This window comes from Marinobacter sp. L-80 (genome assembly GCF_056859395.1).
Window position 1 is genome coordinate 633524 of the sequence record NZ_JBSXOI010000077.1, and the last position, 167460, is coordinate 800983.

164 protein-coding genes and 4 pseudogenes (1 of these 168 running past the window's edge) are annotated in these 167460 nt (G+C 57.9%); 89 read left to right on the top strand and 79 right to left on the bottom strand.

Going from position 1 to position 167460, the window contains the following annotated elements:
- From AC13E3_RS22515 to AC13E3_RS22535, 5 genes are all read left to right on the top strand, one after another.
- Positions 1-414: the 3' portion of an acyl-CoA dehydrogenase family protein gene (locus AC13E3_RS22515; RefSeq protein WP_062781787.1), read on the top strand. 747 nt of this gene lie to the left of the window's left edge; 414 of the gene's 1161 nt are visible here — the last part of the coding sequence; the start codon falls outside the window, past its left edge; its stop codon occupies positions 412-414.
- Positions 415-436: 22 nt separating this feature from the next.
- Complete coding sequence (locus AC13E3_RS22520) at positions 437-1258, top strand: enoyl-CoA hydratase/isomerase family protein (protein WP_288365161.1); 822 nt, start codon at positions 437-439, stop codon at positions 1256-1258.
- 152 nt (positions 1259-1410) lie between these two features.
- Entirely contained in the window at positions 1411-3381 is a 1971-nt protein-coding gene (locus AC13E3_RS22525) for an acetyl/propionyl/methylcrotonyl-CoA carboxylase subunit alpha (protein WP_482902577.1), read from the top strand.
- A complete protein-coding gene (locus AC13E3_RS22530; RefSeq protein WP_008174063.1) occupies positions 3378-4205 on the top strand; it encodes an SDR family oxidoreductase in 828 nt (275 codons plus the stop codon). The genes AC13E3_RS22525 and AC13E3_RS22530 overlap by 4 nt, the downstream gene beginning before the upstream one ends.
- A 63-nt stretch (positions 4206-4268) precedes the next feature.
- Entirely contained in the window at positions 4269-6095 is a 1827-nt protein-coding gene (locus AC13E3_RS22535; protein WP_482902578.1) for a long-chain-acyl-CoA synthetase, read from the top strand.
- Between the two features lie 243 nt (positions 6096-6338).
- On the opposite strand, the gene AC13E3_RS22540 is transcribed toward AC13E3_RS22535, so the two are convergent.
- Positions 6339-7319 carry an NADPH:quinone oxidoreductase family protein gene (locus tag AC13E3_RS22540; protein WP_008174060.1) on the bottom strand — a complete coding sequence of 327 codons (981 nt, stop codon included), beginning with the start codon at positions 7317-7319 and terminating at the stop codon, positions 6339-6341.
- 146 nt (positions 7320-7465) lie between these two features.
- Positions 7466-8032 carry a BLUF domain-containing protein gene (locus AC13E3_RS22545; RefSeq protein WP_008174059.1) on the bottom strand — a complete coding sequence of 189 codons (567 nt, stop codon included), beginning with the start codon at positions 8030-8032 and terminating at the stop codon, positions 7466-7468.
- Between the two features lie 193 nt (positions 8033-8225).
- Here AC13E3_RS22545 and AC13E3_RS22550 point away from each other — a divergent pair, with 193 nt between their 5' ends.
- The 5 genes from AC13E3_RS22550 (at position 8226) to AC13E3_RS22570 (ending at position 12909) form a co-directional block, all read left to right on the top strand.
- Entirely contained in the window at positions 8226-8843 is a 618-nt protein-coding gene (locus AC13E3_RS22550) for a trimeric intracellular cation channel family protein (protein WP_062781766.1), read from the top strand.
- A 151-nt stretch (positions 8844-8994) separates the two neighbouring features.
- A complete protein-coding gene (locus AC13E3_RS22555) occupies positions 8995-10293 on the top strand; it encodes an NCS2 family permease (protein ID WP_008174056.1) in 1299 nt (432 codons plus the stop codon).
- A 30-nt stretch (positions 10294-10323) separates the two neighbouring features.
- Positions 10324-10866, top strand: a complete 543-nt coding sequence (locus AC13E3_RS22560) for an adenine phosphoribosyltransferase (protein ID WP_008174054.1) — start codon at positions 10324-10326, stop codon at positions 10864-10866.
- Positions 10867-10889: 23 nt separating this feature from the next.
- Positions 10890-11552, top strand: coding sequence for a fumarylacetoacetate hydrolase family protein (locus AC13E3_RS22565; RefSeq protein ID WP_008174051.1), 663 nt, complete (start codon positions 10890-10892; stop codon positions 11550-11552).
- Between the two features lie 49 nt (positions 11553-11601).
- Positions 11602-12909, top strand: a complete 1308-nt coding sequence (locus AC13E3_RS22570; protein ID WP_008174049.1) for an ABC1 kinase family protein — start codon at positions 11602-11604, stop codon at positions 12907-12909.
- A gap of 3 nt (positions 12910-12912) precedes the next feature.
- Here AC13E3_RS22570 and AC13E3_RS22575 read toward each other — a convergent pair whose 3' ends face one another.
- Positions 12913-13590 carry an SIR2 family NAD-dependent protein deacylase gene (locus tag AC13E3_RS22575; protein ID WP_273094530.1) on the bottom strand — a complete coding sequence of 226 codons (678 nt, stop codon included), beginning with the start codon at positions 13588-13590 and terminating at the stop codon, positions 12913-12915.
- Positions 13590-14993, bottom strand: coding sequence for an FAD-binding oxidoreductase (locus AC13E3_RS22580; RefSeq protein ID WP_092031069.1), 1404 nt, complete (start codon positions 14991-14993; stop codon positions 13590-13592). The genes AC13E3_RS22575 and AC13E3_RS22580 overlap by 1 nt, the downstream gene beginning before the upstream one ends.
- A 190-nt stretch (positions 14994-15183) precedes the next feature.
- On the opposite strand from AC13E3_RS22580, the gene serA reads away from it, so the two are divergent.
- A complete protein-coding gene (gene serA / locus AC13E3_RS22585; RefSeq protein WP_008174043.1) occupies positions 15184-16413 on the top strand; it encodes a phosphoglycerate dehydrogenase in 1230 nt (409 codons plus the stop codon).
- A gap of 66 nt (positions 16414-16479) precedes the next feature.
- On the opposite strand, the gene AC13E3_RS22590 is transcribed toward serA, so the two are convergent.
- The gene (locus AC13E3_RS22590) at positions 16480-17136 is read right to left on the bottom strand and encodes a YiaD family glycine zipper/OmpA-like lipoprotein (protein WP_008174041.1); all 657 of its coding nucleotides are present in this window, start codon (positions 17134-17136) and stop codon (positions 16480-16482) included.
- A gap of 38 nt (positions 17137-17174) precedes the next feature.
- Positions 17175-18182 carry an alpha/beta hydrolase gene (locus tag AC13E3_RS22595; RefSeq protein ID WP_008174039.1) on the bottom strand — a complete coding sequence of 336 codons (1008 nt, stop codon included), beginning with the start codon at positions 18180-18182 and terminating at the stop codon, positions 17175-17177.
- 94 nt (positions 18183-18276) lie between these two features.
- Here AC13E3_RS22595 and AC13E3_RS22600 point away from each other — a divergent pair, with 94 nt between their 5' ends.
- The gene (locus AC13E3_RS22600; RefSeq protein WP_092031043.1) at positions 18277-19170 is read left to right on the top strand and encodes an alpha/beta hydrolase; all 894 of its coding nucleotides are present in this window, start codon (positions 18277-18279) and stop codon (positions 19168-19170) included.
- Here AC13E3_RS22600 and AC13E3_RS22605 read toward each other — a convergent pair.
- Together AC13E3_RS22605 and AC13E3_RS22610 are read right to left on the bottom strand one after the other, a co-directional pair.
- Positions 19148-19402: a GIY-YIG nuclease family protein gene (locus AC13E3_RS22605; RefSeq protein WP_014577843.1), complete on the bottom strand. Its 255-nt coding sequence runs from the start codon at positions 19400-19402 to the stop codon at positions 19148-19150. The genes AC13E3_RS22600 and AC13E3_RS22605 overlap by 23 nt on opposite strands.
- Positions 19403-19415: 13 nt before the next feature.
- Positions 19416-20321 carry a DMT family transporter gene (locus tag AC13E3_RS22610; RefSeq protein ID WP_053112741.1) on the bottom strand — a complete coding sequence of 302 codons (906 nt, stop codon included), beginning with the start codon at positions 20319-20321 and terminating at the stop codon, positions 19416-19418.
- Positions 20322-20492: 171 nt separating this feature from the next.
- Here AC13E3_RS22610 and AC13E3_RS22615 point away from each other — a divergent pair, with 171 nt between their 5' ends.
- Positions 20493-21596 (top strand): TRAP transporter substrate-binding protein, encoded by a 1104-nt coding sequence (locus tag AC13E3_RS22615; RefSeq protein WP_008174031.1) that lies wholly within the window; start codon positions 20493-20495, stop codon positions 21594-21596.
- Here the strand turns inward: AC13E3_RS22615 and AC13E3_RS22620 are convergent.
- From AC13E3_RS22620 to AC13E3_RS22630, 3 genes are read right to left on the bottom strand one after another with little or no spacing between them, the layout of a single operon-like run.
- On the bottom strand, positions 21570-22373 hold the full coding sequence (locus AC13E3_RS22620; RefSeq protein WP_008174028.1) for a mechanosensitive ion channel family protein: 804 nt from the start codon (positions 22371-22373) through the stop codon (positions 21570-21572). The two genes, AC13E3_RS22615 and AC13E3_RS22620, sit on opposite strands and share 27 nt — an antisense overlap.
- Positions 22374-22383: 10 nt before the next feature.
- On the bottom strand, positions 22384-23652 hold the full coding sequence (locus tag AC13E3_RS22625; protein WP_241956150.1) for a hypothetical protein: 1269 nt from the start codon (positions 23650-23652) through the stop codon (positions 22384-22386).
- Between the two features lie 32 nt (positions 23653-23684).
- Entirely contained in the window at positions 23685-24524 is an 840-nt protein-coding gene (locus AC13E3_RS22630) for a 23S rRNA (adenine(2030)-N(6))-methyltransferase RlmJ (RefSeq protein WP_405420926.1), read from the bottom strand.
- Between the two features lie 193 nt (positions 24525-24717).
- Here AC13E3_RS22630 and AC13E3_RS22635 point away from each other — a divergent pair, with 193 nt between their 5' ends.
- The 5 genes from AC13E3_RS22635 to AC13E3_RS22655 all read left to right on the top strand — a co-directional run bounded on the left by AC13E3_RS22635 (position 24718) and on the right by AC13E3_RS22655 (position 30962).
- The gene (locus AC13E3_RS22635; RefSeq protein WP_092031047.1) at positions 24718-26004 is read left to right on the top strand and encodes an imelysin family protein; all 1287 of its coding nucleotides are present in this window, start codon (positions 24718-24720) and stop codon (positions 26002-26004) included.
- Between the two features lie 2 nt (positions 26005-26006).
- The gene (locus tag AC13E3_RS22640) at positions 26007-27413 is read left to right on the top strand and encodes a di-heme oxidoreductase family protein (RefSeq protein ID WP_053112746.1); all 1407 of its coding nucleotides are present in this window, start codon (positions 26007-26009) and stop codon (positions 27411-27413) included.
- 9 nt (positions 27414-27422) lie between these two features.
- Positions 27423-28457: an imelysin family protein gene (locus AC13E3_RS22645; protein WP_053112747.1), complete on the top strand. Its 1035-nt coding sequence runs from the start codon at positions 27423-27425 to the stop codon at positions 28455-28457.
- A gap of 13 nt (positions 28458-28470) precedes the next feature.
- On the top strand, positions 28471-29565 hold the full coding sequence (locus AC13E3_RS22650; protein ID WP_053112748.1) for a DUF1513 domain-containing protein: 1095 nt from the start codon (positions 28471-28473) through the stop codon (positions 29563-29565).
- A gap of 83 nt (positions 29566-29648) precedes the next feature.
- Positions 29649-30962, top strand: a complete 1314-nt coding sequence (locus AC13E3_RS22655) for an MFS transporter (protein ID WP_053112749.1) — start codon at positions 29649-29651, stop codon at positions 30960-30962.
- A gap of 14 nt (positions 30963-30976) precedes the next feature.
- On the opposite strand, the gene AC13E3_RS22660 is transcribed toward AC13E3_RS22655, so the two are convergent.
- Together AC13E3_RS22660 and AC13E3_RS22665 are read right to left on the bottom strand one after the other, a co-directional pair.
- The gene (locus AC13E3_RS22660) at positions 30977-31342 is read right to left on the bottom strand and encodes a DUF4870 family protein (protein WP_053112750.1); all 366 of its coding nucleotides are present in this window, start codon (positions 31340-31342) and stop codon (positions 30977-30979) included.
- Between the two features lie 68 nt (positions 31343-31410).
- Positions 31411-33051 (bottom strand): methyl-accepting chemotaxis protein, encoded by a 1641-nt coding sequence (locus AC13E3_RS22665; protein ID WP_405420932.1) that lies wholly within the window; start codon positions 33049-33051, stop codon positions 31411-31413.
- Positions 33052-33376: 325 nt separating this feature from the next.
- Between AC13E3_RS22665 and AC13E3_RS22670 the strand changes: the two genes are divergently transcribed.
- Positions 33377-35563: a PhoX family protein gene (locus AC13E3_RS22670; RefSeq protein WP_405420935.1), complete on the top strand. Its 2187-nt coding sequence runs from the start codon at positions 33377-33379 to the stop codon at positions 35561-35563.
- 83 nt (positions 35564-35646) lie between these two features.
- Here AC13E3_RS22670 and AC13E3_RS22675 read toward each other — a convergent pair whose 3' ends face one another.
- Both AC13E3_RS22675 and AC13E3_RS22680 read right to left on the bottom strand, forming a co-directional pair.
- Positions 35647-35940 (bottom strand): hypothetical protein, encoded by a 294-nt coding sequence (locus tag AC13E3_RS22675; RefSeq protein ID WP_405420938.1) that lies wholly within the window; start codon positions 35938-35940, stop codon positions 35647-35649.
- Between the two features lie 91 nt (positions 35941-36031).
- Positions 36032-36283: a hypothetical protein gene (locus tag AC13E3_RS22680; protein ID WP_288365144.1), complete on the bottom strand. Its 252-nt coding sequence runs from the start codon at positions 36281-36283 to the stop codon at positions 36032-36034.
- A gap of 183 nt (positions 36284-36466) precedes the next feature.
- Between AC13E3_RS22680 and AC13E3_RS22685 the strand changes: the two genes are divergently transcribed.
- A complete protein-coding gene (locus AC13E3_RS22685) occupies positions 36467-37735 on the top strand; it encodes an alkane 1-monooxygenase (protein WP_405420941.1) in 1269 nt (422 codons plus the stop codon).
- 214 nt (positions 37736-37949) lie between these two features.
- On the opposite strand, the gene AC13E3_RS22690 is transcribed toward AC13E3_RS22685, so the two are convergent.
- Positions 37950-38729, bottom strand: a complete 780-nt coding sequence (locus tag AC13E3_RS22690) for a crotonase/enoyl-CoA hydratase family protein (protein ID WP_273084270.1) — start codon at positions 38727-38729, stop codon at positions 37950-37952.
- Positions 38729-40531 (bottom strand): acyl-CoA dehydrogenase, encoded by a 1803-nt coding sequence (locus tag AC13E3_RS22695; RefSeq protein WP_482902579.1) that lies wholly within the window; start codon positions 40529-40531, stop codon positions 38729-38731. The genes AC13E3_RS22690 and AC13E3_RS22695 overlap by 1 nt, the downstream gene beginning before the upstream one ends.
- Before the next feature lie 68 nt (positions 40532-40599).
- On the opposite strand from AC13E3_RS22695, the gene AC13E3_RS22700 reads away from it, so the two are divergent.
- The 10 genes from AC13E3_RS22700 (at position 40600) to AC13E3_RS22745 (ending at position 50247) form a co-directional block, all read left to right on the top strand.
- Complete coding sequence (locus AC13E3_RS22700; RefSeq protein WP_482902625.1) at positions 40600-41457, top strand: GlxA family transcriptional regulator; 858 nt, start codon at positions 40600-40602, stop codon at positions 41455-41457.
- 109 nt (positions 41458-41566) lie between these two features.
- A complete protein-coding gene (locus tag AC13E3_RS22705; protein WP_482902580.1) occupies positions 41567-41731 on the top strand; it encodes a hypothetical protein in 165 nt (54 codons plus the stop codon).
- A gap of 516 nt (positions 41732-42247) precedes the next feature.
- Entirely contained in the window at positions 42248-45049 is a 2802-nt protein-coding gene (locus AC13E3_RS22710; RefSeq protein ID WP_482902581.1) for a monovalent cation/H+ antiporter subunit A, read from the top strand.
- Complete coding sequence (locus tag AC13E3_RS22715) at positions 45049-45417, top strand: Na+/H+ antiporter subunit C (RefSeq protein ID WP_482902582.1); 369 nt, start codon at positions 45049-45051, stop codon at positions 45415-45417. The genes AC13E3_RS22710 and AC13E3_RS22715 overlap by 1 nt, the downstream gene beginning before the upstream one ends.
- Positions 45414-46931 carry a monovalent cation/H+ antiporter subunit D gene (locus tag AC13E3_RS22720; RefSeq protein WP_482902583.1) on the top strand — a complete coding sequence of 506 codons (1518 nt, stop codon included), beginning with the start codon at positions 45414-45416 and terminating at the stop codon, positions 46929-46931. The genes AC13E3_RS22715 and AC13E3_RS22720 overlap by 4 nt, the downstream gene beginning before the upstream one ends.
- Positions 46931-47419 (top strand): Na+/H+ antiporter subunit E, encoded by a 489-nt coding sequence (locus AC13E3_RS22725; protein ID WP_482902584.1) that lies wholly within the window; start codon positions 46931-46933, stop codon positions 47417-47419. Before AC13E3_RS22720 ends, AC13E3_RS22725 begins: the two co-directional genes overlap by 1 nt.
- Positions 47416-47685, top strand: a complete 270-nt coding sequence (locus AC13E3_RS22730; protein WP_482902585.1) for a K+/H+ antiporter subunit F — start codon at positions 47416-47418, stop codon at positions 47683-47685. The genes AC13E3_RS22725 and AC13E3_RS22730 overlap by 4 nt, the downstream gene beginning before the upstream one ends.
- 39 nt (positions 47686-47724) lie before the next feature.
- Positions 47725-48057: a Na+/H+ antiporter subunit G gene (locus AC13E3_RS22735; protein WP_482902586.1), complete on the top strand. Its 333-nt coding sequence runs from the start codon at positions 47725-47727 to the stop codon at positions 48055-48057.
- 95 nt (positions 48058-48152) lie between these two features.
- Complete coding sequence (ppnP, locus tag AC13E3_RS22740; RefSeq protein WP_064228261.1) at positions 48153-48434, top strand: pyrimidine/purine nucleoside phosphorylase; 282 nt, start codon at positions 48153-48155, stop codon at positions 48432-48434.
- Between the two features lie 169 nt (positions 48435-48603).
- Positions 48604-50247, top strand: coding sequence for a fatty acid--CoA ligase (locus AC13E3_RS22745; protein ID WP_482902587.1), 1644 nt, complete (start codon positions 48604-48606; stop codon positions 50245-50247).
- Positions 50248-50300: 53 nt separating this feature from the next.
- Here AC13E3_RS22745 and AC13E3_RS22750 read toward each other — a convergent pair whose 3' ends face one another.
- The 4 genes from AC13E3_RS22750 to AC13E3_RS22765 all read right to left on the bottom strand — a co-directional run bounded on the left by AC13E3_RS22750 (position 50301) and on the right by AC13E3_RS22765 (position 53303).
- Positions 50301-51554, bottom strand: a complete 1254-nt coding sequence (locus tag AC13E3_RS22750) for a D-amino acid dehydrogenase (protein ID WP_008173952.1) — start codon at positions 51552-51554, stop codon at positions 50301-50303.
- Between the two features lie 143 nt (positions 51555-51697).
- The gene (locus AC13E3_RS22755) at positions 51698-52054 is read right to left on the bottom strand and encodes a translation initiation factor Sui1 (RefSeq protein ID WP_008173950.1); all 357 of its coding nucleotides are present in this window, start codon (positions 52052-52054) and stop codon (positions 51698-51700) included.
- A 34-nt stretch (positions 52055-52088) separates the two neighbouring features.
- On the bottom strand, positions 52089-52616 hold the full coding sequence (locus AC13E3_RS22760) for a DUF4136 domain-containing protein (protein WP_169702224.1): 528 nt from the start codon (positions 52614-52616) through the stop codon (positions 52089-52091).
- Between the two features lie 81 nt (positions 52617-52697).
- A complete protein-coding gene (locus AC13E3_RS22765) occupies positions 52698-53303 on the bottom strand; it encodes a YigZ family protein (protein ID WP_008173946.1) in 606 nt (201 codons plus the stop codon).
- Between the two features lie 12 nt (positions 53304-53315).
- Here AC13E3_RS22765 and AC13E3_RS22770 point away from each other — a divergent pair, with 12 nt between their 5' ends.
- On the top strand, positions 53316-53510 hold the full coding sequence (locus AC13E3_RS22770) for a hypothetical protein (protein WP_482902588.1): 195 nt from the start codon (positions 53316-53318) through the stop codon (positions 53508-53510).
- Here AC13E3_RS22770 and AC13E3_RS22775 read toward each other — a convergent pair.
- Both AC13E3_RS22775 and AC13E3_RS22780 read right to left on the bottom strand, forming a co-directional pair.
- Complete coding sequence (locus AC13E3_RS22775; protein WP_482902589.1) at positions 53466-54788, bottom strand: sensor histidine kinase; 1323 nt, start codon at positions 54786-54788, stop codon at positions 53466-53468. The two genes, AC13E3_RS22770 and AC13E3_RS22775, sit on opposite strands and share 45 nt — an antisense overlap.
- On the bottom strand, positions 54785-55471 hold the full coding sequence (locus AC13E3_RS22780; protein ID WP_008173941.1) for a response regulator transcription factor: 687 nt from the start codon (positions 55469-55471) through the stop codon (positions 54785-54787). Before AC13E3_RS22780 ends, AC13E3_RS22775 begins: the two co-directional genes overlap by 4 nt.
- Before the next feature lie 173 nt (positions 55472-55644).
- Between AC13E3_RS22780 and AC13E3_RS22785 the strand changes: the two genes are divergently transcribed.
- Together AC13E3_RS22785 and AC13E3_RS22790 are read left to right on the top strand one after the other, a co-directional pair.
- Positions 55645-56811 (top strand): GNAT family N-acetyltransferase, encoded by a 1167-nt coding sequence (locus AC13E3_RS22785; RefSeq protein WP_008173939.1) that lies wholly within the window; start codon positions 55645-55647, stop codon positions 56809-56811.
- Between the two features lie 48 nt (positions 56812-56859).
- Entirely contained in the window at positions 56860-57525 is a 666-nt protein-coding gene (locus tag AC13E3_RS22790; RefSeq protein ID WP_482902590.1) for a hypothetical protein, read from the top strand.
- 11 nt (positions 57526-57536) lie between these two features.
- On the opposite strand, the gene AC13E3_RS22795 is transcribed toward AC13E3_RS22790, so the two are convergent.
- Positions 57537-57752, bottom strand: a complete 216-nt coding sequence (locus tag AC13E3_RS22795) for a dodecin (protein ID WP_008173934.1) — start codon at positions 57750-57752, stop codon at positions 57537-57539.
- 192 nt (positions 57753-57944) lie between these two features.
- Here AC13E3_RS22795 and AC13E3_RS22800 point away from each other — a divergent pair, with 192 nt between their 5' ends.
- A complete protein-coding gene (locus tag AC13E3_RS22800) occupies positions 57945-58718 on the top strand; it encodes a DUF3750 domain-containing protein (RefSeq protein WP_482902591.1) in 774 nt (257 codons plus the stop codon).
- 134 nt (positions 58719-58852) lie between these two features.
- On the opposite strand, the gene AC13E3_RS22805 is transcribed toward AC13E3_RS22800, so the two are convergent.
- The 3 genes from AC13E3_RS22805 to AC13E3_RS22815 all read right to left on the bottom strand — a co-directional run bounded on the left by AC13E3_RS22805 (position 58853) and on the right by AC13E3_RS22815 (position 61305).
- Positions 58853-60169 (bottom strand): hypothetical protein, encoded by a 1317-nt coding sequence (locus tag AC13E3_RS22805; RefSeq protein WP_008173930.1) that lies wholly within the window; start codon positions 60167-60169, stop codon positions 58853-58855.
- Between the two features lie 88 nt (positions 60170-60257).
- Complete coding sequence (locus tag AC13E3_RS22810; protein WP_008173928.1) at positions 60258-60569, bottom strand: AzlD family protein; 312 nt, start codon at positions 60567-60569, stop codon at positions 60258-60260.
- Entirely contained in the window at positions 60559-61305 is a 747-nt protein-coding gene (locus tag AC13E3_RS22815; RefSeq protein WP_008173926.1) for an AzlC family ABC transporter permease, read from the bottom strand. Before AC13E3_RS22815 ends, AC13E3_RS22810 begins: the two co-directional genes overlap by 11 nt.
- A 370-nt stretch (positions 61306-61675) precedes the next feature.
- Here AC13E3_RS22815 and AC13E3_RS22820 point away from each other — a divergent pair, with 370 nt between their 5' ends.
- Both AC13E3_RS22820 and AC13E3_RS22825 read left to right on the top strand, forming a co-directional pair.
- Complete coding sequence (locus AC13E3_RS22820) at positions 61676-62773, top strand: Glu/Leu/Phe/Val family dehydrogenase (RefSeq protein ID WP_482902592.1); 1098 nt, start codon at positions 61676-61678, stop codon at positions 62771-62773.
- 90 nt (positions 62774-62863) lie between these two features.
- Positions 62864-64276, top strand: coding sequence for a sodium-dependent transporter (locus AC13E3_RS22825; protein WP_482902593.1), 1413 nt, complete (start codon positions 62864-62866; stop codon positions 64274-64276).
- A gap of 7 nt (positions 64277-64283) precedes the next feature.
- Here the strand turns inward: AC13E3_RS22825 and AC13E3_RS22830 are convergent, their stop codons facing one another.
- From AC13E3_RS22830 to AC13E3_RS22845, 4 genes are all read right to left on the bottom strand, one after another.
- Positions 64284-65186: an NAD-dependent protein deacetylase gene (locus tag AC13E3_RS22830; protein WP_482902594.1), complete on the bottom strand. Its 903-nt coding sequence runs from the start codon at positions 65184-65186 to the stop codon at positions 64284-64286.
- 15 nt (positions 65187-65201) lie between these two features.
- Positions 65202-65933, bottom strand: a complete 732-nt coding sequence (locus tag AC13E3_RS22835; protein ID WP_482902595.1) for a polyamine aminopropyltransferase — start codon at positions 65931-65933, stop codon at positions 65202-65204.
- Between the two features lie 4 nt (positions 65934-65937).
- Positions 65938-66498: a DUF1415 domain-containing protein gene (locus AC13E3_RS22840; protein ID WP_482902596.1), complete on the bottom strand. Its 561-nt coding sequence runs from the start codon at positions 66496-66498 to the stop codon at positions 65938-65940.
- 180 nt (positions 66499-66678) lie between these two features.
- Positions 66679-68265: an ABC-F family ATPase gene (locus tag AC13E3_RS22845; RefSeq protein WP_008173914.1), complete on the bottom strand. Its 1587-nt coding sequence runs from the start codon at positions 68263-68265 to the stop codon at positions 66679-66681.
- A 183-nt stretch (positions 68266-68448) separates the two neighbouring features.
- Between AC13E3_RS22845 and AC13E3_RS22850 the strand changes: the two genes are divergently transcribed.
- Both AC13E3_RS22850 and AC13E3_RS22855 read left to right on the top strand, forming a co-directional pair.
- A complete protein-coding gene (locus tag AC13E3_RS22850) occupies positions 68449-68727 on the top strand; it encodes a peptidylprolyl isomerase (protein WP_088556638.1) in 279 nt (92 codons plus the stop codon).
- Positions 68727-69677 (top strand): succinyl-CoA synthetase subunit beta, encoded by a 951-nt coding sequence (locus tag AC13E3_RS22855; RefSeq protein ID WP_405416792.1) that lies wholly within the window; start codon positions 68727-68729, stop codon positions 69675-69677. The genes AC13E3_RS22850 and AC13E3_RS22855 overlap by 1 nt, the downstream gene beginning before the upstream one ends.
- Here AC13E3_RS22855 and AC13E3_RS22860 read toward each other — a convergent pair.
- Both AC13E3_RS22860 and AC13E3_RS22865 read right to left on the bottom strand, forming a co-directional pair.
- Positions 69674-70855, bottom strand: a complete 1182-nt coding sequence (locus AC13E3_RS22860; RefSeq protein ID WP_273069495.1) for a M24 family metallopeptidase — start codon at positions 70853-70855, stop codon at positions 69674-69676. The genes AC13E3_RS22855 and AC13E3_RS22860 overlap by 4 nt on opposite strands.
- Before the next feature lie 117 nt (positions 70856-70972).
- Complete coding sequence (locus AC13E3_RS22865) at positions 70973-71803, bottom strand: DUF2059 domain-containing protein (RefSeq protein WP_482902597.1); 831 nt, start codon at positions 71801-71803, stop codon at positions 70973-70975.
- 99 nt (positions 71804-71902) lie between these two features.
- Here AC13E3_RS22865 and AC13E3_RS22870 point away from each other — a divergent pair, with 99 nt between their 5' ends.
- Complete coding sequence (locus AC13E3_RS22870; RefSeq protein WP_008173907.1) at positions 71903-72610, top strand: transglycosylase SLT domain-containing protein; 708 nt, start codon at positions 71903-71905, stop codon at positions 72608-72610.
- 6 nt (positions 72611-72616) lie between these two features.
- On the opposite strand, the gene AC13E3_RS22875 is transcribed toward AC13E3_RS22870, so the two are convergent.
- The gene (locus AC13E3_RS22875) at positions 72617-73516 is read right to left on the bottom strand and encodes a LysR family transcriptional regulator (RefSeq protein WP_014577912.1); all 900 of its coding nucleotides are present in this window, start codon (positions 73514-73516) and stop codon (positions 72617-72619) included.
- A gap of 148 nt (positions 73517-73664) precedes the next feature.
- On the opposite strand from AC13E3_RS22875, the gene AC13E3_RS22880 reads away from it, so the two are divergent.
- Positions 73665-73859, top strand: coding sequence for a hypothetical protein (locus AC13E3_RS22880; protein ID WP_039882018.1), 195 nt, complete (start codon positions 73665-73667; stop codon positions 73857-73859).
- Positions 73860-73976: 117 nt separating this feature from the next.
- Here AC13E3_RS22880 and AC13E3_RS22885 read toward each other — a convergent pair whose 3' ends face one another.
- Entirely contained in the window at positions 73977-75659 is a 1683-nt protein-coding gene (locus AC13E3_RS22885; RefSeq protein ID WP_008173905.1) for an AMP-binding protein, read from the bottom strand.
- 341 nt (positions 75660-76000) lie between these two features.
- Entirely contained in the window at positions 76001-76429 is a 429-nt protein-coding gene (locus tag AC13E3_RS22890; protein WP_338355524.1) for an Lrp/AsnC family transcriptional regulator, read from the bottom strand.
- A 118-nt stretch (positions 76430-76547) separates the two neighbouring features.
- Here AC13E3_RS22890 and AC13E3_RS22895 point away from each other — a divergent pair, with 118 nt between their 5' ends.
- Together AC13E3_RS22895 and AC13E3_RS22900 are read left to right on the top strand one after the other, a co-directional pair.
- The gene (locus AC13E3_RS22895; RefSeq protein ID WP_405416798.1) at positions 76548-77669 is read left to right on the top strand and encodes an arginine N-succinyltransferase; all 1122 of its coding nucleotides are present in this window, start codon (positions 76548-76550) and stop codon (positions 77667-77669) included.
- Positions 77659-78465 (top strand): DUF1338 domain-containing protein, encoded by an 807-nt coding sequence (locus AC13E3_RS22900; RefSeq protein WP_008173898.1) that lies wholly within the window; start codon positions 77659-77661, stop codon positions 78463-78465. The genes AC13E3_RS22895 and AC13E3_RS22900 overlap by 11 nt, the downstream gene beginning before the upstream one ends.
- A 22-nt stretch (positions 78466-78487) precedes the next feature.
- On the opposite strand, the gene AC13E3_RS22905 is transcribed toward AC13E3_RS22900, so the two are convergent.
- Entirely contained in the window at positions 78488-79144 is a 657-nt protein-coding gene (locus AC13E3_RS22905) for a protein-L-isoaspartate(D-aspartate) O-methyltransferase (RefSeq protein WP_053112769.1), read from the bottom strand.
- A 190-nt stretch (positions 79145-79334) separates the two neighbouring features.
- Here AC13E3_RS22905 and AC13E3_RS22910 point away from each other — a divergent pair, with 190 nt between their 5' ends.
- Complete coding sequence (locus AC13E3_RS22910) at positions 79335-80000, top strand: AbiTii domain-containing protein (protein WP_008173893.1); 666 nt, start codon at positions 79335-79337, stop codon at positions 79998-80000.
- Positions 80001-80017: 17 nt separating this feature from the next.
- Here AC13E3_RS22910 and AC13E3_RS22915 read toward each other — a convergent pair whose 3' ends face one another.
- Positions 80018-80794: a TSUP family transporter gene (locus tag AC13E3_RS22915; RefSeq protein WP_424005244.1), complete on the bottom strand. Its 777-nt coding sequence runs from the start codon at positions 80792-80794 to the stop codon at positions 80018-80020.
- Positions 80795-80890: 96 nt separating this feature from the next.
- On the opposite strand from AC13E3_RS22915, the gene AC13E3_RS22920 reads away from it, so the two are divergent.
- The 7 genes from AC13E3_RS22920 to AC13E3_RS22950 all read left to right on the top strand — a co-directional run bounded on the left by AC13E3_RS22920 (position 80891) and on the right by AC13E3_RS22950 (position 88546).
- A complete protein-coding gene (locus AC13E3_RS22920; RefSeq protein ID WP_008173889.1) occupies positions 80891-82768 on the top strand; it encodes a methyl-accepting chemotaxis protein in 1878 nt (625 codons plus the stop codon).
- 85 nt (positions 82769-82853) lie between these two features.
- Entirely contained in the window at positions 82854-83915 is a 1062-nt protein-coding gene (locus AC13E3_RS22925) for a PA0069 family radical SAM protein (protein ID WP_008173887.1), read from the top strand.
- 63 nt (positions 83916-83978) lie between these two features.
- Positions 83979-85667 (top strand): L,D-transpeptidase family protein, encoded by a 1689-nt coding sequence (locus tag AC13E3_RS22930; RefSeq protein ID WP_092033583.1) that lies wholly within the window; start codon positions 83979-83981, stop codon positions 85665-85667.
- Positions 85668-85699: 32 nt separating this feature from the next.
- Positions 85700-86152, top strand: coding sequence for a hypothetical protein (locus AC13E3_RS22935; RefSeq protein WP_008173883.1), 453 nt, complete (start codon positions 85700-85702; stop codon positions 86150-86152).
- Positions 86153-86158: 6 nt separating this feature from the next.
- A complete protein-coding gene (locus AC13E3_RS22940; protein WP_062781607.1) occupies positions 86159-86449 on the top strand; it encodes an Rdx family protein in 291 nt (96 codons plus the stop codon).
- Positions 86450-86554: 105 nt separating this feature from the next.
- Positions 86555-87655, top strand: coding sequence for an oxidoreductase (locus tag AC13E3_RS22945; RefSeq protein ID WP_482902598.1), 1101 nt, complete (start codon positions 86555-86557; stop codon positions 87653-87655).
- Between the two features lie 105 nt (positions 87656-87760).
- Positions 87761-88546, top strand: a complete 786-nt coding sequence (locus tag AC13E3_RS22950) for a ZIP family metal transporter (RefSeq protein WP_482902599.1) — start codon at positions 87761-87763, stop codon at positions 88544-88546.
- Here AC13E3_RS22950 and AC13E3_RS22955 read toward each other — a convergent pair.
- Positions 88533-89441 (bottom strand): LysR family transcriptional regulator, encoded by a 909-nt coding sequence (locus AC13E3_RS22955; protein ID WP_405416807.1) that lies wholly within the window; start codon positions 89439-89441, stop codon positions 88533-88535. The genes AC13E3_RS22950 and AC13E3_RS22955 overlap by 14 nt on opposite strands.
- A gap of 186 nt (positions 89442-89627) precedes the next feature.
- Here AC13E3_RS22955 and AC13E3_RS22960 point away from each other — a divergent pair, with 186 nt between their 5' ends.
- From AC13E3_RS22960 to AC13E3_RS22970, 3 genes are all read left to right on the top strand, one after another.
- Positions 89628-91139 (top strand): CoA-acylating methylmalonate-semialdehyde dehydrogenase, encoded by a 1512-nt coding sequence (locus tag AC13E3_RS22960; RefSeq protein WP_482902600.1) that lies wholly within the window; start codon positions 89628-89630, stop codon positions 91137-91139.
- 28 nt (positions 91140-91167) lie between these two features.
- Positions 91168-92838: a GMC family oxidoreductase gene (locus AC13E3_RS22965; protein WP_008173871.1), complete on the top strand. Its 1671-nt coding sequence runs from the start codon at positions 91168-91170 to the stop codon at positions 92836-92838.
- Between the two features lie 90 nt (positions 92839-92928).
- Entirely contained in the window at positions 92929-93549 is a 621-nt protein-coding gene (locus tag AC13E3_RS22970; RefSeq protein WP_092033575.1) for a LysE family translocator, read from the top strand.
- Between the two features lie 5 nt (positions 93550-93554).
- On the opposite strand, the gene AC13E3_RS22975 is transcribed toward AC13E3_RS22970, so the two are convergent.
- Complete coding sequence (locus tag AC13E3_RS22975; RefSeq protein ID WP_104269849.1) at positions 93555-94226, bottom strand: NAD(P)H-binding protein; 672 nt, start codon at positions 94224-94226, stop codon at positions 93555-93557.
- Positions 94227-94363: 137 nt separating this feature from the next.
- Here AC13E3_RS22975 and AC13E3_RS22980 point away from each other — a divergent pair, with 137 nt between their 5' ends.
- On the top strand, positions 94364-95155 hold the full coding sequence (locus AC13E3_RS22980) for a M48 family metallopeptidase (RefSeq protein WP_008173865.1): 792 nt from the start codon (positions 94364-94366) through the stop codon (positions 95153-95155).
- Between the two features lie 69 nt (positions 95156-95224).
- A complete protein-coding gene (locus AC13E3_RS22985) occupies positions 95225-95737 on the top strand; it encodes a DUF2244 domain-containing protein (RefSeq protein ID WP_008173864.1) in 513 nt (170 codons plus the stop codon).
- Positions 95738-95760: 23 nt separating this feature from the next.
- Here AC13E3_RS22985 and AC13E3_RS22990 read toward each other — a convergent pair whose 3' ends face one another.
- Positions 95761-96543 carry a substrate-binding periplasmic protein gene (locus tag AC13E3_RS22990; RefSeq protein ID WP_008173862.1) on the bottom strand — a complete coding sequence of 261 codons (783 nt, stop codon included), beginning with the start codon at positions 96541-96543 and terminating at the stop codon, positions 95761-95763.
- A gap of 211 nt (positions 96544-96754) precedes the next feature.
- Positions 96755-97663 carry a diacylglycerol/lipid kinase family protein gene (locus AC13E3_RS22995; protein ID WP_482902601.1) on the bottom strand — a complete coding sequence of 303 codons (909 nt, stop codon included), beginning with the start codon at positions 97661-97663 and terminating at the stop codon, positions 96755-96757.
- 79 nt (positions 97664-97742) lie between these two features.
- Here AC13E3_RS22995 and AC13E3_RS23000 point away from each other — a divergent pair, with 79 nt between their 5' ends.
- Positions 97743-98633: a haloalkane dehalogenase gene (locus tag AC13E3_RS23000; RefSeq protein WP_482902602.1), complete on the top strand. Its 891-nt coding sequence runs from the start codon at positions 97743-97745 to the stop codon at positions 98631-98633.
- A 26-nt stretch (positions 98634-98659) separates the two neighbouring features.
- On the opposite strand, the gene rarD is transcribed toward AC13E3_RS23000, so the two are convergent.
- From rarD to AC13E3_RS23025, 5 genes are all read right to left on the bottom strand, one after another.
- Positions 98660-99550, bottom strand: coding sequence for an EamA family transporter RarD (rarD, locus tag AC13E3_RS23005; RefSeq protein ID WP_053112782.1), 891 nt, complete (start codon positions 99548-99550; stop codon positions 98660-98662).
- Between the two features lie 26 nt (positions 99551-99576).
- Complete coding sequence (locus tag AC13E3_RS23010) at positions 99577-100464, bottom strand: DMT family transporter (RefSeq protein WP_053112783.1); 888 nt, start codon at positions 100462-100464, stop codon at positions 99577-99579.
- Positions 100465-100567: 103 nt separating this feature from the next.
- Positions 100568-102763: a hypothetical protein gene (locus AC13E3_RS23015; protein ID WP_482902603.1), complete on the bottom strand. Its 2196-nt coding sequence runs from the start codon at positions 102761-102763 to the stop codon at positions 100568-100570.
- On the bottom strand, positions 102760-103494 hold the full coding sequence (locus AC13E3_RS23020; RefSeq protein ID WP_482902604.1) for a TVP38/TMEM64 family protein: 735 nt from the start codon (positions 103492-103494) through the stop codon (positions 102760-102762). Before AC13E3_RS23020 ends, AC13E3_RS23015 begins: the two co-directional genes overlap by 4 nt.
- Positions 103495-103553: 59 nt before the next feature.
- Positions 103554-103793, bottom strand: a complete 240-nt coding sequence (locus AC13E3_RS23025) for a TIGR02647 family protein (protein WP_008173849.1) — start codon at positions 103791-103793, stop codon at positions 103554-103556.
- 55 nt (positions 103794-103848) lie between these two features.
- On the opposite strand from AC13E3_RS23025, the gene AC13E3_RS23030 reads away from it, so the two are divergent.
- Both AC13E3_RS23030 and AC13E3_RS23035 read left to right on the top strand, forming a co-directional pair.
- On the top strand, positions 103849-104547 hold the full coding sequence (locus tag AC13E3_RS23030) for a pseudouridine synthase (RefSeq protein ID WP_008173846.1): 699 nt from the start codon (positions 103849-103851) through the stop codon (positions 104545-104547).
- 25 nt (positions 104548-104572) lie between these two features.
- Positions 104573-105973, top strand: a complete 1401-nt coding sequence (locus tag AC13E3_RS23035; RefSeq protein ID WP_482902605.1) for a dicarboxylate/amino acid:cation symporter — start codon at positions 104573-104575, stop codon at positions 105971-105973.
- 35 nt (positions 105974-106008) lie between these two features.
- Here AC13E3_RS23035 and AC13E3_RS23040 read toward each other — a convergent pair whose 3' ends face one another.
- Both AC13E3_RS23040 and AC13E3_RS23045 read right to left on the bottom strand, forming a co-directional pair.
- Complete coding sequence (locus AC13E3_RS23040; RefSeq protein ID WP_482902606.1) at positions 106009-106392, bottom strand: sll1863 family stress response protein; 384 nt, start codon at positions 106390-106392, stop codon at positions 106009-106011.
- A 171-nt stretch (positions 106393-106563) separates the two neighbouring features.
- The gene (locus AC13E3_RS23045; RefSeq protein ID WP_474545782.1) at positions 106564-107088 is read right to left on the bottom strand and encodes a shikimate kinase; all 525 of its coding nucleotides are present in this window, start codon (positions 107086-107088) and stop codon (positions 106564-106566) included.
- A gap of 176 nt (positions 107089-107264) precedes the next feature.
- Between AC13E3_RS23045 and AC13E3_RS23050 the strand changes: the two genes are divergently transcribed.
- From AC13E3_RS23050 to AC13E3_RS23090, 9 genes are all read left to right on the top strand, one after another.
- The gene (locus AC13E3_RS23050) at positions 107265-107966 is read left to right on the top strand and encodes a lytic transglycosylase domain-containing protein (RefSeq protein ID WP_474545783.1); all 702 of its coding nucleotides are present in this window, start codon (positions 107265-107267) and stop codon (positions 107964-107966) included.
- Positions 107967-107989: 23 nt separating this feature from the next.
- A complete protein-coding gene (locus AC13E3_RS23055) occupies positions 107990-108922 on the top strand; it encodes a LysR family transcriptional regulator (RefSeq protein ID WP_104269841.1) in 933 nt (310 codons plus the stop codon).
- 68 nt (positions 108923-108990) lie between these two features.
- Positions 108991-109806, top strand: a complete 816-nt coding sequence (locus AC13E3_RS23060; protein WP_008173834.1) for a putative hydro-lyase — start codon at positions 108991-108993, stop codon at positions 109804-109806.
- Between the two features lie 50 nt (positions 109807-109856).
- Positions 109857-110822: a TRAP transporter substrate-binding protein gene (locus AC13E3_RS23065; protein ID WP_273017403.1), complete on the top strand. Its 966-nt coding sequence runs from the start codon at positions 109857-109859 to the stop codon at positions 110820-110822.
- Positions 110823-110881: 59 nt separating this feature from the next.
- A complete protein-coding gene (locus tag AC13E3_RS23070; protein ID WP_008173829.1) occupies positions 110882-111400 on the top strand; it encodes a TRAP transporter small permease in 519 nt (172 codons plus the stop codon).
- Positions 111400-112707 (top strand): TRAP transporter large permease subunit, encoded by a 1308-nt coding sequence (locus tag AC13E3_RS23075; protein WP_273045470.1) that lies wholly within the window; start codon positions 111400-111402, stop codon positions 112705-112707. The genes AC13E3_RS23070 and AC13E3_RS23075 overlap by 1 nt, the downstream gene beginning before the upstream one ends.
- A gap of 31 nt (positions 112708-112738) precedes the next feature.
- Positions 112739-113473 carry a 5-oxoprolinase subunit PxpA gene (locus AC13E3_RS23080; RefSeq protein WP_053112789.1) on the top strand — a complete coding sequence of 245 codons (735 nt, stop codon included), beginning with the start codon at positions 112739-112741 and terminating at the stop codon, positions 113471-113473.
- Positions 113470-114162 carry a 5-oxoprolinase subunit PxpB gene (gene pxpB, locus AC13E3_RS23085; protein ID WP_008173822.1) on the top strand — a complete coding sequence of 231 codons (693 nt, stop codon included), beginning with the start codon at positions 113470-113472 and terminating at the stop codon, positions 114160-114162. The genes AC13E3_RS23080 and pxpB overlap by 4 nt, the downstream gene beginning before the upstream one ends.
- Positions 114152-115090 carry a 5-oxoprolinase subunit C family protein gene (locus AC13E3_RS23090; RefSeq protein WP_008173820.1) on the top strand — a complete coding sequence of 313 codons (939 nt, stop codon included), beginning with the start codon at positions 114152-114154 and terminating at the stop codon, positions 115088-115090. Before pxpB ends, AC13E3_RS23090 begins: the two co-directional genes overlap by 11 nt.
- 38 nt (positions 115091-115128) lie before the next feature.
- Here the strand turns inward: AC13E3_RS23090 and putA are convergent, their stop codons facing one another.
- Together putA and AC13E3_RS23100 are read right to left on the bottom strand one after the other, a co-directional pair.
- Positions 115129-118758: a bifunctional proline dehydrogenase/L-glutamate gamma-semialdehyde dehydrogenase PutA gene (putA, locus tag AC13E3_RS23095; RefSeq protein ID WP_482902607.1), complete on the bottom strand. Its 3630-nt coding sequence runs from the start codon at positions 118756-118758 to the stop codon at positions 115129-115131.
- Positions 118759-118928: 170 nt separating this feature from the next.
- Positions 118929-122423 (bottom strand): NAD-glutamate dehydrogenase, encoded by a 3495-nt coding sequence (locus AC13E3_RS23100; RefSeq protein WP_482902608.1) that lies wholly within the window; start codon positions 122421-122423, stop codon positions 118929-118931.
- A gap of 159 nt (positions 122424-122582) precedes the next feature.
- Here AC13E3_RS23100 and AC13E3_RS23105 point away from each other — a divergent pair, with 159 nt between their 5' ends.
- Entirely contained in the window at positions 122583-123035 is a 453-nt protein-coding gene (locus AC13E3_RS23105; RefSeq protein ID WP_273045466.1) for an Lrp/AsnC ligand binding domain-containing protein, read from the top strand.
- 32 nt (positions 123036-123067) lie between these two features.
- On the opposite strand, the gene paaY is transcribed toward AC13E3_RS23105, so the two are convergent.
- Positions 123068-123667, bottom strand: a complete 600-nt coding sequence (gene paaY / locus AC13E3_RS23110; RefSeq protein WP_008173812.1) for a phenylacetic acid degradation protein PaaY — start codon at positions 123665-123667, stop codon at positions 123068-123070.
- A gap of 384 nt (positions 123668-124051) precedes the next feature.
- Between paaY and paaG the strand changes: the two genes are divergently transcribed.
- The 11 genes from paaG (at position 124052) to paaZ (ending at position 135600) form a co-directional block, all read left to right on the top strand.
- Positions 124052-124843 carry a 2-(1,2-epoxy-1,2-dihydrophenyl)acetyl-CoA isomerase PaaG gene (paaG, locus tag AC13E3_RS23115; protein ID WP_008173811.1) on the top strand — a complete coding sequence of 264 codons (792 nt, stop codon included), beginning with the start codon at positions 124052-124054 and terminating at the stop codon, positions 124841-124843.
- A gap of 3 nt (positions 124844-124846) precedes the next feature.
- Positions 124847-126367: a 3-hydroxyacyl-CoA dehydrogenase PaaH gene (gene paaH, locus AC13E3_RS23120; protein WP_482902609.1), complete on the top strand. Its 1521-nt coding sequence runs from the start codon at positions 124847-124849 to the stop codon at positions 126365-126367.
- Entirely contained in the window at positions 126364-126810 is a 447-nt protein-coding gene (paaI, locus tag AC13E3_RS23125; protein ID WP_482902610.1) for a hydroxyphenylacetyl-CoA thioesterase PaaI, read from the top strand. The genes paaH and paaI overlap by 4 nt, the downstream gene beginning before the upstream one ends.
- A complete protein-coding gene (gene pcaF / locus AC13E3_RS23130) occupies positions 126807-128054 on the top strand; it encodes a 3-oxoadipyl-CoA thiolase (protein WP_176443055.1) in 1248 nt (415 codons plus the stop codon). The genes paaI and pcaF overlap by 4 nt, the downstream gene beginning before the upstream one ends.
- Before the next feature lie 60 nt (positions 128055-128114).
- Positions 128115-129425, top strand: a complete 1311-nt coding sequence (paaK, locus tag AC13E3_RS23135) for a phenylacetate--CoA ligase PaaK (RefSeq protein ID WP_008173803.1) — start codon at positions 128115-128117, stop codon at positions 129423-129425.
- A gap of 327 nt (positions 129426-129752) precedes the next feature.
- Positions 129753-130745 (top strand): 1,2-phenylacetyl-CoA epoxidase subunit PaaA, encoded by a 993-nt coding sequence (paaA, locus tag AC13E3_RS23140; protein ID WP_008173802.1) that lies wholly within the window; start codon positions 129753-129755, stop codon positions 130743-130745.
- A gap of 17 nt (positions 130746-130762) precedes the next feature.
- Positions 130763-131044, top strand: a complete 282-nt coding sequence (gene paaB, locus AC13E3_RS23145; RefSeq protein ID WP_014577967.1) for a 1,2-phenylacetyl-CoA epoxidase subunit PaaB — start codon at positions 130763-130765, stop codon at positions 131042-131044.
- A gap of 12 nt (positions 131045-131056) precedes the next feature.
- Positions 131057-131821 (top strand): 1,2-phenylacetyl-CoA epoxidase subunit PaaC, encoded by a 765-nt coding sequence (gene paaC, locus AC13E3_RS23150; RefSeq protein ID WP_008173798.1) that lies wholly within the window; start codon positions 131057-131059, stop codon positions 131819-131821.
- Entirely contained in the window at positions 131805-132374 is a 570-nt protein-coding gene (gene paaD / locus AC13E3_RS23155) for a 1,2-phenylacetyl-CoA epoxidase subunit PaaD (protein ID WP_008173796.1), read from the top strand. The genes paaC and paaD overlap by 17 nt, the downstream gene beginning before the upstream one ends.
- 13 nt (positions 132375-132387) lie before the next feature.
- On the top strand, positions 132388-133467 hold the full coding sequence (gene paaE / locus AC13E3_RS23160; protein WP_014577968.1) for a 1,2-phenylacetyl-CoA epoxidase subunit PaaE: 1080 nt from the start codon (positions 132388-132390) through the stop codon (positions 133465-133467).
- Between the two features lie 87 nt (positions 133468-133554).
- Complete coding sequence (gene paaZ, locus AC13E3_RS23165) at positions 133555-135600, top strand: phenylacetic acid degradation bifunctional protein PaaZ (RefSeq protein ID WP_482902611.1); 2046 nt, start codon at positions 133555-133557, stop codon at positions 135598-135600.
- 120 nt (positions 135601-135720) lie between these two features.
- On the opposite strand, the gene AC13E3_RS23170 is transcribed toward paaZ, so the two are convergent.
- The 6 genes and pseudogenes from AC13E3_RS23170 to AC13E3_RS23195 all read right to left on the bottom strand — a co-directional run bounded on the left by AC13E3_RS23170 (position 135721) and on the right by AC13E3_RS23195 (position 140980).
- Positions 135721-136425 (bottom strand): ABC transporter ATP-binding protein, encoded by a 705-nt coding sequence (locus AC13E3_RS23170; protein ID WP_041646303.1) that lies wholly within the window; start codon positions 136423-136425, stop codon positions 135721-135723.
- 210 nt (positions 136426-136635) lie between these two features.
- A pseudogene (locus AC13E3_RS23175) lies at positions 136636-137085 on the bottom strand (hemerythrin domain-containing protein); the annotation flags it as partial.
- Positions 137086-137102: 17 nt separating this feature from the next.
- Positions 137103-137861 carry an ABC transporter ATP-binding protein gene (locus AC13E3_RS23180; protein WP_008173788.1) on the bottom strand — a complete coding sequence of 253 codons (759 nt, stop codon included), beginning with the start codon at positions 137859-137861 and terminating at the stop codon, positions 137103-137105.
- Positions 137858-138865, bottom strand: coding sequence for a branched-chain amino acid ABC transporter permease (locus AC13E3_RS23185; protein WP_008173786.1), 1008 nt, complete (start codon positions 138863-138865; stop codon positions 137858-137860). The genes AC13E3_RS23180 and AC13E3_RS23185 overlap by 4 nt, the downstream gene beginning before the upstream one ends.
- Complete coding sequence (locus AC13E3_RS23190) at positions 138865-139740, bottom strand: branched-chain amino acid ABC transporter permease (protein ID WP_008173784.1); 876 nt, start codon at positions 139738-139740, stop codon at positions 138865-138867. The genes AC13E3_RS23185 and AC13E3_RS23190 overlap by 1 nt, the downstream gene beginning before the upstream one ends.
- Before the next feature lie 82 nt (positions 139741-139822).
- Positions 139823-140980: an ABC transporter substrate-binding protein gene (locus AC13E3_RS23195; protein WP_008173783.1), complete on the bottom strand. Its 1158-nt coding sequence runs from the start codon at positions 140978-140980 to the stop codon at positions 139823-139825.
- A gap of 273 nt (positions 140981-141253) precedes the next feature.
- Here AC13E3_RS23195 and paaX point away from each other — a divergent pair, with 273 nt between their 5' ends.
- Complete coding sequence (paaX, locus tag AC13E3_RS23200) at positions 141254-142222, top strand: phenylacetic acid degradation operon negative regulatory protein PaaX (protein ID WP_008173782.1); 969 nt, start codon at positions 141254-141256, stop codon at positions 142220-142222.
- A gap of 8 nt (positions 142223-142230) precedes the next feature.
- Here the strand turns inward: paaX and AC13E3_RS23205 are convergent, their stop codons facing one another.
- The 4 genes from AC13E3_RS23205 to AC13E3_RS23220 form a co-directional block, all read right to left on the bottom strand.
- Positions 142231-142740 (bottom strand): acyl-CoA thioesterase, encoded by a 510-nt coding sequence (locus tag AC13E3_RS23205; protein WP_008173781.1) that lies wholly within the window; start codon positions 142738-142740, stop codon positions 142231-142233.
- Positions 142741-142783: 43 nt separating this feature from the next.
- Positions 142784-143968 carry a YbfB/YjiJ family MFS transporter gene (locus tag AC13E3_RS23210; RefSeq protein WP_008173779.1) on the bottom strand — a complete coding sequence of 395 codons (1185 nt, stop codon included), beginning with the start codon at positions 143966-143968 and terminating at the stop codon, positions 142784-142786.
- 30 nt (positions 143969-143998) lie between these two features.
- Positions 143999-144565: an elongation factor P-like protein EfpL gene (gene efpL / locus AC13E3_RS23215; protein ID WP_008173777.1), complete on the bottom strand. Its 567-nt coding sequence runs from the start codon at positions 144563-144565 to the stop codon at positions 143999-144001.
- Between the two features lie 74 nt (positions 144566-144639).
- Positions 144640-145725, bottom strand: a complete 1086-nt coding sequence (locus tag AC13E3_RS23220; protein WP_482902626.1) for a threonine aldolase family protein — start codon at positions 145723-145725, stop codon at positions 144640-144642.
- A 109-nt stretch (positions 145726-145834) separates the two neighbouring features.
- Between AC13E3_RS23220 and AC13E3_RS23225 the strand changes: the two genes are divergently transcribed.
- Positions 145835-147559 carry a LemA family protein gene (locus AC13E3_RS23225; protein WP_482902612.1) on the top strand — a complete coding sequence of 575 codons (1725 nt, stop codon included), beginning with the start codon at positions 145835-145837 and terminating at the stop codon, positions 147557-147559.
- A 1-nt stretch (position 147560) separates the two neighbouring features.
- Here the strand turns inward: AC13E3_RS23225 and AC13E3_RS23230 are convergent, their stop codons facing one another.
- Complete coding sequence (locus AC13E3_RS23230; RefSeq protein WP_092033822.1) at positions 147561-148259, bottom strand: crotonase/enoyl-CoA hydratase family protein; 699 nt, start codon at positions 148257-148259, stop codon at positions 147561-147563.
- 127 nt (positions 148260-148386) lie between these two features.
- Positions 148387-148620, bottom strand: coding sequence for a hypothetical protein (locus tag AC13E3_RS23235; RefSeq protein WP_008173769.1), 234 nt, complete (start codon positions 148618-148620; stop codon positions 148387-148389).
- A 151-nt stretch (positions 148621-148771) separates the two neighbouring features.
- Here AC13E3_RS23235 and AC13E3_RS23240 point away from each other — a divergent pair, with 151 nt between their 5' ends.
- Both AC13E3_RS23240 and vapC read left to right on the top strand, forming a co-directional pair.
- Complete coding sequence (locus tag AC13E3_RS23240) at positions 148772-148966, top strand: type II toxin-antitoxin system VapB family antitoxin (RefSeq protein WP_008173767.1); 195 nt, start codon at positions 148772-148774, stop codon at positions 148964-148966.
- A complete protein-coding gene (gene vapC / locus AC13E3_RS23245) occupies positions 148963-149364 on the top strand; it encodes a type II toxin-antitoxin system VapC family toxin (protein WP_092033819.1) in 402 nt (133 codons plus the stop codon). The genes AC13E3_RS23240 and vapC overlap by 4 nt, the downstream gene beginning before the upstream one ends.
- Positions 149365-149920: 556 nt before the next feature.
- Here vapC and AC13E3_RS23250 read toward each other — a convergent pair.
- The 5 genes and pseudogenes from AC13E3_RS23250 to AC13E3_RS23270 form a co-directional block, all read right to left on the bottom strand.
- Positions 149921-150643: pseudogene (locus AC13E3_RS23250) on the bottom strand (transposase); the annotation flags it as partial.
- Between the two features lie 5 nt (positions 150644-150648).
- Positions 150649-151017 (bottom strand): annotated as a pseudogene (locus AC13E3_RS23255) (heme lyase NrfEFG subunit NrfE); the annotation flags it as partial.
- A 108-nt stretch (positions 151018-151125) separates the two neighbouring features.
- Positions 151126-151763: pseudogene (locus AC13E3_RS23260) on the bottom strand (peroxiredoxin).
- A 99-nt stretch (positions 151764-151862) separates the two neighbouring features.
- On the bottom strand, positions 151863-152375 hold the full coding sequence (gene lspA / locus AC13E3_RS23265) for a signal peptidase II (RefSeq protein ID WP_008173757.1): 513 nt from the start codon (positions 152373-152375) through the stop codon (positions 151863-151865).
- Positions 152376-152378: 3 nt separating this feature from the next.
- A complete protein-coding gene (locus tag AC13E3_RS23270) occupies positions 152379-153275 on the bottom strand; it encodes a cation efflux transmembrane domain-containing protein (protein ID WP_008173756.1) in 897 nt (298 codons plus the stop codon).
- Between the two features lie 97 nt (positions 153276-153372).
- On the opposite strand from AC13E3_RS23270, the gene cadR reads away from it, so the two are divergent.
- Positions 153373-153774 carry a Cd(II)/Pb(II)-responsive transcriptional regulator gene (cadR, locus tag AC13E3_RS23275; protein ID WP_474544682.1) on the top strand — a complete coding sequence of 134 codons (402 nt, stop codon included), beginning with the start codon at positions 153373-153375 and terminating at the stop codon, positions 153772-153774.
- Between the two features lie 46 nt (positions 153775-153820).
- Here cadR and AC13E3_RS23280 read toward each other — a convergent pair whose 3' ends face one another.
- The 6 genes from AC13E3_RS23280 to merR all read right to left on the bottom strand — a co-directional run bounded on the left by AC13E3_RS23280 (position 153821) and on the right by merR (position 158304).
- Complete coding sequence (locus AC13E3_RS23280) at positions 153821-154396, bottom strand: TlpA family protein disulfide reductase (RefSeq protein WP_482902613.1); 576 nt, start codon at positions 154394-154396, stop codon at positions 153821-153823.
- 56 nt (positions 154397-154452) lie between these two features.
- On the bottom strand, positions 154453-155157 hold the full coding sequence (locus AC13E3_RS23285; RefSeq protein ID WP_482902614.1) for an SCO family protein: 705 nt from the start codon (positions 155155-155157) through the stop codon (positions 154453-154455).
- 42 nt (positions 155158-155199) lie between these two features.
- On the bottom strand, positions 155200-155790 hold the full coding sequence (locus AC13E3_RS23290) for a protein-disulfide reductase DsbD domain-containing protein (RefSeq protein WP_482902615.1): 591 nt from the start codon (positions 155788-155790) through the stop codon (positions 155200-155202).
- 16 nt (positions 155791-155806) lie between these two features.
- Positions 155807-156997 (bottom strand): protein-disulfide reductase DsbD family protein, encoded by a 1191-nt coding sequence (locus tag AC13E3_RS23295; protein WP_008173751.1) that lies wholly within the window; start codon positions 156995-156997, stop codon positions 155807-155809.
- Positions 156997-157170 carry a hypothetical protein gene (locus tag AC13E3_RS23300; RefSeq protein ID WP_008173750.1) on the bottom strand — a complete coding sequence of 58 codons (174 nt, stop codon included), beginning with the start codon at positions 157168-157170 and terminating at the stop codon, positions 156997-156999. Before AC13E3_RS23300 ends, AC13E3_RS23295 begins: the two co-directional genes overlap by 1 nt.
- Before the next feature lie 693 nt (positions 157171-157863).
- On the bottom strand, positions 157864-158304 hold the full coding sequence (merR, locus tag AC13E3_RS23305; RefSeq protein WP_008173749.1) for an Hg(II)-responsive transcriptional regulator: 441 nt from the start codon (positions 158302-158304) through the stop codon (positions 157864-157866).
- A 73-nt stretch (positions 158305-158377) separates the two neighbouring features.
- Between merR and merT the strand changes: the two genes are divergently transcribed.
- The 3 genes from merT to merA all read left to right on the top strand — a co-directional run bounded on the left by merT (position 158378) and on the right by merA (position 160532).
- Positions 158378-158728: a mercuric ion transporter MerT gene (gene merT, locus AC13E3_RS23310; RefSeq protein ID WP_008173743.1), complete on the top strand. Its 351-nt coding sequence runs from the start codon at positions 158378-158380 to the stop codon at positions 158726-158728.
- Between the two features lie 14 nt (positions 158729-158742).
- Positions 158743-159039, top strand: coding sequence for a mercury resistance system periplasmic binding protein MerP (merP, locus tag AC13E3_RS23315; protein WP_008173740.1), 297 nt, complete (start codon positions 158743-158745; stop codon positions 159037-159039).
- Between the two features lie 86 nt (positions 159040-159125).
- Entirely contained in the window at positions 159126-160532 is a 1407-nt protein-coding gene (merA, locus tag AC13E3_RS23320; RefSeq protein ID WP_008173739.1) for a mercury(II) reductase, read from the top strand.
- A gap of 33 nt (positions 160533-160565) precedes the next feature.
- Here the strand turns inward: merA and AC13E3_RS23325 are convergent, their stop codons facing one another.
- The 4 genes from AC13E3_RS23325 to AC13E3_RS23340 form a co-directional block, all read right to left on the bottom strand.
- Positions 160566-161315: a TVP38/TMEM64 family protein gene (locus AC13E3_RS23325; RefSeq protein WP_008173737.1), complete on the bottom strand. Its 750-nt coding sequence runs from the start codon at positions 161313-161315 to the stop codon at positions 160566-160568.
- Entirely contained in the window at positions 161293-161478 is a 186-nt protein-coding gene (locus AC13E3_RS23330) for a hypothetical protein (RefSeq protein ID WP_008173735.1), read from the bottom strand. Before AC13E3_RS23330 ends, AC13E3_RS23325 begins: the two co-directional genes overlap by 23 nt.
- 33 nt (positions 161479-161511) lie before the next feature.
- A complete protein-coding gene (locus AC13E3_RS23335) occupies positions 161512-163998 on the bottom strand; it encodes a heavy metal translocating P-type ATPase (RefSeq protein ID WP_482902616.1) in 2487 nt (828 codons plus the stop codon).
- Between the two features lie 69 nt (positions 163999-164067).
- Positions 164068-164469, bottom strand: a complete 402-nt coding sequence (locus tag AC13E3_RS23340; RefSeq protein WP_482902617.1) for a heavy metal-responsive transcriptional regulator — start codon at positions 164467-164469, stop codon at positions 164068-164070.
- A 235-nt stretch (positions 164470-164704) separates the two neighbouring features.
- Here AC13E3_RS23340 and AC13E3_RS23345 point away from each other — a divergent pair, with 235 nt between their 5' ends.
- A complete protein-coding gene (locus tag AC13E3_RS23345) occupies positions 164705-166087 on the top strand; it encodes a multicopper oxidase family protein (protein ID WP_482902618.1) in 1383 nt (460 codons plus the stop codon).
- An 89-nt stretch (positions 166088-166176) separates the two neighbouring features.
- The gene (locus tag AC13E3_RS23350; RefSeq protein WP_008172221.1) at positions 166177-167430 is read left to right on the top strand and encodes an IS256 family transposase; all 1254 of its coding nucleotides are present in this window, start codon (positions 166177-166179) and stop codon (positions 167428-167430) included.
- Positions 167431-167460: the final 30 nt, after the last annotated feature.

A 167460-nucleotide genomic window follows, 5' to 3' on the forward strand; every position in this document is an offset into this window, starting at 1 on the left:
GTGATCAAGGCGCTGGAAAACTGCATCACCAAGACCATCGAGTACTGTCGCGAGCGGAAGACCTTCGGCCAGCCGCTGATCGACAACCAGGTAATCCACTTCCGCCTGGCCGAACTGCAAACCGAAGTCGAGGCCCTGCGCGCCCTCACCTACCAGGCCTGCGAGCTGCACGTTGAAGGCAAGGATGTCACCCGCCTGGCCTCCATGGCCAAACTCAAGGCCGGACGTCTTGGGCGTGAGGTTACAGATAGCTGCCTGCAGTACTGGGGCGGTAACGGTTACATGTGGGACAACCCGATTTCCCGGGCACACCGGGATGTTCGACTGGTCTCCATCGGCGGTGGTGCCGACGAAATCATGCTGGGAATTATCTGCAAGATGATGGGCACCCTTCCGGGCAAGAAGCGCGACTAACAAACGGACGGTGGAGTCACTTATGGACCAGGTACCGCATTGCGAAACACTGCTTCTGGAAAAACAGGGCCCAACCCTGTTTATCACCATCAACCGACCGGACGTGCGCAACGCCATGAGCCTCGAGATGGTGGCGGAACTGTCCGCGGTGTTCACCCAGATTGAAAACGACCTGCACATTCGCGCCGTCGTCATCCGAGGCGTCGGTGGGCACTTCTGCGCCGGTGGTGATATCAAAGACATGGCCGGAGCCCGCGGCCAGAAAGCGGTCGAGGGTGAGGCGGACCCGTTCTATCGTCTGAACCGCGCTTTCGGTCAGATGATTCAACAGGTCAACGAATCCTCGAAAGTGGTCATCGCGATCACCGAAGGCGCCGTCATGGGCGGTGGATTCGGTTTGGCCTGCGTTTCCGACGTCGCCATCGCCGGGCCGAGCGCCAAGTTCGGCATGCCGGAAACCTCCCTCGGCGTGATTCCAGCCCAGATTGCGCCGTTTGTGGTTGAACGAATCGGCCTCACTCAGGCCCGGCGGCTGGCCCTGCTCGGTTTGAGAATCGATGCGAACGAAGCATGCAGTCTTGGCATCGTTCACCAGGCGGCTTCTTCAGAGGATGAACTGGAAGAGATGCTGACAAGCGCTCTGGATCGTGTCCGCCACTGCGCACCGGTTGCCACGGCAGAAACCAAAGCGTTGCTACACAGGGTTGGCCATGAACCCATGAGCGGTTTGCTGGACAGCGCGGCTGAAAAATTTGCGGAAGCCATCCGGGGAAGCGAAGGAACGGAGGGCACCATGGCCTTCATGCAAAAACGTCCACCAGCCTGGGCAAGCGAATCGGACTGATGCGGAGCGAGGGTGAGTGCCGTCTGGCTTCCAGAAAATGTCGGCGGCCATGGATGGCCGACGCCAAGCGCACATGGATGTGCTCGTAGCGGTTTTCTGGAAGCCAGACGGCACTCAGCCTCGCGGCTTACTCCAAAGGAGAGAACAAGAACATGTTAAAGAAACTACTAGTAGCCAACCGCGGCGAAATCGCAGTCCGCGTCATCCGTACCGCGAAAGCCCTGGGTTACCGCACCGTGGCCGTCTACTCAGAGGCCGACGCCAGGGCCATGCACGTGGAACTCGCCGACGAGGCCGTCTGCATTGGCCCGGCACAGGTATCCGCCTCCTACCTGAACAGCGATGCAATTCTTGAAGCCGCCCGCAAAACCGGCGCCGACTGCATCCACCCGGGATACGGCTTCCTCTCCGAGAATGCCGCCTTCGCCAACGCCTGCAAAGACGCCGGATTGGTGTTCGTTGGCCCTCCCGCCTCGGCCATCGAACTCATGGGCAGCAAGCGCCGATCCAAAATCGCCATGCAGGAAGCCGGCGTGCCAGTGGTGCCTGGCTATGAAGGCGACAACGCCAACGACGACGAACTGATCGCCGCCGCCAAAGACATCGGCTACCCCCTCATGATCAAAGCCTCTGCCGGCGGTGGTGGTCGCGGCATGCGCCTGGTTGAGAGTGAATCCGAACTGGCCGACAACATCAAACGGGCCCGTTCCGAATCAAAACAGGCCTTCGGCGACGACGAACTGATCCTGGAAAAAGCCGTGATTGAGCCCCGCCACGTGGAAATCCAGGTGTTTGCGGATCGCCACGGCAATGCGGTCTACCTCGGCGAACGGGACTGCTCAGTACAGCGCCGACACCAGAAAGTAGTGGAAGAAGCACCCTCCCCCTTTGTCACGCCGGAACTACGACAGGCCATGGGTGAGGCTGCAGTCAAAGCGGCTCTGGCCTGCAACTACGAAGGCGCCGGCACCGTCGAGTTCCTGGTCGACAAGCACCGAAACTTCTACTTTCTGGAAATGAACACCCGCCTGCAGGTAGAGCATCCGGTCACCGAACTCATTACCGGCCAGGATCTGGTCGCCTGGCAGCTCAACGTGGCCGAGGGACGCCCGCTGCCGCTCAGCCAGGACGATATTCACCTGAATGGCCATGCCATTGAGGTTCGACTCTATGCAGAGGACCCTGCCCACGGATTCACACCCCAGACCGGACCGCTATACGCCTTTGAACCAGCCGAAGGCGAAGGTTTAAGGTTTGATACCGGGGTACGATCTGGAGATGCTATCACTCCCCACTACGACCCGATGCTGGCAAAAGTAATTGCCTGGGGCCAAAACCGGGATGAAGCCCGCCGGCGACTGATCCGATCGCTTGAGGACACAACCGTGTTCGGCGTGACCACCAACCGCCATTTCCTGAGCCGGATTATCGCAGACGAAACTTTCGGGGCCGGCGGGGCGACCACGGCCTTCCTGCAGCAGGCCTTCAAGGACGATCCGTCCCTTCAGCCGCAAAACCTGACCATTCGCCAGTTGGCCCTGGCCGCCTGCGTGCTCGACCATGACATTTCGGGCCAGAGCGCCTGGAGCAATGCGCCGGCCACCATGACCCCCATCAAGCTGGAAACCGGCGACACCACTGTCGAGCTACTGGTGACCCGCAGCGGCAGCCGGTTGTCTGTCAGTATGGGCGAAACCCGGCATTCCCTGGTACTTGAGAGCCAGAGGGATGGCCATTTGTGCATTATCGACAGCGGCGTTCGTCAGGCCTGCCAATATCACCGCCAGGGCGATTCCCTATATTTGCAGGCGTTCGGGCAATCCTGGTCGGTGCGCGATGTTACCCACCAACCAGCCAGGACTGCTGGTGGCGCGGGCAGCGGTCGCATCCAGGCGACCATGGATGGTGCCATCATTGATGTGTTAGTTGAAGCTGGTCAGAGCGTTCACCAGGGCGATACGCTGGTGATACTGGAAGCCATGAAGATGGAGCATCCGGTAAAAGCAGACCGCGACGGCAGAGTCGCCGAGATTCTTGCGAGCAAAGGCGACCAGGTAAAACGCAGTCAGTTACTGGTCCAGATAACCGCCAACGAGACGGCCGAACAGGAGAACGAGGCATGAGTACCATGCGTGATCGTACCGTTTTTATCACCGGCGCCAGCCGTGGCATCGGCCGGGCCATCGCCCTCGCCGCCGCCCGTCAGGGCGCGAACGTAGTGATTGCCGCCAAATCAGACACGCCTCATCCGAAGCTGCCAGGCACGATCCATACGGTGGCGGAGGAAGTTCGGGATGCTGGAGGCAAAGCGCTACCGCTGGTTCTGGATGTCCGGGATGAAAAGCAGATCCGCCAGCGCATTGATGAGGCCGGCGAGCATTTTGGCGGCATCGACGCACTGGTAAACAACGCAGGCGCCATTCGGCTAACCGGTGTGGAAAACCTCAAGGTCAGCCGGTACGACCTGATGCATCAGGTCAATGCCCGGGCCGTCATGGCCTGCAGCCAGGCCGCACTGCCCTGGCTGAAACAGTCGGACCGGGCTCACATCCTGAGCCTGTCGCCGCCTCTGAATCTGAATACCCGGTGGTTCGCCCAATATGGCCCCTATACCACCACAAAATACGCCATGACCATGCTGAGCCTGGGCATGGCGGAGGAGTTCAGGCGGTACGGCATTGCGGTTAACACGCTGTGGCCAAAAACGCTGATTGCCACGGCAGCCATCGAATTTGAGGTTGGCGGGCCCCAGATGATGGCCCAGGGCAGGAAACCGGACATCATGGCCGATGCTGCTGTCAGCATCCTCAACCGGTCGTCTGAGACTATGACTGGTCAGACCCTGATCGACGAGGACCTGCTACGGCAGGACGGTATCACCGACTTCGAGCATTACCGGTATGAGCCGGGCGATAAGCCCCTGATGCCGGACCTGTTTTTGGACTGAACCCGAGGCATGCGTTGTTCCGGGTTCAACGTCCACACAATAAAAGGGACAAATGGAAACACCATGAGCCAAGACAACGTATCCGCACTGGACATTGCCCGCAGCCTGCCCGGAATCTTCCGGCGCTTGCCGGCCATAACCCGGGGGCTGTATTACTATGCCCTGAAAAACGAGAACCGTGAGCTTACGCTCGGCACTCTTATCGAGAGCAACGCCCGGAACCTGGGCAGCCGGCCCGCCATTCTGTTTGAAGACCGCTCGATCACATGGAGCGAACTAAATGGCTGGGCCAACCGCATTGCCCGCTACCTGCAGGACCAAGGGCTTGCCAAAGGGGACGCCATTGCGATCTTCCTTGAAAACCGCCCCGAATTACTGGCCGTAGTAGCCGGCGCAGCCAAACTCGGCGTCGCCTGCGCCATGCTCAACACCTCCCAGAGAGGCAAGGTACTCGAACACAGCATCAACCTGATCGAGCCCAAAATGGTGGTGGTTGGCGAGGAACTGATCGAAGCGTTCGACGGCATAAAGACAGATCTCAAGACCGCCCATCCCCAGCCATTCCAGTTTCTGGCAGACACCAACACGCTGAACGCCTTTGGGGACGCACCGACCGGTTACGCCAACATGGCCGCGCAGGTCAGCACCTTCAACAGCGACGCCCCGGTTCTGAGCGATGCGCCGAAAATGGGCGATACCGCCATCTACCTGTTCACCTCCGGCACCACCGGCCTGCCCAAGGCCGCCCCGGGCTCACACCGCAAATTTATAATGGCCTACGGCGGGTTTGGCCTGATGTCTCTGGCCATGAAGCCGGAGGACGTTCTTTACTGCACGCTCCCCCTTTATCACGGCACCGCTCTGCTGGTCTGCTGGGGGTCCGTCCTGGCCGGCGGCTCCGCCATTGCCCTGCGCCGCAAGTTCTCCGCCAGCGCCTTCTGGGACGACGTTCGCTATTACCACGCCACCACCTTCGGCTACGTCGGCGAACTCTGCCGCTACCTGCTGAACCAGCCACCCAGCGAACAGGACCGGAACCACAGCCTCACCAAAATGATCGGCAACGGCCTCCGCCCCTCCATCTGGAAGGAATTCAAGCAGCGCTTCGGGATAGAGACAGTCGCAGAGCTCTACGCCTCCAGCGAAGGCAACATCGGCTTCAGCAACTTCTTCAACATGGACAACACGGTAGGCTTCTCTACCGCCCCCTACAAACTGGTGAAATTCCACGACGGCACACGGGATCCAGTTCGTAACGAAAAAGGCTTCATGCAGGAAGTGGCTAAAGGCGAGCCCGGCCTGTTGATCGGCGAGATCACCAAGAAATGGTCGTTCGAGGGTTACACCCAGAAAGAGGCCACGGAAAAATCGATCCTCCGCAACGCTTTCAAGAAGGGGGACGCCTGGTTCAACACTGGCGATGTCCTGAAGGAAATCGGGTGCGGCCACCTGCAGTTCGTCGACCGTATGGGCGATACCTACCGCTGGAAGGGCGAAAACGTCTCAACGACGGAAGTGGAAAACATCATCGACGGCTCGGGGATGGTCGAGGAAGCCATCGTCTACGGCGTCGAGATCCCCGGCTCCAACGGTAAGGCCGGCATGGTGCCCCTGGTTCCCCACAGTAATGGCCAAGAGTTCGATGTGAACAGATTATTCGCCTATCTGCGGGACAATCTGCCGGCCTATGCAGTACCGGTGTTTGTGCGCATCACCCACGCCATCGAGAAAACCGGAACCTTCAAATACCGCAAGGTGGATATCCAGAAGCTGGGCTATTCGCTTAGGGACGGCGAGGAAGTCTATGCCTGGTTGCCCGGGACTGATGGGTATACCCTGCTGACGCCGGAGCTGGTTTCGGAGATTGACTCGGGTTCGGTCCGGTTTTGATGATTGGCCTTTTGTCTGGGCCCTAGCCTTATGGATTAGCGGATTGGTGAGGGTGGGCTATTGCGTTATAGTCTTGATACTCAGAGATACCACTGATTCCAGAAGTTGCCGGTTGGAAGCACTTCCCAAAAATGTCGGCGGCCATGGATGGCCGACGCCAAGCGCACATGGATGTGCTCGTAGCGGTTTTTGGGAGGTGCTTCCAACCGGCAACCTCCCAAAGCTTTCAGGCTTCGATAAAACTCAGGAGCCGACTTTAAGCACAACCTTGCCAGTCGCTTTGCGTTCAGTAAGGGCTCCAAGGGCAGAGGCGTAATCCTCGAAGTCATAGACGGCACTGATCTTCGGATCAATCTTGCCCTCGGCATAGAGCTTCATCAGCTCCATCATGTTCTGGGCGCTGGCTTCCGGCTCGCGTTGAGTGAAACTGCCCCAGAATACGCCAACAACGGAACAACCTTTCAGAAGAGTCAAATTTGCCGGGATTTTCGGAATCTCGCCGGCCGCGAAGCCGATGATCAGGTGGCGGCCATTCCAGGCCATGGCGCGGAGAGCCTGTTCGGTGAAGTCACCGCCTACGGGGTCGTAGATGACATCCACGCCTTTGCTGTGAGTAAGCTTCTTCACCGCGTCTTTAAGAGGCTCTTCGGCATAATTGATAAGCTCATCGGCGCCAGCTTCCTTGGCAACCGCTAGCTTTTCCGCCGAACTGGCGGCTGCAATAACCTTCGCGCCCATGGCCTTGCCGAGCTCAACCGTTGCCAGGCCCACGCCACCGCTGGCGCCCAGAACCAGAAGCGATTCGCCAGGCTGAAGGTTGCCGCGCTGCTTGAGGGCATAATAGGAAGTCCCATAAACCATGGTGAAGGCCGCAGCCTTCTCGTCGGACATGCCATCGGGGACGGGGAGAAGATTCTGCTCCGGCACGATGACTTCTTCGGCAAAGGCGCCATAACCTGTCAGCCCAGCAACACGGTCGCCTACCTTGAAGCGGGTTACCTTGTCGCCAACCTCGATAACCTCACCCGCCATTTCGCCACCCGGGGAAAAAGGCAGGCTTGGCTTCAACTGATATTTGTTCTCGATGATGAGGGTGTCCGGAAAATTCAGGCCGGCGGCTTTAACGCGCACTTTGACACCGCGGCCTTTCACTTCGGGGCTGGGAACTTCTTCGATGACCAGCTTCTCGGCCGGACCATATTCCTTGCAGAGGATGGCTTTCATGAGTGCTCCGTTTTTGTTTGATCGGATTCCAGGCGACAGGCGCCTGTGATTGTTATCCGTCAAGCTAAACAGAGTCTTAACATGAAGCAAATAAAGTTCTTTTATCTAAGCGCATAAGCGGCGCTTATTTCTCAGAGCGAGTCCATTCAGAGCATGGTCCCGCCGATCACGAGAGCGCCAACCAAAACCACCCCGGCCACAATCAGGCCAGTTTTCATTCCTGAGGACAGCACCTGAGGCGCGTCGCCGACAGATTTAGGATCATCACGGGTAGACAGATTCTGTTCCTGGCTGGAGTTGCGAACGAGCTCGATCATTTTCTCACACTGTTCAGAGGTGAACGCGGCCGGATCAAAGGATTCAAGTCCCTGATCATCCAGAAATGCCCGAACGTCCCTCGAAAGCGGCACGTATTTCATGGACCAGTTACTGAACGTTCGGCTCTTGAGGGGCTCTTCTATCAAGGTGACGATGTTGCGGTGGCGGTCATCCTTCAGGATCCTGTCATACGTGCGACGGACGGCGTCCTCTTCACCTTCCAGATACTGGAAAAACCGGTCGTTTCCGTAGTAGAGGCCACCGACCAACTGGTCTTTGGCATTGTTCTTACGGGAGGTCATCAGAATTCGTGCAACGTGGGGTTCAACACCCTTTTCCACCGGTTTGGCTTCAAACGTGGCTTCACTGGCATAGGCCAGGCGCATCAGGGACATAGCAACTCCGTACAACAGGATACAGGTAAGTTGAATGCAAGATACGTTCAGAACTGTCGCTATGGATCACAGTCCGGAGGCCCGCGCTTCCTGACACCTATCTGGCCTCAGGTGAAAGCCATCCGCTTTTTCGCTATCCTGCGCGCTTTGACTTTAGGCATCCGGCCACTCCTGGCCTATCTCGGGGCTCGCCATGATCGACATCATCTACGTGCTTGAAATGGTTGGAATCGTCGCGTTTGCGATTTCCGGCATGATCGTGGCGCGCTCCAAAAATATGGATCCTGTGGGCGTATTTACCATCGGCTTCATCACGGCACTCGGGGGTGGCACCCTGCGCGACCTGATCATGGACAACCACCCTCTTTACTGGATCAAGCACGAAGAGCAACCGATGCTGATTCTGGCCATGGCGGTTGTCTTCAGTTATTGGAAAAAGGCTGAGCGGCTGCGGGAGTCAAGAATTGTGTTCCCCGACGCCATCGGACTCGGCGTTTTTTCCATCCTTGGCGCCCAACTGGCCCTGGATCTGGGACATTCCTGGTTTGTCGCTTCCCTGCTGGGAGTGATGACGGGCACCTTTGGCGGCGCCCTGCGGGATACCCTCTGTAACGAGGTCCCCTATATTTTTCGCAAAGACCAGATCTACGCCTCGATCTCATTCGCCGGATGCTGGCTGTACTTTGTCTGCCAGTGGTTCCTCGACAACGAGGTCCTGCCGTTGACCATTGGCCTGCTTTTTATCGTCATCGTGCGGATGCTGGCGGTCCGCTTCGATATCCGGCTTCAGCGTGACTCTCATGGCAACTAACGCCACATTCGCTTTGACGAACTGTCAATCATCCCTTGGCCTTAGGAGGCTGAGCCGGTAATATTGCCGTTTTTTCACGCAATTCAAGAATTCCGTCCAGACCAGACCCCCAAACACAAACTTTCAGCATCCTGTGAGGCAGACACCCGTCATGCTTGAACGACTGTTCCAACTCCAGGCCCACGGCACCACTGTTCGTAAAGAAGTGGTTGCGGGCATTACCACCTTCCTGACCATGGCGTACATCATCGTGGTCAACCCGAGCATCCTGTCATCGACCGGCATGGATTTCGGGGCTGTCTTTGTTGCTACCTGTCTTGCAGCCGTGATCGGCACCCTGATCATGGGGCTATGGGCCAATTACCCGATCGCCATGGCACCAGGCATGGGGCTCAACGCCTTTTTCTCCTTCACGGTCGTCGGCAGCATGGGCTACAGCTGGCAGATAGCGCTCGGAGCGGTGTTCATTTCCGGCTTCCTGTTCTTCCTGCTGAGCATCTTCAAGGTGCGGGAATGGATCATCAACAGCATTCCCATGTCCCTGCGCTTCGGCATCTCCGCGGGCATTGGCTTCTTCCTGGCCCTGATCGCCCTGAAGAATGCCGGCATTGTTGTGGATCACCCCGCCACGCTTGTGGGGCTGGGTGAAGTGAAAGTGGCAGAGAGCCTGCTGTTTTTCGGCGGCTTCGTGCTGATTTGCGCACTGTCCTTCCGCCAGGTAACCGGCGCCGTCATGATTGGTATTATTGCGGTTACCGGCGTAGCCATGGCACTGGGAATGGTGGAGTACAACGGTCTGGTTTCAGCACCCCCGAGCATAGCGCCGACGTTCATGCAGCTGGACCTGGCGGGCGCCCTGAATATCGGCATGATCAGCGTGATCTTTGCGTTTCTGTTCGTCGATCTGTTCGATACATCCGGCACCCTGATCGGCGCCGCACAGCGCGGCGGCCTCCTCGACAAGGACGGCAAACTGCCGCGCCTCGGCCGGGCCCTGATGTCGGACTCGGTTGCGACCATGTCCGGTGCTGCCCTCGGTACCTCAACCACCACCAGCTACATCGAATCCACCGCGGGCATCTCCGCCGGCGGCCGAACCGGCCTGACCGCTGTCGTGGTTGCCGCGCTGTTTCTTGCTTGTTTGCTGCTGTCACCGATCGCCAGCATCATCCCTGCCTACGCCACCGCACCGGCACTGCTTTACGTGGCGGTTCTGATGGCCAGCGGCCTCAAACTGATTGATTGGGAGGATGTCACTGACGCGGCCCCGGCTGTTGTCACCGCCCTGATGATGCCTTTGACCTTCTCCATTGCCAACGGCATCGCCCTGGGATTCATCACCTACGCCATTCTGAAGGCACTCAGTGGCCGCTGGGCAGATCTGAACGCCAGTGTTGTTATCATTGCGGTTGTGTTTGTTCTGAAATTCATTTTCCTGGATGCGGCCTGATCCGCCTCCAGGGCATTAACCGGAACGTTTATGGATTATTTTTCTGAAAGCATCAAAAAGGCCATTCGCACGGTCCCGGACTGGCCAAAGCCGGGCGTGGCTTTTCGCGATATAACCACGGTACTGCAAGACAAGACTGCCTTCCGGAAACTGATTGATGCCTTCGTACACCGCTACCACGGCCACAAGATTGATGCCGTGGCAGCGGTGGATGCTCGCGGCTTTATCATTGGCTCGGCGCTGGCCTATGAGCTCAACGCCTCCCTGGTACTTGTCCGCAAGAAAGGCAAGCTGCCGTTCGATACGCTGGTGGAGGACTACGAGCTTGAATACGGTACTGCCTCCGTAGAGCTGCACAAGGACGCGTTCAAGCCGGGCGACAACGTGGTTCTGGTGGATGATCTGATTGCCACTGGCGGCACGATGCTCGCCGCGACCCGTCTGATCCGCAGGATTGGCGCGGAAATTGTGGAAGTGGCAGCCATGATTGATCTGCCCGATCTCGGCGGCTCCCGCAAGCTGCAGGACGAAGGCCTTCAGGTTTATACTGTTTGCTCGTTTGAAGGGGAATAATCAACAGCAATCAGGAGGCGACCATGCCGGATTACCAACACCACTGGAAGGATGGCACACCCGTCCATCTGCCACTGGGAAAGATCGTCTGCATTGGTCGCAACTACGCCGAGCATGCCCGGGAGCTCAATAACCCGGTGCCGGATGAACCGCTGCTGTTCATCAAACCCGCAACCTCGGCGGTGCATATCACCCGCCCCCTGGATTTTCCAAGAGACCAGGGGGCGGTTCACTTCGAGACCGAACTGGCGGTTCTGATCGGTCGCCCCTTGACCCGAGCTTCAGCCAGCGAAGCCAAATCCGCGATACTGGGCTACGGTCTGGCACTGGACCTGACTCTGCGGGATCTACAGGGCAAACTCAAAGAAAAAGGCCAGCCATGGGAAAGAGCGAAGGGGTTCGATGGTGCCTGTCCGCTTTCGCCGTTTGTCGCGGCCGATAAGTTTCCCGATGCCCCCATTCACTTCACAATGGACATTGATGGCAACCGCCAGCAAACCGGCGATACCGGCGATATGCTCAACCCCATCATTCCCCTGATCGCTCACATCAGCAGCCAGTTCACTCTGCTGCCCGGCGATGTGGTGCTGACAGGAACACCAAAAGGCGTGGGCCCGCTGGTTTCTGGCCAGACCCTGTCGCTTGAACTGGAAGACCTGCTGTTCGTGGAGACCAAAGTGGTTTAACGTGCAGGGCCGGCTAAACCCAAATCCGGTCAAAGGCGTACATCTGTTTATGGCAAAGAAACCGGTAACCTCCCGACGTGGTCGCTTCTTCAAACTCGCTGGCATGACTGCCTCTGTGGCAGGGCAATATGCCGGCCAGCGTGCGCGCCGCCTGTTCCGCTCAGAAAATGACGAGGGCGCGCAGAGCGAAAGCTACACACGCATGGCCGACCAGATCGCCGATACCCTGGGCGAGCTGAAAGGGGCGGTCATGAAAGTCGGGCAAATCGCTTCCCAGACCCAGGACTTTCTGCCCAAGGAATTCTCGGACGCGCTCGAGAAGCTTCAGAAAGAAGCCCCGCCCATGCCTTTTGAGGTCATCGTGGGGCAGATCGAATCGGAACTGGGCAAACCGGTCTCCGAGCTTTTCGAGTACCTGCAGGAGACACCCTACGCTGCGGCTTCCATCGGCCAGGTGCATCGCGCCAGACTCCACGATGGCACCGATGTTATTGTGAAAATCCAGTACCCCGGCGTGGACGAATCCTGCGATTCAGATCTCAAGCAACTGCGCATGGCACTGAGATTGGGCGGCCTGCTGAAAATGCCCAAGGAGTCGGTCGACCGGCTGTTCGCCGAAATCCGGGAGCGACTGAAAGAAGAACTGGATTACGAGAACGAAGCACGAAATATCGAACTCTTTCGGGAGTTTCACAAGGATCAGCCCTGGGTGCTCATCCCTTCCGTGGCGAAGAGCCACTCAACCCGACGTGTCCTGACGATGGAACTGGTTGAGGGAGATCACGTCAGCAAGGTTACGAGAGACCGGTACGACCAGGACACCATCAACCTGATAGGTCACCGGATCTTCATGCTCATGGCGGACCAGCTTTTCCGTTTCCAGTGCATCCATGGCGATCCCCACGCCGGCAACTTCGCCTACCGGCCTGATGGCTCCATCGTCATGTACGACTTCGGCTGCGTAAAGAAGCTGAAACCGGAAATCATCGCCGCCTACCGCAACGCCCTGGTTTCTGCCCTCGAGGAAGACTACGAAGCGCTTGACCGTCATCTGATTGACCTGGGCGCGCGTGTCGGAAGCCAGCCAGCCGTGGATGAAGCCTACTACGCTATGTGGCGGGACATTCTGGTGGTGCCCTTCGAGGATCGGGAGGTGCCCTATAACTTCGCAGAAGCCGACATCCACAAGCGCGTGGCCGAGAAAACCAGCACCGTGTTCAAATACCTCGACTACTTCAAGCCGCCGGTGGAAAGCATCTTTATCGACCGGATGATTGCCGGTCATTACTGGATGCTGAAGCGGCTGGGTGTTCAGGCAGCGTTCAGGGAAGAACTGGAAAGGTACCTGAAAGCCTGAACCCTACAGGTAATGGGCAACCCATTCGGCAACACCCTCGACGGCACCCTTGCGAATAAACCGGGCCCGTGACACTGACGCCGGCTCGCCCGGGTCAATCACGGTGATGGGGACATCTCTGTCCACTTCGTAAACCAGTCCTGCAGCCGGGTATACCTGCAGAGACGTTCCCACGATCAGCAGGTGATCGGCCGTGCGGACAACTTCTGCAGCCTTGTCCAGCATGTGCACTTCCTCGCCAAACCAGACAATATGAGGACGAAGCTGGGCGCCACGGTCGCAGGTGTCGCCAGGGTTAATATCACGATAACCGATGTCATAAACCAGCTCCGGATATTTTGAACTGCGCGCCTTGGTAAGCTCACCGTGAAGGTGAATGACGTTGCTCGCGCCACCCCGTTCGTGAAGATCGTCCACGTTCTGGGTGACCACGGTGACCCGGTAGCGCTGCTCAAGCTCCGCCAGCAGCTGATGGGCCCGGTTCGGCTGGGCAGAGGCGAGCTGGCGGCGTCGGTCATTGTAGAACCGCAGCACCAGCTCCTGATTGCGCGCAAACGCCTCGGGCGTAGCCACATCGTAGACGCTGTGCTGCTCCCACAACCCACCGTTGTCCCGGAAGGTGGAGAGACCGCTTTCGGCGCTTATGCCCGCGCCTGTCAGCACTACGATATGATCCTGCATCAGTCGAAAATCTTGCCCGGGTTCATGATTCCGTTGGGATCGAATACCTGCTTGATTCCCCTCAGGTAAGCGATTTCTGCCTCGCTACGGGTGTACTGCAGATAAGGCTTCTTGGTCATACCCACGCCGTGCTCGGCTGACACGCTGCCCTGATAGCGCTCGACAATCTCGAACACCCATTTGTTGACCTGTTGGCACTTCTCGAAGAAATCCTCGTTGGCCATGTCCTCTGGCTTGAGGATATTCAGGTGCAGGTTGCCATCGCCGATGTGCCCGAACCAGATAATCTCGAAATCCGGATAGTGCTCGGTGACCACGGCATCAATTTCCTGCAGGAAGCCCGGCACCTTGGATACGACCACGGAAATATCATTCTTGTAGGGCGTGCGGGGCGCGATGGACTCGGAAATGCGCTCGCGCAGCTGCCAGAGGTTCTGGGCCTGGGTTTCGCTCTGGCTGATCACGCCATCCAGCACCCACCCGTTCTCCACGCATTGTTCAAACAGAGCCATAGCATCGTCCATCACCTGATCGGAGACAGATTCGAACTCCAGCAGCGCATAATACGGCGCCTCGGTTTCAAACGGCGCCTGAACCTGACCGTGGGCCAGCACGTGTCCCATGGCTTGATGGGAGAAAAACTCGTAGGCGGTGAGATCAATCTTTTTCTGAAAAGTCTGCAGCACATCCATGGTGTTGGTCAGGTCATTCAGACCCAGCACCAGCACCGTCAGGTTATCCGGCTTCCGGGACAATTTCATGGTGGCTTCGGTAATAAAGCCCAGTGTGCCCTCAGCGCCGATAAACAGATGACGCAGATCGTAACCCGTGTTGTTCTTCTCCAGATCCTTGTTCAGATCCAGAATATCGCCCTTGCCGGTCACGACCTTGAGGCCGGCAACCCAGTCCCGGCTCATACCATAGCGAATTACCTTGATACCGCCGGCGTTGGTGGAGAGGTTGCCACCGAGCTGGCTGGAACCGGCGGAGGCAAAATCAACCGGATAGTAAAGACCGTTGTCTTCAGCACAATTCTGCAACTGCTCGGTCACAACACCGGCCTGACACCGAACCGTCCTGTCGCTGGCATTGAAGTCCAGAATCTGGTTCATGTTGTCGAACGCCACAACCACCTCACCATTGGCGGCCACAGCACCGCCACTCAGACCTGTCCGGCCGCCAGAGGGCACCAGTGCCACCTGATTCTCGTTGGCGAACTTCACCAGCGCCTGCACCTGCTCGGTGGTCTTGGGCAACGCGATCGCCAGGGGCTTGGGCGGGTAGATCTTGGTCCAGTCCTTGCCGTAGGTATCCAGATCTGCCGGGTCGGTCAGCACCTTGCCGGGCGCGTCGCCGGTGGCCATCAGGTCTTTGAGGGAAGCAATGATCTGTTCAGAATTCATGAATTTTTCGGTCTCGTCAGGTTTGGGCCGGAGCATCCTGCAACAGGAATCACAGACAGTTGATTCAGGCAAACCGGCGCGCTGTGAAAATCTTTGTTTATGGTATCATACCGCCCCTGTTCTGTGAGCCAGCCCTGACGATCACTGGCCACGGGTCATTTCACGTGACGAAAGGTTCGGAAGCAAGCCCATGTCAAATACGTCTCTTGAGAAGAGCAAAATCCGTATCCTGCTGCTGGAAGGCGTGCATCAATCTGCCATTGATACGCTGAATGCTGCGGGCTATACCAACATTGAGTACCTGTCTCACTCGCTGGCCGAGGAAGAGCTGATCGAGAAGATTGCCGATGCGCACTTCGTCGGCATCCGCTCCCGCACCCAGCTGACCGAGAAAGTATTTGAGGCCGCCAAGAAGCTGGTGGCTGTGGGTTGCTTCTGTATTGGCACCAACCAGGTGGATCTGCAGGCGGCCACCCGGCGCGGTATTGCCGTTTTCAATGCGCCTTTCTCCAACACCCGGAGCGTCGCGGAACTCGTTCTCGCCCAGGCCATTCTGCTCCTGCGCGGTGTCCCGGAGAAAAACGCCAAGGCCCATCGCGGCGAGTGGCTGAAATCCGCCAAGGACAGCTATGAAATCCGTGGCAAAAAACTGGGCATTATCGGCTACGGCAACATCGGCACCCAGTTCAGCGTCCTGGCCGAGGGCCTGGGCATGGATGTGTACTTCTACGATGTCGTCTCAAAACTGTCGATCGGCAACGCCACCCAGGTAGGTACGCTCCAGGAGCTGCTCAACATTGCCGATGTGGTCAGCCTGCACGTACCGGAAACCCCGGCCACCAAGTACATGTTCAAGGCCGAGCAGTTCGCCCAGATGAAACCCGGCAGCATTCTCATGAATGCCTCCCGCGGCACCGTGGTGGACATCGACGCCCTGGCCGATGCTCTGGGCAGCGGTAAACTGCTGGGTGCTGCCATTGACGTATTCCCGGTTGAGCCCAAATCCAACGACGAGGAATTTGTCTCTCCGCTGCGGGAGTTCGACAATGTCATCCTGACCCCGCATGTTGGCGGCTCCACCATCGAAGCCCAGGCAAACATCGGTCGGGAAGTGGCAGAAAAACTGGCCATGTACAGCGACAACGGCACGTCGGTTTCTTCCGTGAACTTCCCGGAAGTCGCTCTGCCGTCACACCCCAATCAGCACCGTCTGCTGCATATCCACGAGAACGTTCCCGGCGTGATGTCAGAGATCAACCAGGTGTTTTCAGAGAATGGCATCAACGTTTGCGGCCAGTATCTGCAGACCAAGGAAGACATCGGCTATGTTGTCGTCGACGTGAACAAAGAGTACGGCGAACTGGCGCAGGAAAAGCTGCTCAAAGTGAAAGGGACCATTCGCTGCCGCGTACTGTTCTGATTAACGGCCAGATATAAAAAAACCGGAGCCTGTGCTCCGGTTTTTTTATGGCTGCGAACGCCCTGCTTACTGCATGGGCACCAGCGTCAGCTCAACACGACGGTTCTGCTCACGGCCGGCCGCGGTATCATTTGAGGCAACCGGGTAGCGTTCGCCGTAGCCAACAGCACGGGTACGCTTCGGCTCAATACCCTGGTTCAGGAGGAAGTCACGCACGGATGAGGCGCGACGCTCACTGAGCAGCTGGTTGTAGCTGTCAGAGCCGGAGCTGTCGGTATGCCCCTCAATCTGGATGATGGTCTTGTCATACTCCTTCAGTACCAGAGCCACGGATTCCAGTGTTCCGCTGAATGACGGCTTGATGCTCGATTCATTCAGATCAAAGGTGATATTGCCTGGCATCACCAGTTCAATCTCATCGCCGTTGCGCACCACGCGAACACCAGTGCCCTCCAGCTTGCGACGCAGCTCGGCTTCCTGTTTGTCCATGTAGTAACCAACGCCACCGCCAATGGCCGCGCCGCTGGCCGCACCAATCAGGGCACCTTTTCCGCGGTCACTCTTGCTGGAGGTTGCCGCACCGATAGCCGCACCGCCAATAGCGCCGATGATGCTTCCCTTGGTCGCATTCGAAGTTTTCTCTTCACCGGTGTAGGGGTCATAGGTCATACAACCGCCGAGACCGAAAGTTGCCACCATAAATACAAGAATCATCTTCTTCACAGCTTTCTCCTGTGCCTGGTTTCTTCAGCCAACCCGGTTTAACGGGTCTTTTCCGCCGAGTTCGTGAATGTATCAATAATGGTATTGAATACGGTTGCCTGCAAATCCTGAGCTTCGTTCACAAGATGATGACGTCCGTCAGGGATTTTCCGTTCCTCAACCGAGGAAAATTTATTCCGGATAATACGCAAATTGTGTTGCCAGTCGACTGTCAGATCCTTCTCACCTTGCACGACGGTCACCGGAAAGTCGACCGGCCGCGCAGATTCAATATGGGGGACCCATTTTCGGAGTGCACTCACCCAGTCGACATGCACTGCCCTCGCCTGAAGCGGGTCGTACTCCCGCAAGAACCTGAGGAAACGACCGTTGCCACTGTTCTCTGCAAATACCCTGCGCCAGCGGGAAATAAACGGCTTCACCATGCTATGCAGTATTTTTGCGCCCAACCAGCCGGCCGGCCTCACCAGGGGCGCCAGAAGCACCACTTTCCGGAAGTCGGAGGTTTGCTGGCTGTGATGGTTGGACAACAGATAATCAATCAGGATCGCTCCACCGGTGCTCTGCCCAACCGCGAACCAGGGCTGACGCAACTTGTCCCTGACCTGAGCCATCACGTCTGACAGAACGCCCTGATACTCAAGAAAACTGCCAATGGCTGCGGGCGTGCCGCTGGAAAGGCCATGGCCGGGCTGATCGTAGGCCAGCACATCAAACCCGGCTCCCAGGCACCGATCGATCAACTGACTGTACAACCCGACGTGGTCGAAATAGCCGTGCAGAATGAACACCGTGCCACGCTCTGTTGACTGGTCCGGCAATCGGAAATAATGCACCATGACTTCATGACCGCAGGCTTTGACGTAACCCTGATGATAAGCAACGTCCGGATGTTCCACCCAGAGATCCAGCCCATAAAAACGACAATAGGCCACCATTTCATCACTAAGATCACGCGAGCGGGTCGGGTCGAAGGGTTCGAGTCTGTCCAGGAGCGAGTGCCTGTCCCAATCCGGTATTTCTATGGTATCCGTTTTCCAGTACACGTAGAGTTAAACGCCTGTCATGAATGAGTTATCTATTTCGGGGTTTCAATCCTAACCTATAGCGGGCCTAACCCATAGCAGGGGAAAGACACAGATGTTGCAACACGTTTTAGAGAGTGCGTTGCGCCAGACCATGAACCGGCTGGTCAGACCGGTTCTCAACCCGGCGGTACCGGTGCCACTTCAGCGACGCATTGTTCGCCAGGCTTATCGGAGTTCGACACCACCGAGAGGCGCGAAATTCGAGAACATAACCATTGGGGGAGTGCCAGCAACCCGGACAACCTTCGGCAATGATCCCCGGGGCGCCGTTCTCTATCTCCACGGCGGAGGCTACATCATCGGGTCCTCGAGTACCCACCGTGGCATAACCGGGCATCTGGCGAAAACAACCGGCTGCGCCATCGTTACGCCGGATTACCGGCTGGCGCCCGAGTTTCCGTTTCCCGCTGCGCTGGATGATGCCGAAGCCTGCTGGAACGGGCTTCTGGAGGCTGGCCTGAAACCGGACCAGATTGCCGTCGCCGGCGATTCCGCTGGCGGGGGGCTCTCTGTTGCCCTGGCGATGCGACTGCGCGATAAGGGCCTGCAGCTTCCGGCATCGCTGACGGCGTTTTCACCCTGGATAGACCTCACCCAGGAGCAGCTTTATGCGCCGGAAATTGAGCCGGTACTTCAGGCCAGCTGGACCAGCAAGGCCGCCAGGCTTTACGCCGGAAAGGAACCCCTTACCAACCCGTTGATCTCGCCGATCTTCGGGGATTTAAGCGGCCTGCCACCCCTGTTGATCCAGGTAGGCAGCCAGGAAATCCTGCTGAACGACGCCGAACGGCTCGCCGAGGCCGCAAGCCGGAACGATGTGGAAACCCGCCTTGAGGTCTATAACAGTCTTTGGCACGTTTTCCAGGTACACAGTGGTCAGCTGGATCGAGCCACTGCCGCGCTGGAAACCGCAGGCGAACACATCAAACGTCATCTGGCAGACTGAGCTCGCCCCGGGCCAGGGCCTCTTTCCTGGGCCGGGGCCATTGTTTGATGCGCCACTCCAACCGTGAAGCCCGGCTTCTGTCTCCGGCTGGCGCGCTGAACACCAGTTCCAGTGGCCCCTTCCCCCTCAGACTACGCGCGCCCCGGGGAGCGCCTCCCTGATGTTCATTGAACCGCCGCTCAACGTCAGTGGTTATGCCGGTATAGAGCGAACCTCTGGCGGTTCGAACCATGTAGACAAACCAGTCAGCCAAGGTTCAGGGCCTCTTCCCGATCCTTCACTTTTTTCTGCTGAATCCATAGCCCCATCATGATCAGAACCAGGCCAATGTATGTGGAGGGCAGGATATGCTCGCCCAGAATAAAGTAGATGAACACCAGCGAAAGGAACGGAGAGATAAAAATCAGGTTGCTGACTTTCGAAGTATTCTCCGCTTTTTTCATGGCATAGGACCAGAGCACGAAAGCGATACCCATCTCGAACACGCCTACATAGAGCGCTGCAACCAGCGACGTGCCCGGGGCAAAACTGAGCCCCTCTGTCCACCAGCAAATGAGCAGAATCACCGGCAATCCACATAGGAAATTCAGGAACAGGCCAACCACCGGATCCCGGGTATCCCGTGTGGCGATAATCCAGTAGGACGCCCAGACCACTGTGCTTCCGAGGGCGAGAGAAACGCCAAGTGGATCCTCGAAGCTCAGCGAAGTGACAGCCCCGCGGGTGGCAATCACCACGACCCCGGCATAACAGATCAGGCCCGCGACAATATCCAGTTTGCGTAGCCGGTGCCCCAGAAAGGGTACCGACATATAGGCCAGCACCAGAGCCCAGGTGTAGTTCAGCGGTTGCGCTTCCTGGGCGGGCAGTCGGTCAAAGGCACCGAACAACAGGAAATAGTACAGACAGGGATTGATCAGCCCCATGCCAAAAGACTGGGCATACTGTTTGCGACTGAGCGAGAACACCAGGTGCCAGCGCCCCTGAAGCATCAGGATGACGGCCATCACAACCACCGACGCACTGCACGCAATCAGCAGCATCTGAACGGGCGCGAGCTCTCTGAGCGAGAGCTTGAACGCGGTTGCCACGGTAGACCACAACAGCACCGTGCCAAGGCCATAGAGCATCGCCTGCTTCTGGTTTGTCATTCCCGGCCTCCTGCCCAACACTGAAACTCCATGAACTGTCTCCTATATGCACTTGATCGTCTGGGTCGACAGTGTAATTCAATCCAACCCCGTAACCCACGGCAGTGCGCATTCTTGTGTTACCTTGTATGGCAATATCAACCAAGGATCGAGAAAACTGGAGTTCCCGTTATGCCCACCGTCCGTTTCAGGTTCTGGCCATTGAGCCTGGCATTGGCCATTGCACTGACCGGTTGTTCAGACAGCCAGACCAGCGGTGAGGACGAGACCGCCGATGTCCCGGAACCCCCCGATTACCCGGTTACCTGGCGTTTTGCCCTTGAGGAGATCGAGGGTAGCGTTCAGCATGCTTATGCCGAAGCGTTGAAGGAACGGATTGAGGAGCGTTCCGACGGCAGGATTGAAATCGATATTTTTCCCTACGGTTCTCTGGGAACCTCGGCACAGCTTACTGAACTGGTTCGCAATGGTTCCATAAGCCTGGCGTTCGCCTCCCCCGGGCATCTTGCCAACACCATCCCCGAAGTCGGTCTCTTCACGCTGCACTATGTTCTTCCGGACGACGCCGACGTTACACGAGAGATTCTGGCCAGTGCAGAATTGCTCGAATTGTTTGAATCACCCTATGCCAACCAGAACATGAAACTGCTGGGTTTCGTGCCTGAAGGCTGGATGGCCTGGACAGCTAACAAGGCGCTGCGGTCGCCGGAAGACTTCACCGGACAGCGAATCCGAACCATGACCTCCGACATGGCGGAAGAAACCTTCCGGGCCTATGGTGCCGAGCCCAGCCAGATCCCCTATTCCCAGGTATACAGTGACCTGCAGCTGCGCAAGATCGATGGCCAGAGCAATCCGGTTTTCGCCATCGAGGAAATGGATTTCTACGAAGTGCAGACCACCATGACCCTGGCGCGACCGGCCCAGTTCGTCGCTTCAGTGGTCTCGAATCTTGAGTGGTACGACGCCTTGCCCGAAAACCAGCAACAATGGCTCGACAACGGACTCAAGGACGTCGCGCAGATCGCCTGGGAGACTCAGGAGGAGCTAAATCAGACCCGGCTCGAGCAGATGCTGGAAGGGGGCCACATGAAAGTGGTCCGCCTGACCGATTCAGAACGCGAGGCGTTTCGGGAAGCCAGCATGCCGGTGCGTGACATTTACCTCGAGCGCACCGGTGAAAGCGGGCAGCGTATTCTCGGCAGGTTGAATCAATTGATTGAGCAAACGGAAACCCGCAAGCAAAGCTCAGGGGTTTCCGGTGACGGGGACTGAGACAAACCTGACGCCCTCTGAAGCCAACGCACTTGCGCCCTTTGCAGTGAGCTCGGAAATAAACCGGAACTGATCCTTCAACTCGATCGGGTATGCCTTCAGCCGATAACACATGCCCCAGGGTTTGTTGGAGACCACCACCACGACAGGCCGGAACGTGCGGGTAAGAGGACAGGTGTAGGCCACATCCCGCAAGAGCGCCATAACCCGGCTGACGTCATGGTGGGGTTCAAGGTTGAACTCCGCCACGCACATCAGGTTATCCGTTCCGTTGTTGGCGTTGGCAATGAGGGACGCCCAGAGTTTGCCGTGGGGTATCACCACCACGGTATCATCCGGCGTAACAAGTTCCGCGGCTCTGGTGCCAATCGAACGGACCTCTCCGTACTGCCCGTCCACCTCGATCCAGTCGCCGGGCCGATACGGCATTTCGTAGAGGGTTACGATTCCGGCAATCAGGCTGTTCGCGTAATCCTTGAAGGCAAACCCGAGAGCCAGTCCCAGGGCTCCGAAAATGGCAACCATGTTCTCGAACGAAGGTTCCACCAGGATCGGAACCACAACGATGATGGTCACCACGATAATGATCAATCGCAGCAAGGGCACCGACGCCAGGATATAAAACCGGGGCTTGCCCCCGAGTTTCACTGCGATTCTCGGAAACAGCTTCTGTATTACGATGATCAGGCCCGTCGCCAGCAGCACAACCATCAACGATTCCAGCAACGCTTCCGACGTGATCGCTGAAAACGCCTCCCGAATGCCAAGATCACCCATCACTCATCTCCTAGAAAGTGTCGACCGGAAATCCCCAGCTCTGCAAATGCCGACGAATCGAGGGGTATCCCTGAGCGGTGACTTGCCAGCGACCACCAGATGACTGCTGCTCAATCAGATCCGCGCGGGCCAGACGTGCCAGCACAAACCCTGCCTCATGTTCCGCGACCCCTGTTACCAACTGCAGATGAGAGGCGTCCAGTCCATCGTGCAACAGCAGGGCGTGCAATAGCAGGCCAATGTTGTCGCCCTGGCTCTGGGGGACCGCTGGCAAACCCAGTTGATCAAAAGGGATAACCCAGGCCCGGGTGACTGAACCGCCGTCTGAAGAACCCGGGCCGGATTCCTCCGTGCCCGCCTCTTCTTCAGGGCGGTCTCTCAGCGCGCGTCGCCATATAGCCAGCGCAACACCGGGATTACCTCTTGCTACTGAGGCGAGATCCCGGAGAAAGCCACTGTGTTTGCGCTTTTTCCCGTCATTTCCTTCCGTCATCGGCAATACCCATAGGCCATCGTCTGCCATTCGGGCCGTGATTGAGTAATCACTATCACCGGCAGCAAGGGATTCAAACCATTCACCAAGTTCGACTGCTGCCATCGGCGCAGGTGTCATCGGCGAAAAGTGCGCATCCCTGAAGTAAGAGGACCAGAATTGCCAACACCAGCTCGAGCAACCAATAGCGCCAGGAGCAGTGCCTCCCGCGGCAACCCGACGGAGTAATTCCCGAACCAGAGCCAGTCCGGACAGATGGCGCAGCCAGAAATCAGCCAGTTCCGGAATCACCCACGGCCTGGAAAGATCCTGCGTGTCCCACCACTCCCTGGCGCCCTGTTCATCAAGAAGCAGATTCTCGGGTGGCAGGATCAGCGACCACCGGCCCGCCTCGCCCTCTTGCTGCAATTCAAGCTCGGGAAAACACTCAAGGGCAGAACGAATACCTGAGAACGGTGGAGCCACCAGTAACGCAACTCTCTTGCCGGAATCATGGTTTAGCCCAAGCTCTTCAAGGGCCCTTGAGAGCACTTCCGCCAGCACGCTTGGATCTGGCCGGGGTGCAAAGGATTCGAGCCGGGCGGCTGAAAGTTCGGGAAGGTTATCGAGGCTTTCAAACACTTCCTTTTCTGCAACCACGCCCGCCCGAATCTGGGCCAGGGCATGGCGCAACGCATCTTTGAGTGAACGTCTCACGGACGTTTCAGGCACTTTCCACTGCTCAACCGGAATCAGGCCGCCGGGCATCCACACGGATCCTGCCTTGTTTACTGGCTTATCCTTCAACCTCGTTGCTCCCTTGCTTGCCGTCCTTTCAATTACTCAGGAACCAGCCAACCAATATCGTGAGACAAATTCAAAACGTCCGACCCGGCAACATCGCTCATCATTGCGGCAAACCGGGAGTCAAAACCCCAGGGTGGGTTTACCACCAGCATGCCCGATCCGACCATACCTCGCTCCGGCGGATTATTCAGATGCACCTCACTGCAGAGTATCTTGCGCGCATCAGTGCCCCTGACCGCATCTTTCAACTGTTCCTGCAGGCCACTGGTCAGTATCGGGTACCAGACAAGAAAAATGCCATGACGGCACTTATGCCATGCTTTCCCCAAAGTGTGCGCCACTTCAATGTAGTCGGTTTTGACCTCGTAAGAGGGATCAATCAGCGTCAGCAGGCGCGGCTGTCTGGGAGGCAACTGTCTTAGCAGACCTGCCAGGCCGTCCTGTCTGAGCACCCGAATCGGAGCCTCGGAAGCCCAGTCCGCCAGTTGCTCGCCCTCAGATGGATGCAGTTCAAACAGCGTCAGCGCATCTCCATCCCGTAGAAAATGCTGAAACCACGCAGGAGAACCGGGGTAAACGGACAGTTCACCACCGCCGGCATTGAATCCTTTCAGCACGTCCAGAAACGGCTTCCAGTCCCCGGACAGCAACCGATCTCTGGCGCCCCAAAGTCTCTGAACTCCGTGGTCGGCTTCTCCAGTCTTGCGGGCCCGCTCACTTCGCAGGTCGTATATGGCACTGCCGGCATGGGTATCGAAACAGGCAATACCGGAGGCCTTCGCCCGCATCATGGTCTGGACCAGTGCCAGGGCTCCATGTTTCTGGACATCGGCGAAATTGCCGGCGTGGAAGGCGTGCAAATAACTCAACATACAAGAATAGCTCCCTGGTGACGGGGCCATTAAGCCCGATCACGGTTGCCCGGGGCAAGAGCACAATCGTCAAACCTGATCGATCGAGTCCGTTTCCCGCTTGCGTTTCGATAAAACGGAACTCATAATATTTAACGCGAATATTTCTCATTATTACTACTATTAACAGAACTTGGGAAAAGGAATGACGCCCATGTTTCGTCCAGCACCCCTGGCATTGACAGTAACCGCTCTGCTCACTGCAGGCTGCGCTAATCATCCCTGGTCCACCAAGGACTATCAGCCAGCAACCAAAGACTCAGTGGTCGATCACTACGCCGATCTGGCTCATGCCAACTACGAAGATGCCCTGATCACCGCCCGCGCGCTGGACGAAGCAACTGACCGCTTGATCGCCAATCCGACCGAAGCCAATCTGGCGACCGCAAAAGAAGCCTGGCTGGCAGCTAGGGTTCCTTATCAGCAAACAGAAGTGTTCCGGTTCGGCAATGCTATTGTCGATGACTGGGAAGGCCAGCTGAACGCCTGGCCGCTTGATGAAGGCCTGATCGATTATGTGAAGGCAGACGGGTACCAGCACGAGCTGGGCAACGCCGGTGCCACCGCAAACATCATCGCAAGCAACAGGATCAATGTGGGTGGTGAGACACTGAATGTGGCATCTCTTTCCCCTGCACTGCTCGCAGATCTGAACGAAGTTGGCGGCTCTGAAGCCAACGTTGCTACCGGCTACCACGCGGTTGAATTCCTGCTTTGGGGTCAGGATCTCCACGGTTTTGAAAGCGGCGCCGGTGAGCGTCCGGTCACGGATTACGCGAAGGGCGCTGATTGCACCAATGGCAATTGTGAGCGTCGTGGCGAATACCTGGATGCGGTAACAGACCTTCTGGTATCCGACCTCGAGTGGATGGTGGCCCAGTGGGCCCCGGGCGACAGTGACAACTACCGGGCGCAATTGACCGCTGCAGACGCCAATCAGGGTGTTCAGAAAATGCTGTTCGGCATGGGTTCACTGTCTCTGGGCGAGCTGGCCGGCGAGCGAATGAAGGTTGCTCTGGAAGCCAACTCCTATGAGGACGAGCACGACTGCTTCAGCGACAATACCCACAATTCGCACTACTACAACGGCCAGGGTATCCAGAACGTCTACACGGGTACCTATCGTCGCGTGGATGGCAGCCTGGTGACCGGCCCTTCCCTGTCTGATCTGGTTCAGCAGAGCGACCCAGAGCTGGACGCGCGTCTTAACAACCAGCTGGACGCCTCCATGGAAGCCCTGGCGCTAATGAAGGCCCGCGCGGAGAGCAGCGAAAATCCCATGGCTTTTGACACCATGATTGCACCCGGGAATGCCGAGGGCACTCGTATCGTCAACGGCGCTATCATGGCGCTCGTCGCACAGACCGGTTCCATTGAGCAGGCTGCGCGCGACCTGGGCATTGAAGCCCTGTCTCCCGATGATGCCGGCCACGCGTCCTGAGCATGATGAAACCGCTTGCCTTAATCGGGGCGCTGGCGATCGCCAGCGCCCACGTTTGTGCCCAGACTCACGAGGGCTATCCGATCCAGACATCTCCGGCCTCTGGTGGTGAGGGCACCGTACAACAGTCAGACACCAATGCCTACTCGCTTCCCCAGGGCAATCTGTCCATGACCAAACGTCTGGACTTCAGTGTCGGCAACAGTTTCTTCCGGAACCCCTGGGTCGAAGCCCCGGCAAGCACTGACGCCCGTGACGGCCTGGGCCCGCTGTTCAATACCAACTCCTGCCAGGGATGTCATATCAAGGATGGTCGCGGACACCCACCCGGTGTCGACGAGCCGCCGGTCTCCCTGTTTTTGAGACTGGCAGTCCCTGCTGATCCGGAGCTGGACGCGGACATTCTGCGCAAACACGGTTTTAAACCGGCGCCAGTATATGGCAGCCAGCTCCAGACAGCCGCGCTTCCTGCAGCCAAACCAGAGGCTGATTTGATAGTCGAATGGACGCCAGTGAAGGAAACACTCGCGGATGGGACGGTGGTGGAACTGCGCAAGCCCGTGTACCGCATTGAGAACCCAAATTATGGGCCACTGCCCGAGGACCTTCTGGTATCGCCCCGGGTAGCACCGCAGATGATCGGAATGGGTCTGCTGGAAGCCATCCCCATCGAAGATTTGCAAGCCCTCCAAGACACTGATGATGCGGACGGAAACGGCATCTCCGGAAAGCTTAACCAGGTCTGGGATCTGGCAACGGAACAGACAGTGCCCGGTCGATTCGGCTGGAAGGCAGCCGAGCCCGATGTCCACCAGCAAAGCATGGGTGCGTTCGCCGGAGATATGGGACTGACCTCTACTCTGAAACCTAAAACCGACTGCATGCCCGAGCAGAATTGTGAGCGGTTTACCCATGGCGGTGAACCGGAAGTAAGCGACAAGGTCGCCAACTTCGTGACCTTCTACGCCAAGAGTCTGGCAATACCCGCGCGTCGAGATATTGAGTCTGAATCCGTCCGGCAGGGAGCAAGGCTGTTCAACGAAAGTGGCTGCGCTGGCTGCCATACGCCGAGACATCAGACCGGCGAGGTTGCCGATCGCCCGGACCTTAGCAATCAGACTATCTGGCCCTATTCGGATCTGTTGCTGCACGACATGGGTCCTGCCCTGGCCGACGGCCGCGATGAATTCCTGGCCAATGGCAATGAATGGCGAACCCCGCCGCTCTGGGGCATTGGCCTGGCCCAAGTGGTGAATCCGCAAGCCGGGTTCCTGCACGACGGCCGCGCCCGAACTCTGGAAGAAGCCGTGCTCTGGCACGGTGGCGAGGCTCAGGCGGCCGCCGACCGATACCGCCAGATGTCGCCCGAAGATCGATCCGCTCTGATCGATTTCCTGAATTCACTCTGAGGATCAGCCATGCAAGGGATCACCAGACTGCTGTGCACATCTATCCTGACACTAACCTCGCCCCTGGCGTGGGCAAGCGATGCCAACACCCAGGCCCGCCAGCAGTGGTATGAAGGCATTGCGACCGGCTATCAATCGTTGACCACAGAAGCGGGAGAGCTGGCTGAATCCGCCCGTGACTACTGCCAGAATCCAGCCGAGGGAAGCCGGGAACACGTGGAAGCCGCCTGGCTGAATGCCTTCCTGGCCTGGCAGAAGGTGCGCTTAGTCGATTTCGGCCCGGTCGAAAACAACAACCTTTCCTGGCAGTTCCAGTTCTGGCCGGATCCGAAGAATCTGATTGCACGGAAAGCGGCTTACCTGATCGGAAACGACGAACCGATCACCCCGAGCGTGATCAATCAGTCCGGTGTCGCTGTGCAAGGCTTCCCGATGATCGAATATCTGCTGTTCGACCAAGAGTTCAATGCCGGGGAAACTTCACTCCCAGTCGCCCGGACCTGCGAGCTGCTAACGAACGTCGCGGGACACTTGAAAAGCAACAGTGACGCATTGATGGCTGGCTGGCAGGCTTTCAGACCGCACTATCTGGAGACCGAGCAGTACTTCGACACCACTATCCGAGCGGGTATGGCAACACTGGAAATTCTGGAAGAAAGAAGGCTGGCCCAACCCATGGGTCTTCGCGGCAGTAACAAACGCAATCCTTACATCGCGGACGCCTGGCGCAGCGGCAAAAGCCTGCAGACTGTCGCGGCGACTGTCGACGGCCTGAACCGGTACTTTTTACCAGGGCTCGAAATTTCGCTGGAAGCAAAGGGGGCGTCCGACCTGGCAGACCGCATTCGCAAACAATTCAACGAGGTTCAGCAGAACTTTCCCGGAGCCCACCTACCCCTGGCAACGGCTTTGAAAGAAGAAGACCAGTTCCGGGCTCTGCAGAGCCTTTACGTTGATATTTCCCAGTTGACCACGCTGGTGAATGACCAGGCGGCAGTGGCACTTGGCGTAGTACGAGGCTTCAACTCGAGCGATGGCGACTGAGGAACCTGATCCTATGCTTTTGAACCGGAGAGCCCTTCTCAAGGTGTCCATTGCCGGCGGCGTTGCCGTGGGCCTGACCGGCTGTTCCCTGCTGCCCCGAAAAGCGTCAGTCCAACCTGATGGCTATGCCGGCGCCGTCGGGTTCCCGGATGGCAGTTTTGGAGTCAGCGCATTCAACCGCAACGGCCGGATAGTGTGGCAGGCGCCTGTCGATTCCCGCTGCCATAGCGGCTGCAACCGACCGCACCAGCAAGAGACCCTGTTTTTCGAGCGCCGCCCGGGTTGGTCATTCTACGTTTTCGATAGCACTACAGGTGCCCGGAAACACCATATTTCAGCCGAGCCGGGCGAACACTTTGTTGGCCACGGTGTGTTCTCGACCGATGGCCGACGCCTCTACGTCACCGCCAGCCGGTACGATCAGGGCGCGGGGATCATCGCAGTCTACGATGCCGAAAAGGGTTATCGGCGGACAAAAACCTTTGATCTGGCGGGAATCGGCCCCCATGAGCTGACCTTGCACCCCGACGGCGAAACCCTGGTGATCGGTCTCGGAGGCATCCTCACTCACCCGGATTACGACCGCATGAAACTGAATCTGGACACCATGGATCCAGCCCTGGTACTTATGAATCGTCACTCCGGCAAAATCGTTGGCCGTTTCAGGCCGCCCCACCACCAGCAAAGCGCCCGCCATGTCAGCGTCAGCGGCGATGGCCGCGTGTATGTGGCCTATCAGCACCAGGGCCCACTCTACGAAACGCCGCCTTTGTTGGCACGTCTTGAAGAGGGAACTTTGCGGGAATACCGGTTCGATGAGGATACCCGGACAGCGTTGGCCAACTACATCTCCAGCGTGGTTGCGCATCCGGAAAACGACCTCGTGGCTGCGGCTTCGCCGATTGGTGGAACGGCCATTATCTTTCGGGGCAAGACCGGTGAGCTGGTCAGCCGCGCACACATCGCCGATTGCGCGGGCATCCAGACCCTTGCCGGAGGGGATTTTCTTGTTTCCTCCGGACGGGGAAAACTTATCCGGCTCGGCGCCGGCAAACCCGCCAGAGAACTCGCAGATCTATCCGTTCACTGGGACCACCATCTGGTCTGATCGCTCGCAGTTGCCGTAATCCGGACTTAAGGATACCGCGCCACACTGGTATCCTTTCGACACATTTTCCGGAGGATAGCGGTTTGCCTGAGAGCGGAAAGGACACCATCGAACAACTTTATGGCCTGATTGCCAACGAAGAGGATGCACGGGTCTGTACCGACATCTCCGATGACGCCTGTCGCGAAGTGCCGCGCAATTTCTTTCTGATTCTTGCCAGCAACGTCCTGACCAAACTGGGCGACCTGCTGATCAGTCCCAAAACCGTATTGGCCTGGTTGATGAGCGCCATTGGTGCACCCGCGCTGGTGGCCTGGCTGGTGCCGATCCGGGAATCCGGTTCCCTCGTCCCACAGATGGTCATTGCGGCCTGGGTCCGCCGCAAACCTGTTCGCAAGTGGTTCTGGACTCTTGGAAGCTTCGGACAGGCCGCCAGTGTTGTGGCCATGGCGGCCAGCATCTGGTTTTTCGAGGGGTATGCCGCAGGTTCCGGGATCATTGCAGCCCTCATTGTATTTTCCCTCGCCCGTGGATTCTGCTCCGTATCCATGAAAGATGTACAGGGCAAATGCATCCCGAAAACCCGCCGGGGAAGGCTCGGCGGGCTCGCCTCCACCATTGGCGGCACCGCCACCGTTGTGTTGACCGCGCTGCTGTTCTGGGAACGCGGCGACCCCACCCTCGCCTTTTACACCGTATTATTACTTCTGGCCGCGGCACTCTGGGTGATCGCCGGCCTGCTGTTTGCCGGAGTGGAAGAATACGACGGTGAAACCGGTGGCGGCGGAAATGCCATCAACGAGGCATTTCGAAGCCTGTCCCTGCTCCGGGATGACGTTCCGTTCCGGAACTTCGTGATTACCCGGGCCCTGCTGCTCAGCTCGGCACTGGCTTCACCCTATTTGGTCGTACTGGCACAGAAAGAATCCGACATTGGCTGGATGTTGGGCGTTTTCCTGCTGGCCAGCAGCCTCGCCAGCTCGCTCAGTGCCAGCTTCTGGGGCTGGGCTGCAGACACCTCCAGTCGGAGAGTCATGATCCGTGGGGCGGCAATGGCCAGCGGTGTGTGCCTGATCGTCGGCTTCACCGCGCTGTTTATCGGGACGGAAATCGGCAGCGTCTGGTTTTACCCGATTGCGTTTTTCGTACTGAGCATTGCCCATGCGGGCGTCAGGCTGGGGCGTAAAACCTATCTGGTGGACATGGCAGGGGGCAACAAGCGTACCGATTACACGGCGGTGAGCAACACGGTCATCGGTGTTCTGCTGCTTGTTACCGGCGGCCTCACCGCCCTCGTGTCAATGATCTCAGAAGTGGCGGTCATCATCGTTCTGGGCCTGATGGGGCTGGCTGGGATGTTCAGTGCCATGGGGCTGAAGGAAGTGACCGAAGACTGATAACGGTCGCCCGTTCAGGAGGGCGCCTTGCCGTCATTCAGGGCCAGAGCCCCTTTCACGATCCGGTAGATGATCCAGATAGAAATACCAAGGAGAATAAACCATCCGATGATGATCGGCGTGGTCACTATGCCAATCACGGTCCAGAGCAGGCCGATCCAGAAGGTGCGAATCTGCCAGCGGAAGTGCCGCTCCACCCAGGTATTACGGACGTCGTCCAGTTTGACGTAATTGATGATCACGCCCACCAGACCGGTAATGCCTCCTACGAAAAACGACAGCGCCTGAAGGATGTAGACCACCACCGCCAGGTTACGCGCCGGATCACTTCGGCGGGAGGCGGGGTCCGTGTCGGCAGGAATAAACTCCGGTTCAGCCAAGACAAGTCTCCTATTGATCTATTAATCGGAGTCTACCACAGCCCCCGTGGCCGAAAATCCCGCCGCGGTCAGTGATTGTCCGGACGGTAGCCCAGGCGGAAACCGCCCCAATGCTTGCCATTCACATAAATAGGTACGGAGAGATCATGCATGATTTCGCCGGTATCCCTGCGATAGGTTTGCAAAAGCATGTTCTCGGTGTGCGTGCCACAACGAATGCCCGTTCGGTCGTTGAACAGCCGCTTGCTCCGGCTCTTGACCAGATCCACCTTCGGATCTCCGGTCGGTGCGTGGGCGAAATCCCTGTTGTGGGTCGGTACATACCCGTCAGGCGCAGCGGCTATGGCAAAGACAATGGCCTCATGGGCGTTTTTCACCTGCTCCTGGATGGTCGGCAGGTATTGATCGGTAAATTTGTCAAAGCTGCTTGAGTACTTTGGCGGGTGCGTGTTCGGGATGGGAGTCCGGCTCTTGTCGAACAGCGCGCTTTCTGAGAGCTTGCCATCCCGGATTGCCTGCTCGAACATCTGGCCGATCTGGTCAGCGCCCGCTCTGGCCTGATCGAAGAACGGCCGGTGATAACTGGCTTCGCTGTTCAGGGCAAATGAAGCATTGGCTTTTTCCGCAAGCTCCATCAAAGTAGCAGCCTGCTCCGCCAGCGAGGAAACGCTGGTATCGCTCTCGGAAATCTGGTCACGCACCGTTTCAATGGCGGAGAACACCTGGGCCAGACTCTGCTCGTTGTTCTGATCTATTTCGGCTATCCGGGCAACCTGCTGCTGGACCCGATCAGATTGTTCGCCGATCTGTTCCAGACGCTCACCCACGCTTTCCACAGACGTCAGGCCCTCCTCAATGCTGCGGGCAAGATCTTCAATGCGGGATACAATCAGTGTGGTATCGGACCGTATTTCCTCGAGGGTTTCCGCCACTTCTCCCGTTGCCTGAGCGGTTCGCCCCGCCAGTTGGCGCACTTCATCGGCCACCACTGCAAACCCGCGACCCTGGTCACCTGCCCTGGCCGCTTCGATGGCGGCATTGAGTGCAAGCAGGTTGGTCTGCTCGGCAATGCCCTGAATCGTGGTAGTCACACCCTGGATTTTGTTGGACTTTTCGTTCAGTTCCTGGATCAGCCGGAGGTTTTCCCCGGACTGCTCGTGCACAGCCCGCACGCTCCCGATGGCCGACATCAGGGCTTCACGACCCTCGGTACTCACCTGCTTGTTCTGCAGCGCCATGGTGGCTGCATCGGTCGCCTGTTCCGAGGATTCCCGAACAGTCTCGGTGATCTGGCCGGCGTAATCGGCCATTTGCGCGGTCTCTTCAACCTGGCGGTCCAGCCGGAGCTTCAGTTGGTCGGCGGCAAAAGACACCTGGGCCGCAGAGATAGCGTTCTTATCAGCGCTCCCAGACAGAGTTTTCACCAAAGCGCGCCCCGCCCTGGCCTCGGCAAGCAATTGGCGGCATTGAGCCTGCAGCGGATGATCGGCGGCCAGAGTGCCGTCATTCAGAGCCTGAAGGCCCCGCTCCGTTGGCTCCAACACCCTGACAATGAGGAAGCCGCCAGCAGTCACCAGGCCGACGACGAGCCCGATCAGAATCGACGCAGGTTCCAGGCCTAACAAAGGTGCCACCACTGCAGAGACGACTGCAAGAACAACGGCAACCGCCAACCCCCATAGAAGTGAAGCCCGATCCAGTAAGCCCATAGAAACCTCTTCTTTTTCGTTGCTTCTGCAAACATTTTGTTATTAAAGGCCATTGTGGAGACTAAAGAATTGACGTGAGTTAATAACTGATACTTTAGTGTATTTATCATGCTCATCGGCTGGGCTTGAATTTTCTTTATCAATTTCAATCGACGACACTCGCCGCAGTTCATGCACTGCAATAATTTGTTCTCAGTTCTGTCACGGTGATGAACCCAATCTGTCATCAAATTTAACGACACTTTTGGTCTATCCGGCTTAAACGAAACGGCCGGAAAATCCAAGCATTTCATTTGCGATCAAGTCGTTAAACAAGGAGAGAAAAATGGGACATCACCCAGTAGAAGACAGTAACAGAAGCGGTAACCGCCCATTCGATGATATCGTCAAAACACGCCTTTCTCGTCGCCGCCTGCTTACCGGAACCGCATCAGCAGCCACCGTTGGCGTCCTTGGCTCCTTGGCTCTGACAGGTTGCGGCGGAAGCAGCAGTTCAGGCACATCTACAACTCCATCTACCGCAGTTACAATGAACCCCGAGCAACTCGACTTTAAAGCGGTGGCCGGAGGAATCGAAGACCGAGTTATTCTTCCAGCTGGTTACAAAGCTGACGTGCTCTACGCTAAAGGCGATCCGCTTTTTTCCGGACTCGCAGATTTCAAGAATGATGGCACTGACGTGGATTACGATAGCCGCTCCGGCGATGAGCATGACGGCATGCATTTCTTTGGCATGGATTCCAGCGGCAAATATGACCCAGAGTCATCAGACCGTGGCATTCTAGTGCTGAACCATGAAAACTTGGAAGACGCCACTTTACACGAGACCCCAACCGCCAAAGAAGATGCCATCGCCGCTAACAACCTCCAAGAACTGAAGAAAATCGTTGATCGTGAGATGAATGGCCATGGCGTGTCTTGCGTCGAAATTCGAAAGGACAACGGCAAATGGTCCGTTGTTCTCGACTCTCCCTACAATCGCCGTCTCACCGTCTTCACTGAAATGGATATGCGTGGTCCGGTTGCTGGCGAAGATTTCGTCAAAACCAAACTGACGCCTACAGGCACCACTCGTTACGGTACTATGAACAATTGTGCAAACGGCTATACTCCTTGGGGAACTTACCTGGCCGCCGAGGAAAACTGGTACGCCTATTTCCAGGTGGGCAACGTTGACAACCTCTCCGAAAAACACCGAGGCTGGCTTGCACGTTACGGAATAGAAGGCGCTGGTTGGTCATATCGGCAGTGGGATAGAGTGCCGGGAGATCAGTATAAGCGTTTTGGTGTCGAGACCTCCGGCGCCACCGCCCTAGAGGACTTCCGCCATGAGCCGAACCTGCACGGCTACGTAACCGAAGTTGATCCATTCCGCCCTACTCAAAAGCCGAGAGTACGCACCGGCTTTGGTCGATTCTCCCACGAAGGAGCTTGGGTTGCTCCGGTGCAAGAAGGTGCTCCCATCGTTATCTACACCGGCGATGACTCTCGGCGTGAGTATATGTACAAATTTGTATCAAAGGCTGCCTGGTCAGAGGCGGATCGTAACGGCGGGCTTTCTGCAGGAGACAAGTACCTGGATGAAGGTACGCTTTACGTCGCAGTATTCAATGACGATGGCACTGGCGCCTGGAAAGCGCTATCTACTGCCAACATGGATCTGGCTGGCACGCATTCATACGATGATAATGGAACGGTCTACCAGTACAACTTTGCCTCTGACGCAGAGGTTCTTGCAAGTGCTCGCCTGGCGGCCGATGTGGTAGGCGCAACGCCTATGGATCGGCCAGAATGGGCAACGGTGCACCCTAACACTGGCGACGTTTATCTGACCCTGACCAATGGCAATTCCAGCAATCGACCTTCTACAGATCTGGACGGCGCCAATCCTCGCGCAGTTAACTCAAACGGTCATATAATCCGCTGGCGCGAGGAAGCTGGCGATCATGCAGCAACTTCATTTGAATGGGACATTTTCCTGTTCGGCTCCAGCGCAGACGCGTCCTCTGATTACAACGTATCCGGCTTGACAGCAGATAACGAATTCTCCAGTCCGGACGGGCTGTTCATTGACCCCCGTGGCGTCATTTGGATTCAGACCGACGATGGCTCATCAGGTATCCGCGGCAAAACCAATAATCAGATGCTGGTGGCTATTCCGGGAGAAGTTGGCGATGGTGAAAGCGTCACAGTCACGACCTCTGACGGCAATGGCCAGGAGTCTATCCAGACTTTTGTCGGCGGAAATGCAGAGGCTGTTCAATTGAAGCGCTTTCTGGTCGGACCAAATGGCTGTGAGATCACAGGAATCAGTATGACTGCTGATGCCCGCTCGCTTTTTATCAATATTCAGCACCCAGGAGAGGGCGGTTCAGAAGAAGATTTCAACCGAAACGTGAGCACTTGGCCGGCAACTTCCGGTGACGCTACAGCCTTCGGTGAGGCAGACAATCGCCCCCGCTCGGCCACTATCGTCATATACCGCGAGGACGGTGGAGAAATCGCAATTTAATCGAACAACATCGTTCATTGACCGCCCAGTTTGGCCAGCAAAAGACGCTGGCCAAACTGCCTAAGCGGCGACAACCTCTCTTATTATTGAGTCATTTCCTCGTGACTTTCTTCAATTGCATCACCCGTTTCCTCGGCGGCATCGGCCATGGCTTCACCGGCTTCCTCGGCGCCTTCCTCTAACTCGCCCATGGCACTTTCATCCTGTCCGGTCGCTTCTTCCACGGTTTCCTCGGTGGAATCGGCCGCGTCCTCCATTATATCTCCGGCGTTATCCGCAGCCTGCTCAACATCCACCCCTTCGTTGTCTTCGGAGCTGCAGGCAGCCAGGCCGAGTGTAAGAAACATCAGAAGCGCACTCAGTGTGAGCTTGTTCATACCATATCCCTCTGTTGGTAAGTATTTACAACGGCGCACAGATTACGGCCGGGGCAGACATCGAAGCAATTACCGGGCGATTACCCTTTCGTTAACCAGCGTTTTCGGAGAGCACCTGGCCATTGATGGTAATGACGTGATCAAACGGGAGCATGGTGCCGCGCCCGAGCAGCAGAAAATCCTGACCGGCCCGGCTAAAGAGATCGCGGATCACATCATGAACAAGACAGATCTGGCCCGCGCTGTCGCGGTAGACCACCTCGGTAAGCCTGCCAGAGGATAGGTACTCACGCAGCATCCCCTGGACAGAGCATGAGGCAATAGCAGAAGAAGGGTTAGTCATGGCTGATTCTTCCTTGTGATCAAGCTCTTCTTGTCTAAATCAGTCTGGCCCAGAAACCCGCTTTCTGCCAAAGAAATGCCATTTGTCATTTCGAGCCAAGGTTGTTTTTGAATCTGGACGGCCGTTGCATTGCTCGATTGTCCGACATAAATTGCAGGTACGAGCACCGAACGGGAGAAAACAATGAACGCCAAAACCCAAGACAACCTGCAATCACATCAGATCACATCACCTGTCGAAGAAGACGCCAATGGCAACTGGAAAGACCCGAAACGCTACATGTGGCTGCTTGGTCCCGCCCTGCCGGGAATCGGGCTTGCCGCGCTGACCGGCTACGCACTGGCCCCGAGAAAACTGAAAGCACTGGCCTGGACCGGCCCTGCTCTGGTGCATGGAATCATTCCCGCCCTTGACCGTGCGATTGGTGAGGATCAAAGCAACCCTCCAGAATCCGCGGTGAAGACACTGGAGCAGGACAAGTACTACGACCGGATTGTGAAGGCGTTTATTCCCACCCAGTACGCCATGACTTTCATGGGTGCCTGGCTTGCCAGCCGCAAAAGCACACCGCTGGACGACAAGGTAGGACTGACGCTGACGGTCGGCGCCATCAACGGTGTGGGCATCAACACGGCCCACGAACTCGGCCACAAGTCGAACAGACTGAACAAGTTGCTGGCGATGGCAGCCCTGGCGCCCACTGGCTACACCCACTTTGTTGTTGAGCATAACTTCGGCCATCACAAGCGGGTGGCAACGCCGGAGGATCCGGCCAGCAGCCGCATGGGTGAGAGTTTCTGGAAATTCCTGCCGCGTACGGTGCTTGGCGGTATCAAATCATCCATCAAGATCGAGAAGGCAAGGCTTGCTCGCAAAGGCAAGGGTTTCTGGAGCCTGGACAACGAGCTTCTTCAGGGCTGGGCCATGAGCGCTGGCTTCTTTGGTGCGACGACGCTGGCCTGCGGCCCGAGAGCGGTTCCGTTCCTCGCAGCGCAAGCGGTATACGGTGCCAGCCTGCTGGAAAGCGTGAACTACATTGAACACTATGGCCTGCTGCGCCAGAAGGACAAGCACGGCAAGTACGAGCGAACCCAACCGGAACACAGCTGGAACAGCAATCACATTGTGACCAATCTGTTCCTGTATCAACTGCAGCGGCATTCAGACCATCACGCTCACCCTCAGCGCAGCTTCCAGGCTCTGAGGCATTTCGAGAAGGCGCCACAGTTACCCGGTGGTTATGCCTCGATGCTCTTGCCGGCGTACCTGCCCCAGTGGTGGTATGAAACCATGGATAAGCGGGTGATTGATCATTACGAGGGGGATCTGAGTAAAATCAATTGGGATCCGGATCGGAAGGAGGAGCTGATGGCCAAGTATTCGGATTATGCTGCGGAGGTAGCGGCTGAAGCGAAGGCTCGTCGCGAACCCGGGAATTCCGAGGCCGCCTGAAGTCTTGCCCCCAAGCCTTGACGTTATAGAGCATGCAGCCAACCGGAGTCTTCCTTCCGGGAGACGCCGTGAACCCATCCATGGGGGCTTGATCGCAGCATCCCTGCTGCTCACACTCCCGGAAGGAAGACTCCGGTCGGCTGCCCATAATTCTGATGAATTCGCCAGCTTCTTTTAGCCCCTAGAGCCCGTGTTTCCCGAGGAAATTTAGAAGTCACTTGCCTTTAAAAACAGCTTCGCGCCGTTCCAGGAAAGACTGGATTCCCTCTTTTACGTCCTCGCTGGCCATGACCGGCTGCAGATCCGGGAACAAACGCTGTTTCGCAGCCTCCTGTCCCTCGCTGACAGCGATCTTCGAGGATTTCAGACTGCCTTGCACACCCAACGGTGCAGCCTTGGCAATTTTTTCAGCGATTTCCAACGCAACGTTAAACTGCTCGCCGGGTTCCACCAGTTCCTGAATCAACCCCCACTGATACGCCTGATCGGCGGTCCACTCATCGCCAGTCAGAAGGTAACGCTGGGCATTGCCCCAGCCGATTTCACGCTGGAGGCGGATGGTGGCACCACCGCAGGCAAAGATGCCGCGTTTGACTTCCAGTTGGGCAAAGCGAGTGCCTTTGGCCGCGACGCGCACGTCGGTGTTGAGCATCATCTCAACGCCGCAGGTGAAGCAGATGCCCTGGGCGGCGAAGACCACGGGTTTGGTCAGCGCCTGACCGGTAATGTGGAAGGGATCCAGTTCGCCCTCACCCGGTTCAATGCCCTTGCCGTTGGCAAACACACCCGCCCAGTCGTCCAGTTGCAGGCCGCTGGTGAAGTGGTCGCCCTCGGCGTACATCAGCCCGACCCGTAGCTCCGGGTCGTTTTCCAGCTGGTGGTAGGCCGCCGCAATCTGGTGGTACATCTCGCGGTTCATGGCGTTCATTTTTTCCGGGCGGTTCAGCCCGATCAGCAAGATGTGATTTTTCTTCTCAACATTTACCAGAGCCATCAGAACCACTCCGATTTCATGTTCAGGCAGGTATCGTCCTGATTGCGCAGCAGCACCAGATCCTGAGCCACGGTTGGCAATTCCCAGTGGAAGAAGTATTGGGCCGCCTGCAGTTTGCCCTGGTAGAAATTGCGTTCATCATCGGTATTCGCGGAACCCAGGGCATGGGAGGCGGCATTGGCCTGGCGCAGCCACATCCAGGCAACAATGATGTGCCCGAACAGGTGCAGATAGCAGGAGGCGTTGGCCAGGGTCTTGTCGGGATCCCCTTCCATGAGGGATTTACCCAAACTCTGGGTGACTTTCACGGCCTGCTGCAGGGTTTCACTCAGGGACAGGGCCCACTGCTGGCAGCGATCGGTAGTGGCTGCCTGTAGATCCACCTGCATTTCCTGCATCAGCAGTTGCAGACCGTGGCTCTGATCCTGCCAGATCTTCCGGCCCAGCAGGTCGAGGGCCTGGATGCCGTTGGTGCCCTCGTGAATCGGATTCAGGCGATTGTCGCGCCAGCACTGCTCCACCGGGTATTCCCGGGTATAGCCTGCGCCACCGTATACCTGGATGGCCAGGTCATTGGCCCTGGGGCCGTATTCAGAGGGCCAGGCCTTGATGACCGGGGTGAGCAGGTCCAGCAGCTTGCCGGCTTCCTGGCGCTTCTGTTCCTCCGGGTGGGTGTGCTGATCATCCATCAGTCGGGCGCCATACAGGCAAAGGGCCAGACCACCCTCGCTGTAGGCTTTCTGGGCAAGCAGCATGCGCCGCACGTCGGCGTGATCGATGATGGGCACCTGGGGTGATTCGGGATCCTTCTCGCTGGCCTTGCGCCCCTGCAGACGGTCCTTGGCGTATTCGAGGCTGTGCATGTAGCCCCGATAGCCGATTACGGCAGCGCCAAAACCGACACCAACCCGCGCCTCATTCATCATCTGGAACATATACTTCAGGCCCTGATGAGGCTCGCCAACCAGGTAGCCGTGACAGGGGGCGTCGTCACCGAAACTCAGTGCAGTAGACGTGGTTCCCCGGTAGCCCAGCTTGTGAATCAGGCCAGCGAGGCTGACGCCGTTGCGTTCAGTGGGATTGCCTTCATCATCCACCAGAAACTTGGGCACGATGAACAGGGAGATACCTTTCACGCCCGCCGGCGCGCCTTTGATCTTGGCCAGCACCATGTGAACGATGTTGTCAGTGATGGACTGCTCGCCGCCGGAGATATAAATCTTCGCGCCCTTGATCAGATAGTGCCCCTCATCTGTGGGCGACGCCGATGTCCGGATATCCGCAAGAGAGGAACCAGCGTGGGGCTCGGTCAGGGCCATGGTGCCGCTGAAACGACCGCTGAGCATGTTCGGAAGAAAGGTGGTTTTCTGCTGTTCGTTGCCGAAAACCCGGATGAGGTTGGCGGCAGCTGTGGTCAGAAATGGGTAACCCGCGGTGCCGGGGTTGGCAGCTGTGAAGAAACCATTGCAGGCGGCCATGACCGATTCAGGCAACTGCATGCCACCCAGTTCATAGTCGTAACGTCCTGCGATAAAGCCGGCCTGCGCATAGGCGTCGAAGGCTTCCTTCACCTGCGGCAGCATCTCGACCTGGCCGTTGACGAACTTTGGTTCGTCCTTGTCGGCGGCGCTGTTATGGGTGGCAAACTTTTCCCGGGCCATCTTGTCGGCGGTTTCGATGACGGCATCGAAGGTGTCGCGGTTGTGTTCGCTGAAGCGCTCGCGGGTGGTGAGGTTTTCGGTATCGAGGACTTCGTAGAGCTGGAACGCCAGGTCGCGGCGGTCGATCAGGGTGTCGGTCATGCTTGGTCTCCTGTTTGTTGTCGACAGCCTCTCACAACTGGTTTTTTCTGGGAACCGGCGTTTATGACATAATTGTGGTGAATCTCGCCATTTCAGGCTGGATACCTGATCGGCAGGTGTTCGCCGGCGGGGCCTGGAATGAGCTGCCCCCAGCCAGCGACAATAGCGACCTCGTGATTATCCCAACCATTGGTGGGCCCATTGATGTCGTTCTGGCCGGAAATGCAGAGCTCATCGACTGGCTCAGCGCCTTTCGGTCCTCTGGCAGCAGTCAGGTTCGGGTGGCCAGTAACTGTACCGGTGCGTTCATGCTCGCCGAAGCGGGGCTGCTGGATGGTCGGCAGGCGACGACGCATTGGGGCTTCAGTCATCAGTTCCGGCAGCGTTTCCCGGCAGTGAACCTGCAGCCGGACAAACTGGTGACAGTGGACGGCGACATTGCCTGTGCCGGGGGCGGGATGGCCTGGTGGGATCTCGGGATTTATCTGGTGGAACGGTATGCCGGTGCTCAGGTAGCGCGGGAGCTGGCGAAGGCGTTTGTGATTGACGCGGGGCGGACCAGCCAGGCGCCTTACAGTGCCCTGCAGGCCCGGCGCTACCATTCCGATGCTGCCATTCTGAAATTACAGGACTGGCTGGATAACCATTACAGCGAACCTGCCACTCTTGAGCGGCTGGCCTCGTTAAGCGGATTAACGGAGCGTTCTCTGATTCGCCGATTCAAGGCGGCAACCGGCGGCACGCCTACCGGGTACCTGCAGCTTCTGCGTATTGAGGTTGCACGTCAGCATTTGGAGAAATCGCGGTTACCGATTGATGAAATTACCCAGTCGGTGGGGTATGAAGACGTGAGTTCGTTCACCCGCCTGTTCCGCAAACATACCGGGCTTTCTCCGGGGGCCTACCGCTCGCGCTTTGTCAGGTAATGGTGGTACTGGCCGACTGGCCCGGGTTATGCATCGGTTTTCAATGAAGGCCATTGTCAGGCCCTAAGCGTAAAGAATACCGACAGGTGTCACTATGGGGAGGTCCGCCATGAACGCACCGATCAGACAAAGCCAGGCAGACATTCTTAGCAAGCTGTACGACATGAAGCGAAAGCAGATCGAGCAGGCGCTGCTGCAGGGAAACAGCCTTCGCTGTCAGGTACTTGAAGCGGAAGCTGAGGCGATTTCAAACGCATTAAAGGCCGTTCGTTAGCGACTGACCTCAAACAGCCCCTGACTGCCATTTCTCGTCACCTGTTGCCGTTTTTTGCGGGCTTCAGAGCGCTGTATGCATGGAACCCATCAGCACCCGGTTCTTCAGCTTGGTAAAGCCGAGATCGGGAGGTATCAAGCAGGTTGGGATAATTGCCACTCGCGGGGTGCTCTCTCGGAATATTTATCGGGAGTATATACTTGATTAATGGCAAGTTGACTTGACCTTCCCGACGGGCCACGTATCATCAGATTTCAAGTTTGACTGACGGAGCAACCATGACCGCAAGGTCCTTCGGCTGCAAAAACATTATCCGCCCTCCTGTTACCGCCGACATCGCGCTGCACCGGGGACGTCTTCCGTACTTTCCGGACCCGCCCGCTCCCTGCTGATCCACCTCACCGCTCCCTCCGTAAAGGCACCGGAACACGTTATGCAAGGACAGCGGCAGGATACTAGACTCAGGCAAACACGCCTCTGATACTCACTTAAAAGAAAGCCAATAACGAGGTTGCGATGTCGCTACCGCTGGTTGTTTTACTGCCCTTTCTGGGCGCCCTGGCCGCTCCCCTGTTCGCCCAGGGTGGGCGAACGGCGATCGCCATAGCGTCAGCAGTTCCCGCACTAATTGGCCTGGCGGCCCTGTTTCCCCAATGGCAGACCCTTGCTGATGGCGGTGTGGTCCTGCATAGCTACGAATGGCTACCGGCCCTCGGCCTGTCCTTCAGCTTCAGGCTGGACGGGCTCTCGCTACTGTTTACCCTGCTGATCCTGATAATCGGGTTACTGATTATTCTCTACGCCCGTTATTACCTGAAAGCCCACGAGAACGTCGGCAAGTTCTACGCGCTGTTACTGTGCTTCAAGGGCTCGATGCTGGGCATTGTACTTTCCAGTAACCTGCTGCTGATGATGATTTTCTGGGAACTGACCAGCCTGACGTCATTCCTGCTGATCAGCTTCTGGACCCACAAGCAGGATGCGCGGCGTGGAGCCCGTATGGCGCTGGCAGTGACCGGCGGCGGAGGCCTGGCCCTGCTGGCTGGCGTGCTCATCCTCGGTAACATTGTTGGCAGCTTTGAGCTGGATGATGTTCTGGCAGCCGGTGATCAGATCAAGGCACATGCGATGTATCCCGTTGTCCTGACTCTTGTTCTGCTGGGCGCTTTCACCAAATCGGCGCAGTTCCCGTTCCATTTCTGGCTGCCCCATGCCATGCAGGCTCCAACACCGGTTTCAGCTTACCTGCACTCAGCGACAATGGTGAAAGCCGGAATATTTCTTATGGCCCGGCTTTATCCCGCCCTGGCAGGCACGGAACAGTGGTTCTACATGGTCAGCTTTACCGGCATGTTCACCATGCTTCTGGGCGCCTACAGCGCCATGTTCAAGCACGATCTGAAAGGACTGCTGGCCTACTCAACAGTAAGCCAACTGGGCCTTATCACCCTGCTGTTGGGCATGGGCACCCAGCTTGCGGCTGTCGCAGGCATTTTTCACGTGATCAACCACGCCACTTTCAAGGCGTCCCTGTTCATGGCTGCAGGTATCATCGACCATGAAACCGGCACCCGGGACATGCGCCGGATCAATGGCTTGTGGCGCTACATGCCACATACCGCCACCCTCGCCATCGTGGCCGCTTCATCCATGGCAGGCGTTCCACTGCTGAACGGTTTCCTGAGCAAGGAGATGTTCTTTGCAGAATCGCTGGAGCTGAATCTGCCCGGGCTCTGGGCCTGGCTCCCTCCGGTTGTGGCAACACTGGCGGGAATCATCACAGTGGCTTACTCCGCGCGCTTTATTCACGACGTTTTCTTCAATGGCAAGCCCATTGATCTTCCGGTCTATCCTCCGCACGAGCCACCCCGTTACATGAAAATCCCGGCCGAAATTCTCGTGTTTGCATTGATTATGATTGGCATATTTCCGGCCATTTCAGTCGGCCCGTTACTCTACATGGCGGCATCAGCCACTTTTGGCGGTGATGTGCCTGAGTATCATCTCACGCCGTTCCACGGCATTAACCTGCCGCTGATGATGAGCTTCATAGCTTTCGCCGGCGGGTTGCTGATGTACAGTCAGCGCCAGCGCTTTTTCGACTTCCATGCCCGCTTTCGCGAAATCGACGAGAAGGCCGTGTTCGAGACAGTCGTTTCCCGGTTGGTGGATGCCGCCAACCGGTTCACGGCACTGCTGGAAACCGGCTCACTCCAGCGCTATAACATGCTGCTTTTGGTAAGTGTGATCGCCGTGACTGCCATGCCTCTGATCAGCCTCGGAATTTTCGTGGGCGAGCTCGGCCTCAGTCCGGTGGACTGGCCCACCGGTATCACGGCGGGGGTTCTTATCCTCTGCGCCTTTGCCACTGCCGTAATGCACCGGGAACGCTTTTACGCGCTGGTGCTACTGAGTGTGGTCGGCCTGATTGTGGCGCTGGCATTCGCCCGCTTCTCGGCCCCTGATCTCGCTATGACCCAATTATCTGTGGAAGTGGTAACCATTGTTCTGCTGATGCTCGCGTTGTACTACATGCCGTCCTGGACGCCCTTTGAAACACCGATGAAGCGACGTGTCAGGGATATGGTCATAGCGGGTTTGGCTGGTACTGGTATGACATTCGCGACTCTCGCCATGCTGACCCAGCCCTTCAGTTCCATTTCGGATTTCTTCCTGCAGAACAGCAAACCGGGCGCGGGCGGCACCAACGTAGTGAACGTAATACTCGTGGACTTCCGTGGTTTTGATACCCTCGGCGAGATCACCGTTCTGGCAATTGCGGCCCTGGGGATTTACGCCATGCTCAAGCACACCGCCCTGACACCCCCACCGGGCGATGGTCAGGGCCATGCCTGGACACGGGATTCCCATCCGCTGATGTTGCGCCAGATAGCCCGTCCGATGCTGCCTTTGGCGCTGATGGTTTCGGTGTTCATTTTCCTCCGGGGCCACAATCTGCCGGGTGGCGGCTTCATTGCCGGCCTGATCACGTCGGTCGCACTGATTCTCCAGTACATTGCAAGTGGCATAGTCTGGACCCAGGACCGGTTACCGTTCCGCTATCACAACATCATCGGACTGGGGCTGCTGTTTGCGGTCATCACCGGTGCCGGCAGCCTCGCCTTTGGTTACCCGTTCCTAACCTCCACCTTCGGCTACATTACCTGGCCCGTGGTCGGCAAGTTTGAGGTGGCTTCGGCCATGATGTTTGATCTGGGTGTTTACCTCACCGTCATCGGCGCCACCATGCTTGCCCTGGTAAGCATAGGCCGGCTGTCACCTCACTCCGCCATCAAAAGCAAAAAGGAGGGCGGGTAATGGAGCTCGTTTTCGCACTGGCTATTGGCGCCCTGACAGCTTCCGGGGTTTACCTCCTGTTACGGGGCAGAACCTTTCCTGTAGTGGTAGGCCTGACCCTGCTTTCCTATGGGGTGAACCTGTTCCTGTTCTCCAGCGGTCGGCTGGCTACCGGGCAGCAGCCGATCCTCGGCACGGCTGAAAACTACACCGATCCCTTGCCCCAGGCACTGGTTCTGACGGCCATTGTCATCGGATTTGCCATGACTGCATTCGTCGTGGTGCTGTCCCTGAAAAGCCTGGCGGATAACGATGACGATCACGTGGATGGACGGAAACCCTACAGATCGCCGGCACCCGAGGAAGAAGAGGAGGAAAACAGTAAATGAATCACTGGCTTTCCGCTCCTATCCTGATTCCCCTGCTTGGCGGTATTCTGCAGGCCCTCATTGGTTACGCGCCAATCAGCCTGCGCCGGACACTGGCACTGGCAACCACCGTGCTGATGCTGGTGTCAGCCATTGTCCTGCTGGCCCTGGCAGATGATGGCAGTTACCGGATCTATGCATTTGGTAACTGGCAGCCACCTTTCGGCATCGTTCTGGTTCTGGACCGCCTGGCGGCCCTGATGCTGATCCTGACGGCCGGACTCGCACTGTTCTGCCACCTTTATGCCATCGGAGGCGCCGACGAGGACAACCGCCAGTTCCACGCGCTCTTCCTGTTCCAGCTGATGGGTCTGAACATTGCCTTCCTTACCGGGGACCTGTTTAACCTGTTTGTTGCCTTCGAGGTGCTGCTCATTGCCTCCTATGGCCTGCTGATGCACGGGGGAGGAACCGCAAGGACCGTTCCCGGGCTGCATTATGTGGTGCTGAACCTGGTGGGTTCCGCCGTGTTCCTGATCAGTGTCGGCATGATCTACAGCGTGACCGGAACCCTGAACATGGCCGATCTCGCACTGGAGGTTCGCCGTCTTTCCGGCGCGGACCTCAACCTGGTGAAAGCCGGTGGCATGATGTTGCTGGTGGTGTTTGGCCTGAAAGCCGCCGTCCTGCCGCTGTGCTTCTGGCTGCCCCGGGCCTACTCCAAGGCTACGGCTCCGGTGGCTGCCCTGTTCGCAGTCATGACCAAAGTCGGAGTTTATGCCATCTTGCGGGTCTACCTGCTGATATTTGGCGATGACGCCGGCCAGCTCGCCAACCTGGGCATGGACTGGCTGTTCCCGATTGCCCTGCTCACCCTGGCAATGGGGGTCATTGGCGCCCTGGGCGCCGGGACACTGAAAACTCTGGTTGCCTGGCAGGTGATCATTTCCGTGGGCACCCTACTTGCCCCGGTTTCACTCGGCTCTGAAGCAGGACTGTCCGCAGCGCTGTTCTATCTTCTGAGCACAACCTGGACCGTGGGGGGGCTGTTCCTCGTTTCGGAGCTGATTGCCAATCAGCGCGGAAGCGCCCGCGATCGGATCGTTACTGCCCCAGCCATGCGGAACCGGACCTTTCTGAGCGTTCTGTTCCTGATAGGAGCCGTCGCTGCCGCCGGTCTGCCGCCACTGAGCGGATTCTTTGGCAAGGTACTGATTCTCAAGGCTGTTGAATCAGGACCTGAAATGGCCTGGCTCTGGTCCGTGCTTCTGGTTGGCAGTTTCCTCACGGTCATCGCCTACAGCCGCGCCGGCAGCATCGTTTTCTGGCGCACGATTGATGGCCACCTGGAAACTCCCGATCCGCTGAATGGCCGGGTTTCAGTCGCCGCAGGTGCCCTGGCCGCCTTGGCGATTGCCATGGTAGTTCTGGCGGGGCCAATCACCCGCTACACTGACGCAACGGCGGCACAACTGCACAACTCTGCTGCCTACATCGAAATCCTGCAGATCCCCATGGTCGAGGAGGATCACTGATGCTTGATCGACTGAGTTTTCCACAACCCTGGCTGAGCCTGCTCCTGTTCACCACCTGGCAGCTGCTCAGTGATGGCGTTTCCGGGGCCAGCGTGGTCATGGGGCTGATTCTGGCCTGGCTGATTCCCCAACTGACCCAGGGTTTCTGGCCCGAACGGCCGGCCTTCGTCAAAGCCTGGCGTATGCCGGCTTATCTGGTGCTGGTAATCAGGGACATCATCGTTGCCAGTTTCTCGGTGGCGCGCCTGATCCTGAGCCCGCGCCAGCCGAGACCGGTGTTTGTCTGCTATCCGCTGCAGCTTCAGCACCCCCTGGCCATTTCCATGCTCGCCAGCACCATTTCGCTTACCCCCGGCACCGTCAGTGCGGATATCAGCGATGACAGTAAAACCCTGCTGATTCATGCCCTGGATGCGGGCAGCGACCAGGAGGTTATTGATGCAATACACGACCGCTACGAGAAGCGCTTGATGGAGATGTTCCAATGATCACGATCACCCTTTACATCACCATAGGCATGGTCGTTCTGGCGGCCCTGCTCAACGTTTACCGGCTGATCAAAGGGCCGGATGCGCCCGATCGGGTGCTGGCGCTGGACACGCTCTATATCAATGCCATCGCGCTGATTATCCTGCTTGGCATCACCCTGGGAACCCGCATGTACCTGGAGGCGGCATTGCTCATCGCAGTCATGGGTTTTGTCGGCACCGTGGCCATGGCCAAATACCTGAAGCGGGGTAGTGTCATTGAATAGTACCGGTCTCAACCACCCAGCTCGCGGAGGACATCGACCATGAGCCTGATCGCGGAAACCATCATCTCGGCCATGCTGCTTTTGGGCGGGGCGTTCACCCTGGTCGGAGCCATTGGTCTGGCGCGGCTGCCGGATTTCTTTACCCGTCTTCACGGGCCCACCAAGGCTACGACTCTCGGCGCTGGTGCCATCGTGATCGGTTCGATGATTTTCTTCAGCATCAGCGGCAAGGGGGTGGAAGTATCAGAAATTCTCATCACCGTGTTTCTGTTCATGACGGCGCCGGTCAGTGCCAACATTCTTGCCAAAGCGGCCATGCATATCGGCGTAAGGACAATGGAGGAAACAAAGGGCAAGCCCTGGGACCAGTGATACGGCATTACCGCTGCCCGCCCGGAATTTTGTCATTGGACTGGAAGAATTTTGCCGTATAGTAGCCTCCCCAACCTATTCAAGGAGCCCGGCATATGCTGAAAGTAAATGAATATTTCGACGGCAAGGCAAAATCCATCGCCTTCCAGACCTCCACTCTGCCCGCCACGGTCGGTGTGATCAGTCCGGGCGAGTATGAGTTCGGCACCAGCAAGAAAGAAACCATGACGGTGATCAGCGGCGCCCTGACGGTCCTGCTCCCGGGCATGGAAGAGTGGATGACCTACGGAGCGGGCGAGAGTTTTGATGTAGCGGGCCAGGCCAGCTTCAAGGCAAAGACCGACATCGACACGGCTTACCTCTGCACCTACGAGTAATATCCCCGCCCCTGACGGGCGCGTCCGCAGAGCGAAACGGACTTCGCACCTAAGCCACCGTTCGCTCTGCATTTTTTCACTATTACCGGTTCCTGTTTCAGCCAAACTGTGTCAGATTTATCCCTGTTTCTCGCGATAACACCAACAACTGGGAAAGAGGACACACGTAATGGCACAGACACGCATTCTACCCCCGGCTGAAAACGCCTATGAGTACCCGCTGCTGATCAAACGACTCCTGCTCTCGGGCCCCAGGTACAATCCAGACCAGGAAATTGTCTACTCCAACCGCAGCAAGTACACCTATACGGATCTCGTCGAACGCATTCACCGCCTGGCAAACGCATTGACCGATGCCGGCGTGAAACCGGGCGATACCGTTGCGGTCATGGACTGGGATACCCCCCGGTACCTGGAGTGCTTCTTTGCCATTCCGATGATTGGCGCCATTCTGCACACGGTCAATATCCGGTTGTCCCCGGAGCAGATTGTTTACACCATGAATCACGCCGAGGATGACGTGGTGCTGGTTCACGACGATTTCCTCCCGATCATTGAGGCGGTCAAAGACGAGATCAAAACGGTCAAGACCTGGATTCAGCTCACCGACAGCGATGCCGCCCAAAAGGCACCGGTTGACGCTATCGGAGAGTATGAGAGCCTGCTCGCCAGGGCTGGTGACAAGTTCGACTTCCCGGACTTCGACGAAAACAGCGTGGCAACCACCTTCTACACCACGGGTACCACCGGCAATCCGAAGGGTGTCTACTTCAGTCACCGCCAGCTGGTTCTGCACACCCTGGCCATGACAGGCACCGTGGCGTCATTCGATGAGATGCCACTCATGCGCTCCTCGTCGGTTTACATGCCGGTAACGCCCATGTTCCACGTGCATGCCTGGGGTGTGCCCTATGCCGCCACCATGATGGGCATCAAACAGGTCTACCCTGGCCGCTATGAGCCGGAGCTGCTGGTCGACCTGCTCAAGGAACACAAAGTGACCTTCTCCCATTGCGTGCCCACCATCATGCAGATGATGATGGCCACGGAGTCCATCAAGACCGCGGATCTGAGCAACTGGCACGTGCTGATCGGCGGCAGCGCACTGACCAAAGGCCTGTGCGATGCGGCGGCCAGGCTCGGCATCAAGATGTACTCAGCATACGGCATGTCTGAGACCTGCCCGCTGCTCTGCGCTTCGCACCTCAAGCCCGAAGACCTGGAACTGCCTCTTGAGCAGCAGACTGCGATCCGGGTAAAGACCGGCATTGCCACGCCCATGGTTGAGCTGGAAATCGTGGACCCCGACGGCAACCCGGTTCCCCATGATGGCGAGGCCAAGGGAGAGATCGTGGCCCGCGCGCCATGGCTGACCCAGGGTTACTTCAAGGAGCCCGAGAAAGGCGAACAGCTCTGGGAAGGTGGCTGGCTACACACCGGCGACGTAGCTTCCATGGAGCCGGACAACACCATCACCATCAAGGATCGCATCAAGGACGTGATCAAAACCGGTGGTGAGTGGCTGTCTTCACTGGATCTGGAAAACCTGATCAGCCAGCATTCCGCTGTCGCCGGTGCTGCAGTGGTTGGCGTGCCCGATGAGAAATGGGGCGAACGCCCGCATGCTCTAGTCACCCTGAAGCCGGGCGAGCAAGCCAGTGCAGAGGATATCCAGAACCATCTGAAGCAGTTTGTGGAAAGCGGCGAGATCAATAAATGGGCGATCCCGGAGCATATTGATTTCGTGGAAGATATTCCGAAGACCAGTGTTGGCAAGATCAACAAGAAACTGATTCGGGATCAGTTGCAGTAATCAGTGAGGCGTTTGGGAAGGGGCCAGATGACACACCTCATCTGGCCCCTTTTTTATAGCCCGGAAAACGTAAAATCCACTTCAGGCTTGCGGCCGTCAATAATGTCCGCAAGGGCCGCGGCGGAACCACAGGAATGGGTCCATCCAAGGGTGCCGTGTCCGGTATTCAGGTAGAGGTTGGCGAAGTGGCTTTTTCCGATGTACGGCACGTTGGAAGGCGTCGCAGGCCGTAAGCCGGTCCAGAACTCCGCCTGATCCCAGTAACCTGCTTCGGGCATGACTTCCGCTGTGCGGCGCACGATAGCGCGGCAGCGGGTATAGTTCAGTTTCCGGCTGTAGCCGTTCAGTTCGGCCGTGCCCGCCACGCGCATGCGATCACCCAGGCGGGAATAAACCAGCTTGTACTCGTCGTCAGTGAGGCTGACATTGAACGCCGCCTCCTCGTTCTTCACCGGTACCGTAATCGAATAGCCTTTGGCCGGATAGATGTTGAGGAAAATACCGAGCTGACTGGCGAGCGCCGCACTGAAGCTGCCCATGCTCAGCACGTAGGCATCCGCGCGCAGCGTCTCATGATGGCCGTCCCGGAGCGTCTGGATACCGAGTACCCGCTCGCCGGCGCGTTCGAAGCCCAGGATTTCAGTGCCGTACCGGAACTCTACGCCGGCCTCCGCGCAGCGTTTTGCAAGGTTCTGGGTAAACATCCGGGCATCACCGGATTCGTCTTCCGAGGTGTAGGTTGCCCCGGCAATCCGGTTGCGGATCGGCTTGAGTGCCGGCTCCAACTCTACCGCCCGGTCTGCATCGATAATCTGACGGTCACACCCCAGATCCTGCATGATCCGGGTCGGCTCCATGGCACCATCAAACTCCGCAGGATTGGTGTAGAAGTGCAGGATACCCTTCTCGAGATGGTTGTACTCGATGCCCGCTTCGTTACGCAGAGCCTGCAACTGGCTGCGGCTGTAGGTGCCGAGATTCACCATCTGGCGGATGTTGTGGGCAGCCCGGGCCGAGGTGCACTGTCCCAGAAAAGAGAGCGCCCAGCGCCACTGGGCGGGATCCAGTCTTGGCCGGAACAGCAGGGGCGCGTCGGGCTGGAACAGCCATTTCATGACTTTCAGAGGGGCGGACGGGTTGGCCCACGGCTCCGCATGGGAAACGGAGATCTGACCGCCGTTGGCATAACTGGTTTCCAGGCCGGCCTGGTTCTGGCGATCAACCACAGTTACCTGGTGCCCCTGCTTCTGCAGATACCAGGCCGTGGTAGTACCCACAACGCCTGCGCCCAAAACCAGTATATGCATGCTTGCCTCCGGTCGAACAGAATCCGCCATCCAACGGCATAATTGCAGGGATTTCTGGGCAGATTCCGGTTGGTATGAAACTCGGGATTTGTTAACGCGGGCTCTATTGTAACGTGAGCGTGGGGGATTTGCGTGTTATACCATCAGCCACCGGCGCGCTTAACCGTCCACCCCTTCTGCTCAAGCAGCGGAACCAGAAGATCCCGCTGGTCGCCCTGGATTTCGACCACACCATCTTTTACCGTGCCACCGGTGCCGCATTTGGCTTTCAACACCTTGGCATAGGCTTTCAGTTCTTTGTCGTCCAGTGGAATGCCGGTAATCAGGGTGACACCCTTACCCTTGCGACCCTTGGTCTCCCGGCTCACTCTGACAATGCCATCCCCGGCAGGCCGTGATGATGTAACGCAGGTACATTCATTCACGGGGTTACGGCAATCCGGGCACATACGCCCCTGCTCGGTCGAAAAAACCAGACCGCCCTCAGATCGCTTCTTCATTCTGTCTCCGTGCTATTCCTGTCTTGTAACGCCTTCAATCGAGACCAGGAGGATACTTGGTAAACATTTCGGCCACGACCTCGTCGATCAGTTCTCTTCGGGTCTCGGGTGACTGGTTTTCATTGAGATAGCGCCGACTGGCGGCGCGCCAGACAACTTCTTTCGACTTGCTGTCTGCCAGTTCTACAACCAGCTTTCCCTCTTCAATTTCACGTACCGGTGGCGGCGCAGACAGGGCCCAGCCGAAATTCCCGCTGCCAAAACCAAATCCGAGTCCCAGCCCCGTCTGCTCAAGACGCTCCTCGGGCACGATCTGCCAGCTTACCAGCAAGTCGGCCTCTGCTTCAGGGACCTGTTTCAGCGCTTTGCGATTCAGCTCTCGCTCGACGGCACTGCGCACCCGAGTGCCGTCGAGTGAGGTAAAGGAAGACGAATCGGTGCCACCGGCAAACGCCCAGGAGGAATAATTACCGAAAACCACGGAAGAGTTGTAGTCGGTCACCACGTTGCTGGCACAACCGGTCATGGCCAGTGCAACAACCGCTAACATCAGAAAACGCATCATGATTCCTGTCCTCGATTGAGACTCAGATTTACGAACAGTATACGCCTCGCAGACGCACAACGATGCCCCCGGGATCCGTCACCTTTCTAAACTGTAATCCAGTTTATGGGCATCGCAGAAGGCTCCGAATGCCTCGACCTGATCCTCGGGGACCAGAACACCAGCCCGTACCGAGGCCCCGTAATCCACCGATTCCACCGATGCCCCGTTCATCTCACACCAGTGCCGCAGCGGTTGCTCGTCAGCAAATGACAGGAGCACCAGCACGTCCACCATGGGCTTCTGGACCACCCGATCAACAGCCGACAGCACGCTCTCTGCAGCTCCGGCATAGGCTCGCACCAGGCCACCTGCGCCCAGTTTGATGCCACCAAAGTACCGGACCACCATCACCAGCACATCCCCCATATCCTTGTGCTGAATCACGTTGAGAATCGGCTTTCCGGCCGTTCCGGACGGTTCACCATCATCGTTCATACCAGCTTCGGCGGCAGAACCGGGACGCCCGATCTGGTAGGCCCAGCAGATATGCCGGGCGTCCGGGTGGTCCTGGTGGGCCTGTTCCAGCCAGTCCTTCACCTCCTCCCGCGAACTCACCGGGGCTACCCGGGCAATGAACCGGCTTTTCTTCACTTCCGTTTCACGCTCAAGGTATCCTGCCGGAACGGGGTAATCTTTTTTCATGGACAACGACCTATGGCCTCTGAAGACGAATACAACAACCCGGGCACGGCAAAGCCCGCGAAGATTCGGAAAGCGGCCTGCGGAATCCGCTTTGACGAAGACGAGCTGCAGGAGGGTATCGACTTTTCCGGCGCCGAAAAACTGAAACCTTCCGAGCCGGAGTCAGCCGCCCCCGAAAAACACCGGAAGGCGAAGCGTCACCCGTAAGCCGCCAGCTTCTCCCGCTGCTGCCCCGATCACGCCATCGTGGGCTGCTACGATGTCTCTGGCAATGGCCAGGCCAAGCCCCCAGCCCGTGCCCCCGCGAGACTTGTCTGCGCGGAAGAACGGCTCGAAAAGCTGGCCGATCAGTTCATCCGGAACGCCCGGCCCCTCGTCATCAACCGTTAGCGTCAACCAGTCATCGGCTACCGTCACGGCCAGATGAACAGCCCTGCCAGGTGGCGTGTGGTCGAGGGCATTCTGCAGGATGTTGTCGATGGCTCGCTGCAAAAGCCCTTCATCACCCAGCACCGACGCCCTTGAACTTTCCGGCGACACCACGAGTTTGCAGTCCACACCCTGGTGTTCGGCATAGTCCGCTGCATCCTTGAGGACCTGATTGATCACATGCACCAGCCGGAGGGGCTCGCGCTCGATATCGCCGCCGGCTTCGGTAACCCGGTATAACGTCAGTATCTGACCAGTCATGGTTTCAAGCCGTTCGTTCTGGCGCAGAATGCTGGCCATCAGCTCTTCATCTGCACCGGCCTCGTTTGCCAGCTCAATGGCGATACGCTGGCGGGTGAGCGGCGTTCGCAAATCGTGGGAAATATCCCGAAGCAGGTGTTTCTGGCGTTCCAGCAGACTGCAGAGCTGTTCGGTCATGGCATTGAAAGCCGTGGCCAGTTGCCCCACCTCATCCCGGCGTTGGGCGATCTTTTCGCTGACTCTCAGAGAATTATCCCCGGCCGCAATCGCCTGGGCGGTGCTTTCCATGTGTTTCAACGGTCGCGATACCAGGCGGGCGATCCACCAGCACGCCAGTGAAATCATCAGCAGGGCCAGCCCGAGCTCGATGGCCCTGAAGAATCTCGGGTTGAGCCAGCCGGCGCCCTGCACCCGTGGCCAGGCCACCAGCCGGTAACCGCCGCCAACGTCCAGTACCGCGGGTTTCTGCGGGTACCAGCCGGATTTCATGCGGTCGCGGATGAACGAGGGCAGCTTGCCATCGTTTTCATCCTGCTCGAGCAACACCAGAAACAGTTCAAGACGCTCGCCTTCGTCCCGCAGAAAGCGCCACGCTTCGCCACGGTCGCCGGCCTCGCGGATTGCGATAGCTTCTTCGGCCAGATCCCTGAGACCTGCCTGGCGCTCGATGGCCTCACGCTCCCGGTCCAGAAGCATCCTGGTTGCAAGGTTACTGGCCACCACGGTGACCGCCATGGCCAGCCAGATCGACAGGAAGATCCGCCAGAACAGAGGGAACATGGGCCGCTGTTTCATTCTGGCACCCGATAGCTGTACCCCAGCCCCCTAACGGTTTCGATACGGGGCGGGTCGTCGTTGCCCAGTTTTTTGCGAAGGTTACTGATGTGCATATCAAGGGTGCGGTCGTAAGCTTCAAGGCGCCGGCCCAGCGCCCATTGCATGAGATCGGTTTTGCGGACCACGCTGCCTGCGTGTGCCAGAAGAACCTGCAGAACCTCGTACTCGGTGGCGGTCAACTCCATCGCCACATCATTCTGGTAAATTCGGCGATGGCCCGGCTCGACACGTAGGTCGCCATAGGTCCGGGCCGCATTGACTTCGGTTTTCTGGTCCCAGGCAATCCGCCGCAAAAGCGCCTGCAGCCGGGCCACCAGCTCGCGCGGATTACAGGGTTTGGGAATATAGTCATCGGCACCAACCTCGAAACCGACGATTCGATCCGTTTCGTCGCCCCGGGCGGTCAGTAATACCACGGGCAGATGGGTCTCTGCCCTCAGTTCCCGCAACACCTCGAGGCCACTGATATCCGGCAGCATGATGTCCAGCACGACAATATCGCAGTCCTGACCCAGCGCCAGGGCGAGGCCGTCCCGGCCATTGGCAGCTTCCCGAATGGTAAATCCCTGATTGGTCAGGTAACGGGCAAGCAATTCCCGCAATTCATCATCGTCCTCGACCAGTAACACCCTGTTCTGCATGTCGCTTCTCCACCTGTCGTGCCGACCACAGTTGCTGCTGAAGTCTAACACGCTACCCGCAAACCACTGATTCGGGCCAGGCCACTTTGCAGAACCTTTACACTGACCCCGGGGTGATCAAAAGCCGTCTTCTGACGTATGGTATCGGGTACATAAAGGAGTTTTCCCTCACCATGTCAGAACCCGGACCAGCGACTCTCACACTGGAGACCTGCACCAGCATCAATGATATTCCCGCCCCTGAGTGGGAGCGGCTGGCTGGGCATAGCAATCCATTTCTTCGTTACGAGTTTTTCCAGGCACTGGAAGCGTCCGGATGCACATCCCCGGAGACCGGGTGGTCGCCACGTCACCTCGTGTTCCGAAAGGCTGGCAGAATCGTCGGCCTTGCGCCGGCTTTTCTGAAGAGCCACTCCATGGGGGAATATGTGTTTGACTGGGCCTGGGCCGATGCATACCAGCGGCATGGGCTGGCGTACTATCCAAAATTACTGATCGCCATTCCCTTCACGCCATCCTCAGGCCCAAGGCTGCTGCTGGATCCGGACATTCGACAACAGCTGGTACCGGAACAGGTTCATCACCTGTTGGACAGGCTGACCGATGAACTTGGAGCCCACTCCTGGCACCTGCTGTTTCCCGGCAAAGAGGACCAGGAGCTGCTTCAACACGAGCAGGCCTTACATCGCATCGGATGCCAGTTCCACTGGCATAACCATGATTACCGTAATTTCGAGGACTTCCTGGCGGCGCTGACTTCCCGCAAGCGCAAGTCCATCCGCAAGGAACGTCGCCAGGTTGCGGACCAGGGAATTTCCTTTACACGCTTTCATGGCCGGGATATTCCGGAGCACGTGCTTTCCGCGTTCTATGTGTTTTACCAGGCGACTTATCTGAAACGGGGCCAACGACCTTACCTCAACAAGCGATTCTTTGAGCTGCTTCTGGAACAGCTACCCGAACACGTACATCTGGTGATGGCAGTGCGCGAGGGCGAAATGATTGCCGGTGCCCTGTTCCTGGCGGGCAAAACCACCCTCTACGGGCGTTACTGGGGTTGCCTTGACGAATATAACCACCTGCACTTTGAAACCTGCTACTACCAGGGCATCGAACTGGCGATGGACCTCGGCCTCAGCCATATTGATGCCGGCGCCCAGGGCGAACACAAACTGGTACGTGGCTTTGAGCCGGTAATCACCCACTCCTGGCATGGCGTTCTGCACCCCGGCTTCCGCGAAGCCATAGAAAACTTCACCCGAGAGGAGGCGGACCACGTGCGTGCTTATTTCAGCGATGCGGAATCCGCCCTGCCCTTCCGACAGCAGACGCCGGATTAACTTCTATACTGATAGACCCAGACTGGATTTACGCGGGGGTCAGACACCATGGATACAGACCCATTGTGGAGCATGTTATCGGCAGGCGGCCTGCCGCTTCTGCTTTCAGCGGCCGCCCTGGGCCTGGCCGTGATTGCCCTGTTCATCGGATCGGGCGCTCGCCGGCGTAGCGAGGACCAGTTGACCGCATTACGGGAGCGTTCCGATATGCTGTGGCGGGAAGTTGACGACATACGGGTAGCACAATTCAATCGTCCGGGTGAGTCCGGCAATGGCGCTTCAGGCTCCCCAGTTGAAGAAGCCCGCTATCAGAAAGAAGTGGAAGCCTACGCCAGGATCTGGCCACAGGTATGGAATCTTCATGAACGCCTGGGCATGTTCCTGAGGGCGGTTGAAGGCGGCGAAGCGGCCGGCGAACTCAGACTGGAAGCTCGCAATGCGGCCCTGGAGGCCCGAGAGCTGCTTAACCGGAACCGCCCCTTCTGCACAGAGTCCGTCGATGAACTGGTTACCCGGCTGATTGATGCCGAGATCAAGGCGCACCTTGCGGCCTGCCAGTATCTGGACCTGCTAAAAGATGTCCCTAGCGACTCATCCAATCACGATCGCCGGGTCTTGCAGGACAAATGCCACAGCCTGCACGAGGGCGAGGCCCGGGAGCTGATGAACCAGCTGGTCTCGTCCATTCGGCACCGGGCAATTCGCAGTAACTAGGGAGCGCCTGTTCAGCTGTTGGCGATACGGAAACCGACTTTCATTACGACCTGATAATGGCCCACCTTGCCATCAACGATATGGCCGCGGGTTTCGGTTACCTCAAACCACTCCATGTTGCGAACGCTCTTACCACATTCCTCAAGTGCATTCTCAATGGCGTCTTCAATGCTTTTCTTGGAAGACCCGACAATTTCCACTTTTTTATACACGTGATGGTCAGACATTAAAGCCTCCTGGGAGTTGCGATTTGTATTTCTGAGCCTAGAAGACAAGCGTCCTCACGGCAAACCACAGCCCGGTACAAGCCTCATCCGCCAACCCACGGCTGGCGTATCTGTCCCCTATAATCCAGGTAGTCGTGCGGAACTTTCTGTGCCTCAGAGGGTCCCGTCTACCCCACGCTTCGGACTGAGTTCATGAAACGATTTTTCAGATACACCGGCTGGTTCTTCGGCGCCGTGCTCCTGCTGCTGGCTGGCCCGATTCTGCTTGCCACCAGTGGCAGCCTGCAGGGAGCCGAGAGCTGGCAAACAGCCACCCGGGAAAGCGCCCGGATTGCCCCTCTGCCAGAACAGGCCGAGGAAGCCATCGTTCAGGTATATGGCGCCCGGGCCTGGAGTTGGCGAGGTTACTTTGCTGTCCATACCTGGATAGCCACCAAGGAAAAAGGGGCCAGCCATTATCGGGTTCATGAGGTGACTGGCTGGCGCCGCTACGTGGTCAATTCACGGCCCGGTGAGCCCGACAGACACTGGTACGGTGCAAAGCCGGACCTCTATGCCGATATCCGCGGCGAAGAAGCCGAAAAGCTGATTCCCGACGTCTACCAGGCAGTGGCGTCCTACCCCTACCCGACCGAATACGAAGCCTGGCCCGGCCCCAACAGCAACACCTTCGTGGCCTGGGTAATCAGGGAGGTTGAGGGTCTCGATGTGGCTCTGCCGAACCACGCGATCGGCAAGGACTACCTCGGCGACAGTATTATCGCAGAGGTTCCGGGTGGCGCGGGTTATCAGGTCTCACTGGGGGGGTATTTTGGCGTATTGGCAGGCATTCGCGAGGGACTGGAATTGAACCTTCTAGGCCTCTCTTTCGGTATTAACCCGTTGGCGTTGGGGGTAAAACTACCTGGCATTGGAGAGCTGGCCCTGAGAAATGCCAATCCAATGACCAAGCCCTCCATGGAGTAAACAGACGGCGCGGCCGGGGGCAAGGCTTCCAAAAAACGCTGTAAATACGTCCGTGTACGCTTGGCTCCGCCATCCCTGGCTCCGCACATTTTTGGGAGCCTTACCCCCGGCCGGACCTGCCTCGGAGTCGATCCCTACAAGCTGGCAAACTCCAGATACCGACTCGCCGCCTGCTTCTTCTCGTCCTGGCTGTTCAGCATTTCCAAGCGCATCTTGTCGATCAGTTTCAGGTAATCGACGATGGGAGATTCCGGCTTACCGGAATCCTTTGACTCTTCGATAAATGCCTTCTGCTTCTCGCGGATTTCATTGAGCTTCTCAAGCGCGGAGCGGATCGCTTCCACCCGGGCCTCAACCAGACCGTTACCACCGCGATCCGGCGAGCCACTGTCGCGACTCAGTACCGTCTCGGCGGCCGGCGCGTCGGCGGTGTTCTGCTCGGCAAGATCAATTTCTTCCAGGGTGCGAACCTCACCGTCGGTCGTCAGATAGATTCCCGAACCCTTGATCTGGCCCAGCGGCACACCTTGACTGTTGGCCAGCGTGAAGCGGTCTTCTACATTGTCCACGTACAGCGCCTGAACCCCGACTTCCTCCAGGGATTTCAAAGCCTGGGAGCCGTCCGCGGTTTGCACCCACACGGACAGCGATTTAAAGATCTCATCACTGGCATCAATCCAGCGGTTACCGTCGTCATCGAACCGGGCCAGCTCGCCAAAGCCGGAGCCGCTCCGGGGACCAAACAGTTCGGAGCCGTCGTCCACCTTGCCGTTGCCATTTCGGTCCAGCACCAGGTAGCCGCTACCGCTGCCCAGGGTGGCAAACTGCCCGGTTTCACCGTTACCGTTCAGGTCGAACTCGAAGAGGGTATCGGTCAGGCGGGCTGTGGCAGTGCCGAAGTTGATCACCAGAGGGTCGGTGAGTGGCCGTTCCTGAATCTGCACCAGTTCCGAGTACTCGTAGGTCCGGGACTGGGACTGTCGCAGTGAGAGGGTGAAGTCGATGGTCTCGCCATTCTCCAATGCGATGGTGCCAGTGGAGGCAAAGCTTCTGGATTCGCTCTCCGAGTAAAACATATAGCGTCCGGCAGAAACCGAGAGACTGCCCCGACCCTCGACACCCGCATCACCACCGAGCGCGGCACGGCTAACGCTCAGTGCCTGCTGGCCCATCAGAAACAACTCTGAAGTTTTCTCGGCAAGCTGCGCACTGGTAAAGACGCTCTGCTGACCGCCATCCGTCACGGTGCTGCTGCCGCTGAAGGCGAGCTGCTCCTGGCTGCTGTAACGATAGGCAGCCTGGCGCATGAGCGTTAACTCTGAGCCAACCGCGTTCTCATTGGCCTGCGGCGCAGCGGCAGATTGCCGGTTGATGCGGAGCTGCGTGCTGTCGAAAGCCGATACCTGGCGGGAACTGTCCTGGAAAAGCGAAATCTGGCTGGAGGAAATCATGGCTTTGGGCACCTGTAATTACTACACAGGTATATCGGCCGCAGCCCCCCGGACTTGAGCACTTTTTAATCACTTCAGATTCGAGAGGTTAGGCCAGAAACCGCACGATTCCGGCAGCGGCAATCCCGGCGGCAATGGCCGGGAGAGGTTTACGCAACGCCAGCATGGTAACCGCCGTCGTGGTCAGGGCCGCCAGCGCACCAGCGTCCCCCGTCACGGCCATGGGCACAATGATGGCAATCAGGACCGAGCTGGCCATGGTGTTGATAAAGCTCTCGATACGAGGATTGATCTTCACGAACGACATGATGAACACGCCGCCAAAACGGGTTACCAGTGTAACGGCGGTCATGATCGCAATCAGGAACAGAATACCGGCTGTGGTGGTCTCAACGGTCATGGGTGCTGTCCTCCGCGTCAGAAGCAGGCGCAGGCTTTCGCTCGAGCCAGAAGAACCCGATCGCACCACCGGCGAGCGCGCCCACGACGACGTGGGTATTCGCCGGCAACCATTTCCAGGCCGCCAATGAAGCCAGCGCTGTGACGGTCCAGGCCACGAGCACTCTCGGGGATTTCTTGCCGCCCAGTGCCATGGCCAGGAGGAAGCAGCCGAGAACCATGTCCAGGCCCAGGGATTTGGGATCCTGCAGAAGGCCACCAAAATAGACGCCCAGACCGGTCCCGATGATCCAGGCCAGCCAAAGAGCCAACCCGCCACCAAGGATAACCTCCAGGTTTCGTCGGCCACTCTGGTATTCCTGGGCGGAAACCGCCCAGTTGGCATCGGTCAGCAACAGCAAGAGACCATAGCGCTTGCCCGGCGATACATCTTTCAGCATCGGGTACAGCGAAGCGCCCATAAGCAGATGGCGGGAATTGATGGCAAAGACCACCGCGATCATCGGAAGTACAGATACCTCGGTGCCCCACATATCGACGGCGGCAAACTGGGAGGCCCCGGCAAACACCGTCGCACTCATCAGCACCGCCTGGAGCGGCTCAAGGCCTTTCTGGGTAGCTGCCAATCCAAAGGCAGCGCCAAACGCCACCACGAATAACGAGATGGGAAGCAGCCGGAAAAACTCCACCCGTACCCGGGCCGGCTGTAGCTGATAAGAATAGGAAGCGACAGACATCCGGGGAAACTAGGTCAGTTTCCCCGATCCGCGTATAGGTAGTTTCCGCAGAAAGGGGCACATCTGCGACTAATGGACCAGATCCGCGCAACGCATGAGGGCATTTAACCTCATGATTGCCTCAAATGTTTACCGGGGAGGCGCCCGAATCCGGGGATGAGCCTTGTATCGGATAGTTCACATTCGCATGTTGACGTTAACGTCAATTGCCGCTAGTTTGTTTTTCGTCCAGCCCCAAAAGGGCACTTTCGGTGGGCCACCCCCAGCGGATATACCGGACACCTGAAATCGGAACGCCGGCCACAAGCCGGCAGACAAGAACAAGATACCCGCTCATGCCGAGATCCGGCCGGTGGGAGAGGATTTCACAATGCTATTCAGCCATCCCGAGTTCGATAACCACGAACATCTTTCCTTTTTCTGCGATCCCGAAACCGGCCTGAAGGCCATCGTTGCCATACATAACACTTCCCGCGGCCCCGCATTGGGAGGCTGCCGAATGTTTCCCTATGCCTCCGATGAAGAGGCGGTTCGCGATGTCTTGCGGCTTTCGCGGGGTATGACCTACAAATCGGCCCTCGCCAACCTGGATCTGGGTGGCGGCAAGTCCGTGATTATTGGCGACCCGCGCAAACAGAAAACCGAAGCGATGATGGAGGCCAAGGGCCGCCATCTGGAAAGTCTTGGCGGGCAGTACATTGCGGCAGAAGACTCGGGCACCAGCGTCCCCGACCTCAAGGTCATGGGCCGACACACCAGCCACGTTGCGGGAATTGCCTCGCGCACCGGCTTCGACGGCAACCCAAGCAACGGCGACCCGTCACCGGCGACAGCCTACGGCACCTTTATCGGCCTCAAAGCAGCGGTAAAACACAAACTTGGGCGGGACGACCTCAACGGTTTGAAAGTAGCCATTCAGGGCATCGGTAATGTCGGTTTCCGGTTGGCCAGACACCTGAAGGACGCCGGCGCTGATCTCTGGGTCTATGACATCCATGACGACAATATGCGGCGGGCCGTGGATCAGCTGGGAGCCAAGCCAGCGGCTGCCGAGGACATATTGTCACTGCCTGTGGACGTGGTAGCGCCCTGTGCCATGGGGGCAGTACTGAACGATGACAGCATTCCCCAACTGAAGGCCCGGATCGTCGCCGGCGCCGCCAACAATCTGCTGGAACACCCTGAGCACGATGCCATGCTGCGGGACCGGGGCGTTCTCTATGCACCGGACTTTGCCATCAATGCCGGCGGCATCATCGATGTGTTCTACGAGCGCGCCGGCGCCACACCGGAAACCGTTCGCGCCCACGTCGATACCATCGGCGATACCCTGACCGAAATCTTCAACCGTTCCGACCGCTCGGGTCGCCCCACCGGGGAGATTGCCAACGAGCTTGCCGAGGAACGGTTCAAAAAGCACATCGCCGGAGCCGGACAGGCGTCCGAGCGGTTGGCCCGCACCGGCTGAGCTGACACCGGCGCACCCCCAGGAAGCTGCGGATAGCTGCAGCTTCCCTCTTAAACCCTGATACAAAAACAAATACTCCGGGAGATAGTTATGTCCGTCACTTCTTCAGATTCCGCCGCTTATTCCGGGGCGATTGAAGGTTCAAACGCCCAACGCGGGCTCTGGTCATCACGTCTGGCCTTTATTCTTGCCGCTACCGGCTCTGCCGTGGGCCTGGGCAATATCTGGAAATTTCCTTATGTCACCGGTGAGAACGGTGGCGGCGCCTTCGTGCTGGTGTATCTGCTGTGCATCGCGGTCGTCGGGATTCCTATCATGATGGCGGAAGTCATGATCGGTCGTCGCGGTGGCAGGAGCCCCGTCAAGAGTCTGAGCCTGATCGCCGAGCATGACCGACTCAAGCCGGCCTGGAAGCTGGTCGGTGCCATCGGCATTCTGGCGGGTTTTCTGATTCTGTCGTTCTACTCGGTCATCGGCGGCTGGGCCATTTCCTACGTAGGCACAACCGCCAGCGGCCAGCTTGCCGGGCAGTCTGCCGATGCCGTAGGCGCGATATTCTCGGGCCTTCTAAGCGATCCCACCAAACTGCTGGCCTGGCATACCCTGTTCATGGCTATGGTGATGGTTGTGGTAGTGCGAGGCGTTCGCTCGGGGCTTGAGCGGGCTGTCAGCATTCTCATGCCGGCCCTGTTCGTACTGCTGCTGATCGTGGTCGGCTATGCAATGACAACCGGGCACTTCGGGCAAGCCGCCGCATTCCTGTTCCAGCCCGATTTCTCCAAGCTCACAACATCCGGAATACTGGTAGCCCTGGGGCACGCGTTCTTCACCCTGAGCCTTGGTATGGCGGTCATGATGGCTTATGGCTCTTACCTGCCTAAGAACATTTCCATTGCCAAGACCTCGATCAGCGTATCGGTCATCGACACCGGCGTGGCGCTGCTCGCAGGCCTGGCCATCTTCCCGATTGTGTTCGCGAACGGCCTTGAGCCGGGAGCGGGGCCGGGGCTGATCTTCCAGACCCTGCCGCTGGCCTTCGGTCAGATGCCCATGGGTTCCCTGTTCGGCACCCTGTTCTTTGTACTTCTGATCTTTGCCGCCTGGACGTCGGGGATTTCGCTTCTGGAGCCGATTGTGGAATGGCTGGAAGAGCGTAAAGGCATGAACCGCACCGTCAGCACACTGGGCGCCGGTTTTGTCTGCTGGGGACTGGGCATTGCCTCGATTCTTTCCCTGAACCTCTGGTCCGACTTCGCACCGCTTGGCTTTGTCCCCATGCTGGAAGGCAAGACCATTTTCGACCTGCTGGACTTCTTCACCGCCAACATAATGCTGCCCCTGGGCGGACTGCTGGTGGCCCTGTTTGCGGGCTGGGTGATGTCACGTCAGGCCATGGAGCGTGAACTGGCACTGTCACCGGCCATGTTTAACCTGTGGCTGATCACCGTGCGTTTCATCACTCCGGTTGCCGTGGCAGTGGTGTTTATCTACAACCTGATGTAAGCCGCCGCTAAAGCTGATCGAGGGAGGCCTTCAGGGTCTCCCCGATCCTCGCGTTCAACTTCAAATCTACCAGATCTTCAGCCCGCGTCCGCCCCAGGTTCAGGGTGGCAATGGGCTTGTTCCATTCGTTGGCGTACCGGCAGAAACGGTACCCGGAATACACCATCAACGACGAACCGATTACCAAGAGGCCATCACTGGCCTTCAGCGTATCCAGGGCCGAATACACCCGGTCTTTTGGAACATAGTCACCAAAGAACACCACATCCGGCTTCAGAATCCCTTCGCACTTCGGACAATCCGCCAGCCGGAAATCCTCGAAATCCACATCCAGATCGGCATCGCCATCCGGCGCTGTCTCGGCGGTGTATTTCTGGAACCCCGGGTTCAGATCGGCGCAACGGTCGTGCACCTCATCCCGCGGGCAACGGTAGCCGCAACTCATGCACACCACCTGATCGGCCCGCCCGTGCAGGTCCGTCACCCCCCGGGTGCCTGCCTTCTGGTGCAACCGATCCACGTTCTGGGTAACCACCAGACTGCTGTGGTTGAGCAGTTCCAGGTCAGAGATGTAATGGTGGGAAGGGTTGGGCCTGGCATTACGCATGACCGGCCAGCCAATCAGGCTCCGGCCCCAGTAGCGCTGGCGGGTGTAGACGTCTTCCATGAACGCCTTGTGCTGAACCGGCTGCTTGCGCTTCCAGGCGCCATCGCCGTCCCGGTAGTCCGGGATGCCCGAATCGGTACTGACCCCTGCGCCAGTCAGGATCAGCAAGCGAGGATGGCGCTGGATAAACTCCGCCAGCAACGCCCCGGCCTCCTCCGGCTCATGCAACACCGGCGGCTGCTCCGGCTCGGGCAGGCGCTGGCTGGAGCTGAAAGGTCGGCTGCGGTGCGTGGTTAAAGACATACAGGCTCCGGTTTCTCAGCCCGACTTACGGGCCACATACACGGTGTTGAACGATTCCCTGTTCTGAAATGGATTGAAGAAGGATACGACATGGCAGGCCACATCGGTGAACACCTCGTTGAGAACGGCCATGAACTCGTCATCTTCGCCCTCGTTCGACCACATGGCAAACACCCCTCGGGGCTTCAGTTGCCGCGCCATCAGCCGCAGGTTGTTGGCTGTGTAGAAGCTGGCACTGGAATCGTGCAGCAGCGCCCGGGGGGAATGGTCGATATCCAGAAGAATGGCATCGAATGGCTTGCCGGGGTTCTTCGGATCGAAACCACCCTCTGCCGGATCGGCAATTGCCAGGTCGAAGAAACTGCCATGGACGTAGCGGTTCCGGGGATCGGCATTCAGATCTTTACCAAGAGGCACCAGCTCCTGCTGATGCCATCCGATAACGGGTTTCAGATACTCAACCACCAGCAGTTCGGCAACACGCTCGTGCCTGAGCGCCGCCACCGCGGTGTAACCCAGGCCCAGGCCACCAACAACTACCCGGAGATCATCGCCCTCGGTTTCGCCCAGCCCGATATCAGAGAGAGCCACTTCGGCATCCACGAACATGCTGGACATCAGGAATTCCTCGCCCAGCTTCACCTCGTAAATATCCCGGTCACCAATGGCCGGAATCCGGCGCCGGCGCAGAGTGATCTCGCCGATTACCGAAGGCTGGCTGTCAATCTGTTCGAAAAGCAGTCCCATCTGTTCAGACCTTGCGAGTGGATTCATCAAGACAGGAACGCAGAATACTCCGCATCTTCTCCGAGCCCAGCTCGTTCATCAGTTCAATGTTTCTCTGCGGGATCCCATCCACATCAGGATAACTGTCAATCGCCGCTTCCAGACTGGCTTCCCGCAAGAGGTGCAGCATGGGAAATGGCGACCGATTGGTGTAGTTCTCCGCCGCATCGGGCTCGGTGCCCGCAAACTGGTAATCCGGGTGGAAACTGGCGATTTGGTAAACGCCTTCCATATCCAGATACGCCAGCAAACCATCAGCCGCATCAAGGAATTCATTGTAGGGCCCGAAGTCCTGCAATACACCCGGATGGATCAACAGCGTGGTTTCAATCTCCGGCTCGTCTTCAAGTCGTTGAAGCTCCGAGTGCAGGGCCTGCAGCAGCTCGTCTTCCGTTTCGGCTTCAGAAACCACAAACCGTAGCCGGTTCCGCACCAGTTCCCGTTTGGCGAACGGGCACAAGTTGTAGCCGACCACGACGTCTTCAACCCATTTGCGGGTAGCACTAATGACTTCAGTCTCGCCCATTTTTCCGTATCCGTTGTTTTGTTTGAGGCTCACTCACAGGTTAGAGCGGGCGTGTGGGACTGGCTTTCCAAAACTGTGCGGAGCCAGGGATGGCGGAGCCCAAGCGCCCCATGGATGGGCCGCAAGGAGCGTGTTTTGGAAAGCCAGTCCCACATGACCGCCTGCACCCAACCCTGAGCCTTAGAAGTACCCCTGGCTCCGAAGATAATCATCATAAGAGCCACTGAAATCAGTCACCCCATCAGCCTTAAGCTCAATAATTCGCGTAGCCAGCGAAGAAACAAACTCCCGATCATGGCTGACGAAAATCAGTGTACCCGGATAGTTCTCCAGCGCCAGGTTCAGTGCCTCGATGGACTCCATATCCAGGTGGTTCGTGGGCTCATCCATCAGCATCACATTGGGCTTCTGCAGAATCAGCTTGCCGAACAGCATCCTGCCCTGCTCTCCGCCCGAGATCACACGCACCGATTTCCCGATATCGTCACCGGAGAACAGCATGCGGCCCAGGGTGCCGCGCACCAGCTGTTCGCCACCCTTGGTCCACTGGGCCATCCAGTCGGTCAGGGTTTCATCCTCGGCAAAGTCCGCCGTGTGGTCCTGGGCGAAGTAGCCCACTTCCGCGCTGTCGGTCCACTTCACCTCGCCACTGTCGGGCGTGTAGGCCCCTGACATGCATTGCAGAAGCGTGGTTTTGCCGATGCCGTTGGGACCGATGATGGCGATTCGCTCGCCGGCTTCGACCTGCAGGTTCAGATTCTTGAACAGGGGCTTATCATCAAAGCCCTTGGTCATGTTCTTGAGAGTCACCGCCTGACGGTGAAGTTTCTTGCCCTGTTCAAAACGGATAAACGGGCTCACCCGACTTGAGGGCTTCACCTCTTCCAGCTGGATCTTGTCGATCTGGCGGGCACGGGAGGTAGCCTGCTTGGCCTTGGAGGCGTTGGCCGAAAAGCGGCTGACAAACTGCTGCAGTTCGGCAATCTGCGCCTTTTTCTTGGCGTTGTCCGACAGCATACGCTCGCGAGCCTGGGTGGCGGCGGTCATGTATTCGTCGTAGTTGCCCGGGAACAGGCGCAGTTCGCCATAGTCCAGATCCGCCATGTGGGTGCACACGCTGTTCAGGAAGTGGCGGTCGTGGGAAATGATAATCATGGTGCTGTTGCGGGCCACCAGTATGTTTTCCAGCCAGCGGATGGTGTTGATGTCCAGGTGGTTGGTGGGCTCGTCCAACAGCAACACATCAGGATCGGAGAACAGCGCCTGGGCCAGCAACACCCGCAGCTTCCAGCCCGGTGCCAGCGCGCTCATTGGGCCGTTGTGTTGCTCCAGCGGAATATCCAGGCCAAGCAACAGCTCGCCGGCGCGGGCATCGGCGGTATAGCCGTCCATTTCAGCGAACTGGACTTCCAGGTCCGCGACCGCCATCCCGTCTTCTTCGCTCATCTCGGGCAGGGAATAGATCCGATCACGCTCTTTCTTGACGTTCCAGAGTTCCTCATGGCCCATGATCACGGTATCGATCACCGAGCAATCCTCATAGGCAAACTGGTCCTGGCGCAGTTTACCCAGACGGACATTGGGCTCCAGCATGACCTGGCCGGCGGAGGGCTCGAGATCGCCACCCAGGATTTTCATCAGTGTGGACTTGCCACAGCCATTGGCCCCGATCAGGCCATAGCGATTACCGTTACCAAATTTGGCGGAGACGTTTTCAAACAGGGGTTTAGCCCCGAATTGCATGGTGATATTGGCGGTGGAGATCAAGAAACAAACCTGTCGATGTGGGGCCGGGCATGCGCCGGCGAAAAGAAAGCCGGCATTGTACAGGTTTGCCCGGTGGACTGTGAGGCCGCAGAAACACGGATAAAAAGGGCTTGCCTCTGACGAGCTCTGCGGGCAGCATTCCGGTTCTGATGTATACATTCATCCGACACAAGGACATTGATCATGGCACAGGCTACAGCGCGTCACATTCTGGTAGACAGCGAAGCGAAATGCGAAGAACTGAAAAAGGCGATTGAAGGCGGACAGGACTTTGCCGAAGTGGCAAAGCAGCACTCCTCCTGCCCCTCCGGTCGCAACGGCGGAGATCTTGGCTCCTTTGGCCCGGGCCAGATGGTTCCCGAGTTCGACAAAGCGGTTTTCAACGGTGAAGTGAACACCGTTATCGGTCCGGTCAAGACCCAGTTTGGTTATCACCTGCTGGAAGTGACCAGCCGCAGCTAATGATTCCTGGTTCCATACCGGGACTGCAAACCACTGGCCGGCGGCTACCGCTGCTGGCCGGTGCCGCTTCTCTGCTCATCGCGCCTTTTCTGTTTGTCGGCGGGCCTGACTGGGCCTCGGGGCCACTTCTCAAATCGGCCTGGAACCTTGGCCACATCCTTCTGTTTGCACTACTCACTCTGGCGGTCAGACCCTGGCAGTGGCTAAGTGGCTGGCGTCTATGGCTCGCGGTTACCGTCGTCTTGCTGGTGCTCGGAATTGGTATCGAGTTGATCCAGGGCGGACACAATCGCGACATGGATGGGCGGGACCTCCTGCGCAACCTGATTGGCAGTTGGCTGGTTATCGCATGGCGCCCCTTGCTTACATCAGAGCGGCGAAACTCTCTCGGCGAAGGCCTGGTGGCCGCATCCGTTGCGCTGCTACTGTGTCTTGAGCTGGGAGCTACCGGCATGGTGGCTGCCCGGCAATGGCAGGTACACCAACAACTTCCTCTGCTATACGATTTCACCCATCAGGATCCCGGCGCATTCTGGACCGGCAGGCTCACGGTCTCTGCCGACCACTCGCTGAATAATGCGCAGAGCCTGAAACTTGATCTGGGCACTGAAACCTACTCGGGGGTCTCACTCAACAATCTCCCGGCCGATTGGCATGATTACGAAACACTGAGCATCACCCTGTTCAATCCCTCAACCGCTCCCCTGACGCTGACGCTTCGAATCAATGACGTAGCCCATGACCGCAGCGATCATGCCTACAACGACCGCTACAACACCCGCCTGACACTGGGTCCTGGTTCCAATACCTTCACCCTGAAACTGGCCGACATCGAAAACGCTCCCGATGGCCGGTCCATGGATATGTCCCAAGTCAGAAGAATGGGGCTTTTTGCGGTTCGCCTGCCCGAGCCACGCACTGTTTGTCTGTTGGATCTGAGACTGGACTAACCGAGCGTCCAGGGATTATCGGTTATCGGTTCGGCGCCAGCGTCGGTGACCAGAATCGTTTCGCTACACCCAATGCCCCATTGCCCGGGAATACGCAAACAGATGGGCAGGTGGAAAACCATGCCCGGTCGAAATTCCACATTGCCACCCCTGGCGATGAACCCCGAGCCCTCAACCCAGGATGGCGGGAACTGGGCGCCCACCGTGTAGCCAAATACCCCGGAGAAAAATACCTTTCCGGCCAATGGCTGGAGCGCCTTCTCAGCGTTCTGGGCAGCCTGGTCGAAAGTAACTCCCGGGCAGATCGACGTCAGCAGGGTGTCCACAATCCGACGGCAGCCGTCATGGACCCGACGCATTTCAGTCGATGGGTCGCCACCAGCAACCACGGTCTGCATCATGGGTGCGGTGTAGCGGTTCCAGGCCGAGCCGAATTCCAGAAAAACAGGGTCGCCTTTCTGCACCACCGTACGTTTGTGATTGCAGTGGATCACGCTGCTGCGACGGCCGGTAACAACAATTGGCTGCATGCTCATGAATTCACTGCCGGCCGCCAGCAGCGCCCTCGCGCCTTCGGCGGCTATGTCATTATCAGTGACGCCCGGCTGGACCGCGGCCACGGCCGCCCTGAAACCTTCGGCTGTTATCCGGGCGCTTTCACGCAGGCAACGGATTTCGGCATCGGACTTGACGATCCGGATCTGCTTCAACAGACCGCCGTTATTCAGAAATCTTACTCCGGGCATCCGAGCTTGCAGGCCTTCCAGCACGCCCTGGCGCAGAGAGCCATGCCAGGCATCAATACCCACGGTCTCCACGCCGTCGTTCAGGGCCTGAACCAGTGGTTCCAATACCTCGCCGATGCCTTCCCACCGGTATCCGCTGACCCGGGCGACCCGGGTTGTCATCATCGCAGGCCCCATCTCGATAGACGGCACCTGCAAAAGCAGGTCCTCCTGGGTAACCACCAGGGCCACGTGAACGGATACTTCAAAAGTGCTATAGCCGGTCAGGTAAAAAATATCCGAAGGATCGGTCAACAGCAGGGCGCCAAAATCCTCCCGGGCCATCCCGTCCCGGACACGAGCAAGACGCTCGTCGAACTCCTGCTCCGGAAACGGACACTCCAGCCCCCTCAGTTGTGAGGACAAGGCTTCCTGATAGGCATTGAAATCCATAACGACACTCCTCACTCGCATATACTAGGGAGATTGGACCCTATTCTGGCTTTGCACAAACCCCGAGCAAGAAATTATTCCAGCATCACATTGACTCAGAACGGCAACCGAGGGGATTCACTGACCGCCTGGTGATTCCGGACTGAAGAACCGCGACATCTGCTTGCCTATGCTTTCCACCGGCTCGGTAATCGCCTGCTGGATGCTGTTGGTTACAACTTTCGAGAAAGCCGAGCCGGCAGAGCTCTCCAGGAACTCCAGGTAGAGATCCATCTCCTGGGCACCGATGTTCTGGTAGGTATACAGATAGCTGTCGTAAACCTGCTGACCTACCACGCCCCTGAGCATGCTGCGCTGGCTTTCAATGCGTTGGCGCAGCTGCTCGTAATTGGCCGAATCACTGCTGAACGCCGCCATTGCCGTTGCCAGGCCGAGCTGCACTGCGATCGTTGTATCCACCGCGCTTTCTGTGGCCCGCGCAGCCCGATCAAACCGATCGAACATTTCCGCTTTGCGCGTGCCCTTGTACCGGCTATTCAATTCCATGGCACTGGACTGGATTTTCGGCCAGGCCGAGGGTTCCGAAGCTGCAATCTCGGCCGAAGAAATCTTTCTGGCCACAGGGGTTTCGTACCAGTCATGGACTGCCTGGAGCTGTGAATCCGTGAGTTTGGCTTGCAGATCGTTAATGATCTGCTGCTCGATATCCACGGAATTGAAACCGCTGCTCACGATGTTCCCGATGGTATTGGCCATCATTGGAGGAAGCTGACCATTCTGTTTGAGTCCTTCCCGGATTCCCTGGCTCATCATGGCCGGGTAACGGGCCACAATATCGTCAACAGGCGATACTTCCAGCACCTCGCGGGCATCCGGCGCTGCCTGGGCAGTACCAGTAACAAGAAGTGCTGTGATTAAAAGAGGTTTAATTATGGGAAATCGCGTCATTTACCTATCATCCCGAGTGAATCATTGATTCCCTTATGCCATGGGTTCGAGGCAGGCAGCAAGCAATCCCGCGGCCCTGGAGATGACGGTTTGGTAGGAATGCGAAAGAAACGTACCCGCAAGACCAAAAGTCGGCAACTGGCTCTGGAAACCTGGAAAAGCCGGGCAAGATGGTATGGGCTTCCAATGCTGGGGCTGCTGATGGGTCTCTGGGCAACGCTCCGCTTCAGCCTGTTGGCACCGGATCCTCCGGCAAACCCGGAGAACATCTGTGAAATCTTCCGGGAACACCCGGTGTGGTATGACTACGCCAACGACTCCAGGCAACGCTGGGGCACACCCATCGCCACCCAGTTAGCGTTTGTCTATTACGAGTCGTCATTCCGCAGCCATGCGCGTCCACCACGCACACTGCTCTGGGGCTTTATTCCCTGGACCAGGCCCACAACCGCATACGGTTATGCCCAGGCCCTCGACCCGGCGTGGCGGGAATACCTGCAGGCCAATGGCGAAGGCTGGTTCACCGTTCGCACCGACATGGAACACGCGCTGGATTTCGTGGGCTGGTACAACCAGCTAAGCCACCGGCAGCTTGGCATTCCCTTCTCGGCCCCCAGAAAGCTGTACCTTGCCTACCACGAAGGCCGGGGCGGATATGCCCGCAGAAGCTTCGAAGAGAAACCGGACGTGATGGATCTGGCCGCCCGGGTACAGACCCGGGCTTTCCGATACGACAATCAGCTGAAAACCTGCGAGCAGGAATTCCAGTGCTGGCGCTGGTACCAGTTCTGGCCGTTCTGCGGCTGACGCTCGTCAGAAAGCGGAAGAAATCTCCATCTGGGACTCCAGTGACTGCAGGCGCTCCACCAGATACTCCATAACGATACGGACCCGGGCCATTTGCTGGGTATCCTGGTTGACGTGCAGCCAGAGATCCACGCTCTCACCCTCCAGCGGGTCCGACAGGCGGCGGAGTTCACGAGTGCTCTCCCCCAGGTAGCAGGGCAAAACCGCCAGGCCGGCACCGGCTTTCGCCAGCGCGTGCATGGATTGCAGGCTGTTGCAGCGAATGAAAGAGGTAACGTTCTTCAACTGTTTTCTGTACCACCGGCCCGTCGCCAGATGGCTGAAGGTTTCATCCGGTATGATCCAGAGGCAACCTTCCGGACGGTTTTCCACGTCCATGTCACGATGCCGCCGGCAATAGCGGGCCGACCCGTAAACGGCGGATTCGATGGAGGCGATTCGCTCGCCTTCCAGAGTTGCCTGCGGCTTGTTCTCGGGCCGCAAGGTGAGATCCGCTTCCCGATGGCTGAGGTTCGCCACATCGTTATCAGTAAGCGTCTCCAGCTCGATATCCGGGAACTCCCGAACCAGCTCGGCCAGGATCGGGCTAAGCAGCGCGCTCATCATTGCGTCTTCAGCCGCCAGCCTGACTTTACCCACCGGCGCCGAATCCTGCCCGACCAGTTTGCGCTCGAGATTTTCCATCTCGATGGCCAGCCGATCCGCCTCCCGGAACGCGGTCTCCCCCACGGGAGTGAGCTGAAGTCCATCCCGGCTGCGTTCAAAAAACTGTACACCCATCGACTCTTCCATCTGGTCGAGTCGCCGTAAAACTGTGGTTTGGTGCACACCCAGTAATTCGCCGGCCTTGGCTAGCGTTCCGCCTATTGCCAGCGCACGTATATATCGAAGATAATCCCAATCCATAGTTACTGCATATTTGCAACGTGAGTACGGATTTTAACGTATTCAAACTGCAAATAAGAACCCTTAGAATCGCTTTTAAATTAAAGGTAGATCCCTAACTAACCTACCTACCAAAATCAATACACTCATTAAAAAGGAGGAAGGCGCTATGACTCAGAACCATATCGCAACCGTAAACCCGCTGCCGTCCAGTATCCTCCACAACAGTGCTGAGGTCAGGCGCCAGTATACCCGTGCTGCGGCAAAGCAGGCGGTACAGTTTTTCAGTCGCAAGATGCGGAGCTTCAACCGGAAAGCAGCAAACGTTGCTCCGGACATGAGCCAGATGCAGGGCGGCCACTAAAACGGCAGCCGAATCTGGCATGAGCGGGGAGATCGCTCAGGCTGAGAACAGAAAGAACATAAGGATTTGAAAACGCCGTTGGCTCCCAGGGAACCAACGGCGTTTTACGTTAGCGGATCAGAATTCCCAAACGACTTTTTTCTTCTGGCTGAACCAGTCGTCCATCTTCTGGTTGTAGAAATCTTCTATCACATTCCGCTTGATCTTCATGGTCGGCGTCAGCATGCCGTTTTCCATAGTCCAGGGCTCCCGAACCACCACGACAAAAGCTACCTTCTCGTGGGACTCGCACTCCGCGTTCACCGCCTCCAGTTCGGCCGCAAGTTCCTGCTCGAGCTCACCGCGATCCATTCCGGTCTCCAGTTCATCCCTGGCCTCTTCCGACAGCAGGACCATCAGGCAAGGCTGCGGCTGGTTGGCACCGGCCACACAGACCACTTCGGCCTTTGGATGATTAAACCGGTTTTCGATGGGCACCGGTACCACGTATTTGCCTTTGGAGGTTTTGAACAGATCCTTTACCCGGCCTGTGATACGGAGGGTGCCGTCCCGGTCGATCTCGCCCATATCTCCGGTTTTCAGGAAGCCATCCTCGGTGAGGTCTTCCTTGGTTTTCTCCTCATTCTTGTAGTAACCCAGCATCTGGCCCGGGCTTTTCACCTGGACTTCTCCGCCCTCTCCGATGCGGTGCTCGACCCCTGGATTCGCCATACCTACCGAACCGGCGCGAGCCTGGCCTGGTCGGTTGGCGTGGGAATAGCCGAAGTTTTCCGACATCCCGTACACTTCCAGCAGCTCGAGCCCAAGGTTGCGATACCAGTTAACGATGTCCGCTGACAGCGGCGCTGCGCCGGTCAGGGCTGCCCGACAATAATCCAGCCCCAGCTGTTTCAAGACCTTCTTCTTCACAAGGCCGCTGATAATGGGGAGACTGAAGAGCAGCTTCTGCTTTTTGGGCGGCAGTTTGGCGTTTACACCAAGATAGAACTTCATCCACAGGCGCGGGACCGAGAAAAACAGCGTCGGCCTTGCCCGCTGCAGGTCCTCCTGGAAAGTATCCAGGGAATTCGCAAAATAGAGATGAAAGCCATAGTAGAGGGACTGCGTTTCGACGGCTGCCCGCTCAGCCACGTGAGCCAGGGGCAGGTAAGAAAGCATGCGCTCGTCAGAGGAAACCGGGAACAGCTGCTGCAGGCCATCAGCTACTGAAATCATGGTCCGGAAGCTGTGCATGACGCCCTTGGGGCGGCCGGTGCTGCCGGAGGTATAGACAATCGTGGCCAGGTTATCCGGATCCGGCAGCTTGGGCTGCGCAGGCGACTGTTCGGCCACAATCTCCGACCACTTGGGCGTATCGTCCCGTGGCGACAGGGGCAGGGAAATGAGCGGCAAGTCTGCCGGAATGTGGTTCTTGATGTCGTTCCAGCCGTCCGCGGTCCCGTCCAGTTTTCCGAGGAACAGGAGCTTTGCCTCACTGTGCTCGAGAACGTAGGCAGCAGTATCTCCGTTGAGCGTGGGATAAAGTGGCACCGAAACATGGCCTGCCGCCCAGATCGCCAGATCGGCCAGGATCCAGTGCGCGCTGTTTTTTCCGAGGATACTGATATTGCTGGGTTCCGGAAGCTTCAGGCTGTCCAGGTAAGCCGCCATGCGGGATACCTGATCGGCTGCTTCTCTCCAGGTAATATCTTCCACCCGGCCATCCGGGTAAGGCTGAGTAAGGTAAACGTTGTCGGGGGTTTCCTCTGCCCAGTAATACAGGCAATGGAGTGAGGTCTGCTTCCGGGGGTCTACCGCCATAAACGGCTCCTTTTTGTTATTGTCCTTCGTGTTTAGGTCATGCCATTGCGATTCATACTAGCGTCATTTCAGACCTGCTCAATAGCGATTAGTGCCCGCGCCATTGGCAAATTAATCCTCGCCCGAGAACTGTTACTCAAAATTTTTCGTAACATTTGTCAAGTTTGAGCTAGTGTGAAGGGTGTACACCCTTCTTTTCGAGCAAATTGGATGTAGCCATGAGCAAACCAAAACGTTCGTTTTTAATCTTTCCGGCCTGGGGCATCATTCTTCTGGGTTCCGGTGCCTTTTTCTACAGCGCCTATGCGGGCATGCTGGGCACCTGACCCGGGAAAACCGTTTTAACGCCGAAACCGGGTTTCGAGGACAACGGCAGAGTTGGTCCTCTCAACTCCCTCAAGGTTGCCAATGTCATCCAGCACGGCGCTCAGTTCCTCCAGGGACTGGGCTTGCACAATGGCAATAAGGTCGTACTCCCCACTGACGGAAAACAGCTGCGATACCTGGCTGATTTGCTCCAGGGCAGCATTGGTTCTGCCGGTGAGCTTCTGGAACACCTTGATCGACACGTGAGCCTCCACCTGGCTCGCCGAAAACTCACCCCCCAACTGAACCGAGTAACCACGGATGACACCGCTGGCCTCCAGCCGCGCGATACGGTTCTGCACCGTCGACCGTGACACATGCATGGCTTTGGCGAGCTCGGTGACACTGGTCCGGGCATTCTGCCGCAGCAGCATTAGCAGTTTCTGGTCCCGTGAACTAATCATATTGCCGAACCCACTTTACAATTTGCATCCATTGTAGATCATTTCGATCATTCTGCAGCTGCATTATGGCGCTGACGGCTTTCATACTGGGCCCAAAACAATGCCCAGGAAGATCGCCATGATAATTCGACCGATTACCCCCAAGGATCTTGACGCCCTTATGCAGATCGCAGTGGAATCCGGCCCCGGCTTCACCTCGCTGATGCCGGATCGCGATGCCCTGAGCCGCAAGATCGATCATTCGGTTGAGAGCTTCGCACGGACTGTGACCACTCCCGGCGATGAGCATTATCTTTTTGTGCTTGAAGACAGTGCGACCGGCCAGATTATGGGGACCACCGGCATAGAAGCTGCTGCTGGCTTATCCCGCCCGCTCGAGCATTTCCGCCGTAACGCGGTTATCCATCACGAGGAAGATCCCCGGAAACGTCACGTCGAGGAAAGCCTTACCCGATGCCAGCATTACACCGGCTGCACCGAGGTATGCTCGCTGTATCTTCGGCCCGGATTTCGCCGGGCCAATGCGGGCAAGCTCCTGTCACGGGTTCGCTTTCTGTTCATGGCACTGCACCCGGAGCGTTTTGCGGACACCGTTATTGCAGAAATGCGCGGCGTTTCAGACCATGCCGGCCAATCCCCGTTCTGGGACTGGCTCAAACATCACGTAGCAGATCTTGATTTCATGTCTGCCACACAGCTGGCCTGCTGTGGCCAGAGCGGTTTTGTTGAACGCTTTATCCCCGCAACGCCATTGTTCACCCGGCAGATGACCGATGCAGCCAGGGCGGTTATCGGCCAGGTCCATGAAGATACGCGCCCTGCCCGACACATGCTGGAGCGCGAAGGTTTTCGCCACCGGGGCTTAGTGGATCTTCTGGATGGAGGGCCAACACTGGAGTGCGCCAGATCGGACATCGCCAGCGTGCGCGATACCCTTCTTACCCGCGCAAGGCTACAGAAAGGCAACCGGAGTTCCTGGAATATTGCTGGAAACACCGTTGGATCCGCTATAGTTGCCAATGCTGGCTGTTCGGGCTTCAGGGCTACGGTAACCGAGCAGGTCCTGCCGAACCCCGATGCCAATAGCCTGTCAGTGCCAGAGCAACTGGCGAACGAACTGAACCTTGGCGGATATAGCCTGGCCTGCTATCTGCCACTGAGCCAGTCCAGGGAAGAGTCACGGGGACGTCAACAGCCCTGCCAAAAACCGGTTACTGAGGAGATTCGCTATGCACACTGATCCGGACACCCTGTTTGCGAGACTCTGGGAGTCGTACCGCCAGGTAACCCCTTCGGCCGATCGCATACATAAAATCCTGGGCGCCGAAGAGGGGCAGGCCATCGTCAACGACCACATTGCGCTTCGCACCTTCAACCTGGACCCTGTTCGGCTGGACGCTCTGGCAGAGCATTTTCTCAGCCTCGGCTATGAAGAAGGTGGCGAATACCACTTCGAGGCCAAAAAGCTTTATGCCCGCCACTATGAGCACCCCTCCCGGGAACTGCCCAAGGTGTTTATTTCCGAGCTGCTTGTAGAGCAATGCTCGCCGGAGCTGCAATCGGTGGTTAAAAGTCTTGTCGGCCAGGTAAAGCCGGAGGCGGTTACTGCCGATGATTTTCTCTATTCGGGTCGCCATTGGGCGGTCGACTACGACACCTACCGCCAGCTGATGAAGGAAAGCGAGTACGCCGCCTGGATGGCCGCCTGGGGCTACCGCGCAAACCATTTCACGGTCAGCATCAACCATCTGGAACAGTTCGGTTCGGTTCCGGAAATCAATCAGTTGCTGAAAGATCATGGCTATACGGTGAATTCATCCGGCGGTGAAGTAAAAGGCTCCCCGGAAGACTTGCTGGAGCAGTCCTCAACCATGGCCGACCGGGTGCCGGTTACCTTTACCGACGAGACGGTAACCATACCCAGTTGTTTCTACGAATTTGCCCTGCGTTATCCGAAACCGGATGGCCGGCTCTACTCGGGCTTCGTAGCGGCATCGGCCGACAAGATCTTCGAGAGCACGAACGCCGGCAGCTGAGTCTGCGTGCAAAGACTCGCGGTCACGACCACCCCTGTTCACCGATCAGGGGAACGAACCGGACTGCGCCGAGGTCCTCGGTCCGGAATTCGTTCTCTGTCAGCCGGGTAATACGTTCCAGCGACTGAACCGAATGCTCCGACCCCACCGGTATGACCAGGTGCCCGCCAACCGCCAGCTGATGCTTCAATGATTCCGGCACCGATGGCGCACCGGCAGCCACGATGATGCCATCGAAAGGCTGGTGCTCGGACCAACCTATTGTGCCATCGCCACAGCGAACCCGGACATTGTCAAAACCCTCGGCGGCCAGCGTTCGGGCTGCGCGATCGGCCAGTTCCCGAACCCGTTCGATGCTGAACACCTCGCTTGCAATACAGCCCAGAACGGCAGCCGCGTAACCCGAACCTGTGCCGATATCCAGAACCCTTTCTCCACCCTCCAGATCCAGTGCTTCCGTCATCAACGCCACGATGTAAGGCTGTGAAATGGTCTGCCCCGCACCGATCGGAAGAGGACCATCATCGTAGGCGCAGTCCTTCATACGTTCTGGAATGAAGCGCTCACGCGGCACCCGACCCATGGCCTCCAGCACCAGCGGCGACCCGATTCCACGGGCTCGAAGCTGATAATCCACCATGGACGCTCTCTGCAACTCGAAGCCATTGTCCTGATTCATGACGCTCTTCCTGCCCCTGGTCTGGCTGCTTACCGGCCGTTACAAAGCAGTAACTTTTTTACAACGGCGCGCTTGAGATTATCTGTCTACTTTTTAGACATCGGTAATGACACATACAACCACCGAATGCCAAAAACAACAAACGGACAACGGGTCCACGAACCGGCCAACCCGTTGCCGAGGAGGAGAAATGTCGACATCCGTAAACCACCTCGACGAACGCACGCGGGACTCCGCAGAGCTGCTCGAAGAGATCATGCCCTCTGCCATTACCCTGGCCATGATGCTTCGTCACCGTAAAATGGCGGCCTGGCTACGCACCGAATTTGATGGATATCAGGATGTTGCTGCCGCACCGCCTTATCGTAGGCAGCTACACGGGCACATTGTTGCCAAATCCCCCCAGTATGGTTGGATCCCCGCTCCAGTAGATGATCAGCAAAAAGAGGAGTTTGGCTACATGGATCTGCTCGAGGGCGTGAAAGCTCTTGAGAAAACCTGTGTGAGTTGCAAAAAGGGCAACGGCAACCGGGTTTTGCTGGAAAAAGACGAGATGGCCGTGTTGCAGAAGCAGATCAACCTGACCGCCGAGCTGGCCATCAACCTGAGTCGCGACGTTTATTGCCGGCTCCTCAGGACCGTTCGGGCTGCAATCTACCTCTGGACCCAGGAACTGATGGCCGAGGGCATTGCCGGGGAGCACAACCACTACAGTCCGGACGAGCGCGCCAAAGTTGCGCACCTGGACGACCCCGAGAAGTTCTGGCGACGGGCCATGGACGAAGTCGACAGCCTGCCAATACCAGACGTGCGGGTGACCGGTTTCTTTGAACGGGTATTCGGGCGCGCAGGCTGAGGCTCGCGCCCTGGCTGCTACCAGAGCACGCTAACAATACCGACGCTGCTAACCAGCAGCAGCACGGTTCCCAGCAGACGGAAGAACACCGGAGTCTCCGCCTGGAGAATACGGTCATGGGCGTAGAGCCCGATGACGTGGCCGATGGCTGCGCATGGCAGCAGCCAGAGGTGATGGATAAGTTGCAGATCGATGCCGGCCCAGACGAAAGCGGCCATCTTGATCAGCACCAGAATGAACCAGAGCGCGAACAAGGTATCCCGCAGTTTTTCTTTGGGCAGGTGCTGAGCTGCCACGGCAATGATCAGGGGCGCACCGATCAGGGAAGTGCCACTGATGTATCCGCCCACCATGAGGAATATCGCGTCGACCGCTTTGCTGCCACTGCGAAACGGTCGGTTGATGATGTAGGAAACAGAATAAAGCGCCACGATAACGAAAATGATGGCACTCAGGATGTCACTGGGCATGGTAATCAACCCGAACACACCAATCAGCTTGGGCACAATCATGATGGCGAGGATCCGCCACAGGTATTGCCAGTCGACAGTGCCCGAGCCCGCCTCGCGTTGCTTGCCTGCCCCGGTGCGATTGTTCATCCAGATTGTCAGGGATGAAAACACCAGGAGGTGGACCGCAATGATCGGCAGAAAGACGAGCGGTTGATCAAGAACCAGCAACAGAAATGGCAGGGACAGAACGGCGCCACCGAATCCCAGCCCGGAGCGGACAAAACCACTCCAGACGAAAATCAGGGCAATCAGCAGATATTGGTAAATCGCGAGATCAGACATGGATTCCCGGTTGTCGTCAAAAGGGCCGTCGTTTATCCGGAACTGGTCTAAGCTCAGTTAGTTGCGAAGAAAAACAACATTCCCCGGAGGATGTGAATGGCCCTGTCATGGAAACAAAAGTTCCTGCTGTTGATTGTTGCAACGCTGATTGGTCTGGCGATTGCCACTCTGGCCTCCCTGAGCGGGCTCGGCAAGGTATCTGACGCTTATGAGGCCCGAAGCGAAGCAAGAGCCTATGAATCCGCGTCCCTGACCCTGCTGAACGACTGGCTGGCACTCGAGAGAACGAGTGAGAATCTGGAACCGAACCAGGTTGAGAACTATCAGGAGAGACTGGCGTCGCTCGCGGTCCAGTCGTCGGCGCTCAGTGAATCCGCCGGAACCCTGCCGGGTGACGCGGTAAAGACCACTGCACAACAAATCCAGGAGCAGGTTGCGGAGTATACCCGACTTCGCACCGAATGGCTGGCCCTGAATCAACAGCTAGGCCTCACTCCGTCCAGCGGTCTGAGAGCAACAATGTCCGAAGCCATAAACGACAGGCTTCGGCAAATCAGCATTTCCATCTTCAACGACGACATCAACACCATCGCCTCCACCTACCGCGACTACCTGTCTACCTTCGATGCGACCTACGCCGAGTCAACCCGTGAGGCCCTGGCGCGGATGCAGACCACCGTCACCGAGATGGACTGGCAGGAAATTGACATCGGCCAGGCTGTCCAGGCGTTCGCCAATGCCTTTTCCGATGCCGAATCGCTCATCGCCAACCTGTCTGCCATTGAGAACCAACTGTCAGCCACCGGCACCCGTATTCGCGATCTGATTGCCGAGCAGAACACCCTCCTCCGCCAGGACATTATTGTGGCAACCAGCCAGCAGGCCGAAGAGGCCCGCGCCGCCTCAACCTGGCTGATCATTGCAACCGCTGCTGCGGTGGTGATTATCCTTATCCTGACCCTGACGACCGCCTCAAGAACACTGGTGAAACGACTCAATGAGACCGTAAACCTGCTCACCCGGGTCGCCGGCGGTGACCTCAGTCAGCGCCTTGAGCCAGGCAGGAATCCGAACGATGAATTTAATCGCCTGGGCGAAGCGGCCAACAAGATGCTGGACGATGTCTCGGACGTTATCGGGCAAGTCGTCGAGGGTAACCGCACGCTGTCATCGCTTCAGGTTGAACTGGATGCTCTAGTAGAGCAGATGGGCAGAAACGGCGAGCAAGTTGAAGACGAGACCGAGCAGACCGCCACTGCGGTTCAGGAAATCTCCCACACGGCGGTCGATATTGCCCAGTACACCCAGTCAGTCAATGACGCTGTTCAGAGCGCCAACGGTGCCGCCCATTCCGGTGCCGAGGTGGTCAGGCAAAGCGCGAAAACCATGACCGAACTGGCTGAAAGAATCCAGAAAACCCACGATCAGGTCAGCCAGCTGAGCAAAACCGGCGAGAAGGTCAATTCCATCGTTGGCGTAATCAACGGCCTGGCTGAACAGACTAACCTGCTGGCCTTGAATGCTGCGATTGAGGCGGCAAGAGCCGGCGAGGCCGGACGCGGTTTCTCGGTTGTTGCCGACGAAGTTCGGTCCCTCGCAGAGAAGACCGTATCGGCAACCAACGGGATTGCCGAGATCGTGGAATCCCTCAACCGTGAAACCCAGGCCATTTCCAGACTGATGAAAGAGGGCCTGACTTCCGCAGGTGAGGGAGAGGAAAGCTCGAGAGAGGCGGCACACTCGATCGAACAGATCACCGGCTCGATACAACAACTGGCTGGCGACATGAATCAGGTGGTGTCCTCTGTTGAGGGGATATCAACGACCACCGAGGAAATCGCCCAGAAGGTGGAGCAGATCCACGGGCACACCCGGGAAACCTCGGATATCCGCCAGAAGCTCAACGCCCATATCGGACGACTATCATCCCAGGTAACCACCCTGACCCAGGCATCACAGGGCTTCCGTCTGTAACAGTGGGCCCTGGACAGGTTGCACGGCAGGGTTCCAGGCGTTAGCATGCTCGATACTGTACATTTAAACAGTATCGAGCATGCCCATGAAAACTCGCGCCACGGCCCTGAATCCCCACAACCGGTTCCAGCCCATTGTCACTGACCGGGAGGCAGACCATGACTGGTATCACGACCCCGAAGACGACCTGAACCCCGATACGCTCGCTACGGAAGTCGTCCTTGAGACCGCAAAATCCATAATCAGTCGAAATACGTCACCGGACGTACCGTTCGACCAATCGATCAATCCATACCGTGGCTGCGAGCATGCCTGCATTTACTGTTTCGCCCGCCCTACCCACGCCTATTGGGACATGTCACCGGGGCTGGATTTCGAAACCCGGCTGATCGCCAAACCCAACGCCGCCGCCCGCCTGAGAGAAGAGCTCGACAGGCCCGGCTACCGGGTGTTGCCCATCGCCCTGGGCGTCAATACGGATGCCTACCAGCCACTGGAGCGGGACCAGAGGATTACCCGCCAGGTGCTGGAAGTTCTGGCCGAGTATCGCCACCCGGTGTCGATCATTACCAAGGGCGCGCTCATCCTCAGAGACCTTGATCTGCTCCGCGAAATGGCTTCTGATGGGCTCTGCTCTGTGCGGATCAGCCTCACCAGCCTGAGCAACGATCTGAAACGACGCATGGAGCCGAGGACAGCCGCACCGGGCACCCGCCTCAAGATGATCAGGCAGCTCTCGGAGGCCGGCATTCCGACCGGTATCATCCTCGGGCCGGTAATCCCCTTCATCAACGATCACGAAATCGAGTCAATTCTGGAAGCCGCGGCAGAGGCGGGCGCCACCCGTGCCAGCTGGATCATGCTGCGTTTACCCCATGAACTGGACGAGCTGTTCCAGGACTGGCTGCAGCGGCACTTCCCGCAAAGGGCCGAGCATGTGATGAACCGAATGAGCGACCTCAGGGGCGGCAAGAGTTATGACGCCACCTTCGGCCGCAGAATGACGGGCACGGGCCCTTACTCGGACCTGATTCGCCAGCGTTTCACCAAAAAAGCACGGCGTTTGGGGCTGAACCTCCATGCAGAAGAACCGCTGCGAGGTGATCTTTTCCGGCGGCCAGGTGGGGAACAAATGCCGCTGTGGTAGCATCAGACTATTGCACTTTACCACCGCGATTAACGCCTCTCAGGGAAGAGGTGGAGAACACCCATGCATGGATTCAGACGTTTTTCCCTCGCCACAACATTGTTTGCCCTGCTGGGCACCCTCTGGCACCCCGTTTGCCTGGCAGCCGATGAAGCCATTGTTGCCAGGATTGAGGCCATGGAAGCCGGCTTCCCGGTTCAGGTGCTCGGAAGCCGGTTAATGGCCCACCAGGCACTGTCAGCCTTTTACGGGGCCAACGGATACCAGCCAGCATGGAAATCGGCTGAGCTTCGCCGGCAGTTGATTGATTCGGTTGAACAAGCCAGTCATGACGGTCTGAACCCGGCTGACTATCACGCGGATATTCTCTCGGGCCTGGCACTCAGACCCATGAGCGATTTCTCTGAAGACCTGAGGGCCGATCTGGATCTGCTGTTCTCTGATGCTTTTCTGATGCTCAGCTCACACATGCTGGTCGGCAAGGTCAACCCGCAGACGGTTCACGCCGAATGGACCGCCAACAGGCGCCAGCGCCAGATGGAATCCGTTTTAAAGGATGCGTTGCAGCGCTCGGATATAACCGGCACGCTGGATTCGCTGCGTCCGGCCGATCCCGCTTACCGGAAGTTGATGGCTGCAAGGCAGGACCTGACCAGACTGCTGGGCCAGCCCTGGTTACCTCTGGCCTTGCGCCCGACCATTCGGCCCGGCGACAGGGATGAGCGGCTGAATGAGGTCCGCCGACGACTCTCTCTATTGGGAGAGCTTGCAGAATCACCGGCAACAGTCACAGATCCGCGTGACTACGACGCGGAGCTTGAATCTGCGGTCATGCGCTTCCAGGCCCGACATGGGCTTGAAGCCGATGGCCTTATCGGGAAGGACACCCTGACAGCACTGAACCTGATACCGGTGGAACGCCTGCGCCACATTGACGCCACGCTCGAACGATGGCGGTGGCTGCCGGAATCCCTCGGCGACACCTATGTCCTGGTCAATATCGCCGGATTTGAACTGAAAATGGTGGAAAACGGCGAAGAAGTACTGCGCAAACGAGTGATCGTCGGCCAGCCCTTCCGCCAAACGCCGGTGTTCTCCGATCGCATCCGGTATCTGGTGTTCAATCCCACCTGGACCGTACCGCGAACGCTGATGATTCAGGATCAATTGCCCCGGATTCTCCGCGATCCGGACTATCTCTCCCGACTCAATATCAGCGTTTACCGTGGCTGGGGCACTGACCGGGAAAGAGTGGACCCGCTGGAGGTTAACTGGCCGTCACTGAATCGGAACAACTTCCCGTACCAGTTGGTGCAGGAACCCGGCCCTCAGAATGCCCTGGGTCAGATCAAGTTCATGTTTCCGAACCAGTACGATGTTTACCTGCACGATACGCCGGGGCGCGGCCTGTTTTCCCGGGCCGAGCGTTCATTCAGCTCTGGCTGCATCCGGGTTGAGCAACCTTTTGATCTTGCAGAGCGACTTCTGGCGTCGGCGCCCGACTGGTCCCGGGAAAAGATTGACCGGGTGGTTTCCGAGGCACAACCCCAGACTGTCGTGCTCCCGGAGCCGGTGCCTGTGCACATCCAATACTGGACCTCCTGGGTAGATAACGAGGGCAGGCTGCAGTTCCGCAATGATTTATACAACCGCGATGCCCGCCTGATTGATCAGCTCCGTGGAACCGCCGAGGGGGATACGCGCTACAATACTCCGGTAGCCGGCTCGGGCCCGGCACAGGACAAGCTCTGAAACAGGATACGCGCATCAGTTGAGGAGATATCATGAAACAGACCCTGCTATTGGTTTTCGGGATACTCTTACTGCAGGGATGTCAGTCGCTGCCGCCCGCCGAAGACGAAATTGACGGAGACACCGTTTTCGTCAGCGCCAACCATTGTCTCAACGAATACCTGGATGATCTTGAAAAGGTTCACTACGGTCCCTGTCTCAAGGTCATTGCGATAAATGGCAATGAGCCGGCTGTAAGAGAAGACGGATTCATTGAACTACCGGCAGCGACAGCGCTGACCATTGGCGTGAGCTGCGTTTATCGCCACGCCGACGGCTCGCCTATTCCGGCAACCATGGAAAACGTAGACTTTGCCGTGAGCAAAAACACGTTCGCAAAAGCCGGCCAACGCTGGTATCTCCACGCTCACAAACAGGCCCGTAGAGTTGTCGGCTGTGAACCCACCCTGTCTCGCTCGGTCTATCCCACCAACGACACGGACTGATTCTTCATGACTAACAAAATCGATATCCACTATTGCACCGGTTGCCGCTGGCTTCTGCGCTCGGCCTGGATGGCGCAGGAGCTGCTGACAACCTTCGAAGGCGAGATCAGTGAATTGAGCCTGCACCCCGGCACTGGCGGTATTTTCGAGGTGTGGGTCAATGGCAAGCGGGTCTGGTCCCGCAAGCAAGACGGCGGCTTCCCGGAAATTACCAAACTCAAGCAATTGGTTCGCGACCAGGTTGCACCGGAACGCTCCCTTGGCCATTCCGACACCAAAACCGGCACCTCAGAATAATCATTCAAAAATACTGACAGGCTGTGTCGATATTCTTCGCTTTTAGAGAAGGCGCTGCGCCCCGATAGTACTCCTCGTCCAATTCAACAACATGAAAGGGTATCTATGAGCGACGTGATGCAATCCATCAAATTCAACACCATCGAGGTACCTAATCGATTCGCCCTGGCACCAATGACACGCACCAGTGCGGAGCCGGACGGCGCCCCGAATGCCCTGATGGCAGACCATTACGAACGCTACGCGAGGGGCGGCTTTGGTCTGGTGATCACCGAGGGAACCTATACCGATGACAAGGCAAGCCAGGGCTATGCCAACCAGCCCGGCATCATCAACGAAGCGCAGATAGATGGCTGGAAGACCATTGTCGAACGGGTACACGCCGCAGGCAGCAAGATCATCGTTCAGTTGATGCACGCCGGCGCGCAGTTCCAGGCCAACCGTTTCACCGACCAGCCACAGGGGCCCAGCGAAGTTACCCCAAAAGGCGCCCCGCTTGGTTTCTATGGCGACCAGACTGAGTGGCAAACGCCCAGCGCCATGACCAAGACCGACATTCAGGCGGCGGTTGAAGGTTTTGCACATTCCGCCGCCAATGCGAAAGCTGCCGGCTTCGATGGCATTGAGATTCACGGGGCCAACGGCTATCTGTTGAATCAGTTCCTGAGCACCTACTTTAACCAACGCGACGATGAGTACGGTGGGTCACTGGAAAACCGGCTGCGCCTGGTGGTTGAAGTGGTCCGTGCGATTCGCGAGGCCGTTGGCGAGGACTTCACCGTAGGCATCCGCCTGTCTCAGGGCACGGTCACTGATCCAGACCACCAGCTGCCGGAGGGTGAAGCCGGATTCCGTCAGATTGTGGAAGCGGTCCGCGATGCAGGTGCCGATTTCGTCCATACAACCGACGGTGACGTTAACCGGAAGCATTTTGTAGAGGGTGATGAGAGCCTGGCTGGCGTGGCCGCCAGCGTTGAAGGGATCGGTCTTATCCTCAATGGCAACATTGATGAAACCAACTGCCAGGATGTGGCCAACCAGTTCCCGGACGCGTTGCTTGCGGTGGGCAAGAAGGCGCTCGCAAACCCGGACTTCGTGCAGCGCCTCAAAGACGGCAAAGAGATTGCAGACATCGATTTCGCGATGCTGCAACCGAAGGCCACCATTTCCAACGAGCTGGCCTGGCGCGAGCAGAACGCCGCCTGATCGCTTTTCTCTCCCGAGAAATGCAGCCGGAGGAACCCACAGCGGGGCCTCCGGCGTAGCTACTTCAAGCTGCTATGCTGACATTACAAGTCAACGGGAGACTGAATGACTTCTGACATCAGTATTGTCTGGCTGGGAACCATTGCCAGCCTGCTGGCGGGCCTTGGCAGTGGCGTGGGCGCCCTGGGTGTGTTTCTTGTCCGTACCCTCACCCATAAACTGCAGGACGGTATGCTGGCTTCAGCCGCAGGCGTGATGTTGGCGGCGTCATTTTTTTCTCTGTTACTACCTGGCCTCGAGTACGGCGAACAGATTACTGGCGAAACCTGGACCGCCGCGCTGATTGTCATTTTCGGCCTGCTCTCCGGTGCCGCTGCCCTCTACTTTGTGCACCAGAAGCTGCCGCATCAGCACTTCGAACTGGGCCGGGAAGGATCGGACGCTTCTTACATCCGCGGCATTTGGCTCTTTATTGTCGCTATAACCCTCCACAACTTCCCCGAAGGCATGGCGGTGGGCGTCGGTTTCGCCGGCGGCGATGTCAATAATGGCTATGTTCTTGCCACCGGTATCGGACTCCAGAACATTCCGGAGGGGCTGGCCGTCGCTTTTTCGCTATTGGCCATCAACTACTCGCGAATCAAGGCCTTCAGCATTGCCCTGATGACTGGATTGGCCGAGCCACTGGGTGGTCTCTTCGGAGCGACGCTTGTCTGGCTTGCCGAGCCAATAATGCCCTGGACCCTTGGCTTCGCAGCAGGCGCCATGCTGTTCATCATCAGCAATGAAATTATCCCCGAAACCCATCACCGGCAATGGAAAATCATGTCCACCTTCTGCCTGATGGGCGGTTTTGCCGTAATGATGTTCCTGGATGCTACGTTGGGCTAACCGCCCAGACACCCGCCAGGGCTTCCAGAGCCTCCGCGATCAGAGGCTCGCCCTGTCGGTCCTGGTGCCATACGAAACTGAGCGCGCAAGGCAACTGCAACCCCTCAACAATTTCCAGGCCGGTTTCCTGGCGCTCAGCCATCGCCAATGCATCCCGCGCGAGACTCAAACCCACACCTGCCCTGACCAGGTCCAGCATGCACGCCTCCTGATCGACCTGGGCTACGCCCCGCGGCATTAACCCCATGGGTTCCAGAGTGCCTTTAAGCAGCCGGTGATGAACGGAGTCTTCTGGGGTCACAATCCAGGGCATAGCTGCCAAGTCGGACCACTGGGCCGACCGAAGCCTCGGCCCCCAACCCGCCGGCGCAACCACATAGTAGTGAAACCGGGTCAGCTCACGGTGAACCACATCCGGCGCCAGTGCACCCGGCCCGACGCCGGGCGGCGCCAGAAAAAAACCGACATCGAGGCGGCCATCCCTGACCTGTTCCAACACGCTGCCACTCATACCCTGACGCAGCTCGGTTTCCAGTTGTGGCGCCCGTTCCACCAGGCGGTGCAGAAACGCCCCGAGACGGATAAATTCCGGATCCACGATGGTACCAATCCGCAACCGCCCTCGAAGTGTGTTATGCAATGCCCGGGCGCTCTGCGCAAACGCCGCCATGGCAGCGAGTGCTTTTTCAGCCGAAGGCAAGAGAGCCTGACCATCGGGGGTCAACACCAGACCCTGGGGCTTGCGCAGGAACAGTTTGAGTTCCAGTTCGTCCTGCAGTTGCTTGAGCTTGAGGCTGACGGCGGGCTGAGTCAGATGGAGGCGAGTGGCGGCGCGGCTTACACTGCCCTCACGGGCGACAGTAACGAACGCCCGAAGGCTCTGAAGGGGGTACATAAGCGTCTCGTTTCAGGTTCTCGATATAAGATTACCTTATATCTGGCTTTTGAAAATCTCAATTGCTTTCCCCCTTTGCCACACCTAACCTGTATGGTCAGAAATTACCCAAAGCTCCTTAAGGGCCCTTAGCAGAATGCATTTCTGCCATTTCGAGCGGCCAATCGCGAAAAGACAGAGGCATCCATGACCAACGCAACCATCCAGCATTATATCAATGGCGAAATATCTCTCGGCACATCCAGCCAGTCCCAGGACGTGTTCAATCCGGCCACCGGACAGGTCACAGGCCGCGTAGCTCTGGCCGGCCGTGAGGACGTAGACGCCGCTGTTGCTGCCGCCGATGCTGCATTCCCCGCCTGGGCCGACACACCGCCCATTCGCCGGGCCAGGGTCATGTTCAAGTTTCTGGAACTGTTGAACACTCACAAGGATGACCTGGCCCGCGCCATCACCGCGGAGCATGGCAAGGTATTCACGGACGCCCAGGGCGAAGTAGCCCGGGGCATCGACATCGTCGAGTTCGCCTGCGGCATTCCCCAGCTTCTGAAAGGCGATTACACCGAGCAGGTCAGCACGGGTATCGATAACTGGACCACCCGCCAGCCCCTGGGCGTGGTCGCCGGCGTTACCCCGTTCAACTTCCCGGCGATGGTGCCCATGTGGATGTTTCCGGTAGCCATTGCGGCAGGCAACACCTTTGTCCTGAAGCCCAGCCCGCTCGACCCGAGCGCTTCCCTGATGATTGCCGACCTGCTCAAACAGGCCGGCCTGCCCGATGGCGTATTTAACGTGGTGCAGGGCGACAAGGACGCGGTGAACGCCCTGATCGAGCATCCGGATGTCCAGGCCCTGAGTTTTGTCGGATCCACCCCGATTGCCAACCTGCTTTACGAGAAAGGCGCCAAGCACGGCAAGCGTATTCAGGCGCTGGGCGGCGCCAAGAACCACATGGTGGTGATGCCGGACGCCGATCTCGACAAAGCGGTCGATGCCCTGATCGGTGCCGCTTATGGTAGTGCCGGCGAGCGCTGCATGGCCATCAGTGTGGCGGTGCTTGTCGGGGATGTTGCGGACAAGATCGTGCCAAGACTGGCCGAGCGGGCCCGAAGCCTGAAAGTGAAAAACGGCGAACAGCTGGATGCCGAGATGGGCCCGATTGTTACCGCCGCCGCACACCAGCGCATTACCGGCTACATTGACAAGGGTATGGCAGAAGGTGCCGAGCTGGTCGTGGATGGCCGGGAGTTCGATGCCTCGAACACCGGCGATGGCTGCGCCGATGGTTTCTGGATGGGCGGTTCACTGTTTGATCACGTCACGCCCAATATGACGATCTATCGTGAAGAAATCTTCGGACCGGTTCTGGCCTGTGTCCGGGTACCCGATATCGCAACGGCGATTCGTCTGATCAACGACCACGAATTCGGCAACGGTGTCAGCTGCTTCACCGAGAGCGGCAGCGTGGCCCGGGAATTTGGCCGCCGAATCCAGGTCGGCATGGTCGGGATTAACGTACCCATTCCCGTACCCATGGCGTGGCACGGCTTTGGCGGCTGGAAGCGCTCGATGTTTGGCGACACCCACGCTTACGGCGAAGAGGGCGTGAAGTTCTACACGCGCCAGAAATCCATCATGCAGCGCTGGTCCGATTCCATTGATGCCGGTGCGGAATTTGTGATGCCGACCGCCAAGTAACTAGAAAACCAGCAGCGGAGAAAACGCCATGTCCGACAACAACAATGCGACGGGACATCAGGAGTTCGATTACATCATTATCGGCGCCGGCACTGCCGGCTGCCTGCTGGCCAACCGGCTGAGCGCAAACCCGGAGAATCGGGTGCTACTGATCGAGGCTGGCGGACGGGATAACTACCACTGGATTCATATCCCGGTGGGCTACCTGTACTGCATCGACAATCCGCGAACAGACTGGCGTTTCCGTACCGAGCCCGATCCTGGCCTGAACGGCCGATCCCTCATCTACCCCCGCGGCAAGACTCTGGGTGGCTGCTCCAGCATCAACGGGATGCTCTATATTCGTGGTCAGGCCCGTGATTACCAGCAGTGGGCCGAAATTACCGGCGAGGACGCCTGGAACTGGGACAACTGTCTTCCCGATTTCATGCGCCATGAAGATCACTACCGCCTTGATGAGGGCGGCGATGCCGATCCGGAGCACCGCAAGTACCACGGTCACGGCGGGGAATGGCGTGTGGAGCATCAGCGCCTGAAGTGGAAAGTGCTGGAGGACTTTGCCACTGCCTGCGTCGAGGCGGGCATACCCCGGACCCGGGATTTCAACCGCGGCGACAACGAGGGCGTGGATTACTTTGAGGTGAATCAGCGCTCCGGCTGGCGCTGGAATACGTCCAAAGCGTTCCTGAGGAACGCGGAAAAGCGTTCCAACCTGACCCTGTGGCACTCAACCCATGTATTAGGGCTCGAGACAGAAAACGCCGGCTCCGGACCTCGCTGTGTCGGCGTTCGGGTCGAGCGGTCTGGCGGAGATGACGTTATCGCCAGGGCAAAACGGGAAGTCATCCTGTCCGCTGGCGCCATTGGCTCCCCGCAGCTTCTGCAACTCTCGGGCATTGGTCCCGCCGACCTCCTCAAGGAACACGGAATTGATGTAGTTGCCGACCTGCCCGGCGTTGGCGAGAACCTCCAGGATCACTTGCAGATCCGGTCTGTGTACAAGGTGAAAGGGGTCACAACGCTGAACACCATGGCCAATTCCCTGATCGGCAAGGCCAGGATCGGCCTGGAATACCTGCTTACACGCTCGGGGCCGATGAGTATGGCGCCCTCACAGCTGTGTCTGTTTACCCGCAGTTCCGAGGAATACGATTACGCCAACATCGAATACCATGTGCAGCCCCTTAGCCTGGACGCCTTCGGGCAGCCGCTTCACAATTTCCCGGCCATCACCGCCAGCGTCTGCAATCTGAACCCCACCAGCCGGGGTACGGTGCGCATCCGCAGCAACGATCCAAAACAGGCACCGGCGATATCCCCCAATTACCTGAGCACGCCGGAAGACCGGAAAGTTGCGGCAGACTCGTTGCGAGTGACGCGTCGTATTGCCGAGCAGCCTGCGTTCATGCAGTACCAGCCGGAGGAATTCAAACCCGGCCTTGAGTACCAGACCGACGACGAGCTGGCGAAGCTGGCGGGCGACATCGGCACCACGATCTTTCACCCGGTGGGCACTACCCGTATGGGGCGAGCCGATGATGAACAGGCAGTAGTGGACCCGCACCTGAGGGTCCGGGGTGTGGCGGGATTGCGCGTGGTGGATGCTGGGGTAATGCCCACGATCACCAGCGGCAACACCAATTCGCCAACCCTGATGATTGCCGAGAAGGCCGCCAGGTGGATTCTGGCGGGTGATTGAGCATTGAACTGATTGCAGTTTCCAGGTTTTTACCGGCGGACAGGCTGCTAGAATCGGCAGCCTGTTTCAATTGCAAAGGACTGATCCACCATGACGCTTGCAACCTGGCTGACCGTGGTCACCATCTGCATTCTGGGCGCTATGTCCCCGGGACCCTCGCTGGCACTGGTGCTCAAGCAGACGCTCACCGGTGGTCGGCGCAATGGCATCATGACCGCTCTTAGCCATGGCATCGGTGTCGGCATCTATGCCTTTCTGAGCATCCTCGGGCTCGCCGCCATCATCACCGCCTCGCCAACGGCGTTTTCAATTCTGCAATGGGGCGGCGCCCTGTACCTGGCCTGGCTGGGCGTGAAAGGACTGATGGCAAAGCGGCAGGCGGATGACGAACTGCCCGAGCCGCCCACCACCAAAAGTGCGGCCCGTGACGGTTTTCTGATTGCCTTCTTCAACCCGAAAATCGCGGTATTCTTCCTGGCCCTGTTCAGCCAGGTCGTGGGCACCGACACCAGCCTGATGGCCAAGTTCGGCTATGCCGCAACCGCCCTTGTCATTGATACCAGCTGGTACCTGATCGTTGCCTGGCTGTTCTCCAACCCGAAATGGCTGACCCTGCTCAGACAGAAAGCCGTGTGGTTCGAGCGTATCTTCGGGGCCATTCTGCTTGGCCTGGCTGGCCGTCTGGTTGTCGGGATTCTGAACGGGAAATAACCGGCTCAGCCCGCCAGCTGGACGATCTCATCGTACTCGCGCGTCTGGACCACCTGCTCGGCGGCGGGTTCTGCCGCCAGATGGCAGGCCTCATTGACCATGGCACTGGCCACTGTTTGCGCCTCAATGCCGCGGTACTTATCCAGGGGACCGATCAGCAGACGGTTCACCAGCGGCATCGCTTTTATGCCAAGGGCCTCGGCGGTGCGCTGTTCTTTACGATCGCCCAACAACAGACTCGGGTGATAGATGGACAGGTAGGGATAGTCGAGATCTCTCAGGGCGTCTTCAAGCTCGCCCTTTACCCGGTTATAGAAAATAGTCGACGACGACGAGGCACCGATCGCAGACATCAGGATGAACGCTCGCACTCCACGGGAGCGGCCCAGCTCACCCGCTTTCATCGGGTAGCCCAGATCCACCTTCCGGAACTGATCCTGTGAGCCCGCTTTTTTGATGGTGGTGCCCAGGCAGCAGATAATCACATCTACGTCGAACAGTTCGGCGTGATCCTCCAAGCGATCGAAATCGACTTCATGCTGTGCCAGTTTGTCATGCAGCGTCGGCAGCTTGTGTCTCACCAGCGCCACCACCTGCGAAACTTCCTCCCTTCCCAGCAAACCCTGTAGCACTTTGCCACCAGTCAGGCCGGTAGCGCCCAGCAACATCACCCTCATAATCGTCTTTCCCCCATAACCGACTTACCATCCTACCAAAGACCCGCAACAAACGCTGACAGGATGGCGTAAGTCTCCCCGACCGCGAATACTAACGATAGAATCAGAGTTTTACTTTACGGGTAACGGAGACCTGCTTGAAATCGCTTTTGCTTATCCTCGTGACTGTCATCTTCCTTACCGGCTGCCAGGAATCCCCTACCGGCCGGAACCGCCTGGCCCTGGTTCCCGAAGCTGTTCTGGCTGATATGGGCCAGGAAAGCTTCGCGCAGATAAAGCAGCAAAATGCCGTAATCAGAAGGCCTGACATCAACCGCTTAGTACAGTGTATTACGGAAGCTCTGGTCAGCGCCGCCCACACCCGATATCCGGACGCTCCAATGCCACAGTCCTGGGAGATTGCCGTCTTTGAAAATGCCACACCCAACGCTTTTGCCCTGCCCGGAGGCAAGATCGGCGTGCATTCAGGGCTACTTGAACTGGCCGAAAATCAGGCCCAGCTGGCCACGGTGATTGGTCACGAAATAGCCCATGTTCTTGCCGACCACGGCAATGAACGCCTGACCCAGGAACTGGGCCTGCAAGCAGGAATGCTGCTGGTGGGCCTGTTCACCGAAAGTGAAATTGCGGAGAACCAGATACAGCAGGCTCTGGGCATTGGCGCCCAACTGGGTATTACGCTGCCGTTCAGTCGTGCCCATGAGGAGGAGGCCGATTTGATGGGCCTGGAAATCATGGCCCGGGCCGGTTTTGAACCGGGCCAGAGTGTCAGGCTCTGGCAGAACATGGCGCAGGCTTCGGGCGCACAACCGCTGGAATTTCTATCCACCCATCCGAATCACGACACCCGCATTGCCTCCCTGCAAAATCAGCTGGAGACTGCCCGCTCGGTTTTCGAAACGGTTCCTCCAGCCAACTGTCAGATCTGATCAAGTCGCACTCACCGTATAATTGACTATCATCAAGTCTAGCGGCGCGTTAAAACTGAGGCAGATTCCATGGTGGAACGCTTGCCACATCCGGATGGTTTCCGGCTGGTCCTGACACCCAACCGTTCCCTCAGCTGGCATGGCAATGTCCGGATATGGGCCGCCCTGTTCGTGCTTTCAGCCCTTATCGCAACGGGCTTTACGCTTATGGGCGCCTGGGTGATTATTCCGTTTGCCGGGCTGGAGCTGATTGCGCTCGCTTGCGGCATCTACCTGACCTCGCGGGAGTGCCAGCGGCAGGAGGTGCTGTCCATCGACGATGAGGACATTCATCTGGAGAAAGGCAGAAAGCGCAAGCAGGCCGAGTGGACCCTTCCCACCCGTTATGCGCGGCTCAGGGTTGCCTCACCGCCGCACCCGTTCACACCGGCGAAGCTCTCTCTGACCCATCGGGATACTGAAGTATCAATTGGCGGCTTCCTGAACATCGAGGATACCGAAAAGCTCATTGGCATGCTTGAGAAGAACGGGTTGCTGATCGAACGCAAAGAGCCCGATCCGCAGATCGGGCTCTGGTTCTGAAAATTCCGCCCATCCCTGATTGCTTATTCGTAGCTGGCAGCGATTCTTTCGATCTCTCCAGCCTCACGAGCCTCGTCCAGAGCCTGCTGGAGATCCTCGATCACAGCCGGATCGGTATTGTTACTGAATGCCAGATACATGGGCGTCTCCCGGAATACCAGCACCGGCTGCAGCCCGGTGATACCGTGCTCTTCCTCTGCCATCAGGGGGCCCACCAGGCCGTCGGTAACCCACAGGTCGGCCTGGCCGAGGGTAAGGCGACGAGTGTTCACATCACCTGAAACCCCCATCACCACGTTGAATCCCTGGTCAACCAGGTACTCGGACATCACATCGCCCTTGTACCCGGCGATTCTCAGGTCTTTGGCTTCTTCCAGGGAGTCCAGAGAGATATCGGAGTCTGGCGCGGCGAACAACGTCCACTTGATTGATGCCAGGGGACCTACCCATTGAAACTGATCTTCCCGCTCGTCGGTGCGCGCGGTGCAGAACAGACCATGATTTTCGCGATCCTGTACCCAGTTGTAGGCATAGCTCCAGTCCCGCATTTTCATCACGTAGTCATAGTCGACCCGGGACAGCATCGCCTTGACCATATCCGCACAGATACCGGTTATGTCGTCTTCATTGTGGGCGAACCCTTTCCCGGTTTCAGAGGCATTATAGGGAGGGTAGTTTTCCGTAAAGATATACAGGCGCTCGGCCGCAAGGGCCGGGAGGCCAATGGCCGACAGGGTCAACGCGATGAGGCCGGTTTTAATGCCTGTGATTAACTTCGAGGAGACCGGTGCAGTTTCTGTAGGCATTCTCTAGTCCTTTTCGACGATTCAGCTGGAACGGAAGTCAGGCGGCCGCATTGAGTGGCCATAAACCAGGGATATGATTGCAAAAGCGACACACTGGCATTTAATGTCAGCCTTCTTGGTTGATTATGCCAGCAAAACCCATGATTGCGTTTCCGGCAGAAAAAGTCAGTGACAAAACGTATCTGGAAAACCTGCCATCTTTCTGTGGAGCTCAGGCGCCACCAGAGATAACGTCTCCGGCGTCACCGTCGGCAGTACTGACAATCCTGTCACTAATCACACGCAGGCAGCCGCTCTTGCAGACTACGTTGAGAGGCGTTCTGGAGACCACATCCCCGTCGGCCGTAACGGTTTTAGGTTTGCCGGTGTGTACCAGGCAGCGTTGGCTCCTGATATGGACCAGCGTGCTGGTGCGCCGAGGAGTCTGCCGGTTCAGGCGAACCATCAGAAACGTGAACAAAAGCTGAAGAATGGGGCGTGGCCGGACCGCGACAATAGCCAGCTGGCCATCGCTGACGGATGCCTCGGGAATCTCGTTGCCACCGCCAAAAAAAGCGCCATTGGCCACCGCGATGGAAAGCCACCGGCCCTTCACGACGCCCCGATCGCAACGGATGGTTGCCCTGAAGCCTCGCTTCGCATTCAGCCGGCGTAATAATTCGACCACATAGCTGAAACGCCCGAAGAGCTTTTTTTCGGTATCGCGGGATTCCCGTGCAGGGAGGGTTCCCATGCCGACATGGGCAACGTTCAAAAACATACCGTCACCATAATCCGCGACATCCACCATTTGCGTTCGGCCGCTGGCAATCGACTTACACAGCGCTCCCGGCTGGTGGGGAAGCCCCAGATTCCGGGCAAAGTCGTTGGCTGTACCAGACGGCAGGACAGCAAGGGTGGCCCCCTTCTCCAGGCAAACGGCGGCGGCCCGGCTTACCGAACCGTCTCCGCCCGCGACTATAAGCGTGTCCCGGTCGTCGATCCTGGTGCTCCAGTCGGATTCCTCAAAGTCACAGCATCGAGGATCGTGGATACCGGCAGTTGCCAGGTGCTCCAGCCAGAAGTCCCGGCCTCGCTCACCATCGCCAGCACCGGAATTGCATATCAGCCAATAAGTCATGGCGCTTGTCTCTGCTCCCCTGCTCCAGCACAATCCTGTCGACCATTCCCTCACAATAATGAACAACAAGGCAAGCTCGATGGATTTTGTCAGAACCCCGGAAAAACGCTTTGAACGACTCCTGGATTACCCGTTTGAGCCCCACTACGTGGAGGTAGACGGGCTGCGTATGCACTACTTGGACGAAGGGCCGGCCAACGAAAGTCCCGTTCTGATGATGCATGGCGAACCTTCCTGGTCTTACCTCTACCGGCATATGATTCCGATCTGCGCGGCGGCCGGCCACCGGGTTATCGCCCCGGACCTGATCGGTTTCGGCAAGTCCGACAAACCCACGTCCCTTGACGACTATTCCTACCAGCAGCACATGGACTGGATGCAATCGTTCCTCGATCAGCTCGGACTCACCAACATCACTCTGGTATGCCAGGATTGGGGCTCATTGCTGGGGCTGCGGCTGGCGGCGGAGAATCCGGAACGGTTCCGGGCCATTGTGGTGGGCAACGGCATGTTACCTACCGGTGATCAGAAAGCCCCGCCGGCCTTCAAGATCTGGAAGAATTTTGCCCTGCACAGTCCCTGGTTTCCCATTGCACGGATCATCAACACCGGCTCTTTCCGCAAGCTGGGCCCCGATGAAATGCGGGCCTACGACGCGCCCTTCCCTGGCAAAAAGTACAAAGCCGGCGCCCGGGCCTTCCCCAGACTGGTGCCGATGCACCCGGACGATCCCGCCAGTGAGGCTAACCGGAACGCCTGGAAAGTGCTCGAACGTTGGGAAAAGCCGTTTCTGACCACCTTCAGCAATGGCGATCCGATCACTCGGGGCGGCGACGCCTATATGCAGAAGCGGATTCCAGGTGCAAAAGACCAGCCCCACGTAACCCTCAAGGGCGGTCATTTTCTTCAGGAAGATTCACCCGTGCCCTTCGCCCGGGCCATCAATGATCTGCTCGCGAAACTCTCCTGAGCGGTGTAGTCCTGAGGGTGGCAAACTCAATCCTGGCCCACCGGCACCCGCGGCCGGTAGTGCCAGGAAGACCAGCTGTACAGGCCCAGTGCAATCCAGATCACCACAAAGCTCGTCAGTTGGGCATCACTCAAAGGCTCGCCGAACACGAGCAGGGCAATAAAGAACTGCAGGGTGGGATTGATGTACATCAGGAAGCCGACGGTCGCCAACCGCAGGCGCCGGGCGGCACCGGCAAAAAGTAGCAGCGGAATGGCTGTCACAATGCCGCTGGCCATCAGCAGGCTGCCAATGTAGGCACTGTCGGCGAAGTGCGACATTCCCTCGCTCGCCAGCCATCCAAAGGTCAGCAGGCCGACCGGCAACAGCAGCATGGTTTCAACGAACAGGCCGGAAAGCCCATCGAGCACCACCTGTTTTCGAACGAGGCCATAAGTACCGAAACTCATGGCAAGGGCGAGTGAAATCCACGGCAGTTCACCAAGCATCGCAAGCTGGATCAGAATACCAACGCCTGCGAGCATCACCGCAGCCATCTGCCACGGCCCCATGCGTTCGCGAAGCACGAGCATGCCCAGGGCGACATTCACCAGTGGCGTCAGGAAATAGCCCAGGCTGGCCTGGAGAACATGGCGGGTTTCCACGGAATAAATGTAGATGCCCCAGTTGGCGGCAATGAGCAGCGCACAGGCAAGAACGCGCCAGAGCTGCTTCGGATTCGCCAATGCCGCTCTCACAGCAGGCCAGCGACGGAGGCCACTTATGACCACAGCGAGAAAAACACAGGACCAGATGATCCGGTGAATCAAGATTTCAAAGGCCGGCACACCCTCAAACAGGGCAAAGAACAGAGGAAAACAGCCCCAGATCGTGTAGGCACTCAGGCCATACCAGACCCCTTTGGTCGCATCCGTCATGTATTAGCCACTCCCGGACACCCTTCCTAGGCTGGTTTTTTCTGGGTGGCAACCAGAGCCACACCAACGATAGCGACGAGCCCGCCTGTCATTGCCAGTCCTCCAAGGCGCTCATCGAACAGCAGATACGCTTCCAGCGCGGTAACCGGAGGCACCAGGTAGAACAGACTGGCCACCTGGGAAGCAGCACCCTGGCGTATCAGCCACATCAGAAGAAGGACGGCGCCGGTGGATAACCCAATCACAAGCCAGGCCATGGACAACTGCAACTGCAGGCTCCACTCAACCTCGCGGGTTTCGAGGGCGAAGGCTCCAATGGCAAACAGGGCGGCCGCTGCCGCAAATTGGATCAGCGTGCCGGCCACCAGATCCGCGCTGGCGCCGAAGCGCTTCTGGTAGACCGTGCCCATGGAAATTCCAGCGAGGGCAAAACCCGCCCAAAGCAGGCTCCAGGGAGAAAAGCCGGAGGCCTGACCACTCATACCGAACTTCTCGAGGAGGACAAGCGCCACACCGACCAGCCCCAGAATAAGTCCAATCCACTGACGTCCGCTGACTGTTTCCTTGAGGATTGCCACCGCCGCCGCAGCCGTCACCAGGGGTTGCAGCCCCACAATCAGGGAAACAATTCCGGATGCCATTCCGTCCTGAATCGCGTAGTAGACGCCGCCCAGATAGCAGCCATGCACCAACATCCCGGTGACCGCAAGGTGCCCAGCACCTCGCCAGCCCGGCCAGCGGGTTTTCATGACCCAGGCCAGGGCTCCAAGCACCACCAGTGTCAGCAGCATGCGGATCAGCAGCAGCGTAAACGGCTCAGCAAAGGGCAGACCGTACTTGGCGCCGATAAAACCAGTACTCCACAGCCAGACGAACAGCGCGGGCACGAAAAACGAGTAAAACAGTGAGCGCATGAAACTCAACCGGATTCGATGTATTTGTCAGTCAGCTTACTTTATAAGTTAGCAGGCAAACAAAACAGATACAGAAATCCGGTTTCGTGACCAGTACAGTTTGTCAGGCGCGGGTCTCCGGCAGCCTTACTTCGATAGCCGGCTCGGAATCGTGCCAGTTACCCTCCCAGGTGACTTCGGGTGCTGCGCCCGGCCGGGGCGTAATGGTGACGGACACGGATCCGAAACTGGTCGGTGCCGGCCCGAAGCGGATTGGTTTGTCCTGCTCCAGCCACCGGGGAGGGATACCAGCTCCGAGAATGAGACGATCTCCCTCCTCCCGGACAAAGCAGTTGCGGACCATCAACACCCACTCGGCCGACGCCCAGACATGGTGACCATCGCCCATACAGCCGCCCTCGGTCGCCGGATGTATGGCTTCCGGCCATTGCCCGGTGGGCGATGCCAGGCCAGCCACCGCATCCACCAGATCCAGGAATCGAGCATCGCCCGCACGCAGGAGAACCTGAGCCACGTGCAGGGTGAGGTAGGCGTTAAGACCCGAGTGAATCATGTCCTGATAGAACGCCCCTTTCACAAAGCATTTTTCGAGCAGGAATTCGGCACAGTCCAGCAACCTGGGATCATCCGGCTCACACAGCTGGGTCGGATAACCCATCGCCAGTGAGCCTATGGCGCCCGCATCCAGGCGGCGATAGGGCGAGGCCGGCATTCCCGGTCGTTTGAGTCGCTGCTCGCAGGTTGCCAGGCTGCGATCCACCGTCTGGCTGAACTCCCGGGCACCGGCGCCGAAATGCTCGCCGATTTCCCGGTCAATCGTGGCAAACAGTGATTCGGCGGCCTTCAGGCCGGCGATGCCCCAGAAGTCGTCCCAGTAGTAATAGTCATTGGGCCCCAGGTGCTCAGCACTGAAGCCGGCGGGCAGCAGGCCGGCATGGGGCTGGTCAGTGGTGTCACTCAGGCGCTTGTTCTCGATCCAGCGAGCGCCCTTGCGCACAGGCTCCTGCCATTCACCGGGCAGGGGCCGGCCCGTAATTTCATGGAATCGCCGGAGAATCCAGAGCACTTCACCGTTGGCATCCCATTCCCCTTCCTGGGAACGGAAATAGCCATTCTTCAGCTGCCGCGCCGGAAACTGGTACAGCGCCCGTTCGGCCCGGTCGGTAAGTCCGGCGCAGAGCAGTGCGTGGATGATGAACGCGGCATCTCGAAACCAGAAGCGCTTGTAAGTGTATGGCCCGGGGTATACATCCTCCGGCGAATGCAGCACCAGGGAATGAAGAGCCGCGTCGTACAGAAACTGCCAGGTTTCATCGGGGCACTCCAGCCTGGTATGGCCTTCCAGGGCTCTGCCCCAGGCATCAGAACGGATGGTGGGCGCAGAATCATCGGACAGCGGCATCCTGACCGTAAGCTCTGAATCCTCCCCGGCCTTGACCGTAAACAGGGCGGCGGCTGTAACCATACCGACATCGCACTGGCCTTCACTCTGGTCCTCTGTGTCCTGAAGGTGAATGCGGACATCGCCCTGGCGGTAGTCGGAGACATGGTGCCGCTCCGCCGGCCGGCTGAAAAACACCGCCTGCTTGCCATCCACGGTCCAGGCATCTCTCTGCTCGGACAGCCGGACCTTGTTTATAAAACTGATCCCCTCAGGGTTCGCCGGACGCAGCGAAAGCACCAGTGAGCCGGATGTCTCTGACCGCGCCTTCAGAACCATCTCGCACACCGGCCGGCCATTTTCGACCACTACCCGTGAACGGCTGGTCAGGGCCAGCCCGTCCAGTTCGGACTCTGTGACCACGCAGGGACCACCCTCAAGTTCCTGGCGTTGCCGGGCCGTTTTGCAACGAGAGGGCAGAAGGCACCGGCCATCGTCCGCCAGCAGCCACGCATCCAGTGACCAGCCGTCATGGAGCGGTGTCAGCAACCCCCGGGGATCCACCACGGGCAACTCATCCACATCCGGCTGGCCGATGGCCGTCCAGTTACGGTTACTGAGATTGATGTGGGTAATCGAGAATGCCCGGGGAATGAAGGCAATGTCTTCGGGGTCGAACTGGCGCTCCACCCAGTAAGGCCAGACCCAATCGAGGTTGTGCTGGATGACCCGACTGTTGATCAGCCCCCGCGCATGGAAAACCACGCCGGCCCGGAGCAGTTCGATGGGCTCGCCGACTTCCGAAGGCTGGGCAAAACTGTGAAGTTTCCCGAGCAGCGCGATCGGATCGAGGAAACCATGGCGGTGGGCCACGCGTTTTACCAGGTAACGCCAGGGCAGCCACTTCATCCAGCTCATTCGTTTGCCTCCTGTTCTGTTGGCTCAGTCTCGACCTTGTAACGGGCGAGTGCCCGCCGGGCGAGACGATTGAGAAACACCACGGCCATTACCGTGCCTACGAAACCGGCACCGTAAATGGCCCACTCCAGGGGTGAACGGCCGGTTTCCCGCACACCCAGAGTTGACAGGTCGGCGGCAAGCGAGCCGAGATACACGTTATGCAGGGAAAAGGGAATCACACCGAAAAAGGTGCCGACAACGAAACCGCCAAACGAGAAGTTGGTGAGACCGAACAGAAAATTGGACAGCTTGCCGGGGAAGAAAGGGATCAGACGGGTCAGGAGTACGATTTTCCAGCCGTGAGGCGCCATTTCGTTGCTGACGACAGACAATCGCGCGCGGCTGCGAATGTACACACGGGCGTGCTCACCCAGAAAATGCCGGGCAACCAGAAAGGCAATGGCCGAGCCCAACGTAGTGCCCACCACCACGTAGGCTGTGCCTTCCAACACGCCGAACACGAAACCCGCTCCGGTGGTCAACAACACCCCGGGCAGAAACAGCACCATGGCCAGCACCATGATGCCGACAAAGAGGAGAGCCGCCCAGGCCCCCTGGGTATCAAACCAGCGCAGAAGCTCAACGACCTGTTGATGCACACCGAAGGCGTAAAGCAGACCGACTATCAGCCCAACGGCGGCAATGCTCCCGCCCATCCAGAGGACGGGCGACTTCTTCCAGTTGCTCATGGCCTCACCCTAACGCGGGAGGGCACCGGGTCTCAAAGGCCGGACAGGTCATCCGCGCTTTATGAGCTACTGAGAATCGACTGGAGCTTCTGGGTCAGATCCACTGCCTCTGCCCCCAACGGCGTGAGGTAGCCGCCATCTTTCTGGCTGATCAGCCCCTTGGCATGCAGGTTTTCGGCGGCCTTCACAGTTTCCGGAGCCGCCGAATGGGCATGAACCTTGAGCCCTTCCTGAGTCGAGGTGGAAGGAAATTGGCCCAGCAAATTGAGTTCGGCAAGGTGATCAACAGAGAATGGCATGGCATTTCCTCGTATTATTATCGGGGGTTTACATTCAGCATAGCCGATTCACACCATGAAGCTTTCACGAATTCTCAGCAACCGGAATGACATCAGTCGCCGTCAGGCCAATTTTCTGATTGCTTCCGGTCGGGTGGCCGTAAATGACGTCACCTGCCGCGATGCTGCTGCCGAGGTGGATCGGTTTTCATGCGTACGGATGGACGGCGATATCATTCAAGAGGCTGAAGCCTGCCATTACCTCATGCTCCACAAACCTGCAGGTTTTCTGAGTGCAACGCTCGACGACACCCATCGGACCGTGATGGAGCTGATCTCGCCAGAACTGCGCGAGGATCTGCACATTGCCGGACGACTCGACCGCGCCAGCACGGGCCTGCTGATTCTCACCAATGATGGCCGCTGGTCACGCCAGCTTACCGAGCCCCGAATCAAGATCCCGAAAGTCTACCGGGTCAGCACCGCCTATCCGATTTCTCCAGAGACCCCTCATCGATTCGCGGAGGGCATCTGGTTTGAGTTCGAGCAACTCACCACCTCACCTGCTGACCTGGATCTTCTGAGCCCCTGTGAAGCCAGAGTGACCATTTACGAAGGCCGTTACCATCAGGTGAAGCGCATGTTCCATGCCGTCGGTAATCGCGTAACGGCCCTGCATCGGGAACGGATGGGAAATATCCTGTTGGACGATGACCTGGCGGCCGGCGAATACCGCTCACTGACTGCCGAAGAAATCAACCTGATGCCGGATTGATCTGCCTCACAAACGCAGAGCCAGCATGGGCTATGCTTTCAGGGTAGCTCCAACAGAAACAGGGAAGATTCAAGGCAATGCCAAACCAGACGAGCGATTTTACCCACGGCCACTGCGTCATCTCAGCAGCTACCTCTCGGGGCTGGTGCAGGGAAAGCTCTGGCTGAAGGTGCTCATTGGCATGTTCCTCGGGTTGATTACAGGCACGCTCCTGGGACCGTCGGTGGGACTCGTGGAACCGGAAACCGGGACGTTGATCGGTAACTGGCTGGCTTTCCCGGGGCAACTGTTTCTGGCCACCATCCAGATGATCGTAATCCCCCTGGTAATTGCCTCGGTGGTTCGCGGGCTCGCCGCCAGCGAAGACCTTGAACAGTTGCGAAAGCTGGGCCTGAGGGTAACCGGCTTTTTCGTAATCACGACGGCCATGGCAGCATCGATAGGTCTCTGGATCGGCGACCTGATCAACCCCGGCAGAATGATGGCAGGGCTCGGCACTCCCGTTGAGGCCGGGGAAAACAGTGTGCCTGTTGCCTCCATGCCGGGTGTGGATGAGCTGCCCAAGACCCTGATCGGGCTGCTACCGGGCAACCCGCTCGATGCCATGGTTGAAGGCCAGATGCTCCAGGTGGTGATCTTCTCCATCATTGTCGGCATTGCCCTGGTGAGCATGGCCCCGGAAAAATCCAGGCCCATGCTGGACCTGCTCGATTCCCTCCAGCAAATCTGCATGACGGTCGTACGCTGGGCAATGCGCCTTGCCCCCATTGCCGTGTTCGGCCTGATGGCCCAACTCACAACCACCCTGGGATTCCGGGCAATGCTGGGCATAGCATCTTACGTCGCAACCGTCATTGCGGGCTTGCTGGGACTTCTGGGCGTTTACATGCTGATCCTGAAGCTGCTCGCCGGCCAATCCCCCGTCCGGTTCCTGAAAGACACCCGGGATGTGCTGTTGCTGGCCTTTTCCACATCCAGCTCGGCGGCCGTCATGCCGCTCTCCATAAGAACCGCCGAAGACAAGCTCGGTGTCCGGCCGTCGGTTTCCCAGTTCGTGATTCCCCTGGGCGCCACCATCAACATGAACGGCACGGCACTCTACCAGGCCGTTGCTACCATCTTTCTTGCACAGGTCTACGGCATTGATCTCAGCATGGGCAGTATGGCGCTCGTGGTCGCCATGGCTGTGGGCGCGTCCATCGGCTCACCGGCCACGCCCGGGGTAGGCATCGTGATCCTTGCCATGGTGCTGCAAACCGTGGGCATCCCTCCCAGCGGCATCGCACTGATCATGGGCGTGGATCGAATCCTGGATATGTGCCGGACGGCCATCAACGTGACGGGCGACCTGGTGACCTGCCGGCTGATGGAGAATCTGGCGGGAAAGAGACTGCCGCCCGAACCAGTACCGGAAGAAACGTCTTGATCGGGCGGAGTTGACTTGACCAGCGCGGGGCCAGCTCAGATGCTGTCGGAGCGTTTTTCCGAGTCCTGCAACTCCTCCTCGGTGTTGTTCCATTGCTCTGAAAGCGCTTCATAGGCATCGGAAAATCCCTTTCGAGCCTTCTCCCAGGCGGATGCCGAGCTGTCTTTCAGTTCCTGATACCAGTTTTGGACACGAGCCCTCTGTTCTCGCAACGACTCGAGGCTCTTCTGGGACCGCTCTCGGGCGGTATCGCTCATATCGTCCCAGTTTTTCGAGAGTTGTTGCTCAAGCTCCTGGATCCGTTTGTCCAGGGCGGACAATGTTTTGTTGATCGAATCCTCAGCCTGCTCTTTCTGGTCAGAACCATAGTCCTGAAGCGCCTCGCCCAACTCCCGGGTTTCCTGTTTAAGCGACTCCACGGAAGAATCCTCTGGTGATGATTCAGCCAGAGCAGTCCCTGAAAACATTCCAGCAAAAACGATCGTAAGTGCGTAAGCCCAGTTCTTCATGATTCAGTCCTCCCAACACGTCCCCGGACTTTAGCAGCGAGGTCTGGCTGGATGCACCTTAACTAAACCTAATACTGGGACTCACTGTTGCTTTGAAATGAGGCTATCGACAACCGCCTCGCAGACCTGGTCCTGATTCAGACCTTCGCCCTTGACCGTCAGATCCGCATAACGGGAATACAATTCAAACCGCTCTTCGAACAAAGCTTGCAGCGACTGATCCGGCCGCCGGGAAATGCCCCGCATGCTGTGATCACCGATTCGCTCGATGACCAGGTCGAGCGGGATATCAAGAAACACCACGGTACCGTTGGTCTTGAGGTGTTCCATGGCTCGATCACTGTAGACCGCGCTGCCCCCTGTGCTGACCACCTTGTGCCGGACATCCAGCTTCAGCAGTACCTGCTCCTCAATGCGGCGCAGGGCTTCGTAACCATCCTCGTCTACAATAGTCTGCAGGGTACGGCCAGCGTCCTCCTGAATGAGCAGATCGGTGTCGATAAACCCGAGGCCCAGCCGTTTGGCCAGCAGCACGCCCACGGTGCTCTTGCCGCTGCCGGGCATACCGATGAGAACGAGGTTGCCTGTGTCGGTCGGGTTAGCCATGATGCTTTTGAACTGCCTCTTCGAAGAGTGAGAACTGGCCAGCAATACGCAGAACGTAACATTTTTCCGACAGAGCGCGCGCTTTATTCCGCCGGGCAAGCCCGTATAATTCAGCCAAAGGCGGTTTTGGAGAATAATTGAAACCGGCCATTAGCGGCTTCTTTCGCGAGTGAGTAATGACCAACGGCAGAGCATTTCTGATCCCATCCATCGCAGCGCTTTTGCTCGTTCTGTCGGCACCCGCCATGGCAGACGGCATCAAGCGTATTGTGCATCCGGATGGCACCGTGGAATTCACCAACGTGAAAAACGCCAGCCAGCCCAGGGCCTCCTCCGGCAACGATACCGTCTACCGCTACACCGATAACAACGGCGTGGTGGCGTATAGCAGCGTCCAGCCTGCCGGTGCCGAGTTCGACGTTATCCGCTTCCACTGTTACGCCTGTGACCCGGAATCCAGCGTCGACTGGCGCAAGACGCCACTATTCACAAAGCCATTCGATTCCGAGATCCAGACGGCGGCACAGGAATTCGGGGTTGATCCCGCGCTTGTTCGCGCTGTGATCCACGCCGAATCTGCCTTCAACGAAAAGGCCCTGTCCCCCGTGGGCGCACAAGGGCTGATGCAACTTATGCCAGGTACTGCCGAAGAACTCGGTGTGCGCAATGCGTTGGCGGCGGCCGAGAACATCCGTGGCGGGGTGCATTATCTGGCCAAGATGCTCAACCGGTTCAATGGGGACATCCGGCTAGCCACCGCCGCCTACAACGCAGGGCCCGGTGCCGTGAGCCGCTACCAGGGCGTACCGCCCTACGCCGAAACAAAGGCCTATGTTGAACGGGTTGGCATCCTTCACGAGCGCTATGCTGCGCTGTAGGCCCCTCTGAGGTCCGGGAATCAATGAACTTCAAGCGTCTGGAGACCTTTATCTGGGTTGCCACGCTGGGTAGCTTTCGCAAGGCTGCCGAGCACCAGCACACCACCCAGCCGGCCATTTCCAACCGTATCGCAGCTCTTGAAGACGAGCTTGGCGTCAGGCTGTTCGAGCGCGAGTCCGGGCACAGCAAACTTACGAGCAAGGGGCAGGAGCTACTGCCCTATGCCGAGAAAATTGTCTTCATGGCCCAGCAACTGCGCAAGCGCGCAGACCGGGGAGCCTCGCTCTCCGGCATTCTCCGGCTCGGGGTTTCCGAAACCATTGTGCACTCCTGGCTGCCGCGTTTTTTCCGGGAACTGCACGAAACGGCCCCCAATCTGGATGTGGAAATCACGGTGGATGTCTCCGGCAACCTCCGATCCGGCTTGCTGGATCGCAGCCTGGATCTGGCCTTCCTGATGGGCCCCGTATCTGAGCCGAAAATTGAGAATCGGTCGCTCTGCAGTTTCCCGCTGATCTGGGTAGCCAGCCCGGAGCTGAATCTTCCAGACAAGCTTCTGGAACTAAAAGAGCTCGCCGAGTGGCCCGTCATTACCTATGCCCGAAATACCAAACCCTTTGCTGAAATCAGCCAGAAATTCAGTGAGTTGGACGACCTTCCAGCGCGCTTCTATTCGTCAAGTTCACTGGCAGCCTGCCGGCAGCTGACCCTTGATGGCATTGGTATTTCAACGCTTCCACTAAGCGTGATCAAGCACGAACTGCAAAGCGGCCGCCTGGTCCAGCTCAATACCTCATGGACGCCCTCAGAACTCGCCTTCACAGCCTCCTATTCCGGGGCACCCTTCAACCCGATTGCAGAGTTGGCAGCGAACCTTGGAGTGATGGTCTCCGACGAATACGACCGGACCACACATCACGAAAAGTTATCGCAAGACCTAAAAAACGATAATTAGACTTTTTCACCAGCCGGTATACCCTGAAATTTAGTTGTAAAAGACAATTTCAATCAGGGGTTACCGTCATGCACACCGGTGCGTATTCCGATTTCAAGAACAACCTGCTTGATCAGGCCTCAGAATTACGCGCTCGCATTCGTTCGGGCGACCACACAGCGCCTACAAGTGGCCAGGCCAACAGCCTGCTTCAGGGGAACGTGGTCATCCTGCCGTCCGAATGGGCCGGCGATTTTCTCCTATACTGTCAGAATAACCCGGTTGCCTGCCCCCTGATCGGCATGTCTCAACCCGGAGATCCGGCCCTTCCCGACCTTGGACACGATCTGGATATCCGGACCGATGTACCTGAATACCAGGTATTCCGGAATGGCGAGCGGGCGGAGAAAGTCACGGATCTCAAAAGCCTCTGGCAGGACGACCTGGTGACCTTTGTCCTGGGTTGCTCGTTCTCGTTTGAAGATGCCCTGATCAGGGCCGGCCTCTCAGTCCGGAACGTGGACGAAGGGCGGAACGTTTCCATGTTCCGCTCGAACATCGCTACCCGGCCCGCGGGCCGGTTCAGCGGCAACATGGTGGTTTCCATGCGCCCGTTCAACGGTGCGGATGCCATCCGCGCGATACAGATCACGACCCGCCTGCCAAAGGCCCACGGTGCACCGGTTCACATCGGCGATCCGGCGCTCATTGGCATCCAGGACGTTAACCAGCCTGATTTTGGAGATCCGGTAACGATCAGGCCGGGCGAGCTTCCGCTGTTCTGGGCCTGCGGGGTTACCCCGCAACTGGCCCTCGAGAACGCGCGCCTGCCTTTCGCAATAACCCACGTACCGGGAAAAATGCTGCTTACCGAGCGGCTGAATGAAGAACTGGCGGTACTCTGAAGCCCCAGTTCCCTTTAAACGATAAAAAACAGAAAAACGGGAGATTCACTATGTTCAAAAAACTCGCCACAGCCACCCTGGTTACCGGGGCGCTGCTTACCTCAGCCGTTCAGGCCGATCAATGGCACATGCCAACGCCCTACGGCGACGCCAACCTGCCTACCCAGATCGCCTACGGTTTTGCCGAGGACATCAAGAACGGCACCGATGGTGACATCACCATCACCGTTCACTCCGGTGCATCCCTGGTAAAACACCCGGAAATTCCCCGGGCCGTAAGAACCGGCCAGGTGCAGCTGGGTGAAATCTTCATCGGCATCATGGGCAACACCCATCCGGTGTTCAAACACGACAATATTCCGTTCCTGGCAACCAGCTTCGAAGATGCCAAAAGACTCTGGGAAGCCGCCAAGCCCCAGATCGAGAAGCAGCTGGACAAGGAAGGCATGACCCTGCTGTATACCGTGCCCTGGCCGGCACAGAGCCTGTATACCAAAGCCCCGGTTAACACGCTGGAAGATCTGGAAGGTCTGAAGATGCGGGCTTACAGCCCTTCTACGTCGCGTCTGGCTGACCTGATGAACACCACCCCGACAACGGTTCAGGTACCTGAGATTCCCCAGGCGTTCAGCACGGGCATCATCGACGCCATGATCACCTCGCCGTCCACGGGCGCGAACGGGCAGGCCTGGGATTACCTTTCCCACTACACCGACATCAAGGCCTGGATTCCCAAGAACGTCGTAGTCGTCAACAAGCGCGCCTTCCGTCGCCTGAGCGATGAGCAGCAGCAGGTTATCCTGGATGCGGCCGCCGCTGCCGAGGCCAAAGGCTGGGAAGGCGTTCGCAAGACCGCGGCAGAGGACACTGCCACCCTGGCGGAAAATGGCATCACGGTTTCCGAGCCGTCTGAGGAACTGATGGCCGAGCTCCAGAAGATCGGCGACATCATGGTGAAAGAGTGGGAACAGGAAGCACCGGAGGAAGTCGGCGCTATCCTGTCCAACTACCGCTAAAAGTTCACTCAACGGAAGCCTCCTGAGTGTTCAGGAGGCTGTTCCGGGAGGCATCCGTTATGAACTCTCTTCGAGAGAAATTTTATCTGGCATCCGGTTACGCTGCTGGTTTCTGCATCGCCCTGATCATGGTCGTCATCCTGGCGCAGATCGTGGGCCGCCTGTTCGGCTTTATCATTCCCTCAGCGGAAGACGTGTCCGGCTGGGCTCTTGCCGCCTCCACCTTCTTCGGTCTTGCCTACACCTTTCATAACGGCGGCCATATCCGGGTGACCCTGGTTATCCAGAAGTGGTCGGCACGGCCAAGGTTCTGGCAGGAGCTTGTCGTCCTCATTTTCGGGTTCGGGCTCGCCTGCTACATGACGTTCTATGGCTGGCACATGGTGTGGGAATCCTACATCTTCGAGGAGGTGTCCCACGGCTATATCCCGATCCCCATCTGGATACCGCAGGTTCCGGTTGCACTGGGAATGACGGCACTCAACATTGCCATCCTGGACGACCTGGTTGCCGTGATTCGCAAGCGCACTCCTTCCTACCAGCAGCATGAAGACGAGATCAATCTGGAGGAAGTGTAATGGATATCGCATTTCTCTCGATTGTCCTGGCAGTTGCGATGATCCTGATGCTCGCCGTAGGCGTGTGGGTCTCCCTGACCCTGGTTGGGGTCGGCATTCTGGGCCTGCTGCTCTCCGGAAACGATCAGATCGGCCTGCTGTTCGCCACGTCCAGTTGGGGCGCCAGTACCAGTTGGTCTCTGACGGCCCTGCCCATGTTCATCTGGATGGGGGAGGTTCTGTTCCGTACACGACTGTCCGAGGATTTGTTCAAAGGGCTGGCCCCCTGGATGGGCGGGCTGCCGGGCAAGCTTCTCCATGTAAACATTCTGAGTTGTGGCATTTTTGCGGCGGTTTCCGGCTCTTCCGCAGCCACTGCCGCAACAATTGGCCGCATGACTCTGCCAGAACTGAAAGCCCAGGGTTACAGCGACAAGATGGCGGTAGGTACTCTGGCTGGCTCCGGCACGCTGGGGCTGTTGATTCCGCCCTCCATTATTCTGATTGTTTATGGCGTGGCCGCGGAAGTTTCCATTGGCCGCCTGTTTATTGCCGGTGCTCTGCCCGGACTGATGCTGGTTGCCATGTTCATGGGTTACACCATGATCTGGGCCAAGCTCAACAAAGATCAACTCCCAACCACCAAAAAGGAAAACCTGGCGTTCTCGGTCAAGATCAAGGCCCTGAAGATGCTGCTTCCGATCGTTGGCCTGATCATTTTCGTACTCGGTTCTATCTACACCGGTTTTGCCACGCCAACCGAAGCCGCTGCACTGGGCGTGTTCGGCGCGCTGATCATCGCGGCCGCAACCGGTTCACTCAGCATCCAGAGTTTCAAGGACAGCCTGTTGGGCGCTGTGAAAAGCTCCTGCATGATCGGCCTGATTCTCGTCGGTGCCCACTTTCTGACCCTGGCCATGGGCTTCCTGGGTATTCCGCGGGAACTGGCCGCCTGGATCGGCAGCATGTCCCTGTCACCGTTCGAACTTCTGGTTGGCCTGACAGTGCTGTTCGTCCTCCTCGGCTGTTTCCTGGACGGGATTTCGGTTGTGGTTCTGACCGTGGCGGTTGTCATGCCGATGGTTCAGCAGGCCGGCATCGACTTGCTCTGGTTCGGGATCTTTATTGTGCTGGTGGTAGAGATGGCACAGATTACGCCCCCGGTGGGCTTCAACCTGTTTGTCATCCAGGCTCTGACAGGTAAAGACATACTGTACGTGGCCCGGGCAGCCCTGCCGTTCTTCCTGCTGATCATGGCAGCACTTTTCCTGATCGGCTGGTTCCCTGAGATTGTCACCTACCTGCCCCAGACCATGAGCCAGGGATAATGCAGGACACAACGTTTTTCGGAGGTACACAATGAAACTCAACTGCGACATGGGCGAGAGCTTCGGCACCTGGACCAAGGGCATGGATGCCGAAGTCATGCCCTACATTGATATGGCCAGTATTGCCTGCGGGTTTCACGCATCCGACCCGCTGACCATGGATCACACGGTCAAGCTGGCTCTGGCCCAGAACGTGACCATTGGCGCCCACCCGGGCTACCCGGACCTGCTGGGGTTTGGCCGTCGGGACATGGACTGCCGCCCGGACGAGCTCAAGGCTATCCTGGTTTACCAGATGGCGGCGCTCAACGGCATCTGCCAGGTACATGGCACTTCCATCTCCTACGTGAAGCCCCACGGCGCCCTGTATAACCGGATGATGGTCGATAACACCACCTTGTCCGTGGTTATGTCCGCTGTTCGCTCCTACGCACCAAAGTGCCCCCTGGTGGTCATGGCAACGCCGGACTGGCAACAGGTCAAGGATCGCGCGGACGAATATGGCATCGAGGTCTGGTTCGAGGCGTTCTCTGATCGCGCCTACAGCGACGAGGGCAGACTGGTAAAACGGTCGGTTCGTGGTGCCGTCCACGAGACAACCGAAGCCATTGAGGCGCAGGTCACCCAGATTATCCGCGAAGGAACGGTCACCTCGATCTCGGGCAAACATATTCCGATCAAGGCCGATACCATCTGTATTCACGGCGACAGCTACCATGCCGTCGACGCTGCACGGCATATGCGACAGGTCGTGGAAGCGCTATGAGGATCGAGTCGGTCAACGAAAACACCTGCATGGTGTATTTTGGCGACCAGATCGGTGCGGAATCCGCAGGCCTGGTCAAGCGGGCCACAGACCGGCTGCGGCGCGACATGTCCGACCTCATTGTTGACCTGGTTCCCTCATACACCTCAATTCTGGTGACCTGGGATCTGGAACAGGCTGACCGGTTTGCCATCGTTCGCAGAGTACGCGCAGCGATCGACTCCGAGGATGATGGTTCCACCGAGGGCGACTCTGCCCGCATCGTCGAGCTGCCCGTCTACTATGATCGCGAAGTGGGTCTGGACCTGGAGGATGTCTGCGAGCATGCCGGCCTGTCCCGGGACGAGGTCGTTCGCATTCACAGTGAACAGCTTTATCAGGTCTACGCCATCGGCTTCGCTCCGGGGTTTGCCTACCTGGGAAGTACCGACGAACGGATTGCCATTCCGCGGAAATCCACGCCCCGACTGAAAGTCCCTACCGGCAGCGTCGGTATCGCAGGCACCCAAACCGCAATCTACCCGAGCTGCACACCGGGTGGCTGGCAAATCATTGGCCGCACGCCGCAGAAAATGGTGGATTGGGACAGCGACTCTCTGGCCCTGGTACAGGTCGGCGATCAGGTGCGCTTTCGCGCCATAAGCCGGGACGAATTCCTGGAGCTGGGAGGCAACCTCGATGAGCTTTGAAGTCCTCGAACCCGGAATGCTGGCCCTTGTTCAGGATGCCGGCCGCCACGGCTACCAGCATATGGGCGTGACCACCGGCGGCCCCATGGACGAGTTTGCATTTTTCTGGGCGAACCGCCTGCTGGGCAATGATCTCGATGCCCCACAGATCGAAATCACCTTTGGCAGGTTCAGCCTGAAGGCGAACCATGAGGCCTGCATTGCCATTACCGGCGGCGATCTGGGCGCCCGTATCAACGATCAGGCCATTGCGCCCTGGCGCACCCATCACATCAATAAGGGCGACAGACTGGACTTCACCACGCCTGTGAGCGGCTTGCGGGCCTACCTGGCGGTCAGCGGCGGATTCAAGCCAGCCATGAAGCTTGGCAGTTGCGCCACCGTGGCACGCGAGGGCCTGGGCGGCCTGGATGGCAAAGGCGCGAAACTGGCCAAGGGCGATACGCTGGAGTTTGAGAAAAACGCATCGTTTGTTGAAGCTTTTCTTCCCGAGCCGGAAGTCCCCGATTATCAACAACACCTGCGCCTGGGGGTTATTCCCGGCTATCAGTATCGGAGCTTCTCTATAGTTCAGCGGGAGAAGTTTTTCTCGTGCGATTACGAAATCAGCCAGAATATTGATCGCATGGGCTATCGCCTGAAGGGCGATGCGATTCATTCGGATCTGGACGGGATTATTTCGGAAGGGATTGCCTACGGAGCTATTCAGGTGCCCAAAGATGGCCAGCCAATCGTTCTGATGAAAGACCGGCAAACCATCGGCGGCTACCCGAAAATCGGCTGCCTGAGCGCGCTGGATGCAGGCCTTCTGGCCCAGCGTGGGCCGGGATCATCGGTGAGCTTCTTCCTCTCGGACGTTGCCGAGGCCGAAGGCCGCCGAATGCTGTTTAACCAGAGACTGAAAACAGGCGCGCCCGGCGTCAGGTAGACCTGACGCCGGGCGCGTTTTGCACCGATTGTCGCCGCTTATTCCGAGGCGGCAATCAAACTGGCGTTACCGCCCGCGGCCGTTGTGTCGACACATAGGTGGCGTTCGATCACAAATCGCTGATCCAGCGTGTGCTCAGTGATCAGCGGTAGCAAGGCACCATCACGCTTGGCCAGTGCCTCGCGATAGGCTTTCAGCAGGGGCTGATCGCCACAGCTGACTACCGCCTCGAAGCCATCGATGGTTGCCAGTGCTTCCGGCTCCAACAGACCCTCGGCGCCAACAATCGGCAGCCCGGCCTTATTCGCTTGATCGACCACATCCTGGGTGCCCGGTGCAATCGCCACCACCTTGTTGCCCTGTGACAACGCGGTACCCGCCTGCTCCAGAGCGGTTTCCTTGTCCGGTCCCAGACACAGCACCACGCCACGGGCATGGTTGGACAGGCGGTTGGTCTCACCCGTTGGCCCGGGTAGCGCTTCCACGTGAGCGTCCAGTGGCTCCGGAACATTGCCAAAGATGGGCCGGATTGCGTCCATACGAGCTTCAGGCCTGGACGTCTTCAGTTTGTCCAGCTGCCCGATGAGCTTCTGCAACTGCTTGGCATCCACCTTCCTGGCGTTCGAATCCGCCTCGCGCTCGACCGTTTCACCTTTCAGGAAACGACGGACGTACTGCGGACCACCGGCCTTTGGACCGGTGCCAGACAGGCCTTCACCACCGAATGGCTGGGAGCCCACGATGGCACCGATCTGGTTGCGGTTCACATAGGTGTTACCCACCTTGATCCGGCTGGTAATACGCTCGACGCGGCGATCAACACGGCTGTGGATGCCAAACGTCAGGCCGTAGCCCTTGGCGTTGATGTCGTCCACCACCTTGTCGATGTTCTTCGCCTCGAACGTGGCCACGTGCAGGACTGGCCCGAAGATTTCTTCTTCCAGCTCCTCAATACCACTGACGCTGAGAACTGCCGGCGAAACGAACAGGCCTTTCTCGGGGACTGTCATTTTCTTCAGCAACTTGCCGTTGCGCTCGAACTTCTCGCAGTGGTCCACGATCTTCTTGCGGGCGTTCTCGTCGATCACCGGGCCCACATCCGTGGACAGCAGCCAGGGATCGCCGATGCCGAGCTCTTCCATTGCACCGTAGAGCATTTCCAGAAGGCCATCGGCAATGTCTCTCTGCACATAGAGCATACGCAGGGCGGAACACCGCTGACCGGCACTCTGGAACGAAGACGCCAGCACGTCACGGACAACCTGCTCCGGCAATGCCGTGGAGTCCACGATCATCGCGTTCAGGCCGCCGGTCTCTGCCACCAGCGGCGCGTCCGGCGCCATGTTCTCGGTCATGACCTTGTTAATGCGCTGGGCAGTAGCGGTAGAACCGGTAAAGCACACGCCGCTCACCCGCGAATCGGAGGTCAGGGCTGCACCCACGGTTGCGCCGGTACCCGGGACCAACTGGATGGCATCCTTCGGGATACCCGCCTGATGCATCAGTTCCACGGCGCGAATAGCCAGCAGGGATGTCTGCTCAGCCGGCTTCGCCACCACGGTGTTACCTGCCGCGAGGTTGGCCAGAATCTGCCCGGTGAAGATCGCCAGCGGGAAGTTCCAGGGCGAAATACAACACATCACGCCGCGGGCATCGCCGCTGTCTTTATAGCGGATGGCCTCGTTGGCGTAGTACTGTGAGAAATCGACCGCTTCACGGATCTCAGCAACCGCATCCAGCAGGGATTTGCCCGCTTCACGGGTAGTGAGCGCGAACAACTCGGCGTAGTTCTCCTCGTACAGGTCGCCCACCTTGCGAACGCAGGCAGCACGCTCTTCAGCCGATTTGGCGGACCAGCTCTCGAACGCGGCCGCCGCTGAGGTAATCGCGGTGTCTACATCAGCATCGGAGGCCTGGGTGACGTGGCCAACCAGATCATCCGGATCGGCCGGGTTACGTACCACCTGGATTTCGGTACCGGCCACCTCACCCGCAATCAGCGGACCACCTTTCCAGCGATAGTCTTTGTAGGCTCCGCGACCTTTCTCGATCTCGTTAACCGTGACCGGATCGGTAATATCCCAGCCTTTGGAGTTGCGACGCTGATCGCCAAACAGCTTGAACGGGTGCACGATCGCCTTGCTGGAAATGTTATTGCCCATCTCCTCAACGCTGACAATCGGATCCTTGGCAATCTCTTCCGGTGTGATGCGCTTGTCCACAATCTGGTTCACGAAGGAGCTGTTGGCACCGTTCTCCAACAAACGACGCACCAGGTACGCCAGAAGATCCTTGTGCGGGCCAACCGGCGCATAAATGCGACAGGGCACACCACTGACCTTCAGAACCTCATTGTGCAGGGATTCGCCCATGCCGTGGAGGCGCTGGAATTCGTAGTTGTCCACACCCTTGGTCTTGGCCATTTCGAGAATGGCAGATACCGAATGCGCGTTGTGGGTGGCGAACTGTGGGTAAATCCGGTTCGTCATGTTCAACAGCTTGGTGGCGCAGGACAGGAAAGAGACGTCACTGCAGGCCTTGCGGGTAAACACGGGGAACCCGTTCAGACCCATAACCTGGGCACGCTTGATTTCAGCATCCCAATAGGCGCCTTTCACCAGACGCACCATGAACTTGCGGTCGTACTTCTCCGCCAGCCCGTAGAGCCAGTCGAGTACGAAAGAGGAGCGCTTGCCATACGCCTGAACAACCACGCCAAAGCCATCCCAGCCTGCAAGCTCGGGATCCGCCACCAGCTCCTCAATCACATCCAGAGACAGATCCAGACGATCCTGCTCCTCGGCATCGATATTGAAGCCCATATTCGCAGCCGCGGCCTTTTTGACCAGTTCGCGGGCCCGGGGCAGCAACTCGTTCATGACCCGCTCTTTGTTGCCGTACTCGTAACGGGCCAGCAGGGCGGAGAGCTTGACCGAGATGCCGGGGTTCTTGCGGACATCGCCCTTGCTCGCCTTGGCAATGCTGTCGATGGCGTTGGAGTAGGAGTCGTAATAACGCTTGGCGTCATCATCGGTGCGGGCAGCTTCGCCCAGCATGTCGTAGGAATAGGTGTAACCCTTGGCCATGTATTCCTTGGCCTCATCCTGGGCTTCATCGATATCGCGACCCAGAACGAACTGTCGCCCCATCTCTTTCATCGCCTGACCGGCCACAGTACGGATAACCGGCTCGCCGAAGCGCTTGAGCAGCTTGCGCAGGGTTTCACCCACGGTGTTGCGCTCGGAATCCTTGAGCAGGTTGCTGGTCATCAGCAGGGCAACGGTGGCGGTGTTGATCAGCCCAGAGGACGCCTTGCCCACGTGGGTGCCCCAGGCACCGGAGGTGATCTTGTCTTCGATCAGCTCGTGGATGGTGGTGTTGTCAGGCACGCGCAACAGCGCCTCGGCCAGACACATCAGGGCAACGCCTTCCTTGGTCGTCAGGCCATACTCCGCCAGGAATTTTTCCATGATGGTGGACTTGGCATTCTTGCGAACGCTGCGTACCAGTTCAGCCGCACGAGCCGAAATGGCGTCGCGCTCGGCCTGGGACAACTGGGCACCAGCAATCATCTCGTGGATAACCTTGTGCTCGTCAGCGAGATAATAATCACGAATCGCCTGCCGGCTATCGACAAGCTCGGGCGTCTGTGATTGCTGCGGTCTCATAGTTGTACCCTCTTAGTTGTTTGTCTCTCCGGCATTTTACCGAGATCGACAAAGACTATTTCGCTATAAATTCAAGGCAAGCGCGCCATTACGTCTTTAATACATCACAAAAAATTAATATTTTTCTCCAAAAAACGTGATTTTCGGTCACTTTGCCTGTCGTAGTCCTGCTATGCGGCTTTCAATGCCAGCTCTCTGAGCACTCCATGAGCCACCGAGAAAACGGCACAATCCACATCATTGGCGGCCTGCATGTCGTTCAGCATCCGCTCCCAGCGGGCGAGTAACATCCGCTTGTTCCCCCGCCACGCCTCAATCCGCTGCTCAGGCGTTCCGTCGCCATCAACGGGCTCGGAAAACACGCTGAGCGTGAGATTCCGTAACTGATGATCCAGCTCGTCCCTGAAATGAATGGTCGCCAACACCTGCCAGTGGCCATTTGCCCGGAAGGCCCGCATTTGCCGGTCCAACCAGGTCAGGTTCAGGCTTTCACCGAGCGTGAAATACACCCAGGCCACCGAATCCAGCTTTTCGTCCAGCTGACGGGCGATCTCGACCATGTCCATCAGCCAGTAACGGCTTTCCGCGGAAGCGCACCAGGCGGAAAGATCTTCCGGAACCATCCGCTCACAGTATTCAGCATAGCGTTCATACCAGCGACTTGCAGGAATCACCGATTCAAGTCGGCTTTTTGAAGCCAGCACATCCGCCATGGGAGCCCGGTAATGGTCGATACAGGAAACCGGGTCCAGCGCCTGCCGGCGGTTCTGCAAGAGCCAGCTGGTGCTTCGGGTCACCAACCGGATGGCATCGGCGAACAGGTCTGCCTGAACGCCGGCGTCAATTTTTCCATCCAGTGATTCCATACTCTCCCAATGGGCGTCTACGTCATGTATTCGCAGGGAGATCAGGTAGGCCGAGGCAATCCGTCCAGCATCAGCCCCGGTAGCGCTGCGTATCCGGTCAAACCAGGTGATCCCCATGCGATTTACCATGTCGTTGGCAATCTGGGTGGCCGAGATTTCTGCACGCAGGGGATGGGCCCCCACCGCTTCCGGGAAGGCGGCCAGCAGAGAGGCCGGGAAAGCCGAGTGCAGCGCAGAATTGAATCGCGGGTCATGGACGATCGGTGATGCGACCAGGGCCTGCTTGAGTTCAATTTTTGCGTAGGAAACCAGTACCGCCAGTTCAGGGCGTGTCAGGCCGCCGCCGTGCTCACGGCGAGCCTGCAATTCTTCATCCGACGGAAGAAATTCGAGACTGCGGTCCAGTTTGCCTTCTGTCTCCAGCCTGCGCATCAGCCGTTCGTACTGGTCTGCGGTGGCAACTGCGGGGTTCTGGGCAAGACTCAGCGCCATCGCCTGTCGGTAATTGTTGCGCAGCACCAGTTCGGCCACCTCAGACGTCATGGCCCTGAGCATCCGGTTTCGCTCCGGAAGCGACATCAGCTGTCGGTGCACCAGGTCATTCAGCAGAATCTTGATGTTCACCTCATGGTCCGAGCAGTCGACGCCACCGGCGTTATCGATAAAATCACTGTTCACGGAGCCGCCACGACGGGCGAAGTCGATGCGGGCCTTCTGGGTAACACCCAGGTTCCCGCCTTCTCCCAATGCCTTGCATTGCAGTTCGTTACTGTCGATTCGAAGCGCATCGTTGGTTTTGTCGCCCACATCCTCATGGGACTCTGAAGGCGCCTTCACATAGGTCCCGATACCACCGTTCCAGAGCATGTCTACCGGCGCTTTCAACAAAGCGCTGATCAGATCCGCAGGCGACAGGCTGCGTGCCTTGATGCCCAACACCTTGCGCATCTGCGACGACACAGGAATAGACTTCATGGACCGGGAGAAAACACCGCCCCCGTCGCTGATCAGCTGGGTATCGTAATCGGCCCAGGATGAGCCGGACAGTTTGAAAAGCCGCTCTCGCTCGCGAAACGAGGCCGCAGCATCCGGATCCGGGTCGACAAAAATATGCTGGTGATTGAATGCACCGATAAGTCGAATTCGGTCGGATAGGAGCATGCCGTTGCCGAATACATCGCCACCCATATCGCCAATACCGACCACGGTGAACTCATCGCTCTGGGTATCGGTGCCTTTTTCCAGGAAGTGCCGTTTCACCGACTCCCAGGCGCCCCGGGCGGTGATACCCATTTTCTTGTGGTCGTAGCCCTCACTGCCCCCGGAGGCAAAGGCATCGCCCAGCCAGAAGTTGTACTCTGCCGCCAGTGCGTTGGCGATATCGGAAAACGTGGCTGTGCCCTTGTCGGCGGCAACCACCAGGTAGGTATCATCGCCGTCATATCGAACCACGTTTTTCGGAGGCACCACCTGGCCGTCATCCAGGTTATCCGTGATATCCAGAAGCCCCCGTATAAAGGTCTGATAGCAGGCAACACCTTCCTCCCGCATAGCCTCCCTTGAACCGTCCCGTGGCGGTTGCTTCACCACGAAACCGCCCTTGGCGCCTGCGGGCACGATCACCGAGTTCTTGACCTGCTGGGCTTTCACCAGCCCAAGGATCTCCGTGCGGTAATCCTCAATCCGGTCAGACCAACGAAGCCCGCCCCTGGCCACCGGCCCGGCGCGAAGGTGCACGCCTTCAATCCGGGGCGAGTAGACGAAAATCTCGAACTTCGGCCTCGGACGCGGAATGTCGGGAATGGACGACGGATCCAGTTTCAGTGACAGGTAAGACGGAAACCCGCCATCCTCCCGGGCCTGAAAATAGTTGGTTCTGAGAGTTGCCCGGATGAGCACAAAGAAGCGCCGGAGAATGCGGTCGTCGTCCAGGCTTGCCACAGCCTCGAGGGCGTCCCGGAGCTCGGCGTCAAGCCGCTCCGCCTTCCCCTTACGCCCTTTTATGTTGGGCTCGAAACGGCTGAAGAAGAATGCAACGAGCCGCGAGGTAATATCCGGATGACGAGCCAGTGTTTCTGCGATGAAGGGCTGACTGAAACCGAATCGAATCTGCTTGATATAACGGGCATAGGCCCTGATCAGCGCCACTTCACGCCAGTCCAGACCGCACAGCATGATCAACTGGTTGAAGTCGTCATTTTCAGCGAAGCCGTTCCAGATTTCGCGAAACGCAGACTGGATCAGCGGGCGGACCGTATCCAGGTCGGCATCCCGGCAGCGGTCGTGGAGCTCCACGGTAAAATCACTGACGCCAAAGTTTTCGCCGTCGCGGCGCCGGACCCGATAGGGATGCTCACCGAGCACCCGCATGCCCAGATTCTCCAGAATAGGGATCACATCCGAGAGAACAACGGGCTGGCCCTGACTATAGAGTTTAAAGTGGAATCCGGTTTCGGCAGGATCCCGCGGCTGGTAGAAGCGCATGGGCACATCGGTGCTCACCGCGATGGACTGGATCTGCTCTATATCGGCGAGGGCTTCGGATACCGAAAATCTTGCCCGATAGGCCGAGGGGAACCCGCCGCTGAACACCTGGGCATAGCGCCCGCCAATGGAGTCGCCGAAACTCCGGACCAGCTCGCCATGCAGGTCATCGTCCCAGGATCGGGATTCCTCCACCATCCGGGCCACGATTTCCCGGAGTTCGAGGGAGTCGTCGTTGTCTGGCGCCTGATCCTGGAGGACATCGGCAAGCTGTTCCAGCAAGGTTTGTTTTTGTAATACGCGGGAATCGGTCATCGAAACTCTCCGGACTTGGTAAACGTTCAAACTGGGCTGATGCTAATAACAGTATACGCAAGCCCCGAAAGTCACTTAGACCATATAGTTTCGAATTAGAGGAGTTTCGATTATATTTGCAAGGTGATTTAGCCGTTAATCCAGCCTGGAATCGACAACATGGCCGATTTGGATCGAATAGACCAATCCATTATTCGCGAGCTACAGAAGAACTCCCGAATCACGGTAACCGAGCTTGCGTCCCGGGTGGGCCTTTCCAAAACTCCGTGCCAAGTGCGGATGCGCCGGCTTGAGGAGCACGGTTATATCACCGGTTATACGGCCCTGGTTAACCAGACCAAACTTGGTCTCAGCCACATTGCTTTCGCCCAGGTCACCCTGAACGACACCAGCAGCGGCGCCCTGACCGCCTTTAACAAAGCGGTTCAGAGCGTCTCGGCGGTGGAGCAGTGCCACATGATTGCCGGCAACTTCGACTACCTGTTAAAAGTCCGAACCCGCAACATGCAGGAATACCGGCAGGTTCTTGGGGAGGAAATCTCGGCTCTGCCCCACGTGCTGCAAACCAGCACGTTTGTGGTTATGGAGAACGTCAAGGACGCCGGGCTCTGAGAGCAACCTCCCCTTAGCCGGCGCCAAACCATCTATTCGGACTGCTCGTACTTGGGCTTGTAACCGCTGGCGTCCACCCGGGGCCGATCCGTCTCGGCTTCTGACAGTGGCTGGACCTCCTCGAGGCTTGCCAGAGAACGAAGCGTGAGTCGCTGGTACTCTTCTGTACCCTTTCTCTTCCAGGCGATTTCCTTGTCGCTCAGCATGCGCATAACCTTGGCCGGCGAGCCAACAATCAGCGATCCCGGCTCACAGGTAAACTTTGCCTTAACAAACGCGCAGGCACCAACAATGGAGCGGGGTGCAATGTGCGCCTCATCCATCACCACCGCATTCATGCCCACCATGGCATCTTCTCCGACAACGCAGCCGTGCAGGATTGCGCCATGGCCGACGTGTCCGTTTTTCTCGACAACCGTATCCATCCCGGGAAAGGCATGCATGACACACGTGTCCTGAACATTCGACCCCTGTTTCAGAATGATCCGCCCGAAATCTGCACGCAGCGAAGCCGCAGGCCCCACGTAGCAATCCGGTCCGATCCAGACATCCCCAATGAGAACGGCGGTTGGATGCACATAGGCGGACGGATGAACAACAGGAACAACGCCTTCTATACTGTAGCTGGGCATAACGGTCTCCTTCGCGGACGGGCCTGGCAGCGCTCCGCCAAACGACAGGCTGAACGTGGGACCCGAAAAGTCATTGTGATTCATTTTCTGTATCACATTATCCTTTTCCGGGAGATTTTTCATACCTTGGCGCCTGTTTTGAGACGAGAATCGACCGCTGCAATGGCTCAAACCTGAGAGCGCTGATGAATTTTTACTGGATATTCAGCAATATAGACAAAGCAGTCGATTACCTCCGACCAAAGTGATACAGAACCAAGCCAGCACAATCCTTGACGAGTATCAATTCTAAGATATACTCATTTTCCACATTCGATAGCAGTGTGCCGATTTAACACACCTTTCGCGCTATCCCCCCTACAACAAACAACAGGACATACCGCCATGACTCAGCCGAGCATTCTTCTTGAAATCGATCAGGGCGTGGCTCTGCTTACCCTGAACCGTCCGGACAACCTGAACAGTTTCAACGTTGAAATGCATGAGCGTATGCGCGATGCCATCAGCACCGTGCGCAAGGATGAGTCTGTCCGTGTACTGGTCATCACCGGCTCCGGCCGGGGTTTTTGTGCGGGGCAGGATCTTTCCGACCGCAGCGTCTCACCAGATCAGGAAATGCCGGACTTGGGCGCCTCTCTGGAGAACTATTACAACCCGCTGATGCGGAGCCTCCGGGATCTGCCGATGCCCGTGCTCTGTGCGGTTAACGGGGTGGCCGCTGGCGCCGGCGCCAACATTGCCCTGGCCTGCGACATAACCCTGGCAGCCCGTTCTGCGAATTTCGTTCAGGCCTTCTGCAAACTGGGGCTGGTACCTGATTCCGGCGGCACCTGGACTCTGCCCCGGGTAGCGGGCATGGCCAGAGCCAAAGGCATGGCACTTCTGGGCGACAAGATCAGCGCCGAGCAGGCCGAGAACTGGGGCATGATCTGGCGTTGCGTTGATAACGAGCAACTCATGGAAGAGACCATGAAACTTGCCCGCCATTTCGCGACCCAACCGACCAAGGGCCTTGCACTGATCAAGCGGGCACTGCACGCCAGCGCCAGCAACACCTTTGAAGAGCAGATCAATCTGGAGCGCGATCTGCAGCGCATGGCGGGACAGACCGAAGACTACCGTGAGGGCGTTGCCGCCTTCATGGAAAAACGCACGCCGAACTTCAAGGGGAAATAAGCCATGCCGGCACTGGATACTCAAACCAAAGTCGCCGTCGTCGGCGCCGGAGCCATGGGCTCCGGCATTGCCCAGGTGGCCGCCCAGGCAGGCCACCAGGTTTACCTGCACGACCAGAGAGAGGGAGCGGCTGAGGCAGGCCGTGACGGTATTGCCAAACAACTTCAGCGTCGTGTCGACAAGGGCAAGATGCAGCAACAGGAACTGGACGATGTTATCGGCCGGATTCACCCGGTCGCGAACCTGGATGATGTTGCCGATGCCGGGCTGGTGATCGAGGCCATCATCGAGGATCTCCAGATCAAACGTCAGCTGCTGGCGAGCCTTGAAGACCTGTGTACCGCCGATACGATCCTCGCCACCAACACCTCCTCCATCTCTGTTACCGCCCTCGGTGCTGACATGAGCAAACCGGAGCGTCTGGTGGGCATGCACTTCTTCAACCCGGCACCGCTGATGGCGCTGGTCGAAGTGGTCATGGGGCTGGCGACCAGCAAGACCGTTGCCGATACCGTCCATGCCACGGCCACCGCCTGGGGCAAGAAGCCGGTGTATGCAACGTCGACTCCGGGCTTCATCGTGAACCGCGTGGCCCGTCCGTTTTACGCGGAGAGCCTTCGCCTCCTTCAGGAGCAGGCCACCGATGCCGCCACCCTGGATGCGATTATCCGCGAAGCTGGCCAGTTCCGCATGGGCGCATTCGAGCTGACCGACCTGATCGGACACGACGTCAATTATGCGGTTACCAGCTCTGTCTTTAATTCCTATTATCAGGACCCCCGCTTTCTACCGTCGCTGATCCAGAAAGAACTGGTGGAAGCCGGTCGCCTGGGACGCAAGAGCGGCCAGGGGTTCTATCCCTATGGCGAGAGTGCGGAAAAGCCGCAGCCAAAGACCGAGCCGGCACATCAATCCGATGAGTCCGTGGTCATTGCCGAAGGCAATCCCGGCGTAGCCGCACCGTTGCTGGAGCGACTGAAGGCAGCCGGCCTGACCATTATCGAGCGCGACGGCCCGGGCCAGATTCGCTTCGGCGATGCGGTACTGGCACTTACCGACGGCCGGATGGCTACCGAGCGTGCCGCCTGTGAGGGCCTCGCCAATCTGGTGCTGTTTGACCTTGCCTTTGACTACAGCAAAGCAAGCCGGCTTGCCCTGGCGCCTGCCGATCAGGCGTCCGACGCAGCGGTTTCCTGTGCCTGTGCTTTACTGCAAAAAGCGGGTATCGAAGTCAGCCTGATCGCGGACCGGCCGGGGCTGGTCATCATGCGTACCGTCGCCATGCTGGCGAATGAAGCGGCCGATGCGGCTCTTCACGGTGTTGCAACGGTCGCGGATATCGATCTGGCAATGAAAGCGGGCCTGAACTATCCCGACGGCCCCCTGAGCTGGAGCGACCGCCTGGGCGCGGGCCACGTGTTCAAGGTGCTCACCAACATCCAGACCAGCTACGCAGAGGACCGCTATCGCCCTGCCCTGCTGCTCCGGAAGAACGCATTTGCACAGAAGGGGTTTTATTCATGAGCGAGATGGATCCGCAAGTACTCGCCGAAGAATGCGCCAAGGCCATGTTCGCGCGGGACCGCGCCAGCCAGAAACTGGGCATGAACATCGAGTCCGTTGCCCCGGGCAAGGCAGTGCTCACCATGACGGTCACCTGCGACATGATCCAGGGCCACGGCTCCTGCCACGGCGGTTACCTGTTCACCCTGGCCGATTCGGCGTTTGCGTTTGCCTGTAACAGCTACGACCGCGCCACCGTGGCCTCCGGTTGCAGCATTGATTACATGTACGGCGCCAAAGAGGGCGACCAGCTGACCGCCACCGCCGAAGAACAGGCCCGCGGCGGCCGCACCGGCGTTTACGACATCACACTCACTAACCAGGACGGCCGCAAGGTTGCCCTGTTCCGGGGCCGCTCCTACGAGGTTCGTGGCACCGTTCGCAACTCGGAGGAAACTGCATGAGCACCGACAACACCTTGAAAGACGCTTACATCGTCGATGCCATTCGCACCCCCATCGGTCGTTATGGCGGCGCTCTCTCCGCAGTGCGTGCAGACGACCTGGGCGCCATCCCCATCAAGGCGCTGACCGAGCGTCATCCCGACCTGGACTGGTCGAAAGTTGACGACGTTCTCTACGGCTGTGCCAACCAGGCCGGCGAAGACAACCGCGACGTTGCCCGCATGTCCCTTCTGCTGGCAGGCCTGCCGGTAGACGTGCCAGGCAGCACCATCAACCGCCTGTGCGGTTCCGGCATGGATGCAGTGGGCAGCGCCGCCCGGGCCATCCGTACTGGCGAAACCCAGCTGATGATTGCCGGCGGCGTCGAATCCATGTCTCGGGCTCCCTTCGTTATGGGCAAGGCCGAGTCCGCGTTCAGCCGCAAGGCGGAGATTTTTGACACCACCATCGGCTGGCGTTTTGTAAACCCGGTCCTGAAAAAGCAATACGGCATCGATTCCATGCCCGAAACCGCCGAGAACGTGGCGGCCGATTTCGGCATTTCGCGGGAAGATCAGGACGCCTTTGCCCTGCGCAGCCAGCAGCGCACAGCGGCCGCCCAAAAGGATGGCCGATTCGCTACGGAGATCACACCGGTCACGATTCCCCGTCGCAAGCAAGACCCACTGGTGGTGGATACTGATGAGCACCCCCGGGAAACCAGCCTTGAAAAGCTGGCCTCGCTGCCGACCCCGTTCCGTGAAAACGGCACAGTCACCGCCGGTAACGCGTCCGGCGTGAACGACGGCGCCTGCGCACTGCTGCTGGCCGGAGCCGATGCTCTCAAGCAATACAACCTTAAACCCCGCGCTCGAATCGTTGCCATGTCAACGGCCGGCGTGGAGCCCCGGATCATGGGCTTTGGCCCGGCTCCCGCCACCCGCAAGGTTCTGGCCACGGCCGGCCTGGAACTGGCGGATATGGATGTGATCGAGCTGAACGAGGCGTTTGCCGCCCAGGCCCTGGCAGTTACCCGGGACCTCGGCCTGCCGGATGATGCCGAGCACGTGAACCCGAACGGTGGCGCCATTGCCCTGGGCCACCCCCTGGGCATGAGCGGAGCCCGGCTGGTAACCACCGCCCTTAACGAACTGGAACGTCGCCACGCTGCAGGCCAGAGAGCGCGCTATGCCCTCTGCACCATGTGCATCGGCGTTGGTCAGGGTATCGCCCTGATCATTGAGCGCACGGATACGGTGGCCTGAGGCCACCGCGGAAAACAGAACAAAGACCCTTGGCAGACAAGAACAACGCAGGACAGAACCATGACCTTACCACTACAAAAACTTGGCAAACTTGACCGCATGGAAACCGCCAGCATTGATGAGCTGCGCCATGAACAACTGCAGCGCCTGCGCTGGAGCGTTGTCCATGCCTACACCAACGTGCCCTTTTACCGTAAAGCGTTTGATGACCTCGGTCTGAAACCCATGGACATCAACTCGCTGGAAGACCTGGCCAAGGTGCCATTTACCACCAAGGCAGACCTGCGCGATAACTACCCGTTTGGCATGTTTGCCACGCCCATGTCGGATGTGGTTCGGGTGCACGCTTCCAGTGGCACCACCGGCAAGCCAACCGTGGTTGGTTACACCCAGAGCGACATCAACACCTGGGCCGACATTGTGGCGCGCTCCATCCGGGCCGGTGGCGGCTCCCGCGGTGACAAGGTACATGTGGCTTACGGTTATGGCCTGTTCACCGGTGGCCTTGGTGCCCACTATGGCGCCGAGCGTCTGGGCTGCACCGTTATTCCGATGTCTGGCGGGCAGACCGAGAAGCAGGTCCAGCTGATCAAGGATTTTGAGCCGGACATCATCATGGTCACACCGTCCTACATGCTGAACATCGCCGACGAGATGGAACGGCAGGGCATCGATCCCCACAAGCTGCCGCTGCGCCTGGGCATCTTCGGCGCGGAGCCCTGGACCAACGCCATGCGTTCCGAGATCGAAGAGCGCCTTGGCATCGAGGCACTGGATATCTACGGCCTATCGGAAGTCATGGGCCCGGGCGTGGGCATGGAATGTATTGAAACCAAAGACGGCCCGACCATCTGGGAGGATCACTTCTATCCGGAAATCATCAACCCGGAAACCGGTGAAGTGCTGCCTGATGGTGAATACGGTGAGCTGGTCTTCACGTCATTGACCAAGGTGGCCCTGCCGATTCTGCGTTACCGCACCCGAGACCTCACCCGCCTGCTTCCGGGTACAGCGCGCCCGATGCGCCGGATTGACAAAATTACCGGCCGCAGCGACGACATGCTGATCATTCGCGGCGTCAACGTGTTCCCGAGCCAGATCGAGGAGCAGGTGCTCAAGTGCGAGGCTCTGGCACCGCACTACGAGATCGAGGTTTACAAGGAAGGCAACCTGGACTGCGTGGATATCCGGACCGAACTGAAACCCGGCGTAACCGACACCCCCGAGAGTCGTGCTGCGGCGGCCAAGGAACTGGCGCACCACATCAAGTCCTACATCGGCATCAGCACCCGTGTCGAGGTGGTGGAAACCAACCGTCTGGCACGCTCGGAAGGCAAGGCCAAGCGCGTATTTGATCGCCGTAACCAGTAAATCCGACCGACCAGCAGAGAGTCAGCACGCAGCGGATGCCGCTGACTCTCGCTGCTTTTCCCACCACCAGGCCCCGCAATCACCGATTTAAAATTGCTTTCCGTTTGCTGATCTCAATAGCATTTGCTCACGTATCACTTTTTTTATTATGCAAATCAGCACTATAAGATCTCATAAGGAAGCTTTTAGATATAACATGACACACAAAGACTGTTCTTGATATTTATTCAGTATCATATAATATGGAGTCATTGACCCTCAGTTGTTATTGAGGGTTCTCTGTTCACGGACAACAGAACAACAAGCCCGATCCGGAGGTATTTGTTTATGTACGCCCAGCTCGTTGAAACCGGCGCCAAGCGCCTTAAGACCAAAGAAGAGATGTCGCCCGAAGAGCGCGACTTTCAGGAAAAGGTCGACGCCGAAACCAAAATCGAACCCAAAAACTGGATGCCGGAAGGCTACCGGAAGACCCTGATTCGCCAGATTTCCCAGCACGCCCACTCTGAAGTGGTCGGCATGCTGCCGGAAGGCAACTGGGTTACCCGCGCGCCTACGCTCAAGCGTAAGCTCCAGCTGATGGCCAAGATTCAGGACGAAGCGGGCCACGGCCTGTACCTGTATAGCGCCATGGAAACCCTGGGTGCTGACCGTGACGAAGAGATCGAAAAGCTGCACCAGGGAAAAGCCAAGTATTCCAGCATCTTCAACTACCCGACCCTGAACTGGGCGGACATGGGTGCTGTTGGCTGGCTGGTAGACGGCGCCGCCATTGTTAACCAGGTGGTGCTGCAGCGTACCTCCTATGGTCCCTATTCCCGCGCCATGATCCGCATCTGCAAGGAAGAAAGCTTCCACCAGCGTCAGGGTTACCAGATCCTGCTGGACATGATGCGCGAAGGCACCGAGGAACAGAAAGCCATGGTGCAGGACGCCATTAACCGTCTGTGGTGGCCGGCACTGATGATGTTCGGACCGCATGACGACGAGTCCCCGAACTCCCAACAGTCCATGGCCTGGAAGATCAAGCGCAAGAGCAACGACGAACTGCGCCAGATGTTTATTGACCAGACCGTGCCGCAGCTCGAATTCCTTGGCTGCACTGCACCGGATCCGGACCTGAAGTGGAACGAAGAAACCGGCCATTACGATTTCGGCGAAATCAACTGGCAGGAATTCTACGACGTCCTCAAGGGCAACGGTCCCTGCAACCGCGAGCGCATCAAAACTCGCAAGAACGCTATTGACGAAGGTGCCTGGGTCCGTGAAGCGGCCGTCGCCTACGCCGAAAAACAAAAACAGCGCGCACAAGCCGCCTGATACCGGAGGAATACAACATGTCTGAATGGCGCCTTTACGAAGTCTTTGTACGGTCCAAGCACGGCCTGAACCACAAACACGTGGGCAGCGTGCATGCCGCAGACGCCGAGATGGCCATGGAAAACGCCCGTGATCTTTATACACGCCGTAACGAAGGCGTAAGCATCTGGGTGGTTCCCTCCGACGCGATCACGGCGTCCGCGTCCGACGAGAAGGAAGTACTTTTCGATCCGTCGGAAGACAAGGTTTACCGGCACGCTTCCTTCTACAAGCTGCCCGATGAAGTCGGACACATGTAAGGAGCGGTACCCATGACACAAACAGAAGCATTAAAGGAATACCTGCTGCGCCTGGCAGATTCCGACATGATCCTCGGCCAGCGCCTTTGCGAGCTGTGTGGCAAGGCCCCGGCGCTTGAGGAAGAGATGGCACTGATGAACGTTGCCCTCGACCTCGTCGGCCAGGCTCGCAACTGGTACGAGTATGCAGCCGAGCTGATCGACGATGGCCGCGATGCTGACAAGCTGGCCTTCCGCCGGGACGCTCACGAGTATCGCAACCTGCTGATGACCGAGCAGCCCAACGAGGACTACGCCGTCACCATGGGTCGTCAGTTCTTCTTCGACGTGTACCACTACTTCACGCTCAAGAGCCTCACCGAATCCAGCGACGAGCGCATTGCCGGCATCGCCGCCAAGGCGCTGAAAGAGGTGACCTACCACCTGCGCCGCTCCTCGGAGTGGGTGAAGCGTTTTGGTGATGGCACTGAAGAAAGCCACCGCCGCATGCAGGACGCCGTCGACATCCTCTGGCGTTTTACCGGCGAGCTTATTACGCCGGACGACACCGATCGTGTGATGGCCGAGGCGGGCATTGGCCCGGATACTGACCAGCTGGCCAAAGACTGGCGCGGCATGGTCAACGAGGTGCTCACCCAGGCAACTCTGACTCCTGGCGCGGAAGACGCCTGGATGTACATGGGTGGCAAGCACGGCGAGCACACCGAACACCTCGGTTTCATCCTGGCAGAAATGCAGTTCCTGCAGAGGGCCTATCCCGATGCCACAACATGGTGATTCGGACAGCCGGTCAGCTGTCGACATTCTGATTGCCAGTGATCGGGTGCCGGCCAACGCCCGCCCCGATCTGCTGACAGAGGACGACATCTGGGCACTTCTTGAAGAGGTCAAAGACCCTGAAGTGCCGGCAGTCAGTGTCGTGGAGCTCGGCATTGTCCGGGCGGTTCACTGGGACGGTAAAGAACTGTCCATTGACGTGACCCCGACCTACTCCGGGTGCCCGGCAACCGAACTGATTGAGGAGCTGATCGCCGAGGCGCTGCGCGCCGCTGGCTTCCGCGATCCGAAAATCAAACAGGTTCTGACCCCTGCCTGGACCACCGACTGGATCACAGACGAAGGCAAAGAAAAGCTTCGGGCGTTCGGTATCGCGCCACCCGAGGGCAGCTCCAGCAAAATGAGCCTGCTCGGAGAACCGGAGGTCATTGCCTGCCCTCATTGCGGCAGCAAAGACACCGAACGGGTCAGCGAGTTCGGATCCACCGCCTGCAAAGCCCTTTATCGTTGCAAGGAATGCCTCGAGCCCTTCGACTATTTCAAATGCATCTAGAGCCGATACGATCATGAACAAATTTTACTCACTGACCCTCAAAGAGGTCAGACCTGAAACAAGAAACGCCGTATCACTTGCTTTTGACGTGCCGGAAGATCTGGCAGACAAGTTTCACTACCAGCAGGGCCAGCACCTGATCGTGCGCACCAAGCTGGATGGCGAGGAAGTTCGCCGCTCCTACTCGATCTGCCGTAGTGTCAACGACCAGGAGCTTCGCATCGCCGTCAAACAGGTTCCGGGCGGTCGCTTCTCCACTTTTGCCAACGAGCAGCTCAAGCCCGGCCAGACTCTGGAAGTCATGCCGCCGCAGGGCCATTTCTCGGTTGATCTGGACCCCGAGCGTGAAGGCAACTATCTGGCCGTTGCCGCCGGCAGTGGCATTACCCCGATTCTGTCGATCGTGAAGACCACCCTGGAGACCGAGCCCAAGAGCGAGGTCACCCTGTTCTACGGCAACAAGGCCACCAGCAGCACCATGTTCCGTGACGAGCTGCAGGACCTGAAAAACGAGTACATGTCCCGCCTTAACCTGGTGTACATCTTCACCCGTGAAGAACAGGACATAGACCTTTACAACGGTCGTATCGACCACGAGAAGTGCGACAAGCTGTTCGATCACTGGATCAATGCCAAGGAGCTCACGGCGGCCTTTATCTGCGGCCCGCAGATGATGACCGAGACCGTGCGCGACTCGCTGCTGAACCACGGCATGGAAAAGAGCAGGATCCACTTCGAACTGTTTACCCCGGCTGGTGGTGTTCCCCAGGCCCGGAAAGACCGGGATCCGGCACACGTCGATCCGCAGTCAATCAGTGAAGTAACGGTAATCGCTGATGGCCGCTCGCTGACTTTCCCGCTGGTGCGAGACACCAAGAGCATTCTGGATGCCGGCAACGAAGAAGGCGCGGACCTGCCCTATTCCTGCAAGGCTGGCGTCTGCTCCACATGCCGAGCCAAGGTCGTGGAAGGCGAGGTAGAGATGGACCAGAACTTTGCTCTGGAAGACTACGAGGTGGAAGCCGGTTACGTGCTTTCCTGCCAGTGCTACCCGATCAGCGACAAGGTGGTTCTGGACTACGACGAAATGTAGTTTCCGCCCCCAAAACAAGACAAGAGCAAGGCAAGTCCCGCAGCAACGGGGCTTGCCTTCGCGTTTCAGAAACGAATGGAGTTTCCCATGTCAGTCCTGAAAAGTTTCATTGCCGGCCAGTGGGTCGGCGAAAAGCCCGCCAAGGCCCTGCCCAGCGCCATCAATGGCGAGATCGTCGCCCACACCCACGACGACACCCTCGATTTCAAGAACGCCGTTGAGTATGGCCGCAAGGTTGGCGGCAAGAACCTGATGGCGATGGATTTCCAGGAGCGCGCCCTGGCCCTGAAGGCCATGGCCCTGTACCTCCAGGAGCACAAGAAAGAACTCTACGCTCTGTCCATGCATACCGGTTCCACCAAGGGCGACAACGGCATCGATGTCGATGGTGGTTTTGGCACCCTGTTCTCCTATGCCAGCATGGGCCGGCGCGAGCTGCCGTCCGGCAATGTTGTTCACGAGGGTCCGGTGACTCCTCTTGGCAAGAACAACCACTTTGCAGGCACCCATATCCTGGTGCCCCGCGGCGGCGTTGCGGTTCACATTGACGCCTACAACTTCCCGGTATGGGGCATGCTCGAAAAGTTTGCACCCACCTTCCTGGCAGGCATGCCGTCCATCGTGAAGCCGGCCACCTCAACCTGCTACGTGACCGAACTCGCCGTCCGCCTGATGCAGGAATCCGGCGCGCTTCCGGAAGGCAGCCTGCAGTTGATCATTGGCAGCACCGGCGACCTGTTTGACCATCTGGAAGAGCAGGATGTGGTGACCTTCACAGGCTCGGCCGCAACGGCACGGAAGCTCAGGAACCACCCGAACATCATCAATCGTTCGATTCCGTTCAACGCCGAGGCCGATTCACTGAACAGTGCCATTCTGGCGCCGGACGTGACCCCGGAGCACGAAGAATTCGACGTCTTCGTAAAGGAAATCCGGCGCGAGATGACCGCCAAGGCCGGTCAGAAATGTACCGCCATTCGTCGTATCTTCGTTCCGAAAGATCAGGTAAACGCGGTCTGCGACAAGCTGAAAGAGCAGCTTTCCAAGATCACCGTGGGTGATCCCTCTGTCGAAGGCGTCCGCATGGGTGCACTGGCCTCCATCGACCAGCTGGAGGATGTGAAAGCCAACATCCAGGAATTGCTCAAGACCAGTGAGCTGGTTGTGGGTGGCGAAGGCAACTTCAAGGCTACCGGCGATGGCACCGAGAAGGGCGCGTTCATCGAGCCGCACCTGCTGCTGTGCCGGAACCCGGAAAGCGGCTGTGGTGCCCACGATATCGAGGCCTTCGGCCCGGTTGCCACGGTCATTCCTTACGACACCGTTGAAGACGCCGTTGAACTTTGCTCGAAAGGCCGTGGTTCCCTGGTCACTACCCTGACCACCCGGGACCCTGCCATTGCCGGCAGGATTGCGCCACTTCTGGCCGCTTTCCATGGCCGTCTGCACCTGCTGGATGCCGAAGCCGCGAAGGAATCCACCGGCCACGGATCGCCTCTGCCCATGCTCAAGCATGGCGGCCCCGGGCGCGCCGGTGGTGGTGAAGAACTGGGCGGCATCCGTGCGGTTCACCACTACTTGCAGCGCACCGCGATCCAGGGCTCTCCGAGCATGCTGGCTGCGGTTACCCGCGAGTACGTACGCGGTGCTGATCTGATCGAAACGGACGTGCACCCGTTCCGTCGCCACTTCGAAGACCTGCAGATCAACGAATCGCTGCTGACTCACCGACGCACCGTTACCGAAGCCGACATCGTCAACTTCGGCTGCCTGTCCGGTGATCACTTCTACATGCACTTTGATGAAATCGCAGCGCGGGACTCCCAGTTCGGCAAGCGTATTGCCCACGGTTATTTCGTGCTTTCCGCTGCTGCCGGCCTGTTTGTCTATCCCGGCGAGGGCCCCGTGCTGGCTAACTATGGTCTGGACACACTGCGCTTCATTGAGCCGGTTGCCCCGGGTGACACAATCCGGGCACGACTGACCTGCAAGCGCAAGATTGATCAGGGTCGGACATCTCCGGACGGACATCCTCAGGGTGTGGTGGTCTGGGACGTCCAGGTTCACAACCAGAACGACGAAATGGTTGCGAGCTACGACATCCTGACACTGGTTGCCAAGAAGCCCGAGTAACACCGGGCTTTCCTGTTTTCTCCCTGTCCTGGACCCCAGGGGGAAAGCGTCAGGCAAATAAAAGGGGGACAGGTCGCAAGACCTGTCCCCCTTTTATTGGTGCAAGAAAAACCCGGGCGCTTACATGCCCAGATAGGCTTCCCGCACCTTCTCATTGCTGAGGAGCTCACGGCCGGTCCCTTCGATCACCACCTTGCCGGTTTCCAGCACGTAGCCGCGATCCGCCAGAGCCAGCGCCTGGGAGGCATTCTGCTCTACCAGGAAGATGGTAATACCCTCTTCCTTGAGTTCCTTGACGATGTTGAAGATCTCCTCGATGATCAACGGCGCCAGACCCATGCTGGGCTCATCCAGCAGCAGCAGTCTTGGCTTGGCCATCAGGGCACGGCCCATCGCAAGCATCTGTTGCTGGCCACCGGAGAGCTCGCCTGCCAGGTTATGGCGCTTCTGTCGCAGAATCGGAAACTTGGTGTACATCCGTTCCAGATCGTCCATTACCTCGGGGGTTTTGCCACGGGTATAGGCGCCCAGAAGCAGGTTGTCATGAACGCTCAAGTCCTTGAACACCTGCCGGCCTTCAGGCACCTGGACGATGCCATCAGCTACCCTCTGATCGGCAGTGATCTTCGAGAGATCCTTGCCTTCAAAGGTGATGGCACCCCGGTCTGTGGGCTGAAGACCCGAGATAGTCATCAACAGTGTGGATTTGCCAGCACCATTGGCGCCTACCAGTGACACGATCTCACCACTATTGATGTGGATGTCCACATCATGCAGGACTTCAATCTGGCCGTAGGAGGTCACCAGTCCCTTGATGGACAGCATCTCTTCTTTGGCATGAGGCGCCGTCACCCGGTCTGCGTGCTTCAGGCCAAGACCACCGAATTTCTCGGGTGTATAGCTGACAATCTGGTGCCGCAATTCCCGGAATTCCTCCCGGACGCGCTCACCGAACAGCGGATCGTTTTCCACGTCCCGCGCTTCAATGATCTGCTGCCAGTCTTCCTCGGTCAGGAGTTTACGGGCCCGTGGAATAACCACGCCCTCTTCCTTGCGAATGTGTTTGCGCAAGGCTTCCGTGAAACGGGCCAGAGCATGGCTGAACTCTTCGCGACCTTCCGGCCAGCCTTTTTCGCACTCCGCCAACAACTGGCGCAACTCCACCAGCTTTTCGTGACCGATGACATAGCCCCTGGCCAGCTTCTCCAGCAGAGGCGCTGTCTCGGGGGACTTCTCACTGAGCCGTTTGTAGAGCTCAATGTCCGTGGGCGTGCTATGCACCCGCTGGGAGAAGTGCTGGATGTAATCAAAAATAGTCTTCAGCAGCCGCTCATCCGGGCGCTGATCGTTAAGGTTCATATCACTCAGCAACTGATCCAGCAGATCCAGAATCCGCCACAGCGCCTGGTGCTCATGAACAATAATCCGTACGGCCTGCTCACTGCGTGACTGGGCAGGCGCCATTTCAGTATTTTGCTCGCTCATGTGAAATGTCTCCTTGCTCAGCCACCCAGATAGGCGGCGATAACATCCGGGTTCTGGCGAATTTCCTCAGGGGTCCCTTCCGCCAGAACACGGCCATAGTTAAGCACCAGCAACCGGTCGGATATCCCCATCACCAGTTTCATGTCGTGCTCAACCAGCATTACCGTGGTGCCCTGATCCGCAATTTTCCGGATCAGATCCTCCAGGGCAGCGGTTTCAACCGCATTCAGGCCGGCTGCCGGCTCGTCCAGAAGGATAACCTTGGGTTCGGCCGCTAGTGCCCGGGCTATTTCCAGGCGCTTGAGCGCGCCATAGGACATCGCCGAGGCTTCGGCGTCGAGATAGTCGCCACAGCCTACATACTCCATCAGTTCCGCGGCGCGCTTACGGGCCGCGGCCTCGTTGCGGCGCAAGGAAGGCAAACGGAACAGGGTCGTAAACAGGCTGCTTTTGAGCTGCAGATGCCGACCCAGCATCACGTTTTCGATGGCGGTCATGTTCATGCAGATCTGCATCTGCTGGAACGTGCGGCACATGCCCCGCTCTGCCAGTTCATTGGGCTCCAGCTTGGCGGTGCTCTCACCGTTCAGCAGGATCTCGCCTTTGGTCGGCGTATAGAGCCCTGTGATCAGGTTAAACAGCGTTGTCTTGCCGGCACCATTGGGGCCGATAACAGAATAGACCTGTCCGGCTTCAACCGAAAAGCTGACGCCTTCCACCGCATGGACACCACCAAAGGCTTTATCCAGCCCCTTTACTTCGACCAGTGCTGTCATGCCTCACCTCCCGCTTTCTTGCGCATTTTCTTGGAAACAAACGCGGTCAGTGTGGGCAACAGCCCTTTTGGCATAAAAATCATGGTGAGCATCAGGATCAGGCCGAACATGACATGTTCCAGCTCCTGGAAATCTGCCAGAACCTGGGGCAAAAGCTTCAGCACCACGGCGCCAAGAATGACACCGAAGGTCGAGCCCATACCACCCAGAACAACCATGGTGATGAACAGGATGGAGAATTCGAAGCTTGCTACCGCAGGCGTAATGAAGCCCTGGAAGTGGGCATAAAGACTGCCCATCAGGCTGGCGTAGATCGCCGAGATCACGAACACCAGGCTTTTGTATTTCGCGGTGTTCACACCGACAACGCTGGCAGCCACTTCCGAGCCGTGAACCGAACGCAGCGCCCGGCCAATCGGCGATTCAATCAGGTTCAGGGCAAACCACACCGCTACCAGAAGCACCACGCTGGCGAAGATATACCAGGCCTGGAAGCCTTCGATCGTGATACCGAACAGCGAATAGCGACCAAACGCGCTCAGCTCCCAGCCAAATATTTCGAAGGCCGGCACCGGCATACCGTCTGGCCCGCCGGTCAGTGCACGCTCGTTGTTCAGGATGATGGCAATAATAAAACCAACGGCGAGGGTCGCCATGGACAGATAGTGGCCCTTCAGGCGCAGAATCGGTCGCCCGACAATCCAGGCAATAAAGCCCACAACAATTGCTCCGACCACCAACGCGGGCACTGAAGGCCAGCCGTAGGTGCCGGTCGCGATGCCGGTAAAGTAGGCGCCAAGACCGAAGAAGCCAGCGTGGCCAAGACTGATCTGGCCAGCAAAACCCACCAGGAGATTAAGGCCAACCACCGTGGCAGCAATGATCGCCATCTGGGTAACCAGCTCATAATGGAACGGGTTGCCGAGAAAAGCGGGAAGAATGATGAGAATCAGGGCGAGAACAATCAGCCCCCGGAGACGCGACTGCATAAACGTGTTCAACATCAGACGCGCTCCACTACCTTGGCACCGAACAATCCGCGGGGCATGAAGAACAGCACCAGCAGGATCATGGAGAATGCCACGGCATCCTTGTAGTCCGATGAAATGTAGCCGGCCGCCATGGCCTCAACGATGCCCAGCGAGAGACCACCAACCACCGCGCCAACGCCGCTACCCAGGCCGCCAATGGCAGCCGCCACAAAGCCTTTCAGTCCGAGAATGATACCGATGTCGTAGGACGTGAACGTGATCGGGGCAACAACAATACCGGCCACAGAGCCCAGTAATGCCGAAACCATGAATGCCAGCATCAGAACCATCTGAGTCCGGATACCGACAAGGCGCGCAGCCTCCTTGTTCATGGATGTCGCCAGGATAGCCTTGCCAATCAGTGTCTTGGTAAAGAACAGCACCAGGCCGACCACCAGGATCGCGCCAATACCGAGAACCCAGAGGCTCTGGCTATTCAATACCGCTCCGAAAACTTCAATAGGCTGGTCCGAGCTGAAATTCTGCATCACGTGGTATTCCTTGCCCCAGACTACCTGGGCAATACCGCGAATAAAGATCGACGCACCGATGGTGATAATAATCAGGGTAACAACATCGGCCTGTTTGGCAGGCGCAATCGCGAAGCGCTGCAGGGCGATGCCGAGGATACCGGCCAGGACTACGGCCAGCACGACCGCCAGGATCATGGGTACACCCATGGCCGTAAGCGAAACCGTCGCCATGCCTCCAATCATCAGGAACTCGCCCTGGGCGAAGTTGATGACGTGACTGGCGTTATAGATCAGGGTAAAACCGAGGGCTATCAGGGCGTAGGTCGCACCGATAGTAATCCCGGTGAACAGGTACTGTAAGAATTCTGCGAGCATAGCGGTGGTTCCGGTCGAACATCGGCTGGCGACTTGCCCTGAAAAGGGGTCGTCGCCAGCCGCGAGACAGGTTAAAGGGGTATCAGTCGATTAGTTTCCATTCGCCGTTCTGGACTTCCAGAATGCGGAAGGATTCCGGATCAAGGCCGTTGTGGTCTTCCGGGGACATGTTGAACACGCCCGTTACACCGACATAGCCCTGGATGTTTTCCAGTGCGTTACGAACTGCTTCCGGATCGGTAGAGCCAGCTTCTTCCATGGCGCGAACTGCCAGCATCAGGCCGTCGTAGGCATAGGCACCGAAAGTGGACACCTTGGAATCCCAGCGGGCTTCGTATTCAGCCTTGTAGTTCTGGACCACTTCTTTCTGGGGATCGTCGTCCGGCAGGGAATCCGGCACCAGCAGCGGAGAGGCGGGCAGACGCAGGCCATTAGCCGCGGAGCCAGCGAGCTCCAGGAAGCTGTCGGATGCGACACCGTGGGACTGGTAGAACGGAAGCTCCATACCCAGCTGGGCATAGTTGCGAGTTACGATGGCCGGACCCTGACCAAAACCGAAGTTCAGAACCGCTTCCACACCACTTGTGTTACGGATATTGGTCAGCTGGGCGGTCATGTCTGTATCAGATCCGCTGTAGGTAACGTCGGCTACAACCTCCATTCCCATCGCTTCGGCCACTTCCAGAGTCTGGGTACGACCCGAGCTTCCGAAACCACCGGTACCGGAAATCAGACCAAACTTGGTAATGCCGCGATCCTTCATGTCGGTCAGAATACGCTCTGCCGCCATGCGGTCGGTTTGAGGAGTCTTGAATACCCACTTTTTGACCGGGTTGGTGATAACCACAGCACCGGCCAGGGAGATGAACGGCACTTCTGCCTGCTCAATCAGCGGTACCGCCGCCATGGTAGCGCCGGTAGTACTGCCGCCAACGATGATATCAACCTGGTCCGAGCGGATCAGGCGACTGGCAAAGTTACGGGCAGAGGAAGCGTTGCCAACGTCGTCATAGTGGATCAGCTCCAGTTGACGACCAAGGACACCACCTTCTTCATTAATTTTTTCAACGTACATCTCGAGCGTTTTCAGCTCGGGATCACCAAGGAACGATGCCGGGCCTGTCACTGACAGGAACGAACCGATCTTGATGGGTTCAGCTGCCTGAGCGCTCATCATCATGAGACCGGCGGCTGCAACGGCTGCGCATTTGCCTGCGCGACGAATCACTGTTTTAAACATTGTTTTTGTTCTCCCGTTTTTTGCAGGGGCTTGAGTTTTTGTTTCTTCGCTCCCGGTATGATTCGATACCATTGACGAATATCAAATGAAGTTATTGTATCATAACGCTCGTGTCAACTGATTTCCGGGAGTGCCAACGCGGCTCTGTCAGTAAAGCCGACACTGGCAGAACACGCCAGCACCGCTGATCGAAAGACAAACCTTTACCTGACACGTAAGAACCGCATAATACGTACAACGTGTTTCATTGATTCTTATTTGCGAACTCAGGCCATGACTGCAAAAAGCCAGCTAGAACTGCTCGTCAAGAACTTCCAGAAAAAGCGACCCCTTCGGGCCGGCTCACTCATCATCACCATCTATGGCGATGCCATCGTTCCCCGCGGCGGCAATGTCTGGCTGGGAAGCCTGATGAAACTGGTAGAGCCCATGGGCATCAGCCAGCGACTGGTTCGCACCTCGGTGTATCGTCTGGTTCAGGAATCCTGGCTGCAGACCGAAAAGGTGGGCCGTTGCAGTTATTACAGCCTCACCGGCCCGGGCCTGCGGCGGTTCGAGCAGGCTTTTCAGCACGTCTATAACCTGGGCGCCGAAGAATGGAGTGGAAGCTGGTGCCTGGTCTACCTGAACCAGCTTTCCCCGGAACTCAGGCAAAAAGTCCGGGAGGAACTCAAGTGGCTCAGTTTTGGCAGCATGGCACCCGGGCTGATGGAACACCCACGCTTCACTCGCAGCGAACTGATTCCAATGCTTCAGGAATGGGGTGCTCTCGAAGACACCATCGTGATGCAGACCATGCCCATGGAGCAGAAGAGCCCAAGAGCCCTGAGACTGCAGGTTCGCGAAAGCTGGAACCTTGAGGAACTGGGCGGCCGCTACCGACGCTTCCTGACCCAGTTCCGGCCCCTGTGGCGTGAACTCCAGTCTGAGGACACTCTCAGCCCCGCGGAGTGCCTGATACTCCGGATCCTGCTGATCCACGAGTACCGCAAAATTCTTCTGAGGGACCCGCTGCTGCCCGATGAACTGCTACCCGGTGACTGGGAAGGCCGCAGCGCCAAACAGCTGTGTCGGAACCTGTATCGTCAAATCTATGTGCGGGCCGAGCAGTGGCTGGACGAGAACCTCGAAAACGCCTCCGGCCCCCTTCCAGGTCCGGGTGAGAAGTTTTACAAGCGGTTCGGTGGATTGCGGGATACTGCCATCCAGACAGATCCGACAACAGAACCAGAGGTTCTCTAGGCACCCGCTCAGTCAGTTGCCGAGCGGGACGAGGATGCCAGTTGTTCCCGGGTTTTCAGGCGCCCTTCCCGGCGAATCTCGGCATTGTCGTACCGGCGCTGTTGCTCGTCCGTTTCCGGTATCACTTCCGGGACATCCACCGGCCGGTCATTCTCGTCCAGAGCAACAAAGGTGAAAAAGGCCGAGAGAATGTGCCGCGTATCGCCGGTGTAACTGTTTTCGGCCTCTACCCTGGCACCGATTTCCATGGACGAGCCCCAGCTCCGGTTCAGCGACAGGCTGAACAGCAGCGTATCGTTACCCTTCGCCGGTGCCCTGAAATGGATTGAATCCACGGCAGCCGTCACACAAACATGGGCGGAATGCCGCTCTGCCACGACCAGCGCCAGCCGGTCGCATTTTGCCATGATCATGCCGCCGAACACGGTATTGTGGGAATTCATGTCGTTTGGAAACACCTTGTAGACGTGCTTCTCAATCGCAGATGCTGATACGGGTTTTGAAGGCTTTCCTGGCATGATCTGCTTTCCTCTTCGAGTGACATTCGATTGCGGAATCAATTCAACCCGCTGTCGCGGCTTCGCCCTGACGCTGCTGCGCCAGCCTTGCCAGGTGAAGCATCAAAACGCCTAACGCCATCACCACCAGGGTCAGCCAGAGGCCGTTGGTGTAATTACCTTCCACATCCGCGAGATAGCCAACCACCGCGGGTGCGATCATCTGGGCGATACCGTAGCTGAAGGTCAACCGGCTCATGGGCCGGGAAGGGTTCTCGGGGAAAACCCGCCCTACCATTGCCAGCATCATGCTGACGATACCGATAAAGCTGGCGCCATAAATCACGGAGCTGAGCATCACGCTGGCGAAGCTGGTGTTCACGATCAGCATCAGGATGCTCACGGAGTTCAGGGTGTAGGCCAGATAAAGCGCCAGCCACTGGCCCCAACGCCGGGAAAACACATCCCACAGCCAGCAGGCCGGCGTTGCAGCAAGACCTGCAATCAGCCAGACCAGCCAGCCCTGCCCCTGAAGCTCGGGCATGGATTCCGCAATTGCTACGAGGAAGGTGGCTGTCACCACATAGCCCACACCGGCGCAGAAATACGCCAGCTGGAGGATCCGTATGAACCGGCTTCGCTCGTCACCTGCCTTGGCCGCACCTGTTTTCGGCAAGGCACAGGCCCGGTAGTCCGGCATCCAACGCCAGGCGGGCAACAGAAGCCCAAGGGCCACCAGCCCGTAAATCACCCATTGCTGATCCCAGGTGAACGGATCCTTGATCAGCTCCGCCACCACAGCGGTGAGTACAATCCCGAGCCCGATACCGGAAAAGAACACGCCGAGCTCGGACTTCTGGTTGTTCTTGATCAACCAGCTCATCAAAAGACCGGCACCCAGCAACATACCCGCTGAGGTGCTCAGACCTGAGATAAAACGCAGAATGGACCACACCCACACATTGGTGGTGTACCCCATGAGAACCGTTGAAACCACGGCAACCACCAGGCCAAGCTGGTAGAGCCTTACCTTGAGACCAAGATCGCTGATGCGGGTAATCAGCACTGCGCCGGTCAGGTAGCCGGCGTAGTTCACGGTTGCCAGCATGCCGACGACGGATTTGCTCAGCCCCAGTGCCGCGACCATTTCCGGGATCATCGGCGTGTAGGAAAACCGGGCAATACCCACCATGACCATAACAGCAATCACGCTGGCGACCAGCACTTTTATCGTTTCTATCGGCTTCACAGGGTGTCCTTACTTCGGAACGACGTTAACTCAGGCGCGGCCCAGGAACTTGCGCTCCTCCACGTTAATGCGAATGCGGTCGCCGGTGGAGATGTGCTCGGGAACCTGAACAACCAGGCCAGTGGCAAACCGGGCGGGCTTGGTTCTAGCCGTCGCAGAGCCACCCTTTACAGACGGGTCCGTCTCCTCAATTACCAGCTCCACCGTAGGCGGAAGAGCCAGCGAAACCGGCGAATCCTTCAACAGGATGACCATGACACCCTGAGTATCTTCGGAAATGAACAGCAGCTCTTCGGCAATGGCCTCGCGGTTCAGGCTGTACTGAGTAAAGTCCTCGGTATCCATGAACACGTACTCATCGCCATCGGCGTAGGAAAAGGTGGCTTCCCGGCGGGTAAGGTCGGCCAGGTTGAGCATGTCCGAATCCTTGAAGGTCTCGTCCAGCTTCTGATTGGTCACCACATCGTACATGCGCATGCGGTAAAGACTGCCGCCCGCGCGGCCCTGGGGCACGGAACGCTCGATGTCCTTTACAAAATACACCCGACCATCGTATTCAACGGCGGAATTCTTTTTGATTTCACTGGCTCTGGGCATGTCTTCTGTTTCCGAAAAAATTGGGGTTTTGGGGCTGCTGATATACCACGACTTCGCCCCGGAATCGATAGATCTTAACTAACCAGGGCACGAACATCCGACAGGAAGCGTTCTACCTGTTCATTGGTCGTTGCCCAGGAACACATCAGACGGGCACTGCCACCGATAAAGTTGTAAAAGCGCCAGCCTTTGGCCCTCAGTGCCGCCTGCAAAGGCTCTGGCATCTCCACGAAAACACCGTTCACCTGTCTGGGGTAGCGTAGCTGGATACCTGGAAGACCTTCCAGCCCCACGGCAAGACGCTGGGCACAGGCATTGGCATGGCGGGCATTCTCCAACCACACATCGCCTTCGAGAAGCCCGCACCAGGGTGCCGAGATATAACGCATCTTGGAGGCCAACTGGCCGGCCTGCTTACACCGCCACTCGAAGTCCTCCGCCAGAGACCTGTTGAAGAACACCACCGCCTCACCAAGCGCCAGGCCATTCTTGGTACCGGAAAAGCACAGAACATCGACACCGGCCTTCCAGGTAATATCCGACGGATGTACATCCAGCGCAGCCACCGCATTTGCGAAGCGGGCGCCATCCATATGGATATTGAGCTTATGGTGATCGGCGACCGCCCGAATGACCCTGAGCTCCTCGGGTGTATAGACCGTCCCGACCTCTGTGGCCTGGGTCAGGCTGAGCGCCTTGGGCTTGGGGTAGTGAATATCGGTCCGCTTGGTCACCAGGTGCTCGATGCTCTCCGGTGTCAGCTTGCCGTTTGCACCCTGCCCCAGAAGCAGCTTGGCACCGTTGGAGGCGTACTCCGGGCCGCCGCATTCATCGGTTTCAATATGGGCCAGCTCGTGGCAGATCACGCTGTGAAACGACTGACCGATCGAGGCCAGGGCCAGAGAATTGGCGGCAGTGCCATTGAACACGAAGTAAACGTCACAGTCGGTATCGAACAAAGTCCTCAGACCATCCGCTGCCTTTTGCGTCCAGCTGTCCTCGCCGTAGGCTGGTTCATCCATCCGGTTAGCCGCTTCCATGGCTTTCCAGGCCTGCGGGCACACACCGCTGTAGTTGTCGCTGGCAAACTGCTCGGACTGGGACACAACGCGCTCCTGAATTCTGAAAGGAAAGCCTTTAACGTTATAGGAACCACCCATCATTGCCAACTTGCGTTCCATCCCAATTCGGGTGAGGCCGGGGGAATGACAAAGCCCGATACTTTATACTCTTGCCCCTGAAAGCCAGCAGACCAAGGACTCTCCCGCCATGGGGCGCTTCAATATCGCCAGTATTCCCGGCCGGATTATCACCGCCATTATCGCAGTCGCCTGCCTGGCAGGCAGCTACTATGCGATGACGACCGGGCTCAGCCAGCTCACCGAAGCACGGCAACTGGAACGCCTACCAGAAATGCCCGTCGGCGCTTTGACCACAGGCCCCTATGTGATCGCAGGCAAGGTCACGGATCAGTTGGGAACTCTCGAAACGCCCTATTCCAACACCGAGGCGGTCTACTATCGCTACAAACTCGAGGAGGAATATCGCGACTCCGACGGTGATCTGCGTATCCGCACCCTGGATTCCGGCGCCCGCGGCGGCGACTTCCAGCTCAGGGACCAGACCGGCTCAGTCATTGTAGCTCCGGGCAGCGATCTGGAAGAGGTCGAATGGAATCTGGAGCGAACCTATCGCAATCAGTCCGGCCGCAGAATCTACTCGGAGTGGGCGCTCATTCCCGGACACACGGCGCGGGTAATCGGCCAGTACAGCAGCGAAATCGGGGCAGTTACCTTTTATGGCCTCGAAGACTTCAGCCTTCCGGCCATGGTTTCCCGGAACACGCTGACCGTGGACAGTGGCGACCGGTTCTTCGAGGCAGCCATCCGCATTTCCATCGCAACTGGCTTTCTGGCTCTGGGTATCGCGCTGTCCCTTCCGTTGATCAAAGTTCACCGGTTCTGGGTCTATGTTCTGGTAATGGCCATTGCGGTGTCCGGTACGCTCTCGGTGCTTGGCATCAACAAGCTCCGTCAGGAATGGTCTGCCATCGCCGATTTGTATGAGGGCCGATACCAGCACGCCTGGACCAGCCGCCGACTCGCCGCAGCCAGCATTATTGCTGCCCTGTTGCTCTTGTGGTTGTCGATCCGGACCGTCAAGTTCAAGCGCCTGATCGAAGCGGTACCTACCAGCAGCACCCGGGGACTCAGTTTTGGCGTCTCGGAGCTCAAGGCAATTGTGGATGTCGATGAAGACCATCCCCCGCTCAGGGATCCACTAAAAAACGAGAAATGCGTGGCCTTCGACTACAAGGTTGAAGAAAAGCGGGGTTCCGGAAAAAACGAAAAATGGCGGGTTATTGAGCATCGGGAAGAACTAGCGCCTTTCTGGCTGGAGGACAGCGAGGGAAAGGTTCTCGTCCAGCCAGACGGTGCGAAGATCGAATACCCGCAGTACCATTCGGAGCGCCGGGGCGACAGGCGTTACACCGTCCGCTTTCTCGAAACCTTCGTGAACGTCTACTGCCTGGGTTTTGCCGGCCTGGATCGGGGGCAAGGGGCTTTGCGGGCATCGGCCAATATCGACACCATTCTCCAGCAACGCCATGAGCTGTGGCCCAACCTGGAGAAAATCGTAAAGGCGTCTCTGGCCCACGAAAAACAGCTGCTGAAAGCCATTGCCCAGCTACGCAGTGCGGACCCTGTCGAGATGAGTTCGAAGGGCCAGGCCGACAAGCTTATCCAGTTTGAACAGAACGTAACCAATGCCCTCCAGGCCCGGATCGAGGGATATCCGGACCTGAAGAACAATGAGGACATTCAGAAGTTCATGTCGATCATGGCAGAGACGGAAAACTACCTTTCGCTCTTGCGAAACAGCTACACCGAGAGCGCCATGATCTACAACACCCGGATCCAGTCTTTCCCTGACGTGATCCTGGCAAAACTGTTCCGTTTCCGCGAAGCACCGCAGTTCAGTTCAAAAACGTGAACTAGCCGTTCAGGCCAAGGTGCTCGGCATCCTGCTCGATGCAACGATCCAGCAGCGCCAGATAGTCCGCTTTGGCCTTCAGCTTGGTTTCACGATGGGCGCGCATGTTCAGGGTTTTGAAATGCTGCGCCAGCTCGGTGGCCCGCTCAACCAGTTTGTCCTGGGCAACCACCTCATCCAGGAAGCCCGCCTGCACGGCCCCTTCCGGGCTGTAGATCTCAGCGTTCACGACCGAACGGTAAAAGTGGGCGGGCGCCAGTCGATGGCGGGCAATTTCAATCCCGGCGTGGTGCATGGTCATGCCAATTGCAACCTCGTTCAGGCCCAGTTTGAAGGGGCCCTCAATACCAATGCGGTGATCCACTGACAGCAGAATGAACGCGCCCTTGGCAATGGCATGGCCGCTACAGGCACCAATAATGGGCAACGGGAATGCGGCCAGACGCCGGGTAAAGCTGGAGCCGGTTTTTACCAGCGCGGCTGCTTCTTTCGGCCCCTTCTGCATTTCTTTCAAGTCGTACCCGGCAGAGAACACGCCTGGCTGGCCGGTCAGAATCACAACCGCCTTGTCCTGCTCCGCCCGATCCAGCGCCGCGTTGAGCCCCTCGAACACTTCCTGGCTCAGGGCGTTGGCCTTGCCATTGCTGATGGCAATCGTTGCTACACCATCTTTCAATTCATAACTAACCAGCTCAGTCACCTGTTCTACCTCTCTACCGCAATTAAAGTGAGCGTTTGTTTACTTCGCTGGACATGATTGTGGGTTAGGCGCGTCAGAGATTCAATATCCATTGGTCATGTCGCCCAAACCTGGTCGAAATTTGAGATCACCATCGCTTATCTACCAAAACACTGCCTTCAGCATCTTTCTGGACAAGTGTTTGCGTTCTTTTAAAGCCTTTGATGGCTGTGTGATCGGAGTGCACAACTGAACCTACGACTTCTCCTGCCTTGTTGATGACGGAGTATGTGTCGATTTCTGTTTCACCCAAAGGTCCTTTAGTTCTGCTGCCCTCGAGTTTCAGTTCTTCACCCGGATTAAGTCTTACTCTATCTCTCATGGACGGGTATTTCCTTTACAACGCCCGGCTCACGCGCCGGTTTGTAGCCGCGGAGGCGGCGGAAAATCGGTCGCTGTGCAGCCGATTGTTATGTTCTCCTTGAGATGCTAGATTGTGTATAAAAGTCGAAAAGCATACACATAGGTGCATCATGAGAACTAACATAGTCATTGACGACCAGTTAATGGCCGAAGCCCTCAAAGCCTCCGGTTACGAAACCAAAAAAGAGGCCGTCGAGCAAGGCCTTAGACTTCTAGTCCAGCTTAGCAAGCAGCAGGAAATTCGAAAGTTACGTGGCAAGATCAAGTGGGAAGGCGATTTGGGCGAAATGCGAGCTGCCCGATGATCCTGGTAGACACCAGCGTCTGGATCGACTATTTCAATGGGGTCGACAACCCGCAAACTGATCTGCTGGATGCCTCGATAGTTCAAGGTTCGGTTGCTATTGGAGACCTCATATTTTTGGAAATCCTCCAAGGCATCCGCAACGACAAACAATATCGCCAAACCAAGCAAAGCCTGCTCACTCTGGATCAGTATGAAATGTTTGGCAAAGAAATGGCAATTAAGTGCGCCGACAACTATCGGGCACTACGAAAAAAAGGAATCACGATCAGAAAAACTGCCGACGTGATCATCGCGACATTCTGTATAGAGAAAGAGTTGCCCCTGCTGTTTTTGGATCGCGACTTCATCCCCTTTGTTGATCACCTTGGACTTGAGCCTGCTCTGAGAGAAACATAACAGCAATTAGGCAGCGCGCTTTATCATTGCAGAAATTTGACTGTGTCACTATTACTGACTTTGAAACATCAATAACGCTGCACTTAAATCGATAAAACAGGAGCTTAGCCGAGCATGGTCATCTCTGCCACGTAATCATTCAGCGTCTGCAATTTGCTCCGCCAATCATACTGGATGAAATGGCTGTGATTTGCTTGGAGGCTCTGACGTAAATCCCTCACTCGAACGTTCGCTTTTGTTTACGACTGGAGAAACCTGATCGAAACCCCAGGGTGATCCTCGACTGGAGCTGACAGCGTCTGCGGCATCCAGGAACCAAGGAGTCTAGTTACGCATCTAACCCGAACATTTCATAAACACCCCAAGCAGCAGCCACGAAATTTTCTCGGTTAGCCCATTACGCCCAGATATGAGAATTATTAGTGTAGTATGCGCGCCAATGTCGCTCTGATGTCATCCAGTCACCGGCCTTAAGTGTTTATTATTTGATCAATTCCAGCGTCCGGGCGAGGGAAGGCCTCCCGAGCCCGAGATGGAGGTGAGCGCCGACAGCGGCTCAGCCGGTGTTTAACCTGGGCCGAGGCAGGCGATATAACCGTTCGGTGACTGTGTGCAGAAGGGCCTTGACCGGGCAGCTACCTGGCAGGTGGAGCTTGATGCGGTCTTTGTACTGCACCACCCGTACGGCCAGCTTGAACAGCTTGATGATGACCGTCGAGGGCTGGGCCTGAGACAACTCGGTGCCTTGCAACAGTTCGGCGCGCAAGGCGTGATGCAGTACATAGGCGGCGCAGGAGAAAAACAGGCGCAGGTGGTTGGCCGCAAAGCGGCAATCCGAGGTGCGGTCGCTGGCCAGGTCGTTTTTCATCATCTTGATGAAATTCTCGTCCTGGCCCCGGGCGCAATACAGCTCGGCGTACAGTATTTCCGGGGTTGACTCTTCCAGGGAGGTGACGACGAAGCGGGGGTTATCGCCGAGGGCCATGGTTTCGGCTTTCAGGACAGTGCGAAACGCCTGTGGCCAGGAACGGGCCTGATAATCGATCTCGTGGAAGGTGCGCGAGCATTGCGGCGGGGCCTGTTCCGCGAGGCGAGCGTTATGGCAGCGGGTATCGTGCAGCCGCCGGGTGGATTGCAGGTGTGGCTCGGCCAGTTTTTTCAGACGGCTGTTGCCGGCCAGGCCGAACAGAAAATCGGTGTACGGATCGTCGAGCGCCAGTTGCATCAATTCCACGTTGGCGAAATGAGCATCACCACGCAGCAGGATGCGGGTCTCGGGATATCCCGTGGCAACTGGCGGGAAAACAGACTGACGGCAAAGCCCCAGCCACTGAGAATCAGACTCCATAACAGCACCGAGCCTTCATGAGAGCCCCAGACGGCGGTGAACTTGTAGTACCAGGGCAGCATCGAGTTGGAATTACGGGCCACATAATCCACGCTGAAATCATCCAGAAGAAAACTGGCGGTCAGGCTGGCATAAGAAATCAGTAGAAAAACAAATTGCCCCCATGCCATAGGCTCTGCAAATGCCATCCACAACGGGCGCCGGGTGGCGGCTCCCAGCAAGGGCACGGTCGCCTGAAGCAGCGACAGGCAAAGTGCAATCAACAACGCGAAGAGACCAACTTCAGGGATTGTCAGGGTAAGCATTTCGGGGCCGTGTTCGGTTAAGGGTTCGGCGATGACCGAACCTATCGGTGAGGGGTTCTCAGGTATCGCTTCGTCAGCCAGCCGCCCGGCTGGCTGACGAACTCCCCGTTACTTCCGACCAGGTTGGCGGGTAACGCGCAGATACGGTGTCTGCTCATCCCATCCGTCAGGGAAACGCTCTTTGGCCTCTTCGTTGGAGAGCGACGGAACGATGATCACATCCTCGCCATTCTTCCGGTCCACCGGCGTGGCCACTTTGTGGTTGTCGGTCAGCTGGAGCGAATCAATGACGCGCAGGATCTCGTCCAGATTGCGCCCGGTACTAGGGGGATACGTCAGCATCAGACGGATTTTCTTCGCGGAATCGATAATAAATACCGTTCGAACAGTCACCTTGGGGTCGGCTTTTGGATGGATCATTCCGTACAGGTCGGCAACCACCTGATCCTTGTCTGCCAGCAGGGGAAAATTGAGCCCGGTGCCCTGGGTTTTCTCGATATCCTTCACCCAGTCGTTATGAGAGTCGAGCGGGTCGACAGATACCCCGATCAGCTTCACACCGCGACTGGCGAACTCGTCCTTACGCTTCGCGAAGGCACCGAGCTCTGTGGTACAGACGGGGTGTAGTCGGCGGGGTGTGAAAACAGCACGGCCCAGTCGTCTCCCAGCCACTCATGAAACTGAATGTTTCCCTCGGTGGATGCGACGGTGAAATCGGGAGCGGTTTCTCCAAGTTGCAATGTCATCGTTTCATTCTCCTTTGCTTTGGCTGTCGTTCTCGGTTTGTCAGTACAGACGGTATCCTTAAAGTCAACTTTAAGGTCAAGGCGTTTGTCAGATGTTTTTTAGCCTGATCCATCGAGCTCGACGTTCGTGCCCGATTTTTCGGGTATGAAACTGACATAGAGGAAAAGCACGGTGCCCAGCACAATGGCGATATCGGCAAGGTTAAAGGCTGGCCAGTGCCAGGATTGCCAATAGACATCAAAGGAATCCACAACATAGCCACGAAATATACGGTCAATCAGGTTGCCCATGGCACCGCCAAGAATAAGGCTGTACGCGATGGCTTCTCCCCTGCGGCGGCACTGAACAATCAGCCCGATCAGTACAATCGAGACAACTACCGCGACTGTGATAAGAAAGTATCGCTGCCAACCTCCGCCATCGGCAAACAGGCTGAATGCGGCGCCGGTGTTCCAGACATGCACCCAGTTAAAGAACGGGGTCACCGGAATCGACTCGCCATACGCCATTGACTGCTGGACCAGCCATTTTACAACCTGATCAGACGCCGCAATCAGGCCCGAAATCGCCAGCAGGCCATACGGCAAGTGTTTTTTGGCAACGATGGACATTATTTAACCCTTAAGCGCCAGGATGCGCCTGGCACCGTTGAGTACGATAATCCCCGCAATGCTGCCGATGATCAGGTCCGGGTAATTGGAGCCAGTCCACGCGACCAGGGCGCCAGCGGTAATGACCCCCAGATTGATGACCACATCGTTGGCTGAGAATATCCAGCTCGCCTTCATGTGGGCACCGCCCTCCCGATGTTTGGATATCAGCAGCAGACAGGTGGTATTGGCGATCAATGCGATGAACGCAATCCCCATCATTACCAGCGACTCAGGCTCACTGCCGAAGACAAAGCGCCTCACCACCTCTGCAAGTACGCCCACAGCCAGTATCAGTTGGAGTACGCCCGCAAGATGCGCCGCACGCACCTGCATTTTCACGCTGTGCCCAACCGCATACAGGGCGAGCCCATACACGGCCGCGTCGGCGAAATTGTCCAGGGATTCTGCAATCAAACCGGTGGAGTGCGCGATCAGGCCGGCCGTCATTTCCACCACAAACAGGACGGCATTGATACCGAGCAACCAACGCAGGGTGCCGGACTCCTGCTCGGCCGAGATAGCCGTACCCCCGAGCGCCTTGATTGACTCAGGGTCGGCAGCGGCCGTTTCCTGAAGCGAAGCTCCCAGCCCGAGGGTTGCCAGCTTCGCGGTGATAGGCTCAGCCTCGCCATCGTGCACAACCTTCAACCGCCGATCAGACAGGTCGAAGGACAGCCCGCGAATGTCTTCAAAACCGTTCAGGGCCAGTCGAATCATCCGTTCCTCCGAAGGACAATCCATCTTCGGTACGGTATACACACTGATCCAGTTGCCGGACGCTTCAGAGGCCCCCGACCCGGCATTACCCTCGGCGGGTGTTGCTTCGCAGCCACAGGCGTCTTCACAGGGTTTACTCATGATACGGCTCCACTTGAGTATTGTCGGATTATGATTTAAAACCATATAGCCACTATAAGGTCAATAGAGCAGATACCATTTGTTGAGGAGACACCCGATGCGCATTGGTCAGTTGGCACGGTCCGTAGGGGTCGACACCCAGACCATCCGTTTCTATGAGCGAGAGGGCTTGTTACCGCCGCCGGATCGTCAGGACAACGGCTACCGTATTTACACTGAACGGCATGTTGAGCGACTGGCCTTCATCCGGCGCTGCAGAATACTCGAGCTGTCACTCGCTGAAATTCACGAGTTACAGCGTTATCAGGGCGCGCCCCATCAGCCTTGCAGGGCCATCAACACCTTGCTTGATGATCACATCGCTCATGTACGGTCTCAGATAACCGATCTGCAGGTACTGGAGAAACAACTTGTGTCGCTGCGAGCGAGTTGTAACGATGATCGGGAAATTGAGGCCTGCGGGGTTCTCGAAGGGCTCAGCGAAGGAAGCATGCAGTAGTAGCTTGAAGCATTACGCACCTGCCTTTTCAATTGCGTAAATCCAGTCAATCCGGAACCCCTTCAATGGTGCGGGTCATCAAATCCACCATGGCCGGGCTGTCCCATTCCGCGGCACCGACCAGACGGCCAATTTCGCGACCGTCGTGATCAATCAGCAGCGTTGTAGGAACACCTTCTATGCCCAGTGTTGAGGTCGCCAGTGTCGACGGATCAATATACTGGCGAAGATGTTGGATGCCTGTTTTCCGGTAGAATTTCTCAACAACGCTGATGCCTGCGTGGTCAACAGACAGCGCGACCACTTCAAATTGCTCGCCGCCCAGTTGAGCCTGAAGTGAGTCCAGCGTCGGCATTTCCTCACGGCAAGGCAGGCACCAGGTTGCCCAGATATTGAGCAATATCGCCTTACCCTTAAAGTCAGCCAGTGTCAGCGGCCTGCCGACTTCGTCTTGAAAAGCCAGCTCGGGCAGAGTGCGAGGGGACTCCCAGATCAGGAACCCCTGGGGCCCCACGGACTTCGGAACCTTCCCTGCAGCCATAACTGGAGCGGCTATGGAAATAGCAAGCGCGAAAAGGACTACGGCGATTCCCCGGGCGGCGGATATGCGCTGGTGACTCATTGGACATTACTCCTGATTACAGTGGTCGGTTTGTTGCCCGCATGGTGCCCCACGCGTTACTCACTCTGTAACAGCTCTTCAATTCGCCCGTGCAGTCGGCCCCAGAACCCATCACCGGCTGCCGCGTTGGGGCCTTTGGCAATGGCCGTCAGGTAGGTCACCAGATGCTCAGGCTTGAATTTCAATCCATGGAACCGGGCCCGCATCTGACCTTCCGGGTCAATCACGTGGGTTACCACACCATGGACCTGTACCCCCTCGCCCGTATCCCTGAACTGAACGCCGTAGGCTTTGGCGAGCTCCGACGTCAACCCGGGCGGTTCACCTTCGCCCCGGTACAGAAAGTGCCAATTATCGGGGTTCAGGTCGAAATTGTCGCCATACGCGCGCATGTTGTCCCGGGTCCCGGCAACATCTTCCCGGTCCGTGGCAATGGTGATGAACACCACCTCTTCACTCAGCCCTTCTTCTTCAACCCCGGTTTGCAACTGCCGTATCAGGTTCATATGAAAAGGGCAGGCCTCGGTACAGCGCGTGTAGAGAAAATTGAGCACAACGGTTTTGCCGTTTAAGTCGGCAAGGGAAAGGGTATTGCCATCAACGCCTGTAAGATCAAATTCAGGGGCCGGCTGATCCACAAACTGGGCATACCGCTCTTTCTCGTTCAACGAGGCCTCAACATCCTCCATGGAATGGGCCATGGCATTGGTGCTACCCAGGGCAACCATGGCAATCAGCAATACTCTGAATACACTGTTCACAGTCATTCTCCATTTGAGTTGTTTTCCGAAGGGAGTCCCGGGTTATTGTGGCTTGGTCTCGTCCAGATTCAGCGCAACGGGCAGGTCAGCTGGTGCCAGGCAAATGCCCTCGTCACTGCAGGCCTGCACCCGCACTGTCATGTCAAGCTTGCCTGCCTCTTTCAGCGCGGCGGTCTGTTTTTCATCTGGCAGCAGCCGGATGCTTGCACCGTCGTCGTACACCTCCAGGGCGGTGTCACCCAGCACAATGTCACTGACCCGGCCGCGCGGGTACTCCGTCGGAATATCGAGCGACTGGCCGCCAGCCGAAAACTTGGCGACGGTGGGGATCAGAAACTCCATGGAGGCTGGATTCGCATTCACGTGCCAGCCCGGTTCAATGTCCAGTGTCAGAACGATTTCACCGGTCTCCCCTATCAGGGCTTTGCCGCCTTCCGCAAGCTTGAGGCGGACCTTATCGGAAGAATCTGCCAACCCCGTGCGGGCAACTGGCGCCTGGGGGTCGGAACTGGCTTGTTCAGGCTGGGCTGAGCCAGGGGCCTTTCCGGAATTGGTACCGATCAACATGAACGCCGCGATCGCGATCAGAAAAACCGCTATGCCGGTCAGCAATACTTTGGCTTGGGTTGTCATGGTTCATCTCCAGTATCTAGGGTTGTGAATTCTCGGTGCGGTTGATCGCCTCGACCAGGCTGTCGGTATCAAAGAGCCCAGTGAAACGGGCGACAACGGTGCCGTCAGCGTCAAAAATCGCCGCAAAAGGCAAAGCTTGCCCACCCGTCGCGGTTAACAATGCGTCTTTTTCGGGATCGCTTGCTGTCACATCCACCTGAATCGGCACCATGCCGGCCCGCGCTACGGCTTCAGCCACAGCGGGCTCTTTATACACGGTGCGCTCCAGGACCTTGCAGTTGATGCACCAATCGGCAGTGAACTCCAGCAAATACGGCGTGCCACGGGCTTTTGTGTCCGCCAGGAGTTCTGCTGAGTAGGGTTGCCAGACAAGCTCGTCTTCGCCGCTGCCCAACGGAGATGCGAATACCACTGTCACCACCAAGGCAAGGCCTGTCGCCGTTGCAGTGATCACGCGCACGGCACCGTTCCCCTGAACGAAGCGGCGGAGACCCCAGACCAGCACCAGCGCCAGCCAGGCCCACCACAGCCAGGGGTATACCGCTTTGGGCACCAGGCTCGCGCTGAAAAACACGGCGGCGGCCAGCAATATCAGCGCGAGCACTTCACGAATGGCTACGGTCCAGGGGCCCGCCTTGGGCAAACGACTCAGCCACTCGGGCCTGAGCATCAGTACCGCATAGGGCAACGACAGCCCCAGCCCGATACTGCCGAATATCCCCATGATGACCGGCGCCGGCTGGGTAACGGCAAAGGCCAGTACGCCCCCCAGGAAAGGGCCTGCGCAGGGCGCGGCCAGGATCGCACTCAACAGCCCGGATACATAGGCTTCAAAGTAACGCCGGCCATGCGCCGAGGCGGCGAATGTCGGGACGGGGATGGGCAGATCGAGCCAGGTAATCACCGCAAACCCGACCATCAACGCAACCAGGACGGCCACGAATAGCGTTGACTGGAACAACGTGCCCCAGTTCCACTGCAGCAGTGCGGTCAGGCCGCCCAGCGTCAGGAAAAAGGTGAGTGTTCCGGCCGTGAATGCCAGCGCGGCCAGCACCCGATGGGACCTCTGGCCGCCCGCCTCCCGCAGGATGGTCCGGACCTTGATGGGGATCGCGGGCAGCACGCAGGGCGTCAGGTTCAGCAGTAGACCTGCCATAACCGCCATCATGATCTGGCCGGCAATGAGTAATGAGGGCAACTGATCCATTACTCCGTGACTCCCAGCATCCTGCCGAGCGCTTCCTGGCTGGGCACACCAGTCTGGCCCCGCCATTGTCCGCTCGAATCCTTGTACAGCAGCCCTGGCGTCCCGCTGAAACCCGAAAGCTTATGGCAGAGCACGGTCATGCCGCGCACCAGGTATTCCAGATAGAATGACATCACAGATACGTTCCCGTTTTCATGTATTCATCAGTCGATAAAATCACCAGCAAAGCTGCCTACGTGGTGGTCTACCGCGCAAGGCCAAACGACAGGCACTCGAAGCGAAAGCCTCTGGTAATCAAAGGTTCAGGACACTGTTGAATACTTGGGAGGAAAAGGGTCTGGGCCAGAAAGTACACGGCCGGAATGAGAATAATAGCCTTTCGGGCAGGGGGAAGATAACAGCACTACCGAGTCTCTAATTGCAGATTTCCCGACATGGGACGTTGAACACGGGCTACTGCAGCTGCCCTCGGCATTGAGCCCGGCGCAGTCATGCATCACCTGGGTGTCTGGCAACATGACACAAGCCTCGGCCATGGGTTCCGCCTCAAAAGAGGTCGCGGCAACTCCCTGTGCAACGGGGAGAAGAGCCACGAGCAGTAGTACTGCCAGTCCCATAAGCCGTGTGGTCATCGCACTGATATCCTGATTACAGAACAGCTAAAACATCTTCCGCGTGGGAAGATAATCGTCCACTTTAACCTACATTGACGGAGGTGCAAACAGACACGCTCCATCACCGTATCCGCCAATGCGGCTACCAGAGCAAGATGTTGGCGGCGCACATAAGTTCCTCAGAAGCTTGGGTGTGGGGACTATCCGGGGATAAAACATCCGCTCTCCCTCGAGCCCTCAGTCGAGTGAAAATCATGTTCTTTCACGTTGATCGTTTCCCCCATTGCCCCCCTCATGCAATGATGCAATCAATGGGCACGTAATATTGTCCGGATGGGCATGGCACTGCTCAACCATCTCGCCCAGTACCTTCTCGATTCTCCCCAGTTGGTCGATTTTCTCACGCACGTCCCGCAACTTGTGCTCGGCCAGAGCGCTGGCCTCCTGGCAGTGAGCGCCATCTTCAAGTTGTAGCAGGTCACTGATTTCGACAAGACTGAAGCCCAGCTGCTGAGCCGTTTTCACGAACATTAACCGCTCGATATCAGCTGGACCATAGCGCCTAATACCACCTGGAGGACGTTCCGGCTCCGGTACTAGACGTCGCCGCTGGTAATAGCGGATTGTCTCGACATGGACGTTGGCAGCCTTCGCCAGGCCACCGATGGTCAATGAATTCGCTTTATCCGGCATACCCCTTGACTCCGTAGCTGACTACGGAAGTAATCTTATCTCATCGAATGAAACCATGAAAGGTGTCAGCGTTATGTCGAATTCCAAATCGGGGCGTGTCCCCTTGGCTGCGGGAGGTATTGCGGGCCTTTTGGCTTCGGCCTGCTGCCTCGGACCGCTGGTACTTGTCGCGCTGGGTGTCTCCGGTGCCTGGATGGGCAACCTCACGGCTCTTGAACCTTACCGCCCGATTTTCATCGGCGTTGCATTGGTGGCCATGTTCTTCGCCTGGCGTCGAATCTTCCGGCCAGTGGAACAGTGTCAAACCGGTGAAGTGTGTGCCGTACCACGGGTGCGAACGGCTTATAAGGTGATCTTTTGGGCAGTAACGGCACTGATACTGGTCGCCCTGTTGTTTCCCTATGCTCTTCCTCTGTTTTATTGAAAGGAGATTGTCCCATGAAAATGCGCTTTGCCATGACGTTGCTTTTCGCCCTGCTCAGCATGCCCTCTTGGGCCGCCATGCAGACAGTGACGCTTTCGGTTCCGGGGATGACCTGTTCCGCATGCCCCATTACCATCAAGCTGGCCTTGAACAAGGTGGACGGTGTTTCACAAGTCGACGTGAGCTATCCGGATCGAGAAGCCATGATTACCTTTGACGACACACGAACATCGGTGGAAGCCTTAACCCAGGCAACGGGCGATGTCGGCTATCCCTCCACCCTGAAATCCCTGGAAACGGACAGTAAGTGAGTTGTGATAAAGGACTCCAGGCGCCCTCTGTTACACGCGACTCGGCGCCTGCCGTGACAATGCCCCAGTAATTCAAGGAACTCGGAATGAATAGTGACAAAAACCTGCATATCGCTGTGATTGGTAGCGGCGGCGCAGCCATGGCGGCTGCCCTGAAGGCCGCGGAGCGTGGCGCCCGCATCACCCTGATCGAGCGCGGCATTATTGGTGGTACCTGCGTGAATACCGGCTGCGTGCCGTCGAAAATCATGATTCGTGCCGCGCATATCGCGCATCTGCGCACGGAGAGCCCATTTGACGGGGGCGTCAGCGCCCAGATACCGAAGGTGGACCGGGCGAAACTGCTTCAGCAACAGCAGACGCGTGTCGAGGAACTGCGCGACGCCAAGTACGAAGGGATTCTGCGCGACCAGACGGCAATCACGGTCCTGAACGGTGAAGCCCGGTTTGTCGATGGCAATAACCTGGTGGTCCAGTTGAACGAGGGCGGCGAGCAGAACGTCCATTTCGATCGCGCCTTTATTGGCACTGGCGCCCGCCCCGCAGAGCCGTCGATACCGGGGCTGGCTGAGACGCCTTATCTCACCTCCACCAGTGCGCTGGCATTAATTACTGTGCCTGAACGGCTGATCGTGATCGGCGCCGGTTTTGTTGCCCTGGAATTGGCTCAGGCGTTCGCCCGGCTGGATAGCAAGGTCACCGTGTTGGCCCGCAGCCGCCTGCTATCCGGTGAAGAACCCGCCGTCGGTGAGGCCATAGAGGCGGCGTTCAGGCGCGAGGGCATCGAGGTGCTCAAGCAGACCCAGGCCAGCCGTGTGGACTATACCGACAATGAATTCGTTATCGAGACCAATGCCGGTACCTTACGAGCTGATCAACTGCTGGTGGCGACCGGCCGGATACCCAATACCGAAAACCTGAACCTGGCGGGCATCGGTGTGGAAACCTCCCGTGGCGCGATTCAGGTGGATGGGCAACTGCAAACCACGGTCCCCGGTGTCTATGCCGCCGGTGACTGCACCGATCAGCCGCAGTTTGTCTACGTCGCCGCTGCCGGGGGCAGCCGGGCTGCGGTCAACATGACGGGAGGCGAGGCCACCCTGGATCTCAGCGCCATGCCGGGGGTGATGTTTACCGACCCTCAGGTCGCCACAGTTGGCCTGACAGAGGCCGAAGCGCTCAAGCAGGGCTACAATGTGGACACCCGTCTGCTGGATCTGGAAAACGTGCCGCGAGCGCTGGTGAATTTCGACACCCATGGCTTTATTAAGATGGTGGCCGAGCGCGATTCGGGACGCTTGCTGGGGGTGCAGGCGGTAGCCGGGGAAGCCGGTGAACTGATCCAGACGGCAGTCATTGCACTTCGGTCACGGATGACCGTGCAGGACATCGGCGATGAACTGTTTCCTTATCTGACCATGGTGGAAGGCCTCAAGCTCTGCGCGCAAACCTTCACCAAAGACGTGAAACAGCTGTCCTGCTGTGCGGGATGAGTATTTGCCAAGGCGCCTTCAACCCAACCTCTATCATGCAAGTTCGGACGCTTTCTGGTGCCTTAGGCGAGCCATGAGCAGCTTGGCAACAATCGGTAACAGGGTAATGCCACTGACCAGGATCAGAAGCCCGGTCACCACCCCGGACTCAGATGCCATGAGCAAGCCACCAAACGCTGTGATCAAATACGCTGTCGGAATAACACCGGCCAGAGTTGCGACCACGAATCGCCAGAACGCGATCGGTGTCAGGCCGGCTGCATAGCTGACGGCATCGAAGGAGATAAAGGGCACCAATCGCGACGCAAAAATGACAAGCATCAACCCGCCCTGGGAGCGGTCCTTGCCCAGCCAATTCAATACCGGACGTACCCGCCTCCAGCGATGGATAACGTCGTACCCCAAGGATCGAGCAATGGCGAAAGCGATCAGTGCGCCGGCCTCAGCACCGATAACTACGATGACTGTTCCCCATAGCGATCCATAGGCCGTACCGGCAACCATGGCGATCGGGGCGCTGGGGATCGGGCTCAGGACAATGGCCGTGATCATCAGGCCAATGATACCCACCGGCCCCCAATACCCCAGTTGGTCAATCCATTCCGACAAGGCCGCCTTGTTGGTCACGGTGGTCAATGCTCCGGTCTCCAGCATGACCCAATAGATCGCAGCCAGTGCAACCAGCAAGAGCAGAACCCCGACTACTTTTGCTTTTGCGTTCGGTCTAACTCCCATGCCTGCCATGGGTACCCGATGAAATTCATGGTTCAGGGTGGTAGTCATAGTCTCCTCTGGCGTTCTTACTCGCGCGTCCAGAATCGTCCCTGTTTTTCGAAAACAGGTACTTGCCGAGGGCTGCGACGCCAAGTACCAAGGCGACGATGAGCAAAAGGGATATCAACCCCCTTCCCGCCATTCCAAACATGCATGCCTCATTCGTCATCATGTCAATCTCCTGATTCTGTGTGTGCCAGGCCTCTTACGAGACACTGGCCTGTGCGGCTCCGCTTTCGCTGATACTGCTCTCCACGGAGCTTCCGCTATCGGATTTGAACCGGCCCAGTCGGAGGGAATTGGTCACCACAAACACACTGGAAAGGCTCATGGCACCCGCAGCCAGCATGGGGTTGAGCAGATAACCGGTAAACGGGAACAGAACACCTGCGGCCACGGGGATCAGTGCCAGGTTGTATCCGTAGGCCCAGACAAAATTGCCAAGAATCGTTTTGCGGGTGCGCCGGGAGAGCGCTGCAGCATCCACGATGCCCCGGAGGTCGCCGCGCATCAGAACCACGTCGCCGGCCTCGATGGCAATGTCGGTACCGGTGCCGATGGCGATACCCACATCGGCTTGCGCCAGGGCCGGTGCGTCATTGATACCGTCACCCACAAAAGCAACCCGGGCACCTTCCTCTTGCAGGCGCTTCACTTCGGACGCTTTCTGGTCCGGCAATACCTCCGCAAGCACCCGTTCGATACCGGCTTGCCGCGCAATCGCCTCGGCGGTGGCGCGGTTGTCACCGGTGAGCATGGCCACGCTGAGCCCTGATGACTTGAGCGCAGCAATCGCTTCCACCGAGCCGTTCTTGAGCGGATCGGCCACGGCAATCAGCGCGGCGAGGCGTCCGTCGACGGCAACATACAGCGGGGATTTGGCTTTTTCAGCAAGTGACACCGCATCGTCGGCGACGCTGGCCAGGTCGATACCGAGGCGGCGCATATAACGGTCCGCGCCCACATTGATCCGGCGTCCGGCCACCTGTGCCTGGATGCCGTAGCCCGGCTCCGCCTGGAATTCACTGATCGCGGGTAACGTGAGGCCCCGATCCCTTGCGCCCTTGACGATGGCTTCCCCGATGGGATGTTCACTTTCGGTCTCCACAGCCGCAACCCAGGCCAGGACCTCATCCTCGCGGCCTTCCACCAGTATGAAATCTGTCAGCTCAGGCTGGCCCCGAGTCAGGGTGCCGGTTTTATCGAGGACGATGGTGTCCATCCGAGACAGTGTCTCCAGGGCCGCGCCTTTGCGGAACAGCACGCCCATTTCGGCGCCCTTACCGGTTCCGACCATAATGGCTGTTGGCGTAGCCAGTCCCATCGCGCAGGGACAAGCAATCAGCAGTACGCTGACCGTCGTGACGAAGGCAAAGGACAGGGCCGGCTCGGGCCCGAAGCTGAACCAGGTGATGAACGTCAGAATCGCGAGCACAATCACAATGGGAACGAAAATTCCCGCTATCTTGTCGGCCAGCGCCTGAATCGGGGGTTTATCAGCCTGGGCCGATTCCACCATTCTGATGATCTGTGCCAGAACGGTGTCCGCACCGACCCTCGTAGCCCGGAACGTCAGGGAACCGTTCTTATTAATGGTTCCACCCACCAGCTCGGCGTCTTTCTGTTTGGCCACGGGAACGGGCTCGCCGCTGATCATGGACTCGTCCACGTAGGATTGGCCTTCCTCCACCACGCCATCAACAGGAACCCGCTCTCCCGGGCGCACCTGGATACGGTCACCAGGTACCACGGCTTCGATGGGCACTTCGACGGCTTCCCCATCCCGAATGACACGGGCGGTCTTGGCCTGCAATTGCAGAAGTTTTTTGATTGCCTCCGACGTCCGGCCTTTGGCGACGTGCTCAAAGTAGCGTCCCAGCAGAATGAGCGTCACGATTACTGCCGCTGCCTCGAAATAGCTTTCGGCGGTACCGGCGGGAAAGAATCCTGGAACCAGCAGTGCTGCGACGGAGTAGAAATAGGCAGCGCTGGTGCCGATCATAACCAGGCTGTTCATGCCAGGATTGGCATGGCGCAATTCAGTGTACCCGGACCGGAAAAACCTCAGTCCGGCATAAAACAACACCGGCGTGGTTAGTAGCCACTCAATTGCCATCCATCCCCGATGGGGTAAGACACTGACATATAGAGCCTCAAGAGCAGGGATCATTTTACCCATGGCAATCAGAACAATCGGGATAGTCAGCGCCGCAGCGAAGAGCACTTTCCGGCGGAGGTCGATGCCCTCCCTGTCCTGCTCTTCCGTTTCGCTATTGGCGTCCGGCTCCTGAGGTTCATACCCTGCGTCGCGGATAGCCTGATGAATTTGCGGCACTGACAGGGTGTCAGACAGGAACTCCACAAACGCTTTCCGGGTAGTCAGATTGACACTGGCCTTAACCATGCCGGGTTGCTTGTTCAATGACTGCTCAATCCGGGATACGCAGGAGCCGCAGCTCATGCCGACGACCGGAATCTCAGCCGACTGTAGCCGTGGCTGGTAGCCCGCCTCCTTAATCGAGTCGATTAGCATGGCCGGCGTGGTAGGCTGGTCAAATTCCACGGTGGCTTTTCCGGTCGCCAGATTCACCTGGGCTTCCGCAACGCCGGGCTCACCCATGAGCGCCTTTTCAATCCGCCCGACGCACGAAGCGCAAGACATTCCATCAACACGAATCTCTATTCGTTGCATACCCGTTTGGCTCCTCGGCACAGCTAACTCCGTGCCTTTAATCAGTTCATTCGCAGGCAACTGGCAGCGTCACCCTCGCTGGGCTATGGCTTCGACAATCGGGCAGCCGTCCATGGGTCCTTCACCGGAGCATTCCTCCAGGGTTTCCGACAGGACGGCCTCAATGCGGGACAGGCTCTGAATCTGATGCCGGATTTTTTCCAGTTGCTTCTTTGCAATTCGCTTGGCCTCGGCGCGGTCGCCATTGGCGTCCTGAAGCATCAGGAGTTCGCGAATCTCATCAAGGGTGAAACCCCATTGCTTGGCGTGGATGATGAATTGCAGCCTGGCGATCGCATCCTCGGGGTAACGACGATAATTCGATTGGTTTCGGGCAGGCTCGGGCATGAGATTTTCCCGCTCGTAAAAGCGAATGGCATGGCTGGCCACGCCGCTTTTATCAGAGAGTTCGCCAATATTGAACGTTTTCATTCTTGCACCTCAAAACAAGTGATCAATGACTGATGCCAACCATAACCTTAAAGTGAACTTTAAGGTCAAGGCATTTTTTCATGCTTTGTCAGACCGGTGGCGGTACACCAAACTGACCCAAGGTCCCCCGTTTTGAGTCAAGTGGGGCGAAAAGACGGAGACACTGTAATGAAGGGTTTTGAAAGGCTGGTTACGCTGATGTTAGGACTTTTCCCGTCCCTTTTCGCATTCGCTGATGGGCCCGGGCGCCCCCAGTGAAGTGTGGCGCTACAGGGCGGAATTGCTGAAAGGTCCAAAAAACACAGTCTCCGAAAATCCGGACAGTTACCTCGGCCCAACGATCCGGCTACGCCGCGGCCAAACCGTCAAAATCCATATTCACAATGAGCTGCCAGAGGACACCACCGTCCACTGGCACGGACTTCACGTGCCGTCCGACGTAGACGGACAGCCAAGACTACCGATCCGCCCAGGCGAGACAATGACTGTTGGCTTCGAGGTATTGGACCGGGCCGGACTGTTCTGGTACCACTCTCATGCCCACGGCAAGCAAGGTGGTCGCGTAGGATTTCAAAGTTACGCAGGGTTGGCCGGACTCCTGATCGTTGAAGACGAGGAAGAAGCGGACCTCAAATTGCCGTCGGGCGATAACGAGCTGCTGCTGGTGCTTCAGGACCGCACCTTTGCTGGTAACAATGAACTGGTTTACATGGGCCGTGGCATGGGGTCCATGATGGACCGTATGCACGGTTTTCTGGGGGATAGAGTGCTGGCTAACGGGGCGCCTCCAACCACCCGCAAGGTTGCCACCCGCCCCTACAGAATTCGAGTCCTCAATGGGTCCAACGCCCGCATCTACAAACTGGCCTGGAGCGACGGGCGACCTGTCACCGTTATCGGTGCAGACGGCGGCCTTCTTCAGGAACCGGAAGACAGGCCTTACGCCGTGCTGGCTCCGGCTCAGCGGCTTGATATATGGGTCGATCTTTCCGAGTTCCAGCCGGGTGATACGCTGGAGCTTATCAGTGACCGTTTCCGGGCAGGCATGATGAGCGGAGGTATGATGGACGGAATGGGCATGATGGGCAGCAACGCCCTGCCCCTTGGCAGCCGATTCCCCTTGGCCAGGCTGGAGGTGTCCAAGTCATTAAAGGCCAGCGAACCTTTACCGGCACAGCTAGGTGTGCAGCGGCAAAAAATACCGGTAAACAGCAATACGCGAATCCGGTCGTTCGAGTTAAGCCCGGTGATGATGCGGGGATTTGCCATGAATGGCCGGCGGTTTGACGGAACGAATGTTGCTGATGACGAAAAAGTCCGCCTTGGTGACACGGAAATCTGGGAATTCCACAACAGCACACCGATGCCTCACCCGATGCATATTCATGGCTTGCAATTCAACGTTGTAGGGCGACGAGGCGGCAACTCGGACAGTCTACAGCAGGGCCTGGTAGACAGTGGCTGGCACGACACGGTTCTGGTTATGCCTCGTGAAACGGTTCAGGTGGCGATGAAATTCGAGCGCTTTGACGGCCTTTACATCTACCACTGTCATAACATGGAACATGAGGATGCAGGGATGATGCGCTATTTTCAGGTGCAAAGCGAGTTATGGTGATTTCTGGTGTATGGAAGCAGGTTGAAGGGGTGGCGTATCCTGTTGGTTGATCACCGCGACGATCACAACCAACAGAGGAATGATACGCCATGTCCAAGTCTAACCTGCATGCTCTTTCACAACCAGAGGTAGCCGGCAACGATCCCTTGCACGAGTTAATCCGTCAGGGTGCCCGTGATCTGATTGCACAGGCTGTCGAGACGGAGCTGGAGAGCCTGTTGAAGCAGTGCGCAGACGTCAAGACACCGGATGGCCGCCGTGCTGTGGTGCGCAATGGGCACCTTCCCAAACGCACTGTTCAGACCGGCGTCGGCGACGTAGAAGTCCAGGTTCCCAAAGTCCGGGACCGCAGTGGCTCTGGCATTCGCTTCAACAGCCACCTGCTGCCACCCTACCTGAAGCGTGCCCGGAGTCTGGAGGAACTGATTCCCTGGCTCTACCTGCGGGGCGTCTCCTCCGGTGACTTCCAGGAGGCCCTGAGCGCGCTGGTCGGCGAGCAGGCCAACGGGTTGTCGGCGAACACGGTCTCCCGGCTCAAGGCGAAGTGGCTGGATGAGCACAAGGACTGGCAGCGCCGGGACTTGAGCCAGAAACGCTATGTGTACTGGTGGGCCGACGGCGTGTACAGCAACGTCCGGCTGGACGATCGACTCTGTCTGCTGGTAATCATCGGCGTGACTGAGCATGGCCACAAGGAATTGGTGGCTGTCGAGGATGGCCACCGGGAGTCCGAGGCCAGTTGGCGAGAGCTGCTCACGGACTTGCGGGAACGTGGTCTGGAGCCGTCGCCCAGGCTGGCTGTGGGTGACGGCGCACTGGGCTTCTGGAAGGCTCTGAGCAAAGTGTTTCCGGACACCCGGCACCAGCGGTGCTGGGTGCACAAGACGGCCAATGTGCTGGACAAGCTGCCCAAGTCGGTGCAACCGAAGGTGAAGTCAGCCTTGCATGAGATCTACCTGGCAGAGACTCGTGACAGCGCCCACAAGGCGTTTGACAGCGCTTTGCGGCGGTTCCGGGACAAGTACCCGAAGGCCATGGAAAACCTGGAGAAGGACCGGGATGAGCTGCTGGCCTTCTACGATTTCCCGGCGATTCACTGGATTCACTTACGGACCACCAATCCGATTGAATCCACCTTCGCCACAGTACGGCTGAGAACCAAGCGGAGCCGGTCTTGTGGCAATCGCGACACCACGTTATCGATGGTGTTCAAGTTGCTCCAATCCGCCCAGAAACGCTGGAAGCGGATCAAGGGGTTCAACCAACTGAAGCTGGTCGTGGACAACGTGCAGTTTCAGGATGGAATACCGGTGGAGGATCAATCTGACAGGAGCGCTGCCTGATGGTCATACACCAGATTTGACAATAACTCG

Coding starts and splice junctions, on each gene's coding strand:
- AC13E3_RS22520 (WP_288365161.1), top strand. CDS start 437: ATGGACCAGGTACCGCATTGCGAAACACTGCTTCTGGAAAAACAGGGC.
- AC13E3_RS22525 (WP_482902577.1), top strand. CDS start 1,411: ATGTTAAAGAAACTACTAGTAGCCAACCGCGGCGAAATCGCAGTCCGC.
- AC13E3_RS22530 (WP_008174063.1), top strand. CDS start 3,378: ATGAGTACCATGCGTGATCGTACCGTTTTTATCACCGGCGCCAGCCGT.
- AC13E3_RS22535 (WP_482902578.1), top strand. CDS start 4,269: ATGAGCCAAGACAACGTATCCGCACTGGACATTGCCCGCAGCCTGCCC.
- AC13E3_RS22540 (WP_008174060.1), bottom strand. CDS start 7,319: ATGAAAGCCATCCTCTGCAAGGAATATGGTCCGGCCGAGAAGCTGGTC.
- AC13E3_RS22545 (WP_008174059.1), bottom strand. CDS start 8,032: ATGTCCCTGATGCGCCTGGCCTATGCCAGTGAAGCCACGTTTGAAGCC.
- AC13E3_RS22550 (WP_062781766.1), top strand. CDS start 8,226: ATGATCGACATCATCTACGTGCTTGAAATGGTTGGAATCGTCGCGTTT.
- AC13E3_RS22555 (WP_008174056.1), top strand. CDS start 8,995: ATGCTTGAACGACTGTTCCAACTCCAGGCCCACGGCACCACTGTTCGT.
- AC13E3_RS22560 (WP_008174054.1), top strand. CDS start 10,324: ATGGATTATTTTTCTGAAAGCATCAAAAAGGCCATTCGCACGGTCCCG.
- AC13E3_RS22565 (WP_008174051.1), top strand. CDS start 10,890: ATGCCGGATTACCAACACCACTGGAAGGATGGCACACCCGTCCATCTG.
- AC13E3_RS22570 (WP_008174049.1), top strand. CDS start 11,602: ATGGCAAAGAAACCGGTAACCTCCCGACGTGGTCGCTTCTTCAAACTC.
- AC13E3_RS22575 (WP_273094530.1), bottom strand. CDS start 13,590: ATGCAGGATCATATCGTAGTGCTGACAGGCGCGGGCATAAGCGCCGAA.
- AC13E3_RS22580 (WP_092031069.1), bottom strand. CDS start 14,993: ATGAATTCTGAACAGATCATTGCTTCCCTCAAAGACCTGATGGCCACC.
- serA (WP_008174043.1), top strand. CDS start 15,184: ATGTCAAATACGTCTCTTGAGAAGAGCAAAATCCGTATCCTGCTGCTG.
- AC13E3_RS22600 (WP_092031043.1), top strand. CDS start 18,277: ATGTTGCAACACGTTTTAGAGAGTGCGTTGCGCCAGACCATGAACCGG.
- AC13E3_RS22605 (WP_014577843.1), bottom strand. CDS start 19,402: ATGGTTCGAACCGCCAGAGGTTCGCTCTATACCGGCATAACCACTGAC.
- AC13E3_RS22610 (WP_053112741.1), bottom strand. CDS start 20,321: ATGACAAACCAGAAGCAGGCGATGCTCTATGGCCTTGGCACGGTGCTG.
- AC13E3_RS22615 (WP_008174031.1), top strand. CDS start 20,493: ATGCCCACCGTCCGTTTCAGGTTCTGGCCATTGAGCCTGGCATTGGCC.
- AC13E3_RS22620 (WP_008174028.1), bottom strand. CDS start 22,373: ATGGGTGATCTTGGCATTCGGGAGGCGTTTTCAGCGATCACGTCGGAA.
- AC13E3_RS22630 (WP_405420926.1), bottom strand. CDS start 24,524: ATGTTGAGTTATTTGCACGCCTTCCACGCCGGCAATTTCGCCGATGTC.
- AC13E3_RS22635 (WP_092031047.1), top strand. CDS start 24,718: ATGTTTCGTCCAGCACCCCTGGCATTGACAGTAACCGCTCTGCTCACT.
- AC13E3_RS22640 (WP_053112746.1), top strand. CDS start 26,007: ATGATGAAACCGCTTGCCTTAATCGGGGCGCTGGCGATCGCCAGCGCC.
- AC13E3_RS22645 (WP_053112747.1), top strand. CDS start 27,423: ATGCAAGGGATCACCAGACTGCTGTGCACATCTATCCTGACACTAACC.
- AC13E3_RS22650 (WP_053112748.1), top strand. CDS start 28,471: ATGCTTTTGAACCGGAGAGCCCTTCTCAAGGTGTCCATTGCCGGCGGC.
- AC13E3_RS22665 (WP_405420932.1), bottom strand. CDS start 33,051: ATGGGCTTACTGGATCGGGCTTCACTTCTATGGGGGTTGGCGGTTGCC.
- AC13E3_RS22670 (WP_405420935.1), top strand. CDS start 33,377: ATGGGACATCACCCAGTAGAAGACAGTAACAGAAGCGGTAACCGCCCA.
- AC13E3_RS22675 (WP_405420938.1), bottom strand. CDS start 35,940: ATGAACAAGCTCACACTGAGTGCGCTTCTGATGTTTCTTACACTCGGC.
- AC13E3_RS22680 (WP_288365144.1), bottom strand. CDS start 36,283: ATGACTAACCCTTCTTCTGCTATTGCCTCATGCTCTGTCCAGGGGATG.
- AC13E3_RS22685 (WP_405420941.1), top strand. CDS start 36,467: ATGAACGCCAAAACCCAAGACAACCTGCAATCACATCAGATCACATCA.
- AC13E3_RS22690 (WP_273084270.1), bottom strand. CDS start 38,729: ATGGCTCTGGTAAATGTTGAGAAGAAAAATCACATCTTGCTGATCGGG.
- AC13E3_RS22695 (WP_482902579.1), bottom strand. CDS start 40,531: ATGACCGACACCCTGATCGACCGCCGCGACCTGGCGTTCCAGCTCTAC.
- AC13E3_RS22705 (WP_482902580.1), top strand. CDS start 41,567: ATGAACGCACCGATCAGACAAAGCCAGGCAGACATTCTTAGCAAGCTG.
- AC13E3_RS22710 (WP_482902581.1), top strand. CDS start 42,248: ATGTCGCTACCGCTGGTTGTTTTACTGCCCTTTCTGGGCGCCCTGGCC.
- AC13E3_RS22715 (WP_482902582.1), top strand. CDS start 45,049: ATGGAGCTCGTTTTCGCACTGGCTATTGGCGCCCTGACAGCTTCCGGG.
- AC13E3_RS22720 (WP_482902583.1), top strand. CDS start 45,414: ATGAATCACTGGCTTTCCGCTCCTATCCTGATTCCCCTGCTTGGCGGT.
- AC13E3_RS22725 (WP_482902584.1), top strand. CDS start 46,931: ATGCTTGATCGACTGAGTTTTCCACAACCCTGGCTGAGCCTGCTCCTG.
- AC13E3_RS22730 (WP_482902585.1), top strand. CDS start 47,416: ATGATCACGATCACCCTTTACATCACCATAGGCATGGTCGTTCTGGCG.
- AC13E3_RS22735 (WP_482902586.1), top strand. CDS start 47,725: ATGAGCCTGATCGCGGAAACCATCATCTCGGCCATGCTGCTTTTGGGC.
- ppnP (WP_064228261.1), top strand. CDS start 48,153: ATGCTGAAAGTAAATGAATATTTCGACGGCAAGGCAAAATCCATCGCC.
- AC13E3_RS22745 (WP_482902587.1), top strand. CDS start 48,604: ATGGCACAGACACGCATTCTACCCCCGGCTGAAAACGCCTATGAGTAC.
- AC13E3_RS22750 (WP_008173952.1), bottom strand. CDS start 51,554: ATGCATATACTGGTTTTGGGCGCAGGCGTTGTGGGTACTACCACGGCC.
- AC13E3_RS22755 (WP_008173950.1), bottom strand. CDS start 52,054: ATGAAGAAGCGATCTGAGGGCGGTCTGGTTTTTTCGACCGAGCAGGGG.
- AC13E3_RS22760 (WP_169702224.1), bottom strand. CDS start 52,616: ATGCGTTTTCTGATGTTAGCGGTTGTTGCACTGGCCATGACCGGTTGT.
- AC13E3_RS22765 (WP_008173946.1), bottom strand. CDS start 53,303: ATGAAAAAAGATTACCCCGTTCCGGCAGGATACCTTGAGCGTGAAACG.
- AC13E3_RS22770 (WP_482902588.1), top strand. CDS start 53,316: ATGGCCTCTGAAGACGAATACAACAACCCGGGCACGGCAAAGCCCGCG.
- AC13E3_RS22775 (WP_482902589.1), bottom strand. CDS start 54,788: ATGAAACAGCGGCCCATGTTCCCTCTGTTCTGGCGGATCTTCCTGTCG.
- AC13E3_RS22780 (WP_008173941.1), bottom strand. CDS start 55,471: ATGCAGAACAGGGTGTTACTGGTCGAGGACGATGATGAATTGCGGGAA.
- AC13E3_RS22785 (WP_008173939.1), top strand. CDS start 55,645: ATGTCAGAACCCGGACCAGCGACTCTCACACTGGAGACCTGCACCAGC.
- AC13E3_RS22790 (WP_482902590.1), top strand. CDS start 56,860: ATGGATACAGACCCATTGTGGAGCATGTTATCGGCAGGCGGCCTGCCG.
- AC13E3_RS22795 (WP_008173934.1), bottom strand. CDS start 57,752: ATGTCTGACCATCACGTGTATAAAAAAGTGGAAATTGTCGGGTCTTCC.
- AC13E3_RS22800 (WP_482902591.1), top strand. CDS start 57,945: ATGAAACGATTTTTCAGATACACCGGCTGGTTCTTCGGCGCCGTGCTC.
- AC13E3_RS22805 (WP_008173930.1), bottom strand. CDS start 60,169: ATGATTTCCTCCAGCCAGATTTCGCTTTTCCAGGACAGTTCCCGCCAG.
- AC13E3_RS22810 (WP_008173928.1), bottom strand. CDS start 60,569: ATGACCGTTGAGACCACCACAGCCGGTATTCTGTTCCTGATTGCGATC.
- AC13E3_RS22815 (WP_008173926.1), bottom strand. CDS start 61,305: ATGTCTGTCGCTTCCTATTCTTATCAGCTACAGCCGGCCCGGGTACGG.
- AC13E3_RS22820 (WP_482902592.1), top strand. CDS start 61,676: ATGCTATTCAGCCATCCCGAGTTCGATAACCACGAACATCTTTCCTTT.
- AC13E3_RS22825 (WP_482902593.1), top strand. CDS start 62,864: ATGTCCGTCACTTCTTCAGATTCCGCCGCTTATTCCGGGGCGATTGAA.
- AC13E3_RS22830 (WP_482902594.1), bottom strand. CDS start 65,186: ATGTCTTTAACCACGCACCGCAGCCGACCTTTCAGCTCCAGCCAGCGC.
- AC13E3_RS22835 (WP_482902595.1), bottom strand. CDS start 65,933: ATGGGACTGCTTTTCGAACAGATTGACAGCCAGCCTTCGGTAATCGGC.
- AC13E3_RS22840 (WP_482902596.1), bottom strand. CDS start 66,498: ATGGGCGAGACTGAAGTCATTAGTGCTACCCGCAAATGGGTTGAAGAC.
- AC13E3_RS22850 (WP_088556638.1), top strand. CDS start 68,449: ATGGCACAGGCTACAGCGCGTCACATTCTGGTAGACAGCGAAGCGAAA.
- AC13E3_RS22855 (WP_405416792.1), top strand. CDS start 68,727: ATGATTCCTGGTTCCATACCGGGACTGCAAACCACTGGCCGGCGGCTA.
- AC13E3_RS22860 (WP_273069495.1), bottom strand. CDS start 70,855: ATGGATTTCAATGCCTATCAGGAAGCCTTGTCCTCACAACTGAGGGGG.
- AC13E3_RS22865 (WP_482902597.1), bottom strand. CDS start 71,803: ATGACGCGATTTCCCATAATTAAACCTCTTTTAATCACAGCACTTCTT.
- AC13E3_RS22870 (WP_008173907.1), top strand. CDS start 71,903: ATGCGAAAGAAACGTACCCGCAAGACCAAAAGTCGGCAACTGGCTCTG.
- AC13E3_RS22875 (WP_014577912.1), bottom strand. CDS start 73,516: ATGGATTGGGATTATCTTCGATATATACGTGCGCTGGCAATAGGCGGA.
- AC13E3_RS22880 (WP_039882018.1), top strand. CDS start 73,665: ATGACTCAGAACCATATCGCAACCGTAAACCCGCTGCCGTCCAGTATC.
- AC13E3_RS22885 (WP_008173905.1), bottom strand. CDS start 75,659: ATGGCGGTAGACCCCCGGAAGCAGACCTCACTCCATTGCCTGTATTAC.
- AC13E3_RS22890 (WP_338355524.1), bottom strand. CDS start 76,429: ATGATTAGTTCACGGGACCAGAAACTGCTAATGCTGCTGCGGCAGAAT.
- AC13E3_RS22895 (WP_405416798.1), top strand. CDS start 76,548: ATGATAATTCGACCGATTACCCCCAAGGATCTTGACGCCCTTATGCAG.
- AC13E3_RS22900 (WP_008173898.1), top strand. CDS start 77,659: ATGCACACTGATCCGGACACCCTGTTTGCGAGACTCTGGGAGTCGTAC.
- AC13E3_RS22905 (WP_053112769.1), bottom strand. CDS start 79,144: ATGAATCAGGACAATGGCTTCGAGTTGCAGAGAGCGTCCATGGTGGAT.
- AC13E3_RS22910 (WP_008173893.1), top strand. CDS start 79,335: ATGTCGACATCCGTAAACCACCTCGACGAACGCACGCGGGACTCCGCA.
- AC13E3_RS22915 (WP_424005244.1), bottom strand. CDS start 80,794: ATGTCTGATCTCGCGATTTACCAATATCTGCTGATTGCCCTGATTTTC.
- AC13E3_RS22920 (WP_008173889.1), top strand. CDS start 80,891: ATGGCCCTGTCATGGAAACAAAAGTTCCTGCTGTTGATTGTTGCAACG.
- AC13E3_RS22925 (WP_008173887.1), top strand. CDS start 82,854: ATGAAAACTCGCGCCACGGCCCTGAATCCCCACAACCGGTTCCAGCCC.
- AC13E3_RS22930 (WP_092033583.1), top strand. CDS start 83,979: ATGCATGGATTCAGACGTTTTTCCCTCGCCACAACATTGTTTGCCCTG.
- AC13E3_RS22935 (WP_008173883.1), top strand. CDS start 85,700: ATGAAACAGACCCTGCTATTGGTTTTCGGGATACTCTTACTGCAGGGA.
- AC13E3_RS22940 (WP_062781607.1), top strand. CDS start 86,159: ATGACTAACAAAATCGATATCCACTATTGCACCGGTTGCCGCTGGCTT.
- AC13E3_RS22945 (WP_482902598.1), top strand. CDS start 86,555: ATGAGCGACGTGATGCAATCCATCAAATTCAACACCATCGAGGTACCT.
- AC13E3_RS22950 (WP_482902599.1), top strand. CDS start 87,761: ATGACTTCTGACATCAGTATTGTCTGGCTGGGAACCATTGCCAGCCTG.
- AC13E3_RS22955 (WP_405416807.1), bottom strand. CDS start 89,441: ATGTACCCCCTTCAGAGCCTTCGGGCGTTCGTTACTGTCGCCCGTGAG.
- AC13E3_RS22960 (WP_482902600.1), top strand. CDS start 89,628: ATGACCAACGCAACCATCCAGCATTATATCAATGGCGAAATATCTCTC.
- AC13E3_RS22965 (WP_008173871.1), top strand. CDS start 91,168: ATGTCCGACAACAACAATGCGACGGGACATCAGGAGTTCGATTACATC.
- AC13E3_RS22970 (WP_092033575.1), top strand. CDS start 92,929: ATGACGCTTGCAACCTGGCTGACCGTGGTCACCATCTGCATTCTGGGC.
- AC13E3_RS22975 (WP_104269849.1), bottom strand. CDS start 94,226: ATGAGGGTGATGTTGCTGGGCGCTACCGGCCTGACTGGTGGCAAAGTG.
- AC13E3_RS22985 (WP_008173864.1), top strand. CDS start 95,225: ATGGTGGAACGCTTGCCACATCCGGATGGTTTCCGGCTGGTCCTGACA.
- AC13E3_RS22990 (WP_008173862.1), bottom strand. CDS start 96,543: ATGCCTACAGAAACTGCACCGGTCTCCTCGAAGTTAATCACAGGCATT.
- AC13E3_RS22995 (WP_482902601.1), bottom strand. CDS start 97,663: ATGACTTATTGGCTGATATGCAATTCCGGTGCTGGCGATGGTGAGCGA.
- AC13E3_RS23000 (WP_482902602.1), top strand. CDS start 97,743: ATGGATTTTGTCAGAACCCCGGAAAAACGCTTTGAACGACTCCTGGAT.
- rarD (WP_053112782.1), bottom strand. CDS start 99,550: ATGACGGATGCGACCAAAGGGGTCTGGTATGGCCTGAGTGCCTACACG.
- AC13E3_RS23010 (WP_053112783.1), bottom strand. CDS start 100,464: ATGCGCTCACTGTTTTACTCGTTTTTCGTGCCCGCGCTGTTCGTCTGG.
- AC13E3_RS23015 (WP_482902603.1), bottom strand. CDS start 102,763: ATGAGCTGGATGAAGTGGCTGCCCTGGCGTTACCTGGTAAAACGCGTG.
- AC13E3_RS23020 (WP_482902604.1), bottom strand. CDS start 103,494: ATGAGCAACTGGAAGAAGTCGCCCGTCCTCTGGATGGGCGGGAGCATT.
- AC13E3_RS23025 (WP_008173849.1), bottom strand. CDS start 103,793: ATGCCATTCTCTGTTGATCACCTTGCCGAACTCAATTTGCTGGGCCAA.
- AC13E3_RS23030 (WP_008173846.1), top strand. CDS start 103,849: ATGAAGCTTTCACGAATTCTCAGCAACCGGAATGACATCAGTCGCCGT.
- AC13E3_RS23035 (WP_482902605.1), top strand. CDS start 104,573: ATGGGCTATGCTTTCAGGGTAGCTCCAACAGAAACAGGGAAGATTCAA.
- AC13E3_RS23045 (WP_474545782.1), bottom strand. CDS start 107,088: ATGGCTAACCCGACCGACACAGGCAACCTCGTTCTCATCGGTATGCCC.
- AC13E3_RS23050 (WP_474545783.1), top strand. CDS start 107,265: ATGACCAACGGCAGAGCATTTCTGATCCCATCCATCGCAGCGCTTTTG.
- AC13E3_RS23055 (WP_104269841.1), top strand. CDS start 107,990: ATGAACTTCAAGCGTCTGGAGACCTTTATCTGGGTTGCCACGCTGGGT.
- AC13E3_RS23060 (WP_008173834.1), top strand. CDS start 108,991: ATGCACACCGGTGCGTATTCCGATTTCAAGAACAACCTGCTTGATCAG.
- AC13E3_RS23065 (WP_273017403.1), top strand. CDS start 109,857: ATGTTCAAAAAACTCGCCACAGCCACCCTGGTTACCGGGGCGCTGCTT.
- AC13E3_RS23070 (WP_008173829.1), top strand. CDS start 110,882: ATGAACTCTCTTCGAGAGAAATTTTATCTGGCATCCGGTTACGCTGCT.
- AC13E3_RS23075 (WP_273045470.1), top strand. CDS start 111,400: ATGGATATCGCATTTCTCTCGATTGTCCTGGCAGTTGCGATGATCCTG.
- AC13E3_RS23080 (WP_053112789.1), top strand. CDS start 112,739: ATGAAACTCAACTGCGACATGGGCGAGAGCTTCGGCACCTGGACCAAG.
- pxpB (WP_008173822.1), top strand. CDS start 113,470: ATGAGGATCGAGTCGGTCAACGAAAACACCTGCATGGTGTATTTTGGC.
- AC13E3_RS23090 (WP_008173820.1), top strand. CDS start 114,152: ATGAGCTTTGAAGTCCTCGAACCCGGAATGCTGGCCCTTGTTCAGGAT.
- putA (WP_482902607.1), bottom strand. CDS start 118,758: ATGAGACCGCAGCAATCACAGACGCCCGAGCTTGTCGATAGCCGGCAG.
- AC13E3_RS23100 (WP_482902608.1), bottom strand. CDS start 122,423: ATGACCGATTCCCGCGTATTACAAAAACAAACCTTGCTGGAACAGCTT.
- AC13E3_RS23105 (WP_273045466.1), top strand. CDS start 122,583: ATGGCCGATTTGGATCGAATAGACCAATCCATTATTCGCGAGCTACAG.
- paaY (WP_008173812.1), bottom strand. CDS start 123,667: ATGCCCAGCTACAGTATAGAAGGCGTTGTTCCTGTTGTTCATCCGTCC.
- paaG (WP_008173811.1), top strand. CDS start 124,052: ATGACTCAGCCGAGCATTCTTCTTGAAATCGATCAGGGCGTGGCTCTG.
- paaH (WP_482902609.1), top strand. CDS start 124,847: ATGCCGGCACTGGATACTCAAACCAAAGTCGCCGTCGTCGGCGCCGGA.
- paaI (WP_482902610.1), top strand. CDS start 126,364: ATGAGCGAGATGGATCCGCAAGTACTCGCCGAAGAATGCGCCAAGGCC.
- pcaF (WP_176443055.1), top strand. CDS start 126,807: ATGAGCACCGACAACACCTTGAAAGACGCTTACATCGTCGATGCCATT.
- paaK (WP_008173803.1), top strand. CDS start 128,115: ATGACCTTACCACTACAAAAACTTGGCAAACTTGACCGCATGGAAACC.
- paaA (WP_008173802.1), top strand. CDS start 129,753: ATGTACGCCCAGCTCGTTGAAACCGGCGCCAAGCGCCTTAAGACCAAA.
- paaB (WP_014577967.1), top strand. CDS start 130,763: ATGTCTGAATGGCGCCTTTACGAAGTCTTTGTACGGTCCAAGCACGGC.
- paaC (WP_008173798.1), top strand. CDS start 131,057: ATGACACAAACAGAAGCATTAAAGGAATACCTGCTGCGCCTGGCAGAT.
- paaD (WP_008173796.1), top strand. CDS start 131,805: ATGCCACAACATGGTGATTCGGACAGCCGGTCAGCTGTCGACATTCTG.
- paaE (WP_014577968.1), top strand. CDS start 132,388: ATGAACAAATTTTACTCACTGACCCTCAAAGAGGTCAGACCTGAAACA.
- paaZ (WP_482902611.1), top strand. CDS start 133,555: ATGTCAGTCCTGAAAAGTTTCATTGCCGGCCAGTGGGTCGGCGAAAAG.
- AC13E3_RS23170 (WP_041646303.1), bottom strand. CDS start 136,425: ATGCTGTCCATCAAGGGACTGGTGACCTCCTACGGCCAGATTGAAGTC.
- AC13E3_RS23180 (WP_008173788.1), bottom strand. CDS start 137,861: ATGACAGCACTGGTCGAAGTAAAGGGGCTGGATAAAGCCTTTGGTGGT.
- AC13E3_RS23185 (WP_008173786.1), bottom strand. CDS start 138,865: ATGTTGAACACGTTTATGCAGTCGCGTCTCCGGGGGCTGATTGTTCTC.
- AC13E3_RS23190 (WP_008173784.1), bottom strand. CDS start 139,740: ATGCTCGCAGAATTCTTACAGTACCTGTTCACCGGGATTACTATCGGT.
- AC13E3_RS23195 (WP_008173783.1), bottom strand. CDS start 140,980: ATGTTTAAAACAGTGATTCGTCGCGCAGGCAAATGCGCAGCCGTTGCA.
- paaX (WP_008173782.1), top strand. CDS start 141,254: ATGACTGCAAAAAGCCAGCTAGAACTGCTCGTCAAGAACTTCCAGAAA.
- AC13E3_RS23205 (WP_008173781.1), bottom strand. CDS start 142,740: ATGCCAGGAAAGCCTTCAAAACCCGTATCAGCATCTGCGATTGAGAAG.
- efpL (WP_008173777.1), bottom strand. CDS start 144,565: ATGCCCAGAGCCAGTGAAATCAAAAAGAATTCCGCCGTTGAATACGAT.
- AC13E3_RS23220 (WP_482902626.1), bottom strand. CDS start 145,725: ATGGGTGGTTCCTATAACGTTAAAGGCTTTCCTTTCAGAATTCAGGAG.
- AC13E3_RS23225 (WP_482902612.1), top strand. CDS start 145,835: ATGGGGCGCTTCAATATCGCCAGTATTCCCGGCCGGATTATCACCGCC.
- AC13E3_RS23235 (WP_008173769.1), bottom strand. CDS start 148,620: ATGAGAGATAGAGTAAGACTTAATCCGGGTGAAGAACTGAAACTCGAG.
- AC13E3_RS23240 (WP_008173767.1), top strand. CDS start 148,772: ATGAGAACTAACATAGTCATTGACGACCAGTTAATGGCCGAAGCCCTC.
- vapC (WP_092033819.1), top strand. CDS start 148,963: ATGATCCTGGTAGACACCAGCGTCTGGATCGACTATTTCAATGGGGTC.
- lspA (WP_008173757.1), bottom strand. CDS start 152,375: ATGTCCATCGTTGCCAAAAAACACTTGCCGTATGGCCTGCTGGCGATT.
- AC13E3_RS23270 (WP_008173756.1), bottom strand. CDS start 153,275: ATGAGTAAACCCTGTGAAGACGCCTGTGGCTGCGAAGCAACACCCGCC.
- cadR (WP_474544682.1), top strand. CDS start 153,373: ATGCGCATTGGTCAGTTGGCACGGTCCGTAGGGGTCGACACCCAGACC.
- AC13E3_RS23280 (WP_482902613.1), bottom strand. CDS start 154,396: ATGAGTCACCAGCGCATATCCGCCGCCCGGGGAATCGCCGTAGTCCTT.
- AC13E3_RS23290 (WP_482902615.1), bottom strand. CDS start 155,790: ATGACAACCCAAGCCAAAGTATTGCTGACCGGCATAGCGGTTTTTCTG.
- AC13E3_RS23295 (WP_008173751.1), bottom strand. CDS start 156,997: ATGGATCAGTTGCCCTCATTACTCATTGCCGGCCAGATCATGATGGCG.
- AC13E3_RS23300 (WP_008173750.1), bottom strand. CDS start 157,170: ATGTCATTCTATCTGGAATACCTGGTGCGCGGCATGACCGTGCTCTGC.
- merR (WP_008173749.1), bottom strand. CDS start 158,304: ATGCCGGATAAAGCGAATTCATTGACCATCGGTGGCCTGGCGAAGGCT.
- merT (WP_008173743.1), top strand. CDS start 158,378: ATGTCGAATTCCAAATCGGGGCGTGTCCCCTTGGCTGCGGGAGGTATT.
- merP (WP_008173740.1), top strand. CDS start 158,743: ATGAAAATGCGCTTTGCCATGACGTTGCTTTTCGCCCTGCTCAGCATG.
- merA (WP_008173739.1), top strand. CDS start 159,126: ATGAATAGTGACAAAAACCTGCATATCGCTGTGATTGGTAGCGGCGGC.
- AC13E3_RS23325 (WP_008173737.1), bottom strand. CDS start 161,315: ATGACTACCACCCTGAACCATGAATTTCATCGGGTACCCATGGCAGGC.
- AC13E3_RS23330 (WP_008173735.1), bottom strand. CDS start 161,478: ATGATGACGAATGAGGCATGCATGTTTGGAATGGCGGGAAGGGGGTTG.
- AC13E3_RS23335 (WP_482902616.1), bottom strand. CDS start 163,998: ATGCAACGAATAGAGATTCGTGTTGATGGAATGTCTTGCGCTTCGTGC.
- AC13E3_RS23340 (WP_482902617.1), bottom strand. CDS start 164,469: ATGAAAACGTTCAATATTGGCGAACTCTCTGATAAAAGCGGCGTGGCC.
- AC13E3_RS23345 (WP_482902618.1), top strand. CDS start 164,705: ATGGGCCCGGGCGCCCCCAGTGAAGTGTGGCGCTACAGGGCGGAATTG.
- AC13E3_RS23350 (WP_008172221.1), top strand. CDS start 166,177: ATGTCCAAGTCTAACCTGCATGCTCTTTCACAACCAGAGGTAGCCGGC.